Here is a 227765-nt window from a genome sequence, read left to right as displayed (position 1 = left end):
CGCCAAGATGGGCAAGTCGCTGGGCAACGCGCTCGACCTGACGTACGTCGACTCGCTCGGGGTGCGCCCGGTGGAGCTGCGCTACTACTACGCGGCGGCGCACTACCGGTCCCGGATCGACTACTCGGAGGACGCGCTGCGGGAGGCCGCGGTGGCGTACCGGCGGATCGAGGGCTTCGTCCAGCGGGCCGCCGAGCGGGTCGGTGTCGGCCAGCTCGGCGAGCTGCCGGCCGGTTTCGTCGCGGCGATGGACGACGACCTCAACACCTCCGCCGCGCTCGCCGTCCTCCAGGCGACGCTGCGGGACGGCAACACCGCGCTGACCGCCGGCGACGATGTGACCGTCCGCACGACCCTCGCCGCCACCCGGGCGATGCTGGATATCCTCGGCGTCGACCCCCTCGACCCGGCGTGGACCGGCGGCGTGCACGCCGACGACCTGCGCGGCGTGGTGGACTCCCTGATCGCGCTGGCCCTGGAACAGCGTGCCCAGGCCCGCAGCCGCAAGGACTGGGCCGCCGCGGACGCCGTACGCGACCAGCTCAAGCAGGCCGGCGTGGTGGTCGAGGACACCCCCCAGGGCCCCCGTTGGACTATTGGAGAGCAGGACTGATGGCCGGCAACTCGCAGCGCCGTGGCCGGCGACTGACGCCGAAGGCGGGTGCCCCGAAGGGCTCCGGTGGCAAGAACAAGGACTCCCTCGCGGGCCGGGGCAAGACCCTGCCCGCCGACGAGCGGCCCTGGCACAAGGCGTACTCGGGCACCGAGAAGCTGCCCCAGCGCACCGCCTGGAAGCAGGACAAGGAGCGCCGCGCGGCGGCCGAGGAGGGGCGGCCCCCCAAGATCGGCCAGCCCGGCACCAAGGACACCACCTGGGGCAAGGGCACCCGTGGGGTCGCCCCGGTCCGTGGTGGCGCGGGCGGCCGGGGCGGCAAGCCCACCGGCCGCGGTGGGCCCCGGGTCGCGCCGGGACGCAAGTCCAACCCGGCGAAGGACAGTCCGGAGCTGCTGGTCGGCCGGAACCCGGTGCTGGAGTCGCTGCGCGCCCAGGTGCCGGCGACCGCGCTCTACACCGCGCAGGGCCTCGACTCCGACGACCGGATCAACGAGATCGTCCGGACGGCCGCCGACCGGGGCATCGCCATCCTGGAGATCAGCCGGGCCGAGCTGGACCGGATGACCGGTGGGGTGCTGCACCAGGGCGTCGGCCTCCAGGTGCCGCCGTTCGCCTACCAGCCGTTCGAGGACCTGATGGCCGCCGCGTTGGAGCAGGCCGCCCCGCTGCTGGTGGCGCTCGACGGGGTCACCGACCCGCGCAACCTGGGCGCGGTGATCCGGTCGGCCGCCGCGTTCGGCGCGCAGGGTGTCTTCGTACCCGAGCGGCGGGCCGCCGGGATCACCGCGACCGCCTGGCGGACCAGCGCGGGCGCGGCGGCGCGGGTGCCGGTCGCCCAGGTCACCAACCTGACCCGGTCGTTGAAGGCGTGTCAGGACGCCGGTTTCATGGTGGTCGGCCTGGACGCCGACGGCGAGACCGACCTGTACGACCTCGAAGCCGCCGTCGGCCCGCTGGTCGTGGTGGTCGGCTCCGAGGGGCGCGGGTTGTCCCGGCTGGTCGGGGAGACCTGCGACCTGACCGTCAGCATCCCGATGGTCTCCGACGTGGAGTCGCTCAACGCCAGCGTCGCCGCCGCGGTCACCCTCGCCGAGGTGGCCCGCCGCCGGGCCGCCGAGGTCTGACCGACCCAGCACCGGCCCCGACGCCGGACAGCACGCGAGAAGGGGCGGCCCGCCGAAGCGGACCGCCCCTTCTTCGCGTGGATCAGATCCGGTGGCCGGTGGCCGCGTTGAACACGTGGCTGCGGCCGGCGCGCGGCTTGACGAACACGGTGTCACCCATGTTCGGCATGGTGCGCCGGTCGGTACGGACCACGAAGCGCTCCTCGTGGCCCTCCAGCGCGGCGTGACCGTAGACGTTGGCGTCCGAGCCGAGGTCCTCGACCAGCTCGACCACGACCGGCATGCCGCCCTCGGTCGGGCTGACCAGGTCGCAGTCCTCCGGACGGAAGCCGACGGTCACCTTGTTGTCGCCGCCCTCGCCCCGGGCCGCCGCGACCTGCTCGCGGGTCAGCGGGATGTGCATCTCGGCGAAGGAAGCGCCCTGCTCGTTCAGCGGAACGGTCTTGATGTTCATGGCGGGGGAGCCCATGAAGCCGGCGACGAAGACGTTGGCCGGGGTGTCGTAGAGCGCCCGGGGGGTGTCCACCTGCTGGAGGACGCCGTCGAGCATGACCGCCACCCGGTGGCCCATGGTCATCGCCTCGACCTGGTCGTGGGTGACGTAGACCGTGGTGATGCCGAGCTTGGCCTGGAGCGAGGCGATCTGGGTACGGGTCTGCACGCGGAGCTTGGCGTCGAGGTTCGACAGCGGCTCGTCCATGAGGAAGACCTGCGGCTCGCGGACGATCGCCCGGCCCATCGCGACGCGCTGGCGCTGACCGCCGGAGAGCGCCTTCGGCTTGCGGTTGAGGTACTCCTCCAACTGGAGGAGGCCGGCCGCCTCCTTGACCCGCCGGTCGATCTCGTCCTTGGGGGTCTTGCGCAGCTTCAGCGCGAACGCCATGTTCTCGTACACCGACATGTGCGGGTAGAGGGCGTAGTTCTGGAAGACCATCGCGATGTCGCGGGCCTTCGGCGGGAGGTGGGTGACGTCCCGGTCGTCGATGTAGATCGCGCCGTCGTCGACGTCCTCCAGGCCGGCGAGCATGCGCAGGCTGGTGGACTTGCCGCAACCCGACGGGCCGACCAGGACGAGGAACTCCCCGTCGCCGATCTGGAGGTCGAGCTGGTTGACCGCGGGGCGTTCGGTGCCCGGGTAGATCCGGGAGGCCTTCGCGTAGGTGACCGTAGCCATGGTGGTGCGCTTCCTTTCACCGGCAGGAACGTGCCGGACGATCCGAGTGAAGGAGCCGCCGGCACCCTCGGTGCCGGCCCCCGGACGACACCTGCGGGGTACGGCCGGAGCCGCCCAAGGTGTCATCCGTGTCACTGCACGGTAAACGGGATTCTGGTACCTGCCAAGACGGGAGACGACGGGTGGGACGGACCGCATGCGCATATCGGTCAGGCGGGCACGGCCGGGCATCAATCCCCTCCACCTGCGGGGGTCGGCTGCGTCGATCCGTCGGCGACCGGGTGGAGAAATCGACGTTTTCCATGCTCCGGGGCACTGCCGAGCGGGATTTCCCGACGTCAGTCGCTATGCTGACGTCGCACCACGCGCCCCTGTAGCTCAGCTGGCCAGAGCACTCGCCTTGTAAGCGAGATGTCGCCGGTTCGATCCCGGCCGGGGGCTCCAATTCCATCAGCCGTCCGGTGGCGGTCGCTGCCCGACGGCCGGGCCGGCGATGCGGTGTCCGCAGCATGTCGGGGTGGGCTAGCCTGGCCGGACAGCCGAGTCTGCGGGGGCGGGGTCGATGAGTCGGGCGGTGGAGCAGTCGAACCGGGCCATGTTGCGGGCCCGGGACGCGATGGACCGGTCATACCCGGAACCGCTGGACATCCCGGCGCTGGCCCGGATCGCGCTGGTCTCCGAGGCGCACTTCATCCGTACCTTCCGGGCCACCTTCGGCGAGACCCCGCACCGCTACTTGCAACGGCGGCGGGTGGAACGGGCGATGTCCATGCTGGTCGAGAGCGACCGGGACGTCACCGACATCTGCTACGCGGTCGGGTTCCACAGCCTCGGCTCGTTCAGCCGCACCTTCCGGCAGATCGTCGGCGAGTCGCCCAGCGACTTCCGCCGGCGCCGATCGGCCGCCGCCGAGCCGGTGCCGAGCTGCTTCGTCAAAGCCTGGACCAGACCAAGCGGTTTTGGATAAGCAGCAGGTCAGCGGCTTGATCTAGCGTTCTCGGCATGACGATGAACGCGATCACCCGCTCCCAGCTCTACGTCCTCGACCAGGACGAGGCGCTCGACTTCTACGTCGGCAAGCTGGGCTTCGAGGTCAACACCGACCAGGATCTGGGCTTCATGCGCTGGCTGACGGTGAACGTGCCCGGCGACCCGGGGCGTGAGGTCCTGCTGGAGAAGCCCGGTCCGCCGGCGCTGGACCCGGCGACCGCCGAGCAGGTCCGGGAACTGCTCAGCAAGGGCGCGATCGGCGGCTGGCTGAGCATCACCACCGACGACGCCCGCAAGACGTACGAGGACCTGGTCGCCAAGGGGGTCGACATCACCGACGAGCCGACCGAGCGCCCGTACGGCATCGACTTCGGCGTCCGGGACCCGTTCGGCAACCGGATCCGCATCGGCCAGATGTTCCCCCGGGCCTGATGGGAACCACGACGATGACCGAGACGCTGTCCACCGTACGACCGGCCGTCCTCGGTCGGGACCGGGCGCTGCTCACCGGCGGCGTCCTCGCCGGTCCGATGTTCGTGGTCTCCGCACTGGCCCAGGGGGCCACCCGGGACGGCTTCGACTTCCGGCGGCACCCGGTGAGCGTGTTGAGCGTGGGCGACCTGGGTTGGATCCAGATCGCCACCTTCCTGGCCACCGGCGCGCTTTGCGTCGGTGCGGCGGTCGCGTCGCGCCGCCGTACCGGGTCGACCTGGCTGCCGAGGCTGCTCGTCCTCTGGGGGGCCGGCCTGATGGCGGCGGGGGTGTTCAGCGCCGACCCGGCCGACGGGTTCCCGGCCGGTACGCCGCGCGGCGCGGGGCAGATCAGCGTGCACGGTGGCCTGCACTTCCTCGCGGCGGCGGTGGCCTTCGGGTCGCTGATCGCGGCGACGGTGGTGGCGGCCCGTCGCGCGGCCCGCGCCGGACGGCGGATCGCCGCCGGGCTCAGCCTGCTGACCGGGCTGTTCTTCGCTGTCGCCTGGGTGGGGTTGATGGCCGGGCCGGGTCCGGCCGCGATGGTGGCCTTCGGGCTGGCGGTGACCGCCGGTTGGGTCTGGGTGACCGCGGTCTTCGTCGGGTCACTGCGGCGGGGCGGGTAGGGCCGCGCGGCACCGGGCTCCGGCCGGAATACCGGGTGTGACCGGTGGGGTGACCGGCTACCGTCGACCCGGTGACCGCGCCGAGGATTCCCGACCTGCCGACGTGTGAGTTCGCCTTTCCCGGGCCGCTGCGCGACCAGCTCGTCGCCGCCGTGCTCACCGGGGCGAAGACCTCCACCACCGGGCTGCTCCAGGACTACGAGCGCGACGGCGAGCCGCTGTCCACCGTCGGCGACCGGGAGGTGGTGGTCGACTCCGCCGCTCGGCCGGTCGCCGTGATCGAGCTGACCGGGGTGCGGGTGGTCCGGCTCGGCGACGTCGACCTCGACCACGCCCGGGACGAGGGCGAGGGGTACGAGTCGGTCGCCGCCTGGCGGGTCGGCCACGAGGAGTACTGGCACGGGCCGGACTATCTGGGCTGGCTCGGCGATCCGGGGTTCACGGTCGACGACGACACCCTCGCGGTCGCCGTGCGGTTCCGGGTGGTCGAGCGGCTCTGACCGGTCAGCCGGCCGGTCGCTCCAGCTCTCCCCGTACGGTCAGGAAGTCCGCCTTGCGGTCGTCCTGCTTGGCCGCGGACAGGAAGACCACCACGCCGACGATCTCGGGGTCCGCCCACCCACAGACGGTGAGGTGGTCGCCCTTCTCGGTGCGTCCCCGCCCGCACCGGGCCTCGCCCCCGAACCGGCCGATCTCGACGGTCTTGACCTTGGAGATCTGGTACGGGCGCAGCGCCCGGGTCAGCGTCCCCTCCGGGTCGGGGATCCGCCCGGAGGCGGCGCTGACCATGATCATTTCTTGGGCCCGGGTCCCGCCCCCGTAGGCCCAGCCGATCGCGCTGGTCGGCTCGCCGACCTCGCGTTTGAACTCCTCCAGCCGGGCCTGGGGAACACTGGTGGCCGCCCGGTCCATCGACTTGGGCAGGCCGAGCAGGCTGTCCGGAGTCCGCAGCTTGCGGCCCGGGGCCGCCGACGGGGTGGGTGCGCTGACCGCCCGCCCGGTGTCGGGCACCGCGCAACCCGTGGCCAGGATGGTGGCGGCCGTGAGCACGCCACCGACCAGGGTGGACGGGCGGGCGGGGCGTCTGTTCGGCACGATGCTCCTCGCAGGATCGGAGCGGTAGGTTACCGGACGCTCCGCGCCCGAGCTGCCCGGTCCGGGTCTGGTCGACGGGCGTGCGCACGCCGGAGCAGGGGTCAGCTCACGGCGGTCCGGTCGAGCAGGAGTTGGGCGAGGGCCGGGGCGGCGGGGTCGGGCCGGGGGCCGGTCGGGCAGTCGGTCCAGTCGACGGACCGCGCGCCGACGCTGAGCCGGTAGCGGTAGGTGTCGGCGCACTGGCTCGCCGCCGGGCTGCCCGCGCCGGCCTGGGTGGCGGTGTCCGCCAGCGCGCGGAGCCGGTCCAGGTCGGCCGGGTCGAGCCGACCGGTGCGCGTCGCGCCGGTCCGGTCGGTCGTCGTCCAGCCGCCGTCGGGCTCGACCGTGACCGTGTCGCGGTGTCCGGCGAAGCCCCCCGACCGGGTCAGCGTCAGCCGGGCGGCGGCGGTCGGGCCGCCGGGGGTGGTGTCGGCGGTCGGGCCGGCGGTGCCGGTCGTCCGGGCGGGGGTGGCGGGCGACGGCGCGGGTGCGCCCGGACCGGTCGCTGAGCAGCCGGTCAGCAGGCCGGCGATGACCGTAATCTTGACGAGGGTCAGCACGGGTGATCTCATTCCCGCTCGGACGCGCATCGACGCCCGCCGGTTCCGCCGCCGGGACGCATCCTCCGTTCGGCCAGTGTCGCGGACTGGACGCGCTCCACCCCTTCTCTTTTCCCCGGTGTATCGCTATATCTACATGCGTGACTACCCCCGTCACATCTTTACCTTGCCAGGAGGGCACGTGAAAAGACCCCTCGCCGCCGTCAGCGCAGCTCTGCTCACCAGCGGAATGCTGACCTGCGTCGCCACCGCAGCGCAGGCGGCCCCGGCCGCCTCCACCCCCGCCCCGAGCGCCGAGAGCCTGCTCCGCAGCAACCCCGGCGCCGTCCAGGGCACCAGCGGGGAGGCGTACCAGGCCGTCCGTACCAAGGTCGACCCCAACGGCGCGGCGCACACCCGCTACACCCGCACCTACCAGGGTCTTCGCGTCTACGGTGGTGACTTCGTCATCCACACCGCGCCCAACGGCAGCGTCGCCGGCACCTCGGTCGGCCTGGCCGCCCCGCTCACCCTCGGCACCACCGCGAAGGTCTCCCCGGCCGCCGCCAAGGCGACCGCCCGCAAGGCGTTCTCCGGCACGGTCACCGAGGCGGGCGCCCCGGAACTCTTCGTCGACGCCAGCTCCGGCAAGGGCCGCCTCGCCTGGGAGACCACCCTCTCCGGCTGGAAGGCCGACAAGCAGACCCCGTCGAAGCTGCACGTCATCACCGACGCCAGCACCGGCCGGGTGATCGGCTCCTACGACGAGATCGAGACGGTGGTCGGCAGCGGCCAGGGCATCTACACCGGCTCGGTCAGCATCGACACGACGCTCTCCGGCAGCACGTACCAGATGATCGACCCGGCGCACGGCAACGGCTCGACCTGCGACATGAACAACGGCACGTCGACCTGCACCACGTTCACCGACGCGGACAACGCCTGGGGCAACGGCACCAACTCCAACCGGCAGTCCGCCGCCGTCGACGCCCACTTCGGCGCCGCCAAGACGTTCGACTACTTCAAGAACGTGCACGGCCGCAACGGCATCTTCGGCAACGGCACCGGCGTGCCGAGCCGGGTGCACTACGGCAGCGCCTACGTCAACGCCTTCTGGGACGGCTCCCGGATGACCTACGGCGACGGCTCCGGCAACTCGCGCCCGCTGGTCTCGCTCGACGTGGCCGGCCACGAGATGAGCCACGGCGTCACCGAGAACGTGGTGCCGGGCGGGCTGACCTACTCGGGTGAGTCCGGCGGCCTGAACGAGGCCACCAGCGACATCTTCGGCAACATGGTGGAGTTCTACGCCGCCGCGCCGAGCGACCCGGGCGACTACCAGGTCGGCGAGAAGATCAACATCAACGGCAACGGCACCCCGCTGCGCTACATGTACAACCCGAACCTGGACGGCTCGTCCGACTCCTGCTGGACCACCAGCACCAAGAACAAGGACGTGCACTACTCGTCCGGCCCGGCCAACCACTTCTTCTTCAACCTGGCCGAGGGCACCGGCGCCACGTCGTACGGCACCTCGCCGGTCTGCGGTTCCGCCCCGGCGGTGACCGGCATCGGCCGCGCCAAGGCGGAGCTGATCTGGTTCCGTGCCCTGGACGTGTACTTCACCTCCAACACCTCGTACGTCAACACCACCACCCCGTCGAACACCGCCCGGGCCTACAGCCTCAAGGCGGCCACCGACCTGTACGGCAACTGCTCCACCGAGTACAAGGCCGTTCAGGCGGCGTGGACCGCGGTGGCCGTGTCCGGCAGCGACGCGCCCTGCTCGTCGACCGGTAACGACTTCTCCGTCTCGCTCTCCCCGACCTCCGGCTCGGTGACCGCGGGCGGTGCGGTCTCCACCACCGTCGCCACCGCGACCACCAGCGGCACCGCGCAGACCGTGACGTTCTCCGCGTCCGGCCTGCCGACCGGCGCGACCGCGTCGTTCAGCCCCGCCTCGGTGACCTCGGGCGCCTCGTCCACCCTCACCATCAGCACCTCGGCGAGCACCCCGGCCGGCAACTACACGGTGACGGTCACCGGCACCGGCGCGGTGGCGCACTCGGCCACCTACGCGCTCACCGTGAACGGCACCGGTGGCGGCTGCACCGGCGCCGGCCAGAAGCTGGGCAACCCCGGCTTCGAGTCCGGCAACACGGTCTGGGCGGCCAGCACGGGCGTCATCGGCCAGTACGGCGGCAGCGGCCAGCCCACCCACGGTGGCACCTGGAACGCCTGGATGAACGGCTACGGCAGCACCCACACCGACACGCTCTCCCAGGCGGTGAGCCTGCCGACCGGCTGCGCGTCGTACAACTTCAGCTTCTGGCTGCACGTCGACTCGGCGGAGACCACCACCGGCACCGCGTACGACACGCTGCGGGTGCAGGTGCTCAACTCCTCCGGGACGGTGCTGGCGACCCTGGCGACCTACTCGAACCTGAACAAGGCCACCGGGTACAGCCAGAAGTCGTTCTCGCTGGCCGCGTACGCCGGCCAGACCGTCACCCTGAAGTTCACCGGCGCCGAGGACGCCTCGCTCCAGACGTCCTTCGTGGTCGACGACACCGCGGTCAACGTCTCCTGACCTGAACGCCTCGTCGGCGGGCCCGGCGGTCACCCTCGTGGGTGGTCGTCGGGCCCGCGCCGTTATGGTCGCCGCACCGGCGACGGGCGGGCCGGTACGACGACGAGGGGGTGGTGGCGGTGTCGGACGCGGAGCTGACCGTCGAGGTGACCGGCGCGGTGGCGACGGTGACGATCCGCAACCCGGGTCGGCGCAACGCGATGACCCCGGCCATGTGGCGGCGGCTGCCGGTGCTGCTGGACGGCCTGGAGGCCGATCCGGCGGTCCGCGTCCTGGTGCTCACCGGCGCGGACGGCACCTTCTGTGCCGGTGCCGACCTCGGTGACCTCGACGAGCTGCTGGACGCCGGTGACGGCAGCATCGCCGTCGCCGCCGAGGAGCGGCTGGCCGCCTTCGCCAAGCCCACCGTCGCGGCGGTCGAAGGCCCGTGCGTGGGCGGTGGCTGCCAGCTCGCGGTCGCCTGCGACCTGCGGATCGTGGCCACGAACGCGCGGTTCGGGGTGCCGCCGGCCCGGCTGGGGCTGGTCTACCCGGCGCCGACCACCCGGCGGATGACCCGGCTGGTCGGGCCGTCCACCGCCAAGTTCCTGCTCTTCACGGCCGAGTTGATCGACGCCGAGCGGGCCCTGCGGGTCGGCCTGGCCGACGAGGTGGTCGACGACCTGGCGGGCCGGGTCGCGGCGGTCACCGCCGCCATCGCCGCGCGTTCCCAGCTCAGCGTCGCGGCGGCCAAGGAGATCGTCGACGACCGGGCCGGCCCGGCCCGGATCGCCTGGTGGCACCGGAAGGTGCGGGACAGCGGCGAGGCCCGCGAGGGGGTCGCCGCCTACCACGAACGCCGGCCGCCGGAGTTCGGCTGGTCACCGGCCGGGGATCGCTGACCGCCGGCTGACCGGCCCGGGATGTTCGGCCCGGTGCCGAGTGGTCGGGCCGCTGGTCGGGCCCGGCCGACGGTCACTGCCGCCTGGCCGACGGTCACTGCCGCCCGGCCGGCGGGCGCGGCGCGTCCGCCGAGGTGGCCAGGGTGAGCAGTTCGTCGACCGTCCACTGGTCGTAGCTGTGTGCGCCGTACCGGCTGGCGAGGACCCGGCCGTCCGGCGCGATGAGGAAGTCGGCGGGGAGCCCGAGCCGGCCGTGGGGCTGCCTGGCGGCGGGTGGGCGCTCCCGGCCGCGCAGCAGCCCCCAGGTGCTGCGCAGTACGGCGCGCAGGATCGGCAGCCAGGCCCGGGGGTCGAGCAGGGACCGGCGGGACGACTCGACGCCGAACTCGCGGTAGAGCCGCTTGTCGGGGTCGGCGATCAGCGTGAACGGCAGCTCGTTGGCGTATTCGCGCAGCTCGTCGGCGGGGGAGTGGAAGACCACCACCTCCCGGACGCCGGCCGCCTCGATCTCGGCGTGCCGCCGGACGATCGAGCGCAGGTGCAGGTGGCAGACGGGACAACCGGCGAAGCGGCGGAACTGGAGGTGGACCAGACGAGCCGGGTCGGGGATGGCGACGGGTGTGCCGGCCACCGGGTCGAGCCGGCGGCCGGGCAGGGTGGAGCCGGGGGTGAACGGGCGCGGCACGGTGCCTCCTGTCGTAGGCGTACGTCGTACTCCTACAGCTTTAGGCTTACGCTGTACGCTGTCAAGGCCATGCCTCGCCCCCGCTCTCTCGCCCCCGCCCAGCTCGCCTCCGCCGCCCTGACGGTGGTCGACCGCGACGGCCTGCCCGCGCTCACCATGCGCGCCGTCGCCAAGGAACTGGGCACCAGCCCGATGGCTCTCTACCGCTACGTCACCGACCGGGAGGAGCTGGCGGCCCTCGTCGTGGAACAGGTGCTGACCGCCGTCGACACCAGCCCGCCGGCCGGCGGGAACTGGCGGGAACGGGCCGCCGCGCTGGTCCACCGGATGCGGCGCGCGATCGGCGGACACCCGGCCGTGACGCCGCTCCTGCCCGCCCACCGGCACCGCTCGCCGACCGTGCTGCGCTGGACGGAGACGATGCTCGGCGTCCTCACCGACGCCGGCTTCGCCGGCACCCACCGGGTGGTCGCGCTGCGCGCCCTGCTCGCGTACACCGTCGGCGCGATCCAGCTCGAACACCTCGGCCCGCTCGCCGGAGCCGGCACCACCACGATGGCGGCGCTGCCCCCGGCGGACTTCCCGTACCTGGCGGCCACCGCCGCCGACGCCCGACTGGTCGGGCCGGACGCCGAGTTCGACGCCGGGCTGGACATCCTGCTGCGGGGAATGGACGACGGCGGGTGACGAGGGGCCGGCGGGCGCCGCGCCGGGGCGTACCCCGACACGGCCCCCTGTGCCCGCCGGCCGGTCTCCTCACCGCCCGGCGAGCGCCGCCCAGCTCGGCGTCGCCGGCTCCCGCCGCAGCGGCATGCCCGCCTCGGCCGGCGTCCGGTCACCCTTGCGCTGGTTGCAGGCGTAGCAGGCGGCGGTGGTGTTCCGCCAGGTGTTCCGGCCGCCGCGCGAGCGGGGCAGGACGTGGTCGACGGTGCTGGCCGACCCGCCGCAGTACGCGCAGCAGCGGGCGTCGCGGCGCAGCACCCCGGCCCGGGACCAGGCCGGCCCGGCGGTGAACCGCCAGCGGGTGACGACGTAGCGGACGAGCCGGACCACCCGGGGGACCGGGAAGACCCCGATCACCCGGTCCGGCTCGGCCTCGTGGATCTCGGCGACCCGGCGGCACAGCATCCGGATCGCGTGCTGGACGGTGACCCGGTGCAGCGGGCCGAGGTCGGCGTTGACGACGAGGACGGCGTCCACCGGGCGCTCCCTTCACGATCGGCGGTGGAACCGGCCCGGACGGCGAAAAGCCGCCCGGTCCGGGGTGGGACGGGCGGCTGGGCGCGTACGGGCACGCGTCAGTCGGGGTTCCCGCCTCCGGGGTCTTCGGCTCGGCGACCAGTGCCGGGCAGCGCCGACCACGCGCACGTGAGGTGCGACAACGACATGGCGGGCTCCCGGCTGGCTGGTTGACCTTGCGCGGATCACGGTAGGGCGGGGCGGTACGGAGGGCAACGCATTTCGATGCCCGCCCGCGCTCAGCGTCCGGCGAGCAGGCCGCGCGGCCGGACCGAGCGGACCGGCTCGGCGGCGGCCCCCTCGGCGCGCAGCACGTGGTTGGCGGCGATGATCCCGGTCGCCGCCGCCCGTTCCATCAACGCGCTGGGAAACTCGGTGGAGATGCCGTCCCCGGCCAGGTAGAGGCCGTCGGCGTCGGTGCGGACCCCGGGCCGGTCGGCGTGACTGCCGGGGGTGAAGGCGGGGGCCCGCGCCTCCACCCGGGCCCGCAGTTCGCGGACCCGCAGCCCGGCGACCTCCGGCCACAGCGCGGTCAGCTCGACCCGCATCCGTTCGGCCAGCTCCCCGGCCGGCACCCCCTCGTCGCAGGCGTACGCGTGCAGCTCCACCACCGAGCCGCCGGTCCGCTCCGCCCACCGGCGCGGCTCGTTCTCCAGCCGGTGGTACAGGGTCACCGAGTCCAGGGTGGGCTGACGGGACACCCCGCTGAACACCGCCCGGTCGGCCCGGACGTCCCCGTCCATCCAGTACCGCGCCACCGCGTACGGCGGGCCGGCCCGGCCGAACGCGGGCATCCGGGCGACCAGCCGGGGTGCCGCCGCGACCAGGCCGGGCGAGGCGGCGACCAGCGCGGCGAGCGCCGGGGGGTCCACGGCGAGCAGCAGGTGCCCGGCCCGGTGGGACGAGCCGTCGGCGGTGCCCACCCGCCAGCCGTCCGGACCCCGGTCCACCCGGGTGGCGGCGACGCCGGTCAGCACCCGGCCACCGTGCCGGTCCACGTGCCGGGTCAGCGGCTGCCAGATCGCCGTCGCGTAGTCCTCGTCGGGGCAGTCGAAGGCCAGCCCCTCCGGGTTGCCCAGCAGGTAGAAGTGGAACTGGGCGATCATCTCGGCGGCCGACATCTCCGCCTCACGGTTGAAGAACGAGTGCGAGAAGACCTCGAAGAGCATCGCCCGGGCCCGGTCCGGCAGTCGCAGCGAGCCGAGCAGCGCGTCGGCGGTGCGGTGGTCGAACTCGGCGTAGGTGCGCACCGGGTCGTAGCTGAGCAGCGGCAGCGCGGCCTCCCGGTCCATCCCGCGCAGGTCGGCCAGCCGCAGGCTGGGGCTGCGCAGCAGCAGGGCCAGCAGGTTCGCCGGCGGAGCCGGCGGCAGCCGGCCGAACTCCTCGGTGGGCCACTGCGCGGACAGGATCGGGTAGCCGGGGATCGGCTTGAGGAAGCCCAGTTCCGGGTCGACCCGGCGCAGGATCGACCGCCAGTTGTAGTACTGCCGGAAGAACGCGTGGAAGCCGTGCTCGTTGAGTTGGGTGCCGTCGGCCAGCGCCTCCGGCCAGGCGGCCAGCCGGCCGCCCACGGTCGGCGCGGCCTCCAGCACGGTGACGTCCACCCCGCGTTCGGCGAGCACCACCGCCGCCGACATGCCGGCGATCCCGCCGCCCACCACCAGCGCCGTGGCCGGGCCCGGCACCCGGGGGGCGCCACCACCGCCCGGGTCCACCCGGTGCTCGCGTACGCCGATGAGCCGGCCCAGTCGCTGCGACAGCGCCATGCGCACCTCCCCGCCGGACGGAACCCCAGTGTGCCGGGTCAGCCCGCGGGCGGCAGCAGGCAACGCCGGTCCCGGTCGGAGGCGGGCCAGACGTACTCCAGGTCGGAGGGGACGTCGCCGAACTGCGGCCGGTAGTGCTCGGGGTCCTTGCGCAGCAGCGACGAGCGGTGGCTGCGGTGCAGGTCGTCGCGGCCCAGCCAGGGTGGCAGCTCGCCGGCCTCGGCCAGCTCGGGCTGGCTGCGTACGACGGTGACGCCGCACGCGGCGGCCAGGTCGGTGACCAGCGTCGCGGCGCAGGTGTCGGCCCGGCCCGGCTCGCACCAGACCGTGCACACGTCCAGCCCGTACCGGGTCAGCGCCTCCTCGTAGCCGGCCCACATCTTCACCGCCGGGTGGTTACGCCAGCCGTAGTCCGGGCGGGTCAGCCCGCGTAGCACCTGGATCGTCTCCACCCGCTGCTTGCCCAGCCGCCGCTGGTCGAGGGTCCGGGCACTGGTCAGAAAGTCCGGGTACGGGAGAAACGTCTGCACGACACTGTTCTACCCGCCGCCGGGCCCGACATGCCGGCGTGATCCACAGGGCTGCGCCCGGTGCGACCGGCTGGCTACGATCCGGACATGGCCGAACCCCTGCGCGACCGCGCCCGGCGCGCGACGGGCTGGCGGTTGCGGATGAACGGCGACTCCCGCCCGCACTACGTGGTCTGCGGCAACGACCCGCTGGCGTACTGGGTGGTCCGGGCGTTGCTCGCCACCGACCTGACCCAGGGCCGGGTGCGGGTCACCCTGGTGGTGCCGGAGCGCCGCCGCTCCGAGGGCCCCGACGGCCGCGACCTCGACGGCATCCAGGTGGTCCGGGCCGACCGGCTCGACGAGGCCACCTTCCGCCGGGCCGGCCTGGCCGGGGCGGACGGGTTGGCCCTGCTGCACCAGGACGACGTGGGCAACATGCACGCCGCGCTCTGCGCGCAGGAGGTCGAGTCCCGGCTGCGCCTGGTCGTCCGGATGTTCAACACCAGCCTCGCCAACGGCGTACGGCAGCTCTTCCCCGACTCGGCGGTCCTCTCGGACGCCTCGATGGCCGCCCCGGCGTTCGTCGCCGCCGCCCTCGGGGAGGTCGCCCCCACCCACTTCCGGCACGGCGGCCGGACCCTCTACGTGGCCCGCCGCGACGACGTCCGCCCCACCGACGTGGTCTGCGGGCTGGCCGTCACCACCGATCCGGAGCTGGTCCGGGTGCTGCCGGCCGACGAGGCCGTGGCCGACGTGGTGCTCGCCGAGGCGACCGGCCAGCCGGCCGGCACCGAGCTGGCCGCCCGCCGGCTGGTCCGGGCCCGCCGTCGCCGGCGACCGCTCGCGGTGCTGCTCCGGGCGGTCCGCAGCTTCGCCACCCGCAAGATCGGCATCGCGGTGCTCACCCTGCTCGGGGTGATCGCGCTGCTCGGCTGGCTGAACGCCCGCGCGGTCGACGTGAGCTGGACGGAGGCGCTCTACCTGACCCTGGTCACCACGCTCACCGGCCAGGACCCGGACGTCGACAAACCAGCCGCCGCCCAGGTCATGCAGGTGGTGCTCAACCTGGCCGGGCTGGCGCTGATCCCGCTGATCACCGCCGTGGTGGTCGACGGCATCGTCAACGCCCGGCTGGCCCTGCACGCCGGCCGGGTCCAGCCGGAGCGCACCGGGCACGTGGTGGTGGTCGGGCTCGGCAACATCGGCACCCGGGTGATGGCCCAGCTACACGACTTCGGCGTCGAGGTGGTGGCGATCGACCGGAACGCGGAGGCGCGCGGGGCGGCGCTGGCCCGCCGGCTGGGCGTCCCGCTGATCGTCGGGGACGCGGCCCGCGAGGAGACGCTCCGCTCGGCCTCGGTGGGGCACTGCCAGGCGCTGGTGGTGGTCTCCACCGACGACGGGGTCAACCTGCGGGCCGCGTTGAACGGCCGGGCGCTCCTCCCGGAGCTGCGGGTGGTGCTGCGGCTCTTCGACGGCGACTTCGCCGAGCGGGTCCAGAAGGCGTTCGGCATCGGCATCTCGCGCAGCGTGTCGTACCTGGCCGCGCCGTCGTTCGCCGCCGCGCTGCTGGACCGGGCGGTCATCGCCACCATCCCCGTCGACCGGCACGCGCTGCTGGTGGCGGAGGTGCCGGTGGTGGCCGGTGCCCCGCTCGACGGCCGCCCGCTCGGCGCGGTGGCCCGCCCCGGCGAGGTCCGCCTGCTGGCCCACTCGCCGGCCGGGCAGAAGGCCGACTGGACGGCCGACCCCCGGATGGTGATCTCGGCGGGTGACCGGCTGACCGTGGTGGCCCGGCGGGCCGGGCTGAGCGCCCTGCTCCGGGAGACCACCCCGCCACCGCCGCCACCGCCGGCCGCCCCCCGGCAGCCACCCGCCGGCCCGCCGGCCCCGCCGACCCCGCGTGATCCGGAGGAGTGACTAGCGGCGGCGCAGGGCGTACCAGGCGGCGCCGAGGGCGAGCACGGCGAAGCCGGTGAGGACGCTGACCGTCGGCAGGCTGACCGCCAGCAGCAGGCAGCCGACCAGCCCCAGCGCGGCGAGCACCTGGACCGGCAGCCGCCGGTCGGGGTCGCGGCCCAGGGTCAGCGCGGCGGCGTTGGTGATCGCGTAGTAGACCAGCACGGTGCAGCTCGAGAAGCCGATCGCCCCGCGTACGTCGCCGACCGCGACCACCACGACCACCACGGCGGCGACCGCCAGCTCCGCCCGGTGCGGGACCTGGTACACCGGGTGTACGGCGGCCAGCGCGCCCGGCACGTCCCGGCGGCGGGCCATCGCCAGCAGGGTGCGGCCGACCCCGGCGAGCAGGGAGAGCAGCACCCCGGTCACCGCCACCGTCGCCCCGGCCCGGACCACCCAGGCCAGACCGGGCAGCCCGGCGACGGTCACCACGTCGGCCAGCGGCGCGGCCGACCCGGCCAGCCGGCCGGCCCCGAGCACCCCGACCGCGACCACGGCGAGGACCAGGTAGATCGCGAGCACCACGCCGAGGGCGAGCGGCACCGCCCGGGGGATGGTCCGCGCCGGGTCACGGACCTCCTCGCCGAGGGTGGCGATCCGGGCGTACCCGGCGAAGGCGAAGAAGAGCAGCCCGGCGGCGGTGAGCACGCCCCGGGCCGGGCCGCCGGAGTCGACGAGCCGGTCGAGCCGGACGTCCCCGGCGGCCAACCCGGTGACCGCGACCAGGGCCAGCACCGCCAGCACCACGACCACCAGGAGCCTGGTGGCGGCGGCGGTCTTGGCGATGCCGCGCAGGTTCACCGCGGTCACCGCCAGCACCGCGCCGACCGCGACCAGCCGGGCCTGCGCCGGCCACAGGTACGCCCCGATGGTCAGCGCCATCGCCGCGCAGCTCGCCGTCTTGCCGACCACGAACCCCCAGCCGGCGAGGAACCCGGCGAACGGGCCGAGCCGTTCCCGCCCGTAGACGTAGCTGCCGCCGGACTCCGGGTAGCGGGCCGCCAGCCGGGCCGAACTGGTCGCGTTGCAGAACGCGATGAACCCGGCCAGCGCGAGCGCCACCAGCAGCCCGGTGCCGCCGGCCGACGCGGCGGCCGGGGCGAACACCACGAAGACGCCCGCGCCGAGCATCGCCCCGAGCCCGATGACCACCGCGTCGGGTACGCCCAACCGCCGACTGAGTCGATCCACCAGGGCAGGTTAGGCGGTGGAGGTGAACGGGCGGCCCCGGTTCCGCAACCGGCCCGGCAACGGCACGTCGTCCCAGGGCACCCGGCGTAGCAGCCGGTCCAGCAGCAGCCCGAGCAGCAGCCCGGCGACGGAGTCGGTCAGCCAGTGCCAGCCGAGGTAGGTGGTGGTGGTCAGCACCACCAGCGGCGGCGCCACCCGGACGGCGGTGACCAGCAAGCGGGGCATCCGCCGGCCGACGGTACCCAGCAGCGGGGCGAGGAGCAGCGCGATCACCCCGTACCAGACGAGCGCGTTGGCCACGTGCCCCGACGGGTACGACTGGGCGTAGCCGACCGGCAGGTCGTGCTGGAACAGCGGCAGGGTCTGCTCCGGGGGCAGGAACGGCGGCTTGACGCTGGCGCTGGGCGCCGGGCGGGCGGTCCACACCTTCAGCGGGCCGATGGTCAGGTAGGTGAGCCCGAAGGCGACCACCGGGGGCAGCACCGGGCGGACCGAGCGGAGCCGGACCGCCAGCAGCACGCCCAGGGCGGCGGCCAGGAGCGTCAACGGGGTGCCCTGACCGAGGAGGTTCAGCGCCCGGGCGATCCAGTAGGCGGCCGTCGGCCGGTGCGCGTCCGCCCAGTCGGCCACCGCCCGGTCGATCCCGAAGAGGTGGTCGGTGGCGAGCGCCACGGTCAGCCCGACGAGGGCGGCGAGCAGGAGGCCGTCGTACCCCCAGCCGGCCGGGCGGACCGGCCTCCACCGCAGGTCGCCGCGTACCCTCGTGGTCCTCTCCCGCACGCGGTCACGCTACCGGCCGACTCGGCGGCCGTGCTGGCACGGCCCGGGGTCGATGTGTGTCGAGCCACGAAGGGAGGCGCGCGGCCGGGGGCACCCGGCACACTTGTCCCCGTGCGGATCACCTCGGCCCTCGTCGACCCGGCGCTGCTCGACCTGCCCTGGTCGACCCCGCTGGAGGAGTGGCCTGCCCGCCACCTGGTGGCGCTGCCACAGGGCATCTCCCGGCACATCGTCCGCTTCGTCCGCCTCGGCGACTACGTGTACGCCGTGAAGGAGACCGGCGAGCGGGTCGCCGAACGCGAGTACGACCTGCTCCGGGCGCTGGAGCGGATCGACTTCCCGTCGGTGGAGGCGATCGCGATCGTGGCCGACCGGCAGACCGACGACGGTGCCCCACTGGATCCGGTGCTGATCACCCGGCACCTCCAGTTCTCGCTGCCCTACCGGGCGCTGTTCTCCCGCACGCTGCGCCCGGAGACGATGGGCCGGCTGCTCGACGCGCTCGCCGTGCTGCTGGTCCGGATGCACCTGACCGGCTTCTTCTGGGGCGACTGCTCGCTGTCCAATACGCTGTTCCGCCGGGACGCCGGGGCGTTCGCCGCCTACCTGGTCGACGCCGAGACCGGGGCGCTGCACCGTGCCCTCTCCAACGGCCAGCGCGGCGAGGATCTGGAGATCGCCCGGGTCAACATCTTCGGCGAGGCGCTGGACCTCCAGGCGGCCGGGCTGCTGCACGAGTCGATCGACCCGGAGCTGGTCTGCGAGGAGGTCGTGCAGCGGTACGAGCGGCTGTGGCACGAGATCACCTACGAGCAGCAGGTCGAGCGGGAGGCCCGGCACGACATCGAGGGGCGGATCCGTCGCCTCAACGAGCTGGGCTTCGACGTCGCCGAGGTGGCCCTGTCGACGGTCGACAACGGTCGCTACCTGGTCCGCCCGAAGGTGGTCGACGCCGGCTACCACACCCGGCGGCTGATCCGGCTGACCGGCCTGGACGCCGAGGAGAACCAGGCCCGCCGGCTGCTCAACGACCTGGACGCCTATCGGGTGGAGAGCGACCTGACCGACGAGCAGCAGGCGGCGCACCGCTGGCTGACCGAGGTCTTCGAACCGGTGGTCCGGGCGGTCCCCGCGCACCTGCGCCGCAAGCTGGAGCCGCAGGAACTCTTCGCGCAGATCATCGAGCACAAGTGGCTGCTCTCCGAGCGGGCCGGCCGGGACGTGGGGATGGGTCCGGCGGTGCAGTCGTACCTGGCCGACGTGCTGGTGCACCGCCCCGACGAGCAGGCCGTCCTCGGCGTCGAGGTGCCCACCGCCTGAACCCTGCGCCCGAGGCGCGAGGCGTCAGTCCAGCCAGGTGCCGGCGCGCATCACCCGGACCACGTTCAGCTCGTCGTCGAGCACCACCAGGTCGGCGCGGAGGCCCACCTGGAGGGCGCCGACCCGGTCGCCGAGGCCGATGGCGCGGGCCGGGGTGGTGGCGACCGTCCGTACCGCGTCGGCGATCGGGATGCCGGCGTCGACGGCGTGCCGCAGCGCGGCGTCCATGGTGAGGGTGCTGCCGGCGATCGCTCCGTCGCGGGCCAGCCGGGCCACCCCGTCGGCCACGGTGACGGCCTGGCCGCCCAGCTCGTACTCGCCGTCGGGCATGCCGGCGGCGGCCATCGCGTCGGTGATCAGCGCGGTCCGCTCCGGGCCGGCCACGGAGGTGGCGAACGAGAGCATGCCGTCGTGCAGGTGCACCCCGTCGGCGATCAGTTCACAGACCACGTTCGGGGCGTCCAGCAGGGCCACCACCGGGCCCGGCTCGCGGTGGTGCAGCGGGCGCATCCCGTTGAACAGGTGGGTGCCGACGCTCGCGCCCGCCGACACGGCGGCCCGGGTCTGGTCGTACGTGGCGTCGGTGTGCCCGACGGCGGCGACCACCCCGTGCGAGGTGAGCAACTTGATCGCGTCCAGCGCGCCGGCCCGCTCCGGGGCCAGGGTGACCATCCGCACCGCCCCCGCCCCCGCCTCGATCAGCTCGGCCAGCTCGTCGGTGGACGGGTCGCGGAGGAACTCCGGGTTCTGCGCGCCGCACCGGGCCGCCGACAGGTACGGCCCCTCGAAGTGGACGCCGGCCAGCACGCCCTCGCGCACCAGCGGCGCGAACGCGGTGGTCGCCGCGCGCATCAGCGGGAACGGGGAGCTGACCAGGCTGGCCAGCAGCGTGGTGGTGCCGTGTCGCAGGTGGAAGGCGGCGGCCTCGCGGGCGGAGTCGGCGTCGCCGGTGGTGAAGGTGTGCCCGCCGCCGCCGTGGGTGTGCATGTCGACGAAGCCCGGGACGATCCAGTGCCCGTCGCGCTTCGCCGGGTACTCGGCGACGGCGGTGATCCGCTCGCCGGCCAGCTCCACGCACCCCTGCCGGACCACGCCGGTCGGGGTCACCACCTTGCCGGTCACCCGCAGGGCCATCATTTCTCCAGACTGTCGAGGGCGAGCAGGGCGGCGCCGAGGCAGCCGGCCTCGTCGCCGAGAGCCGCCGCGACCAGGCGCGGCTCGCGGTGGAAGGTCATCCGCTCGTGCAGGGCGGCCCGGAGCGGGCCGAGTAGCTGCTCGCCGGCCCGGGCCAGCCCGCCGCCGAGCACCATGGTCTGCACGTCGAAGAGCGCCTGGCCGGTGGCGAGCCCGTCGGCGAGCGCCTCGACCGCCTCCCGCCAGACCCGCCCGGCCAGCTCCTCGCCGGCCGCCGCCCGCCGGGCCACCTCGGCCGCGCTCACCGGATCGCCGGCCGGCCCCGTGGCGAGGCTCGCCTTGTCGGCCCGCTCCGTGGCGGTGCTCGTGCCGCCGGCCAGCTCCGCGTAGCGGCGGGCGATCGCCGAGGCGGACGAGACCGCCTCCAGGCAGCCGGGCCGGCCGCAGCCGCAGCGCGGGCCGTCGGGGCGTACCAGGATGTGGCCGATCTCGCCGGCGGCACCGTGCGCGCCGGCGGCGGCCGACCCGGCGACCACGTGCGCGGCGGCGATGCCGGTGCCGATGGCGACGAAGAGGACGTGCCCGGCGTCCCGGCCGGCGCCCAGTCGGGCCTCGGCGATCCCGCCCACCCGCACGTCGTGGCCGAGCGCCGCGGGCAGCGCGAGCCGCGTCGACACCAGGTCCCGCAGGGGTACGTCCCGGAAGCCGACGTTCGCCGACCAGACCGCCGTCCCGGCGGTCTCGTCGACCACCCCGGGTACGGCGACGCCGCAGGCCACCGGGGTCAGCCCGGCGGCGCGGGCCTTGCCGGCCAGTCCTTCGGCGACCTCCAGGACGGTCGCCACCACGGCGTCCGCACCGCGCCCGGCGTCGGTGGGGTGCCGTTCGGCGTGCACCACCCGGCCGTCCGGCCGGACCAGGGCGCACTTCATGCCCGTACCGCCGACGTCCAGCGCGACGACGACCGGGCCGTCGGCGGCGGGGCCGTCGGTCATGCGAGCACCACGGAACGGGTCAGGTGCCGGGGCGCGTCCGGGTCCAGGCCCCGGCTGGTGGCCAGGGCCACCGCGAAGCGCTGCGCCAGGATCAGGTCGGCCATCGGGTCGACCGGGGTACGCCCGGCCGCCCAGCTACCGAGCACCGTGTGGCACCCGTGGTGGCGGCTGTGCACGAACGCCGCGCCGGTGGCCGCGACGTCCTCCGGCAGCCCCTCGGGCAGTTCGCCGAACGCCCAGACCAGCCGGCCCGGGGCGGCGACCGAGATCGGGCCGTGCCGGTAGTCCATCGCCGGGTACGCCTCGGCCCAGAAGGTGGCCGCCTCGCGGCACTTCAGCGCGGCCTCCTGGGCCAGCCCGACCGTCCATCCCCGGCCGAGGAAGGTGACCTGGTCGATCCGGGCCGGGTCGAGCGGCAGTGGCGCGCGGACGGCGACCTCGGCGTCGGCGGCGAGGGCCTCGACGTTGTCGCCCAGGTGGGCGCGGAGCAGCGCGAGAGCGCTGGTGGCGAAGCGGGTCTGCACCACCGAGCGTTCGTCGGCGAAGGGCATGGCCACCGTGGCGTCGGCCAGCTCGGCGGCGGGCGCGGCGGGGTCGCCGACCAGGACCGTGGTGGGCACCCGGCCGCGCAGTGCGGCCAGCAGGTCGAGTACCTCGGTGGTGGTGCCGGAGCGGGTGATCGCGATCAGCCGGTCGTAGCGGCGGCCGGCCGGGAACTCGCTGGCCTGGAAGGCGTCGGTCTCACCGTGGCCGGCCCGCTCGCGCAGCCCGGCGTACGCCATCGCCATGAACCACGACGTGCCGCAGCCGACCACGGCGACCCGCTCGTCGGGGCGGGGCAGGCAGTCGGCGACGGCGCCGGCCAGCCGGGCCGCCTCCCGCCAGCAGTCGGGCTGGCTCGCGATCTCCGCGTCGACGTACGCCATGGGGAACTCCTCGTACCGGGGAGGCGGTGCGCAATACGGCTCATTACCACCGTCTTTCGCGCGTCATTCTGCGCGAGCCCGGGCGGCCGTGGCAACCGGCTCCCCGATCGCGCAGACCAATGTTTTGCGTCCGGCCAGTTTCGCGCACTACTGTGCACGCAATCAATCACCGTCCGTGCAGAGTCAACGGAGGCCCCGTCGTGGACCGGTACGCCAGGTGGAACGCTCTGCTCGAAATGCTGACCGACAACGGGCGGGTCAGCGTCGAGGAGGCGGCCGGCCGGCTGGGCGTCTCCCAGGCCACCATCCGCCGCGACTTCGACCAGCTCGCCCAGCAGCAGATGATCACCCGGACCCGGGGTGGTGCGGTCGCCAACGGCGTCTCGTACGACCTGCCGCTGCGCTACAAGACCGCCAAGCACTCGGCCGAGAAGCAGCGGATCGGGGCCGCCGCCGCCGCGCTGGTCTCCCCGGGCACCGTGGTCGGCCTCAACGGCGGCACCACCAGCACCGAGGTGGCCCGGGCCCTGGCCGTCCGGCCCGACCTGAACACCAACGCCGAGGGTGCCCAGCTCACCGTGGTCACCAACGCCTTGAACATCGCCAACGAGCTGCTGGTCCGCTCGCGGATGAAGGTGGTGGTGGCCGGCGGCGTGGTGCGGCCGAAGTCGTTCGAGCTGGTCGGGCCGCTGGGTGGCGCGCTGCTGCGCGAGGTGACCCTGGACGTCGCCCTGCTCGGGGTGGACGCGCTCGACCCGCAGTTGGGCGCCGCCGCGCACCACGAGGGCGAGGCGGCGATGAACAACCTGATGGTGGCCCGGGCCAAGCGCGTCGTGATCATCGCCGACTCCTCCAAGCTGGGTGGGCACGCCTTCGCCCGGATCTGCCCGGTGGACCGGGTGGAGACCCTGGTGACCGACTCCGGGGCGGCACCCGAACTGGTCGACGCGTTCCGCGCCGCCGGGGTGCACGTCATCTGCGCCTGAGTGACTCGTTGAGACACCGTCGGTAGCGGTCGACGCGCCGATGCATACCAGGTATTGCCGGACCGGGCATACCGAGTATGGTGACCGCTGTCATAAGCCACCATCGGGGGAGGCGCAGCTTGTCGGCTGTCCTGGAGATCGAAGGTCTACGTAAGACGTACAAGAGCCGCCGGCGGGGCACCCGCAACGCGCTGGACGGTTTCGACATGCGGGTCGAGGCCGGCCAGGTGCACGGCTTCCTCGGGCCCAACGGCTCAGGCAAGACCACCACGCTGCGTACCCTGCTCGGGCTGATCCGCCCGGACGGCGGCCGGATGGCGATCCTCGGGCACCAGGTGCCCACCGCGCTCCCCACCGTCGCCGGCCAGGTGGGCGCGATCGTGGAGAGCCCGCAGTTCTTCCCGCACTTCTCCGCCCGGGACACCCTGTCCCTGCTCGCCAACGCGGGCGGGGTGCCCCCGGTACGGGTCGACGAGGTGCTGGAACTGGTCGGCCTGCGGGACCGGGCCGGCGAGCGGGTCAAGACGTACTCGCTCGGCATGAAGCAGCGGCTCGCCGTCGCCTCCGCCCTGCTCAAGAACCCGAAGCTGCTGATCCTCGACGAGCCGGCCAACGGGCTCGACCCGGGTGGCATCCGGGAGATGCGCACCCTGATGCGCACCCTCGCCGAATCCGGGATGACCGTGGTGCTGTCCAGCCACATCCTCGGCGAGATCCAGCTCATCTGCGACGAGGTCACCATCATCTCGCTCGGCCGCCGGGTCGCCTACGGCCCGGTGGAGCAGGTGCTCGCCCGGCACTCGCAGGGCGGCGTACGCGTCCGGCTGGACGCCGCCGAGGACCTCGCCGCCGCCGCCGTCGTGCTCGACCGGGCCGGCGTGGCGGTGACCCGGCACCCCGACCACCTGATGCTGGCCGGGGTCGACAAGCCCGCCACGGTCAGCCGACTCCTCGCCGAACAGCACCTGTACGTCAGCGAACTGGCCCCGGTCGCGGTGGACCTGGAGAGCGTCTTCCTGGAACTCACCGCCACCACGCCGGTCCCCGGCCAGCACCGCCAGGTCGACCAGTCCACGAAGGTCGCCGAGCCGGGCAGCGCCGGCGGCACCACGGGAGGGTGGGGCGCATGAACCTGTACGTCACCGAACTGCGCCGGCTGGCCAAGCGCCGGCTCACCCGGGTGCTGCTCGTCCTGCTCGTCCTCGGCCTGGCCGGCATCGCCACCGCCTTCGCCTTCTCCAGCCACCAACTCTCCCCGGCGGTGGTGGCCCGGGCGCAGGCCGAGTCCGACGCGAACTACCGGGAGTCGCTGCGGGAATGGGAACGCGGCGTGGCCACCTGCGAGGCGGCGAAGGCCCGCGGCGAGGTGGTCGAGGAGCACCTGCGCGAGGACTGCGGCCGGCAGTGGCAGCCCCAGCCGGAGATGTTCGACCCGAAGTGGAACCTGCCGTACCAGTTCGACTTCCGCGGCGAGTTCGGCACCTTCGTCGCTGTCTTCGCCGGGGCGGTGGCGCTCTTCGCCTTCCTGATCGGGGCCTCGTTCGTGGGCGCGGAGTGGAGCAGCGGCGGGATGATGAACCTGCTGCTGTGGCGGCCGAAACGGCTCGCCGTGCTCGGTACCAAACTGGCCGCCGTGCTCACCAGCCTGGTCGGGGTGACCGTGGTGCTCGGCGCGCTGTGGACGTTGGCCTTCTGGCTGATCGGGACGTACCGGGGGAGCACCGCGAAGGTCACCGCCGGCGTCTGGCAGTCCGCCGGGCTGAGCGGCCTGCGGGCGCTGGGACTGATCCTCGCCGTCGGCGCGGTGGCCTTCGCGCTGGCCTCGCTGGGCCGGCACACCGCCATGGCGCTCGGCGTCGCCGTCGGGCTGGGCGTGGTCAGCGAGATCGGCATCCGGATCGCCGTCGAGATCGCCAAGGTGCGGTTTGGTGAACGCTACGTCCTCTCCACCTACGCGCTGGCCTGGTTCGAGAAGGAGTGGACGCTGATCGACTACCGCTCCTGTGACTTCGTGCAGGGCCAGTGCACCCCGAAGGAGATGCTGGTGACCTGGCAGGACTCGGCGCTGGTGTTCGGCCTCGGCGGTGCCGTGGTGCTGGTCGCCGCGTTCTGGATGATGCGCCGGCGAGACATCACCTGAGTCCGGTGCCGCCCGGTTCGGGCGGTGCCGGGCGGGCGGGCCCGCGTCGACCCCGACGGTCGACGCGGGCCCGCCCGTCGTCCGCTGCGATCGTCGGTCGCCCTGGTTAAGCTGGGTGTTCCCCCGCCGGCCGGCCCCGCCGGTCGTCCGTCCCGCCGAGGAGCGCCATGCCGCCCGCCGACGCCGCCCACCGGTCCGAGCCGTCGCCGGAGCCGGTGGCCGCGGACCCCCGGTTGGTGCCACCGCCCCGGTCGGCGCCGGACGACGACAGCTCGGCCCCGCCCGTCGAACCGTCGGTGGCGGCGGCCGGTGCCGGGCGTCCGGTGGCACCGGCGGATGCCGACGAGCTGACCGAGCGGGAGCTGCGGATCCTCGCCTTCGAGCAGCAGTGGTGGAAGCACGCCGGTGCCAAGGAACAGGCCATCCGGGACAGCTTCGGCCTCTCCGCGACCCGCTACTACCAACTGCTCAACGGGTTGCTGGACCGGCCCGCCGCGCTGGCCGCCGAGCCGGTGCTGGTCGGCCGGTTGCGCCGGCTGCGCTCCTCCCGGACCCGCAACCGGCGGCGCTGATCACTTCTCGTACGTCCGCAGCCCGTTGCCGATGGCGAAGAACGTCGGTGCCCACTCCCCGATGAAGATGCCCCAGCGGTCCGCCCGGTCCACCCCCGCCCGCTCCAGGTGCTTGGAGAGGAACCAACTGGTGAAGGAGAGCCCGATGCTGACGAAACCCGCCAGGTACGCGTGCTCCGACCTGAACCCCGACTCGTGCAACCGTGCCAACATGCCGATCCCCCCGTCGCGTCGTGCGGCTCCCCGGCATGGCGGGCCGTCCTGACGACGCCCGCCGGCCGGCGGGAAGCCAACCGTTCCTGACGCTACCGTCGGTCACCACCGCGTACCGGCGAGTTCAGGCGATCTCGGGCGCGGGTGGGGGCGGCGGGCATGGCACCGCGCCGGCCGGGTAGCCGGGCCGGGGACGAGCGGAGGGAGCGGACAATGGCGGGACCGGAGGCGCGACATCCGGCGGGGCACACGGTGCGGCGGCTCGCCGGCGAGACGTGGACGATGCGGGTCCGCTCGGCGTCCGACCCGGCCCCCGGGCGGGCCGAGAACGAGGACTTCGTGTTCCGGTTCGGCCCGCTGGTCGGGGTGCTCGACGGGGCGACCGTGCCGGCGGGCTTCGCCACCGGCTGCGTGCACGGGCCGGCCTGGTTCGTCCGGCACCTAGCTGCCCGGATCGGCCTCGCCGTCGCCGCCCGCCCCGCCGCGACCCTGGTCAGCAGCCTCGCCGCAGCGTTGCTCGCGGTCCGCGCCGATCACGGCGACGCCTGCGACCTGGACCACCCGGGTACCCCGTCGTCCACCGTCTGCCTGGTCCGGGAGGGCACGGACGAGATCGACTGGCTGGTGCTCTGCGACAGCCCGCTGCTGCTCGACCTCGGCGGCCGGGTCCAGGTGGTCTCCGACGACCGGTTGACGCACGCGCTGGCCGACCTGCGGGCGATCGTGGGCGGCCTGCCGTCCGGCGACGTGGACCCGGTCACCCGGTTCCGGTTCGCGGTCACGTCGCAGCGGGAGCGGATGAACCGTACCCCCGGCTACTGGGTGGCCGCCGCCGATCCGGACGCCGCCTACCATGCCGTGACCGGCACGTCGCCGCTGCGCGGCCCGGACGCGGTCCGCCGGGCGGCCCTGCTGACCGACGGCGCGTCCTGCGCCGTCGACCAGTTCGGGCTCCTCGACTGGCCCGGCCTGCTCGACCTGGTCACCGCCGACGGGCCGGGCGCGCTGATCGACCGGGTACGCGCCGCCGAACGCGAGCACCCCGACCGGCTGCGCCGGCACAAGCGGACCGACGACGCCTCGGTGGTGCTCTGCGAGTTCCCGGCACACCGTGGGTGAAGGGCGACCCCGACAGCGGAGCGTGACGCGGAACACCTCCATGGGACGACCGGCCGAGACGTCCGGCCGGACCGCCAGTCACCGCCCAAAGGGGTGGACGAGGGCCGGTGGGGGCGGCAGACTGCGGCACGTGGCAGGCGCGGTACGGCTGGAGCCGGTGGACGAGGAGAACCTGGAGTCGTTGCTCTCCGTAGCGGCTGCCGAGGCCGAGCCGGGTGATGTGATGCCCCCGGTGGAGGCGCCGGCCGGCTGGTCGCACGCCCGTCGGGAGGCGTTCCGGGAGTTCCACCGGGCGAGCTTCGGCGGCCTGGACGGGCCGACCCGCACCCTCATGTTCGCGGTCCTCGCCGGTGCCGAGGTGGTCGGCATGGTGCGGATGACCCGGTGCGACGCCCCCGGCGTGGTGGAGACCGGGATGTGGCTCGGCCGGTCGGCCCGGGGCCAGGGACTCGGCGTGGCCACCCTGCGGGAACTGCTGAACGCCGCCGCCGGGGCCGGCATGCACTCCGTCGTCGCGGACACCACGCGGGCCAACGTGGGCGCGGTGTCGGTGCTGCGTAGCTGCGGCGCCAAACTGCTCGAACACGGCGACAAGGTGCACGCCGAGATCTCCCTGGACGCGACTCCCCCCTCGCGCTGAGCCGCCGCGCCCGACCAGCCGCCTTCCGGTCGGGCACGACGCCCGGCGGCGACGGCGCACACCGCCGCCAACCTCCTGGTCGACGGCGGTGGCCGGTGGGTCAGCCGGCGTGGTTCTCGGCGTACGCGGCCAGCCAGGCCACCTGGGTCGGGTCCAGGGACGGGCGGACCCGGCGGCGGGCCGTGGCGACGTGCGCCGCGGTGACCGTGGAGGCGGCCAGCGACTCGCGCATCGCGGCCAGCGCCGCCTCCCGCACCAGCGCCGCGCAGTCCGCCGCCGAGAAACCGACCAGCTCCTCGCCGAGCGCGGCGAGGTCCACGTCCCCGGCGAGGGGCACCGTCCGGGACGACGCGCGCAGGATCGCCGACCGGGCCGGGCCGTCCGGCGGCGGCACGTAGACCAGCCGTTCCAGCCGCCCGGGGCGCAGCAGCGCCGGGTCGACCAGGTCCGGCCGGTTGGTCGCCGCGACCACCACCACGTTGCGCAGCGCCTCCACCCCGTCCAGCTCGGTCAGCAGGGCGGCCACCACCCGGTCGGTGGTGCCCCCGTCGGTGGCCTGGCCCCGCACCGGGGCCAGCGCGTCCACCTCGTCGAGGAAGACCAGCGTCGGCGCGGCCTCGCGGGCCCGGCGGAACAGCTCACGGACCGCCCGTTCGCTCTCGCCGACCCACTTGGAGAGCAGTTCGGCGCCCTTCACCGAGAGCACGTTCGCCCGCCCCGACCCGGCCAGCGCCGTCACCAGGTACGTCTTGCCGCAGCCCGGCGGCCCGTAGAGCAGCACCCCCCGGGGCGGCTGCACGCCGAGCCGGGCGAAGGTGTCCGGGTAGGTCAACGGCCACAGCACCGACTCGGTGAGGGTCTGCTTCACCTCCACCAGGTCACCCACGTCGTCCAGGGTGACCGTGGCCAGTTCCAGGGTGGACGCCGCCATGGTGGTCGGCCGGACCACCTCCAGCGCCGCCGTGAAGTCGGCCATCGCCACCGTCGGCGTCTCGGCCGTCTTCTGCCGCAGCGCCGCCCGTACCCCGGCCTCCCGCACCAGCGCGGCCAGGTCGGCGGCGACGAACCCGGGGGTGCGCCCGGCCACCTCGTCCAACCGGACGTCCTCGGCCAGCGGCACCTGTCGGGTCAGCACGGTCAACTGCTCGCGGCGCAGCGCCGGGTCGGGCAGCGGGACGGTGACCCGCACGGAGAGCAGGTCCGGCGCGCGCAGACCCGGGTCGACCGCCTCGAACCGGGAGGTGGTGCAGACCACCGCCGTACCCGCTCCGACGGCCCCGGCGAGCACCTGGCGGAACACGGTGGCCAGCGGCCCGGCGTCGTCGGCCGGGGCCACCGCCTCCACGTCGGTGACCAGCAGCACCGCCGGGCCGCCCCCGGTGACGTCGGCGGCGGCCTCGCGCAGCCGACGGGCCGCCGCGTCGTTGCCCAGCGCGGCCAGTTCCGGTGCCCAGAGCGGGCGGACCCGGGCCCCGACGGCCTTCGCCACCGCCCGGACCAGCGCCGACTTCCCCGAGCCGGCCGGGCCGCTGAGCAGGACGCCGAGCGAGATGGCGGTGCCCAGCCGGCCCAGCACCTCGCGGTGGTGGAAGCCGAGGTCCAGCAGTTCGGTCAGCTCCTCGGCCTGGGCCCGCAGCCCCGGCAACTCGTCCACGTGCGGCGCGTCGTCGACGGACGTCGGTTCCCCGGGGCCGGCCGGGATGGAGCCGGGCCCGGCGTACAGGTCGCCCCGGTCGGCCGTCCCGCCGGCCACCGCGCCGACCCGGGCCGGCGCGCCCCCGCCCGTCGGGCCGGTCGACGTCCCGTTGGGGCCGGGGGAGCCGTGGGTGACCGGGCCGTGCTCCCAGCCGACCACGGTGTCCATGGTGACCAGGCCACCGGAGACCGGCTCGGCGGCGACCACGGCGAGCAGGGTGCTCGTCCAGGCGTACCCGACGGTGTTGGACAGGCTGCGCCGGGCCGCCTCGACCAGGCCCCGCACCGAGGCGTCCGGAAGGACGTCCTGCGGCAGCAGGGAGACGTCGTCGCCGACGGTCACCACCTTGCCGAGCAGCGCCAGCCGGAGCATCTCCGGGGACACCGCGGCGAGCACCGCGACCGGGCCGGTCAGGGTCACCCGGCGGGCGGCAGTCAGCGGGGCGGGACTGACCGTCACCTGACCGCCGTCGCGCAGGCCGAGATTGCCCAGCGTCAGGTCGTCGGCGTAGAGCAGGGCGGTGCTCGCGGTCGGCTCGGCGGGCGCGACGATCCCGGTGGTGACCCGCCGGCCGGCCAGCCGTACCGGGTCACCGGGGCGCAACGCCAGGGCGGTGAGCACCTCCGGGTGCAGCCGGACGATGCCCCGTCGGGCGTCCAGCGCGGCCGGGCGCAGGCTCGCGGTCAGGGTCAGATCCGGTTCGGGCACCGCCCGACAGTAGCCGCCCGCCGCATCGCGCGCCCCGCCGTCATCGCTGGTCGAATCGCCGGCCCGGCCGTCACCGGTCGTCGCCGAGCAGCGACGGGTCGCGGCGGATCAGCTCGGCCAGCCGGGCCGCCGGGTCGATGTCCGGGCCGCCCGGGGCCGGGGTCCAGGCCGGTACCGTCCGGCCCGACAGGGGCCAGGCCGGCGGCGGCGTGGTCAGGTTGTCCGCGTCGACCCGCGCCTCGGCGTCCGTCCGATCGACCCGCAACGGGTACGTCCGTCCCTCGTACGCCACCCGCAGCACCACCGACAGGCCGGGATGGGCGGCGACCACCCGGCGGACCGCCTCGGCCACCTCCGCCACCGGGGCGAGCCCGATGCCGGCGGGTCCGGCGGGTCCGGCCCGGTCCGGTCGGGTCCGCGCCGGCCCGACCCGGTCCGGCCCGCCCGGCGTGCCGTTCCGGCCGGTGGCCTCGAAGGCCACGGTCGACCCGTCCCGGTCGGCGTCCTCGCCCGGCTCGGTCGTCCGGCGGCGCCGCGCCTCCTCACGACGCGCCAGCCGGGCCAGTGTCTCGTCCAGACCACCTCTCATCACGTCCCCCTCTCGGCTGGAAACGGCCCGGGCGTCGATCGGCTCAGACGCCCTGCTCCCGGACGGCCCGGTCCAACGCCCGGTCCAGGACGACCAGCAGGGCGTCCCGCACCGACAGCCGGTCCCGGGCGTCGAACTGCACCAACGGCACGTGGTCACCGATCGCCAGGGCCCAGCGGATCGCGGCCAGCTCGTGGGTCAGCCGGCCGTCGAAGGCGTTCACCCCGACCACGAACGGCAGGCCGGCCCGCTCGAAGAAGTCGATCGCCGGGTAGCAGTCGTCCAGCCGGGCGCTGTCCACCACCACCAGCGCGCCGAGCGCCCCCCGGGCCAGGTCGTCCCACATGAACCCGAAGCGGGCCTGCCCCGGCGTGCCGAACAGGTAGAGCTTCAGTCTCCGGTCGATGGTCACGCAGCCGAAGTCCATCGCCACCGTGGTGGTGGTCTTCGTGCTCCGTACCCCCGGGTCGTCCACCCCGATGCCCGCGCTGGTCATCTCGGCCTCGGTGGTCAACGGGGCGATCTCGGAGATCGCGCCGACCGTGGTGGTCTTGCCCACCCCGAAGCCCCCGGCGACGAGGATCTTCACCGGGATCGGCGGCGCGGCACCCGGCCCGGACCGCACCGTCGGCGCGGTGGCGGCCAGTGGCGGCTCCGGCGACGGTGACGGCGGGTGTTGCGGCGCCGCCGCGGGACCACCCACCGGGTGGCCGTAGCGGGCGGAGGCGCTGTTCGCGGCGAGCCCGCCGAGCGGGGCGACCGGCCATTCAGGAGATCGCACGGAGTCCATCAATCACTCGCAGGATGAGGTCGGGGTCAAGGGCGTCGTCGACGGTGCCGACGTGCACGTCGAGGTGGCCGGCGGCGCGCAGGTCGCCGACCAGCACCCGGGTCACGCCGAGTTGCAGCCGCATCCGGGCGGAGATCTCCGCGACCGAGATCGGCTCCACGCAGAGCGCGATGATCGCCTGCAACTCGGGGGCGAGCCGGGCCGGCGCGACGCCGCTCCGGCCCGCCTCGTCCCGGGCGGTGACCTGGGTCTCCAGGCCGATCGCCGGGTCCGCGCCGGCCACCCGCCCGGCGGTCAGCACGAACGGGCGGGGACCGGCCTGCCGGCCGGTCCCCGGTTCGGGGTCGGGAGCTGGCACCGCTGTTCCGCCATCCGACGAGGGCCGCAGGTAGGGGCGGATCCGGACCAGCGGCTCCGGGTCCGGATCCTCGCCGGCGGCGTCCCGGGTCACTGCTGAACGGCGTTCTTCAGCTCGGCGATCAGTCTCGGGGTCAACGCGCCACCGGCCCGGCCGGCGAAGAGCGTCATCTCGTACGCGACGGTGCCCAGGTTCGCCGACCGGTCGGCGACCACACCGAGCACCGAGCCGCTGCTGATCGCGCTGATCAGCAGGTATCCGTCGGCCATGTCCACGATCACCCGGTTCAGCCCGCCGAGGGCGTACCAGCTCGCCGCGCCGCCGGCCAGGCTGGTCATGCCGGAGACGACCGCGGCGAGGCGTTCCGCGTTCGACCGGTCCTTGATCGCCGACATGGCCATCAGCAGTCCGTCCGACGAGACCGCGATCGCCTCCAGGACGCCGGCCGTGCTGGAGGTGAACGAGTCCAGCAGCCAGTTGAAGGTGCGCGCCTCCGGGCTGAGGTCACCGGCCAGTTGGCTCTGGTGATCGACGTTCTCGTGTACGTGCGGGCTGGTCACCGTGTCGTTCCTTCTTCAGGGCGGGAGTCGGGACGGACTTCGCGCAGAGCCCGGGCGACGCCCGTCTCGAACGCGTTGATGAGGTCGCGGACCTCGGCCGGATCGCCGGGGTGCTGGACGGGTGGTTGCCGGGGTGGTGGGACGGTGAGGTTGGCGCCCGGTACCCGCCGGGTCAGCCGGTGGGCGGGTGGGACCGGCTCGACCGGGTGCGCCGCCCCCGGCCGGCCCTGCTCGGCCCGGCGTACCCCGGACTGGAACTGCTCGACGAGGTCGCGGGCCGCGGCCGGGTCGGCGTCGGTGGCGTCCACCGGGCCGACCACCGGGGCGGTACGGGGCAGGCTGGCCCCGGGCACCCGCTGCCGGATGCCGGCCAGCGGGGCCGGCTGGCCGGCCGGGGGTGGGGTGACCGGCAGCAGCTCCGCCCGGACCGGTTCGGCCTCGGCCGGGCCCACCGTGGCGGTGCCCCGCGCCGACAGGGTCGGCTCGGGCTCGGCCGGCGCGGTGCCGAACGCGTCCCAGGATTCGCTGGACTCCATGCTCCGGGTCGCCTTGGTGAGCAGCGTCGGGTCGAAGCCGGGCAGCGCGGTGGGATCGACCACCGGGCGGGACGGCCCCGCGTCGACCGCGACCAGCGTCCGCCCGGCCCGGGGCGGGCTGTCCGGGCCGGGCGGCCTCCGGGGCGGGGTGACCGATCCGGACCGGTCCCGCGACGGCAGCGCGGCGCGGGCCACCGTCCCCGGGTGCCGCTCGGGCGCCCCGACCAGCAGGGCGGACCGGGGGAGCAGCAGGACGGCGGTCACCCCGCCGCCGACGGTCGTGGAGAGGGACACCGTCCAGCCGTGCCGGCGGGCCAGCCGGCCCACCACGAAGAGCCCGAGCACCTCGGTCGGGGCCAGGTCCAGCCGTTCCCGTCGGGTGAACCGGGCGTTCTCCTCGGCCAGCCGGTCCTCGTTCATCCCGATGCCACGGTCGATCACGGCCAGCCGTGCGCCGTCGTCGGTCAGCTCGGCGGCGACGACGACCCGGGTGTGCGGCGGGGAGAAGACGGTGGCGTTCTCCATCAGCTCGGCCAGCGCCAGCACCAGGTCACCGACGATCGCGGGTGCTGCCGACACGCCGGTCGGGACCTGCACGTCGACCCGGGTGTAGTCCTCGATCTCGCCGAGCGCCAGGCGGACCACGTCGGCCACCGGGACCGGTGCGACGTGCGCGTCGTCGCCGGCCGCGCCGGAGAGCACCACCAGGCTGCCCGCGTTGCGGCGCAGGCGGCTGGAGATGTGGTCGAGCCGGTACAGGTGCTCCAGCCGGCCCGGGTCGGTCTCCTGCTGTTCGAGCCGGTCGATCAGGGCGAGCTGCCGGCCGACCAGGTTCTGGGTACGCCGGCCGACGTGGCCGAACATCTGGGCCACGTTGCGCCGGCTCGCCACCTGCCGCTCCACCAGCCGGGCGGCGGTGTTCTGCACCCGTTCGAAGGCGCGGGCCAGGTCGCCGATCTCGTCCTGGGCGTCCACGTCGACCGGGTCGAGGCGTACCGGGGGGCTGGTCTCCGCGTCGTCGTCGGTGACCCGGACCAGCTCGGACTCGGCCACCCGGGCGACCCGGTCGGCGGACCGGGTGAGCCGGGTGAGCGGCTTGGCCACCGTCCGACCGACCGCCACGGTGAGCAGGATGACCGCGATCAGGATCATCGTGATCAGGGTGGTCACCCAGTACGCCCCGAAGAGCGCCAACTGCCGCTCGGCGCGTACCTCGGCGGTGACGTCGGCGACCAGCTTCTTCTCCACGAACTGGCCCAGGGTGATCATCGAGGAGACGGTCGGGAAGAGCGTCGTCACGTCCAGCGCGCCGATCGCGGTCACCGGGTCGAGCGCGCTCTGGCGGAGGAAGTCCGGGCTGGTCCGGTGGGCGACCGCGACTTCCTCAAGGGTCATCAGGTCGAGCTGCTCGGGGGTGAGCAGGCCGCGCAGCCGGTCGCTCTCCGCCCGCAGGACGGCGAAGTTGGCCACGTAGGCGGTGACGGTCTGGACGTTCGGCCTGGCGGCGACCAGCACGATCATGGTGGCGCCGGCGCTGAGGCTCTCACCGGTACGCAGCAGGCCGTCCAGGGCCAGCACCTGCCGGCCGGCCGGGGTCCGGGTGTCCACGTCCAGCCGCAGCCGCAGCGAGTCGATCAGGGCGGTGTGCACCGGCCCGTACCCGCCGATGATCTGTTCCGGGCCGGTCTGCCCGGCCAGGGTCGCCGTCCGCAGGACAGCGAGCTGCCGTACCCCGTCGAGGGCGGCGCCGATCTCGGCCGGCAGGTCGTCGCCGAGGTCGGCACGCAGGTCGGCGATCTGGTCGTCCACCTCGGCGATCTCCTGCACCAGTTCGGTGCGCTCGACCTGCCCCAGCAGCAGGCCGACGGCGAGCAGCCGTTCCTGCTGAAGGTGCTGGAGGAGGGTGCCGACCCGGCTGGCCACCCGGACGGAGTCGGCGATGTCGCCGGCCCGCTGCGCCACCCTGGCCTGTTCCCAGGCCAGCGGCACCGTGAGCCCGGCCATGCAGAGCAGGGGGACCACCACCAGCAGGGCGAGCTTGCCCCGGATCCGGAGCCTACCGAGCAGCATCGAAGGGCCCCCACCGGTCGGGTTCGACGTGCTGCCCCGCCGGCTGGAGCGCCGGCAGCGGCCCGGCCGGCCGGCGACCGGCCGGCGTCACCAGCGGCTCCCACCGGGTGGCGCCGGTCGAACCGGTCGGCTCGGCCGGCGTGCCGGGCGCGGCGTCCCCGCCGGCCGGGGTGTCTCTCCGACGGGACAGCCAGCCGCTGGCCGCGAGGGCCACCAGCAGCAGTCCGGCCACCCCGCCGGCGCCGAGGATCAGCAGGTCGTCGCGGTCCAGTTGGTCGATCCGCTGCCGGAGCAGCCGGTCCAGTTCGTCGAGGATGACCGGCTGGAGCTGCTCGGCCGCGTTCTCCGCCTGGCTCCGGACGGCGGCGAGCCTGGTCACGTCCACGGCCTGGGTCCGGCCGGTGGGCTGGGACAGCGCGCCCATCGCCTCGACCGCCTGCTGGTACGTGTCGAGCGGGGTGAGCACGCTCACGCCGATGTCGGCGCTCTCCGAGGCGTCGACCGCCGACTGGAGGTCGTTGACCAGGTCGCCCGCCGGTTGCAGGGCGGCGAACCGGAGGGTGGCCAGCTCGCCGAGGGAGCTGGCCCGTTCGGCGGCGGGCCGCCGCTCCAGCAGTACGGCCAGGTCGATGAGTCGTCCGGCGGCGACCATCGCCTCCGGCATCTCCTCGCCGACGCCGTCCTGGAGGAAGTACGAGTCGGAGCCGGGATCCCGGATCAGGCCGGAACTCTCCCGAACCTTCCCGTGCAGGGCCAGCAGCAGGTCGGTGACCTCGCCGTAGGCGGTGTAGGCGGCCTCCGGGTCGGTCAGCGACCGGTTGGGCAGCGCCTCCAGTTTCGCCCGCAACCCGGCCCACCGCTCGGTGCTGCGCAGCTCGTCGCCGATCCGGGCGTCGACCGTCGCGGCGTCGCCCACCGCCCGGTCCAGGGCCTCCCGGGTCGCCGGCCGGCCGGCGACCGCCGCCGTCTGCGCCTCCACCAGGGCCTCGGTGACCGGGCCGAGGGCGCGCAGGTACTCGACGCCGAGGCGTTCCCGTTCGGCCAGCTTGCGGTCGGCGTCGACGAGCCGGTGGGCCTGTACGACGAGGAACGCCACCGGCAACAGCAGCGCGGTGGCGAGCAGCAGCGGCAACATGCGGCCCGGTGTCCTGGGCCGTCGACGGACCCGCGAAGCGGGAACGGTCATGGTTGTCTCCTCCGGCCACGGCGCAGGGGGTTCGGGGATGGGGTGACATTTCGGTCCCGTGCGTCGGACCGGAACCTAATCGAAGGAAGATCCCCGGCCAGAGGGCCGCAGCGGTCAGTTTTGCGTCACTTCGAGTGGTGTGACGAAACCCGGATGCTGCCGACACGGTGCGTACGGTTGCCGAGGTGACATGCAGCCTTGTGCAGCGGTATCCGCCCTAAGGCGTGAATTCACGGGATCCGAACTCATCCGGAGTGAACGCCGGGTGAACTCGTGCGGTTGACCTTCCTCGACTGACGATCGGCCGACCAGGACGGACGTACGGCGGATCTCAGCCAACGCTCAGGTTCCGGGCCGTACCGTGGGTCGAATGACATTGCCGTTCCCGGCTGCGCGGATCCGGCGCGCCCTGCCCACCGGCCGCCGGGCGGTCGCCGCATCGGTGGTCCTCGTTCTGTTGGCGGCGGTCGTCGGTTGGGCGGTCTGGCCGGAGCGGCCGGGCTTCCGCACCGAGTCCGAGCTGCTGGCCGTGCGGTCCGGGCCGACCGGCGACGAGCCCGTCGACCTGGACACCACGCTGTACCTCCCGCAGGACGCCTCGGCCGACCGCAAGGTGCCGGCCGTCCTGCTGGCGCACGGTTTCGGGGGGACCAAGGACTCGGTCCGCGCCGACGCCGAGGACCTGGTCGCCGAGGGGTACGCGGTGCTGACCTGGACGGCCCGTGGTTTCGGCCGCAGCGGTGGCGAGATCCATCTGGACAGCCCCGACTACGAGGTGCGGGACGCCCAGCGGCTGATCGACCGGCTGGCCGCCCGCCCCGACATCCGTACCGACGCCGCCGGTGACCCCCGGGTCGGCGTGGTCGGCGGCTCCTACGGCGGCGGCCTGGCCCTGCTGCTCGCCGCCCAGGACCCCCGGGTCGACGCGATCGTCCCGATGATCACCTGGAACGACCTGTCCCGCGCCTTCCTGCCGGAGAGCACCGGCAGGCCGGCCACCGAGGGGGTGTTCAAGAAGGGCTGGGCCGGCCTCTTCTTCGGTGGCGGCGGGACCGCCGGTTCCGGCCCGGCCGGGCTCTCCGGCAACACCGCCGCCGCCCAGCCGGAGGGCGCCCCCGCCTCGGCCGGCGCGCCCAGCCCGCAGCCGGGCAACGGGCCGGGCAGCGGATCGGGCCGCGCCCCGGGCGGTGCCGCCGACCCGTCCTGCGGTCGGTTCGCCGCCGACGTCTGCGCCGCGTACCTGCGGATCGCCACCACCGGCCGGGCCGACCAGGCGGCGGTGGACCTGCTCCGCCGCTCCTCCCCGGCCGGCGTGCTGGACCGGATCAAGGCGCCCACCCTGCTGGTGCAGGGCGAGGCGGACACCCTCTTCCCGCTCACCGAGGCGGACGCCAACGCGCGCGGCATCGCCGCCGCCGGCACCCCGGTCCGGGTGGCCTGGTTCACCGGCGGGCACGACGGCGGGGCCGGGCCGACGTCCGACTCCGACCGGGTGAAGTTCCTGACCGCGCAGTGGCTGGCGCACTACGTCAAGGGCGTCGGCGAGGCACCCGGGGACAGCTTCACCTTCTCCCGGATCGCCGGGTTCGACGCCCTGGACCGGGGACTCGTCGCCACCGGCTACCGCACCGCCGACTACCCCGGGGTGACCGGCGACGCCCGGCGCGAGGTGGCGGTCACCGGGCCGGCGCAGCCGGTCGCCAACCCGCCGAACGGAAACCCGGCGGCGATCTCCTCGGTGCCCTTCGCCGGGGCGCTCGGTGGACTGCTCGACGGGGTGGCCGGGGACGTACCCGGCCAGCACGCCCGGTTCGAGTCCGCGCCGTTGCCCGAGGCGGTGGACGTGGTGGGGGCGCCCACCGTCGCCGTCCGGGCGGCCTCGGCGACCGGCGAGGCGGTGCTCTTCGTCAAGCTCTACGACGTCGACCCGGGTGGCGCGGCGACCCTGCCGGACGGGCTGGTCGCCCCGATCCGGCTCTCCGGCCTGCCGGCGACGGTCGACGCGGCCCGGCCGGTCCAGGTCACCCTGCCGGCGATCGTCCGGCGGGTCGAGGCCGGGCACCGGCTTCGTCTCGTGGTCGCCACCTCGGACCAGGCGTACACCACGCCGGTCGAGCCGGCGGTGCACACGGTGGCGGTCGACGGGCCGGTGAGCCTGCCGACCGTCACCGCCGAACCGATCCCCACCACCGCCACGGTCTGGCGCTGGGTGCTGGTCGGCCTGCTGGCCGCGATCGCGGTCGGGCTCGTCGTGGTCGTCACCGTCGTCCGCCGCCGGCACCGCCGGCAGGACAGCTCGGTCCATCCCGAGTACGCGGGCGTCCCGCTGGCCGTCCGTGACCTGCGCAAGGAGTACGCGGACGGCTTCGTCGCGGTCTCCCGGGTGGATTTCGAGGTGCACCCCGGTCAGGTGGTCGGCCTGCTCGGCCCGAACGGCGCCGGCAAGACCACCACCCTGCGGGTGCTGATGGGGCTGACCCAGCCGACCGCCGGGGAGATCTACGTCTTCGGGCACCGGCTGGTGCCCGGCTCGCCGGTGCTGTCCCGGATCGGCGCGCTGGTGGAGGGGCCGGGCTTCCTGCCGCACCTGTCCGGTCTGGACAACCTCCGGGCGTACTGGCGGGCCACCGGCCGGCCGTGGGCGGACGCGCACTTCGACGAGGCGCTGGAGATCGCCGGCCTGGGCGACTCGGTGCACCGGCGGACGAAGAACTACAGCCACGGCATGCGGCAGCGGCTGGCCATCGCGCAGGCCATGCTGGGCCTGCCGGAGCTGCTGGTGCTGGACGAGCCGACGGACGGGCTGGACCCGCCGCAGATCGCCGAGATGCGCCGGGTGCTCCAGCGGTACGCCACCGACGGCCGGGCGGTGCTGGTCTCCAGCCACCTGCTGGCCGAGGTGGAGCAGACCTGCACCCACGCGGTGGTGGTGAACAAGGGTCGGATCGTCGCGTCCGGGCCGGTGGAGGAGATCGTCGGCGAGTCGCCGAGCACGCTGTTCGAGGTGACCGATCCGGACGCCGCGCGGGCGGTGCTGGACCGGCTGGGCGGGGTGCGGGTGCTCGCCGCCGGTGACGACGGGCCGCCGGACTCCGGTGGCGGTGCGGGTGCCGGTGGTGGCGGCCTGGTGGTGGACACCAACGGGACCGCGCGCAGCGAGGTGGTGGCCGAGCTGGTCCGGGCCGGGATCGGGGTGGACCGGGTGGTGCCGCGGCGTCGCCTGGAGGACGCGTTCCTCGCCCTGGTGGGCGAGAACTCTCGGGGAAGCGGTGACCGGTGATGGCAGGTTCTTCGGTGGGATCACCGTCAGGCGCGGGCCCGGCCGGTGGCGCGGCGGGTTCGTTCGGGCCGGGTGGGGCGGCGGTCGGCTACCGGCCGTCGGCCACCCTGCCGTTCGGCGCGGAGTTCCGCCGGCAGGCGTCGCGGCGGCGTACCCAGCTCGCGCTCGGGTTCATGGTGCTGCTGCCACTGATCATCCTGGTGGCGTTCCAGTTCGAGTCCGGCGGGGACGACGGTGGCGGGCGGGGCGAGTTCGCCAGCCTGGCCGACCTGGCCACCTCGGGCGGGCTCAACTTCACCCTCTTCTCCATCCTGGTGTCGGCATCGTTCCTGCTGGTCGTGGTGGTGGCGCTGTTCTGCGGGGACACGGTGGCCAGCGAGGCGAGCTGGGGCAGCCTGCGTTACCTGCTGGCGGTGCCGGTGCCCCGGGCCCGGCTGCTCACGGTGAAGCTGCTGGTCGCGCTCGCGTACTCGGGGCTGGCGTTGCTGCTGCTCGCCGGCACCGCCCTGCTCGCCGGCACCCTCCGGTACGGCTGGGAGCCGTTGAGCAGTCAGGTCTCGGTCGAGCTGGCCCCGGCCGACGGGCTGGTGCGGCTGCTGGCGGTGCTCGGCTACCTGGCGGTCGTCCTGCTGGTGGTGGCCGGGCTGGCGTTCCTGCTCTCGGTGACCACGGACGCCGCGCTGGGCGCGGTCGGCGGCGCGGTGCTGCTCTGGATCCTGTCCAGCATCCTGGACCAGATCACCGCGTTGGGCGTGCTGCGCGACTTCCTGCCGACCCACTACAGCAGCGCCTGGCTGGGGCTGCTGTCCACCCCGATGCAGACCGACGACGTGGTCCGGGGCGCCATCTCGGCGGTCAGCTACGCGACCGTGTTCTGGGGGCTGGCGTTCTGGCGGTTCACCCGTAAGGACGTCACGAGCTGACGGAGGCACTCCCGGCCGGAAGTCTTCCCATCAGTAAGGAATCTATAAACTTAGATGCTTCCATGTCCCACCATGGGAAGGATTGATTCCCTTCCATGGAGGTTTCCATGAACGTCTCTCGGCTCGGCGGGCCGACCCTGTCCCTGTTCCGCATCGTCACCGGCCTGCTGTTCACACTGCACGGCCTGGCGTCGGTCTTCGGGTTGTTCGGCGGCAACCCGATGCTCGGCAAGGCCGTCCCGCTCGGCCAGTGGCCGGGCTGGTGGGCCGCTCTGATCCAACTCGTCTGCGGCGCGCTGGTGCTGGTCGGACTGCTCACCCGGCCGGCCGCGCTCCTCGCGTCCGGCTCGATGGCGTACGCCTACTTCGTGGTGCACCAGCCGGACGACCTGCTGCCGCTGCGCAACGGGGGAGAGCCGGCGGCGCTGTTCTGCTGGTCGTTCCTGCTGGTGGCGGTGCTCGGCCCGGGTGCCTGGGCGCTCGACACGCTGATCGCCCGCCGCCGCGCCGACACCCCGGCGGTACCCGTCGCCGAGCCCACCTCGGTACCCGTCTGACAGCCACCCTGCGGTGAGCGCGTCGCCGGAGCCTCGACGAGGCGGCTCCGGCGACGCGCCCGGTCAGGGGTTGTACGGGGCGTCGGTGTGGCTCAGCTCGGTGAGCGTGTTGCCGGAGAGCTTGTAGACCGACGTGCGCTTGATGTCCAGCTCGGCCATCCCCCGGCCGGGACTGCGGGTCAGCCACACCACAGTGGCCTTGCGGCCGGCCACCCGGATCGACACGACCGGGGTCCGGTCGCCGAGGTCGCTCAGCGCCCGGAACACCGGCGTGCCGCCACTGTTGCGCCACGCCGCGAGGGTGTAAAAGGTGCCGCTGCCCCCGGCGTTCAACGCCACCGCGCCCACCGCGTCCTCCGCGCCGTCCCCGTCGAGGTCGCCGATGCCGCACTCCTTCTGGAGGGTGACGGTCGCACCGTCCTCTCCGGACCACTGTCCCGCGGTCAGCGGCAGGTAGTCCGGGTACCCCTGGTACTTCACCTTGCTGTTGCCCACCTTCGCGCCCGCGAGGTGGGCGCAGGTCAGCGGCACCTTGACGACGACGCCGGGGCTGGTCGCGGCGGCGTTGCTGGGGGCGACCTTCGGCACCGGCGGTGCCACGCTGCTGGGGGTCGACTCGGGTGCGACCGCGCTCAGCACCGAAGCGGTGGGCGGCCCGCTGGGCGGCGTCACCGTGGTGGCCGCGTCGACCGTCGCCCCGCCGTCACCCCCGCAGGCGGTCAGCAGACAGACCAGGGTGAGGGTCGTGAGGCTCGACGGGATCCGGCGCATGGGCGGGGGGTTCCTCTCTCGACGGCAGGTGCCCGCACCGTACTGATCGACTGTCGTCCCGGTCATCGGCCCGACGGTCGGGCCGCATCGGCCTGTCGGAGCGCGGTCAGGGGCCGACCGGGGTGGTCGGCATGACCCGGGGTGCGGGCCGGCCCAGCTCCCGCGCCACGCCGCCACGCGGAGGGTGCTGAGCTGGAAACTTCCCCGAAACATCGGCGAGCGGTCGCTGGCGGTGGGGCGTCCGGTGCGGTGCTCGGGGACGGCGCGGGGATCCCGGTGCCGGTCCGTCGGGTGGCTCACAGCGTGGGAAGCCGGCTGGGCGACGGCGGCGAAGCCGCATAGACTCGACGGCACAACTGCATACCTCATCCAGAGGGGCTGAGGGATACGGCCCGACGACGCCCCGGCAACCACCCCGCACGCTCATCGCTGAGCGTCCGGCGGGGCAGGTGCCAATTCCGTCCCCGCCGCAGGGTGCGATGCGGGGAAAGATGAGAGGACCCCCGACATGTCGTCGACGCTCGCCGCCCCCGGTATCGACACCGCCGCCAGCCCCGCCCGCGCCCTGGTCTGCCGGGCCTGTTCGGCGCGCTACCCGCTCGTCGCGCAGCACGCCTGCTACGAGTGTTTCGGGCCCCTTGAGGTCGACTACGACAGCGCCGCGCTGGCCGCCGTCACCCGGGAGCAGATCGAGGCCGGCCCGGCCAACATCTGGCGCTACGCCGCCCTGCTTCCCGCCGGCCAGGACCCGGCCACCCGGGTCACCCTGGACCCGGGGCTGACCCCGCTGGTCGCCGCCCCGCACCTCGCCGCCGAGTTGGGCATCACCGCGCCGCTCTGGGTCAAGGACGACAGCGCCAACCCGACCCACTCGTTCAAGGACCGGGTGGTCTCGGTGGCGCTGACCGCCGCCCGGGCGCTCGGCTTCACCCGGTTCGCCTGCGCCTCCACCGGCAACCTGGCCAACTCGGTGGCCGCCCACGCGGCCCGGGTCGGGGTGCCCTCGGTGGTCTTCATCCCCGGTGACCTGGAGCAGGGCAAGGTGGTCACCACCGCCGTCTACGGCGGCGAGCTGGTCGCCATCGACGGCTCGTACGACGACGTGAACCGGCTCTGCGGTGAGCTGGTGGAGACCGACGAGTTCGAGGACACCGCCTTCGTCAACGTCAACGTCCGGCCGTACTACGCCGAGGGCTCCAAGACCCTCGGGTACGAGGTGGCCGAGCAGCTCGGCTGGCGGATCCCGGCCCAGGTGGTCATCCCGATGGCCTCCGGTGAACTGCTCACCAAGATCGACAAGGCGTTCACCGAGCTGGTCGAGGTCGGCCTGGTCGAGGCGCCGGCCGGTGGCTGGAAGGTCTTCGGCGCCCAGTCGGCCGGCTGCAACCCGATCGCCGCCGCCCTGCACGCCGACACCGACACCATCACCCCGGTCAAGCCCACCGGCATCGCCAAGTCGCTCAACATCGGCGACCCGGCCGCCGGCCTGTACGCGCTGGAAGCGGTACGCCGTACCGGCGGCTGGATGGAGTACGTCGACGACGACGAGATCCGGGCGGGTATCCGGCTGCTGGCCCGGACCACCGGCGTCTTCGCCGAGACCGCCGGCGGGGTGACCGTGGCGGTGCTGCGCAAGCTCGTCGAGTCCGGCCGGCTCGACCCGGCCGCCGAGACCGTCGTCTTCAACACCGGCGAGGGCCTGAAGACCATCGACGCGGTCGCCGGCCAGGTCGGCCCCACCCACCGGATCAGGCCGTCCCTGCGCGCCGCCCGCGACGCCGGCCTCCTCTCCTGACCCTCCCCGGCCCTCCCGCCTCCCCGCCCTCTCCCCTCCCCGCCCTCTCCCCTCTCCGCCCTCCGCCTCTCCGCCCTCCCCCTCGCCGCGCTCGGCCCTCCCCGCCCTCCCCGCCCTCGCCGCGCTCGGCGTGCGGTTCTTGATCGACTCCATTACGCCGATGTGGCGGTATCCACCTGGCTGGGATGCCGCCATATCGGCGATCCGGTGACGATCATCGCCCGACGATCATCGCCCGACGCCCGACGCCCGACGCCCGACCGTGACGCCCGACCGTGACGCCCGACCGTGACGCCCGACCGTGACGCCCGACCGTGACGCCCGACCGTGACGCCCGACCGTGACGCCCGACCGCGACGCGCGACGGGCGCCGGACTCCGACGGGTGGTGTCCGGTGCTGGACAAGGGTGGGAGGGCGGATCGCCCGAACGGGGGATCGGGCCGATCCCCCGGGTAACTGGCTTTTCGCTGTGAGTGTGGAAAACCTGTCGACAAGGACTTGACGGCAGGAACCGGACGGCGCAAGATGCTCCGTGCGGGAGGGCATCCGCCGGAGACTTTTCAAGTTCTTGCGACCCAACGCCGGAGGCGTTGTGCGGACGTCCCTCCCGACCAACGTTCGAAGGGGCCGGCGAAATTCGCTGGCCCCTTCGCTGTGTGATGGCCCAGTGTCACCGCCATGGGCATCACCATCACGCCGGTCGACGCCGCCGACCAGGCCGCGATCGACGAGGCGTACCGGGTCGGCGCGGCGGCCAACGAGGCGGACCTGCCGGACTTCCCACCGTACTGCCGGCGGCGGTTCGAGGCGCTGATCCGGCACCCGATGCCGGGCATCGTCCCCCGGTGGGCGCTGGCCCGGCTCGACGGGCTGCCCGTCGGTTGGCTCGCCCTTGACCTGCCCCAGCTCGACAACACCGACAACTCCACCGCCGAGTTGGTCGTCCACCCGGCGTACCGGCGGCGCGGCGTCGGTCGGGCGTTGCACGCGCACGGCGTACGGCTGCTGCGCGAGGCCGGTCGCAAGCGGGTGCTGGCGATGGCGGTCTCCGCGCTGCCCGGTGGCCCGCCGCGCGGTGCGGCCGGCGGGGCCTTCGCCGCCGCCATGGGTGCCCGGCCGGCCCTGGCCGAGGTGCGCCGGCGGCTCGACCTCACCCGGCTCGACCAGGTCGGGCTCGACGCCCGGCTGGCCGGCGCGCGGGACCGGGCCACCGGTTACCGCCTGGTCCGCTGGCGGCAGGCCACCCCCGAGGAGTACGTCGCCGACATCGCCTACCTCGACGGCCGGTTGATGACCGACGCGCCTCTCGGCGAGGTCGAGTGGGAGCAGGAGAACGTCGACGCCGACCGGATCCGGGCGGACGAGCGGGCGCTGGACGTCCGGGGTCGACGCCGCTACCACAGCGCGCTGCGGCACGAGGCGTCCGGCCGGCTGGTCGCCTGGACTGTGATCGACGCCTCGCCCAGCTCCACCTGGCACGCCTGGCAGCAGATCACCATCGTCGACCCGGAGCACCGTGGCCACCGGCTCGGCCTGCACGTCAAGATCGAGAATCTGCGGTACGCCCAGGCGCACGAGCCCGGGCTGCGGGTGATCGACACCTGGAACGCGGCGGAGAACACCCAGATGGTCGCCATCAACGAGGCGCTCGGGTTCCGCCCGGTCGACGCCTGGACGGACTGGCAACTGGCGATCTGAGTTGTGACACGCCCCTACTGATCTGGTGGCATCCTGTTGCATGATGGCGGGCATGACGGAGACCCCGCAGCCCCGGTACGACAGGCACGCCGACACCCTCCACCGCGCGCTGACCGCGATCACGGAACGGGGATACTGGTCCGCCTACCCCGAGTCGCCCAGCCCCCGGGTGTACGGCGAGACCGCCGCCGCGGACGGTAAGGCCGCCTTCGAGGCGTACCTCGGTGGTGACTTTCCCCTCGACCAGCCCGGCACGGCCGACCGGGTCGCCACCGAGACCAGCCCGTTCGGGCTGACCCTGGACGTCCGGTACCCGCACCCGGGCGCCGACGAGCTGGTCGCCGCCGCCTCCGCCGCCCTGCCCGGCTGGCGCGACGCCGGCCCGCAGGCCCGGGCCGGGGTCTGCCTGGAGATCCTCGACCGGCTGCACCGCAACGTCTTCGAGCTGGCCAACGCGGTGCAGTTCACCAGCGGCCAGGCGTTCGTGATGGCCTTCCAGGCCGGCGGCGCACACGCGCTGGACCGGGCGCTGGAGGCGGTCGCCTACGCGTACGCGGAGATGACCCGGCACCCGGGGACGGCCGGCTGGGAGAAGCCCGCCGGTAAGGGCGACCCGCTGCGGATGACCAAGACGTTCCACGTGGTGCCGCGCGGCGTGGCGCTGGTGATCGGCTGCAACACGTTCCCGACCTGGAACTCGTACCCGGGGCTGTTCGCCTCGCTGGTCACCGGCAACCCGGTCGTGGTCAAGCCGCACCCGCGCGCCGTGCTGCCGTTGGCGATCACCGTGAAGTACGCCCGCGAGGTGCTGGCCGAGGCCGGCTTCGACCCCAACCTGGTGCTGCTCGCCCCCGAGGCCCCGGGCGAGAAGCTGGCGTCGACCCTGGCCCTGCACCCGGCGGTGCGGATCGTCGACTTCACCGGCTCCACCGAGTACGGCGACTGGTTGGAGGCCAACGCCCGGCAGGCGGCGGTCTACACCGAGAAGGCCGGCCTGAACACGGTGGTGATCGACTCCACCGACGACTTCGCCGGGATGTGCCGCAACCTCGGCTTCACGCTCACCCTGTACAGCGGCCAGATGTGCACCACCTCGCAGAACATCCTCATCCCCGCCGCCGGCATCGACACCGACCAGGGGCCCAAGAGCTTCGACGAGGTGGCGGCCGGCATCGCCGGGGCGATCGGCAAACTCACCGCCGACCCGGCCCGTGGGGTCGAGCTGACCGGCGCGATCGTCAACGACGGTGTGCTGGAGCGCCTCGACGAGGTGACCAAGGTCGGCGAGACGGTCCTGGAGTCGCGGACCGTCGAGCACCCGGCGCTACCCGGCGCGGTGGTGCGTACGCCGACCGTCGTCAAGCTGGCCGCCGGTGACACCGAGGTCTACGGCAGGGAGTGGTTCGGCCCGATCTCGTTCGTCATCGCCACCGACTCGACCGCGCACAGCCTCGACATCCTGCGGGCCACCGTGGGCGACAAGGGCGCGCTGACCGCCGCCGTCTACTCCACCGCCGAGGCGGTGCTGGACGCCACCGAGGCCGCCGCGATCGACGTCGGGGTGCACCTGTCCTGCAACCTCACCGGCGGGGTGTTCGTGAACCAGTCCGCCGCGTACTCGGACTTCCACGGCAGCGGAGCCAACCCGGCGGCCAACGCCGCGCTGACCGACGGCGCGTACGTGGCGAACCGGTTCCGGATCGTGCAGAGCCGCCGGCACGTCTGATCCCGGTCCAGGTGAGGGTTTCCGGGGAGCCCACCCGCTCGGGGCGGTCAGGCTTGATGCCGCCGCGGGTGGGCTCCCGCGGAAACCGTGCGCGCCCGCGCTGACGCTGCTGCCCGGTGGTGGGGCGGGTGTCTCCCGGTGTGCCGCCGCGTGGGCCTCGCTGGCCACCGGCCGGCTGGCGGTCTCGTCGGCCGCCGAGCCGTCGGGTGGGTCTCCGGTCAGGCCGGACGGCGCATCTGGAGTTCGCGCAGGGCGGGGATCCTCGGGTGGGGGACCCGGACCCCGGTGTCGACGAAGCCCAGCCGCTGGTAGGCCCGGTAGGCCCGGTCGTTGCCCACCACCACCTCCAGCAGCAGCTCCGGCCGTCCGCAGCCGCGGGACCATGCCGCGACCTCGTCGATCAGCGCGCCGAGCAGGCCGGTGCCGCGCCAGGACGGGGTCACGTAGACCGCGTAGATCACGGTCAGGCCGGGCTCGTCCGGGGCGGCGGTGCCGCCGGCGTGCCCGACCAGTCGCCCGCCGGGATCGGCGACGAACTGGGCGGTCCGGCAGCCCCGGGAGACCTCGGCGACCCGGGCGACGTACTCGGCGTGCGGGCGGGCGGCGGCCTGGGCGACCGTCTCCAGGAAGGCCAGCGGCGCGTCCGCCAGCATCTCCAGCCGCAGCGCCCGCATCCGGGCCGCGTCCTGGGGGTGGACCCGGTGGACGGGTGCCGGCGGGGCCGAGGCAGTCGTCATGTGGGCATGCATACCGCAGCGATGGCCGACGATGGGTAACCGGGTCGATACCCGTCTGGTTTCGCCCGATTTGTGGTCGTGCGCCGTCGTCACTCCTCGTGTAGCGTGCGATTTCGGTCACCGATTCAGCGGCCGTCGCCGATCGCCGAAACGGTGGCCGTCCGGTGCCGGCCCGCCGGCCTCCCGGGTTGTCGAACGCCGCTTGTGGAACGCCGCGCAGAGTGAGGAAGTGCACCGTGGCACAGGGCACCGTGAAGTGGTTCAACTCCGAAAAGGGCTACGGCTTCATCGCCGTCGACGGCGGGCAGGACGTCTTCGTCCACTTCTCCGCCATCGAGATGGACGGTTACAAGGCGCTGGACGACGGTCAGCGGGTGGAGTTCGAGATCGCCCAGGGGCAGAAGGGCCCGCAGGCCGAGCGGGTCCGCGTCATCGCCTGATTCCCGCCCGGTCCCGCCCGTCGGGCCACTTTCCCGCGGGGATGGTGGCACCGGTGGACAGCAGGGAAGATCATGAACCGTCCAGGCGTCCTCGCTGAGGAGGGTTCATGTCCGACCAGTCACCTTCGGGACCGCCCGACCCCGCTTCCGGGCCACCGAGCGGACCGCCGGACCCGGCGGCGTCCACCCCGCCGCCCGACCCGACCGCGCCCGCCCCGCCGACCGGCCCACCGGTGCCCCCGGCTCCGACGGATCCGACGGCGTCCGCTGCCCCGGCCGACTCCGGTGCGGGGTCCGGCTGGGCTGCCCCCACCTCCGGGCAGCCCGGCCCGCCGGACCCCGCACCATGGCCCGGCCAGCCGGGTGGATCGTGGCCGGGCCAGCCGGGTCAGCCCGGTCAGCCCGGTCAGCCGGGCGCGCCGTGGCCCGGTCAGCCGGGTGGATCGTGGCCCGGTCAGCCGGGCCAGCCGAGTGCGTCGTGGCCCGGTCAGCCCGGTCAGCCGGGTGGGTCGTGGCCGGGGGCGGGCCAGCCGTGGGAGCCGCCCGCCGGGCAGACTCCGCCGTGGGGGCAGCCCAGCGGGCAGTGGGGGCAGCCGGCGGGACAGCCGCCGGGGGACCCGTCCGCCGGGGCGCCGTCGGGCTGGGTCTTCCCGCCCACCGGCAACTTCCCGCCGGGTGCCGGGCCGTACGCCGGCTTCCCGCCGGGCTACCCGCCGGGCGGCGGCTACCCGCCGTACGCCGGGGTCGGTGCCTGGGATCCGCAGGACCCGCTGGTCAACCAGCCGCACGCCGGGGTGAACGGCTGGTTCGCCCGGTGCACCGGGGCGCTGCGCCGGGGCTGGCGGATCCTGCTGCCGCTGATGCTGCTCACCCAGGCCGTGCCCGCCGTGGCCGTGTCGCTGCTGTCGCTGGGCGCGGGACCCACCGACCAGTCGTTGCCGGCGGACGGCTCGCTGCCGGACGGCTACCTCGGCGAGGTGGCGATCTACGGCATCTCGGTCTTCCTGGTGGCGCTGGCGTTCGGGGTGGTGCAGAGCATCGGTTGGGCGGGCGGCACCTGGGTGGTGGCCCGGCAGGCCGCCGGCCAGCCGGTCGACCTGCCCGGGGCGCTGCGCTACGGCGGGCGTCGGTGTCTCGGGCTGTGGGGCTGGACGCTGGCGATGAGCGTGATCATCGGGGTCGGCGTCTGCCTCTGCGTGCTGCCCGGCATCTACCTCGCCTTCGCGCTCGCCCTGGCCGGTCCGGTGTACCTGTTCGAGCGGGAGAACCCGATCGGGCGCTCGTTCCGCTTCTTCCACGACCGGCTGGGCATCGTGCTCGGCCGGGTGGTGCTGGTGGCGGTGGTGGTGGTCCTCGGCAGCCTGGCCGGCGGGATGGTGGAGTCGGTCGGCACCCTGCCGTTCGGTACCGACCCGTTCACCGCGCCGGGCACCGCCGTGGGTGCGGTCCTGGCGATCCTGCTGAGTGCGGTGTTGGTGGTCCCGGTGTACCTGGTCCAGTTGGTCGGGCTGGTCGTCACGTACGCCGAGCAGCGGGCGTACGAGGGGCCGGTGAACGCCGCGCAACTGGCTGCGGAACTCGGCTGACCGGCTCGGTCGTGCTTGCACTCGGCAGGGGAGAGTGCTAAACAAGTCATTGGCACTCGCATACCGTGAGTGCCAATGGTCGGGGCGGTGGGGCCACGGTCGCGGTGACGTCCCAGACGTCGCCGGGGCACATGGCCGGTCGTCGCGGGCTATCCGGCCCGGCCGAAGGACGTCGTCGTCGCCAGGTGGCGACGTCCCAAGGTGCGTACACCAGGCGGCCCACCCGGGTCACAACTCGGGTGGCCCGTGAGTGTCCAGGAGGACAACGCCGTATGGCCAAGATGATCGCGTTCGACGAAGAGGCGCGCCGCGGCCTCGAGCGGGGCATGAACCAGCTCGCCGACGCCGTGAAGGTGACCCTCGGCCCCAAGGGCCGCAACGTCGTGCTCGAGAAGAAGTGGGGTGCCCCCACCATCACCAACGATGGTGTGAGCATCGCCAAGGAGATCGAGCTCGAGGACCCCTACGAGAAGATCGGCGCCGAGCTGGTCAAGGAGGTCGCCAAGAAGACCGACGACGTCGCCGGTGACGGCACGACGACGGCGACCGTCCTGGCCCAGGCCCTGGTCCGCGAGGGCCTGCGCAACGTGGCCGCGGGTGCCAACCCGATGGCCCTGAAGCGGGGCATCGAGGCCGCCGTGGCCAGCGTCTCGGAGGAGCTGTCCAAGCTCGCCAAGGACGTCGAGACCAAGGAGCAGATCGCCTCCACCGCCTCCATCTCCGCCGGTGACAGCACCGTCGGTGAGATCATCGCCGAGGCGATGGACAAGGTCGGCAAGGAAGGCGTCATCACCGTCGAGGAGAGCAACACCTTCGGCCTGGAGCTTGAGCTCACCGAGGGCATGCGCTTCGACAAGGGCTACATCTCCGCGTACTTCATGACCGACCCGGAGCGTATGGAGGCCGTCTTCGACGACCCGTACCTCCTGATCGTCAACAGCAAGATCTCGTCGGTGAAGGACCTGCTCCCGATCCTGGAGAAGGTCATGCAGTCGGGCAAGCCGCTGCTGATCATCTCCGAGGACATCGAGGGCGAGGCCCTGGCGACCCTGGTCGTCAACAAGGTCCGGGGCACCTTCAAGTCGGTCGCCGTCAAGGCGCCGGGCTTCGGTGACCGCCGCAAGGCCATGCTCGCCGACATCGCCATCCTCACCGGTGGCCAGGTCATCAGCGAGGAGGTCGGCCTCAAGCTGGACGCCGCCGGCCTCGACATGCTGGGCCGCGCCCGCAAGGTCGTGGTGACCAAGGACGAGACCACCATCGTCGACGGTGCCGGCGACGCCGACCAGATCCAGGGCCGGGTCAACCAGATCCGGGCCGAGATCGACAAGAGCGACTCCGACTACGACCGCGAGAAGCTGCAGGAGCGGCTGGCCAAGCTGGCCGGCGGTGTCGCGGTGATCAAGGTCGGCGCGGCCACCGAGGTCGAGCTGAAGGAGCGCAAGCACCGCATCGAGGACGCCGTCCGCAACGCGAAGGCCGCCGTCGAGGAGGGCATCGTCCCGGGTGGTGGCGTCGCGCTGGTGCAGGCCGGCAAGACCGCCTTCGACAAGCTGGACCTGGCCGGCGACGAGGCGACCGGCGCGCAGATCGTCAAGATCGCGCTGGACGCCCCGCTGCGGCAGATCGCCGTGAACGCCGGTCTGGAGGGTGGCGTGGTCGTGGAGCGCGTCCGCAACCTGGACGCCGGTCACGGCCTCAACGCCGCCAGCGGTGAGTACGTCGACCTGCTGGCCGCAGGCATCATCGACCCGGCCAAGGTGACCCGCTCGGCGCTGCAGAACGCCGCGTCGATCGCGGCGCTCTTCCTCACCACCGAGGCCGTCGTGGCGGACAAGCCGGAGAAGACCCCGGCCGCCCCGGCTGGCCCGGGTGGCGGGGACATGGACTTCTGAGTCCAGTTCCCACGCCGAAGGGGGCGGGCCGCGCGAGCGGTCCGCCCCCTTCCCCGTTCAGCGGGGCAGCGGTCGTCGGTTGCGCCGCCGCTCCGCCCGGCCGTGCGGCGGTGGGACCGGGACGGGCTCGTCGACCACGACCACCGGCTCGTCGGGCGCCAGGTCGTCGGCCCAGGTCATCTCCGCCAACTGCTCGGCGTCGCCGTAGTCCCGGCGGTCGAACGGCACCGAGGTGGGCCGGTCGCCGGTCGCCGTCCAGGTGGCGCGCTGAACGTCGTCGCTCTGTTCCTCGTCCGTGGTCATGGCCGCCTCCTCTACCGGAACGGTAGGTGGCGGCGATCACCCCACGCGGGTGAACGGCGTTATCAGGACCTATATCCTTTTCGCCCCGATGTCGGGTGGTTAGAGCGTCCGACGGTAGAGGAAGAAGACCCGCTCGATCCGCGCGCCCGCACTGCCCGAGTAGAACGGCACCGGCCCGACCCAGCCGATCTGCGCCGCGCCGATCCCGGCCGCCCGCTGGTCCCGCAGGCAGCGGCGCAGCAGCACCCCGCCGATGCCCGAGCCCGCCGCCGCCGGGGCGGTGCCCATCGGCCCGAACCAGCTCGGCCGCGACGATCCCCAGGCCGCGAAACCGAGGATCTCCCCGTCCCGCTCGGCCAGGTGGCAGCCCGCCCCGTCCCGGCCGACCGAGCCGGCCAACTCGGCGTCCCAGGCCCCGCCGAAGGTGGCCGCCGCGAACGCCGCCAGCGCCGGCAGGTCCGCCGGCTCCGCGCGGCGTACCGAGATCCGCTGGCCGGCCAGCCGCCGCTCCGCCGGCTCCGTGGTACGCAGCGCCGGCGAGTCCGGGTACGACAGGTCGGCCGTCATGTTCCACGCCGTACGGTCCTGCCGGTAGCCGAGCGCCTGGGCCAGGCACACCGCCGGGGTGTAGCGGACGTCCACGCCCGGCCAGCCGTAGTACGGCGGGTTCCCGGCCAGCAGCACCTCCACCGCGCCGAGGCCGGCGAACCGCCGCTCGGCCGCGGCCACCAGCGCCCGCCCGACCCCCCGGCGACGCCGGTCCGGCGCCACCGCCAGCAGGTCCACGTGCCCGAGCCGCCCGTCGGCCGCGCCGACCGACCCGACCAGCACCCCGACCAGGTCGTCCCCGACGTACGCGCCGAGCGCCAGCACCGGCCGGTCGGCGGCGGCCCGGGTCCAGAGGGCGTCCACCAGGGCGTCCGCCTCGGCGGCGTCCTCCGGCAGGTCGAGTGCGCGTCGGCAGAGCGCGACGGCGGCAGGCCCCTGGTCGGCGGCGAGTTCGGCGAGGGTGAAGTCGGGCTCCATGGTCGCCGACCCTAGATCAACCACCACCGGTGGGCGCAAGACCCGGTCAGCCCCGGACCGCCCGCACCGCCGCGTACGCGTCGACCAGCCCGGCCCCGGCGATGTCCGGCGTCCCGCCGCAGCCGTCCCCGGTGCTGTCCGGGCGGGCGCCCGCCCCGGCCGGGGTGGCCGTCTCGCGCAGGATCCGCCGGGTCCGGTCGAGGTCGCCCACCAGCGCCGGGTTCGCCGACCACATCAGCGCCACCACGCCCGCCACCTGCGGCGTCGCCATCGAGGTGCCGTCCAGCGTGGCGTACCCGCCGCCGGGCATCGCGGAGCGCACCGCCGCGCCCGGGGCGACCAGGTCCGGTTTGGCCGCCCCGCCCGGGGCCGGTCCCCGGCTGGAGAAGGAGGTCACGACGCGCCGCTCGTCGACCGCGCCCACCGTCAACACGTCCGGGTACGGCGCCGGCGGGTCGACGATCGACCCGCAGTACGGCCCGGTGTTCCCGGCGGCGGCCACCACCAGGATGCCGGCGGCGTCCAGCGCGGCGGTCGCCGGGCGCAACGCGCCCGGGTCGCAGCCCTCCACTGGCGGGCAGCCCCACGAGTTGGTCAGCACGTCCGGCGCCCGCTCCGGCCGGCCGTCGGTGAACGGGTCGCCGCCGGCCGGGAAGGGCGCCAGCATGAACTGGAGACAGTCCAGGTAGTGCGCCGGGCTGCCCAGGTTGCGGGCCAGGTCGACGCAGCCCACCCACTGCGCACCGGGGGCCACCCCGATGCCGCCCCGTCCCACCGCGCTGCCCGTGGTGTGGGTGCCGTGGCCACCGGCGTCGGTCGGGGCGCGGGTGTGGTCCCACGGGTCGTACCAGGAGTCGTCGCCGCCCCGGAAGTTGGCGGCCAGCGCCGGATGGCCGCCGTCGACGCCGGAGTCGGAGCTGCCGACCACGATCCCGGTGCCGGTGACGCCCAACTCCGACCAGACCCGGTCGGCGCCGATCATCCGGATGTTCCACTCGGGTCCCGACGGCGCCGGTTGGTCGCCCCGGGTCGTCGGGGCCGGTGCGGGCAGTGGCCGGAGCCGCTGGCTGACCAGCACCCGGTCCACCTCCGGTCGGCCGGCGAGCCAGGCCCGCACCGCCGGGCCACCGTCGGTCTCGATCGCGTTGACCAGGTAGTAGGGCGTCGGGTCGAGGCCCAGCCGGCCCAGGTCCCGACGCAGGTCACCCTGGGTCCGCTCGGCGGTGGCCACCAACCGGCGGTAGACCTCCGTGGCCCGGGCGTCGCGGCCGTCCCGGCCCGGGGCACCGGCGAGGATCCCGGTGAGGTCGGCCTGCGCGCGGAGCACCACCAGCAGGCGTTCGCCGTACAGGCCGGGTTGACCGGCCGCCAGGTCGACCGCGCCGACCGCGACCAGCAGGACCACGGCGACCGCGGCGGCGACCGGCCGGCGGGGGGCCCGCCCGCGCGGGCGGGCGAGCAGCACGCCGTACCCGACGGCGAGCCCGGCCGCGACGGCGAGCCCGACGCCGGCCGCGACCGCCACCCAGTACGGCACGTCGCGGCCGGTGGCCAGCAGGATCGAGATCTCCTCCGGGTCGGTGAGGGCCAGCGGGCCGAACACCGCCAGCCCGACCAGCCAGCGGACCGGTGCCCGCCCGGCCGGCGCTCCGGCCCGGCGGGCCGCGACCTGGCAGGCGCCCAGCACGAAACCGGCCGGCGGCAGGACCAGCAGCGCGGGAAGTTGCGAGCCGGACTGGCCGGTGCCGGCGGCGAGCAGCAGCAGGACCACCCCGGCGACCAGGCCGCCGACCAGCACGGTACGCGCGGCCCGGGGTGGCCCGTCGCCGGCGAAGGGGGACCAGAACCCGTTGTCGAGGAGCGCCCCGGCCAGCCCGCCGACCGCCGCCGCGGCGAGGGCGGCGAGCACCGTCTCCAGCAACCCGCCCAGCGCGCCGAGCCACACCCAGGGCAGCAGCAGGGCCAACCCGGCGGCCACCGCCAACAGGGTGACCGACCGGGGCCGGGCACCGCCGCCGCCGGGCCGGAGCCGGTCCGCGCCGGCCCGGCGGGTCCCCTGGTGGGGACGGGCCGCACCGGGTGTGCGGGCCACCAGCACGGCGAGCAGGGCCGCCGTCACGGCCAGGGCGGCGAGGTACCCCTCGTGGTGCACCGGCGGAATCGCCCGCAGCAGCCCGAGCGCGGCCAGGGCGACCGCCGCCGCCAGCCAGGCCCGCCCGGTGGTCCGGACCGGCACCGAGCGGGGGAGCAGGGCCAGCAGCAGCGCGGGTATGCCGACCAGCATGGCGGTGACCAGCGCGATCGCCGGCCAGAGCCACACCCACCGGTCCCGCCCGCCGGCCACCAGCACCTGCTCGACCGTCCAGCCCACGGCCTGTAGCAGCACGGTGAGGGTGACCGTCCAGCCACCGGCCAGTGCGGCGGCCACCACCGGCCACGGGCCGGTGGGCCGCTCGGTGCCGGGCGAGGCGCCGTAGCCCGGCGGCGGTGGTGTGTCGGCCAGCATCCGGAAACAGTACGACGTCCCGGCCCGGCACCGGCGTCGGTCGCGCCGCACCCGGGCTGATCTCGGCGAGCTCCGGGCCTGCTGCGGGCGGTCCGGGCCGGTTACGGTGGACGGGTGCGCGACCCCAACGTGACCCGATCCGCCGCCGGCCAACTCTCCCCGCAGCGCCGCGCCGAGGACCTGCGCCGGCTCCGGGCCGAGCGGTTCGACGTGCTGGTCATCGGCGGCGGGGTGACCGGGGCGGGCGCGGCCCTGGACGCCGCCTCCCGGGGGCTCAAGGTCGCCCTGGTCGAGGCCCGCGACTTCGCCGCCGGCACCTCCAGCCGGTCCAGCAAGCTGATCCACGGCGGCCTGCGCTACCTGGAGCAACTGGAGTTCCACCTGGTGCACGAGGCGCTGACCGAGCGCGGCCTGCTCGCCACCCGGCTCGCCCCGCACCTGGTCCGGCCGGTGCCGATCCTGGTCCCCCTCCCCGCCGGCCAGGGCCTACGCGACCTGCCCGCCCGGCTCTTCCGCCGCTCCTACTACGGCGCCGGGGTGGCCGCCTACGACGCCTTCGCCGGGCTGTTCGGCGGGGGCCGGGGCATGCCGCTGCACCGGCACCTGACCCGCGAGGGCGCCCGTCGCGTCTTTCCCAGCCTGCGGGCCGAGGGGCTGGCCGGGGCCATCCGCTACTACGACGGCCAGGTCGACGACGCCCGGTTGGTGGTGACCCTGGCCCGCACCGCGGCCAGCCTCGGCGCCACCGTGGTGACCAGCGCCCGCGCCGTCGGCCTGGTCCGGCAGGCCCGGGAGGTCACCGGCGTCCGGGTCCGTGACCTGGAGGCCCCCGCCGGCTCTCCGGACGCCGAGTTCGAGGTACGTGCCCGCACCGTCATCGGCGCGACCGGGGTGTGGAGCGACGACATGTCCCGGATGCTCAACGACGTCGGGCTGCGGCCCGGCATCCGGGTCCGCGCCTCCAAGGGAGTGCACCTCGTGGTGCCCCGCTCCGCGATCACCGGCGAGGCCGGGCTGATCCTGCGTACCGCGACCAGCGTGCTCTTCGTCATCCCCTGGGGCGGGCACTGGATCATCGGCACCACCGACACCGACTGGCGGCTCGACCGGTCCCACCCGGCCGCCTCCGCCCGCGACATCCAGTACCTGCTCGACCAGGTCAACACGGTGCTCGAACGGCCCCTGTCCACCTCGGACATCGAGGGCGTCTACGCCGGGCTGCGCCCGCTGCTGGCCGGCGAGGCCGACTCCACCTCCAAGCTCTCCCGCGAGCACGCGGTCTTCGAACCGATGCTCGGGCTGCTGCTGGTCGCCGGGGGCAAATACACGACGTACCGGGTGATGGCCACCGACGTGGTCGACCGGGCCGCCCACCGGCTCGGCGGCGTGCGCCCCTCACGCACCGCCGACCTGCCGCTGCTCGGGGCCGACGGGTACGCCTCGATGTGGCGGGACCGGGCCGACCTGGCCCGCCGGCACGGGGTTCCGGTCGGGGTGGTCGAGCACCTGCTGGAGCGGTACGGCACGCTCGCCCTGGAACTGCTGGCGCTGATCGACGCCGATCCACTGCTCGCCTCGCCGCTGGCCGGCGCCCCGGAATACCTCGCCGCCGAGGTGACCTACGCGGCCCGCGCCGAGGGGGCGCTGCACCTGGAGGACGTGCTGACCCGGCGTACCCGGATCTCCTTCGAGACGACGCACCGGGGGCTGGAGTCGGCCGGGCACACCGCGGAGCTGATGGGCGCGGTGCTCGGCTGGGACGCGGCCACCCGGGCGCGGGAGGTCGCGCACTACCGGGCCCGGGTCGAGGCGGAGCGGGAGTCCCAGTCGATGCCGGACGACGCGACCGCCGACGCGGCCCGGCTCGGGGCGCCCGACGTCCGGGGTTTCGCCGCCGACCGGGGTGTCGACGGCGACAGCGCCGAACTGCCCACCTCGTCCCGCTGACCCCGCCGCCGCGCGGGCGCGCTCAGAGCACCTTGCCCGGGTTGAGCAACCCGGTCGGGTCCAGCGCCGCCTTGATCGCCTGGTGCACCCGGACGCCCACCGGGCCGATCTCGCGGGCCAGCCAGTCCCGCTTGAGCAGCCCGACGCCGTGCTCGCCGGTGCAGGTGCCGCCGAGTTCCAGCCCGAGCCGCATGATCGCGTCGAAGGCCCGCCGGCCCCGGTCCAGGCTCGCCGGGTCGGCCCGGTCGACCACGATGTTCGGGTGCAGGTTGCCGTCTCCGGCGTGGCCGACCACCCCGATCGGCACGTCGCACTCCTCGGCGATCCGGGCCACCCCGTCGAGGAGCGCGGCGAGCGACCCGCGCGGCACCGCCACGTCGTCGATCACCAGGCCGCCGTTGCCGTCCGGGAAGGTGTCCGCGGCGAACTTCTCCATCGCCGGGTGGGCCAGCCGGCGGGCCTGGAGCAGCGCCGCCGCCTCCACCGCGTCGGTGGCCGCGTAGACCTCCTCGGCCCCGGCCGCCTCGCAGACCTCGGCGAGCCGGGCCAGGTCGTCCGCCGCCCGGGGGCCGGTGTCCGCGGCGGCGAGCAGCAGCGCCTGCGCGTCGGTCCGCAACCCCATCGGCCGGTACGCCTCGATCGCCCGCAGGTGCGTGCGGTCGAGCAGTTCCAGCAGGCTCGGGGTGAGCCCGTTCGCGGCGATCCCGGCCACCGCCGTGCCCGCCTCGGCGGTGGAGCCGAAGACCGCCACCATGGTCAGCGACTCCTCGGGCGCGGGCCGCAGCGACACGGTGACCTCGGTGATCACGCCCAGGGTGCCCTCGGAGCCGACGAAGAGCCGGGTCAGGTCGTACCCGGCGACGCCCTTGGCGGTACGCCGGCCGGTGCGCAGCACCTCGCCGGAGGCGAGCACCACCTCCAGCCCGAGGACGTACTCGGTGGTCACCCCGTACTTGACGCAGCACATCCCGCCGGCGTTGGTGGCGACGTTGCCGCCGATGGTGGACGACTCCCAGGAGCCCGGGTCCGGCGGGTAGTAGAGCCCCTGCTCGCGGACCGCCCCGGCCAGCGTCGCGTTCACCACCCCGGGCTGCACGACGGCGAGCCGGGCCACCGGGTCGATCTCCCGGATCCGGTCCATCGCGACGGTGCTCAGCACCACCGCGCCGTCCACCGCGTTCGCCGCGCCGGCCAGCCCGGTCCGCGCCCCCTGCGGCACCACCGGTACGCCGTGCCGGGCCGCCGCCCGGACCACCGCCACCACCTCGCCGGTGTCGCGGGGGCGGACGACGGCCAGCGGCATGCCGGCCGCGCAGAGGTCCGCCTCGTCGCGCTGGTGCATCCGGAGCAGGTCCGGATCGGTGTGGACGGCGTCGTCGCCGAGCGCCGCCCGCAGGTCGTCGAGGAGGGGGGATCCAGCCATGCGGGGAAGGCTAACCGGCGGCTAGATTGGCCGCCATGCTGTACCTGGACCGGCCGGCCTGGCCGTGGCGGGGGCGGCTCTGGTCGCACCTGATCAGCGACGTCTCCCCGGCCGAGCTGCACGTCTTCGCCGAGGTGCTCGGCGTGCCCCGGCGCGGCTTCGACCGGGACCACTACGACATCCCGGCGGACCGGTTCGCCATGGCGGTCTGGCTCGGCGCCCGGGTGGTGCCCGGCCGGGAGATCGTGCGCCTGCTGTACGCCGCGGGCCTGCGTCGACCCAGACACCTCGCCCGCCGCACCGCCCCCGGTCCGCTGGGCCGGTCAGCGCAGGGTGGCCAGTTCGCGGGTGAGGTTGGCGCGGGCGGCGGCCTCCCACCGGCCGGCCAGCGGGGGTAGCCGGAAGAGGGCGGGCAGGGCGAGCAGGCCGTCGAGGACCCGCGCCCGGCCGGCGCGGAAGTCCGGCTCCGGTACGTGTGCGTACTCGGCGCGGATCGCGGCGGCGTACCCGTCGTACCGCTCGGCGGGCGCGGCCAGGATCGACAGGTCGGCGTCGCAGAGCAGCGCGCCGTCGTGGTCGCCGGGGGCGACCGCGTGCCCGGCGGTGAGCAGCACCAGCCGGCGGACCTCGGCCACCGTGGCGGCCGGCACGCCGAGCCCGGTGAGCAGCCCGCTGGCCAGTTCCGCGCTGGCCCGTTCGTTGGCGTCCCCGCCGGCCCGTGGGTCGTAGACGGCGTCGTGGGTCCAGGCGGCGAGCCGGACCAGTTCCGGCCGGTCGGCGAGGTCGGCGTACCGGTCCACCACGGCCAGCACCGCCCGCAGGTGACGGTCGGTGTGGTAGCGCCGGTGCGGCTCCCGCCAGCGGGTCAGCAGCGCCGTTCCGGCGGCGGCCAGCGCCGGGGTGTCGGTCGCCCCGGCGGTGCGGGCCGCCGTCCGCCACCGGTCGATCAGCTCGGTCACCCCGCCGAGTCTGCCGCACCCTGGCCGGAGGCCACCCGGCAGATCCGCGGCACCCGGCGCGGATGAAGCGGTGTGCCCCGGGTAGTCCCCGCCATGGCCGTGGCCCGGGACCGACGACCGTCACTGATCCGACGCGCCGGCCTGCGCGACGGCGTGACGGACGCCGACTCGGCCCGGATCGCCGCGGCGATGGATCAGCTACGCCAGCGCAGCAGGGCGACCCTGCACGACCGACTGCACCGGGTCCGGATGGCGATGGGGCTGGCCGTGCAGGCCGGGCTGGCCGCCGCGCTGGCCTGGATCGTCTCCCACCACCTGCTGGGCAACCCGCAGCCGGTCTTCGCGCCGATCTCGGCGGTGGGCACGCTGGCCGCGTCGGTGGGCCAGCGGCTGCGCCGGACCGTCGAGCTGATCATCGGGGTGGCGGTCGGGGTGTTCCTCGGCGACGTCCTGATCTACTTCCTGGGCACCGGGGGGTGGCAGCTCGGGTTGGTGGTGACCGCCGCGATCCTGCTCACCATCTTCTTCGGCGCGAGTGTGGCGATCGTGATCCAGGCCGCCGCCACGGCGGTGCTGATCGTCACCCTCAGCCCGTCCACCGCGAACCTGGAGCTGCCCCGGTTCATCGACGCGTTCGTCGGTGGCGGTATCGCGCTGCTGGTCACGGCGCTCCTGCTGCCCCTCAACCCGCTCCGGGTGATCAACCGGGCCGCCCGGCCGGCGCTGGATCTGCTCTCCGGCCAGCTCGACGTCTGCGCCCAGGCGCTGCGCGAGCGGGACCGGTCCACCGCCCAGCGGGCCCTGGAACGGCTCCGGGAGAACAAGGAGGAGCTGGCCACCTTCACCGAGGCGATCGAGGGGGCGAAGGAGACCAGCACGCTCTCGCCGGCCCGGTGGCACCGGCGCAGCGAACTGACCCACTACGCCGAGGCCGCCGACCCGATCGACCGGGCGATGCGTAACACCGGCACCCTGATCCGGCGCGCGGTCACCATGATCGAGGACGAGGAGCCGGTGCCCGAGCCGATGCCCGAGGCGGTGGCCCACCTGGCCGAGTCGGTCCGCCTGCTGCGGCACGAGTTCGCCGTCGGCGAGGAGCCGCAGAAGGCCCGCGAGCGGTCGCTGCGCGCGGTCAGCGAGGCCGGCCGGGCGTACACGCAGGGGGTCGGCTTCTCCGGCAGCGTGGTGGTCGCCCAGGTGCGTACCACCGCCAGTGACCTGATCGTCGCCTCCGGCATCGACCAGGAGGAGGCCAACCGGCTGGTCCGGCAGGCATTCGGCGACCAGGACAAACCGGACGGCACCCCGGCTGAGCACAACGCCCCGCCGAAGCCCCCGACCGCCCCGCCGCTCGGCTAGCGCCCGGCCCGGTCAGCGCGGCGCGAGCGCGCCGAGGCCGGCCAGCAGGAGGTCCACGTCCACGGGCGTGCTGCCCAGCCCCACACTGGCCCGCAGCGCGGTCGGCGGCAGGTCGGCGCGTCCGCTGCGGGCCGCCGCCTCGGCGAGCAGCCGCCGGGCCAGCGGGTGGGCGCAGAACAGCCCGTCGCGCAGCCCGATCCGGTGCTCCCGGGCCAGCTCGGCGGCCACCTCGGCGGAGTCCCGGCCGGCGAGCACGAACGAGACGATGCCGACCCGGGGCGCGTCCGGGCCGAAGGCGCGCAGCTCCACCGCGCCCGGCAGGGCGGCCAGCCCGGCGCGGAGTCGGGTCAGTAGCCGCTGCTCGTGGGCGTGCAGCGCGTCCCGGTCGGCCCCGGCCAGCGACTGACAGACCGCGGCGAGGGCGACCGCGCCGAGCAGGTTCGGGGTACCGCCCTCGTGCCGGGCGGGGCCGGTGGTCCAGCGCACCTCGTGGGTGGCCGACCCGACGTGGCTGGTGGCACCCCCACCGGCCAGGTACGGCGGGGCGGCGTCCAGCCAGTCGGCCCGGCCGAGCAGCACCCCCGCGCCGAACGGGGCGTACAGTTTGTGGCCGGAGACGGCCAGGTAGTCGACGTCCAGCGCGGCGGCGTCGACCGGCGCGTGCGGGGCGAGCTGGGCGGCGTCGACGACGGTCCGGGCGTCGTGCCGGCGGGCCACCCGGGCCAGCTCGGCCACCGGCCAGCGTTCCCCGGTCACGTTGCTCGCCCCGGTCACCGCCACCAGCACCGGGGTGGCCGCCGTGCCCCGGCGCAGCTCGGTGAGGGCGGCGTCCAGCGCCCGGACCGCCCCGGCGGGGCTCGCCGGCACCGGCAGCCGTACCGAGCCGCGCGGCCAGGGCAGCAGGTTGGCGTGGTGCTCGGCGGCGAAGGTGACCACGGTGGTGCCGGCGGGCAGCGCCCGGGACAGCAGGTTCAGCGCGTCGGTGGTGTTGCGGGTGAAGACCACGTGGTCGTCGGGGCGGGCGCCGAGGAAGTCGCCGACGGTCTGCCGGGCCCGCTCGTAGGCCAGCGTGCAGCGCCGCGACAGCGCTCCCGCGCCCCGGTGCACGCTGGCGTACCAGGGCAGCAGCTCGGCCACCGCGTCGGCCGCGGCCCGCGCGCACGGCGCGCTGGCGGCATGGTCCAGGTTGACCTGCCCGGGTACGCCGAGCACGGCGAGCGGGTCCGCCCCGGCGGTCGCCGCCGGAGCCGGCGGGTACGGGGCGGGTGGGACGAGGGTGACGGCCATGACGACGCCTCCAGGGGTCCTGGGGACCCCGGGGGTGGGCACACCGGGACGGGGTCCGCGCTTGCCCAGCTCGCGGATCGGGCTGGGCCCGGTCATCACCCGGGGCACCCCACCGCGAACCTCGACGAGGGTTGCCGGCCAGCAGGCCGGGGCTTGACGCTGGCGCTCGTGACCTGGCCGCAGCATAGCCACCGCCGGAGCGCCCGGCCAAGCGGGCCGGCGATGACTACGCTGATTCGCATGGCCGACACCCCGCCCGGCGGGCCCCCGCCGCCGACCGCGCCCGCCGCCGTCCCGCCGCCGAGCGGGGCCGCGCCCCGGATGCCGCTGCGCCGCCTCGGCTGGCGGCGGTTCCTGGCGCTGGCCGGGGTGGTGCTGCTCATCGCGGCCTGCGCGGTCTACATGCTCTACACGCTCGGCGCCAACCTGGGCCTGGACGCGCTGCTGGTCGGGGTGGCCGCGGCGATCCTGCCGGTGCCGGTCCTGGTGGCCTGCTTCCTCTGGCTCGACCGCTACGAGCCCGAGCCGCTCAAGTACCTGATCTTCTGCTTCGTCTGGGGTGCTTTCGTCTCCACCGCCGCCTCGCTGAACGTCAACAACGCCGCCGCCGCGCTGTTCAAGGACTGGGGCGTGTCGTCGTCGCTGACCGGGGTGCTGGTCGCCCCGTTCATCGAGGAGCTGACCAAGGCCCTGGGCCCGATCCTGCTGCTGGTCTTCCGGCGTCGGGAGTGGTCGGGGATCACCGACGGCCTGGTCTACTGCGGGCTCTCCGCGGTCGGGTTCGCCATGGTGGAGAACATCCTCTACCTGGGCGGCCTCGGCTACGCCTCGGGCGTCGACCAGTGGGGGCCGGCCACCGGCGTACGCAACGTGATCGTCATCTTCATCTCGCGGATCCTCTTCTTCGGCTTCGCCCACCCGCTGTTCACCTCGATGACCGGGGTGGGGCTGGGCATCGCCGCCCGGACGGCCGACCGGCGGGTGCGGGTGCTCGCCCCGGTCGCCGGCCTGCTGCTGGCGATGATGCTGCACGGCACCTGGAACCTGATCCCGACGCTGGTCCAGGCCACCGGACAGGCGGTGATCTTCTTCTACGGCATGGTGGCGGTGATGGTGCCGATCTTCTTCGGCATGGTCGGCTTCGCGGTCTGGCTGCGCGCCTGGGAGGGCCGGCTGACCGAGCGGACCCTGCCGGACTACGTCCGGGCGGGCTGGCTCACCCCGCCCGAGGTGGCCGCGCTGGGCAGCCTGGGCCGCCGGCACGCCGCCCGTACCTGGGCCCGCCGGGTCGGTGGCGACGCCGGCCTCCGGGCGATGCGCGGCTACCAGTTCGCGGCGACCAGACTGGCGCTGCTGCGCGACGGGATGCGCCGGGGGCTGGACCGCAAGCCGGCGGAGCGGGACCGGACGCTGCGGGAGGAACGGCAGTTGCTGGAGACGATCGCGGCGTACCGGTCGTTCTTCGTCGGCCGGGATCCGCAGACGCCGGTGGGGGTCTGGGACGGGCAGCGCTACCACCTGCGCTTCCCGGACGGCGCGCAGCGCACGGTCGAGGCGCCGGACTCCCCGGTGGTGCCGATCCCGGTGGTACTGGCCCCGCCGCCGTCCCCGGCGTACCCGGCGGGCTACGGCCCGCCCGGCTGGCACGGCCCCCGGCCGGCCGCCCCGTGGCCGCCCGGCGGCCACTGAACGGTCCGCCGCACCGGTTAGGTCGTCGAGCCCGTCGTCCGGTCCGCCGGGTGGCGGGCTCAGCTCATCAGGCCGGTGAGGAAGTCGCCGAGGCCCTGGGCCAGCGCCATCAGGGCCGCCCCGATCCCCTTGAAGAGCTGCGCCGCCCCGTCCGGGCGGAACGCCATGAAGTAGATCAGGAAGGCGACGCTGCCCCAGAGCAGCAGCTTCTTCAGGAATACCGGCATCGTCCCTCCCCAGGGCGCCTAGACGTGCCTGGCTTCCCGCCGGGAAGCGACACAAACGGCGACGCCCCGCGATCGGGACGGGACGGCTACAGGTAGAGGCCGGTGTTGCCGGTGGAGTCGGTCTCCACCCGCTCGGCGGCGACGGCGTGCACGTCGCGCTCGCGGAGCAGGACGTACCCGCGGCCGTGCAGCTCGACCTCGGAGCGGTCGTCGGGGTCGAACAGCACCCGGTCACCGGCGACGATGGCGCGGACGTGCGGACCCACCCCCATTGCGGTGGCCCAGGCCAGCCGCTTGCCGACGGCGGCGGTGGCCGGGATGACGATGCCCGCGGTGGAGCGGCGCTCACCCTCGCTGCCGTCGACCCGGACCAGCACCCGGTCGTGCAGCAGGCGGATCGGCAGGCCGGAGTCGAGGTTCTGGTCGGCGGTCACGCGAAGACGCTACCGCGTGGCCCGGTGGCGTCCGCCCGGTGGTTCGGCGGACCCGGCCCGGGGCAATGTGTGGCGGAACTGGCATACGGTGACGACTGTCGGACGTACCCTGTCCGGACCGTCGTCATGGGCGGCCCGGTTTCATCCTGAGGAGGTGCGCTTGAGCCGTTTCGAGCGGGTACGCGGCCGGCTCCGCCGCGCGTACGAGTCCGGACGAGCGTCGGTGCGCGCGGGCCGTGCCGATCCGGTCGACCCTCCGGAGCGGGCCGGGGTGGCCTCGCCCGGGTCACCGGGGCCGGTGGCTGCCCCGTCGGCGACGGTGGTCGGCGTGGAGCCGCCTGCGGCGCTGCACAACTCCACCTCCAGCCGGGACGACGCCGACGTGCCGCACGCGCTGCGGATCGCCGCCGCCTGGTCGTGGCGGCTGATCGTGATCGGCGTGATCACCTGGGCGCTACTGAAGATCGTCGGGACGATCAGCATCGTGATCATCCCGCTGGCGGTCGCGCTGCTGCTCTCCGCCCTGCTCGCCCCGGCGGTGGGCTGGCTGCTCAAGGCCCGGTTCCCCAGGTCGCTGGCGACCGGCGTGGTGCTGGTCGGCGGCCTGGCCGCGGTGGTCGGCACGCTGACCCTGGTGGTCAACGAGTTCATCCAGGGCGTGCCGGAGCTGAGCGAGAAGTCGTCGCAGGGGGTCCGGCAGATCCAGGACTGGCTCAAGACCGGCCCGCTGCACCTGTCCGACGGCCAGCTCAACCGCTACATCGAAGAGGCGCAGGGCTGGATCAACGGCAACACCGAGAAGTTCACCAGCGGCGCCCTCTCCACCGCCGCCACGCTGGCCGAGGTGCTCACCGGCGCCGTCCTGGTGCTCTTCGCCACCTTCTTCTTCCTGCGCGACGGCAGCAAGATCTGGCGGTTCCTGGTCCGCCTGCTGCCGGTGGCCGCCCGGTGGAAGGTCGACGACGCCGGCCGCGCGTCCTGGGCGACGCTGGGCGCCTACGTGCGGGCCACCGTGCTGGTGGCGTTCATCGACGCGGTGGGCATCGGCATCTTCCTGGTCGTCTTCGACATCCCGTTCGCGTTCCCGCTGGCCGCGCTGGTCTTCCTGGGCGCGTTCATCCCGATCGTCGGCGCCACCCTCTCCGGTGGGGTGGCGGTGCTGGTGGCGCTGGTCGACAGCGGCCCGGTGACCGCCCTGATCATCCTGGGCGTGGTGATCGGCGTGCAGCAGGTGGAGGGCCACCTGCTGCAGCCGCTGATCATGGGCCGGGCGGTGGCCATCCACCCGCTCGCGGTGATCATCGGGATCGCCGCCGGTGTGGTCCTGGCGGGCATCACCGGCGCGCTGGTCGCGGTGCCGCTGATCGCGGTGCTCAACACCGCCGTCCGCCGGCTCGCCGCCCGTACCGTGCCGGACACCCCGCCGGACGCCGTGGTGGTCGCCGCCCAGGCACCCTGACCGACCCGCAAGCCGCGCGACCCCTCGGGGCGCGCGGCTTGCGCGGGTCACGCCTTGGCGAGGCGTTCCAGGGCACCCCGGGCCACCTCGGGCCGGGTGGTGTACCAGAACGGGGGCAGTGAACGGCGCAGGAACGGGCCGTAGCCCCGGGCCGTCTCCAGCCGCGAGTCGAGGACCGCCACCACCCCCCGGTCGCCGGTGGCCCGGATCAGCCGGCCGACCCCCTGGGCCAGCCGTACCGCGGCGATCGGCACGCTCACCGCCGAGAAGCCGGAGCCGCCGCCGGCGTCCACCGCCGCCGCCCGGGCCGCCGCGAGCGGCTCGTCGGGGCGCGGGAAGGGCAGCCGGTCGATCACCACGAGCTGGCAGGAGTCACCCGGCACGTCCACCCCCTGCCAGAGCGACATCACCCCGAACAGGCAGCTCGACCGCTCCTCCCGGAACCGGCGGACCAGCAGCGGCAGCGCCTCCTCGCCCTGGAGCAGCACCGGCAGGTCGGTGCGGGCCCGGACCAGCTCCGCGGCCTGCTGCGCGGCCCGCCGGGAGGAGAAGAGCCCGAGGGTACGGCCACCGAGCGCGCCGACCAGTGCCAGCAGCTCCTCGCCGGCCGCGTCGGGCAGCCCGGAGACGCTGGGCCGGGGCAGGTGCGCGGCGACGTACAGGATGCCCTGCCGGGCGTAGTCGAACGGCGAGCCGACGTCGAGGGAGGACCAGCCGGGCCCCGAGGTGGCCGGGACGACACCGGTGGCGGCCCGGCTGCCCGGTGCCGTCGCCACCCCACCGGTGGCCGGGACGGCCGAGGTCGACCGGCCCGCGCTGGCGCTGGCCAGCGCGGCGGCGGCCGGCGACGGCGGGGCGGGCGGGGGCGCGTCCAGGCCGAGCGCCCGGGCCACCGTGTCGAACCGGCCGCCCAGCGCCAGCGTCGCCGAGGTGGCGACCACGGTGCGCTCGTCGTACAGGTGGGTGGCGAGGGTGCCGGCGACCGACAGCGGCGCGACCACCAGCGCCCGGCGGCTGCCGTTGTCGGGCTTCTCCACCCAGGCCACGTCGTGGTCGGCCTCCTCCAGTAGCCGCTGGGCGGTGGTGGAGAGTTCGTCCAGCACCGCCTTGGCCTGCTGCTTGCGCACCGGGTCCGGGTCGTCGGCCTTGACGTCGCCGACCGCGTCCAGGGCGGCCCGGGTGGCCGCGTCGAGCAGGGTGCACGCCTCGCGCAGCGGGCCGGGCAGCCCGGCGGTGAGCCGGCCGGCGGGTGCCTCGGCCAGCCCGACGGCGAGCGCTTCGCCGGCCTCGGTGAGCCGGTCGGCGACGTCCGGACGCAGCAGCGGCCGGGCCCGCCGGGCGGACCGGTCGATCAGTTCGGGGACCAGCTCGGCCTGGGCGGCCGAGGAGACCCGGTCGGCCAGCTCGTGCGCCTCGTCGACGATCAGCAGCTTGTGCGGCGGGACGATGTGCCGGCCGGCCAGCATGTCCACCGCGAGCAGGCTGTGGTTGGTGACCACGACGTCGGCCTCCCGGGCCCGGGCCCGGGACGCCTCGGCGAAGCACTCCGCGCCGAACGGGCAGCGGGAGGCCCCCACGCACTCCCGGGCCGGCATCGAGGCCAGCCGCCAGGTCTGGTCGTCGACGCCCGGATCCAGCTCGTCCCGGTCGCCGGTGTCGGTCTTCTCGGCCCAGTCGCGCAGCCGCTGGATCTGCTTGCCCAGCCGGCCGGCCTCGCCGAGCCACTTCGTCGCGCCACCGGGCCGGGCCGCCGGGGCGTCGAAGAGAGTGTCCTCCGGCTCGTCCTCGGTGGAGTTGTCCAGCCGGGCCAGGCAGAGGTAGTGGTGCCGGCCCTTGAGGACGGCGAAGGTGGGGCGGCGGCCGAGCAGCGGCTCGACCGCGTCCGCGAGCCGGGGCAGGTCGTGCTCGACCAACTGGGACTGCAACGCCAGGGTGGCGGTGGAGACCACCACCGGGCCGTCCACGGTCAGCGCCGGGGCCAGGTAGGCCAGCGACTTGCCGGTGCCGGTGCCGGCCTGGACCAACAGGTGCTCGCGGGTGGCGACACTGTGCTCGATCGCCTCGGTCATCTGCTGCTGGCCCGGCCGGGCCGCCCCGCCGGGGACCGCGCCCACCGCCGCCGCGAGCAGCTCGGTGCCGCTCGGCCGGCCGCCGCGACGCCGGCCGGAGCGGGCCGACGGGGTGCTGGGGCCGGCGGCGGTGCGGGGCGGAGTCACCGTGCGACGGTACCCGCCGCCGCCGACAGCGGGTGTGCCGCTGCCCCGCGTGGCGCGCGTGCAGCACCCGGACTGCCGCCCACCGTGGGCGGTAACGTCCGTGCGGCGACGGGTGGGCGGAATCGGCTAGGGTGCGACTCATGCCGAGCGACATGGTCCGTGTGATCTACCGCAAGTACGACGGCAGCGCCCACCGCGACTACCCGGCCCGCCGGCTCACCGAGGACGACCTCGGGGTGTGGCTGGGGGTGCCGGCCGGTACGGAGTCGGTCTACCACGGCCGGCCCTCGGTGGAGCAGATCCCCTTCGTCCTGTTGGTGCCGCGCCAGGCCTGGTGGACGGGCATGTTCAACCCGCCGCCGAGGACCAGCGAGGTCTACTGCGACATCACCACCCCGGCCCGCTGGCAGGGCGACGACACCGTCCACCTGGTCGACCTCGACCTGGACGTGGTGCGCCGGCGCACCACCGGCCTGGTGGAGCTGCGCGACGAGGACGAGTTCGCCGAACACCGGGTCCGCTTCGGCTACCCGGACGACGTGGTGGCCGAGGCGCAGGCCGCGGCGGCCCGGCTGCTGACCGCCCTCGGCGACGGCACCGAGCCGTTCGCCACCACGTACCGGAAGTGGCTGGCCCTGGTGGTCTGACCGGGCCGCGCCCGGCCCCTGTTCACCAGCGTGGCGGCCTGCCTGTGCACCGGGTGGCGGCCTGCCTGTTCGCCGGGTGGCGGCCTGCCCGCTCAGCAGCGTGGCGGCCTGCTGGCCCGCCTGTTCACCAGCGTGGTGGCCAGGCGGCGTCCGCCCCGAGTTCGGGCAGCCCGTGCAGCTTGTCGGGGTTGAGCTGGTTGAATAGGCCGGTGATCCGGCCGTCGTGCACGGCGAACGCGCTGACCATCCGCAGCGGGCGGCCGTCGGTGTGCACGGTCTCCATGCGCAGCCCGAGTACGCCGTGCACCAGCACCGGCTCGGCCCGGACCCGCTGGCCGTACCGGCCGGCCCGGCCGAACAGCCCCATCACGAACCGGGCCACCGCATCGGTGCCGACAACCGGCCGGCGGGCCGCCGGGAAGTGGCCGCCGCTGTCGCCGATCAGCACCACCTCGGGGGCGAGCACCCGGACCAGCGCGTCCAGGTCACCCGCCTGGGTCGCGGCGACGAACGCGGCCAGTACCCGGCGCTGCTCGGCCGGGCCGGCGGTGTGCCGGGGCGCGTCGGCGGCGGTGACCGCCCGGCGGGCCCGGGAGGCCAGTTGCCGGGCCGCCTCGGGGCTGGTGCCGAGGACCTCGGCGATCCGCCCGAACGGCACCGCGAAGACGTCGTGCAGCACGAAGGCGACCCGCTGCTCGGGACCGAGCCGCTCCAGGACGACCAGCAGGGCGGTGCCGAGCTGGTCTCGCCGGACGGCCCGGTCGGCCGGGTCGGGGGCGAAGCCGTCCGGCCCCGGCGCGGCACCCACCGGGGTGACCAGCGGTTCGGGCAACCACTGCCCCGGGTACGTCTCCCGGCGGACCCGGGCGGACCGGAGCACGTCGAGACAGATCCGGGCGCAGGTGGTGGTGAGCCAGCCGCCGAGGTGCCGGACCTCGGCCCGGCTGGCCGGGTCGGCGAGCGCCCCGGAGTAGCGCAGCCAGGTCTCCTGGACGGCGTCCTCCGCCTCGCTCCGGCTGCCGAGCATCCGGTACGCCACCGCGGTCAGCCGTCCGCGTTCGGCCTCGAACTCCGTCACCAGGTCCACCGTCACCGTAACCTCCCCGGGTCTGACCGGATTCTCCCCACCTGCCGGACGTCGCGCCGCCCCGAAACGTGACACCGCCCTGATCCGCCCGGCCCCGCCCGCCCCGCCCGGCCCCGCCTCGCCTCGCCTCGCCCGGCCCCGCCCGGCCTCGCCCGGCCCCGCCTCGCCCCGCCTCGCCCCGCCTCGCCCCGCCTCGCCCCGCTCGCCCCGCTCGCCCCGCCCGGCCCGCTCGCCCCGCCAAGATCGTGCTACTTCCAGGATGTAGTGGCGTTGTCAGCCCCGGAGGGCACTACTTCCTGGAAGTAGCACGATCTTGGCGGGCACCGTCCCAGGCGCGCTGGTCGCCGTCGTGGCGGCGAGCGGGGGCGGCCGGGGCGAGCGGGGGGCCGGGTCGGCCTTCAGGAGGCGGGCGGCTCAACGGTGGGTGAGGATCGGAGGATGCGCGCAGACGAGGAGACGGAGATCGTCCGGCCCGAAGGTGGGACGGTGCGGCGGTTGTTGCGGGTGCCGTCGGACGGCGGCCCGGTCGACCTCGGGGCGGTCGCTCCCCGCTCCACCCCCGGCCTGCCCGGGGCGGCGGGGAGGGGGAAGGACCGCAAGGGCTGGGCGCGGCGGCAGGTCGACCTGATCGGGGTGGGCCTGCGTCGGCAGCAGGAGATGCTGTTCGCCACCGCCAAGGCCGCCGGTGGACCGGACGCGCTCACCTCGGCTCCGGCGTGGGTCGGACCGGAATCGCGCCGGATCGAGCCGGACCCGCGCCGGGGTGGGCCGGAATCGCGCCGGGGTGGATCGGGATCGCGCTGGGTCGAGCCGGAGTCGCGCCGGGGTGGGCCGGAATCGCGTCGGGCCGGATCGGGATCGGGCTGGGTCGAGCCGGAGTCGCGCTGGGTCGAGCCGGAGTCACGCCGGGGTGGATCGGGATCGCGCCGGGCCGAGCCGGAGTCGCGCCGGGGTGGGCCGGAGTCACGCCGGGCCGGATCGGGATCGCGCTGGGTCGAGCCGGAGCCGCGCCGGGCCGGACCGGAAGCGAGCCGGGTCGAGCCGGGCCCGCCCCGGGGCGGGCCAGAACCAGATTGGGGCGGGCCGGAACCAGATCGGGGCGGGCCGGAACCGGATCGGGGTCGGCCGGAACCGGATCGGGGTCGGCCGGGTCGGGTGCTGCTGGTGCTTCAGGCGTTGGACTGCGGCGGCAAGGACGGCACGGTCAAGCGGGTGGCCGGCGCGATGAACCCGCTCGGCCTGCACATCCGTTCGTTCGGCCCGCCGGCCGGGGCGGAGCGGCGGCACGACTTCCTGTGGCGGATCCGGCGGGCGCTGCCCCCGCCGGGGTGCGTCGGCGTCTTCAACCGCTCGCACTACGAGGACGTGCTGGTGGCCCGGGTCGACGGGCTGGTGCCGGAGGAGACCTGGCGGGCCCGGTACGAGCAGATCAACGCCTTCGAGCGGGAGCTGACCGACGGTGGCGTGACCCTGGTGAAGGTGTTCCTGCACATCTCCCGGGACGAGCAGGCGCAGCGGCTGGCGGAGCGGCTGACCGACCCGACGAAGTACTGGAAGTACAGCCCGAGCGACCTCGACTCCCGGGCCCGCTGGGACGACTACCAGGCCGCGTACGCGGAGGCGCTGGGGCGCTGCGGTGGCGAGGACGCCCCCTGGTTCGTGGTGCCGGCGGACCGCAAGTGGTACCGGGACTGGGCGGTGGCGCACCTGCTCCGGGAGACGTTCGAGGGTCTTGATCTGGGGTATCCGGCTGCCGGTTTCGACGTGGAGCGGGAGCGTCAACGGTTGTGGAGTGGCAGCGGTGACGGCCGAGGTTAACAACAGGTGAACGAGCGGTGAATCGGGCCTGACCAGGGGTGGGCCGGCGATCGCCCGATTCCCTGGTGTACCTAGCATGCTTCAGCGGACGCCCCCTGGGGCGGCGGCCACCCTTCCACCGACACGACGAGGTCCGTGCTGTGAAGTTTTCCTTCCGTCCCACCGAGGGCGCTTTCTACGAGCTCTTCACCAGGGCCGCGCAGAACCTGGTGAAGGGCACCGAACTGCTCAACGAGCTGGCGTTGCCCGGGGTCGACGTCCAGTCGGTCAGCGAGCGGCTGACCGAGGTCGAGCACGACAGCGACCAGATCACCCACGATCTCTACAAGAAGATCAACTCGACCTTCGTCACCCCGTTCGACCGGGAGGACATCTACCGGCTGGGCTCGCTGCTCGACGACGTGATGGACCACCTGGAGGCGGTCGGCAACCTGCTCTACCTCTACGGCCTCACCAAGCTGCCGGCGCTCCCGCGCGAGCTGCACGAGCTGGTGAACGTCCTCGACCAGCAGGCCAAGCTGACCGCCGAGGCGATGCCCCGGCTGAAGTCGATGAAGGATCTCGAGGACTACTGGATCGAGTGCAACCGGCTGGAGAACGACGGCGACCAGGCGTACCGGATGCTGCTGGTCCGGCTCTTCTCCGGCGAGTACGACGCGCTGACGGTGCTGAAGATGAAGGAGGTCGCCGACGAGCTGGAGGCCGCCTGCGACGCCTTCGAGCACGTGGCCAACACCGTCGAGACCATCGCGGTCAAGGAGTCCTGATCCTGTGAGTCCCGAACTCATCGCCGTGCTGGCGGTGATCGCGGTGGCCCTGGCGTTCGACTACACCAACGGCTTCCACGACGCCGCCAACGCGATCGCGACCAGCGTCTCCACCCGGGCGCTGACACCCCGGATCGCCCTGCTGCTGGCTGCGGTCGGCAACTTCGTCGGCGCGCACTTCGGTGCCGGCGTGGCCAAGACCGTCGGCGACGGCTTGGTCACCCTGCCCACCGGCGTGGGCAGCCTCGGGGTGGTCTTCGCCGGGGTGCTCGGCGCCATCGCCTGGAACCTGATCACCTGGTACTTCGGCCTGCCGTCGTCGTCCTCGCACGCCCTCTTCGGCGGCCTGGTGGGGGCGACCCTGCTGTCCACCGGCGGTGTCGTGCAGTGGGTCACCATCGGCGAGAAGGTCATCCTGCCGATGATCCTGTCGCCGATCGTCGGCCTCACCCTCGGCTACCTGCTGATGCTGGCCATCCTCTGGCTGTTCCGCAAGGGGCAGCCGGGTAAGCTCAACCGGGGCTTCCGCTGGGCGCAGACCGCCTCGGCGGCGGCCATGTCGGTGGGCCACGGCATGCAGGACGCCGCGAAGACCATGGGCATCGTGGTCCTGGCCCTCTACACCGGCGGTTTCCAGGACGACAAGACGCACATCCCGGGCTGGGTCTTCTGGACCTCGGCGACCATGCTGGCGCTGGGCACCTACGCCGGCGGTTGGCGGATCATCCGGACCCTCGGTCGCAAGATCATCGACCTGGGTCCGCCGGAGGGCTTCGCCGCCGAGACGGTGGCCAGCGCGGTGCTCTACTTCAACGCCCTGGTGCTGAAGGCCCCGATCTCCACCACCCACACGATCACCTCGGCGATCATGGGGGTGGGTGCCACCAAGCGGCTCTCCGCGGTCCGCTGGAGCGTGGCCGGCAACATCGTGATCGCCTGGATCATCACCTTCCCGGCCGCCGCGCTGATCGCCTGCCTCAGCTACCTGGTGGTCCGGCCGCTGTTCTGACCCGTCCGGCACGGCACAGGGGCTTCCCGCCACGGGCGGGGAGCCCCTGTGCCGTGAGCAGGAGACGACCCGGTCGGAAGTCCGGCCGAGTCGGCTCCGGCCCGCCGGGTAAAGGCCACCCGCCGCGCGGCGCGCTCACGGCCGGGTGTAGTCCACCCCGATCCGCCCCCGGATGTCGTCCAGCAGGGCCATCACCTCCAGCGTGACGGCGTGCGGCACCAGCGGGCTCTCGGTCAGCCCGGCGGCCAGGCAGCGCTGCACCTCGGCGGCCTCGTACTGGTAGCCGCCACCGGCCGGATCGTCGGTGAGCGTCTCCGGCTCGGCCCCGGCCCGGTGCAGCACCGCCGAACCGGGGCGGAAGAACGGCTCGGGCAGCTCGATCCGGCCGGTGCTGCCGGTGATCGCGGCGGTGAGCGGGGTCGCGCCGACCATCCCGCAGCCCAGCGTGGCGACCGCGCCCGAGTCGTACCCGAGCACGATGCCGGTGTTCTCGTCCACGCCTTCCGGGCCGAGCTTCGCCCAGGCGTGCACGTGCTGCGGCACGCCGAGCAGCAGGTGGGCCAGGCTCACCGGGTAGACGCCCAGGTCCAGCAGGGCGCCGCCACCGAGGGCGCGGGCCCGCATCCGGTGCTCCGGCGGGAACGGCCCGCCCACCCCGAAGTCGGCCCGGACGCTGGTCACCTCGCCGATCGCCCCGTCGCCGATCAGCGCGACCAGCCGCCGGATCAGCGGGTTGCACCGCATCCACATGGCCTCCATCAGGAAGACCCCGCGGGCCCGCGCCAGGTCGACCAGCTCGGTGCTGGTGGCCAGGTCGAGGGTGAACGGCTTCTCCACCAGCACCGCCCGCCCGGCGGCCAGGCAGATCCGGGTGGCCCCGTGGTGGGCGGCGTGCGGGGTGGCCACGTAGATCACGTCCAGCTCGTCGTCGGCGGCCAGCTCCGCCCACGAGCCGTACGCCCGGTCGGCCCCGTGCCGGGCGGCGAACCGCTCGGCGCTCTCGGCCGTACGCGAGCCGACCGCGACCAGTTCGGCGCCCGGCACCAGCCGGAGGTCCTCGGCGAAGCAGCCGGCGATGTGTCCGGTGGACAGAATCCCCCAACGTGTCATGCGCTCACGCTAGCCCGGGTCGGGGTGGGCTCCGACGGCCGGCGGACCGGCCGATCCACCCTGCGGGACTAGGCTCGGCGCATGACGATCGACAGTCGGGGTTTCGCCGCCCCACCGGCCCTGGTCGAGCACGCCCGCCGGTTCCGCGCCGAGGGCGGCACCCCGGCCCGGCCCCGGGTCGCGGCCACCGTGCTGCTGCTCCGCCCGGCCGGCCCCGACTTCGAGGTGTACGTCATCCGCCGGGTCGCCGCGATGACCTTCGGCGGCGTGTACGCCTTCCCCGGCGGTGGTGTCGACCCGTCCGACTCGGCGGCGCACCTGGACTGGGCCGGTCCCGACCCGGCGGCCTGGGCCGGTCGGCTGGGGGTCGGGCCGCAGGCTGCCCAGGCGGTGGTGTGCGCCGCCGCGCGGGAGGTCTTCGAGGAGGCCGGGGTGCTGCTGGCCGGCCCCGACGCGGGGACCGTGGTGGGGGACGTCAGCGGCGACGACTGGGAGACCGCGCGGCAGGACCTGGAGGCGCGTCGCCGGGGCTTCGCCGGCCTGCTCGCCGAGCGGGCGCTCACCCTCCGGTCGGACCTGCTGCTGCCGTGGAGCCGGTGGGTCACCCCGGAGTTCGAGCCGCGCCGCTTCGACACGTACTTCTTCGTCGCCCTGCTGCCCGAGGGGCAGCGGACCCGGGACGTCTCCGGGGAGGCCGACCACACCATGTGGGTCCGCCCGGCGGACGCCCTGGCCCGGGCGGCGGCCGGCGAGCTGACCATGCTCCCGCCCACCCTGGTCACCCTGGCCGAGGTCGCCGCCGCCGGCGATCTCCCCGGGGTGGCCCGCGCCTCGGCCACCCGCGACGCCGCCACCCCCGTCACCCCCCGCCTCGACCTCCCCGAGCACGGCGAAGCCCGTTTCGTGCTCGACTGACCCCACCCCGCACCCGCGGTCCTGACCGGAACCCCGAGGCAGGGGCGGTGGTCGCGAGGTCGAGGGGGTGGGGCCGGCGAGGGTGCCGGTCGGGTGACCGCAGCCGATCGCGGTCGGCGGCCGGTGGCTCAGCCGAAGCGGCCGGTGATGTAGTCCTCGGTCTTCTTCACGCTCGGGTTGCTGAAGATCTTCTGGGTGTTGTCGTACTCGATCAGGCGGCCCGGGTCGCCGGTCTTCTCGATCGAGAAGAAGGCCGTCCGGTCCGAGACACGGGCGGCCTGCTGCATGTTGTGCGTGACGATGATGATGGTGAACTTGTCCTTGAGCTGGAACATCAGGTCCTCGATGGCCAGCGTCGAGATCGGGTCCAGCGCGGAGCAGGGCTCGTCCATCAGCACCACCTGCGGCTCGACCGCGATGGTCCGGGCGATGCAGAGCCGCTGCTGCTGGCCGCCCGAGAGGCCGGCACCGGGCTTGCCGAGGCGGTCCTTCACCTCGTCCCAGAGGTTCGCCGAGCGGAGCGCCCGCTCCGCGGCCTCCTCCAGGATGGACTTCTTCTTCACCCCGTTGAGCCGCAGCCCGGCCACCACGTTCTCGAAGATGCTCATGGTGGGGAACGGGTTCGGGCGCTGGAAGACCATGCCGATCGTCCGGCGGACCGCGGTGACGTCCACGTCCCGGTCGTAGATGTCCTGGCCGTCGATGGTCAGGCTGCCCTCCACCCGGGCGCCCGGCAGCACCTCGTGCATCCGGTTGATCGACCGCAGGAAGGTGGACTTGCCGCAGCCGGACGGGCCGATCAGGGCGGTCACCGTCTTCGGCTCGACGGTCAGGCTGATGTCCTCGATCGCCTTGAAGGCGCCGTAGTACGCGGTGACGTTCGAGGCGTCGATGCGCTTGGCCATGGTGGTGGTACCTCCGGGGTTCATCGGGCGAGCCGGTTGCGACGGGCCAGCAACTTCGCCGCGATGGTCAGGACGAGCACGAGGACGACCAGGGTCAGCGCCGCGGTCCACGCCCGCGCCGGCGAGTACTTCGAGGCCTCGCCGGCCTGCTGGTAGACGAAGAGGGCCAGCGACGACTGGTTGTTCTCGAACGGGTTGAAGTTGATCGCCGCTCCACCACCCGCGACGAGCAGCACCGGCGCGGTCTCACCGGCGGCCCGGGCGATGGCGAGCATGATGCCGGTGACGATGCCCGGCAGCGCGGTCGGCAGCACCACCCGCAGGATGGTCTTCCACTTCGGCACACCCAGGGCGTACGCGCCCTCGCGCAGCGGCGCCGGGACGAGCCGCAACATCTCCTCGGTGGACCGGACCACGGTCGGCAGCATCAGCACGCTCAGCGCCAGCGCGGCGGCGAAGCCGGAGAAGCCGGGCCGGCCGTCGTTGAACCACGGCGACACGATCAGCACCCAGAACGCCAGCACGAACAGGCCGGTGACGATCGACGGGATGCCGGTCATCACGTCGACGAAGAACCGGATCGCGAAGGCGAACCGGCCGCGCCCGTACTCGACGATGTAGATCGCGCAGAGCACGCCGAGCGGGACGGTGATGGCGGTGGCGATGCCGACCTGCTCCAGCGTGCCGACGATGGCGTGGTACGCGCCGCCGCCGGCGTCCCGGGCCCCGATGTTGTTCATCGAGGTGCCGAAGAAGTTGCCGTCGAGGCGCTCGGTGCCCTTGCTGACCAGCGTCCAGACCACCGAGGCCAGCGGCAGTACGGCCAGCACGAAGGCGGAGTGGATCAGCGCGCTCCAGGTGCGGTTGCGGGCCGATCGACGCCCCTCCACCGCGTTCGCGGCGGTGAACAGGCCGGCCAGGTAGAGCAGCGCGCCGAGCACCACGACGAGGACCGGGCCGCCGATGCCGGCGCCGTAGACGATCCCGGCGGCGACCAGCAGCGCGACCACGGCGATGGCGGGCGCGGCGTACGCCGGCAGCCGCCGGGCCCGCAGGCTGGCCGGCTGCGCCGGTGGACGCGGGCGGTGTGAGGCGATGGTGGTGGTCATGCGGCCGACTCCGTGAACTCGCGACGGCGGTAGATGATCGCCCGGGCGGTGATGTTGACGATCAGGGTGATGGCGAACAGGACCAGGCCGGAGGCGATCAGCGCGCCCCGGCCGGTGTCGTTGGCCTCGGCGAACCGGTTCGCGATGTTCGCCGCGATGGTGTTGCCGCCGCTCTCCAGGATGTTGAACGAGATGGCGTAGGTGGAGCCGAGGGTCAGCGCCAGCGCGATGGTCTCGCCGAGCGCCCGGCCGAGGCCGAGCATGACGGCGGCGATGATGCCCGGCCGCCCGTACGGCAGCACCGCAGTGCGCAGCATCTCCCAGCGGGTGGCGCCCAGCGCGAGGGCGGCCTCCTCGTTGGCGGTCGGGGTCTGTCGGAACACCTCACGGGAGAGCGAGGTGATGATCGGCAGCACCATGATCGCCAGCACCACCGAGCCGAGCAGGATGGAGTTCCCGAACGGCCCGTCACCGCCGAAGATCGGGATCCAGCCGAAGTACCGGTTGAGCCACGCCGACAGGTCCGCGACGGGCCCGACGAAGTAGTCCCGGCCCCACAGCCCGAAGACCACACTGGGTACGGCGGCCAGCAGGTCGATCAGGAAACCGAGGCCGTTGCCGAGCCGACGCGGCGCGTAGTGGGAGAGGTAGAGGGCGATGCCCAACGCCACCGGCACCGCCATGAGCAGCGCGAGCAGCGCGGTGAGCACGGTGCCGAAGGCGAGCGCGCCGATGCCGAACGTGGGCGGGTTCTCGTTCGGGAACCAGCCCTCGAAGGTCCAGAAGTTCTCGCTGTTGGCCCGCAGCGCCGGCACGGCCTTGGCGATCAGGAAGACCGCGATCGCCCCGATGATGACCAGCACGGCGGTGCCGGCGGCCAGGGTCAGGCCGCGGAACGCCCGTTCCGCGCCGAAGGCCCGGGCCCGGGGCAGTCCGCCGCCGCCACCCAGGTCGTCGCCGTCCGGGGTGCGGTTGCTGCTGTCAGCGGTGTCGGCCAGACGCGCCGAGGCACCGGCGGGCCGCTCGTGGCCTGAGGCCACGTTGGTCCCGCCGGTGCCGGCGTCTGCCGAGCGCTGAGGGGTTTCACCCATCTGCTCGCTCGCTTCGACTTGAGAGGTGTGTCGCTGGAAGGTCAGGAGAGGTTCTTGACCGCGGCCTCGACCTTGGTGCGGACCGAGTCGGGCAGCGGGGCGTAGCCCAGCTCGACCAGGTCGGCCTGGCCCTCGCTGCTGGCGGCGTGACCCAGCAGGCCCTTGACCAGCGGCAGCTTGTCGGCGGCGATGCCCTTGCTGCAGACGATCTCGTAGGTCACCAGGACGATCGGGTAGGCCCCGGCCTCCTTGGTGCCGTAGTCGATCGACATCTTGAGGTCGTCGCCCTGGCCCTCGATCTTGGCCCCGGCGATGGTCTTGCCGGCCGACTCGGCGGTCAGCTCGGTGAACTCGCCGGCGCCGTTCTGGATCTTGGCCTTCTTCAGGCCGGAGTTCTCGGCGTACGACCACTCGACGTAGCTGATGGTGCCCTCGGTGCTCTTGACCTTGCCGGCCACACCGTCGGACTTGGCGGCACCGACCCCACCCGGAGCCTTCCACGCCTTGTTGTTGCCGAAGGTCCAGTCCGCCTCGGCGGTCTTGGAGAGGTACTTGGTGAAGTTGTCGGTGGTGCCCGACTCGTCCGAGCGGTGCACGGTCTGGATCGCGGCGGCCGGCAGCTTGGCGTCCGGGTTGTCGGCCTTGATCGCCGGGTCGTCCCACTTGGTGACCTTGCCGGCGAAGATCTGCGCCAGGGTGGCCGGCTTGAGCTGGAGGTTGTCCACGCCGTTGACGTTGTAGACGACCGCCACCGGGCCGATGACCATCGGCAGGTTGACGGCCGCGCCGCCGGCGCACTTGGCGTCGGCCTGCGGCTGCTCCTCGGGCTTGAGGGCGGAGTCGGAGCCGGCGAAGTCGGCGGTGCCGGCGATGAAGGCCTGGATGCCAGCGCCGGAGCCGGTGGGCTCGTAGTTGATCGTGGTGCCGGCGCACTTCTGCTGGTACGCCTTGATCCACTCGGCCATGGCGTTCTTCTGCGCGGAGGAGCCCTGCGCGTTCAGGGTGCCCTTGCCGCAGTCAGCCGCGCTGGCCGACCCGGAGGGGGAGGTGTCGGCCGACTCGTTGTTGTCCGAGCCGCAAGCGCTGAGACCGAGCACCGCGGTAAGAGCGAGGCAGGCAATGGCGCCGTGCCGCTGGAGCTTCACCTGAGGGGTTTCCCTTCACGTCTTTGGTCAGGTCGCCCGGATGGGGCCGGGTGCCGGCGCTGACCGGCTGACACGAAAGCTAGAAGTGCCAGGTAGACGGTTCGCCGGTCAGAAGTGAACGGAGGATGAACAGGCCCGACCGGGGAGGTGGCCGCTATCTGAGGCCGGGTTGTCCGCCAGATGAACTGCCGTTCCAGTATCCGCATTGATACGAAATATCCGGACAGCCGTTATCTCGCCGAGGCCCCGCCGTTACCGGGCGGTGACCGTCCGTCGGCCCCGGTCGGTCGGCGGAGCCGGGAGCGGCGGGATCAGCCCAGGCGGTAGTTGACGTGCCCGCACCAGGGGGCGAAGCCGAGCCGCTCGTAGAGCGCGACGGCAGCGGTGTTCGACTCGTCCACGTAGAGCATCACCCGGTCCAGCCCGCGCCGGTCCCGCAGGTACGCCAGGCCGGCGGTGGTGAGCGCCCGGCCGAGCCCGCCGCCGTGCGCGTCCGGGTCGACCCCCACCACGTAGACCTCGCCGATCCGGGCCGAGCCGGGACGCTCGTGCACCTTGGTCCAGTGGAAGCCGCGCAGCCGGCCGGTGGACTCCTCGACGGCGAGCAGGAAGCCGGCCGGGTCGAACCACGGCTCGGTCAGCCGTACCCGCAGGTCGTCGGCGGTCCACCGGCCCTGCTCGGGGTGCTCGGCGAAGGCCCGGGCGTTGAGCGTGAGCCAGGCCGCGTCGTCCTCGCCGGGACGGAAGGCGCGCAACACCACCCCGTCCGGCAGTCGCGGTTGCCCCGGCGCGGCGGTCAACGACCGGCGGAACTGCCAGAGCACCCGGGACCGGGCGAAGCCCAGGTCGACGGCGAGCGCCGCGGCGGACGGGTGGTCGCCGTGCGCCCAGGCCCGCAGCGGGCCGGAGGCCGCCGCGAGGACGCCCCGGGCCAGCGCCCGTCCGGTGCCCCGCCGCCGGAACCCGGGGTGGACCACCAGTTCCACCCCGATCCCGGACGCCGGATCGGTGGTGTCCAGGTGGGCGTAACCGGTGAGGGTGCCGTCGGTGGCGCGGGCCGTCAGGTGCCCGGCCGGGGCGTCGGGGTCGCGCAGTCGCAGCAGGGTGTGCTCGTCGAACGGGTCGGCGCCGTCGGCGTCGCCCGCGAGGCGGGCCAGCGCCAGCACCTCGGCCACCTCGGCCGGGGCGAGTCGGTCGGCCCGGGACACCCGATCGGTCGTCGATTCGGCGCTGCTCATCCCGTCACCGTAGCCGGATCCGGGCGGACGTTCCGGCCGGTACGGCTCACGTGGTCCCGTCGACCGGCAGCGCCTCCAACCGGAACCGGCTCATCAGGTCGGGCAGGATGCGGTGCAGCGCGTCGACGGTGCCCTGCCGGTCCCCGCCGGCGTCGTGCATGAGCACGATCGAGCCGGCCGCGGTGTCCCGGGTGACCACCGTGGTGATCTTCGCGGCACCCGGCGCCTGCCAGTCGTTGGGGTCCACCGTCCAGTGCAGCGGGGTCATCCCCAGCTCCTCGGCGACCGAGACCACCGGGTACGTCCAGGCCCCGCCGGGCTGCCGGAAGTACGCCACGCGCGCGTCCGGCACGGCGGCGTGGATCGCCTCGTCGGTGCGGACCAGGTCGGCCCGGATCAGCGCGGGGGTGCGGTTGCCGAGCAGCACGTCGTGGCTCCACGAGTGGTTGCAGAGGGTGTGCCCGTCGGCCACGATCGCCTGGATCAGGTCGGGGTGGTCCTGCGCGTTCTCGCCGACCACGCAGAACGTCGCCTTGACCCCGTACTCGCGGAGCACCTGGAGCACCTGGGGGGTGTACGTCGGGTCGGGCCCGTCGTCGAAGGTCAGGGCGACCTGGGGCGAGCCGGTGCTGGCGTGGCTGCCGAACGGGCCGTCGCCGCCGGCGGCCGGCTGCGGGGCGTCCGGATCCGCGCCCGCCTGCGGTACGCCGTCGGTGGCGGTGGCGGTGGCGGTGGCGGTGGCGGTGGCCTCCGAGCGGGCCGCCCGGGGAGTGGGGGAGACCGGCGCGGCGGGCTGCTCGGCGTACTGGGTGCCGTCGACGTGCGCCGACGCTCCGGTGGGCCGTCGGGGCGGGTCGGGCACCATACTGCGCCCGAGCGCGTACGCGGAACCGAGGAGGGCGGCCAGCACCAGCGTGACGATGCCGACGGCCCGGCCGGTCGAACCGCTGCGCATCAGAGCCGCCGCTGGTCCGGATCGCGCGACGTCCCGGTCGTCGCCCCCGTGGTCAGTGCACGCACCGTCGCCCCTTCCGCCCTGCCAGTCCCGGCAATCAGAATAGAGCCGGCAACAGGTGCAAAAGGGGCGTATCGGAGATAGCGCTCCGGTGTGACGAGGCGGTGGCGCCCCGGGTCAGACCGGCAGCGGCGCCGGCTCGGACTCCGGCAGCGACCGGGACGACGGCGGGACCACGAACTTGTAGCCCACCTGCCGGACCGTGCCGATCATCGACTCGTACTCAGAGCCGAGCTTCGCCCGCAGCCGCCGGACGTGGACGTCCACCGTGCGGGTGCCGCCGAAGTAGTCGTAGCCCCAGACCTCCCGGAGCAACTGGTCCCGGGTGAACACCCGGCCCGGGTGCTGGGCCAGGAATTTCAGCAGCTCGAACTCCTTGTAGGTGAGGTCGAGCGGACGGCCCTTCAGCTTCGCGGCGTAGGTGTCCGGGTCGATGGTCAGCTCGCCGGCCCGGATCGAACCGCCGGCCCCGGCGGTGGAGTTGCTCAGCCGGCCCACCGCGAGCCGCAGCCGGGCCTCCACCTCGGCGGGGCCGGCCCCGGCGAGGATGACGTCGTCCAGGCCCCAGTCGGCGTTCAGGGCGATCAGGCCGGCCTCGGTGACCACCGCGACCAGCGGCACCCCGAGGCCGGTGGCGTGCAGCATCCGGCAGGTGGCCCGGGCCTCGCTCAGTTCCGAGCGGGCGTCGACCAGCACCGCGTCCGGGCTGGGCCCGGCGACCAGGGTGCGGACGTCACGTGGTGCGGTACGGACCGAGTGCGGCAACAGGTCGAGTGCCGGCAGCACTGCCGAGGGTTCACCTGCGCGCGCGGTCACCAGCAGCAGGATCTCCACACGATCACCTCCGTCCCGGCGGCTCTACGGCCGCACGCGACCAGCGACCTCGCCGGTGGGCGTGGCGCTGCGAACTTGCGTGGGTCCCGGCGTCGCTGACGGGCGGGTAACGGCTTGAGCGTAACCGATTGCCCCGGTGTCACCTCGGCGTCCTTTCCTGTTTGTCGGATCTGCCCGTGATCGCGGCTCAGGTTTTAACGTTGCCGAAACCGTGATCCCCGCCGGAGCCCCCTGGTCTGGCACGATCGGTGCGTGTTTCCCTCCACCTCGCCCGAGACCGGCCGTGACCCGTGGGCCGACGACGCCCCTACCGGGCCCGCCGGCCCGTCCCGTGGCCTGCCACCGGGGCCGCGCACCGAGCCGGTCGACGACGGCGGGAGCCGGCGGGAACGCGGCCCGAACCGGTTCCGCAAGGGCGGCGAGCCGCGCCGCAGCGAGGACGAACCCGTCGAGCCGGACGACGAGCCGTTCGAGCCGGTCGAGGTCCGCCGGCCGCTCTCGCTGACCGTGGCCGGCTTCGCCGCGCTGCTCGGCGTCGGCCTGGTGCTCGGCGCGCAGACCGCCGGCCCCGGGCACCGACTGCCGTTCGCGTTCATCGTCTTCGGCGTCCAGTTGCTCTTCGTGCTGGCCTGGACGATGGCCATGCGTCCGCCCGCGCTGCTGCTGGTCGCGGTGGTCAGCGCCGTGGTCGCCGGGGCGGCCGACGTCGCCGCGGTGCAGTCCGACATCGCCGGGCTGGCCCCGCTCGGGTACGTGGCGGTGGGCGGCTTCCTGCTCGGTGTGCTCGGCCAGCTCGTGCGCCGGGTCGACCGGGTACGGGTGACCGACTCGCTCGGCACCACGCTGCTGATCGTGGTCGGGGTGGTGGCCTTCGCCACCCTGATCACGCTGAGTCGGATCCCGGCCGGCACCCAGGCGATCACCGTCTGCCTCGCCGCCACCGGGGTGGCGCTCACCGTCGCCCGGCTCACCGACGCGGTGCTGCCCTGGCCCCGGCTGGCCCCACAGGTGCCCCGGGGCGCCGCCGGCGTGGTCGTCGGCGCGATGGTCGGCACCCTGACCAGCGCCCTGCTCGGCAGCTACCTGGTCGGCTTCACCCCGACCAGTGCCGCGCTGGTCGGGCTGGTCACCGCGGCCACCGCTGTGCTCGCCGACCTCGCCGTCGGGTACGCCGAGGCGGGCCGGCTGATGGCCGGCGAGCCGCCCACCATGTGGATCGCCCGGCACATGCAGGGGCCACTCGGCGGGTTCGCGTTGGCCGCGCCGGCGGCGTACGCGATGTGCGTGCTCTTTCTCTGACCGTGGTTGAGCGTTCCGGCGCTCGGGTAGTAGCGGTGCGCCGTAGGGGCGGCACCAGGTGACGCGACGCGGACGGCGGCGCGACGACGGACGGGAGACGGGCGTGTCGGAGGCGTACCCGGCGTACGAGGAGCGGCCCCGGCGGCGCGGGCGCAAGGTGCTCGTCGTGCTGGTCGTCCTGCTGCTGATCCTGGCCGGGCTGCTGGTGGTGGCCGACCGGGTGGCGGCCGGGGTGGCCGAGCGGGCCATCGCCGACCAGGTGAAGCAGGAGATCGCCAAGCAGCACGCGAGTTCCGCGCCGCCGCAGGTGGACGTGGGCGGCTTCCCGTTCCTCACCCAGGTGGTCGACGGCCGGTACGAGCGGATCTCCATCGTGCTGACCGACGTGCAGGGCTCGGTCGAGGGGAACGCGGTCAGCCTGCCCCGGCTGGACGTCGCCGCCCGCAACGTGCGCGCCTCGCTGGACACCCTCCGCTCCGGGCAGGGCGAGGTGGTCGCCGAGACCGTCCACGGCACCGGCACGGTCACCTACGACAGCCTGGCCAAGCTGCTGGACCGGCCGGGGCTCAAGCTCGGCGAGCAGAACGGCAGGCTGGCCGTCACCGCGCCGGTCGACATCCTCGGCCAGCAGCTCACCGTCACCGGCACCGCCGAGGTGACCGTGGCGGACAACGGCAAGGTGGCGCTGCGCTTCAACGACCTGAACGCCGAGGGGCTGCCCGCCGTGCCGCTGGCCCGCACCCTGCTGCGCAACTACGCCCGGGGTATCTCGGTCGACGTGCCGCTGCCCGAGTTGCCGTTCCAGCTCAACGTCCGCAAGGTCGAGCCGCGCCCCGAGGGGCTGGCGGTGACCGCCGACGCGAAGGACGTCCCGATCAACTCGGCGAGCTGAGTCGCAGCTCAGCCCGTGGTCACGGCCCGGCCCCCGGGGTTCCCGGGAACCCCGGGCCGTTTCCCGCATGCTGGTCGGCCGGCTGGCACCAGCCGGGACGGCTGGTAGGCTCGCTCACCATGGGGACGCTCCTCACCAAACGGCGCGCGGTCGACCTGTGCCGCGTGGCCACCTGCCTGTGTCGCTCCGTCATCTGACGGCGGGGCTGTCTCCGGCCGCTTAGCGGCCACCGCACCCGGGGTCCCACTGACCTACCGGTGCCACCCTCCGAACGCCCGGCAGCGGCGCCGTCGCACGAACCCGTGATCCGTTCCTCTATGGGTCCCGCGCGTGGTGCGACATCACCGATCTCGATCCCCGCGCTGGCTCACCATCCATCCTCACCAGGGAGTGATCTGATGAGTCGCGACACCGCACTCGTCTCGGCCGAGTGGGCCGAGAAGAACATCGACGCCCCGGGCGTCGTCTTCGTCGAGGTCGACGAGGACACCTCGGCCTACGACACCGGCCACATCGCCGGCGCGATCAAGCTCGACTGGAAGACCGACCTCCAGGACCCGATCCGCCGGGACTTCGTCAACCAGGCTCAGTTCGAGGCGCTGCTCTCCGAGCGGGGCATCGGTAACGACGACACCGTCATCCTCTACGGCGGCAACAACAACTGGTTCGCCGCGTACGCGTACTGGTACTTCACGCTCTACGGCCACCGCGCCGTCAAGCTGCTCGACGGCGGTCGCAAGAAGTGGGAGCTGGACGCCCGCCCGCTGGTGACCGACGCGGTGACCCGCCCGGCCACCAAGTACGTCGCGAGCGAGCCGGACACCTCGATCCGGGCCTTCCGCGACGAGGTGGTCGCCGCGATCGGCACCAAGAACCTGGTCGACGTGCGCAGCCCCGACGAGTTCGCCGGCCGGCTGCTCGCCCCCGCCCACCTGCCGCAGGAGCAGGCGCAGCGGGCCGGGCACATCCCCACCGCGATCAGCGTCCCGTGGTCCAAGGCGGCCAACGAGGACGGCACCTTCAAGTCCGACGACGAGCTGCGCCGGATCTACGCCGACGCCGGCCTGGACGACGGCAAGGAGACCATCGCCTACTGCAGGATCGGCGAGCGCTCCTCGCACACCTGGTTCGTCCTCCAGGAGCTGCTCGGCCACACCAACGTGAAGAACTACGACGGTTCCTGGACCGAGTACGGCTCGCTGGTCGGTGTGCCGGTGGCGCTCGGCGACGAGCCCGGGGAGGCGTGAGCCATGACTGCTCCCACCGCCGCCGGCTGCGCCGCCCCGGACCAGGCCGCTCCCCTGCCGGCCAGCCTGGACCTGGAGAAGGAGACCGTCATCACCGGCCAGGTGCTGGCCGAGTCCGGCGAGGTCGTGCCGGGCGCGTACGTCCGGCTGCTCGACTCGACCGGTGAGTTCACCGCCGAGGTCGTCACCTCCCCGGCCGGACAGTTCCGGTTCTTCGCCGCCCCCGGCAACTGGACCCTGCGGGCGCTGTCCCGGCACGGCAACGGTGACACCGCCGTGGCCGCCGGCCGGGGCATCAACGAGGTATCCGTGACGGTCGCCTGACCCACGCTCTGATCGGCCCGGGGCCGGTCACCCCATCAGGGGTGACCGGCCCCGACCATCTGCCTGCCTGCCTGCCTGCCTGCCCGTCCGGCGGGCGGGGTGGGTCGGGGTCGGACCGCCGGGCCGGCGCGACGGTGGCCGCCGACCCGGGCGGGTCGACGGCCACCGTGCTCACCGGGTGGCCCCGGTCAGATCCCGGACGCCCTCGCGCACGAGGACGCCGGTTCCAGGCTGAAGTCGAGGGTGCCGACGATGCCCGCCTCGACCTGGGTGCGCACGACCTCCGGCACCCAACTGTCCTTCGCCACGATCACCTCGTACCGGCCCTTCGGCAGCCACCAGGCGTACCGGCCCTGACCGTCGGCGGTCAGGGTGGTCCCGGTGGTCGAGCCGACCAGGTTCACCCGGATCGTGGCCGGCACCCCGACGGTCTGACCGCCGCAGGTCACCCCGGTGACCGTGCCCTGGAGCTTGCCCCAGCTCGCCGGCGGCGAGACGTTCATCTCCACCGCGACCGGCGACACCGGGTACGGGGTGTCCGAGGTGACCCCCAGCTCACCCGAGTACCTGCCCGGCTGGGCCACCCCGGCCGCCGCCGTGGCGGTCAGCGTGACGGTGACCGTCCGGGACGCGCCGGGCTCCAGCGTGAAGCTGGTCGGGGCGGTGCCGAGCCAGGGCAGCTCGGCGGCGTCCGCGCACTGCTCCAGCCCGCCGAGCCGTTCGCTCTCCGCCGAGCCGACGAACGAGCTGGGCGAACCACCGATCTTGTACGCTCCGCAGGCGGCGGCGCCCCGGTACCGGCCGAACTGGGCGTTCGGCAGGTTCCGCCAGGCACTGGTCGACGGGTCGTAGCCGACCGTCCGGTTGGTCACCGCGGTCGAGCCGCCGGTCACCCCGCCGGCCAGCACCAGCATGCCGCCGGCCGAGGCGTACTGGGAGCCCCACAGATCGACCGGGAGGTTCGGCAGCGGGCTCCACGCGTCCGCCGCCGGGTCGTACCGCCAGGCGTCGGTGTACTCGTCGGCGGCGACCCCGCCCGCGCAGTACACCTGGGCGCCGATCCCGCCGCAGGACATCCAGGAGACCGGGTGCGGGTAGGCCGCACCGGTGGTGAACGTGCCGGTACGCGGATCGAACACCACCTGCCGGTCGGTCTCCGTGCAGGACGCGTCGACGCAGCCACCGACCAGGTACACCTTGCCCCCCGCCACGGCGGTGCCGGCTGCGGCGGTGGGTGCCGGGTTGACCGCCCCGGCCAGCGTGCTCCACGCCCCGGTGGCCGGGTCGAAGACGTCCACCGACGGCTCCGGAGCGGTGCCGGCACCCCAGCCGCCGATCACGTAGAGCTTGCCGCCGATCCCGACGGCGGCCGGCTTGGACCGGGCGTGCGGCAGGTCGGGCAGTGCCGTCCAGGTGCCGGTGGCCGGGTCGAACACCCACGCCTTGCGTTCGGTGCCGGTGCCACCGCCGCCGACCGAGTAGACCTTCCCGTCCAGGTTGGCCGCGGCGTTGTCGAAGATCGCCGCGGGTAGGTTGGCGATCCGGGTCCAGGCGTCGTCGGCCTGCGGCGCGGCACCGGGGTCCGCGCCGCCGTACCGGGCGCCGGTGCGGGCCTTGCTGATGCCCTTGACCACCTGCTCGCGCAGCGGCGCGCCGGCCGAGGAGAGCACCTCGAACCCGCCACCCCGCTCCAACAGCTCCACGGCGGCCGGGGCGGTACCGGTGTTGCGCACCGTCACCTTGGTGTTCCGGGTGCTGCCGTACGGCTGGTGCGCCTCGATGCTGCTGGTGCTGACGGTGAGCCGGCCGGCGGCCAGCGCCACGTCGGCCCGGCGGACGCCGTCCGCCACCACCGTCACCGGCTGGGTCAGCGTGGCGTACGGGGGCCGGGAGGCGGTGAACGGGTGGGTCCCGGTCAGCCCGGAGAAGAGGTGGTAGAAGCCGTCCGGCAGGTTCGGGTCGTCGGGCGTCGCCGCCGAGACACCGGTGTCGGTGGGCCGGTCGACGCTGGTCACGGTCACCCCGTTGACCGCCGCGCCGGTGTTGCGGTCGGTGGTGTTGCCGACCACCAGCCCGCCGGGCGTGGGAGCGCAGTCGCGGTTCACCAGTTGGACGTCGTCCACCTGCCACCACCAGGCGAAGGTGCCCTTGAACCGGAATCGGACCAGCGCCCCGGCCGCCCCGGCGGCCGGGGTCAGCGGGACCTCCTCGACCCGTGGCCCGCGCCGGCTGGCGGTCTGGTGCCAGACGTTCGTCCAACTCGTACCGGCGTCGGTGGAGACGTCGACGTCGGCGGTGTCGCTGATCCCGACCGCCCGCCAGTCGCTGCGGAAGCGCAGCAGCGGCGCGGCCGAGGCGGTGAGGTCGACCGCCGGGGCGACCAGGTCGGTGTCCTGGGTGTTGCCGGAGCCGAGCTTGTCGCTGTCGACGATCGCGAACCCGCCGCTGCCGCCGGTCAGGTTGCCCCGCGCGCCCGGGTCGTTGAACGCCCACCCGCCCTTGTCGGTGCGGTTGCGCACCGTCCAGCCGGCCGGCGCGGTGGTGCCGTCGAAGCTCTCCGCCAGCAGCGGCGCGCTGAGGCTGCCGCTGTAGCCGGCGGCGGTGCAGGCCGCCTCGACCGGGACCGGGACGTCCGCCGTCACCGCGGCCGACCCGACGGTGAGGTCCTTGGTCACCGTGCGGTAGCCCGGGTACTTCGCGGTGACGGTGAGCTTGTAGTCGGTGTTGCCGGCCACGGTGAAGGAGTACCGGCCGGTCACCGGGTCGGTGAAGACCGGCGCGCCGGGGCGGCCGGCGACCTCGATCTTGGCGTACAGCGGCCAGCCGTGCCCGGAGCCGTCGGTGACCCGGCCGGAGACGGTGACCGTCGGCGTCGCCGTCAGGGCGAAGTCGCGGGTGACCGCGCCGCCCTCGGGGACGGTCACGGTGCCGGTCGCGGTGCGGAAGCCGTACGCGGACACGGTCAGGGTGATCTCGCCGGCCGGCACGGTCAGGGCGTACCGGCCGTCCGCGCCGGTGGTGACGCTGCGCTCGCCGTCGCCGACGGTGGCCCCGGCGACCGGGTTGCCGCTCGCCCCGTCGGTGACCCGGCCGCTGAGCTGGCCGACCGGCCCACGCGGAGCCTGCCGCACCGCCTCGTACGCGTTGAGCCGCCCCTCACCGAAGACGTTGTTGTCGGCGGCGGTGCCCCCGCAGGTGGTCGCGTCGACGTCCGTCGCGGTCTTGTCGAGCAGCGCCTCGGTGGCGGTGACGTCGCCGCGCAGGCTGGGCGCGGCCGACCAGACCAGGGCGACCGTGCCGGCCACGTGCGGGGCGGCCATCGAGGTGCCGTTGAACGCCGCGTACCCGTTGCCCGGCACGCTGGAACGCACGTTGCTGCCGGGGGCGGCGATGTTCGGCTTCAGCCCGGCCGGGTCGGTGGCGTTTCCCCGACCGGAGAAGCTGGAGATGTTGTTGTTCACGTCGTACGACCCGACCGCGTACGCGTTGGGGTTGTCACCGGGGGAGCCCGCGCTGCCGCAGGCCGGGCCGTCGTTGCCGGCGGAGAAGACGGGGAACATCCCGGCGGCCCGCCAGGCGGCCACGGTCTGCTGGTACCAGGGGTCGCCGCCGTCGCCGCCCCAGGAGTTGTTGACGATGTCCGGGCGCAGGTCCGGCCGGGGGTTCTGCCCGTTCAGGTCGGTCGGGGCGAGCACCCACTGGCCGGCGGCCAGCAGCGAGGCGTCCGAGCAGCTGTTGCTCTCGCAGCCCTTGGCGGCGATCCACTTCGCGCCGGGGGCGACGCCGACCTGGTTGCCGGCCCGGTCGTCGCCGACCATCGTGCCCATGGTGTGGGTGCCGTGGTCGTTGTTGTCGCAGGGCGCGTCCTGCGGGCAGACGTTGGCCGGGTCGTACCAGTCGTAGTTGTGGTCGAAGGTGCCGCCGCCGAGGTTGCCCCGGTACGCCCCGACCAGCGCGGGGTGGTCGTACTGCACGCCACTGTCGATGTTGGCGACCACCAGGCCCTCGCCCCGGTCGCCGAACTCGTCCCAGACCCGGGGTGCGCCGACGTTGGTCAGCCCCCACTCCGGTCCGGCGGCGGTGGTCCCGGCGGTGGTGCCCTTGGCCGGGCGGATCAGCGGGTAGCTGCGGGTCGGCGCGATCCGCGCGACGTCGGGCCGGGCGGCGATGCTGTCCAGCAGCGCCCGGTCCCCGCTCACCCGCAGCGCGTTGGCGATCCAGTACGCCGTGTAGGACGCCTTCCGCTCGTCCAGCACCGACCGCAGGTCGCGCTGGGTCCGCTCGGCGGTGGTGGTGAGCAACCGGTGCACCTCGCCGGCCCGGGCGTCCGGGCTACGCAGCCGCGCCGCGTCCGCGAGCGGGGCCTGCTCGCGCAGGTAGACCAGGAAGGTCTCGGTGCCGCCGTCGGCGAGCCCGTCGAGGACCTGGCGGTCCACGGTGGCCCGGGGGCTGGCCGGCGCCGCCCCGGCGGGCAGCGCGGGTTGGGCGGTGAGGCCCAGCAGGCCCGCCGCGAGTGCGGCGACCACACGCCACCGGACCGGTCGTCCGGTCGGTCTTCTGAACACGGTTCCTCCCCACGTCTTCGGGCCCGATCGGTTCGGGTCCGGCCGCGTGTGCCGGGGTCCGGCCACGCGAAGCGGCTGGGGCGTTGACCGGTGGTGGGTGGTGGTGGCCCCCACGTCCGCTGTGAATCATGCTCACGTCGGGAACCATGCCGATCAATGCATAGAGTCGGTCAGTATTTGGTCAGTAACCAGGCGCCATGCTGACCGCTAGGCTGACACCTGTCGCCGCCGGTCTTCGTTCTGGGCTCCGGGGCCGCCGGCAGCGGGCAGGTGCGGTCCTGGGGAGGGCGTGTGTCCGGTGTCGACATCCCGTTCGTGGTCTGCGTCAGCGCCGACGTCTCGGTACGGGAACGGGTGGTCCGCCGGCTGGACGACGTAGGGCCGGTGGTGGTCTGCGCCGACCTGGCCGAGTTGCGCGCGATGCTCTTCCCGACGGTGCCGCTGTCGGCCGACGGGGCGGCACCGGAGCTTCCGCCGGTGCGCTGCGGTGACCTCGTCGTCGACGCGGGCGGGCACCTGGTCTCCTGGCGGGGCGACCCACTGGCGCTGACCCGGTTGGAGCGGGAACTGCTGGCCCGGCTGGCCGGCACACCCGGGGCGGTCTGGAGCTACGAGCGGATCTTCGGCTCGGTCTGGGGCGGTGCCTGGCTGGGCGACGCGGCGATCCTGCACTCGGCGGTCAAGCGGCTACGCCGCAAGCTGCGCGCGGTGTCGGGCGGCCCACAGGTGCAGACGGTGCGTGGCGTCGGCTACCGGCTCGCCGTACCGCCCGGGTAGCCGGCCGTCGGCCCGTGACACGATGACCACGTGAGCGGTGCTGTCCAGCCGGGGTACGCCCCACCGACCGGTCCGTCCGAGCCCGCCCGGCGGCGTCGCCGGGCGCGCTGGCTGCTGGCCGCGACCGTGGCCTGGGCGGTGCTGCTGGGCGCGCTCACCTGGTGGTCGGTGCGGCACGACGCCCCGACGGTGCGGGAGCAGCGCACCCTGGCCGAGGCCGGCCCGGTGGTGGACCGGGCACTCGGCGAACTGGTCGCGGCGGTCGGCGACGGCGCCTGGGCGCTGACCGGGCCGCAGGTCGACCGGGGCTGCCGGATCACCCCGATGTCCGACGGCGCGGCCCTGCGCCGGGGGCTGGACGTGCTGGTCGCCGAGGGCGGTGAGCGGGCGTTGCTGGAGCGGGTCGCCGACCGGCTGCCGGCCGACTGGCGGGCCGGCGTGCGGGCCGGCTCGTCGGGGCCCCGGCTGCGCGCCGACGCGGGGGAGTTCGTCGCCGTCGAGGGACGGGTCACCAGCGGCGGGCGGGTCCGGCTGACCGCCGACACCGGCTGCCGTCCGACCGGGGCCGGTTATCCCGCCCCGCCGGCCGCCCCCGCCGACCCGGCGCTGGACGCGGCGCTGCGGGCGCTGGGACGTCCGGCGCAGGGTGCCCCCGAGCTGGTCACCGCGCCCTGCCCCACCGGCGGCACGGCCCGTACCGTCGCCGTCGCGGCCGGTGCCGCACCGGTGTCGCTAGCCGGGCTCCGGCCGCTGGCCGGCGGCCCTCCGGTGGCCGACCTGCCCGAGGTGTACGCCTACCGCAGCGGCCCGGTCACCGTGCTGGCCGACGGTACCGGTGAGCGGGTACGCGTCTCCACCTCCACCGGCTGCCCCGCCTGACCCAGTTCCACCAGCGCCCCCGCCAGCCCTGCCGCCGTGGTCGGTCCTGCCGTCCTGGCCCGCTCTACTGCCGTGGCTGGTGCTGCCGTCGTGGCTTGCTCTGCTGTCGTGGCCCGTGCGGCGACGTCGGGACCATCCCATGATCGTGCTCGAACCAGGATGTAGTGGTATCCCGGCGTCCCGAGGCCACTACATCCTGGAAGTAGCACGATCTTGCGGCGGGCGGCGGGCGGCGGGCGGCGGGCGGCGGGCGGCGGGCGGCGGGCGGCGGGCGGCGGCGGGGCGGGCGGCGGTGCGGCGGCGGGGCGGCGCGGGGCGGCGGCGCGGCGCGGGGCGGTGCGGCGGCGGGGTAGCGCGGGCGGCGGGAGTGATGCGGCGGTGTGGGCAGTGCGGCGGTGTGGGCAGTGCGGTGGCGGGGGTGGTGCGGCGGTGCGGGCGGGTTGTCAGTGGCCGCGGTGTTCGTCGTGGGGGCCGCGACTGCGGCCGAGGGCGTCGACCCGGCCCCACCGGCCCGGGATGTCCAGCAGTTCGACCCGGCCCATGCCCTCCGGCACCAGGGGGTCGATGATCAGGTGTTCGCCCTGCGGCTCCAGTCCGAGCATGACCCGCAGCAGCAGCAGGGGCGTGCCGGCGGACCAGGCCTGCGGGCTGCACGCGGTCGGGTACTGCACCGGGTAGTCGGTGAGGCCGCGTTCGTAGCCGGCGAACGCCTCGGGTAGCCGTCCGTCGAAGTAGCGCGAGGCGCTGAGCATCGCCTCGCAGATCCGGCCGGCCTCGTCGCGGAAGCCGTACCGGGCCAGGCCCCAGGCGATGAAGGCGTTGTCGAAGGGCCACACCGTGCCCACGTGGTAGCCGATCGGGTTGTAGCGGCCCTCCCCGGTGGCGAGGGTGCGTACCCCCCAGCCGGAGAAGAGCCGGGGGCTGAGCAGGTGTTCGGCGATCCGGGCGGCCCGGGGCTCGTCGACGATGCCGCTCCACAGCAGGTGGCCGATGTTGGAGGTGAGCGAGTCGACGTGCCGCCCGTCCGGGTCGAGGGCGAGGGCGTAGTAGTTCTTCTCGGGGATCCAGAAGTCCTTGTTGAAGCGTTCCTTGAGTGCCGCCGCCTCCCGCTCCAGCCGGTCGGCGTACGCCGGGTCGTTCCAGAACTGCCGGGCCATCCGCGCGCCGCGCAGCTTCGCGTCGTAGGCGTACCCCTGGATCTCGCAGGTGGCCCGGGGGAAGCCGGGCAGCCGGCCGTCGGCGTACGAGATGGCGTCCCAGGAGTCCTTCCAGCACTGGTTCTCCAGCCCGGTCTCCGGGTTGCGGGTGCGGTACCAGACGTATCCGGTGCCGAGCAGGTCGCCGTAGCTGTCGATCCAGTCCAGCGCGGCCCGGACGGCGAACTCCAGTTGCTTGACCAGCGCGACGTCGCCGGTCCAGCGCTCGTACTCGTCGAGCAGGATGACGAAGAGCGGGGTCGAGTCGGCCGAGCCGTAGTACGGCGAGTGGGGCTGTTCCTCGAAGCCGGCCGTCTCGCCGTAGCGCAGCTCGTGCAGGATCTTGCCGGGCTCCTCGTCGCGGAAGTCGTCGAGCCGGAACCCCTGGAGCCCGGCCAGCATCATGATCGTCGGCGGGACCAGTTCGGGCAGGAAGGGCAGCGCCTGCAACGAGGTGAAGATGCTGTCCCGCCCGAAGAGGGTCATGAACCAGGGCAGGCCGGCGGCGACCAGCCGGACGCCCAGCGTGATCGACTCGTACCGGAGCGCGGCCAGGTCGTGCAGGCTCTGCCGGTACGCCCCGGCGAGCGGCTCGCAGTCGCAGCCGAGTTTCGGTGCTTGGTCGATCAGTTCGCCCTGCTCGGCGCGGATGACGGCCGGGCTGCGGGTGTTGCCCAACGGGGTGGTTGCCCGGACGTCCTCGCCCCGGGCCCCGTAGATGACCGTGGCCACGGTCAGCCGGGTGCCCCACTCGCCGTGCGGCCCCACCGCGATCGACCAGGTCATGCCGGCCTGGTCGACGTGGGCGTCGGCGGTACTGGAGATCAACGCCTCGCGCTCGAAGGCATCGCGGTGGTAGGTCAGTCGCAGCTCGTTCTCGCCGACGGAGGCGGTGGTCCGGCCCTTCTTCGGCCGCTTGTGCTTGATCTCGAAGAGGTCGGCGAAGTCGGAGCCCATCTCCAGCCGCAGGTTGAACCGCATCTCCCGGCCGGAGTGGTTGAGCACGGTGAGTTCCTCGGTCAGGTCGCCGCCGATCGCCCGGCTGCGGATCACCGACACCTTGGCGTCGAGGTAGTGCGTCGGCTCGCCGGGGACCAGGAAGAAGCGGGTCCGGAAGGAGTGCGCGTCGTCGATGGAGAGGGCGTGCAGCCGTTCCCCGTCGAGGGTGAGCAGCCAGGTGGAGAGGAAGCGGGTGTCGAAGGAGAAGAGCCCGGTGGGGAAGTCGAACGACGGTTCGATGTCCCCACGCCGGTCGCAGACCAGGAAGGTGTTGCCGTCGAGGATGCTGACCCGCTGCTCCATCAGCCCCGTCCCACCTGATCGCGGGCGGTCTCCCGCGGGTCGCGGACGCCGGGCGGGTTGGGGAAGAAGCGGCGGAAGACGAGGAAGAGCATCACGTTCCCGCCGAACGTGCCCTCGTTGCGCAGTACCGCCGAGATGCCCTGGGCGCGCCCGGTGACCAGCCGTTCGAAGAGGTCGGCGCTGCTGTGCCAGATGGCGTCCGCCGGGCCTCGGGCCCGGTTCACCACCACCTTGCCGGGGCCGAGTTGGACCAGCCAGTGGTCGGTGCGGTTGCCGGTGGTGAGGTCGATCTGGAGCGTCCCGGTGATGGGGGCACGCAGCACCGCCGGGGCGCGCGCCGGCAGCGATGCGAAGAACTCATCCGTCGCCTCGTTCACATCCGAATGGTAGGCAGTGAGCCGACAAATAGGTTCAGTATCGGCACACCGCGCAGATCGGACGGGAAGCCCGGGCCGATCGGTGGACGTCGGCTGGTCGGTGGAGCCGGCCGGTCAGTAGACCAGCGCCTGGGCCCCGTCGGCCGTCGCCTCCTCGACGAAGACCGCCGCGCCGGCGATCCGGACCCCTGGCAGCACGTCGTCCGGGCCGATCTCCCGGCGGGCCGCGCACTGGGTGCACGCGGTCACCCGGCCCGTGGTCAGGATGACGTGCAGCAGCTCGGCCAGCGGCGCGGAGTGCGGCAGCTCGAACTGCTCGGCCCGCCCGGGCAGGGCGAACCAGGTGGACTCGCCGGTCAGCCAGAGCGACACCTCCACCCCGGCGGCAGCGGCGGTGGCGGCGACCGTGAATGCCTGGGCGCACCGTTCCGGCGCGTCCGCGCCGGCGGTGGCCTTGACGACCAGAGTGCGGGCCATGGTGCCCAGCATAGAATGACCATGATGGTTACCGAGATCGGGTTCGTCAGCCTGCTGGTCGCGGGCCTGGGCGCGCTCGCCGGTGGCCTGGTCTACCTGGCCGTACGCATGTCGAGAGGACGTTGGTGAGCGCGAGGAGTGAGCCGGGTCTACGAGCCCCGCAGTCGCGAACGAAGAAGGACGGAGCGACCGGTGAGCGATGAGAACCCGCTCCAGCCGCCGTGGTTGAACGCGCCGCCGGTCGAGGAGTACCCGTACGAGGAGAGCCACGACCTGCGGGTCGGCCCGAAGCTGCACCCCGCCCTCGACGGCCTGCTGCCGTACGTCGGGGTGTGGCGCGGCCGGGGCCGGGGCGGCTTCCCCACCATCGAGGACTTCGACTACGCCCAGGAGATCCGGATCAGCCACGACGGCCGGCCGTTCCTGTTCTACGAGTCCCGGGCCTGGCTCCTCGACGAGCAGAGCCGGCCCGTCCGCCCGGCCGGGCGTGAGGTGGGCTGGTGGCGTCCGGTGCTCGACGGCGACCGCGCCACCGACGAGCTGGAAGCCCTGATGACCACCCCCACCGGCATCATGGAGCTGCACATCGGCAAGCGGACGGGCACCCAGATCGAGTTCGCCACCGACGCGGTGGTGCGCACCGCCACCGCCAAGGAGGTGACGGCGGGCGCCCGGCTCTTCGGCATCGTCGAGGGCGCGCTCCTCTACGCCCAGGAGATGGCGGCCGTGGGCCACGGTCTCTCCCCGCACCTCTCCGCCCGGCTGACCCGGGTGGCGGGCTGAGGCGTCAGGGCAGCGGGAAGGCCAGCAGCTCCTGGAGCCGCCCGGTGTGGGGGGCGGGCCGCCGGGCGACGCCGTCCAGCGTCCTGACCTCCACCAGGCCGCGCACCGACGAGGTCAGCCAGACACCCCCGGCGGCCCGCAGCCCGTCCGGGGTGACCATCCGTTCGGCGGCGCCGAGGCCCACCTCGGCGGCGTGCCCGAGCAGCCAGGCGCAGGTGGTGCCGGGCAGGATGCCGGTGCTGGCGGCCGGCACCGTGCAGAGCGTGTCGCCGTCCAGCCAGACGACGTTCGCGCTCGGCCCCTCCAGCAGGTAGCCGTCGGAGGAGACCCAGAGCACGTCGTCCACCCCGTTGCGGGCCGCCCAGCGTCGGGCGGCGCTGCTGTGCCCGTACGAGGTGGACTTGATGCCGGCGGGGAGCCAGCCCAGTTCGGGCCGGGCCGTCGCCGGCACCCCGAGGGGTAGGGTGGCGACGGTCACCCCGTCCCGCCGGGCCCGCTTCGCGCTGGCCCGGACCTCGCCCAGGGTGGCGTAGACGGTGGGCAGCCCGCCGCCCTCCGGCCCCCGGGTGCAGACCAGCCGCAACGTGCCCTCCACCGGGGCGGGCCAGCCGTCGCTGACGCTGTCCAGCAGCTCCACCAGCGCCTCGTCCGGGGGCAGCGGCAACTCCACGGCGGCGGCGCCGGCCCGGAGCCGGGCCAGGTGCGCGGTGCGCAGCCAGGGGCGTCCGCCGCGCAGGTGCATGGTCTCGAACAACCCGTCCCCGTGCAGCACGCCCAGGTCGTCGCCGCGCAGCACCGGCTCGGTCGGCGGGACGACGCCCCGGCCGAGCACGGCGATCCTCGATGCCACCATGACCGCCCAGCCTAGTGGCCCACCGGTCACCCGGCGGGGGCCCGGCGGGGGCCGAACTATGATCGGACGGTGTCCGAATCCTCCCTCGCGGAAATGCTCCGCTCCCGTGGGCTGCGGCTGACGGCGCAGCGGCAACTCGTCCTCCAGGCTGTGCTGGACCTGGGGCACGCCACCCCGGAGCAGGTGCACACCGCGGTCCGGGAGGTCGCCGCCGGGGTCAACATCACCACCATCTACCGAACGCTGGAACTGCTGGAACGGCTCGGGCTGGTGACCCACACCCACCTGTCGCACGGTTCGCCGACCTACCACGCCGCCGGCGAGCACCAGCACGTCCACCTGGTCTGCCGGGAGTGCGGCGCGGTCGACGAGATCGACCCGGAACTGCTCCGGCCGCTGGCCGACCGGCTCGCGACGGAGCGGGGCTTCCGGGTGGACATCGGGCACGTGGCGCTCTTCGGCGTCTGCGGCAACTGTGAGGACGGGGAACCGACATGATCGACATCGCGGGAGCGGTGGCCGTCGAGGCGATCGACGAGGCCAGCCGGGACCAGCCGGATCCGGAGCACCGGGCGGCCGGCGTCCGGGGCGTCGCGGCGCACTACGGCGACCCGATGCGGGAGCAGCGCACCCTGACCACCGGGGTCGGCCTGGTGGACCGCTCGCACCGGGGCGTGGTCGCCGTCTCCGGCCCGGACCGGATCGGCTGGCTGCACACCCTGACCAGCCAGCACCTCGCCGCGCTACGGCCCTGGCAGGGCACCGAGCTGCTGGTGCTCAGCCCGCACGGGCACGTCGAGCAGCACGCCATGGTCGCCGAGGACGGCGAGACCACCTGGCTGGACACCGAGCCGGGGCTGACCGCCGGGCTGCTGACGTACCTGGAGAAGATGCGGTTCTTCAGCCAGGTGGAGCCGCGCGACGCCACCCCGGACCACGCGCTGCTGTCGCTGGTCGGGCCGGAGGCGGCCGGGGCGGTCGCGGCGCTCGGCGTCACCGGCCTCGCCGCACCCGACGCGGTCGCGGTGCCGGGTCCGAAGTTCCGCTCCGGCGAGCTGCCGTCCCGACCCACCGTCGGGTACGACCTGAAGCCGCTGGCCGTCGGCGGCTGGGCCCGGCGGGGCCCGCTCGGGGTGGACCTGCTGGTGCCCCGGCCCGCCCTCGACCAGGTCGTCGCCGAGCTGCGCGGCAACGGGGTCCCGCTGGCCGGGCTGTGGGCGTACGAGGCGGTGCGGGTGGCCGCCCGGCGAGCCCGGGTCGGGGTGGACACCGACCACCGCACCATCCCCGCCGAGGTGGGCCTGATCGCCCCGGCGGTGCACCTGGAGAAGGGCTGCTACCGGGGGCAGGAGACGGTCGCCCGGGTGCACAACATGGGCCGGCCGCCGCGTCGACTCGTCCTGCTGCACCTGGACGGGGTGACCACCGACCAGCTTCCGGCCGCCGGCACCCCGGTCACCCTGGACGGCCGGGCGGTCGGCTTCGTGGGCACGGCGGTGCACCACTACGAGTGGGGGCAGGTCGCGCTCGCCGTGGTCAAGCGCAACGTCGGCGACGACGCCCGGCTGCTGGTCGGGGAGACCGCCGCCGCGATCGATCTGGAGTAAGTGTCTCGCGCCCGTGCCCAGAAAACCGGAAGGTTTTCTCTTCTGTCGGGTGAGGCAGTGATTCTTCCCGTCCTGGCTGGCTCCGGCCGTCGACTGGAGCCGGCCGGGGCGGCTACGATCGCCGGCATGACGACAGGGACGTTGATCACGGTTGCCCCGACCGGCGCGGAGTCGGCCAAGGCGGAGGTGCCGGCGCTGCCGGTGACCCTCGACGAGCTGCTGCTGACCGCCAAGGAGTGCGAGGCGCTCGGCGCGGCCGTGATCCACGTCCACATCCGGGACGACCAGGCGAGGCCCACCCTCGACCAGGGCCGGCTGCGGGAGACCGTGACGGCGCTGCGGGAGGGCACCGACCTGATCGTGCAGCTCTCCTCCGGCGGCGCGGTCACCGACCCGGAGGCCGACCGGCTGGCCGTGCTGGACGCCGCGCCGGACATGGCCTCCTGCACGATGGGCACGGTCAACTTCGGCGACGACGTGTTCCTCAACCGCTGGGAGTTCATCGTCGACCTGCACACCCGGATGCAGGAGCGCGGCATCGTGCCCGAGTACGAGATCTTCGACCTGGGTCACCTCACCGCGTTGCAGCGCCTGCTCGGTCGGTACGGGCTGCCGCACGGCGGGCACGTGCACGTCGACTTCGTGATGGGTGTGCCGGGCGGGATGCCGGGCACCACCGGCACCCTGGTCGCCGCCCAGCAGATGCTGCGTGACCTGCCCGAGGGCACCACCTTCTCGGCCACCGGCGTCGGCCGCAGCACCATCCCGGTGATGCTGGCCTCGCTCTCGACCGGCGGTCACCTCCGGGTCGGGATGGAGGACACCGTGACCTACGCCAAGGGTCGCCCGGTGGAGTCCAACATGCAGTTGGTCGCTCGCGCGGTCGGTTTCGCGCAGCTCGCCCAGCGTCCGCCGCTGACCACCGCCGAGGCCCGCCGGCTGCTCGGCTGGTAAGTCCCGCTCCGCCCGGCACCCCTGTACGCCGGTGGACGATGCCGCTGGTCACCCCGGTGTCGGCTCTGCCGGCCCCGTCGGTACCTTCCACTCGTGGCAACGACGTACGAGGGCGGCACGCCGCTCGCCGAGGTGGTCCGGTCCGGGTTCGTGGAGGGCATGCACCGCGGCTCGGTGGTGGTGCTCGACGCCGCCGGTGCGCCGGTGGCCGGGGCGGGGGACGTGACCTCCCCGGTCTTTCCCCGTTCGTCGAGCAAGCCGATGCAGGCGGTCGGGATGCTCCGGGCCGGCCTGGCGCTCACCGACCCGGCCGACGTGGCGCTCGTCTCGGCCAGCCACGCCGGCGAGGACTTCCACCTGGCCCGGGTGTCGGCCCTGCTGCGGGCGGCCGGGCTGGACCAGGACGCGCTGCACTGCCCGCCCGACCTGCCCTTCGGCGAGGCGGCCCGGGAGGCCGTGCTGCGGGCCGGTGGCGGGCCGAGCCGGCTGGCGATGAACTGCTCGGGCAAGCACACCGGGATGCTGCTGACCTGCCTTGCCGCCGGTTGGCCGCTGGACGGGTACTGGCGGCCGGGGCACCCGTTGCAGCAGGCGCTGACCGCCGCGATCGAGGAGTTCACCGGTGAGCCGGCGGCGGCCGTCGGGGTGGACGGCTGTGGTGCGCCGGTGCTGGCGGTGTCGCTGACCGGGCTGGCCCGGGCGTACCTGCGACTGGTGACGGCGGAACTCGGCACCGTGCCGCGTACGGTGGCGGACGCGATGCGGACCCACCCGGAGTTGGTCGGCGGCACCTGGTCGGACGACACCCGGCTGATGCGCGGCGTACCGGGGGTGCTGGCGAAGATCGGCGCGGAGGGGGTGATCGCCGCCGCCCTGCCCGGCGTCGGCGCGGTCGCCCTCAAGATCGATGACGGTGCCACCCGGGCCCGGATGCCGGTGCTGGTCTCCGCGCTGCGCCGGCTCGGCGTGGACGCCCCCGTGCTGACCGAGTACGCCGAACTGCCGCTGTTCGGCGGCGGCCTGCCGGTGGGGGCGGTCCGCGCCGTCTGGTGACCCGCCTTGATCGACTCCGGATGGCCGAACTGGCGTGACCGAAGAGCTGGGACAGCGCTGTTCGCGCCAAACGGAGTCGATCCCGCCCGCTGGGGCGCGGGCCGTTCAGCCCAGGAAGTCGCGCAGGGCCGTGGCGACCGGCTCGGGGCGTTCGAGCGGCAGCAGGTGGGCGGCGTCCGGCACGTCGGGCAGGCGTACCGCACCGGGGACCTCGGCGGCGATCCGGTCGGCGAGCCGGACGATGTCGGGTACGTCGGCCGCGCCGGCGGTGACCAGCACCGGCAGCCGCAGTTCGCCGAGGCGGTCGATGGCGGGTGGGTCGAGTTCGGCGACGTCGACCGCGCTGAGCGCCTGCTCGGCGGCGAGAGCCCGGCGGTCCAGCTCCTCGGCGAAGGTGACCAGCGCCGGGTCCACGTCCTCCGGCCGGCGGTGCGGCCCGACCACCCAGAACCGGACCTCGCCGGCCGCGCTCGCCGCCAGGTCCTCCGGGTCGACCTCGCCGACCAGGCGTTCCCACAGCTCCTCGGTTTCTTCCGACCACTCGTGGCCGGAGACGGCCGCGCCGAAGAGGGCCAGCGCCGACACCCGATCCGGGTACGCCAGCGCGGTGTCGACCGCCACCGCCCCGCCGAACGAGCAGCCGACCAGGGCCGCCTGCGCGATGCCGAGCGCGTCCAGCGCCGCGACCACGTCGTCGTGGTGTGCGAACGGGTCCGGTGGCAGCGCGGAGTCGCCGTAGCCGCGCAGGTCGAGGGCGATCACCCGATGCCGGTCGGCGAGGGCGGGCAGCACACCGTGCCACATCCGGCGGTCGGCGATGCCGGCGTGCAGCAGCAGCACCGGGCTACCGCTGCCGCTCTCGTCGTACGCCAGGGTGGTCCCGTTGATGTCGAGCTTCTTCGTCACGCCTGCAAGCTACGGACCGGACATCCGGGCCGCAACGCGCTTTGTTACCTCGCTAACTCTGGCAAGCATTTTGCTTGCTGGAGCTAGCAGCGCGGACTACCGTTGGGGTATGGCCGCACCCAAGGATCTACCCGACGTCGGCGGATTCATCCGTGATCTACGCCGGAACGCCAAGATCTCGCTGCGCCAGCTCGCCGAGCAGGCGGGGGTGAGCAATCCCTACCTCAGTCAGATCGAGCGGGGCCTGCGCAAGCCCAGCGCCGAGGTGCTCCAGCAGCTCGCCAGCGCGTTGCGGGTCTCGACGCCCGCGATGTACCTGCGGGCCGGGCTGCTCGACGACAAGGAGGGGCAGGGGGTGCTCGCCGCGATCGCCGTCGACGCCGACCTGACGATGGCGCAGAAGCAGTCACTCAGCCAGATCTACGAGACCTTCCGCCGGGAGAACGCCCGTCTCGCCGAGGCCACCGCCGCCGCCGAGCAGACCGCCGCCACCCCGCCGGACCAGGCCGCCACCGGGGCCGCACCGGCCACGCCGACGACACCAGCGCAGCCCACTGTGTCGACGGAGCCTGCCGTGTCGGCGGAGCCTGTCGTGCCGGCGGAGCCTGTCGTGCCGGCGGAGCCGACCGAGGCGGCGGCCAGTGCCACGCCGGCCGCCACCGGGCCCACCACCCCGGCGGGCACCCCGACTGAGGCCGTTCTCGAATCGGTCGCCGTCACCGAGGCGGGGACCGCACCCGCGCCCACCACCCGTACCCGCACCAGCGAGGCCGCCCCGATCGCGGCCCGGAAGGCCGCCGGAGCGGCCGAGGAGGAACTGTCATGACCCAGCCGAAGACCAACCGCATCCCGGCCCCTCTCTACGCCGCCGCCGGCGCCGGCGAGCTGGCCTACCAGCAGTTGCGCAAGCTCCCGACCGTGGTGACCGAGCTGGGCAACCGGGTCGTCGCCGACGGTGCCAAGGTCGTCACCGAGCTGGGCGGCAAGGCCGTCGTCACCGGCGTCGAGCTGCGCCAGAAGGCCACCGAGACGTTCCGTACCGCCAACCTGACCGCGACCGGCCTGCGCGAGAAGGCCGCCCCGGCCGAGCTGCACCTGGACAAGCTGCGTACGGAGCTGGATCTGGACAGGCTCCGGGCCGAGCTGGACCTGGACAGGCTGCGCGGGGCCGCCACCCGCAACGCCGCCGTCGTACTGGCCGGGGCGCAGGCCGCCCAGGAACGGGCGTTGGCCGCGTACGGCGCGCTGATCGCCCGGGGCGAGCGGGTGGTCGGTGCCGGTGTGCTGGAGGCCGCCGACACCGTCAACGCCGACATCGAGGCCACCGAGGCCACCGTTCCGGCCGAGGCGAGGACCACGATCGGCGAGGACCGTACGCCGGCCCCGGCCGAGGCCGTCGAGGACCGTACGCCCACCCCGGCCGACGTGGCCGAGGTCGTCGAGGCCAAGCCGGCCGCCGCCAAGGCCCCCCGGCCCCGGGCCACCAAGGCCGCCACGGGTCGGGCCACCGACGCCGCCGCCAAGCCGGCCGACAGCCCCTCGGCGAAGCTGCCGAAGACGACGAAGCGGACCCGCCCGGCCGCCGAGTGACGTTCCCCGACACCGACCCCGGAAGCGTCCTGGCGGACGTTTCCGGGGTCGTCGGCATATGCTGGCCGGCATGGCCATCGCCGCGCCGATCTTCGTCTTCGACGTCGTGTTCATCATCGACCGCCTCCTGCTCGTCTTCGCGCTGATCGTGCAGGGCGTCTCCCTGGTGCACGCGATCACCCAGCGGTCGGACGCCTTCCCGGCGATCGGCACCCTGCCCAAGGGCGGCTGGATCGCCATCCTGGCGGTCTGCCTGCTGCTCACCCTGCTCGGGTTCGGCGCGCTGAGCATCTTCGGGCTGATCGGCATCGCGGCCGGCCTGATCTACCTGCTCGACGTCCGGGTCGGGCTGCGTGACCTGCACGACGGCAAAGGGTTCTGGTGAGGGGTTTCCGCTGGCCCCCACCGCCGGACGGCGGACCCCGCACCTGGGGGCCGGGGCCGGGCGCGCCGCGCACCGGGCGTCCCGCCCTGCCCGAACCGGAGACCGAACTGGTCGCCACCCCGCACGACGTACACCTGGAACGGCTGGTCACCGGCACCGGTGACCCGGTCACCGTCTTCGCCCACGGCCTCGGCAACGGCATCGCTACCACCCGTCCGTTCGGCAGCGCGGTCACCGGCCGCAGGCTCTTCTTCCAGTTCCGGGGGCACGGCCGCTCCGACGCGCCCCCCGGCCCGTGGAGCTACCTCGACCTCGCCCGCGACCTACGCGCCGTGGCGGACCTCGGCGGCGCCACCCGGGCGTTCGGGGCCAGCCTCGGCGCGGGCGCGCTCTGCCGGCTGCTCGCCGACAGCCCGGACCGCTTCGAGAAGCTGGTCTTCTTCCTGCCCGCCGCCCTCGACACCCCGCGTGGCCCGGTGGCCCAGCAGCGGCTGACCGACCTGCTCGACGCGGTGGCGAGCGGCGACGCGTCGGCCGTGGCCGACGTGGTCGCCCTGGAACTGCCGCCGTCGGTCCGCAACTCCCCGGCCGGCTGGGCGTACCTGCGCCAGCGGCTCGACCAACTGCTCCGCGACGGGCTCGCCCCCGGCCTGGCCGACCTGCCCGAGCAGGTGCCGCTGACCGACGCCGGGGTGCTGGCCGGGGTCACCGCCCCGGCACTGGTGATCGGCTGTGTCGGCGACGACCTGCACCCGGCTCACGTGGCCGAGGAGCTGGCCGCCGCGCTGCCGAACGCCACCCTGCACGTGTACGACCGGCCGGGTTTCGCCTGGACCGAACGCGCCGACCTCCGGGAGCGCGTCTCGACCTTCCTCAACGGGTAGCGTCCGGATCGTCGGCTGGCCCCACCTGCCGCCCCGGGGCTCGTCATCTGCGCTGCTTGCCGACCTGCGCTTGCCGACCTGCGCTTGCCCACCTGCGCTTGCCCGCCGAGGACATCACCCCCGGTGCCGATATGCCGCTCCGGCATAAATATGCCGCTCCGGCATATCGGTCAGGGAAGGCTGTCGCCCCCGGGTGAGGTCACTCTGGGTGAGGGCCGTCTGGTTCCGGCTGGCATCCGTCACCCAAACCGGACCTCGGCCGTCAGGTATTGCTGACACGCTCGACGGCATGACGACGACACCGTTGCGAGGAAGGGTCGCGCTGGTGGCCGGGGCGACCCGGGGCGCGGGCCGGCAGATCGCGGTCCAGCTCGGCGCGGCCGGGGCGACGGTCTACGCCACCGGCCGCAGCAGCCGGGCCGGCCGCTCCGAGATGGACCGCCCGGAGACGATCGAGGAGACCGCCGAGCTGGTCACCGCCGCCGGGGGCACCGGCATCGCGGTACGGGTCGACCACCTGGTGCCCGAGCAGGTCCGGGACCTGGTCGCCCGGATCGACGCCGAGCAGGGCCGGCTCGACGTGCTGGTCAACGACGTGTGGGGCAGCGAACACCTGATCACCTGGAACGAACCGGTCTGGAGGCAGCCGCTGGAGCCCGGCTTCCGCACCCTGGAACTGGCCGTGCACAGCCACCTCGTCACCAGCCACCACGCGCTGCCGCTGCTGATCCGCAACCCGGGTGGCCTGGTGGTGGAGATCGGCGACGGCACCACGGCGTACAACGACGCCCACTACCGACTGTCGGTCTTCTACGACCTGGCCAAGGTCTCGGTGAACCGGCTCGCCTTCGCCCAGGCCCGGGAGTTGGAACCGCACGGCTGCACCGCCGTCGCCCTCACCCCGGGCTTCCTCCGTTCCGAGGCGATGCTGGAACACTTCGGCGTCACCGAGGAGAACTGGCGGGACGGCATCGTGATGGATCCGCACTTCGCCATCTCGGAGACCCCGGCGTACGTCGGACGCGCGGTGGCCGCCCTGGCCGCCGACCCGGACCGGGCCCGCTGGAATGGCCGGTCGGTCGACAGCGGCGAGCTGGCCACCGTGTACGGCTTCACCGATCTCGACGGCAGCCGGCCGCAGGGGTTGCGCTACATCGTGGAGGTCGCCGACACCGGCCGGCCGGCCGACGTCACCGGTTACCGCTGAGCGTCCGGCGTCCGGTAGAGGTCGCCCAGCCGCCGGGCCGCGTTCGCCAGCCGGGCCCGCAGCTCCGGCGGGTCGAGCACCTCCACCTCCGGCCCGAGCCGGAGGATCAGGTCGTACGCCACCGGAACGGACTCGACCGGCAGCCGGGTGAGCATCCACCCCTGCCCGTCGGGTGCGCCCGCGCCGGTCACCGCCTCGTCGTACGCGAGGGGGGATTCGGCGGCCCAGCGGAGCGCCCGGATGCCGGCGGGGCTGATCCGGACGGTGATCCGCTCGGTCAACATGCTCCGCAGGAACGCCTCGGCCTGTTCCCGCCAGTGCCCGCCCAGGTCGAAGTCCTCGTCCCGGACGAAGGTCTCCCCGGTCGGCTCGACCCCGACCACCCGGTCCACCCGGTAGGTGCGCACCGCGTCGTCGACCCGGCCGACCAGGTACCACACCCCGTTCTTGAGCACCAGCCCGTACGGCGCGACCCGGCGGGTCACCTCCCGTTCGCCGCGCCGGTAGCGCAGCTCGACGACCCCGTCGCGCCACACCGACCGGGCCAGCTCGGCCAGCCACCGGGGCGGGTCGGACTGCCGGAACCAGCCCGGCACGTCCAGGTGGAAGCGTTGCCCGGTGCGGGCCGGGGCGTCGCGCAGGCTCGGCGGCAGCGCGGCGAGCACCTTCAGCTCGGCGGAGGCCACCGCGTCGGCCAGCCCCATCTCGCTCGCCGGGCCGGGCAGCCCGGCGAGGAACAGCGCCTCCGCCTCGTCCCGGGTCAGCCCGGTCAGCCGGGTCCGGTAGCCGCCGAGCAGCCGGTAGCCGCCGGCCCGACCCCGGTCGGCGTAGACCGGCACCCCGGCGGCGGAGAGCGCCAGCACGTCCCGGTAGACCGTCCGCTCGGAGACCTCCAGCTCGCGGGCCAACTCGCCGGCGGTCATCGTCTCCCGGGACTGCAACAGCAGCACCAGGGAGATCAACCGGGACGCCCGCACCGTCCCATCCTGCCTCCCCGGCCCGAGCGTGCCGTCACCGACCAGTTCGGGTACGAGCGGCCGGCATCCGTCGGTCGGCCGGCGCGGCGCGTCCGGGCGCGGCCGGCCGGGCTGGTCTCCGGCCGCTAGGCTCTGCCATCGTGAACGCACCCCGCAGTATCGCCGCGCCGGTGACCGGCGCGGCCGGCCGGTTCTTCTCCGGAGCGGGCCTGCTCCTGCGCGGCCTCGGACTGTACGTCCGCAGCCCAGGGCTGATGTTGCTCGGTGTGCTGCCGGCGCTTCTGTCCGGGGTGCTCTTCGTCGCCGCGTTCGCCACCCTGATCTACTTCGTCGACGACCTGGCCGCGCTGGTCACCCCGTTCGCCGACGACTGGTCGACCACCCCACGCGGTCTGCTCCGGGTGATCGCCGGGCTGGCCTTCCTCGGGCTGGGCGGGCTGCTCACGGTGGTCGGGTTCACGGCGGTCACCCTGGTCATCGGTGACCCGTTCTATGAGAAGATCTCCGAGCGGGTGGAGGAACGTCTCGGCGGCACCCCGGGGGCGGTGGAGGTGCCGTTCTGGGCGTCGTTGCGGCGCAGCGTCGTCGACTCGCTGCGGTTGGTCGGCCTGTCGGTGCTGTTCGGCATCCCGCTCTTCGCGGCCGGGTTCATCCCGGTGGTCGGGCAGACCGTGGTGCCGGTGATCGGTGCGACGGTGGGCGGCTGGCTGCTCGCCGTGGAGCTGGTCGGTGCGCCGTTCTCCCGGCGTGGGCTGCGGCTGCCGGACCGCCGGGCCCGGCTGAAGGCCGACCGGGCCACCACCCTCGGGTTCGGCGTGGCGGTCTTCGTCTGTTTCCTGATCCCGCTGGGCGCGGTGCTGATCATGCCGGCCGCGGTGGCCGGCGCCGCCCTGCTCGCCCGCCGGTCGCTGGGCCAGCACATCCAGGAGGGCTGAGCTGGACGGCGACCCAGGACCGGGTCGGCAGGCGCAGAGCGGCCGGTAGCCCGAGGCGGTACGGGTCGACCGGCGGTGGTGGGGGCGGTCAGGCGGACTCCCGGACGATCAGCTCCGTCGGCAGCACCACCGCCCGTTCGACCTCCTCGCCGGCCGCCAGCGCCAGCAGCAGTCGGGTCATCTGCCGGCCCAGCTCGACTATCGGCTGCCGGATGGTGGTCAGCGGCGGCTCGGTGTAGGCGGCCGTCTCGATGTCGTCGAAGCCGATCACCGCGACGTCGTCCGGCACCCGGCGGCCCGCCTCGCGCAGCGTCCGCAGGGCGGCGTGCGCCATCAGGTCGGAGGCGGCGAAGACCGCGTCCAGGTCGGGGTGCGCGGCGAGCAGTTCCCGCATCGCCGTCGCCCCGGACTCCCGGGTGAAGTCGCCGTACGCGACCAGCTCCGGCAGGCCGGCGGCGGCCACCGTGTCCCGGTAGCCGGCGAACCGTTCGATGCCGGCCACCATGTCCTGCGGGCCGGCGATGGTGGCGATCCGTCGGCGGCCGTTGCGGATCAGGTGGCGGGTCGCCTCGGTGACCCCGCCGACGTGGTCGACGTCGACGTACGGCACCTCGGCGGCGTCGAGCGGACGGCCGCTGCACACCACCGGGATGCCCAACCGGGCCAGCCGGCCGGGGAGCGGGTCCTCGCCGTGCAGCGAGGCGAAGAGCACCCCGTCCACGTGTCGGCCGGTGGTGTACCGCTCCACCCGGTCGTGCCCGGCCGGGGAACCGGCCAGCATCAGCACCAGTTGCTTGTCGGCCGCCTCCAACTCCTGGGCCGCGCCCCGGATGATCCCGGGGAAGACCTGGTCGTCGGAGAAGACCCGGGTGGCCGCCTCCGGCATCACCAGGGCGATCGAGTCGGTGCGCTGGGTGACCAGGCTGCGGGCGGCCAGGTTCGGCACGTACCCCAGCTCGGCCACCGCCCGGTGGACCGCCTCCCGGATCGGCTCGGCGACGGTGGTGGAGCCGTTCACCACCCTGGAGACGGTCGCCCGGGACACGCCGGCCCGCCGGGCGACCGCCTCCAGGGTGGGCCGTTGTGCCGTCGTCATGCCCGTTACCACCATCTCGTCACAGCCCGTTCCGGGAGATCACCTCCTGGTACCACCGGGCGCTGGACTTCGGTGTGCGCCGCTGGGTCAGGTAGTCGACGTGGACGATCCCGAACCGCTTCCGGTAGCCCTCGGCCCACTCGAAGTTGTCCAGCAACGACCATACGAGATAGCCGCGCAGGTCGACTCCGCGGGCGATGGCCTCGTGTGCCGCGCGCAGGTGGCCGTCCAGGTAGGCGATCCGGTCGGCATCGACGATCTGGCCCAGCCCGTCGGGCCCCTCGGCGCCGGTCTTGTCGGGGAACGCGCCGCCGTTCTCGGTGATCAGCAGCGGCAGCCCCGGGTAGTCGGTGGCGATCCGCTCCAGCAGCCGGGTCAGCCCGGCCGGTTCGATCATCCAGCCCATCTCGGTCAGCGGGCCGGTGGCCGGGAGGAACTCCACCGCACCCTCGGTGCCCGGCCAGGCGCTGCCGCCCTTCCCGTCGGGGCGGCCGGCGACGTAGGTGGGGGCGTAGAAGTTCACCCCGAGCAGGTCGATCGGCGCGGCGACGATCTTCTCGTCGCCGGCCCGGATGAACGTGGGTGCGACCATCCGGCCCACGTGTTCCAGCACGTCCGGCGGGTAGCCGGCACCGGTCAGCGGGTCCAGGAAGATCCGGTTCTGGAGGCCGTCGACCAGCCGTACCGCCGCCGCGTCGGCGGCGCTGGCCGGGTCGGCGGGCTGCACGTCGGCCGGGTTGAGGGTGATCCCGATGGTCTGCGCGCCGGCCGCGCGCAGCGCGCGGGTGGCCAGGCCGTGCCCCAGCAGCAGGTGGTGTACGGCGCGGAAGGCCGCCCCGGCGTCCTGCTCGCCGGGGGCGTGCACCCCGTTGCCGTAGCCGAGGTACGCCGAGCACCACGGCTCGTTGAGCGTGGTCCAGGTGCGGACCCGGTCGCCGAGCCGGGAGTACACGGCCAGCGCGTAGTCGGCGAAGTGTTCGGCGGTCTCCCGGCTGGTCCAGCCGCCCCGGTCCTGCAACGTCTGCGGCAGGTCCCAGTGGTAGAGGGTGACGATCGGGTCGATGCCCCGGTCGAGCAGCGTGTCGGTCAACCGGTCGTAGAAGTCCAGGCCGCGCGGGTTGACCGGGCCGGTGCCGTCCGGCCGGATCCGGGGCCAGGCCACCGAGAACCGGTACGCGGCCAGCCCCAGCTCGGCCATCAGCGCCACGTCGTCGGCGTACCGGTGGTAGTGGTCGCAGGCCACGTCGCCGGTGTGGCCCTGGTGCACCTTCCCCGGCGTACGGCTGAAGGTGTCCCAGATGGACTCGCCGCGCCCGTCGTCGCGGACCGCGCCCTCGATCTGGTACGCGGCGGTGGCCGCGCCCCAGACGAAGTCTTCGGGGAATCGGAGCTCGCTCACGCCTTGACCGCACCTTCCGTGATGCCGCCGACGATCGGGCGGCCCAACACGACGAAAACCAGCGGCAGCGGCAGGGTCGCGATCGCCGTGCCGGTCAACCCCTGCGACATCTTTCGGTAGTACCCGTCGGGCCGGGCTCGCAACGACCGTTGCGTGGTCGGGCACTCCGGAGAGACACCCATCTTTCGGACCCCTCTCAGGTCTCGGGTGGTGGGGCGGGTGGGACCTGCTGCGCGCGGGCCGTCCGGTCGGCGGCCCCACCGCGATCTCTGCCGGGAAGCGCTCTCACGACAGGGTGGTAGGCCGATCCACTCCTGTCAAGAGAGCGCTCTCTCGCCCTCGGCCCCAGCGGTCGGCGCCGGCTGGGCTCAGCCGGTGCGCAGGCCCTCCAGCAGGGACCGGTCCCCGGTGACCCCGAGGGTGTCGAAGCTGATCCGGCCCCACAGCGCCAGCAGCAGGTCGCTGGCGGTCGCGGTGACCTGCACCCGGGCGTGGTGGTCCTCGTGCCCGAAGACGGTCGCCGTGTCCAGCAGGGCCACCCCCTCCCCGCGCAGCCGCAAATACCAGTCCTGCGCGGCGTCGGTGGCGGTTAGCTGCACCACCCCCTGCCACTGCCCCGGGGTGCGCCGCCGGCCGGCCGGCAGCCAGGTGTCCAGCACCTCGCCGACCCCGTCGGCGGCCAGCTTGGCCTCGATCGGGTCACCGGCGGCGATGGCGAGCTGCGCGTCCCACCGGTGCACCGCGGTCTCGTGCGCCATCCGGCGCGGCCAGAAACCCGCCTTCTTCGGCTGCGGTGCCCAGTTCCACGCCGGGGCCTCCGGGTCGAGACTGTCGAACAGGGTCATGAGCTGGTCGTACCCGTGCTGCCAGAGCTGGAGCGGGGTCACCCCGGCGGCGAGGTCGGCGACGTCCGGGCGGGCGGGCTGGTGCGTCTCGCCGGAGCCGGCGAAGGAGTGCACCCAGTGGTAGACGCCAGCGAGGTGCAGGGTCAGGTCGGCCACCGTCCAGCCGGGGCAGGACAGGACCGGTGTCTCGGGCGGCGCCTCGGCCACGGCCGCGGCGAAGGCCGGGCCGTCGACCCGGAGCGCACCGATCCAGAAGTCCTTCGTGGCGTGCAGTCTGCTCATCGCAATCCTCCCCGGGGGTGACCGGGCCACCAGTGGGTGCCGCGGCTACCCCTCAGCCTAGGGTGAAAGGCGTGTCAGACGTCTACGCCAAACCGACAACCGGTGCAGAACCCGTCGACCCGGCCGCACTGGCCGGATACACCACCCTCCGCCTCGGTGGCCCGGCGGCCCGGTTGGAGACCGCCACCAGCGCCGACGAACTCGTCCGGACGGTCCGCGAGGCGCACCGGCGCGACGAGCCGGTGCTCGTCCTCGCCGGCGGCAGCAACCTGGTCGTCGGGGACGCCGGCTTCCCCGGCACGGTCGTCCTGGTGCGGTCGCGGGGGCTCACGGTGGTCGCCGAGGACGCCGACACCGTCACCGTACGGGTCGAGGCCGGCGAGCCCTGGGACGCCCTCGTCGCCGCCACCGTCGCCAACGGCTGGTCCGGCCTGGAGTGCCTTTCCGGCATCCCCGGGTCGGCCGGCGCCACCCCCATCCAGAACGTCGGCGCGTACGGCCAGGAGGTCGCCGAGAGCATCACCGGCGTCCAGGTGTACGACCGCACCGACGGCAGCCTGTCCACCGTCGCGGCGGCGGACTGCGGCTTCGCGTACCGGGCCAGCATCTTCAAGTACAGCGACCGCTGGGTGGTGCTCTCGGTCGACTTCCGGTTGCACCGCTCGCCGCTGTCCGGTCCGGTGCGCTACGCCGAACTGGCCCGCTCGCTCGGCGTCGAGGTCGGCGACCGGGTGCCGCTGGCCGACGCCCGCGCGGCGGTGCTCACGCTGCGCGCCGGCAAGGGCATGGTGCTCGACCCCGCCGACCCGGACACCTGGTCGGTCGGCTCGTTCTTCACCAACCCGGTGCTCGACCGCGCCGGGTACGAGCTGCTGTGCGAGCGGGCGGCCGACATCGGGGAGCCGCCGTCCTGGCCCTGCCCGGGTGACCTGGTGAAGGTCAGCGCGGCCTGGCTGATCGACCGGGCCGGCTTCGCCAAGGGCCACCCCGGCCCCGGCGGCACGGCGATCTCCGGCAAGCACACCCTGGCTCTCACCAACCACCGCGGCACCGCCCGCACCGCCGACCTGATCGCCCTCGCCCGGGAGATCCGCGACGGCGTCCACACCCGCTTCGGCGTTCCCCTCCACCCCGAACCCGTCCTGGTCAACTGCACCCTCTGACAGCCGGATCAGGGGGCGACGGTGGACCAGGGGAGGGTGAGTTCGCCGAGCCGCCAGCGGCGGGGACGGTCGAGGACGGGCCAGCCGGTGGCCTTCAGGGTGGCGACGGCCGCCGTCCAGCGTTGGCGGGGGCCGAACGGGGCGTAGCCGGCGGCGGACTGCCAGGCGTCGGCCAGGGCGCGGATCAGGTCGTGGATCCGTTCGCCGGGCACGTTGCGGTGGATCAGCGCCTTGGGCAGCCGCTCGGCCAGCTCGGCGGGGCTCTCCAGGGTCGTCAGGCGGGCGGCCAGGGTGAGGGTGCGGGGGCCGTCCGCGTCGACCAGCAGCCAACTGCCCAGCCGGCCCAGCTCGTCGCAGGTCCCCTCGACCAGCGCTCCACCCGGGGCGAGCCGGTCGGTGACCGTCCGCCAGGCGTCGGCGACCTCGCCCTCGTCGTACTGCCGGAGCACGTTGAACGCCCGGACCAGGGTGGGGCGCAGCCCGGCCAGCTCGAAACCGCCCCGGGCGAAGGTCAGCCACGGCGGGTCGGCGGCCGGCCCGGCGGCGGCGACGCGTACCGGGTCGATCTCCAGCCCGACCACCCGGACGTCGGCGCGGACCCCGGCGGCCAACCGGCCCCGCAGCTCGACGGCGGTGACCGGGGTGGCGCCGTAACCGAGGTCCACCACCAGCGGGTCGGCCGCGGCGCGCAACCGGTCGCCGCAGCTCTCGACGATCCAGTTGTCGACCCGCCGGAGCCGGTTCGGGTTCGTCGTGCCCCGGGTGACCACGCCCACCGGCCGCCGCCGTGCGATCTCCGCCATCCGCGCCTCCGCGTGGGCCGCCCTCAACGCCATCCCCGTTCCCGGGTACGGGACTCGCCGGCCCCGCTCACCGGTGCCGCTTCACGGCCCGACCCGGTGCACCTTGTGCTGGGCGGCCTGGGCCAGCGGGCGGACCACCAGCCGGTCCACGTTGACGTGCGGGGGCCGGGTCGCGCACCAGGCGATGCAGTCGGCGACGTCCTCGGCGACCAGCGGCTCGGCCACGCCGGCGTAGGTGGCGTCGGCCTTGCCCGCGTCGCCGCCGAACCGGTTCAGGCCGAACTCCTCGGTCCGTACCATTCCCGGGTCGATCTCGATCACCCGGATCGGCCGGCCGCACAGCTCCAGCCGCAGCGTGCCCGTCAGGGCGGTCTGCGCGTGCTTGGCCGCGGTGTAGCCGCCGCCGCCCTCGTACACGGTGAACCCGGCGGTGGACGAGACCACCACGATGGTCCCGGCGCCGGACTGCGCCAACGCCGGCAGCAATGCCTTGGTGACCCGGAGCGTGCCGAGCACGTTGACGTCGTACATCCACTGCCAGTCGGCCACCGAGCCGGACTCCACCGGGTCCAGCCCGCGCGCGCCGCCGGCGTTGTTGACCAGCAGGGTGACCGGTCCGGGTGCCGCGGCGGCGGCCTCGGCCAGCCCGGCCACCGACTCGTCGGAGGTGACGTCGCAGGGCACGGAGGTGGCCGTGCCCCCGGCGGCCTCGATCTCGGCGACCAGCCCGGCGAGCCGGTCGGTGCGGCGGGCGGCGGCGAGCACGTGGAAACCCTCGGCGGCGAGCCGGCGGGCGGTGGCCGCACCGATCCCGCTGGACGCCCCGGTGACGATCGCGACAGAGGTCATCCGGCCATTGTCGCCCCCGTGCGAGGTCCCGCCCGGGGGGTCCGGTGATGAGGTCCGTCACGCCGGGCCCCCGGGGCCACGCATTTCCGATGCCCGATGGGGAAGATGACATCCGGCGTGGATGTTGACCGAGAAGCGCCGGTCGTGCGGGACGGCATCAACCGTGACAGAGGGAGCGGACGTGGCGGATCAGCACACCGGGGTCGGTCGTCAACGAGGTGCGCTGCCGTGGCCCCGGCCGCGCCGGATCGCCACCGTCTCCGTACACACCTCGCCGCTGCACCAGCCGGGCACCGGCGACGCCGGCGGCATGAACGTCTACGTCGTGGAGGTCGCCCGGCGGCTCGCCGAGGCGAACGTCGAGGTGGAGATCTTCACCCGGGCCACCTCCGGCGACCTGCCCCCGGTGGTGGAGATGGCCCCCGGCGTGCACGTCCGGCACGTCACCTCCGGTCCACTGGAGGGGCTGACCAAGGAGGAGCTGCCCGGCCAGCTCTGCGCCTTCACCGCCGGTGTGCTCCGCGCCGAGGCGGCCCGCCCGCCGGGCCACTACGACCTGATCCACTCGCACTACTGGCTCTCCGGTCAGGTCGGCTGGCTGGCCAAGGAGCGCTGGGGGGTGCCGCTGGTGCACACCGCGCACACCCTGGCGAAGGTGAAGAATTCCCAGCTCGCCGCCGGTGACCGGCCGGAGCCGAAGGCCCGGGTGATCGGTGAGGAACAGGTGGTCGCCGAGGCCGACCGGTTGGTGGCGAACACCCGGGTGGAGGCGGCCGACCTGGTCGGCCGCTACGAGGCCGACCCGGCCCGGGTCGCGGTCGTCGAGCCCGGCGTGGACCTGGACCGGTTCCGGCCGGCCGCCGGGGACCGGGCCGCCGCCACCCGCGCCGCCCGCCGCCGGTTGGGCCTGCCCACCGACGGGTACGTCGTCGCGTTCGTCGGCCGGATCCAGCCGCTGAAGGCCCCCGACGTGCTGGTCCGGGCGGTCGCCGCGCTGCGCGAACGGGATCCGGCCCTGGCCGACGAGCTGACCGTGGTGATCTGCGGCGGCCCGAGCGGCAGCGGGCTGGACCGGCCCACCTCGCTGATCGAACTGGCCGCCTCGCTGGGCGTCGCGGACCGGGTGCGCTTCCTGTCGCCGCGCACCGGGGACGACCTGCCGGCCCTCTACCGGGCCGCCGACCTGGTGGCGGTGCCCTCGCACAACGAGTCGTTCGGGCTGGTCGCGCTGGAGGCGCAGGCCTGCGGCACCCCGGTCGTCGCCGCCGCCGTGGGTGGCCTGGTCACCGCCGTCCGGGACCAGGTCAGCGGGGTGCTGGTGCACGGCCACGACCCCACCGACTGGGCCCGTACGCTGGCCCGGCTGCTCCCCGACCGGCAGGGCCGGGAGCGGTTGGCCCGGGGGGCCGCCCAACACGCCCGGCACTTCTCCTGGGAACGCACGGTCTCCGGCCTGCTCGCCGTGTACGGCGAGGCGGTCACCGAGCACCGGGAGCGGTTGGCGGCCCGGCTGGCCGGCGACCCGGCGCTCACCTGCTCCTGGTGACGGGGGCGGCGCAGCGCCGTCCGGTGCGCCCGCCGGCCCGGCCGTAGAGTGGGTGCGATGAGCGCGAAGAGCGACCTGGCGGCCCTGATCGAGTCGGTCTGCACCGAGCGGGAGCTGGACTGGGAGTCCACCGGAGAGGGCTCGTACGCGGTCACCCTGCCCGGCACGCACAAGCTCAAGACGATCTGCAACCTGATCGTCGGCGAGCACGCGCTGCGGGTCGAGGCGTTCGTCATGCGCCAGCCCGACGAGCGGCGCGAGGAGCTGTGGGCCTGGCTGCTCCAGCGCAACGCCCGGATGTACGGCGTCTCGTTCTCGATCGACGCGGTCGGGGACGTCTACCTCACCGGCCGGGTCAACCCGGCCGGTGTCGACGCCGACGAGCTGGACCGGCTGCTCGGGGCGGTGCTCAGCTACTCCGACGAGTCGTTCGACACGATGTTGGAGATCGGCTTCGGCAGCTCGATCCGGCGGGAGTGGGAGTGGCGGGTCAAGCGGGGCGAGTCCACCGCGAACCTCGCCGCCTTCGCCCACCTCTTCGAACCGTCCGCCGGAGGTTCGGACCGGTCCTGACGGGTATGCCGCACCGCTGCGGTGCGGCAGTGTTGGGACCCGCCGCAGGCCGAGGACGGACTGTCGAGGAGCGTGTCATGGCTCAGCGGAACAGCTCAGGTCGCGGCGCAACGGCGACCAGGACCAAGCGCCAGGCCGGCAACCAGACCCCGAACACGCCGGGAATCTCCGAGTCGGAGATCTCCCGGATGAAGGTCGACGACATCCGGGGGCAGCTCCGGCGCCGGGGTGTCGCGGGCATCTCCGCGCTGCGCAAGCCGGAACTGGTGAAGACGTTGGCGCGGTCGTTGCGCTCGGAAGGTCGGACGGGCAGCGCCGCGCGGCGCAGCACCGGACCGTCGGGGCGGGCGCCGGCGCGGAAGTCCGCCGGCACGTCGACCGGTGCCCGGAAGAGCACGTCGGCCCGGTCGAAGGCCGCGCCGGCCCCCGCCCGCAAAGCCACCCCGGCCCGCAAGGCCACGCCGGCCCGCAAGGCCGCGCCGGCCGCAGCCCGCCGGGCGGCGACCGCGCGGGCCAAGGCGGCACCGACCGCCGTCTCCCGGGCAAAGGTGACCTCCGCGTCACGCGCGAAGGCGACCTCCGCCTCCCGCGCGAAGGCGACCTCCGCCTCCCGCGCGAAGGCCACGCCGTCGACTCGTGCGAAGGCCACCTCCGCGTCGCGTGCGAAGGCGACGCCGTCGGCCCGTGCGAAGGCGACGCCGTCGGCCACCTCCGCGTCGCGTGCCAAGGCGAAGGCCGCGCCGGCGCGGGCCGCCGCGCGCCCGGGCGGGGTCCGGACCGGTCGGTCCACCTCCCGGTCGGTACGGTCCTCGCAGCTCATCTCGTCGCCGGCGGACCGCCCCGAGCGGCCCGGACGCAGCCTGGTCACCACCAACCACGAGGTGATCCAACGCTGGGCGGCGGCGCGGGGAGCCATGCCGGCCACCATCGCCGGCACCGAGCGGGACGGCCGGCCCGGCGTGCTCACCTTCGACATCCCGGGCTATCGGCAGAGCAGCCGGATCCAGAAGATCGGCTGGGACGACTGGTTCCGGACGTTCGACGCGCGCCGGCTGAATCTCATCTTCCAGGAGCAGCTACGGGACGGCCGGCAGAGCAACTTCTTCCGGACCGAGTCACCCGATCGGGAAGACGGCTGAGGTGTTTACGGGAATGGCTGCCGGGTAGCCGTGTGTTGGCAACCACGAGGCCCGGACCAGGGGTGCCGGAGCGGACTTCCGGTGTTGTTTGTGACCGGCGAGACAGCGCGCCAGGTTGAATCCGGAATCCGGGCGAACTAACTTTATTGCACCGCGCCACGTTCGGAAACGTTCGGGGGAGCGGCGGATCGATCAGATCCGTGCACCGGGCGAGGCGCAAGATCGGGTGGAGCACGCCGTTGGGGGACGGTGCCACCCGGGAACCGGCGGCGCGAGCGGGCGACGCTTACGGGGGTGAGGGTCGCCCGCCGCCGCCGGGCAAGCGGCAGAGCGCCCACCACGACCCACGGGTCGGGTGGGCGTTCTGCCGTTTCCGCATCCCGCTGCCGGCGGGCTGTCGGCGCGCCGGTCCGACCGAGCGTCGCGCTGACCGGTCCCGTCCGGGGGTACGCCGACTCAGTTCGGGCCGGTGAGGGTGGGCTCGGTCGGGCGGGGCGCGGTCCCGGAGGTGGCGGCGCGCAGCGCGGCCACCCGGCGTTCCCGGGGTGGGCCGGCGAGCAGGTGACCGCCCGCGGCGAGCAGCCCGAGGCCACCCACGACCAGCCAGTGCCCCGCCCCGAGGTACTGGAGGCTGACCCCGCCCAGTGTCGGCGCGACGAACGACGCCGCCGGGAAGGTCAGGTAGAACACCGACTGGTAGCGGGCCCGCAGGTCGGGCGGGGCCAGGTCGGCGTTGATCTGCGCGTTGGGCGGGGCGGCCAGCATCGAGCCGACCGTCCAGACCACCGCCGCGGTGAGGTAGACCGGTAGCCGGTCGGCGACGGCCAGTGCCCCGAAGCCCAGTGCCAGCAGTCCGGTGGAGAGCGCCAGCACCCGGTCGCGGCGGTGCCGGTCGATCAGGCGGGGGACGAAGAGTTGCCCCAGCACGATCAGCGCGCCGCCGAGCGCCACCACCAGGCCGTACGCCGAGGGGCCCAGGCCGTCCGCCCGCATCGCCAGCGGCATGATCGTCGAGGTCTGCATGGTGAGCACCGCGAGGACGAAGGTCAGCCCGACGAAGACCAGGAAGGTCCGATCGGTCAGCGCGGTGTGCAGCCCGGGCCGCCGCCGTACCGGGTCGGGACGGAGGGCCGCCGACAGCGGCGGGCGGGTGAGGGTCTCGGGCACCTTCGCGGCGATGACCAGGGTGGTGGTGAGGGTGGCGGCGGCATCCACCAGGAAGAGGGCCACGAAACTCGCCTCGGCGAGCAGGCCGGCCAGCAGCGAGGCCACCGCCATGCCGAGGTTGAACGCCCAGAACTGGAGGTTGAACGCCCGGGACCGGCGGTGCGCGGGGACCACGTCGACGATCGCCGCCACGAACGCCGGACTGGGCATCGAGTGCACCACGCCGACCAGCGCGGCGAGGACGGCGATCACCGCCAGGTGCCGGCTGAACGCCAGCGCCACCATCAGCCCGGCCGCGCCGACGTGCGCCGCGAGCAGGGTGGCCCGCCGCCCCCAGCGGTCCGCCAGCACCCCGCCGAGCAGCACCCCCACCGCCCCACCGGCCCCGTACGCACCGACCACCGTCCCGGCCAGTGCGGGGCTCGCCCCGCGGGCGTCGGTCAGGTAGAGCGACAGGAAGAGCATCGCGAAGGCGCCGGCCCGGTTGATCAGCAGCCCGGCCCAGAGGTACCAGAAGGTGGCGGGCAGACCACCGGCCGTGTCGTCCCACCAGCGCCGTACGCTCCGCACCCGTCCTCCAGGAAGGTTTGTTCACCGATCCGCCCCCAGACCGTAGGGAGCCGCGCCGAACGACGCCAGCGTGTTTGGTGGGTCACCGGGTTTCGGCGCCCCGGCCGGTCACCGGCATCGGCCCGATCGCCTCGGACGGGCATCGGCTTCGGGCCGGGTGGCGGGGTGGCGCTCCGAAGAGGCCGACCGGTGTGGAGTCCGCGCCCCCCGCCCCGCCCCCGGGGTGAGGCGGGGGGTGGGTGGGCGTACTCAGGCGGGGGTGCGGGCCGGGACCGGCTCGGCCGGTGCGGTCGCCGCGGCCTCGGCCGCCTGCGGTGCCGGGTGCTGGCCGGCGATGACCGGTACGACCGGTTCCGTGCGGGGCTGGAGCTGGGTCGCCCGCCGTTCCCGGGCCGGGCCGGAGACGAGGTGGGCCACCGCCGTCACGCCGCCGATCGCGGCGCAGCCCAGCCAGAGGGCGGCGTTGCCGGCATGCTCGCGGACCACGCCGCCGAGGATCGGGGCGACCGCGCCGGCGACCTGCCAGGAGAGCGAGAAGACCCCCTGGTAGCGACCGCGCATCTCGGCCGGGGAGAGTTCGGCGATCAGGGTGGCGTTGGACGGGGAGCTGAGCATCTCGCCGAGCGTCCAGATCAGCACGGTGAGCCCGAAGAACCAGACCGCGTCGGCGAACGCGGTCAGCCCGAAGCCGACCCCCATCACCACCGAGGCGAGGGCGAGCACGTGCGACCGGCTCCGGCCCCGGATCAGCCGGGGGACGAAGAGCTGGCCCACCACGATCAGCACCCCGTTGAGCGCGATCACCGAGCCGTAGGTGGCCGGGGACAGGCCGGCGTCGCCCATCGCGATCGGCAGCATCGAGATGTGCTGGAGGAAGACCATCGCGGCGAACAGGTTGAGCACCACGAAGCCCAGGAAGATCCGGTCGGTGGCGATGGTGCGCAGCGCGCCCCGGGGGGCGGGGCCGCCCCTGGCGGCGACCACGGCGGAGGCGCGTCGGGTCTCGCCGACCCGGATGAAGACGATCAGCGCGGTGACCAGGGTGGTGGCCGCGTCGACCACGAAGAGCAGCAGGAAGCCCGCCTGGGCGGCGAATCCGGCGAGCACGGCGGCGCAGGCGAAGCCCAGGTTGATCGCCCAGTAGTTCAGCGAGAACGCGCGCAGCCGGTCCTTCTCCGGCACCACGTCGATCATCATGGCCCCGAACACCGGCCGGGCCGCCTCGGCGAACGTGCCGAGCAGCAGCGCGCCCACCGCCACCGCCCAGAGCGGCCGGGCGAAGCCGAGCGAGAGCATCATGGTGGCTGCCCCGACGTGTGCGGTGAACAGGGTGGGACGCCGTCCCCAGCGGTCGGTGAGGATGCCGCCCACGGTGGTGCCGACCGCCCCGCCGACGCCCCAGAGGCCGATCACCAGGCCGGCCTGGGCGGCGGAGAAGCCCCGTTCCCTGGTCAGGTAGATGGCGAGGAAGACCAGCACGAACGAGCCGAGCCGGTTGATCAGGGTGCCGGTCCAGAGATACCAGAAGGCCCTCGGTAGTCCACCCGTGGTGTCCCGGAACCAGCCCTGTACCGTCCGCACGCCCGCGCCCCCACTCCAGTAATGACCAATCTCCATGCAGCGCCTTACAACCTAGTTCCGGGGCCGGACGGCGGTCATCGGCTTTTCCACGTGGTGGTCGTCACCACCACTGCCCGCGTGTCCACCGGCGGTGTGCGGCAGGATGATCGGCATGACTGCGAGCGAGGGGCCCACCATCGGGACGCTGGTCCTGCTGCGGCACGGCGAGAGCGACTGGAACGCGAAGAACCTCTTCACCGGCTGGGTCGACGTCGACCTGACCGCCAAGGGCGAGGGGGAGGCGCGGCGCGGCGGCGAGCTGCTGCGCGAGCACAGCCTGCTGCCCGACGTGGTGCACACCAGCGTGATGCGCCGGGCGATCCGCACCGCCGAGTTGGCGCTCAACGCCGCCGACCGGCACTGGATCGCGGTGCGCCGGTCATGGCGGCTCAACGAGCGGCACTACGGCGCCCTACAGGGCAAGAACAAGAAGCAGACCCTGGACGAGTACGGCGAGGAGCAGTTCATGCTCTGGCGCCGGTCGTACGACACGCCGCCGCCGCCGATCGCCGACGACGACGAGTGGTCGCAGGTCGGCGACCCCCGGTACGCGCTGCTGCCCACCGAGCTGATGCCGCGCACCGAGTGCCTCAAGGACGTCGTCGACCGGATGCTGCCCTACTGGTACGACTCGATCGTGCCGGACATCCTGGCCGGCCGGACGGTGCTGGTGGCCGCGCACGGCAACTCGCTGCGCGCTCTGGTCAAGCACCTCGACCAGATCAGCGACGAGGCGATCGCCAAGCTGAACATCCCCACCGGCATCCCGCTGCGCTACGACCTCGACCCGCAGCTACGCCCGCTCAGCCTGGGCGGGACGTACCTCGACCCGACCGCCGCCAAGGAGGCCGCCGCCGCGGTCGCCAACCAGGGCCGCTGACGGACCGGACAGGCCCCGGTCCACCCGGACCGGGGCCTTCGTCACGCCCGGGTCAGCTCGCCGTGGGGGCGGTCTCCCCGGTGATCAGGTAGACCACCCGCTCGCCGGCGTTCACCGCGTGGTCGGCGAACCGCTCGTAGAAGCGGCCGAGCAGGGTGGCGTCGATCGCGGTCTCCACCCCGTACGGCCAGTCGTCGCCGAGCAGCACGCCGAAGAGGCTCTTGTGCAGGTCGTCCATCACGTCGTCGTCGCGGTCCAGCTCGGCGGCGATGTCGGCGTCGGGGCTGGCCAGCACCTTGCCGATCTTCTCGGCCATCCGGTCGGCGACCGCGGCCATGTCGGTGAAGACCGGCCGCAGTTCGGCCGGCACGGCCGGCGACGGGTGCCGGCGCAGCGCGGTCTTCGCCACGTGGTCGGCGAGGTCGCCCATCCGCTCCAGGTCGGCGGCGACGTGCAGGGCGGTGACCATCGCCCGCAGGTCGGAGGCGACCGGCGCCTGCCGGGCGAGAAGGTCGCAGACCCGCTCCTCGACGTGCTGGTAGAGGTCGTCGATCTCGGCGTCCCGCGCGATCACGGCCTCGGACGCCTCGCGGTCGGCGGTGAGCAGGCCGCGGGTGGCCTGGCGCATCGCGGCACGCACCCCCTCCGCCATGTCCACCAGCAGTTGGCTGACAATCTGCAGGTCGGCCCGGAACTCGTCGCGCATCGTCACTTCCTGGGTTCGGTGGCCGCCGGCGGCCCAACGACCGCCGGCGTACGGGTTGAGCAGGTGCGCGACCCACCGTAGGCGCGGGGGACGGACCCGAGGTGCACCCGGGTGAACGACGCGGGGCCCAGGGGTGAATTTCTCCGGAAGCGAGAGTGATTCGTCCACTTTTGGGCGATAGCCAGGTTAACAATGACCCTACGATCGCCGGGTGGAATGGGCGGTGGCGATCGTGGTGGCCGTGGCCCTGGTGACCGGACTGGTCGCCGGGCTGCTGCTGTCGCGTCCTGTCCATCACCGGCGGCGCCGACCGGCGTCGCCCGGGGGCGAGGGCTCCCGGTGGAGTATGGGGAGGCGCACGATTCCCGACGACCAGTCCGGCGGGCTCTCCGGGCTCGGCCGCAAGACCATCGACTCGCTCCGTGCCGGCGTCGTCGTGCTCGGCCCGGACGACGTGCCGGTCCTGGTGAACCCCGCCGCCCGGGCGATGGGACTGCTCCGTACCGGCACCACCCCCGGCTCCATCGCCGCCCACCCGCTGATCCGTACCCTGGCCGGGCAGGTCCGGCGGACCGGGGTGCGGCGCGAGATCGAGTTGGACCTGCCGCGTGGCCGCGACAACGCCGGGGAGAACCCGCTCGGGGTGCACCTGCGGGCGATGGGGCTCGGCGGCGGCTACATCTCCGTCGAGGCGGCCGACGTCACCGAGTCGCACCGGCTGGCCCGGGTCCGCCGCGACTTCGTGGCCAACGTCAGCCACGAACTGAAGACCCCGATCGGGGCGCTGCAACTGCTGGCCGAGGCCCTGGTCGACGCCACCGAGCCGGCCGGCGGGGCACCGGACCTCTCCGAGGACATGCTGGCCGCCCGGCGCTTCGCCGAGCGGATCCAGCACGAGTCGACCCGGCTGGGCCGGCTCGTGCAGGAGCTGCTGGAGCTGACCCGGCTCCAGGGCGCCGAGCCGCAGCCGGCCCCGGAGCCGGTCGGGGTGGACTGGGTGATCGCCGAGGTGCTCGACCGGACCCGTACCTCCGCCACCGCCCGCCGGATCCAGGTGGTGACCGAGGGGGAGAAGGGGCTGACCGTGTACGGCAGCGACAGCCAGCTCGCCACCGCGGTGTCCAACCTCGTCGAGAACGCGATCAACTACTCCGCCGAGGACACCACCGTCCAGGTGACCACCCGGGCGGACGACGGGCACGTGATGGTCTCCGTGACCGACCAGGGCATCGGGATCGCCCCGACCGACGTCGACCGGATCTTCGAACGGTTCTACCGGGCCGACCAGGCCCGGTCCCGCGCCACCGGTGGCACCGGCCTCGGCCTGGCTATCGTCAAACACATCGCCAGCAACCATGGCGGTCGGGTGGAGGTGTCGAGCACTCTGGGAGGGGGCTCGACGTTCACCCTCCGGCTACCCGCCAGCCCCCCGGACGACCTGGAGACGATACCGCCGTCGGCTGGTATCGAGCCCGGCCCGGCCGAGCTCCGGCAGGTCTGACCGCTAGGAAAGGAAACACCCGTTGAGCCGCGTTCTGGTGGTCGAGGACGAGGAGTCGTTCTCCGACGCCCTGTCGTACATGCTCCGCAAGGAGGGCTTCGAGGTGTCCGTCGCCGCGACGGGCACCTCCGCCCTCACCGAGTTCGACCGGACCGGCGCGGACATCGTGCTGCTCGACCTGATGCTCCCGGAGATGTCCGGGACGGAGGTCTGCCGGCAGTTGCGGCAGCGCTCGCACGTGCCGATCATCATGGTGACCGCGCGGGACAGCGAGATCGACAAGGTGGTCGGGCTGGAGATCGGCGCCGACGACTACGTGACCAAGCCGTACTCGCCCCGCGAACTGGTGGCCCGGATCCGGGCCGTGCTGCGCCGGCAGAGCCCCGAGGTGACCGAGTCGGGCGCGCCGACCCTGGCCGCCGGCCCGGTCCGGATGGACATCGAGCGGCACGTGGTGACCGTCGACGGGGCGGCGGTGCAGCTCCCGCTCAAGGAGTTCGAGCTGCTGGAGCTGCTGCTGCGCAACGCCGGCCGGGTGCTCACCCGCGGTCAGCTCATCGACCGGGTCTGGGGCGCCGACTACGTCGGCGACACCAAGACGCTGGACGTGCACGTCAAGCGGCTGCGCTCGAAGATCGAGCCGGAGCCGTCCGCGCCGCGCTTCATCGTCACCGTGCGCGGCCTGGGCTACAAGTTCGAGCCGTAGGCCGTCAGGCCCGCCAGCGGTAGCGTCGCTCCGGGCGACCCGCCACGCCGTACCGCAGCCCGACCTCGGCCCGGCTGGTGTCGGCGAAGTGCTCCAGGTAGCGGCGGGCGCTGACCCGGGAGATCCCCACCCGGTCGGCGCACTCGCTGGCGGAGAGGGTGCCGTCGTGCTCGCGCAGGGACCGCTCGACCAGCTCCGCCGTCTCCGGACTGAGGCCACGCGGCAGGGCCTGGGCGCCGACCGCGCCGGTGCGGGAGAGCACCCGGTCCACGTCGGCCTGGTCGGCCACGGTGGTGGCGCGCAGCGCGTTGCGCCGGGCGGCGTACTGCTCCAGTCGGGTCCGTAGCTCGTCGAAGCCGAACGGCTTGAGCAGGTAGTTGACCGCGCCGTAGCGGACCGCCCGGCGGACCGCCTCGGCCTCCCGGGCGGCGCTGATCACCAGCACGTCGCAGTCGTGCCGGGCGGCCCGCAGCCGGGTCACGACGTCCAGGCCGAACATGTCGGGCAGGTAGAGGTCGAGCAGGACCAGGTCGGGGCGGAGCTCGTCGACCGCGGCGACGGCCTGCTCGCCGGTGCTCGCCGTGCCGACCACCCGGAACCCGTCGACCCGCTCCACGAACCCGCGGTGGATCCGGGCCACCATGAAGTCGTCGTCGACCACCAGAACGTCGATCACCGGACCCCCTCCAGTGTCCCGGTCGCCGACATCCGGGCGGTGAACATCGCCCCCTCGTCCGTGTTCGTCACGGCGACCTCGCCACCCCGACGGTGGCAGACCAGCCGGGTCAGCGCCAGCCCGATGCCGCGTTCGCCGCCCCGGGCGGCCTTGGTGGTGAAGCCGTGGGTGAACACCTCCTGGGCCAGTTCCGGGGCCACACCCGGCCCGGAGTCGCGGACCACGATCTCCACCGACGAGGCGTCCTGGCGCAGCTCGACCTCCACCCAGGCGGGCCGCTCCACCGGGCCGCCGTCCGCCGGGTCCATGGCCGCCCCACCGTCACCGGCCGCCGGATCGTGGCCGGTGGCCACCGCCTCGACGGCGTTGTCGACCAGGTTCCCGAGCACCGTGGCGACGTCCACGGCGACCTCCGGGGGCAGCCGGTCCAGCCCGGTCCGCTCCGAGACCCGCAGCTCCACCCGCCGCTCCGCCGCCACCGCGGACTTCGCCATCAGCAGCGCGGCCACCGCCGTGTCGTGGATCCGGCTGGTCACCGTGAGGTCCAGCGACGCCCGGTGGCGGCTCAGCGCGTCGACGTAGCGGACCACCTCGTCGTGCTCGCCGATCTGGATCAGGCCGGAGATGGTGTGCAACTGGTTGGCGAACTCGTGGGTCTGCGCGCGCAGCAGCTCGGTGGTGCTGCGGAACGAGCCGATCTCCTGCTCCAGCCGGGCTAGTTCGGTGCGGTCCCGCAGGGTGGTCACCGAGCCGAGCCGGCGGCCGTGCGTGCTGACCGTCATCCGGTTCATCACCAGCACCCGGCCGCCCCGGACGACCACCTCGTCCCGCGCCTGCTGGCCGCCGTCGACGCCGGCCAGCACGTCCCGCAGCCGGCCGGAGATGCGCAGGTCGGCCAGGGTACGGCCGAGACAGTGCTCGGGCAGGTCGAGCAGCCGCCGGCCGACGGAGTTGACCAGGGTGACCCGTTGCTGCGGGTCGAGCGCGATGACCCCCTCGGCGATGCCGTGCAGCAGCGCCTCCCGGTGCTCGGCCAGCCCGGCGATCTCCCGGGGCTCCAGCCCCAGGGTCTGCCGCTTGATCCGCCGGGCCAGCAGCCAGGAGCCGGCCACCCCGAGCAGGCTGGCGATACCCAGGTAGGTGAACAGGTACGACGACGCCCCGACCAGCCGTTCCGACCAGGTCGGGGCGGCCTCGCCGATCATCACCACACCGAGGTGCTGGCCGAGGTTGTCCTCCTCGGCGCCCAGCACCGGCACCTGGGCCACCAACTCCCGGGAACCACCGACGGCCAGCTCACCGGACCAGCTCCGACCCCCGGCCACCCCGGGATCGCCGAGCGGGAGCGGGCTGCCCACCAGGGTGGGGTCGGTGGAGCTGACCACCCGGCCCCGGGCGTCGGCCACGGTCACCGAGGTCACCCCGGACTGGGTGAGCGCGTTCTGCACCAGCGGGGCGACCAGCTCGGCCGGTGCCGGGCGGTTGAGCCGGTCGCGGAGCAGGGGGTTGCCGGCGAGCTGCTCGCCGAGGGCGGCCACCCGCCGTCCCTCGACCCGGTTGAAGGTGGCCGCGGACTGGGCCAGCGAGACGGCGGCGACCGCCACCAACACGACCACGATGATCGCGAGCTGGAGCACCAGTAGCTGCCCGGCCAGGGTGCGGCGGGGCGTGACCACGACCACAAAGACCTCAATTTCCGCTGGTGACAGAAGGCAGACGCGGTGCCTGCCCGGGGTCCATCATCTTGCCGCCGGACTCCTTCGAAACGGAAGAGAAACAAGATGGCAACTCGGAGAAACCTGCTGGTCGTCGGCGTCGCCGCCGCCACGGCGCTGGCCCTGGGCGCCTGCGGCGCCACCGCGGAGAAGAACGAGGGCTCGTCCGGCGGTGACGGCAAACCGGCCACCGGACTGCGGATCATGGTCCCGAACACCCCGGGCGGCGGGTACGACACCACGGCCCGCACCGCCGCGAAGGTGATGGAGGACGCCAAGATCGCCACTGGGGTGCAGGTGTTCAACCTGCCCGGTGCGGGCGGCACCGTCGGCCTCCAGCGTACGGTGAACGAGAAGGGCAACGGCAAGCTCGCCATGCAGATGGGGCTGGGCGTGGTCGGTGCCTCGTACACCTCCAAGTCGTCCGCGACGCTGACCCAGACCACCCCGCTGGCCAAGCTGATCGAGGAGGCCGGCGCCATCGTGGTGCCGAAGAACTCCCCGTACCAGACGATCCAGGACCTGGTCACCGCCTGGAAGGCCAACCCGAAGGCGATCGCCGTCGGCGGCGGCTCGTCGCCCGGCGGCCCGGACCACCTGCTGCCGATGCAGCTCGCGAAGACCGTCGGCATCGACCCCCGCCAGGTCAACTTCGTCTCGTACGACGGCGGCGGCGAGCTGCTGCCGGCCGTGCTCGGCGGGAAGGTCGCCTTCGGCGCCAGCGGCTTCGGCGAGTTCCTCGACCAGGTGGAGGCCGGTCAGATCCGGGTCCTCGCGGTCACCAGCGAGGCGCCGATCGAGGCGCTCAAGGACGTGCCGACGCTGAAGTCCGCCGGCATCGACCTGGTCTTCACCAACTGGCGGGGCATCGTCGCGCCGCCCGGCATCAGCGACGCCGACAAGCAGGTCTGGATCGACGTGCTGACGAAGATGCACGAGTCGGCGGAGTGGAAGGCCGAACTGACCAAGCGGGGCTGGACCGACGCGTTCATCACCGGTGACCAGTTCGCCACCTTCCTCACCGAACAGGACAGGTCCGTGGCCGACCTGCTCAAGCAGCTCGGACTGGCATGACCGGCAGGACGACCCGACCCGGGTTGGGCGGCGACCCGCCGTCCAGCCCGGCGGCGCCGACAGTGCCGGAACAGGCGGCGACGCCGGACCGGGAGCAGGGCGGCCAACCCCCGGCCGGGCCCGCCCCGGTCGCGGATCCGCCGGCCGCCGACCCGACGGGGCAGCCCGTCGGGTCGGCGGCACCCGCCGCGACCGCCACGCCGGAGCCCGACGCCGGGGCGGCCGAGGAGCGTACCCCCTCATCGCCGGAGCCGGCGGCGGTCGGGACGGACCCGGCCACCCCGTCCGACCCGGCGCCGGCCCCCCGGCCGGACCGCGCCCAGTACGGCGTCTGCGCCTTCCTGGCCCTGGTCGGCGGCCTGGTCATCGCCGACGCGGCGCGCACCGGTCACGCGATCAGCAGCGCCGACCCGATCGGCCCGAAGCCGGTGCCGATCCTGCTCGGCGTGCTGCTGCTGATCGTCGCCGCGATCTACGCGGTGGACGTGGCCCGGGGCGGCGCGGGTGAGCCGGAGGCCGGCGAGGACGTCGACCTGACCAGCCCGATCGACTGGCGGACGGTGCTGCTGCTGATCGGCGCGTTCCTGGTCAACGCGGTGCTGATCGAGCGGCTCGGCTGGGTGATCAGCGGGACGCTGCTCTTCTGGGGCTCCGCGTTCGCGCTCGGCAACCGGCACTACGTCCGCAACCTGCTGATCGCCGTCGCGCTGTCGCTGGTCACCTTCTACACCTTCGCCATCGGGCTCGGCGTCAACCTGCCCGCCGGCGTGCTGCAAGGAATCCTGTGATGGACAACCTCGGAAACCTGCTCGACGGGTTCGCCAACGTGGTGACCCCGATGAACCTGCTGATCGCGCTGCTCGGCGTCACCATCGGCACCGCCGTCGGCGTGCTGCCCGGCATCGGCCCGGCGATGACCGTGGCGCTGCTGCTGCCGGTCACCTACGGGATGGAGCCCACCCAGGCGTTCATCATGTTCGCCGGCATCTTCTACGGCGGCATGTACGGCGGCTCGACCACCTCGATCCTGCTCAACACCCCCGGCGAGTCGTCGTCGGTGGTGACCGCGATCGAGGGCAACAAGATGGCCAAGGCCGGCCGCGCCGCGCAGGCCCTGGCCACCGCCGCGATCGGCTCGTTCGTCGCCGGCACCATCGCCACCCTGCTGCTGGTGGTGGTCACCCCGCCGGTGGTGTCCTTCGCGATCAGCCTGGGCGCGCCCGACTACTTCGCGCTGATGCTGCTGTCGTTCGTGGCGGTCACCGCCGTGCTCGGCGCGTCCCGGGTACGCGGCTTCGCCTCGCTGCTGATCGGCCTGGTCATCGGCATGGTCGGCATCGACACGGTGAGCGGCCAGCAGCGGCTCACCCTGGGCGTCCCGCAGCTCGCCGACGGCATCGACGTGGTCGTGGTGGCGGTCGGCATCTTCGCCGTCGGCGAGGCGCTCTGGATCGCCGCCCACCTGCGCCGCCGGGCCGCCGAGGTGATCCCGGTCGGCCGGCCGTGGATGGGCCGGGAGGACTGGAAGCGGTCCTGGAAGCCGTGGCTGCGCGGCACCGCGTACGGGTTCCCGTTCGGGGCGCTGCCGGCGGGCGGGGCGGAGATCCCCACCTTCCTGTCGTACGCGACGGAGAAGAAGCTGACGAAGCACCCGGAGGAGTTCGGCCGGGGCGCGATCGAGGGGGTGGCCGGCCCGGAGGCGGCGAACAACGCCTCCGCCGCCGGCACGCTGGTGCCGATGCTCGCCATCGGACTGCCCACCAACGCCACCGCCGCGGTGATGCTCGCCGCCTTCCAGCAGTACGGCATCCAGCCCGGCCCGCTGCTCTTCGAGCGGGAGTCCGGCCTGGTCTGGACGCTGATCGCCAGCCTCTTCGTGGGCAACCTGCTGCTGCTGGTGCTCAACCTGCCGCTCGCCCCCGCCTGGGCGCGGCTGCTGCGGATCCCGCGCCCCTACCTCTACGCCGGGATCCTCTTCTTCGCCTCGATGGGCGCGTACGCCGTCAACGCCTCGCCGTTCGATCTGTTCCTGCTGCTCACCCTCGGCCTGCTCGGCTTCGGGATGCGGCGGTTCGGGCTGCCGATCCTGCCGCTGATCGTCGGGGTGATCCTCGGCCCGCGTGCGGAGCTCCAGGGCCGGCGGGCGTTGCAGCTCTCCGGCGGTGAGCTGCACGGGCTGGTCGGCGGCTGGGTGTCCTGGACGATCTACGCGGCGATCGTGGTGGTGCTGCTCTGGCCGGTGATCGGGCGGTTCGTGGTCCGCCCGCTGCGGGGAAGGTTGGTGACCGGATGACGATCCTGGTGGGGTACGTGCCCTCGCCGCTGGGCGAGGCGGCGCTGCGCGCCGCCGTGGAGCAGGCCCGGTTCCGCGACGAGCCGGTGCTGGTGGTGAACACCTCGCGCGGTGACGCGTACGTCGACCCGCGTTTCGCCCAGGAGCCCGACCTGGACCGGGTGACCCGCGAGCTGACCGCCGCCGGGGTGCCGCACACGGTCCGGCAACTGGTGCGGGGCCGGGACGCGGCCGAGGAGATCACCGAGATCGTCGAGGCGGAGGACGTGTCGCTGGTGGTGATCGGGATCCGGCACCGCACCGCGGTCGGCAAACTGATCATGGGCTCGACGGCACAGGAGATCCTGCTCCGGGTGCCCTGCCCGGTGCTCGCGGTGAAGGTCGACTGAGTGCGCCCCGGGGAGCGGGGAGTCCCCGGGCGCGCCCAGGTCGGCCTGCTGCTGACGCACACCGTCGTGGTGCAGGCGGTGACCTTCGTGCTGCGGCCGGCGTCCGCGTACCGGGCGCTGGAGCTGGACGTGCCGCCGGCCTGGCTGGGTGTGCTCGGGGCCAGCTTCGCGGTGGTGCCGCTGGTGCTGGCCGTCCCCGCCGGCCACGCCGTCGACCGGCTCGGCGAGCGCCGGATCGTACTGGCCGGGTCGGGGCTGCTCGCCGTCGCCGGTCTCGGTTACGTGCTGCTCGCCGACACGGTCGCCGGGCTGGTGGCGGCCAGCATGCTGCTCGGCACCGGGCACCTCTGCGCGGTGGTGGGGCAGCAGGCCCTGGTCGCCAACCGCACCCCGGCGGACCGCTACGACGCCGCGTTCGGCTACTACACGTTCGCCGCCTCGTTGGGTCAGGCGTGCGGTCCCGGCCTGATCGTGGTCTTCGGCGGGGACCACCCCATCCCCGACACCGGGGCGATCTTCCTGGGCGCCGCCGCGTTCGCCGTGCCGCTGCTGGCCGCGGCGGCGTTCCTGCGCCCGTCCGGACACCACCGGACGGCGGCCGGCGCGGCGGCCGGCGGGATGCGGGACCTGCTCCGTCAGCCGGGTCTGCTGCGCGCCCTCACGGTGAGCTGCGTGGTCCTGGCGGCGGTCGACATCACCCTGGTCTACCTGCCCGCCCTCGGTGCGGAACGCGGCATCGCGGCCGGCACGATCGGGCTGCTGCTCGGGCTGCGGGCGGTCGCCTCGATGGCGTCCCGGCTGCTGCTCGGCCGGCTCGTCGCCGCCGTCGGCCGGCGCCGCCTGCTGATCGGCACCGTGGTCCTCGCCGCGGCCGGTCTGGCGCTGCTGCTGCCGCCCCTGCCGCTGTGGGCGATGGCCGTCGTGGTCACCGTCGCCGGGCTGGGCCTGGGCGCCGGCCAGCCGTTGACCATGTCGTTCCTCGCCGAGTCCGCCCCGGCCGGGCTGCGGGGCCGGGCGATGTCGCTCCGGCTCACCGGCAACCGGCTCGGGCAGGTGTTGATCCCCAGCGCGGCCGGCGTGCTGGCGGCCGGCGCCGGGGCGGCCGGCGTGCTCGCCTGCACGGCGGCCGGGCTGGCCGGGGCGGCCGTCGCCGCGACCGGCCTGCACCGGCCGCCCGCCACCGACCCGTCATCCTGACCGAGAGGAAAGAACCATGCCCGACAGCACCGCCGACCTCTACGACCGGCACGGCGACGCGCTCGGCTCGTGCGACACCCAGCTAGGCCAGTTCGGGGGCGTCACCGCCTTCGCCGGTCCAGCCGTCACCGTCCGCTGCTTCCAGGACAACGCCCTGGTCAAGTCGATCGTCGCCGAACCCGGCGAGGGTCGGGTGCTGGTGGTCGACGGCGGCGGGTCGGTGCACACCGCGCTGATGGGTGACCTGATCGCCGGCGCCGCGGCGCGCAACGGCTGGGCCGGCGTGGTGATCAACGGTGCGGTCCGCGACGTCGCGGCGCTCCGTACCCTGCCGATCGGCATCAAGGCGCTCGGCAGCAACCCCCGCAAGAGCGCCAAGACGGGCGCGGGGGAGCGGGACGTCGAGGTGACGTTCGGCAACTGCGTCTTCACCCCGGGCGCGACGGTGTGCTGCGACGACGACGGGGTGGTCGTGCTCGCCGGGCAGGGGTAGCCCCCGCCGGGCCGTTCCCGCCCGGTCAGCCCTCGCTGGCCGGGTGGGGGGCGATCTGGCCCTGCCGCAGCCGGGCCGCGCACAGCCCGGCCAGCTCCGCGTACGCGGGGGCGCCGATCAGCGCGGTCAACTCCGGGCCGTAGGAGAGGTACATCGGTTCGGCGCCGACGTGCGCGTCGGTGGAGGAGGTGCACCACCAGTCCAGGTCGTGCCCGCCGGAGCCCCAGCCCCGCCGGTCGAACTCCGACAGGGTGGAGACCAGCACCCTGGTGTCGTCGGGCCGGGTGGTCCACTCCTGCTCCCGACGGACCGGCAACTGCCAGCAGACGTCCGGCTTGTACTCCAGCGGGTGCACCCCGTCGCGCAGCGCCTGGCCGTGCAGGGCGCAGCCGCCCCCGCCGGGGAAGTCGGCGTCGTTGAGGAAGACGCAGGGGGCGTTCTCGCCCTGGGTGGCGGTGCGCCGGGCCGGGTTCTTGCCGTCGATCGTGTCGGTCTCGGTCCAGTTCCGGAAGCCCCGACGGTGGTGCTGCCAGGTCTGCGGGGTGAGCTTCCGGACGGCGGCGCGTACCCGCTTCTCGTCGTCGGCGTCAGTGAAGAAGGCCCCGTGCGAGCAGCAGCCGTCGGCGGCCCGGCCGGCGACGATGCCGTGGCAGCCCTTGCCGAAGACGCACGTCCAGCGGGACAGCAGCCAGGTCAGATCGGCGCGGACCAGGTGCCGCTCGTCGGCCGGGTCGACGAACTCGATCCACTCGCGGGGGAAGTCCAGCCCCACCTCCCGGCTGCGGGGGTCGCCGGGGTCGTCCACCAGCACGCGCAGTTCCATCTGGCCCGTCACCCGGACCAGCGTACGCGCGGCCCGTCCCGTGGGCCGGCGAGCCGGGAAAACGGGTTGGCCCTAGGGTCGTCTCATGCGGCTGGGTGTCCTCGACGTCGGTTCCAACACCGTGCACCTGTTGGTGGTCGACGCCCACCACGGTGCGCATCCCTGGCCGGCGCACTCCGAGAAGGTGGTGCTGCGGCTCGCCGAGCAGATCGGGCCGGACGGCGCGATCACCGAGGCCGGTGCCGACGGGCTGGTCAAGGCGGTCGGGATGGCCCGTACCGCGGCCACCGCGCTGGCCGTCGACGACCTGCTGGCCTTCGCGACCAGCGCGGTCCGCGACGCCACCAACGCGGCCGACGTGCTGGCCCGGGTCCGGGACACCACCGGCGTACGCCTGGAGGTGCTCTCCGGCGCGGACGAGGCGCGGGCGACCTTCCTGGCGGTCCGGCGGTGGTTCGGCTGGTCGGCGGGGCGGCTGCTGGCGATGGACATCGGCGGCGGGTCGCTGGAGTTGGCCGCCGGTATCGACGAGGACCCGGACGTGGCGGTGTCGTTGCCGCTGGGCGCCGGCCGGCTGAGCCGGCAACGGCTGCGCGTCGACCCGTCGGGACTGGCCCCGCCGTCGGCCGAGGCGGTGGAAGAGCTGCGGGAGTACGTCGACGCGCAGCTCGACCCGGTGGCGGAGAAGTTGACCGAGGTGGGCTGGGAGCGCCCGGTCGCCACCTCGAAGACGTTCCGGACGCTGGCCCGGCTGGCCGGGGCGGCACCCTCCTCGGCCGGCCTGTGGTCCCGGCGCAGCCTCACCCGGACCGGGCTGCGGCAGGTGCTCGGCTTCATCCGGCACATCCCGCCGGCCCAGCTTCCGGAGCTGGAGGGGGTGAGCGCGGGTCGGGCCCACCAGTTGCTGGCCGGCGCGGTGGTGGCCGAGGCGGTGCTGCGCCGGCTCGACGTGCCGGCGGTGGACGTCTGCCCGTGGGCGCTGCGTGAGGGCGTCATCCTCAGACGGTTGGATCAGCTCCAACCGATGTGACGTACGCCGGTCGTTCCGGGGGGTTTGGGGCTTCTCGTCCTGAAGTGGGGTGGTGGACCCGGCTACCCTGAGGGTTGTGACTTCCCGCGTCCCGGTGCTCCTCTCCAGTTCCTCGGTCTTCCCTGAGCGGACCGCGGCTGCCTTCCAGCTCGCCGCCGAACTCGGCTACGACGGCGTCGAGGTGATGGTCTGGACCGATGCCGTCAGCCAGGACGCCGGCGCGCTGCGCGGCCTGGCCGAGCACTACGGCGTTCCGGTGCTCTCGGTGCACGCCCCCTGCCTGCTGGTCACCCAGCGGGTGTGGAGCCCCGACCCGTGGCAGCGGCTGCGCAAGGCCGCCGAGCTGGCCGAGACCCTGGCGGCGCCGACGGTCGTGGTGCACCCGCCGTTCACCTGGCAGCGGGACTACGCCCGGAACTTCGCCGACGGGCTGGACACGGTCGCCGGGCAGTTCGGCGGGCTGCGGTTCGCGGTGGAGAACATGTACCCGGTGCGGATGGCCGGCCGGCAGTTCGTCCCGTACGCGCCGGGCTGGGACCCGACCGAGACCGATTACGCCTCCTACACGCTCGACCTGTCGCACTGCGCCGCGTCGCACACCGACTCGCTGGAGATGGCCGACCGGATGGGCGCCAACCTGGCCCACGTGCACCTCGGCGACGGCACCGGCGAGGGCCGCGACGAGCATCTGGTGCCCGGCCGAGGCACCCAGCCCTGCGCCGAACTGCTCCGCTCGTTGGCCGGCCGTGGCTTCACCGGCTCGGTCGCCGTCGAGGTGACCACCCGGGGCGCCCGGAGCCGCGCCGTCCGCGAGGCCGACCTCCGCGAGGCCCTGGCCTTCGCCCGCGCCAACCTCACCGCCCCCTCCCCCCTAAACGCCTGACCCCACCCACCCCCCAACCCCACCCCCCCACCCCCACCCACCTCGCCGCCCCACCGTCCCCCCGCCTCGGTGATCAAGAGGTTTACGTCAGATCACCGGCGATGGATGACACAAACCTCTTGATCAACCCTGCGGGGTGGGGGTGAGGGTGAGGGTGAGGGGGGTAGGGCGGGTTAGGGGACTGGGGTGAGGGTTTGGGTGGGGGGTGTGGGTTGCTCGACGGCGGCGCGTTTGCGGGCGCGGTGGGCGGCGACGTGGGAGCGGGTGGCGCAGCGCTCCGAGCAGAACCGGCGGCAGCAGTTGGACGAGGTGTCCAGGTAGACGTTGCCGCAGCGTTCGTCGGCGCAGACGCCGAACCGGGCGCTGCCGTACTCGCAGAGCCACACCGACAGGCCCCACACCGCGCCGGCCAGGTATTCGGCGCTGACCGAGGCGCCCCGGCTGGTCACGTGCATGTGCCAGTCGCTGGAGTCGTGACCGGAGATGCGCGGCTGCACGGGGAACGCCTCCAGCATGGCGTTCAGCTCGGCCACCGCCTGGATGTCCCGCCCCGAGGTGCCGAACTCGAAGACGTCGCGCAGCCGCTTCTGTGCCCGTCGGAAGATTGCCAGGTCCCGCTCGGCGACCTCGTCGCGCATCCACGCGTTGTCGTCCGGGAAGAGGGCCCGCAGGTCGTCGAGGTCGTCCAGGCGGGCGTTGACGAGGTCAACCCCGGTCCGGGCGTACGCGTCGAAGTTCACGACACCAACGGTAGACGACTCAGGGGGTACGCGGCGCGTCGATGTAGTGGGGTAGGAACCGGGCGTAACCGTCTGTGATCAGACTCTCACTCTCCCGCACCCCGACGCCGGCCGACTCCCCGTCGACGATCCAGCTCCCCAGCACCATCCGGTTGCCGGCGAACTCCGGCAACGCCCGGAACTCCTGGTAGCAGAAGCCCTCGTCGCCGTAGATCCCCGGATTGCTGAACTCGCTGCCGCCGGTGACGATCCGTACCGAGCCGCCCTCCCGGCCGAGCAGCGGCTTCGCCACGTACTCCGGCATCCCGCGCGGCGAGTCCAGGTACGCCGGGAGCAGGAACTCGTGGCCCGGGTACAGCTCCCAGAGCACGGCGAGCAGCGCCTTGTTCGACAGCAGCAGCTTCCAGGCCGGCTCGATCCAGGTGGTCGGGGTGCCCGGCTCCAGCGCCGGACGGCCGTACGGCTCGGCCAGCATCCACTCCCACGGGTAGAGCTTGAAGCAGGTGGTCACCGGCCGGTCAGCGGCGTCGACGAAGCGCCGGCCGTCCCAGCCGACGTGCTGGATCGGCAGCAGCGTCACGTCCAGCCCGGCCTGCCGGGCGGTCTCGGCCAGGTAGCCGGCGGTGATCTGGTCCTCGCCGGACTCCTCCTCGTTCGACCAGCACACGTGCACCCGCCGGTCGTGCAGGCCGGCGCCGATCCTGGCCCAGGCGCCGACCAGCCGTTCGTGCAGGCTGTTCCACTGGTCCGCCTCGGGCCGGGTCTCCTCCAGCCAGTACCACTGGACGATGCTCGCCTCGACCAGCGCGGTCGGGGTGTCGGCGTTGTACTCCAGCAGCTTCGGCGGCCACGAGCCGTCGTAGACGAGGTCGAACCGGCCGTAGAGGGTCGGCGGTCGTTCGCGCAGCGACCGGGCCACCGCCTCGGCCGCCCACGGCGGGATGCCGAACTCGGCGTACCGGTTGCGGGCCACCACGTGCTCGGCGGCGGCCACCGACATCCGGTGCAGTTCCTCGGTCGCCTCCTCCAGTCGCAGCACCTCGTCCAGGTCGAAGGCGTACGCGGCGGATTCGTCCCAGTACGACATGACCTCGCCGTCGGGCAGTTCGGTGTCGGCGTACACCAGGCCCTGGGAGCGGATCACGGTGCCGGAGTCCGGACGGGGGGTGACCGTCTCCCGACGCACCTCAGCCGCCGCAGGAGGCGAGGTGGGTGCCGAATCCACCGCGTTCGGGCAGTGCGGCGGACCCCGGCTCGGGCGCGGCGGCCCGGGTGTCGCCGATGGCCGTCGGCACCCGCATGGCGAGCGCGACGGTGTCCCCGCCGCCGACCGGCCCGAGGGCGCAGTCGTCATCGTCGTCGTCGGAGGTCAGGTTGCAGCCGGAGAGGGTGAGCGCCAGCGCGGTGAGCGCGCCGAGCTGCACGGAGGCCGACCGCAGCCGGCGGCGGGGGTGTCGTTCCACGGGATCGTTGTAGCTGATCGATGCCAGTTCCGTCGCCCCCCGGACGGGGTCCGTGATGCGGTTGGGACTCCGTCCGGCGGCCGGCCCGGGCTACCCGGCCGCCGCCGGGCGGAGTCGCGCCGCCGGGCGTTACGCTCGGCTCATGCTCCGTTCCGTCATCCTCGCCGCCTCCAGGTCATCCCAGGTCGAGCGGCTCGTCGCGACGGCCCCGTTCACCCGGGACGTCGTCCGCCGGTTCGTCGCCGGCGCCGGCACCGACGACGCGTTGCGCGCGACCCGCGAACTCGTCGCCGACGGTCTCGCGGTCACCCTCGACAACCTCGGCGAGGACACCGTCACCCCCGAGCAGGCCAACGCCACCCGGGACGAGTACCTGAAACTGCTGCGGCTGCTCACCGCCGCCGGGCTCACCCCGGCCGCCGAGGTGAGCGTGAAGCTCTCCGCTCTCGGCCAGAAGTTCGACGAACACCTGGCGTACGACAACGCTCGGGCGATCTGCGTGGCGGCCGACCAGGCGGGCACCACGGTCACCCTGGACATGGAGGACCACACCACCACCGACTCGACCCTGGACGTCCTGACCAAGCTGCGCAAGGACCACCCGTCGACCGGCGCGGTGCTCCAGGCGTACCTGCGGCGTACCGAGTCGGACTGCCGTGAGCTGGCCTCCGCCGGGTCCCGGGTGCGGCTCTGCAAGGGTGCGTACAAGGAGCCGGAGTCGGTGGCGTACCAGTCCGCCCGCGAGGTGGACAAGTCGTACGTGCGCTGCCTGAACGTGCTGATGTCCGGTGATGGCTACCCGATGCTGGCCACCCACGACCCGCGCCTGATCGCCATCGGCGAGGACCGGGCCCGCTGGTTCGACCGGGGGCCGGAGCGGTTCGAGTTCCAGATGCTCTACGGCATCCGCCCCGAGGAGCAGGCCCGGTTGGTCGGCGAGGGCTACACGGTGCGCACCTACCTGCCGTACGGCGAGGACTGGTACGGCTACCTGATGCGCCGGCTGGCCGAGCGTCCGGCGAACCTGATGTTCTTCGGCCGGGCCCTCGCCTCGAAGAAGTGAACCCCTCGGTGCCGGCGTCCGGCCAGCCCGGGGTGCCCGGCACCGGGTGGTAGCCGCCCGTACCGGCCACCACCATCCCCAGCGGTCCCCTTTGCGGGCCGGCGGCGACCACGTCCCGCCGGCCCGTCCGACTTCGGTCCACCTCCGGCCTGCCCAGCAGCTCCCGTCGACGGGTTCGTCAGTCGTCTTGACAGCATTGGCTAATGCTATTAGCTTTAGGGTTATGACGATTAGCCAGGTGGCGCGGGACGGTGGGACGATCGCGTACGAGGTGCACGGCGAGGGTCCGCTGGTGCTCCTCGCGCACGGCATGGGGGAGAACCGGCGGTCCTTCCGCCACCTGATCCCGCTGCTGGTCGAGGCGGGCTACCGGGTGGCCTCGATGGACGTCCGGGGGCACGGCGACTCCAGCCCGCGCTGGCCGTCGTACGCACCCGCCGAGGTGGCGGCCGACCTGCTGGCGGTGGTGCGGGCGCTGGGCGGGCCAGCGACCCTGGTCGGCAGCTCGTCCAGCGCCGCGGCCGTGGTGTTCGCCGCCGCCGACGCCCCCGAACTGGTCAACGGCATCGTGCAGGTCAGCCCGTTCGTCGCCCAGCCCAAGCCCAACCCGGTCATGCGGGTCGCCCAGGCGGTGGTGCTGCGTAGCCCCCGGCTCTTCGGGATGTTCCACCGGACGCTCTTCCCGGCCGTCCGGCCCGCCGACGACGCCGCGTACCGGAAGGAGATCGTCGCCGGGATGCGCGGCCGGATGGCCGCGGTGCGGGGCGTGATCGTCCCGGTCGGGCCGCACTGGACGGCGCGGGCCCCGGAGGTCCGCCCGCCGGTGCTGGTGCTGATGGGCGTGCGGGACCCCGACTTCGCCGACCCCGGAGCGGCGGCGCGGGCCGCCCGTCGGCTCTTCACCACCGCCGAGGCCCGGATGATCGCCGACTCCGGCCACTACCCGCACGCCGACCAGCCCGTGGCCACCGCCGCCCAACTGGTGGAGTTCCTGGCGGTGGTCTCCCGTGCCTAGGGCCGGGCTCACCCAGGCCACGGTGGTGCGCGAGGCGGCCCGCCTCGCCGACGAGGTCGGCCACGACAAGCTGACCCTGGCCGCCGTCGCCGCGCGGTTGGGCGTCGCGCTGCCCAGCCTCTACAAGCACGTACGGGGGGCGGACGCGCTGGCCCAGCAGCTCGCCGCGCTGGCCACCGCCGAACTGGCCGACGAGCTGACCAACGCCGCCGTCGGCCGGGCCGGCCGGGACGCGCTGCACGCGGTCGCCGCCGCCTGGCGGGACTACGCCCACCGGCACCCCGGCCGCTACCCGGCCGCCCAGCGGGTGCCCGACCCGACCGACCCCGACCACGTCGCGGCCGGCCGCCGGGCCCTCGACGTCGTCTACGCCATCCTGCGCGGGTACGGCCTGACCGGGGACGCCGCCGTCGACGCGGCCCGGACCTTCCGCAGCGCCGTGCACGGTTTCGTCGCCCTGGAGTCGGCCGGCGGCTTCGGCCTGCCCCGGCGGATCGACCACTCCTACGACCAGCTTGTCGCCGTCCTGGACACCGCCTTCCGGGACTGGCCCGTACCCCGGGCCCGGCCCGCACCCGAGGGGGACCGATGAAGGCCCCTGCTGCTGGCCCTCGCCTTCCTCCTGGAGTTGGCGCTGCTCGTCGCCGCCGGCTGGTGGGGCCTCACCCTCGACGCCGGGGGTGTGCGCCGACGCGCGGGTGGCTCTGGCCGGATCGCCCGATTGGTCGTACCCTTCGCCGGTGACCGAGGACGTCCCGCGCCGCCGCTCGCGGTGGCCGCTGTGGACGGCGCTCGCGGTGGTCCTCTCCCTGCTCACCTGCGGCCTGCCGGCGGCGCTGCTGGCCGCGGTGGCCCGCCAGGTCACCGAGCGTCCGGCGGCGGTCCGGCCGCCCGGTGGGCCGGACGACCCGGATGACCCGGCCGCCCGTACCGCCCGTCTGCTGGCCGCCCAACTCGACCGGCAGGCGGTGGCCCTGCTGCGCGGCGACCGCGCCGGCTTCCTGGCGATCGCCGACCGGTCCGCCCACGCCGACCTGGGCCGTCGGTACGCCGCCCTCCGCGCGCTGCGGGTGACCGTGTGGCGGGCCGAACCGACCGGGCCGCCCACCGCCGTACCCGGGCAACCCGGCCGGTGGCGGCAGCCGGTCACCTTCCGGTACTGCCTCGTCGTCCCCGACTGTCCGCCCAGCCCGGTGCCGGTCGCCACCCGGTGGCGGGAGTCCGGCGACACGCCGGTGCTGCTCGCCGTCGAGGAGTCCCGCTCGGAGCGGAGCGGTGCGCGGCCCTGGGAGGTCAGTGAACTGGTCGCCGTCGTCGGCCCGCGGACCATGGTGGCCACCACCCCGGCGTACCGGAAGCGGCTGCCCGGACTGCTGGCCGAGGCCGAGGCGGCGGCGAAGGTGGCCGACCTGTACCCGGTGGCCGGCCCACCCCCGGACCGGTACCGGGTCTTCTACGCCGGGAAGGCCGAGTGGGCACGCTGGTACGGCGGCGGCCGGCCCCGCTGGACCGCCGGGTACGCGGTCACCGTCGGCGGCGGCCAGCACGAGGTGGTGCTCAACGCCGACGCGCTCACCACCGGCGACACCGGTGTACTGCTCCGGCACGAGTTGACCCACGCCGCCTCGCTGCCCGACCGGGGCTACCCCGGCGGGGGGACCTGGTGGCTGGTCGAGGGGCTGGCCGAGTACGCCGGTGCCGACGGCGCGCCCGTCGACCGCTACGAGGGGTTGGCCGACGTCCGCCGGTACGCCGCCGGTGGCTGGGACGGGAGACTGGCCAGCCTCGTCCCCGCCGCCGACGACACCGCCGACCGGGCCGGGGCCGCCTACGGCGTCGGCTACCTGGCCGTCCGGCACCTCGTCGACCGGTACGGGGAACAGCGGACGCTGGCGTTCTTCCGGGCGGTGGTACACGACGGCCGCACCGTGGAGGAGGCGTCCGGGCAGGTGTTCGACGAGCCGTGGCAGCCGCTGCACGACGAGTGCGTCGACTACGTCCGCGCCGCCTCCGGATGACCTCGACCGGGCTCGTCGCACGGACCGGGCGCGCCGCCGAGGTGGCCGTCCGAGCCGGTCAGCAGATCGCTTCTCGGGACAGCGAGGTGGTGTCGGACGGGTGCCGCGACCGCCCATGATCGACCGCTGTCGGACGGTGCCGGGGCACCTGCGACACTGGACGACGCTCCCAGCGCGGAGCCCCGGTCCGCGTCCGGAAGCGGCCCGGGGCACCCGTCCGGTGGCTCCGGCGGCGCCGCCGGAGCCACCGGACGCCTTCCGCGCTCCGATCTGCTGCTGGCCGCCCCCGGATTCCGGGTGGAGAACGCCAGGTCACGACCGGGTGAACGACGCCCTTCCCATGATCAGTTGTACGAAGGGATCGCGCCGGTCACAGCCGTCCCGCTACCGTACTGGTAACACGCGCGTTGCCGGCCCGCACGGGAGCTCCGTCGGGTGGCACGCGCCGGGCATGGGATGGGTCGGGTGAGCCATGGCCGGGTCACAGTCCTCCGACGGTCGGCTGTCGGAGGTCAAGTTCCTGACCGTCGCCGAGGTGGCGTCGGTCATGCGGGTGTCCAAGATGACGGTCTACCGCCTGGTGCACAGCGGTGAACTCACCGCGGTCCGGGTGGGCCGGTCGTTCCGGGTGCCCGAGCACGCGGTGCACGACTATCTGCGGGGGGCGTTCCAGGAGACCGCCTGACCCGTCGAGTGCGACGTAACGGGCATCGACGGGGGCGCGTTGGTCCTGCTGACGCACTGCGGCTACCCTGGAGCCGATCCTGACCGCACGCCGGTGCGCCCCGACGCCACCAGGCTGGTCCGGTCCGTTGTCCGCAAGCGGTCACCGGCGCCACCGTGGTGGTGCCAACTGTCCGCACCGAACGTTGCATTGAAAGGCTGTCGTATGGGCTCGGTGGTCAAGAAGCGCCGCAAGCGCATGGCTAAGAAGAAGCACCGCAAGCTGCTGCGCAAGACCCGCGTCCAGCGTCGCCGTCTCGGCAAGTGACCGGTGCCGGGTCATCGACCCGGCACCGGCACCACCTGCCAACTGTCGACCCTCGGAGGCTCAGGTGATCAGGCCGCGGACATCCCGGCTCGGTCCCACTTGCCGGTCAGGGCGTGCGCGATGACCCCCGGTGGCACCCCAGGTGCTCCGGGGGTCGTTGTCGTGACCGGGGTCGGCCGATACCTCGGCGCGCACGTGGCCGCCCGGCTCGCCGCCGACCCGCGCATCGAGCGGGTGATCGGCGTCGACCCGGCCACCCCCGGTCCCGAGTTCACCGACCTGCTCGACCGGGTCGAACGGATCCGCCTCGACCTCGACTCGCTCGGCGGTCTCCTCGCCGACCTCGACGTCGACGCCGTGGTCCACCTCGCCCTGGTCACCGCCCCCGACCCGCAGCACGGCGGTCGGACGGCGATGAAGGAACAGAACGTCATCGGCACCATGCAGCTACTCGCCGCCTGCCAGCGGGCGCCCCGGCTGCGCAAGCTGGTGGTCCGCTCGTCGACCGCCGCGTACGGCGCGTCCTTCCGCGACCCGGCGGTCTTCACCGAGGAGACCGAGCCGCGCGAGGTGCCGCGCGGCGGTTACGGCCGCGACATCCTCGACATCGAGGGGTACGTCCGGGGTTTCCGTCGCCGCCGGCCCGACGTCACCGCGACGGTGCTGCGGTTCGCCCCGTTCATCGGCTCCACCGCCGACACCACGCTCACCCGCTACTTCTCCCAGCCGGTGGTGCCCACCGTCTTCGGCCGCGACCCGCGCCTGCAGTTCGTGCACTTCGACGACGCGCTCGAAGTGCTGCACCGGTCGATCGCCGAGGACCATCCGGGGACGTACAACGTCGCCGGGCCGGGGGTGCTCTCGCTGTCCCAGGCGATCCGCCGGGCCGGCCGGGTGGCCATGCCGGTGCTGGAGCCGGGGCTCTCCGGGGCCGCCGCGATCGCCCGTAGCCTCGGCTTCGGCCGCTACGGCCTGGACCAGGTCGACCTCTTCGTGCACGGCCGGGTGGTCGACACCAGCCGGCTGGAGCGGGAATACTCCTTCACCCCGCGCTCCACCGCCGCCGCGTTCGACGACTTCATCCGGGCCCACCACGGCGGCGTCGTGCTCAGCCAGGGCCAGCTCGCCGCCGCCGAGCAGTTGGTGCTGGAGAGCATCCGGCAGGTCCGCTCGGCCGTTCGGGAGCGGTCGTGACCAGGCCCGCCGCACCGCCGCCCGCCGGTTCGGTGGTGCCGGACCGGCCCGGCGACCACTGGGACCGCCGGGTCGCCTCCGGCCTGGCGTTCCTGCGCCGACGCCTCTCCGGTCAGTACGAGGTGGACGAGTTCGGCTTCGACCCGGAGCTGACCGGCGCGGTCTTCCATCCGCTGCTGCGGCTGCTCTACCGCGACTGGTTCCGCACCGAGATCAGCGGCCTGGAACACGTGCCCGCCGACGGGGCCGGCCTGGTGGTCGGCAACCACTCCGGCACCGTGGCGCTGGACGCGCTGATCCTCGCCACCGCCCTGCACGACCAGCACCCCGCCCACCGCTACCTGCGGCTGCTCGGCGCGGACCTGGTCTTCCGGATGCCGGTGGTGTCCGAGATCGCCCGCAAGACCGGCGGCACGGTCGCCTGCAACCCGGACGCCGAGCGGCTGCTCGGCAACGGTGAGGTGGTGGGTGTCTTCCCGGAGGGCTTCAAGGGCGTCGGCAAGCTCTACTCCGACCGCTACAAGCTGCAACGCTTCGGCCGGGGCGGGTTCGTCTCGGCGGCCCTGCGTACCGGCACCCCGATCGTGCCGGTCGCCATCGTCGGTGGCGAGGAGATCTATCCGATGCTCGCCGACATCAAGCCGCTGGCCCGGCTGCTCAAGCTTCCGTACTTCCCGGTCACGCCGACGTTCCCGTGGCTGGGGCCGCTGGGCATGGTGCCGTTGCCGAGCAAGTGGCTGATCGAGGTCTGCCCACCGATCCCGACCGCGCACCTGACCGAGTCGGCCGACGACCCGCTGGTCGTGTTCAACCTCGCCGACCAGGTCCGCGAGACCATCCAGCACACCCTGCACCGGTTGCTGGAACGCCGCCCGGACCCGTTCGGCCCCTGACCGGGCCGGATTGAGCCCGGGTCGGTGGATTGACCCGGTGCGGGCCGACCCCGGGTGGGTGGATTGACCGGTGCGGGCCGACCCGGGGGCGGGCGGATTGGCCCGGTGCGGACTGACCCGGGGGCGGACTGACCTCGGGCGGGCAGATTGACCCGGGGCGGGGTGGTTCCCCGCGGAGCGGTATGCCGCTCTGTCATATTTATGCCGCTGCGGCATATCGGTATCGCAGGATATGACCGTGGCTGAGGAGTGCTGGTGTGGGAGAGGCCGGCTCCGCGTGTGGCCGTGGCTGAGGAGCGCCGGTGCCGGAGGCCGGCTCCGCACTAGTCCGCGCGGCGGCGTCGGTGCAGCGCCAGGCCGGCGGAGACCGCGCCGGCCAGCAACCCGGCCGCAGCCGTCGACGGTACGGCGATCTTCACGGCCCGGCGTCCGGTGCGGAAGTCGCGCACCTCCCAGCCCCGCCTCCGGGCCTCACGCAGCAGCGCGCCGTCCGGGTTGACCGCCACCCCCCGGCCGACCGCGCTGAGCATCGGCAGGTCGTTGCAGGAGTCGCTGTATGCGGTGCAGCGGGCCAGGTCCAACCCTTCCACCAGGGCGAGCTGGGTGACCGCCTCGGCCTTGGCCGGCCCGTGCATCAGCTCGCCCACCAGCCGGCCGGTGTACGCCCCGTCGGCCACCTCGGCGACCGTGCCGATCGCCCCGGTCAGGCCGAGCCGGGTCGCGATCACCCGGCCGATCTCCACCGGGGCGGCGCTGACCAGCCAGACCTGCTGGCCGGCGTCGAGGTGCCACTGGGCGAGTCGACGGGTGCCGGCCCAGATCCGGGGTGCCATCAGCTCGTCGAAGATCTCCTCGGCGAGGCGCTCGACGTCGTCCACCCGCCACCCCTCGACGAAGGCGAGGGCGGCCTCCTTGGCCTGCGACATGTCACCGGCGTGCTCGGTGGCCAGCAGCCGGAACCGGGCCTGCTGCCAGGCGAACCGGGCCAGGTCACCGGTGGTGAAGTAGTTGCGGGCGGCGAGCCCACGGGCGAACCAGTAGATCGACGCGCCCTGCATCATCGTGTTGTCGACGTCGAAGAACGCGGCGGCGGTCGGGTCCGACCGGGCCGGGACGGGCGGCGCGTCGGCGTCCGCCCAGCCGGCGGTGTGCCCGTGGCGGTCGGTGCTGACCGTGACCCTGCGGGTGCTGGCCATCGCACCTCCCTCCCTCGGACGACGAGCCGCTGCCTCACCCGAGCCTAGTCCGGGGCGGACAGCGGACGACCGGGCCAGAGGAGAACTGTGGCGTGGACGGCTCCGCCGGTCCGCGCTGCTGGTCCGCTCTGCCAGCCCGCGCTGCCGGTCCGCTCTGCTCTGCCGGCCCGCTCTGCCGGCCTGCTCCGCCGGCCCGCGCTGCTGGTCAGCGGTCGGACGGGCAGGTGGCCGGGGCCGGGCCGAGGGCGTCGCTGGTGACCGGGCTGGGCAACCCGCAGGCGATCGCCGCGCGCAGCGCGTCGGACCGCTTCCGGATGGCGTCGAGCAGGGCGAGCGAGTGTCGGGTCCGTTCCCGCTCGGCGTGACTGGCCCGGCCGAGCAGGCCACTGACCGCCCGTCGTTGCCCGGTGACGAAGGTGTTGACCGCGTCCAGCGCCGCCGGGTCGGCGTGCTGCGCGGCGCTGGTGGTGAGCAGCCGGATGCCCTGCCGGGTGTCGGCGTCCATGTCGTCCAGCACCGCGCTGAACCCGGTCACGTCGGCACGGACCGTGGCGGCCTCGTCGAGTCGGGTCCGGGCGAAGTCGAGGAAGAGTTGGCCCCGGCTGATGTCCGAGCTGGCCAGGGCGAGCTGGGCCCGCTCGGTGGACCGCTTCATGCCGTACAGGGCGTCGCCCGGTACCGCGTCCTCGCTGGCGGCGGAGATGCCGGAGACGGCGACCGCCCCGACCGCGATGCCGACCAGGATGGCACCCCGGGCGCGGGCCCGCCGGGCGCCCGCCCCACCGAGCAGCGGGGTACGCGAGGTCCCCTGCGGAACGTCGGTGGCAGGCTCAACGGCACCGACCCCCTCCCGTTCCGCGGTGGCCATCAGCATGGCGCGAAGCCCGGCGCGGAACTCGGTGTCCACCTCGACGTCGGGCCGTTCGGCGACGAGTCGCTGCCCGACCGCGACGAACGCGGTGAGCTGGTCGTCGGCGCGGGACCGGACGTGGTGGCGCCGGCCGCCGTTGGCTTCGTCGAGAAGCTGGGCGAAGCGTGCGGCCCGCCGACGGGAGAAGAGGTCGCTGTCCACCGCAGGCACCCCCTCTCGCTGGTCACGGCCGGTCGGCCGTGGTGGTTCCCAGCGACCGGCGGCGGCGTACGCCGACCGACCAGGGTCATGGCCGGCGGCGCGGCTCCGGATCGGGACGGATCCGGGGGCGCCGGGACAACTACCGGTCGCATCCGGAGAAACGCTCCGCGCCGGGCGTCGGTTACGGGGCGGTCGGCAGCGAAATCACGAAGAGTGATTGCCGTCACCGGGCGGTCAGGGCTGGAAGCCGTCCGGCAGCAGCCGGGCCAGCGCGCGGACCGCGCGGTACTGCAACGCCTTGATCGCGCCCTCGTTCTTGCCCATCGCCCGGGCCGTCTCGGCCACCGAGAAGCCCTGGAGGAAGCGGAGCACGATGCACTCCTGCTGCTCCGGGTTGAGCCGGGTGACGGCGGTGAGCAGCGCGACGTTGGTGATGTGCTCGACCACCGCCGCCTCCGGGCTGCCCTCCGGCCCCCGGTCCTCCCGGTCCGCGTCGAGCACGTCGCCGGTGGTCACCTCCAGCCGGTAGCGGCCGGACTTGAAGTGGTCGGCGACCAGGTTGCGGGCGATGGTGACCAGCCAGGCGCCCAGGTCGCGGCCCTGCCAGGTGAAGCTGCCGATCCGCTTGAGGGCGCGCAGGAAGGTGTCCGAGGTGAGGTCCTCCGCCAACTGGCGGTTGCCGACCCGGAAGTAGACGAACCGGAAGACGGTGTCGACGTACCGGTCGTAGATCAGGCCGAACGCCTCGGCCTCGCCGGCCTGGGCCCGCTCCACCAGCGCCCAGACCTCGGTGGCCGGGTCGGACGGGTCGGGCCGGCTCGGGAAGCCGGCGGCCGGCGTGGCCGGGGGAGGCGGGGGCGGCGGGGGAGCGGGCGGGACGGCGGGTAGCACGGCCGTGTCGCCGGCCGGCACCGCCGGGATCACGGCGGTCTCCCCGGCGCACGGGTCGGCCACCGAGGACGGTTCGCCGGGCCGTCGGCTCTGCGTCGGCATGGTGGGCCGGGGCGAGGCCACCCGGCCGGCCGGCGCCGCGTTGCCGCCGGGCGCGGCGGGTCGGGGCGTCGGCTCGTTGGGGTGCGGACGCTGGTGGATCCGCCGGGACACGCCGTCCGAACGGGTCGGTTCCAGCCGCTCGTTGACCGACGCCCGGGGCGTCGGGCCGGTCAGGCCGGTGGGCCGTTCCGTGTAGCCGAAGGCGGTCACCGTGCCTCCCCGGTCTGCGGCACGGCCGGACCCGCCGAGCGGCGACGGATCGTCGCGCCGCCGGGTCTGCCCTTGACGGGCAGGGCCGTGTGGGGGTGTGCCGACGCGCGGCAGATCCCCTTGAGGTGCTGGTCCAATGCGCTCACAGGCACGGGGGCCTCCTCGGGCTGAGGGGTGTCGACTCACGGCAAATGGGGTGAGCCGACCCGAGTGATGATAGGGCCAACGTCACCCGTGCGTGGCAAGTCCGTTACACAGGGCAGAAGTATTTCCCGTTCTGTCGCACACCCGGCGGACCGGTTGTCCGTCGTGTGCAGTTGACTTTCACGTCACGTCCTGTTCGTGAATGGAAGTGCAGGTCAGGGTAGCGACGGCCGGCTGCCGGGCAGTCGCACCACCGGTCCGGTCGTCGGGACCCCCGCACCCTCGCGGGGACGGGCTGGAGGCCCACCGGCCGTCCCCGCGCGACCGGTCGGGGCCACGCTGGGTGATCGGGTGGTGCGCGGGGCATGGTCGGGCCGGCGGCGCTGTGCCGGACTCCGCCACCGCGCAGGACGTCCCCGGCAGCTCCGCGCCCACCCTCGCCGACCGGCTCGGCCGTCCTGGGTGTGCCGCACCCGTGGACGGGCGAGACTGTGCGGGCGTACGTGGTGCCGACGCCGGGGCCTCCGGTGACCCGGTGCGGAACTGCTCGTCCACCGCGCGCGTAACCTGGCCCGGTTCAAGCGCCGACCGAGGTGGGGTTCGTCGACGAGCTGCCGTACTCGGTGATCGGCAAGGTGCGCAAGACCCGACCGCGGTCGACACCGGCCGCCCCAATCACGGAGGTGCCCGATGGCCACTGACGCCCGGCTCGCCCTGATCACCCGGCCCGGCTGCCACCTCTGCGAGGACGCCAAGGCCGCGCTGGACCGGGTGGTGGCGGTCACCGGCGACCGGTGGGTGGAGAAGGACGTCACCGGCGACATCGACCTGGAGCGCGAGTACGGCGACCGGCTGCCGGTGGTGCTGCTGGACGGCAAGGAGCACGGCTACTGGCGGGTGGAGGAGGACCGGCTGCTGCGTGACCTCACCACCCCCCAGCTCTAGGGCGCAGCCATTATGGTGCTGCGATGACCGCTGCGCGCACCCACCTGGTGTGGGACTGGAACGGCACCCTGCTCGACGACCTCGACCTGGTGGTGCGGGCCACCAACGTGGCCTTCGCCAGCGTCGGTGGGACCCCGGTGACCGCCGACGAGCACCGGGTCCGGTTCCGCCGGCCGATCGTCGACTACTACGCGGAGATGCTGGGGCGGGCCGTGGACGCCGAGGCGTTCGGCGCGCTGGAACGGGTCTTCCACGACGCGTACCGGGCCGGGTTGACCACCTGCGCGCTGGCCGCCGACGCGACCACGGCGATCGCGGCCTGGCCGGGCAGCCAGTCGCTGCTGTCCATGTGGTTCCACGACGAGTTGGTGCCGACCGTGCACACCTACGGCCTGACGCCGCACTTCACCCGGGTGGACGGGCTGCGCGCCACGGTCGGCGGCGGTCTCAAGGCGCAGTGGCTGGCGAAGCACCTGGCCGAGCTGGGGCTGGACGGCGGGCAGGTGGTGCTGATCGGCGACTCGCTCGACGACGCCGACGCGGCCGTGAGCGTCGGTGCCCGTTGCGTCCTGTACACCGGGGGCCTGTCCGACCCGGTCCGGCTGCGTACCTCCGGCCATCCGGTGGCCGACACCCTCACCGGCGCCGTGACCCTCGCCACCACGCTGCCCTGATCCGTCCGCCCCGGCCGTCCCTTCTGCCCCGTCGGTCACGGTGTGCGGCGCCGATATCGATCTCCCCGGCGTCACCAGCTCCATGATCGACAGGGTCGGGGGGTGCGGGAACCGGTGACACGCAGTGAGCTGAAGCGCGCGATTGGTCAGAGAAGTCGGGATTGAGCAATAATCGCGCGGCGGCACCGGCACCGGCGCCGGATCGATCTTGCGGAATGGAGGGGCTGGTGGAGGGGCGTCGCGGGTCAGCAAGATCGCGATTTGTGCACGTCTTCACAAGCGCCTACTCTGTAGTTCCGACGCGCCCTGCTAGCACGACCGGCACTCACGGTCGCCAGCGGGGGTCCCGAAACGGCCGGGCTCCGGAGCTGGCCGAGGATCGCACCGCACGGAGTCTCATGAGTCAGCACCGTCACCCTGGCGCGCCCGGCCGCGCCGGTGCCGTACCGGCGCTCCCGGACCTCCCGGAGGCGACCGTCGCGCGGCTCCCGGAATACCTCCGTGCCCTGCACAACCTCGCCGAGGCCGGGCACGAGACCGTCTCCAGCGAGGGGCTGTCCGGCGCCGCCGGGGTCAACTCGGCCAAGCTCCGCAAGGACCTCTCCCACCTCGGCTCGTACGGCACCCGGGGGGTGGGCTACGACGTCGCCCTCCTGATCGACCAGATCGAGTTCGTGCTGGGGCTCACCCAGCGCCGGGCGGTCGCCCTGGTCGGGGTGGGTAATCTCGGTCACGCCCTGGCCGGCTACGACGGCTTCGCCACCCGGGGCTTCCGGATCGCCGCGCTCTTCGACGCCGACCCGTCCCGGGTCGGTGAGGTGATCAACGGGCTGGTCGTCCGGCACGTCGACGAGCTGCCCCGGGTCGCCGCCGAGGAGGCCATCGCGATCGGCGTGATCGCCACCCCCGCCTCGGCCGCCCAGCCGGTGGCCGAGCAGTTGGTCGCCGTCGGCGTGACGAGCATCCTCAACTTCGCGCCGTGCGTACTCTCGGTGCCGGACGGGGTCGACGTACGCAAGGTCGACCTCGCCATCGAGCTCCAGATCCTGTCCTTCCACGAGCACCGCAAGGCGTCGCTGACCGCGCTGCCCGCCGCCGGCGGGTCCGCCCTCACCGCCCTGCCCGGCGGGCTCACGACCCCCGACACCCAGGAGGCGATCGGCACGTGAAGCTGCTCGTCGTCGGCGCGTCCTACCGCACCGCTCCGGTCGCCGCCCTGGAGCAGTTGGCGGTCGCCCCCGCCGACCTCACCCGCACCCTGGACCGCCTGGTCGCCCAGCCGTACGTCGCCGAGGCGGTGCTCGTCTCCACCTGCAACCGGGTGGAGGTGTACGCCGCCGTGTCCGGTTTCCACGGCGGCCTGGGCGACGTCTGCGCCGTCCTCGCCGAGCAGGCCGGCGTCCCGCCCGCCGCGCTCGCCAACCACCTCTACGTGCACTACGACTCCGCCGCCGTCGACCATGTCTTCCGGGTCGCCGCCGGGCTGGACTCGATGGTGGTCGGCGAGGCGCAGATCCTCGGCCAACTGCGGGACGCCTACCACTGGGCCGCCGGGGCGGACACCGCCGGGCGGCTGCTGCACGAGCTGATGCAGCAGGCGCTGCGGGTCGGCAAGCGGGCCCACGCCGAGACCGACATCGACCGGGCCGGGCAGAGCGTCGTCACCGCCGCCCTGGACCTCGCCGCCGAGGTGCTCGACGGCGACCTCACCGGCCGGCCGGCGATGGTGGTCGGCGCGGGCGCGATGGGCGCGCTGGGCGTGGCGACGCTGTCCCGGCGGGGTGCCGGCCCGCTCACCGTCACCAACCGTGGGGTCGACCGGGCGGTACGCCTGGCCGAGTCGTACGGGGCGAACGCCGTTCCGATGGCCGCGCTCGTCGACGCGCTCTCCACAGTGGACATCGTAGTGGCCGCCACCGCGGCCACCGAACCGGTCCTCACCCTCGACGTGGTGACCCGGGCGCTCGCCGCCCGCGACCCCGGCCGGGGGCCGTTGGCCCTGCTCGACCTCGCCGTGCCCCGCGACGTCGCGCCCGGCGTGGCCGGGCTGCCCGGCGTCGAGGTGATCGACATCGACCGGATGGCCACGCTGCTCGCCGACGGCCCGGCCGCCGCCGACGCCGCCGAGGTCGCCCGGATCGTGACGACCGAGGTCGAGGCGTTCCTGAGCTGGCTGCGCGGGGCCGACGTGGCACCCACCGTGGCCGCCCTGCGCGGGCGCGCCGACGACGTGGTCACCGCCGAGCTGCGCCGGCTCGCCCAGCGCCGCCCGGACTTCAGCGACGACCAGCGCGCCGAGGTCGCCCGGACCGTGCACCGGGTGGTGCAGCGACTGCTGCACCAGCCCACCGTCCGGGTCCGCCAACTCGCCGCCGAGCCCGGCGGCGACCAGTACGCGGCGCTGCTGCGCGAACTGTTCGACCTTGAGGTGCCGCAGACCTCCCCGGTCGACACCGTCCCCGACGTCGTCGAGACCCAGCCGGACTCGGTCGACACCGGGACCGACCTCACCCCGCTGCCCGCCACCGACGGCCGGCCCTCCTTCGGCGCCGCCGACGTCCCGCCCACCGGAGGTGCGCGATGACCGCCCCCCTGCGCCTCGGCACCCGAGGCAGCGCCCTGGCCATGGCCCAGTCCGGCCACGTCGCCGAGGCGCTCACCGCGGCGACCGGCCGGGAGGTCGAACTGGTCGAGGTGGTCACCGCCGGTGACCGCTCGGCCGCCCCGGTGCACCGGCTCGGCGTCGGTGTCTTCGTCTCGGCGCTGCGCGACGCGCTGACCGCCCGCACCATCGACCTCGCCGTGCACTCCTACAAGGACCTGCCCACCGCCGAGGCGAGCGGGTTGCACATCGCGGCGGTGCCGCCCCGGCAGGATCCGCGCGACGCGCTGGTCGCCACCGGCGGTCGTACCCTCGCCGAGCTGCCGCCCGGTGCCGTGGTGGGCACCGGCGCGCTGCGCCGCATCGCCCAGTTGCACGCCCTCGGCCTGCAACTGGAGGTCGCCCCCATCCGGGGCAACGTCGACACCCGGCTCGGCCGGGTGCTCGGCCCGGACGCCGACCTCGACGCGGTCGTGCTGGCCCGGGCCGGGCTGGCCCGGCTCGGCCGGACCGACGTGATCACCGAAACGCTCGACCCGATGCTGATGCTGCCCGCGCCCGCCCAGGGCGCGCTGGCCGTGGAGTGCCGGGCCGACGACTCCGACCTGGTCGAGCTGCTCGCCGTGCTCGACCACGCACCGTCCCGGGCCGCGGTCGTCGCGGAACGGGCGTTGCTGGCCACCCTGGAGGCCGGATGCTCGGCTCCGGTCGCCGCATACGCCGAACTCGCCGAAGGTGACGCCGGTGAGGAGATCTACCTGCGCGGGGCGGTGATCAGCCCGGACGGTACCCGTGACCTCCGACTGTCCCGCACCGGAACGCCCGCCGACGCGGCGGAGATCGGCAAGGCACTCGCCGCCGAACTCCTCGAACTCGGCGCCGACTCGATCCTCGGCCACGAAGGACGCACCGGCCCGGGGACCCAGCAATTTGGGAGCACAGAATGACCCGCACCCGTAAGCCCGTAGGCCGCATCGCGTTCGTCGGGGCCGGTCCCGGCGACCCGGGCCTGCTGACCCGCCGGGCGCACGACGCCCTGGTCGACGCCGACCAGGTGGTGTACGACCGGGGTGTCCCCGAGTCGTTGCTCGCCGTCGTCCGCGCCCAGGCCAAGTCCGACGCCCAGTTCAGCCCCGCCGAGGGTGTGCCGGGCGACGTGGCGAAGGTGCTGATCTCCGCCGCCCGCTCCGGGCTCAACGCGGTGCACCTGGTCGCCGGGGACCCGTTCGGCCACGACTCGGTGGTCAAGGAGGTGCAGGCGGTCGCGCGTACCGCCGCGCACTTCGAGGTGGTGCCGGGGGTCGGCCAGGCCGAGGGCGTCGCCACCTACGCCGGAGTGCCGTTGCCCGGGGTACGCACCGCCGCCGACGTCGAGGACGTCAGCACCCTCGACTTCGACGCGCTCGCCGCCGCCGTCGGCCGGGGCTCGCTGGCCCTGGCGGTCGACGCCGGCGACCTGGCCGCCATCCGGGACGGCCTGCTGGCCGCCGGGGTGGACGGCACCACCGGGGTCGGGGTGACCGGCGACGGCACCGGCGAGACGCAGTACACCACCACGTCGAGCGTGGACTCCTTCGTGGCGGCGGCGCTCGGCTTCACCGGCCGGGTGGTGCTCACCGTCGGCGAGGGGGTCGGCCAGCGGGACAGGCTGAGCTGGTGGGAGAACCGCCCGCTGTACGGCTGGAAGGTGCTCGTCCCCCGGACCAAGGAGCAGGCCGGCGCGATGAGCGCCCGGCTGCGCGCGTACGGGGCGATCCCGTGCGAGGTGCCGACCATCGCGGTCGAGCCGCCGCGTACCCCCGCGCAGATGGAGCGGGCGGTGAAGGGCCTGGTCGACGGCCGGTACGCCTGGGTGATCTTCACCTCGGTGAACGCCGTCCGCGCGGTCTGGGAGAAGTTCGCCGAGCACGGCCTGGACGCCCGGCACTTTGGCGGCGTCAAGATCGCCTGTATCGGTGAGGCCACCGCCGACGCGGTACGCGCCTTCGGCATCCAGCCGGAGCTGATCCCGGCGGGCGAGCAGTCCTCCGAGGGGCTGCTGGCCGAGTTCTCGCCGCACGACGAGATCCTCGACCCGGTGGGCCGGGTACTGCTGCCGCGCGCCGACATCGCCACCGAGACTCTCGCCGCCGGGCTCACCGAGCGCGGCTGGGAGGTCGACGACGTGACCGCGTACCGGACGGTCCGGGCCGCCCCGCCGCCCGCCGAGATCCGGGACGCGATCAAGTCGGGCGGGTTCGACGCGGTGCTCTTCACCTCGTCGTCCACGGTCCGGAACCTGGTCGGTATCGCCGGGAAGCCGCACGCGCGTACCGTTGTTGCCGTCATCGGGCCCAAGACGGCCGAGACCGCCACGGAGTTCGGCCTGCGGGTCGACGTGCAGCCGCAGCACGCCTCGGTGCCCGACCTGGTGGAGGCGCTCGCCGCCTACGCCGTCGAGCTGCGGGAGAAGCTCGCCGCCATGCCGGCGAAGCAGCGCCGCGGCTCGAAGGTCCAGGGGCCGACCGCCCTGAGGTTCCGCTAGCCGTACTGGGAGGCCCCTCATGCCGTACCCCGAGATCCGGCCCCGCCGGCTGCGCCGTAACGCGGCCGTGCGGCGGCTCGTCTCCGAGACCCGCGTCGACCCGGCCGAGCTGGTCGTGCCGATGTTCGTCAAGGAGGGGCTGACCGAGCCACGGGCCATCGCGTCGCTCCCGGGAGTGCTCCAGCACTCCCGGGACTCGCTGCGCAAGGCGGCCGTGGAGGCGGTCCAGGCCGGGGTCGGCGGGATCATGCTGTTCGGGGTGCCGGCGTCCCGGGACGAGACCGGGTCCGGCGGCACCGACCCGGCCGGCATCCTCAACGTCGCCATCGCCGACGTCGTCGCCGAGGTCGGCGACGCCACCGTGGTGATGAGCGATCTCTGCCTGGACGAGTTCACCTCGCACGGGCACTGCGGCCTGCTCGCCCCGGACGGCGGCGTGGACAACGACGCCACCCTGGCGGCGTACGCGAAGATGGCGGTGGCCCAGGCGGACGCCGGGGTCGACGTGGTCGGCCCGTCCGGGATGATGGACGGCCAGGTCGGCGTGGTCCGCCGGGCCCTCGACGCCGCCGGCCACACCGACGTGGCGGTGCTGGCGTACGCGGTGAAGTACGCCTCCGCCTTCTACGGCCCGTTCCGCGACGCGGTCGAGTCGGCCCTCGACGGCGACCGGCGCAGCTACCAGCAGGACCCGGCGAACCTGCGCGAGTCGCTGCGCGAGGTCGCGCTCGACGTCGCCGAGGGCGCCGACCTGGTGATGGTCAAGCCGGCGCTGCCCTACCTCGACGTGGTGGCGGCGGTCCGGGCCGCGGTCGACGTCCCGGTCGCCGCCTACCAGGTCTCCGGCGAGTACGCGATGGTCGAGGCAGCCGCCGCGAACGGCTGGATCGACCGGGAACGGGTGATGCTGGAGACGCTCACCTCGATCCGCCGCGCGGGTGCCCAGATCATCCTCACCTACTGGGCGGTCGAGGCCGCCCAGCTCCTGCGCCAGCGCTACTGAGCCCCGCGGTGGCCGGTCCCGGGCGGTGATCGGCGGAGGGTCACCGATGTAGCGGTGTCCGGCCCGCTCCGATACCGCCACATCAGCCCGCTGGCGAGCTACCTCCCCCCGGTGTGCCGACGGCCCGCCGGCCAGGCGGGGATGCCTGGCCGACGGGCCGTCGGGACCACCGGACGTCAGTCGTCGTTCTTGATGGTGCCGATCGCCAGCAGGTCGGCGAACCGCAGGCTCAGCGGACCGGCGACCGCGACCGCGATCTTCTCGTCCGCCTCCACCTTCCGGTCACCGCGCACGGTCACCGGGAACGCCAGCGAGGTCTGCCCGGCGGGCAGGGTCCGGCAGCCGACGTACAGGTCGAAGTCCGAACCGGCGGTGGCGGTCAGGCCCACCGTGGCGGCGCAGAGCAGCGTCGGCTGGGACAGCGGGCGGGACACGGTGACCTGGAAGGTCAGCGTGCTGGTGCCCTTGTTCCCCTCGACCACGGAGGCGTCCGCCACCCGCAGCGACGGCTGGGCGCGGAACCGCGCCACCTGCGGGTCGTGGTCGCTGGCGCCGCGCGAGCCGTCCCCGGTGAACTCCGCCGGCCAGTCCGCGTTGACGTGCGCCGCCCGGACCTGGACCAGGTCGTCGTGCAGCGCGTCGTTGACGAAGATGTTGTCCAGCGTCTGCGCCGACCCCTGGAAGCTGTACGAGTACGCCGCCGACGGGACGTCCGCCACCAGGTCGTCCCAGAGGTTGTGCAGGCCGGCCCGGTAGAGCGGGCCGAGCTGGTCCGACGGGGTCGGGTTCGCCCCGGTCGCGATCGGGTCGTCCGGGCGGGGGAAGACGTTCAGGTCCCCGCCGTACACCACCCGGGCGTTCGGGTCGGACGCCTCGATCGCGGTGACGATCGCGGCACCGTACGCGGCCTGCTCGGTGCGCTGCCCGACCCGGCTGTCCGGGCCGGACGAGTAGTGGTTGCTCAGCGCGTACAGCAGGTAGGACTCCGTCGAGCCGGGCGTGGCCCGCACCACGAACTTGCCGAGCTGCGGGGCCCGGGTGAAGACGTTGTCGCCGTCCTTGCCGGTCGAGGTGTCCGTGTCGGCCGGCAGCAGCGCGTTGAGCGCCTTCGGGTTCTGCACGTCCGCGTTGGACGGCAGCCCCGCCGCGCGGTACTGCACCGTCGGCGCGGAGCCGAGCAGCGGGTCGGTGGCGGTCGCCCCGGCCAGCGACAGCCGGTCGGTGCGGTACAGGAACGCCGAGGTGATACCCCGGGCGTCCGCGCCGGTCCGGTCGTACGCCGCCGCGTAGGCGGGGCCACCACCGGCCGCCACCGCCAGCGCCAGGTCCTGGAGGGTGTCCGGGGCGCCGTCGGCGTTGTTGGTGTCACCGCAGACCAGGCTGCCGCCGGAGACGGAGCAGATGTCCTGGTCCTCGGCCTCCTGCACCAGGATCAGGTCCGGGGCGTGCAGGTCGGTGCGGATCTGGTCGGCCAGCTCGGTCACGTGCTCCCGGTAGTCGGCCTCGTCCGCCGGCACGTAGTCGAACGGCGGGGACACCCCCGGGCAGCCCGAGTTGCCGGTGAAGTCGCAGCCGTCGAACGGGTCGTCCCGGAAGTCGTACAGGTTCTCCACGTTGTAGGTCGCGACCGCGACCTCCCGCGACCGGTCGGCCGGGCGCGGCGGGTTGTTCGTCGACGGGTCGACGCCCGCCGCGAGCTGGAGCTGCTCCGGCTGCACGCTGAACTTGCTGAAGCCGTACGACACCGCGCCGAACGCGTCGGCGGTGAGGGTGTCGAAGGTGCGGGCCGGCGGCAGCAGCGCCGTCGAGTCGCCGGCGGTGGCCTTCACGCCGCCGCCACCGAGCAGGATCCGCTGGCCGTTGCCGTTGTCGAAGAGCTGACCCGGCACGTCGTCCAGCGGGTGCGTGTCCCGGAACACCCGGCGGGCGTACGCGTCGGCCCGCTTCAGCAGCGGGTCCTCCCGGTCCACCACCCAGACCTCCGAGTCGGCGGTGGAGCCGAAGACGTCGCGGGGGCCGGTGACGCCGCTGCCGGAGCGGACCCGCAGCCGGGCGCCCTCGTGCCGCTCCCAGAACCGGTCCGCCTCGGTCGCGTCGGCCGGCGGGATGGCGTCGTCCACCGCGACGGCGGTGTCCACGTCCAGCCCCGAGTCGAGCTTGCGCACCAGCGAGGCGCTGGAGAGCTGGGTCTGGTTGAAGTACTCCGACACCCGGCCGCGCAGCACCACCTCGTCACCGACGGTCGGCGCGTAGCCGCCGAGCAGCGTGGTGAACGAGCCCATGAAGACGAAAACGCCGTCCGAGCTGAGCGGGTCGCCGTCCTCGGTGCCGGCGCGGCTCTGCAGGTAGAAGCCGTACTGGTCGGCACCGGCCGAGGTGCGGGTCAGCGACTTCTGGGTGATCACACCGCGTACGTCGTACAGCGCGGTGCTGGTGCCGTTGCCGGTGGCCGGGGCGAGCGGCGACCGGTCGGTGCGCGGGTTCTCGGCGTCCAGGGTCGGGCCCTGCACCTCGCCCACCGACAGCACCGTGGTGACCTGCACGGTGAGCGCGCAGGTGGCGGTGCCGCCGTCGGCGTCCGTCGCGGTCAGGGTGACCGCGTACGCGCCGCCCGGCAGGCCGGCGGCCGTGACCGTCGCGGTCGCCGTGCCACCCGCCCCGGTCGCCGGGGTGAACGCGGTACGGCTGATCGAGCCGGTCGCGGGGGCCGGGTTGACCGAGGTGACCGCCAGGTCGGTGATGGTGTCGTCCGGGTCGGTGGCGGTCACCGCGCGGGTGGCCGTCGCACCGGCCTCGACGGTCAACGCGCCGCCGCAGGTCAACACGGCCGGCTGGTCCACCGGACCGCCGCCGTCGACGGTGTGCGCGCCCAGCCCGTCGAAGGTGTCGGTGGCGAAACCGGCCCACTGGGCGGCCGGGTCGAACGCGTCCGACGGGTCGGTGTCCCCGGTGGAGACCGTGGGCAGCCGGCGCAGGGTGTTGTCGGCGGTGCTGGTCAGCCCGCTGCCCCACTCGGTGCCCGGGTCCACGCCCACCTGGCCGATCGAGTCGAGCACGGTGCCGCCCCGGCGGAGCACGATCGCGTCGTCGCCGTTGAACAGGCTGGCGCCGGTGGTCTGGTCGGCCTGGGCGAGGATCGCCGGGGCGGCCGAGGCGGCGGCGAAGACGAAGACGTCGCCGGGAGCGACCGTGCCGCTCAGCGCGATGCTGGTCGCGCTGGTCGCGCCGTTGAAGTAGAGCTGGAGCTGGTAGCCGCCGGCGGTCAGGTCGACCGGGGCGCCGGTGCCGTTGTACAGCTCGATCGCCTTGTTGTTCGACGAGCCTTCGACGTACTCGGAGATGAAGAGGTCGGTGGGGGCGGCGGTGGCCGCGGTGGGAGCGACGCCGACGACCGGAACGGTGACGACGGCGACGGTTGCGAGCGCGGCGAATCTGCGGCGCGGGCGCATGGGGCCTCCACGATGGGTGGACGGGAACCAACGCACGTTAAGGTGCGTCACTGTCCGCCGTCCATCCCCCGGGCGACAGTGTGGTTAATTCGCGACAGGGCCGCTCAGCGCTGGGCGTCGAGCCGGTGCACCAGCTCGGCGACGTCCACGCTGTATTCGCACCAGTCCCGGTCGGGACGGTAGCCCAGCTCGGCGTTCACCTTGAGCATCGCCTCGTTGGCCTGCGCGTTCCAGGTCTGCACCTCGGTCAGCTCCGGCTCGGCCGAGCGCAGCTCCAGCAGCATCCGCGCCTTGATCGCCCGGTCGATGCCGTAGCCCCGGTGGTCCTGCACCACGATGGTGTCGTACTGGTCGGCGCGGGTGGGGTGCTGTGCCGGCACCACCACCTCGGTCAGCCCGGCCACCGCACCGGTCTGCTCGTGCAGGGCGAGCACGATGTACGGCTTCATGCCCCGGCGGTGCAGCGTGTCGAGGCTGTCCCGCAGCCGCTGCGGGTCGTACGAGCTGGGTCGCAGTTCGCCGTCGTCGACGTCGCGCACCTCGGCCTTCGCCCGGGCGTACGCCTCGATCAGGTCGTCGGGCGGGCCACCGGGGTAGAACTCCAGGTGGTAGCCCGCGCCGACGCCGGTGGCCATCTCGGTGAGCGCCGCCCAGTCGACCGTGCCGAGGTCGAGCACGCTGCGGGTCTCGACGTACTCCCGGGTGAAGCCCAGCGAGGAGTAGAAGCCGACCGCCGGGGTGTCACCGACCACCTCGACCCCGATCGACCGGAAGCTCTCCTGGTAGACCCGGCGGGCGGCGGTCAACACCAGGTCGCGGCCGAGCCCGGTGCGGCGCACCGACGGGTGCACCAGCACCTCCATCACGCCGATGTCGCCGAGCAGCAGCACGTGCACGTGCCCGAGGATCGGCCCGGGGCCACCCCCGGCCGGCGGGTCGCCCTGGGCCACCCAGGAGATGCGTCGCTCGCCGGGCATCACCTCGGAGAGGTATTCCCGCAGGGAACTCTCCTGCCAGGGCGGGTCCTGCGGGAGATCGGCCGCGAAAACCGCGTTCAGCGTGTCCAGCACGGACCCGATCTCGGCGGACGACGCGGTTCGGGGATCCCACTCGCGCACCATCACCCGTCTAGCTTGCCGTCAACGGCTGCCGGGGGGAAGTGTCCGGTCCGGCAATGTACGCGAACGATCACATCACGTGCGGCTGGACCGGCCGTACTCGTTGGCCTTGTCGAAGACGGCCTGGGCGTACCGGCGGACGTCGTTGTAGGACAGGATGGCGTTCCACCAGTCACCGGGGATGGTCATGTTCCGGCCGCCCTGGCACAGGTAGTTTCCGGCGGCGAGCGCCGCGTCGTCCAGGTCGTGCGGGTCCTTGCGGCCGTCGTTGTCCGCGTCCGCGCCGACCTGTTCCCAGGTGGTGGGGATGAACTGCATCGGCCCGATCGCCCGGTCGTAGACGGTGTCCCGGTCGAAGAGGCCGCCGTCGGTGTCCTTGATCAGGGAGCGCCCGCCCTTGCCGTCGAGCGGATCACCGATGATCTCCGGCACGGCGCGGGCGTCCGGTCCCAGCGTCGCGCCGTTGGCCTGCCCGTGCCGGGACTCGACGTAACCGATCGCGGCGAGGGTGGTCCAACTGAGCTGGCAGCTCCGGTTCGTCTGGGCCAGCACCAGCTCGGCGTAGCCGTACGCCTGCATGGCGACCGGGGAGACGCCGGCCTTGGCGCCGGTGACCCGGGCCCACTCGGCCAGCGCGTCGGCGGGGCGGCCGGTGACGGGCGGAGCGACCGGCCCGGTCGGCGTGACGCCGCCGGGCAACGGGGTGCCCGGCGGCAGGCCGGGGGCGGTCACCCCGGGGAACACCGGCGCGCCGGTCGGTCCGCCCGGCGGGGTCCCGGCGCTCGCGCTGTCGTCCACGGCCACCGGGCGGGGAGCCCGGACGGCGGCCGGCACCACCACCGCGCCGACCGCGGCGGTGGCCGCGACCAGCGCGAAGAGGAACAGGCCGGGGAGGGTCAGCCGGCCGCCGGGGCGGCGCGACCAGGCCCGGGTGGCGCGGGCCGCGGCACCCACCGCCTGACGGGGTGGCGGCAGCCGCACGGCGTGCGCGAACGGCACCCGCCGCCGCCGTCCCGCCACCACACCGCCGTCGGTCTTGGCGTCCGGGTCGGTCTTGGCGTCCGCGTCGGTCTTGGCGTCCGCGTCGGTCTTGGCGTCCGCGTCGGTCTCAGCGGACGGGTCGGGCTTTGCGTCCGGGTCGGTCTCAGCGGACGGGTCGGGCTTTGCGTCCGGGTCGGTCGGCGTGGTCCCCGCCGTGCCGGCCGGCTTCGGGTCGTCGGCCGCCGGCTTCGCGGCCACCTCCGGACCGGTGCCCGGCGCCGGGACGCGGCCACCGTCGGGGTTGTCCACCGGGCTGTCGGCGGTGGTCGGGGCGGGCGGGGTGGCCCCGGCGGCCGGTGCGGCAGGACCGTCGGGTAGCGGGCGGCGGGGTCGGGGAATCCACCGGCGGCGCGGGACCGCGTCGGGAACGGCAGCCGTGCCCTCGGGCGGGGCCGCCGGTCGTAGGGGCCGCACCGTCGAGTCCTCGCCGCTCACCACCTGTCGAGTATCACCCATGTCCGTTCGGGAGTCAGGCCCGGCCGTAGGCTGGCACCATGCCCCGGTACGAGTTCCGCTGCCGCGCGTGCGGCGACACCTTCGAGGTCAACCGGCCGATGGCCGAGGCCGCCGCGCCGGCCGCCTGCCCCCACGGGCACGCCGACACCGTCAAGCTCCTCTCCGCCGTGGCGGTCACCGGTCGCGGTGGCGGCTCCGGGACATCCGCCCCACCTGCGGCGTCCGCCGGTGGCGGCTGCTGCGGCGGTGGCTGCGGCTGCTGACCAGCCGATCACCCGGCACGGTGGACCCGGTTCACCGTGCCGGATGCCGGGGCCGGTCGCACCTCGGTCCGAGGTTGCCCGACCGTTCTCACGATGCGTGACGACCCGACCATAGGGCAGCATGAACCCCGACGTCACGGGGGCGGAGGTTCCACGCATGTCGGCACGGATCCACCTCCCGAGCGGTTGGGTGACCTTCGTGTTCACCGACATCGAAGGCTCGACCCGGCTGGCCCAACTGCTCGGACCGGACTACCGCCCGGTGCTCTGGGAACATCGCCGGCTGCTCCGGGACACCCTCGCCGACACCGACGGCGCGGAGCTGCTGACCGAGGGGGATTCCTTCTTCCTCGCCTTCCCGGACGCGTCGGCGGCGCTGACCGCCTGCCTGACCGCGCAGCGGGCCCTGGCCACCCACGACTGGCCCAACCCGGAGGCCGCGCCCCGGGTGCGGATGGGGCTGCACACCGGGTACGCGGAGCCGCGCGACGGCGAGTACGCCAGCCCGGAGGTGCACCGGGCCGCCCGGGTGGCCGCCGCCGCGCACGGTGGGCAGGTGCTCTGCTCGGCGTCGACCGCCCGGCTGGCCGACCCGCTGCCCGCCGGTGCCTCCCTGCTCGACCTGGGCCTGCACCGGCTGCGCGGGTTCGACGACCGGGAGCGGCTGTTCCAGCTCGTCGCGCCGGGGCTGGAGCGGCAGTTCCCCCGCCCGCGTACCGCCGACGCGGTGGCGCACAACCTGCCCACCCAGGTCACCTCGTTCGTCGGCCGGGAGACCGAGCGGGCCGAGCTGGATCTGCTGATCCGTCGGCACCGGCTGGTCACGGTGGTGGGCGCGGGTGGCGCCGGGAAGACCCGGATCGCGGTCGAGCTGGCCTCCGGGCAGGTGGAGTCGTACCCGGACGGGGTCTGGTTCGTGGACATCGCCACGGTCACCGACCCGGGGCTGGTGGCGTTCGCGATCGCCGCCGTGCTCGGGCCGCGTCCCGAGCCGGGCCGCCCGATCGTGGACACCCTGGTCGAGTACGCCGCCGGCCGGCGGATGCTGGTGCTACTGGACACCTGCGACGCGCAGCCGGCGGCGTGCGCCGAGGTGATCTCCCGGCTGCTCTCCGGCGGGGGTGGGGTGCGGGTGCTCGCCACCACCCGGGAGGCGTTCGGCCTGCCCGGTGAGGTGGTCTGGCGGATCCCGCCGCTGGCGGTCGACCCGCAGCCCGGCCGGACCGAGAGCGACGCGGTGGCGTTGCTGCTGGACCGGACGGCGGCGGCCCGGGGCGGCCGTCCACCGGAGTGGGCGGAGGCCGCCGACCTGCGCCGGGTGGTGCAGCGGTTGGACGGCCTGCCGCTGGCGATCGAGCTGGCCGCGGCCCGGCTGCGGGTGCTCTCCGCCGGGCAGTTGGCCGCCCGGCTGGACGACGTGCTCGGCACCCTGGACGCCGGGCGGGGCCCGGAGCCGCCCGCCGAGAAGGGCTGGGCGGGCAACCAGCAGGACACCGTGGACCTGGTCGCCGCCGCCTCCGGCCGTACGCCGCCGACCCCGGCCCACCGGGCGGTGCAGCGGTCGGCCGCCGAGCGGCACCTCACCATGCAGGCCACGGTCACCTGGTCGTACCGGACGTTGGGGCCGCGTGCGGCCCGGCTGCTGCGCTGGCTGGCGGTCTTCGCCGGCCCGGTGGACCTGGCCACGGTGGAGTGGCTGCTCGGCGAGGACCCGCTCGACCCGCTCTCGGTGCTGGTGGACAAGTCGATGGTGCTGGCCGAGCCGCACGCCTCGGGCAGCACCTACCGGATGCTCGACCCGATCCGGGCGTACGCGGCCCGGCGGCTGGTCGAGACCGGCGAGGAGCGGGCCGCCCGGGACCGGCACGTGGCCTGGGCCCAGCACGCGTTGCAACAGGCCCACCTCGGGCCGGACGGCCGGCCGGTCACCCTGTCGCTCTACGCGCTGGACCCGCTCGCGGGTGAGCTGCGGGCGGCGCTGCGCTGGTCCGCCACCGGGGGCAGTACCCGGGCCGGGCTGCGGCTGGCCGGTGGGCTCGACCAGTGGTGGCGGGAGCGCGGGCTGTCCCGGGAGGCACGGCTCTGGCTGTTCCGGCTGTACGGGCGGATCGCCGAGACCGGCGAGGTCGTCCCCGAGGCGGAGCTGGCGGCGGCGTACCACCTGCACTCGTTGCACGCCGGCGCGGACGGCGAGTTCGCCGAGGAGTTGCGGTACTCGCAGCGGGCGGAGGCGGCGGCCCGGCAGGCCGGCGACGCGGGGCTGCTGGCCCGGGTGCTCGCCGGGCGGGCCGCGCCACTGATCGACATGGGGCAGTTCGCCGAGGCGGAACGGGTCTGCCGGGAGGTCATCGACTGGGCGAACGAGCAGGAGGTGGCCGGCGACGCGTTGCTGGCCATCTACAACCTGGCCGAGCTGCTGTGGCGGCGGGGCGCGCTGGCGGAGGCGGCGGAGCTGCTCGGCGCGGCCCGGCCGGTGGAGGCGGCCCGGCCGGTGGAGCGGGGCCGGCGCTCGGTGGACATGCTGCTCGGCATGGTCGCGCTGGCCCGGGGCGACCTGGTGGCCGCGCACGAGCACCTGTTGGTGGCGCTCCGTTCCCGGATGGGCCACGGCTACCACGGGCGGGCCTGCGACACGGTGAACGCGGTGGCGGTGCGCTGCGCGATGGGTGGGGAGCGGTTGACCGCGGCCCGGCTCTTCGGCGCGGCCCAGGCGACCCGGGCCCGGTTGCGGGACACCCAGGGCATCCACGGCACCTACTGGCTGGAGCGGCAGGCCGAGCTGCGGCGGGTGCTGGGCGACGCGGCCTTCGACGCCGCGTACGGCGAGGGCGGCGGGCTGGGCCTGGAGGAGGCGGCGGCGCTGGCCTTCGCGGTGGAGCACCCGGATCTGGCGGCGGACTCGGTCCGGTTCGGCGCGACCGGCGCGGCGAGGCCCCGGCAGGGCGGCCGGCGCGACGCGGACCGGCGGGAGGAGTGGGCCTGACGCCCCGGGTCGCGCCGACCACCGCAGTGGCCGGCCGGTCGCCGGGGTGGTCGCCCCGGTGCTGGCTGGTCGCCCGCCGCGACGTGTGCCTGGCCGCCACCCGGGCGGGTGGGGTGGCCGCGTCGCGGCGGGCGGGTGCCGGTGGGTCAGCCGCGTCGGGCGGCGCTGCGCTCGGCGTCGGCCTTCATCCGGGCGGCCCGGTCGATGTCGGCCTGCTGCACGGCGGCGACCGAGCCGAAGACGCTGACCGCCTGGTAGTACGTCCAGGCCAGGCTGGTACAGGCCGGCCGGACGACGGCGTTGTAGGTGGCGCAGACCCGCTTCAGGTCCTCGTAGAAGGCGCTGTCCAGGCGGGACTTGTTGGCGGAGAAGATCCCCATCGCCTTGTGGTTGCGGTAGCCGAAGTCGTGCCGGTAGCAGGAGAGGCTGAAGTTGAAGCCGAGCGGGTTGTCCGGGCTGGACGAGCAGTAGTCGGTGGACCAGTCGAACCCGTACTCCGACCAGGCGCCCTTGTTCAGCCGGCCGGCGTTCCAGGCGTTGTAGCTGGTGGCGCTGGTCTGGGTCCAGCTACTCAGCACGCTGAGCTTCTGTGCGGTGCTCACCGCGGCGGCTGCGGGTGAGGCGACGCCGATCGCGCTGAGCAGCGCGAACGTGCCGGCGGCGAGGACGGTGGCAAGGCGTCGGGACACGGTTTTCCTCCGCGGTGGGTCGGGCGGTGGGGCGGTTACCGGCGGGTTGCCGGATGTCGATCAGTCTCGATCAAATCCGGGGCGGTGAGTCGTGACCGAGGCGAACTTTTGATGACATGCGTCGAAACAGACGAATGCCCCGGACGGCCGTCCGCCCGGGGCACTCGCGTCCGTCAGCGCACCACCCGGGCGGGCGAGGCGGCGCTCTCGTTCCACAGCCGGTCCAACGAGGTCACCTGGTAGGTGTACCGGCGGCCGGGCTCGGCGGTGGGGTCCACCCAGGACTGCGCGTCCGTGCTGTCGTCGGCGCGCAGGGTGGCGACCAGGTGGGACGCGTCGGCGCGGTCGCACGGGTCGACCCGGCCGACGCCGTCGAAGCGGTAGACCGCGTACGACGTCGCCCTGCCGAGCGGGCCAGTCCCGTCGGCCGGCTGCCGCCAGCGCAGCCGTACCCCGTCGGCGGTCCGTTCGGCCTTGGTCAGCACCGGGAAGAGCAGCGGCTTCGCCGGCAGGTGCGGCATGGCCGGCACGAGCGCCGGGCGGGAGTAGTGCGCGGCGGCGTAGGTGTCGGTGGCGCTGAGCCGGTTGGCCTTCACCTGTACGGCGGAGAAGTGCACGTTGCCGAGCACCTCCGGGTACGACCGGTTGAGCGTCAGGTGGTTCGACAGCTCCTGCGGGTTCATCCAGTACGACCCGTACGCCGGGTCGCCGCTCTTGTAGTCGGCCTGGCCGATGTAGAGCTGGACCCGGGTGCCGCGGACCTGCTCGGCCCACCACGGCACCAGCCGGGCGTAGTCGGCCGCCGGGTACTGGCCGATGTACCAGTAGAGCTGCGGCACGATGTAGTCGATCCACTCCTGCTTGACCCACTTGCGGGTGTCGGCGGAGATGATGTCGTAGGACTGCGAGCCGGTGGTGTCCGAGCCGTTCGGGTCGGCGGCGGCGTTGCGCCAGATGCCGAACGGGCTGACCCCGAACCGCACCCACGGCTTGGCCAGCTTGATCCTCGCGCCCATCTCCCGCACCAGCAGGTCGATGTTGTCCCGCCGCCAGTCGGCCCGGTCGGTGAAGCCCCGGTTGAACTCGGCGAAGGTGGCGTCGTCCGGCACCTGGTGGGTGCCGCTCGGGTAGGGGTAGAAGTAGTCGTCGAAGTGCACGCCGTCCACGTCGTACCGGGTGACCGCGTCCATCATCGCGGTCTGCACGAACTCGCGGACCTCGGGGATGCCGGGGTTGTAGTAGAGCCGGCTGCCGGCGACCCCGGCCGGTGGATAGGCGAAGGTCCACTCCGGGTGCTGCCGGGCCGGGTGGTCCGGGGCCAGCATGGTCAGGTCGGCACCGGCCCCGCCGGGGGCCGGCATCGAGATCCGGTACGGGTTGAACCAGGCGTGGAACTCCAGGTTCCGCTTGTGCGACTCGGCCACCAGGAAGGCCAGCGGGTCCCAGCCCGGGTCCTGCCCGCGTACCCCGGTCAGGTACTCCGACCACGGCTCGTACGGCGACGGCCAGAACGCGTCGGCGGTCGGGCGGACCTGCACCACCACGGCGTTGTGGTGCAGTTGCTGGGCCAGGTCGAGCCAGCCCAGGTACTCGGCCTGCTGGGCGGCGACCCGGTCGGGGGCGGTCTGCGAGCCCTTGCTCGGCCAGTCGATGTTGACCACCGACGAGATCCACATGGCCCGGAACTGCCGTTTCGGGGTGGCCGGGTCGGTGACGCAGGTGGGGGAGGTGTCGGGGGTGGCCTGTGCCGGTGCGGGGGTGGCGGCGGCGAGCGCGCCGAGCAGTGCCACGGCCAGCCCGGCGACGCCGAGCCGAGTCGTCTTCATGCGGTGTGTCCCTTCGTTGGGGCTCCCGGGGATCGCGGCGTCCCGGCAACATTCGCCGCCGACTATCTGCCGCTGGTAGAAAATTTTCACACCGGGCGGGGTTCGCGCAAGGGTCTGACCTGGATGTCCGGTTACCGGCGGGGGCGGCCGACGCCCGAGGGGTCCCTGCGGCGTCGGCCGCCGTGCGCCGCGGCCACCCGGCGGTCGACCGGAACGTGGTGAGCGGTCGCCCGCGATACAGTCCTCAGCCAGGCCGGGAGGGGGGCGAGGTCGTGCCGACCGCGACGCCCCACCGCGCGCTCACCGCCCCCACCACCTGACCCCTCCGGGAGAGCACCCACACCCCCGGGCCCCCCGGCCCGCTGAATGCCGGCCTCCGGCCCGCGACGGTCGGCGTCGGTCAGTCGAAGAAGCGGGCCAGGTGGGTGGGGGAGGGTGGGGTGGCGTCGGCGGGCAGCGGGGTGAGGTCGGCGAAGATGGACGCGCCGTCGCAGCCGGCGTGCAGCGGGTACCACCGCGGCGTGCCCGGTGGGCGCTGGCAGCAGATGCCCTTGAAGGTCTGCACGTCCAACAGCCGTACGTGGGTCGGGTCGGCGACCGCGTTGACGTGACCCCACCAGGGGCTCATCACGTGCAGTACGCCGCCCGGCCGGAGCACCCGGTGACACTCGTCCACCAGCGGCAGGAAGTCGATCAGGTGCTCCAGGATGTGCACCGTGAAGATCACGTCGACCGAGTCGTCGGCGAGCGGAAGGGACCCGGACAGGTCCGCCACCGCGTCGACCCCGGGCGCGGGATAGATGTCCAGTCCCAGGTTGGCCGGGTACTGCTTCTGGCCGCCGCAGCCCAGGTCCACCACCACCGGCTCCCGGTCACCGACCCGGACCCGGCACCAGACGCCGAGCACCCCGGCCAGCCGGCCGACCAGATCACGGACCAGCCGTAGCTGAGCCGGACCGGCCACCGCGCCGGTCAGGTGGGCGACCCCCCGGTCGAACCGCACCTCGACGGCGAGCCCGCGGAGCCGTTCGTCGTGCCGGGCCTGTTCGGCCCATGCCTCGGCGAGGAACCCGTCGATCGCCCGCAGCCGCTCGGCCGAGGGCGGTGTCTGCGCCAGCGCGACCATGGCCACCTCCCGCCGGCCGTTACCCGCAATCCCGGCCGGTACACCCGCCCGGCGGCCGGCACCTCCGCGGATGGCCGGCAGCGGGTTGGCGCTGGTCTACCCGGAGATGGTGCGGCGGGTCGGTCGTCCGGCGGCCCGGATGCGCTGTCGGGGCGGCGGGGTCGTCCTGGGTCGCTTCAGGTGGTAGCGGTGCAGCTCGTTGTGGCCCTCCAGGGACGGGTCCTCGCTCATCCCGACGAGTTCCCAGCCCTGGTCGCCGGCCCGGTTCAGGTGGGCCAGCGCGGTGTCGCCGTACGGGGTCACGTCGACCATCGAGCCGTCCGGGCCGTACCAGACGAAGACGACCTCCCAACTGAGGTCGGTGGCGGTCGCCTGGCGACGCCGGACCAGCAGCGCGTACTCCCACTTGAGCATGGGCCCATTCTGACCCGCCGGCCGCCCGCCGGCACGGATCAGTCCTCGGCGATCCGTCCGTCGGCGACCCGCAGCCGCCGGTTGACGCTCACCGCTTCCAGCATCCGCCGGTCGTGGGTCACCAGCAGCAGCGTCCCCGGGTAGCTGGCCAGCGCGGACTCCAGTTGCTCGATGGCGGGCAGGTCGAGGTGGTTGGTCGGCTCGTCCAGCACCAGCAGGTTGACCCCGCGCCCCTGGAGCAGCGCCAGCGCCGCCCGGGTCCGCTCGCCCGGCGACAGCGTCGCCGCCGGTCGCAGCACGTGCGCCGCGCGCAGCCCGAACTTGGCCAGCAGGGTCCGCGCGTCCGCCGGCGCCAGGTCGGGTACGGCGGCGCCGAACGCGTCCAGCAGTGGCTGGTCGCCGAGGAAGAGCCCCCGGGCCTGGTCGACCTCGCCGACCACCACCCCCGGGCCGAGCGCGGCGTGTCCGGCGTCCAGCGGCAGCCGGCCCAGCAGCGCGGCGAGCAGGGTGGACTTGCCGGAGCCGTTCGCCCCGGTGATCGCCACCCGGTCGGCCCAGTCGACCTGGAGGTCCACCGGGCCGAGGGTGAAGCCGCCCCGGCGGGCCACCGCGCCGCGCAGCGAGGCCACGATCGCACCGGCGCGGGGCGCGGCGGCGATCTCCATCCGCAGCTCCCACTCCTTGCGCGGCTCCTCGACCACCTCCAGCCGCTCGATCAGCCGCTCGGTCTGCTTGGCCTTCGCCGCCTGCTTCTCGGTCGACTCGGCGCGGTACTTGCGGCCGATCTTGTCGTTGTCGGTGGCCTTCCGGCGGGCGTTCTTCACGCCCTTCTCCATCCAGGCCCGCTGGGTGCGGGCCCGCGCCTCCAGCCCCGCCCGGGTGTCGGCGTACTCCTCGAAGTCGGCGCGGGCGTGCCGGCGGGCCACCTCCCGCTCCTCCAGGTACGCGGAGTAGCCGCCGCCGTAGTGCCGGACCTGCTGCTGGGCCAGGTCCAGTTCGAGGACCCGGGTCACCGTGCGGGCGAGGAACTCCCGGTCGTGGCTGACCAGCACGGTGCCGGCGCGCAGCCCGGTGACGAACCGTTCCAGCCGGTCCAGGCCGGCCAGGTCCAGGTCGTTGGTGGGCTCGTCGAGCAGGAAGACGTCGTACCGGCTGAGCAGCAGCGAGGCCAGCCCGGCCCGGGCGGCCTGGCCGCCGGAGAGGGCGGTCATCGGGTGGTCCAGGTCGACCGTCAGCCCCAACTCCGCGGCCACCTGGGCGGCACGTTCCTCCAGGTCCGCGCCGCCCAGGTCCAGCCAGCGCTCCAGCGCCTCGGCGTACGCGTCGTCGGCGCCGGCCGCGCCGGACCCGAGCGCCTCGGTGGCGGCGTCCAGCGCGGCCTGCGCCCCGGTGACCCCGGTACGCCGGGCCAGGAAGTCACGGACCGTCTCACCCGGTCGGCGTTCCGGCTCCTGCGGCAGGTAGCCGACGGTGGCGCCGGGCGGGTTCAGCGAGACGTTGCCCAACTCCACCGGCTGGAGCCCGGCGAGGGTACGCAGCAGCGTCGACTTGCCGGCCCCGTTCACCCCCACCAGCCCGACCACGTCCCCGGGGGCGACGACCAGGTCGAGGTCGGAGAAGAGCAGCCGGTCACCGTGACCGGCGGCGAGATCCTTGACGATCAGCGTGGCGCTCATGAGGAGCCGAGCGTACCGGGACGGCGGTCCGCCCCCGATCGGCCGGGCCGGGGCATCCAGGCGTCGGACACGAGGCAGACTCACTCCCGTGGTGACCACTCTGGCGATCGACTGTGGCGGCGGTGGGATCAAGGCGTCGGTGCTGGACGAGGCCGGCACGATGCGGGCCCGGCCGCTGCGGGTGCCCACCCCGTACCCGCTGCCGCCCGCGCTCTTCGTCAAGACGCTGGTCGAGTTGGCCGGCCGGCTGCCGGCGGCGGACCGGGTGACGGTGGGGATGCCCGGCATGATCCGGCACGGGGTGGTGGTGGCCACCCCGCACTACGTGACCCGGTCCGGGCCGCGCAGCCGGGTCGACCCGGACCTGCTCGCCGAGTGGTCCGGCTACGACGCGCGGAGCGCGGTCGCCGAGGCGTTCGGGGTGCCGGCGCTGGTGCTCAACGATGCCGAGGTGCACGGGGCCGGGGTGGTCGCCGGGACGGGCTGCGAGCTGGTGCTGACCCTGGGCACCGGGCTGGGCAGCGCGCTCTTCGACGGCGGGCGGCTCGCCCCGCACCTGGAGCTGTCGCACGCCCCGGTGCGCTGGGGCACCACCTACGACACGTACGTGGGGGAGCCGGAGCGGCGCCGGCTCGGCGACGCCTTCTGGTCCCGGCGGATCCGGCAGGTGGTGGACGGCCTGCGCCCGGTGTTCCGCTGGGACCGGCTCTACCTGGGCGGCGGCAACTCGCGGCTGGTCCGGCCGGAGCAGGTGGCCCGGATGGGCGACGACGTCGTGGTCGTGCCCAACACGGCCGGAATCGTCGGCGGCGTCCGGGCCTGGGAACTGGCCGGCGGGCGGTACGACCCGACCCCCTGAGCGGCAACTCCGCCCGGCGGAACACTCGCGGTACGGCCGGTGTTGTGCCAGCGTCGGGATCAATGGCGGCGTGACACGAGGAGGTGGGTCGGGATGGATCTTCTGGCGGAGTACCGGCGGGCGACCATGTTCTTCGAAGCGGGTGACCCGACCGGAGCGGCCCGGCTGCTCGAACCGATCGTGGCGGCCGAGCCCGGCAACTCCTCCGTACGCCAGTTGCTGGCTCGGGCGTACTTCCAGTCCGCCCAGCTCAGCCGGGCCGAGGAGCAGTTGCGGGAGCTGGTCGACCGGGACCCCAGCGACCACTACGCCCACCACGTGCTGGGCCGGACGCTGGAACGGTTGAACCGCTACTCCGACGCGCTGCGGCACCTGCGTATCGCGGCGGCCATGCACTCGACCAACGACGACTACGCGACCGCGCTGCGGCGGGTGGAGAGCCGGGTCGGCGGCGGTCGCTGACCTCGCCGACCACGCCGGGCCGGGGAGGGAGCTTCTACGCTTCCCCCGGCCCGGTTCTGCGTCTCGTCCAGGCCAGAAACCTCTCGAACAACTCCGCCGGGGGTGGGACGGCGTTCGGGTTGAGGGTGATCAGGTCGCCGGTGGCGTCGAACAGCCTCCCGGCCATGTAGACCGACAGCCCTACCCGGTCCCGCCGGTATTCGAGGGCCAGCAGCAGCAGTCGGGCGGCTGGCACGGCCACGGAGCGGCACACGCCCGGCACAACCAGAGCGGCCGCATCGGCACGTGTGGCCGAATCGCCCCACCCTTGCGCGCATGCACCGAGGAAACGTCCAGTGGCTGCACGGTCTCAGGGTGACGGTTACGCTACCCCCTAGTCAAGGCCCTAGTAGGGCCTCGCCCAACTAGGGCATGCCCTAGTTGGGACGTGTCTAGCCTCCCGTCCATGGGCCGGAATCTCATGGGCGCGTACGAGATTCGGATGAGGCTGGGCGTGAGCAGGCAGCGCGTCGAGCAGTTGATGAAACGTCCCGACTGGCCGAAGCCCTACGAGTCGCTCGCCACCGGCCGGATCTGGCGTACCGAGGACATCGAGGCGTGGATCCGCGAGCACCGGCCGAACCTGCCCGACGAAGCCTGAGCTTCGCCCGGACTCCTGCGGGCCTACGATTGGGCCTGCCATGAGGGCTGCGCAGGTGGGGGAGGCGGGATGAAGCTCAAGCTGGACCTGCACGACATCTTCAACAAGGGCCACGACATCGACCGCGCCCTGCGCGGAATCATGGACGAGGCGGTGGCGAAGAAGGCCACCCTCGTCGAGATCATCCCGGGTAAGGGCTCCGGCCAGCTCAAGAAGAAGGTGCTGCGCTTCCTCGACCAGAAGGACGTCAAGCAGCTCTACCACCGGGTCGAGAAGGACTCCAAGAACTTCGGCCGCCTCTTCGTGCACTTCCGCTGGAAATGATCGGGGCGCGGGTCGCCTTCGTGGAACTTCCACGATTCTTCTGTCGTGCTCCGGATTGACAGAAATCGTTTCGCCTGCTCCCGTCGGCAATGGTTGACCAGCGAGTCGGCACGGCGTGACTGAGCGGGTATCCGGGTAGGCCGGCCCGGCCGGAAACGTTGCTCCGTCCGGCCATACTGATGGCTGCGTGGATCTTCGTAGACTCATCGGACCCGGCCCTGGAGTGGTCCACATGGTAGAGATAGCAGTCGCTGCCCTCGGCGTCCTGGCGGCGATCATCACCGGCGTCTACACCGTCAAGGCCGTCAAGGCGGAGCGGGCGGAGAAGCCCGCCCCGACCAAACCGGCGGTGCACGTCCGGGGAAATGCGCCCCGCCCGGCGCCCCGCCCGACGGCCGCACCCGCCCCGACCCCACCCGCCCCGGTGGCCCGCAGCGTGGTGCCGCCGCCCGGTCAGCAGGTGCTGCCGCTGGTACGCCGCAAGAGCGAATACGCCGGCAAGTCGGAGCGGGAACTTCAGATCGCGATCCTGACCGACGCCAACTTCATGCTCCAGCAGGGGGACACATTCGTTTACCGGAAGATTCGAAATGAGGTAGACCCCGCGTGATCGTACCGGAGCGATTCCGAAGGGCCATCGTCGCTCATTGCTTCGCCGTGTCGTGCCTGCCCGACTATCCCCTGATCCTGGCCGTGGTCGGACCGCCGGGCGACGGAAAATCGTTCCAGACCGCGGCGGCGCTCAACACCGCCGGCTTCGTCGCCTTCCGATTCTCCTCGTCGGAGTTGGGTGGGCGTTCGGAGGGCCGCCCGGTGGAGCAACTTCGTTCCCTCTACAAGCGGGCCGCGCAGCACGCCGAGGTCGACAACAGCTATCCGGTGCTGGTGCTGGAGGATTTCGACCTCGGTCCGGCCGGTCGGGACCGCAACGCCCGCTACACGGTGAACTCGCAACTCCTGACGGGCTTCCTGATGAACCTCGCCGACGACGTACGGATGTGCGACGTGGGTACGAGCCAGCGATTCCCGATCGTGCTCACCACCAACGACCTGTCGACGCTGCACGGGCCGTTGACCAGGCCGGGCCGGATGCGGGTCTTCACCTGGGAGCCGACGGTCGCCGAACGGGCCGAGATGATCTACTCGGCGCTGCACGGGCGGGTGCCCGGACTCACCGCCGAGCAGGTCGAGAAGCTCTGTGCCCGCTACCAGGGCCTCTCCGTGGCCGCCATCTCGTCCGCCCTGGTGGAGTGCCTGGGCGACAAGGTCTTCGACTTCGTCTCGCAGCACCCCCAGATGGGCATCGTCGAGGCGCAGCGCCGGTACGCCAACGGCGGCGGGTGGGTGACCCTTGAGGAGATCGAGGACGCGTTGCAGCGGCGACGCCTGACCCGGCGACGCCTCACCTTCTTCCGGGCGGGTGGTGAGTGATGGACGACGAGGACGACGTCGAGATCGAGGTCTCCGTCGACGTCGACCCGGAGGTGGTGGTCCTGGTCCGGCTGAACGTGATCGCGCACGTCGCCCGGGAGATCGCCAGCGCGGTACGGGCGCCGGAGTCCTCCCTGGAGATCATCATGAGAAGCATCCGGGACGGGCTGCTCGCCCAGGTCGAACTGGCTGCCTACGGGGCGGACGACACGATCGTCTCCTACCTCTCCCTGGAGATCGACTGGGACCGGCACGCCTTCCTGCTCACCCAGGGGTCGGCCAAGCACGAATTCCTGCTCAAGTCCGACGGGCCGGTCGACACCCAGGTGGCCCCGATGCTGGCGAAGGCGCGGGACTACATCCAGCAGTGCAGCGACAACCTCGGGGTCCGTCGGGTCGACGCCTACTTCACCTACCGGCCCGGCCGACGGGAGGAGGCCAACCAGAAGTACGGCACCTCGCCCACCTCGACCGACGAGGCGGCCCGGCTCCGCAAGGCCGTCTCCGGGCAGGAACTCAGCGTGGTCGACCACAACCTCTCCGAGCTGCGCGTCCTCTACCGCCACATCCGCGGCAGCTGAACCCGCCGGCACCCCGGGTACCGCCCCGGGGTGCCGGCGGCCGGGTCAGACCGGGTAGGTGCGGGCCACCGCCAGCAGTTCGGAGCTGTGCGAGCCGACCACGCCCACGCCCGCCGGACGGGGGCGGAAGCCCGGCAGGGCGTCCAGGCCGTCGCTGGCGTCCATCGCCCGGAGGTTGACCTTGCCGGCCCGGGGCAGCACGGTCAGGGTGATCTCGACCCCCTCCGGCGGCGGGGCGTGGAAGACGATTCCTAAACCCCACCGGTCGAACGTCGCCTCCTCGGCGGTCGGCTGCCGGCCCACCGGCACGGTCCGGCCGGCCACCTCCGCCCGCCGCACCTCGGCCGTGGTCGCGTCGACGTGCAGCGTGGCCAGCCGTACCGGGCGTTGGGGAAGCAGCCGCAGCCGCAGGGTCCGTTCCCCACCGGCGGTGCTGTCCGACAGCACCTGGACCGTCGGCGCGGGTAGGTTCGCCGCCGGTGCCACGCCGGTACGCACCGACTCCTCGCCCAGGCCGGGGAACACTCGGCCCAGGTACTCACTGAAGTGCGAACCGGCGTATTCCTTCGTCCAGGGCTGGGGTTCCTCTTCCCGGGTGATCCACTCCGCTTCGTTGGTGTCGGCGTCCAGGGCGTACATCAGGTGGGTGGGCACGGGATGGGCGGCGTCGAAGCGGTCGACCGCCAGGCCGACCCCGGCGAACACGGTAGCGGCGAGCGCGGCGGCGACGGCCGGCAGCGCGCCGAGCCACCGGGCCCGGGCGGCGACCGGGTCGCGCTCGCCGCTGGAGGCCGGGTCGTGCGAGTCGCGCTCGCCGCCGGCGACCAGGCCGCGCTGGCCGCCGGCGGCCGGGTGCAGCAGGTCGATCACCGGCAGCGCGGCCAGCCCCAGCAGCACCGCGAAGAGCGCCGCCACCCCGCCCATCGCCATCCCCAGCGCCGGGAAGAGCAGCACCACCGTGGGCAGCAGGATCACCACCGCCACCGCGCCGGCCAGGGTCACCGCGACCACCGGCCACGGGCCGTCGATCCGGGTGGCGAGCGCCCCCAGGCCGGCGAGCGCGCCGGCCAGCGCCGGCAGGGTCGCCAGGTACGCCCCGCCGGGCACCAGCGCGGCCAGCACCACCCCGAGCAGGGCCAGCCAGGCCAGCCCGCCGACCGCCAGCGCGGCCGGGCCGGCCCAGCGGCGGGCCAGCGCGTACCAGGCCAGCAGGATCGCGGCGGCGAGCGCCACCACCGCCAGCCGGTACCAGGTCGGCCGGTACGGGTCGAGCAGTTCGGCGTGGCCGGGGCGCAGCGCGGTGATCCCGGCCCAGAGCAACTGGGCGGCGAGCGGGGCGGCGGCGACCGGCACGAGCGTCAGCCCGAAGCCGGCGACCAGCCGGCCGGTGCCGGCCCGGCCGCTGCGGCGGACCAACCAGCCCAGCACCAGTACGCCCAGCACCGCCAGGCCGGCCAGCGGCCAGGTCAGCCAGCCGGGGTAGCGGACCAGCCCGCCCGGCACCGGGAAGTAGGTGGCGTCGTGGCCGGAGCGCAACCCCGTCAGATCGGCCCGGCCGAACTCCCGGGCCAGCCCGAGCGCGTTGTCGCCGTGCATCTGGAGGCTGCCCCGGTCCATCGCCGCCGGGGTGTCCAGCGGGGTGTGGTAGATCGCACCCCCGTCGATGTACGCCGCGTTCAGCCCGACGAAGTCGTGGTCGAGGAACGCGGTGAAGTCGGTGTCGTTCGGCAGCGCCCGGTAGATCTCCACGGCGAACGAGGTGCCCACCGGGTGCGGGGCGGCCCGGCCGAAGACGTCCACCAGCTTCGCGTTGTTCCGGGACGTCTCGAACATGATCACCGGGCCGGTGGAGCCGCGGGCCTCCAGGTTGAGCACCACCCCGCCGTCGGCGGCGAGCGGGTGGTCGGACGCGAACGCCGACGCGCCGCACAGGCACGCCTCCTCTGCGTCGGTCAGCACGAAGACGATGTCGTTGCGGGGCCGGGGCCCGGCGGCCAGTGCCCGGGCCACCTCCAGCACGGTGGAGGTGCCGGCCGCGTCGTCGTTGCCGCCCGGGCCGGTCTGCACCGAGTCGTAGTGCGCCACCAGGAAGATCCGGCCGGTGGAGGCGGTGCCGGGGAGCCGGGCCACCACGTTGCGTACCCGGGCGAAGGTCGCCCCGCCGGCCGCGCCGCTGAGCTGCCCCGCCTCCGGGGCGACGGTGTCCTGCACCTCGGTCTCCAGGCCCAGGCCGCGCAGCACCCCGACGACGTGCTCGCGGACCTGGTCGTTGGCGGCGCTGCCGGCGGGATGCGGCCGGGCCGCCACGGTCTGCACCGTCCGGTACGCCCGGCCGGCACTGAACTCGTCGGCCGGGGCGTCCGCCGGTCGGGGTGCCGGGGTGGCCAGGTCGATCAGCATGGCCGCGCCGACCGCGACCAGCGTGACCAGGGCGACCAGGGCGGCCAGCGGGCGGTGACGGGGCCGGGCCAGCGTCCGGTCGGCGGCGGAGGGGGGTGCGCCCACGGGGAACTCCTCGGAGGTGGTGCGGGGGTGGGCACCATCCTGCCCCGCACCGGCCGGCGGGAGACTCCCCGGAAACCGAACCGTGACGCGGCCGGGCGTCCGACCGCTCACCGGGTGACGGCCTTGCCCGGGTACGCCCGGGACGGCCCGGCCGTGTTGTGTGGGACCGTTGTCTAATACAGGATCAGCAGGGCACTCGGAAGGAGCCCGACATCACCAGCGAACTCCCGCGTGTCGCGGCGGTGACCCGGCCGCACCGGGGGACCGGCCTGACCGGTCCCTCCGCCGCGCCGTATCCGCAGGGCGGGCTCGGGCCCCACCCCAACCTACCGCCCGGCGAACGGCTGCGGGTGCTGCTGGTCGAGGACGACGAGGGCGACGCCTTCCTGGTCGGGGAACTGCTCGCCGAGACGAACTCGATGATCGACCTGCTCGTCGCCACCAGCCTCAGCGAGGCCCGGCAGCGGATCGCCGGGGTGGACTGCGTCCTGCTCGACCTCGGGCTGCCCGACGCGCAGGGCCTGGACGGGCTGCGCCGGGTGCTGGAACTGTCCAGCGGTGCCGCGGTCTGCGTGCTGACCGGCCGCTCGGACGAGCACCTCGGCGTCGTCGCGGTCGCCGAGGGCGCCCAGGACTACCTGGTCAAGGGGCAGGTCGACGGCGTGCTGCTGAGTCGCGCACTGCGCTACGCGGTGGAGCGCAAGCGGGCCGACGAGAACGCCCGCCGGCTGCGCGAGGTCGAGCTGCGCCAGGCCGAGTCGGCCCGCCTCGAACGGGGCCTGCTGCCCCAGCCGCTGATGAACACCGACGAGGTGGCGGTGCACACCTTCTACCGGCCGGGCCGGCACGCCGCCCTGATCGGCGGGGACTTCTTCGACGTGGTGCAGACCCGCCCCGACCGGGTCGACCTGATCGTCGGCGACGTCTGCGGGCACGGGGTGGACGAGGCCGCCCTCGGCGTCGAACTGCGGGTGGCCTGGCGGGCGCTGATCCTCGCCGGGGTCCCCGACGACGAGGTGCTGCCCGCCCTGGAACAGGTGCTGATGAGTGAGCGCCGGCTCCAGGAGATCTTCGCCACCGTGGCCACCGCCCGGCTCGACCTGGCCGACAACCGGGCCACCGTCCGGCTGGCCGGCCATCCGCCGCCGCTGCTGCTCTCCGCCGGCAAGGTCGCGCCGGTCCCGGCCCCCGGCGGCCTGCTGCTCGGCGTACGACCTCGCCGCCCCGTCGCGTTCGACCTGGAGTTCGCCACCGATGACTGGTCCCTGTTGATGTACACCGACGGCCTGATCGAGGGGCGGGTGGGCGACGGCGACGACCGGCTGGACGTCCCCGGGCTGACCGGCCTGCTGGAGGATCGCGCCAACCACGCCGTGCCGCTGTCCGAGCTGCCCGCCTGGCTGGTCGGCCGGGCCGAGCAGATCAACGGCGGTCCGCTCGCCGACGACGTGGCCATGCTGCTGGTCAGCCGGGGCGGTGGCCGGTGAACACGTACCGCCAGGGATGGACCCTGCGCCGCCGGGTGATCGCGCTGCTGGCGCTGGCCGGCGTGCTGCTGGTCGGGCTGGCTGTCGCCGAGGCGGCGGTGGCGGCGAGGAACCGCGAGTACACCGAGGCGGTGCTCACCAAGACCGGCCCGCTGCGGGTGCAGGGGCAGGAACTGCTCAACGCGCTGCTCGACCAGGAGACCGGGATCCGTGGCTACGCGGTCAGCGGTGACCGCGCCGACCTCGCCCCATACGAGAGGGGCGTCCAGCAGGAGCGGGACGTCGCCGACAACATCATGGAGCTGAGCGGCGACTTCCCCGAGGTACGCGCCGACCTGCGCGTCGCCCAGCAACAGGCGGACGCCTGGCGACAGGCGGTGGCCCAGCCGGTGATCACCACCACCGAGCGCAGCGGCACCACCGCCGGTCAGGCGCTCATCACCGACCAGGCCCGGCAGCAGTTCGACCAGGTCCGGGCGGCGGTGGGCGACCTCCAGACGGCGATCCTCACCGAACGCGAGAAGAGTGCCCGGAACATCGAGCGCACCGGCAACCTGCTGGTGGTGCTGCTGATCGTCGCGGCGGTGGTGTTCGTGGTCGCCGGCACGGTGATGCTGCTGTCCCTGGACCGGATGGTGATCCGGCCCTTGACCCGGCTGGCCCTCCAGGTGCGGGAGGTCGCCGCGGGCGACTACCAGCACCACATCGCCGGGTCCGGGCCGCCGGAGTTCCGCCGGCTCGCCGACGACGTCGACGTGATGCGGCAGAAGATCGCCAAGGATCTCGACGAGGTACGGGCCGCCCGGGAGAACATCGAGTGGGTCAACAGCCAGCTCCAGAAGCAGGCCGAGGAGCTGACCCGGTCCAACCGTGACCTGGAGCAGTTCGCGTACGTCGCCTCGCACGACCTCCAGGAGCCGCTGCGCAAGGTGGCCAGCTTCTGCCAGCTCCTCCAGCGCCGCTACGCCGGCCGGCTCGACGAGCGGGCCGACCAGTACATCGCGTTCGCGGTCGACGGGGCGCAGCGGATGCAGCGCCTGATCAACGATCTGCTGGCCTTCTCCCGGATCGGCCGGCTCACCACCGGCTTCGTCGACGTCGACCTGAACAAGGTGATGGGCGACGTGGCCAGCCAGACCGAGCCGGGCCGCCAGTACGCCGACGCGGAGCTGACCTGGGGCGAGCTGCCGGTGATCCGGGGCGAGGAGCCGCTGCTCACCAACCTGCTGGTCAACCTGGTCAGCAACTCGGTGAAGTTCCGCCGCCCGGACGTCCCGCCGACGGTGCACGTCTCGGCCCGGCTGGTCGACGGCGAGTGGGAGATCACCTGCCAGGACAACGGCATCGGCATCGAGGCCGAGTTCGCCGACAAGATCTTCGTGATCTTCCAGCGGTTGCACGCCAAGGACGCCTACCCGGGCACCGGGATCGGCCTGGCCATCGTCAAGAAGATCGTCGAGTACCACGGCGGCCGGGTCTGGGTGGACACCGACGTCGCCGAGGGGACCGCGATCCGGTTCACCCTCCCGGCCCGGCCGGCGGACGTCGAGGCGGCGAACTCGGCGGCCGTCGAGGACGCCGCCGAGGGCGGGGACGCCGGGGAGGCCCCCGCCGGTCCGGTCGAGGGCGACGACGCCCCGGCGGAGCGGTCGGCGCCGGTCGCTCGGCAGCCGGACGGCCCGGCCGACGAGGACCCGCCCGGCGGGCCGCCGGGGCACGGTACAACGGGTGGCATGAGGGAGACGGTGGGATGACCGCGCCGGCGGACGGCAAGAGCCCGATCGAGGTCCTGCTGGTCGAGGACGACCCGGGCGACGTGTTGATGACCCAGGAGGCGTTCGAGGAGCACAAGCTGCGCAACCGGCTGACCGTCGTCTCCGACGGCGCCGAGGCGCTGGCCTACCTGCGGCGCGAGGGCCGGTACGCGGACGCGGTGACCCCGGACCTGATCCTGCTCGACCTGAACCTGCCCCGCCGGGACGGCCGCGAGGTGCTGGAGGAGATCAAGGAGGACGAGCAGCTCCGCCGGATCCCGGTGGTGGTGCTGACCACCTCCCAGGCCGACGAGGACATCCTGCGCAGCTACCAGTTGCACGCCAACGCCTACGTGACCAAGCCGGTGGACTTCGAGCGTTTCATCTCGGTGGTCCGCCAGATCGACGAGTTCTTCGTCAGCGTGGTCAAGCTGCCGCCGCGTGGCTGACCGGCTGCTCGACGACGTCGGCACGCTGCTGCGGGACACCGCGGCCGACGTGGTGCTCCCGCTGTTCCGCCGGCTGGACGTCGCCGATGTCGCCGAGAAGGCCCCGGGTGACCTGGTCACCGTCGCCGACCAGCGGGCCGAGGAGCGGATCTCGGCGGAGCTGCGCCGACTGCTCCCCGGCTCCCTGGTGGTCGGCGAGGAGGCGGTGGCGGACGACCCGTCGCTGCTGCGCCACCTGCGCGACGGGGGTGACGTCTGGCTGGTCGACCCGGTCGACGGCACCGCGAACTTCGCCGCCGGCCGCCGGCCGTTCGCGCTGATGGTCGCGCTGCTGACCGACGGCGAGCCGGCCGCCTCGTGGGTGCTCGACCCGATGGCCGGGCTGCTGGCCGTGGCGCGGGCCGGCGACGGCACCCGGCTGGACGGCAAGCCCGTCCGCGCGGGCGGCGACGTCCCGCCGGACCTGCTGCGCGGCACCGCGATGACCCGGTTCCTGCCGGCGGCCACCCGGGACCGGGTGGCGGCGGGCGGGGGTCGGATCGGGGAGCTGCTGCCCGGTCAGCACTGCGCCGGCCGGGAGTACCTCGACCTGCTCACCGGTGACCAGCAGTTCGTCCTCTTCTGGCGGACCCTGCCCTGGGACCACGCCCCGGGGGTGCTGCTGGTCCGGGAGGCGGGTGGGGTGGCCCGGCGGTTCGACGGCACCGAGTACCACCCGGCCGGCGACGACCGGGGGCTGCTGGTCGCCGCGGACGAGCGGACCTGGCACGAGGTCCGCGACGCGCTGCTCGGCGACTGACCGCCCGCCGCGCCCGGTTCGCGGGGGTCGGCGGGGATCCGGCGCGGCGCTGTGTCATCGACCCGCGACACTGGGTCGACCACCGATGCCCGGCCGGATCGCGGGCCTGGTCAGCCGCCGCCGTTCCGGTATCGTGACCGGCGGTCTCCGCCCCCAGGCCGCCAACCGGGGCCGGCGGGACCGCCGCCGCACCGGTCGGCTGACCGGTCGGGCGTCGGCGGCAGAGGGAAGGACATCCGTCGTGCCCAGGACCAGCTTCATCCGGCCGCGCGTCCGTCGGCCGCTGACCGTGCTGCTCGCCACGGTGGCGCTGCTGCTCGGCGCCGGGGTGGCGCCCGCCGCGGCGGAGCCCGGCGAGGGCGGCACCAAGCAGCTCCGTGACGCGCTGGAGGCGGCGGCGAAGGGGCACATCGAGGCCAAGGCCAAGCTGGACAACTCCAAGCGGCGGCAGACCGCGCTGGTCGGCGAGCTGAAGGAGGTCGAGGGTCGGCTGGGCGCGTTGACCGCCCAGGTCGGCGAGGTGGCCGCGCAGTCGTACCGGGTGGGTCGGCTGACCCCGACGTCGATGCTGCTGAACACGGCCAACCCGGAGGGCTTCCTCAAGCGCGCCGCCGACCTGGACCTGATGGCCCAGCGGGACAGCAAGCAGCTCCGCGCGCTCGCCGAGGCGCGGCAGACCGCCGCCGAGGCCAAGCTCGCCATCGACGCCGAGGTGCGCGAGCAGCAGAAGCAGCTCGCGACGCTGGCGAAGAAGAAGCGGGACGCCGAGCGCGCGCTGGCCACCGTCAGCTCGGGCAGCAGCGCCGGCTTCAGCGGCGGGTCGAGTTCGGCGAAGCCGGCCCCGCGCAACTCCGACGGGTCGTGGCCGTCCGAGTCGTGTTCGGTGAACGACCCGACCACCTCCGGCTGCATCACCCCGCGCACCCTGCACGCGATGCAGCAGGCCAAGGCCGCCGGCTACAAGCGGTTCGTGTCCTGCTACCGCAGCGGCGGTGGTGGCGAGCACCCCAAGGGCCGGGCCTGCGACTTCGCCGCCGCCACCAACGGCTTCGAGGACAAGACGGCCACCGGCGGGGACAAGGCGTACGGCGACAGCCTGGCCAACTACTACAAGAACAACGCCAACCGGCTCGGCGTGCTCTACGTGATCTGGTACCGGCAGATCTGGATGCCGAACACCGGCTGGCGGTCGTACAGCGGGTCGGGCAGTCCGGCCGCCGACCACACGAACCATGTTCATCTTTCGATGTACTGACCGTCCGGTCCAGGAACGGGACGTAGCATCGCGACGGTGAGCAGCTCATCGTCCGACGTCCTGGTCGGTGCGGCGCCCGGTGCGCCGGCCGCCCCCCGCGCGCTGCCCCACGGGCTCGCCGCGTTCCTGGTCTTCTTCTCCAGCGGCGCCGTGCTGGTGCTGGAGACGGTCTCGCTCCGCCTGGTCGGCCCGTACGTCGGGGTGACCCTCCAGGTGACCAGCTCGGTGATCGGCGTCGCGCTGGCCGCCATCGCGTACGGGGCGTGGACGGGTGGCTGGCTGGCCGACCGGCGGGACCCGCGCGGCCTGCTCGCGCCGGCGCTGGTGCTCGCCGGCATCGCCGCCGCGGTCACCCTCCCGGTGGTCCGGTACGCCGGTGAGCTGCTGCGCGGTGGTGCGGTCAGCGGCATCCTGCTGCTCACCGCGCTGGCCGTGTTCGTGCCGGCGGCGCTGCTCTCGGCGGTCACCCCGCTGGTGGTGAAGCTCCAACTGGCCGACCTGCGCCGCACCGGGCAGGTGGTGGGCCGGCTCTCCGGCATCGGCACCCTCGGCGGCATCACCGCCACCCTGGTCACCGGGTTCGTGCTGGTGGCCGCGCTGCCCAGCACGGTGATCCTGATCGCGCTGGCGGCCCTGCTCGGGGTGACCGGCCTGGCACTCGGGGTCTACCTGCGCCGGCAGCAGGGGGCGGGGCTGCCCGGTCCGGCCCGGACGAAGGCCACCCTGGCGGTGCTCGGGCTGGTCGCGGCGGGGCTGAGCGCGGTCGCGCCGAACCCGTGCGACGTGGAGACGGCGTACCACTGCGCCCGGGTGGAGACCGACCCGTCCCGGGCCGGCGGGCGTACGCTCTACCTCAACTCGGCCCAGCACTCGTACGTCGACCTGAACGACCCGACGCACCTGGAGTACGCGTACACCCGGTGGATCGGCGCGGTCGCCGACGTGCTGGCGCCGCCGGGGCAGCGGCTGGACGCGCTGCACCTGGGCGGGGGCGGCTTCACCATGCCTCGCTACCTGAGCGCCACCCGACCGGGCACCGACAACGTGGTCTTCGAGATCGACGGCGAACTGGTCGACCTGGACCGGCGGGAGTTGGGCGTCCGGCCGGGGCCGGGGCTGCGGGCGGTGGTGGGGGACGCCCGGATGCTGGTCGGCGGCGAACCGGCCGACAGCCGTGACCTGGTCGTCGGGGACGCCTTCGGACACCTGGTGGTGCCCTGGCACCTGGCCACCCGGGAGATGGCCGCCGAGGTGGGCCGGGTGCTGCGGCCCGGTGGGATCTACGTGCAGAACGTCATCGACTACCCGCCGGGCCGGTTCATCCGGGCCGAGCTGGCCACGGTGGCCGCCGAGTTCCGCAACGTGGCGCTGATCGCGCCGCCGGCGGCGATCGCCGGCCGGACCGGCAGCAACTTCCTCATCGTCGCCTCGGACGCGCCACTGCCGCTGGACGCGTTGCGTACCCGGCTGGGCACCGTGTCGGCGGTGCCGGACCTGCTCGCCGACGCGGAGCTGGCCGGCTTCGTCGACGACGCGCTGGTGCTGACCGACGACTACGCGCCGGTGGACCAACTGCTGGCGACCGCCTGAACGGGTGACTTTCCTGACCGATTACGACCATCCAGGTGTAGCCGGCCCCCACCCGGGCAACACGGTCGACCATGGGTGGAGGAGTCCAGAACGGGGCCCAGCTCCTCGGTGAGCGGTACCGGCTGATCGAGCAGCTCGGCGCGGGCGGCATGTCCGTGGTGTGGCGCGGCTACGACGAGGTGCTCGGCCGGCAGGTCGCGGTGAAGGTGCTCGCCTCCCGGCTGGCCAGCGACCGGGCCTTCCGGCACCGGATCCGGATCGAGGCGCAGTCCGCCGCGCGGCTCTGCCACCCCAACATCACCAACGTGTACGACTACGGCGAGTCCGAGCAGGTCGGGCTGACCGTGCCGTACGTCGTGATGGAGTTGGTCGACGGCGGCCCGCTGACCGCGCGGCTCGGCCGCGACGGGCGGCTGCCCTGGCGGGAGGCGGTGACCATCGGCGCGGAGGTGACCTCGGCGCTGGCCACCGCGCACGCCCGTGGCGTGGTCCACCGGGACGTCACCCCGGGCAACGTCATGCTGACCACGACCGGGGTGAAGGTGGTCGACTTCGGCATCTCCGCGCTGGTCGGGGAGAGCGAGAAGGGACCCGACGGCACGCTGCTCGGCACCCCCGCCTACCTCGCCCCGGAGCGGCTCGACAACGGGCAGGTCTGTCCGGCCACCGACGTGTACGCCGTCGGGCTGCTGCTCTACCGGATGCTCACCGGCCGGCTGCCCTGGCAGGCCAGCACCACCACCGAGATGCTGCGGGCGCACCTGTACAACGACCCGGAGCCGATGCCCACCGTGCCGGGGCTCCCCGACGAGGTGGTCGAACTGGTCGGCCGGTGCCTGGCCAAGCGCCCCGAGGACCGGCCGGCGACCACCGAACTGGCCCGTACGCTCGCCGGCGCGGCCGGGATGATCGCGGCGGTGCCGGTCTCCCCGGCAGCCGGCGCGCTCGACCCGACCCTGCCCGCCAACGCCGGCACCACGATCCTGCCCTGGTCGGCCGACACCGACGCGCTGCCCTTCTCCGGCCGGACCCGGACCCGTCGGGCGACGTCGCGCCGGCGCAGGGTCGAGGCCGGGGTGGCCGCCGCCGGCCTGGTCGCGGTGACCGCGACGCTGTGGGGGGTGACCTCGCGCAGCCCGGCCAGCGGCGGGGTGGACCGGCCCGTCGAGGCCCGGATGGGGCTGACCGAACCCGCCCCCTGCGAGGTCGAGTACGCGCTGCGCAGCGACTCCGGCAAGGACTTCGCCGCCCAGCTCACGCTGACCAACACCGGGCCCCGGGAGTTGCGCGACTGGACCATGAGCTTCGCCTTCCCCGGCCAGCAGACCGTCACCAGGGCCGACCCCCCGGTACGCCAGGAGGGGCGGACGGTGCGGGTCGCCCCGGCCGCCGGCCGGGACGTGCTGGCGCCGGGCGCGTCGGAGAAGTTCTCGCTGACCGGCCGGTACACCGGTGGCAACCCGCTGCCGGTGGAGTTCAGCCTCGGCGAGGCCGACTGCGGGGTGCGGGTGTCCGGGGTGGCCGGCACCGCCCCGGTGGTGAAGCCCCCGGCGAAGACCCCCGCGAAGCCGGCGGCGAAGACGTCCGGCGGGGGCGGGTCCAGTACCTCCGGCGCGGCCAAGTCGAGCGGCTCGGCGAAGTCGAAGCCGAAGCCGAAGGCCGCGAAGCCCGGCACGGTCAAGGGGGCGGGTGCGGGCAAGGGAAAAGCGGCAAAGTGACGGGGAAGGGCGGCGGCCAGGGCGTGGGCCAGGGCCGGCCGGGCGAGCGCTAAGACGCGGGCCGGGGCGGCGGGGCTGATCGTCAGCGCAGCGCCGCGAACCGTTGCACCTGGGCGATCCCGCCCTCCACGATCAGGACGCTGCCCGCGTCCAGGACGGTGTCCTGGTCGGCGTACCGGAAGCGTTCCCCGGCCGGTTTGGCGCCGACCACCACCACCCCGTAACGCTCGTCCAGCGCCAGTTCGCGCAGCGGCCGGCCGACCAGCGGCGGCGGCACCGGCACCTTGGCGATCGCGAAGTCCTCGTCGAACTCGATGAAGTCGAGCATCCGGCTGACGATCAGGTGCGCCACCCGTTCCCCGGTCTCCGCCTCGGGGAAGACCACGTGGTGCGCCCCGACCGAGGCCAGGATCTTCGCGTGCTTCTCCGAGGTGGCCCGGGCCCAGATCTGCGGGACGCCCACCTCGGCCAACGCCAGTACGGTCAGCACGCTGGCGTCCACCGAGGTGCCGATGGCGACCACCACCCGGCGGAAGTCGGCGATGCCGAGCTGCCGCAGCGCCGTCTCCTCGGTGGCGTCGGCCTGCACCACCTGGTCCAGCGTCGCCGCCCAGCGTTGCACCTGGTCGCCGTCGCGGTCCACGGCGAGCACCTGGTGGCCGAGCCGGGTCAACGCCCCGGCCAGGTGCCGGCCGAACCGGCCCAGCCCGATCACGGCGATGTCGCCGTCGCCCTCACCTCTAGCCGACAACGGGTTGCTCCTTCGGATAGCGGTACAGCCGGTGCCGGGTGTTCAACGCGATCGCCGAGCCGAGGGTGAGCGGCCCCACCCGTCCGATGTACATCAGCGCGGTCAGCATGAGCTGGCCGACCTCGGGCAGCCGGGAGGTGAGCCCGACGGTGAGCCCGGTGGTGCTGAACGCGGAGGTCACCTCGAACAGCGACTCGTAGAAGAGGACGTGCTCGGTCAGCGCGATCACGCCGATCGTGCCGACGGCCACCAGCGCGACGCTGAGCAGGGCCACGGTCAGCGCCTGACGCTGGCTCGACGCGGCGATCCGGCGTCGGCCCACGATGACGTCCGGCTCGCCGCGCAGCTCCGCCCAGATGACGAAGGCGAGCAGGAAGAACGTGGACACCTTGATGCCGCCGGCGGTGCTGGCACTGCCACCGCCGATGAACATCAGGACGATGAGCAGCGGGTAGCTCTCCTCGCTCAGCCGGCCCACGTTGATCACGTCGAAGCCGCCGGTACGGCTCAGCGCGATCTGGGAGAACGAGGCGAGCACCTTGCCGGGCATGTCGAAGGTGCCGATGGTGAGCGGGTTGCCCCACTCGGCGACGAGCAGGCCGACGAACCCGGCGGCCAGCAGCACCACGCTGCCCCAGATGGTCAGCTTGGTGGCGACCGCCCAGCGGACCGGCCGCCGCCACTGCCGGACCGCCTCGAAGAGTGCCGGGAAACCCAGCCCGCCGACGATCGCGCCGAGGGCCAACGGCAGCGACACCCACGGGTCGCGGGAGAAACCGACCAGCCCGTCCGAGTAGAGGGCGAAGCCGCCGTTGTTGAACGCCTGGACGGAGTGGAAGGTGCCGTACCAGAGCGCCCGGCCCGGTGGGTAGTGGTAGGCCAGCCAGAGTCGGCCGGTGACCACCAGCGTCATCAGCACCTCGCAGCCGAACACCGTGCCGGCGATGCGGATCAGCAGGCGGCGGATGTTCCCGGTGCCGTACTCGGCGGTCTCGGCCTGCACCAGCAGCCGGTTGCGCAGCCCGAGCTGCCGGGTGACGGCCAGGCTGACCAGGGCCGCGCCGGTCAGGATGCCCAGGCCGCCGAGCTGGGTCAGCACCGTGATCATCACCAGCCCGAAGCCGTTCCAGTAGTTCGGCGTGTCGGTGACCGCCATGCCGGTGACCGACACCGCCGAGGTGGCGGTGAACAGCGCGGTGACCAGCGGGGTGTAGTGGTGGGCGCTGGTGGCCCAGGGCAGCATCAGCAGGCCGGTGCCGATCGCGATCGCCACCAGGAAGCCGAACGGCACCAGCCGGACGGGGTGACGGAGGAACCGGCGCACCAGACAATCTTGTCGATTCGGGACTGATCCGGTTGGTGAATCGCGTATCCCGCAGGGTTCACCTGTCGGCCAGCCGCCGACCAACTGACGGTCAGTCGGGACCGGTCTGCTGAGGCGACCCATCGACGAAGGAGACCGCGTTGCGACGTACCCTTTCCGCCCTCGGCGTGGCCGGCGCCCTGCTCGCCGTGGCCGTCGCCGTGCCCGGCGCGGCCTCGGCCCGCGAGGACGACGCGGACCGGGCCGACCGGGCCGACCGGGCCACCCACCGGCCTCTGGTGATCGGCCACCGTGGCGCCAGCGGCTACCGGCCGGAGCACACCCTGGAGGCGTACCGGCTGGCGATCCGGATGGGAGCCGACTACATCGAGCCGGACCTGGTCTCGACGAAGGACCGGGTGCTGGTCGCCCGGCACGAGAACGAGATCTCCGGTACAACCGACGTGGCGGCCCGGCCGGAGTTCGCCGCCCGCAAGGCCACCAAGACCATCGACGGGGTGCCGGTCACCGGCTGGTTCACCGAGGACTTCACCCTAGCCGAGCTGAAGACGCTGCGGGCCAAGGAGCGGCTGCCCCAGGTACGGGTGGCGAACACCGCCTTCGACGGCAGGTTCGAGGTGCCCACCTTCCAGGAGGTGCTGGACCTGGCCCGGGTCGAGTCGAAGAACCGGGACCGGACCATCGGGGTCTACCCGGAGACCAAGCACCCCAGCTACTTCGCCTCGATCGGGCTGCCGCTGGAGGAGCCGCTGGTCGCGGTGCTGCGCAAGAACAAGCTGACCCACCGGCACGACGCCGTGTTCATCCAGTCCTTCGAGACCGCCAACCTGCGCAAGCTGGACCGGATGATCGACGTGCCGCTGGTGCAGCTCCTCGACGCCACCGGCCGTCCGTACGACTTCACCGTCGCCGGTGACCCCCGCACGTACGCCGACCTGGCCTCCGCCGCCGGCCTGCGCGGCATCGCCGGGTACGCCGACGGCGTCGGGCTGCACAAGAACCTGATCGTCCCCCGGGACGCCACCGGCCGGCTGCTCGCCCCGACCACGGTGATCCGGGACGCGCACCGGGAGAAGCTGCTCGTACACGCCTGGACGTTCCGCGCCGAGAACCAGTTCCTCCCCGCCGACTTCCGGATCGGCGCCGACCCGAACGCCCGCGGCGACATCACCGCCGAGTACGAACTCTTCCTCGGCCTCGGCCTGGACGGCGTCTTCACCGACCAGCCCGACACCGCCGTCGCGGCCCGCGCCGGACTCGGGAGCCCCGCCTCCCGCTGACCGTCACCCGCCCCCGCATGGCCAGCGCCCTCGGTCTCCCGCACGTCCCCGCTGCTCACCACCAGGTCGCTGGCCATGCCGAGGGCGGCCTTCCGTTGACCCCTGCCCCCACCACCCCGCCACCGTGTCGTCCGTTGCCCGCACCGGCCCCGCCACCGTGTCGTCCGTTGCCCGCACCGGCCCGGCTGGCCGGGCCTTCGGTTGCCCGTGCCGTGGGCTTCCCGTTGTCCGTGCCGGCCTCGCCGGCTGACTCTTCCCCTGATCCTTGCCCGCGCCGGTCCCGCCGCCCCGGCCTCGCCGGTCGGCGTTCCATGATCCACACCTTCTCGGCGATGTGGCGGTGTCCGGCTCACCCGGACACCGCCACATCGCCGTAATGGAGTAGAGGCCCGGCCCGGCCCGGGTCTCGGCTTTTGCGGGTCCTGGCCCTGCCGGGGACTCGGTGTCGGGGCTCGGGATTGCCCGGGTCGTGGTCTGTCGGGTCTTGGCCATGCCTGGGTCTTGGCCTGTCGGCGTTCGGTCTGCCTGGGGCTCGGCCTTGCCTGGGTTTGCCCCTGTCGGCGTTCGGTCTGCCTGGGGCCCGGCCGGGTCCAGGTTCCGGCCTGCCGGGGTTCCGTCTGCGCGAGTCTCGGTCTGCGCGAGTCTCGGGCTGCGCGAGTCTCGGGCTGCGCGAGTCTCGGGCTGCGCGGGGCCGGCCGTCCGCGTCGGATGGTGCCGTCCTGGCGGGGGTAGGTGGGCACCGCTGTGCTGGCCGACGCCGTGCACTGTGATGAGCGCCAAGATCGTGCTCGATCCTTGATGTAGTGGCCTCGGTGAGCGGGGAACACCACTACATCCAGGATCGAGCACGATCTTGCGGCTCAGACCTGCCCGACGAGCGTTGCCCGGAGCGCCCGCGCCGGCCCTCGGTCCCGGCCCGGCCCTCGCCCCCGGCCCCCGGCCCTCGGTCCCGGCCCCCGGCCCTCGGTCCCGGCCCCCGGCCCTCGGTCCCGGCCCCCGGCCCTCGGTCCCGGCCCTCGGTCCCGGCCCCCGGCCCCCGGCCCCCGGCCCTCGGTCCCGGCCCCCGGCCCCCGGTCCCGGCGCTGGCCCTGCGGCGATGGCTGTGGCGCGCTGAGGTGGCGATGGCGGGGTGCGACACAGCGGCGGGCCGGCCGGTGGGGGTGGGGGCCACTCCCGGCCCGGTCGTCCGTCGACCCGGGACGACGGTTGTTAACATCGGCCACCCCGTTGGTGTTACTTGTGTGTTGCCGCCACATAGCCCGTGGGTGATGTCACTTCTAGCGTGAGCCGACACATGCTTCCTGTCCTCACCTGGAGTCGCGATGACGGTCCGGCACACCCGGCGGGCGTTCCTCTCCGCCGCCACGATGATGGCCGCGGCGCTCGCCGCCACGGCCTGCGGCAGCCCGCAGGACACCGCCTCTGGCGGCGGTGACGCCGCCGCCCCGGTCAAGGTCGGCCTGGTCTACTCCCAGTCCGGCGCGCTGGCCAGCTACGGCAAGCAGTACATCGAAGGGTTCAAGGCCGGTCTCGACTACGCCACCAAGGGCACCGGCAAGGTCGGCGACCGCACCATCGAGCTGACCGAGGTCGACGACGCGGGCGACCCGGCCAAGGCGGTCTCCGCGGCCAAGGACCTGATCGGCAAGGGTGCGAAGATCATCGCCGGGTCGACCGCGTCCGGGGTGGCGCTCCAGGTCGCCCCGATCGCCGCCCAGAACAAGGTGCTCTTCGTCTCCGGCCCGGCCGCCACGGACGCGGTCACCGGCGCCAACAAGTACACGTTCCGCTCCGGCCGGCAGTCCTACCAGGACGTGGTGACCGCGAAGTCGTTCATCGGCGATCCCACCGGCAAGAAGGTCGTCGTCTTCGCCCAGGACGGCGCGTTCGGCGACGCCAACGAGGCCGCCGTGAAGGCCGTCATCGGCGGGGCCGGTGCCACCGTCAGCAGCGTCCGGGCGCCGGCCAGCGCCAGCGAGTTCACCCCGTTCGCCAGCCAGATCAAGGCCGCCAAGCCGGACCTGCTCTTCGTCGCCTGGGCCGGCACCACCGCCCCGGCCATGTGGCAGACCCTCGACCAGCAGGGCGTCCTCTCCTCCACCACGGTCGTCACCGGCCTGGACATCCGCGCCTCCTGGCCCACCTTCGGCGCCGCCGGCAGCAAGATCTCCTTCCTGTCGCACTACTTCGACGGGGCCAGCGACACCGAGGCCGCCAAGGCCGCCAAGGCGAAGATCCCCGGCGGGACGCTCGACCTGTTCCACCCGGACGGCTTCGCCGCCGCGCAGATGGTCGTCCGGGCGGTCCAGGAGGGCGGCGACGACGTCGACAAGATGATCAAGGCGCTCGAAGGCTGGACGTTCGACGGGGTCAAGGGCCCGATGACCATCCGCGCCGACGACCACGCCCTGCTCCAGCCGATGTACCAGGCGAAGCTCTCCGGCAGCGGCACCACGTTCACGGCCGCCGCGCAGAAGTCCCTGACCGGTGACGAGACCGCGCCGCCGGTCACCCAGATGAAGGGCTGATCCGTGCTCGCCACCCGCGGTCTGACCTGGCGGATCGGAGAGGTCGCCATCGTCGACGACGTACACCTCGACCTGGCGCCCGGGGAGTTCCTCGGCGTGATCGGGCCGAACGGCGCCGGCAAGACCTCCCTGTTCAACCTGATCACCGGCCTGCGCCGGCCCACCGAGGGACGCGTCCTGCTCGACGGCGAGGACGTCACCGTCCTCCCGCCGCACCGGCGGGCCCGGCTCGGGCTGGGCCGTACCTTCCAGGCGTCCTCGGTCTTCGGCTCGCTCACCGTCCGGGAGAACGTCCGGCTGGCCGTACAGGCGCACCGGGGTGGCTCGATGAAGCTGTGGCGGCGGGCGGCGGCCGACCGGGAGGTGGCCGCCGCCGCCGACGCGGCGCTCGACCGGGTCGGCCTGCACCACCGGGGTACGGCCCTCGCCGGCACCCTCGCCCACGGCGAGAAGCGCAAGCTGGAGATCGCCCTGCTGCTCGCCGGGGAACCCCGGGTGATGCTGCTCGACGAGCCGATGGCCGGGGTCAGCGCCGAGGACGTCCCCGAACTGGTCGGCGTGATCAGGTCGTTGACCGGCGACAGCGGCCGGGCGGTGCTGATGGTGGAGCACCACATGGACGTGATCCTGGAGCTGGCCGACCGGATCGCCGTGATGCACCACGGCGCCCTGCTGGCCTGCGACACCCCGGCGACGGTGATGGCCAACGCCACCGTCCAGGAGGCATACCTGGGGGAGTCCCTGTGAGTGCGAGGAGTGAGCCGGGTGTGCGAGCCCCGCAGTCGGGAACGGAAGGCGGCCCGGTGGTTGAACCCGTCCTGAGCGTCGAGGACCTGTCGGTCCGGATCGCCGGGCTGCACATCCTCCAGGGGGTGTCGTTCACCGTGGCACCGACCGGGGTGACGGTGCTGCTCGGGCGCAACGGGGTGGGCAAGACCACCACGCTGCGCGCGGTGGTCGGCCTCACCCCGCGCAACGGGGAGGTCCGCGGAGCCGTCCGGATGAGTGACCGGAGTCTGCTGGACCGCCCCACCCACCGGCTGGTACGCGGTGGGCTCGGCTACGTGCCGGAGGACCGCTGCGTCTTCGCCGGCCTCACCGTCGCCGAGAACCTCCGGCTGGCGGAACGGCGCGGCACCACCCCGGCGTACGACCGGGTCTTCGCGCTCTTCCCGGAGCTGGACCGGCGCGGACGGCAACGGGCCGGTTCGCTCTCCGGCGGGCAGCAGCAGATGCTCGCCATCGGCCGCGTGCTGCTCAACGACAACCGGCTGCTGCTGGTCGACGAGCCGACCAAGGGGTTGGCACCGAAGGTGGTGACCGAGGTGGCCGAGGTGCTGGAGCGGGTCGCCGAGTCCGTGCCGGTGCTGCTGGTGGAGCAGAACCTGGCGGTGGTGCGCCGGCTGGCCACCGACGCCGTGGTCCTCGCCGCCGGCCGGGTGGCCTGGGCCGGGGATGCCGGGGAATTGCTGCGGGAGGCCGAGCTGACGAGGTCCCTGCTCGGCGTGGGCTCCGGCGGCCACGACGCCGGAGTCGGTTCGGGCGGGCAGGGCACCGGCGTCGGCTCCGGCGGTCACGGCAGCGGGGTCGGCTCGGGCGGGCAGGACGCCGGGGTCGGCTCCGGCGGGCACGACAGTGACGGCGCTGCCGGGAATCCGGAGGTGCGGGCATGAGCGACATCGTCCTGCTCACCCTGACCGGGCTCGGCCTGGCCGCGCTGTACTTCCTGGTCGCCTCCGGGCTTTCCCTGGTCTTCGGCCTGGCGGACGTGCTGAACTTCGCGCACGGGCTGTTCCTCGGCGTCGGCGCGTACGCCACCTGGTGGGCCGCCGGGAACCTGCCCGGCGCCGGCCCGGACGGCCTCGGTTTCGTGCTGGCGGTGGCCTTCGGGGTGGCCGCCGGGGCGCTGGTCGCGGTGCTGGTGGAGCTGGTGCTGATCCGGCCGCTCTACTCCCGCACCATCGAGCAGGTGCTGGTGACCGTCGGCCTGTCGCTGGCCGGGGTGGCGCTGCTCCAGGCCACCTGGGGCGCGGACGCCCGGCCGTTCCCCCGGCCGGCGTGGACCCGGCAGGTGACCTCGATCCTCGGCGCGAACGTGCCCAACGGCGGGCTGCTGCTGATCGTCGCGGCCGTGCTGGTGCTCGGCGCGCTGCTGGCCTTCCTCCGCTGGACCCGGTACGGCCTGGTGATCCGGGCCGGGGTGGAGAACCGGGAGATGGTGACCGCGCTCGGCATCGACGTCCGCAAGGCGTTCACCCTGGTCTTCGCGATCGGCGGGGCCGCCGCCGCGCTGGCCGGCGCGTTGGGCAGCACCTACTACGGCACCGTCTCGCCCGGCCAGGGCGGCTCCCTGCTGATCTTCGCGTTCATCGTGGTGGTGATCGGCGGGATGGGTTCGGTGGTCGGGTCCGCGTACGCGGCGGTCGCGGTGGGGCTGCTGCAACAGTTCGTCAACTACTACGGGCCGTCGGGACTCGGCGACATCTGCGTGGTCGGGCTGCTCGCCGTGGTCCTCCTGCTGCGCCCGCAGGGCTTCGCCGGGAAGGTGGCACACGCATGACCGACTCGATGGTCGACGCACCCCCGGCGGCGGTGCCGGCCGAACTGGCCCCGCGACGGTCCCGCTGGCAGCGGCTGCGGCCCTGGCTGCCGCTGGTGGCGCTGGCCGTGGCGGCGGTCGTGCCGTACTCGACGGCGCACCTGCCGGGGCTCTTCGAGGGGCCGCTGAACTCGCCGGGCACCCTGCAACTGCTCGCCATCTGTCTGGTCTTCGGCGGCCTGGCCGCCGGGTACGACCTGCTCTTCGGGCGGACCGGGATGCTCTCCTTCGGGCACGCGCTCTACTTCGCCGCCGGGGTGTACGGCACCGACGTCCTCGTCACCCGCGCCGGGTTGCCGCTGTGGCAGGCGGCGCTGCTCACCGTCGTCGGCGCGACCACCCTCGCCGCGCTGCTCGGCGCGATCGCGCTGCGCACCGTCGGCATCGCCTTCGCCATGGTGACGCTCGCCTTCGCCCAGGTCGGCGCGATCCTGGTGACCCGGGACTTCTGGGGTTTCACCGGTGGCGAGGAGGGGCTGCCGCTGGACGTCTCCGGGCTGCCGGCGGCCCTGGTCGGGGTGACCAACACGGTCAACCTGTACTGGCTGGCGCTGGCGTACCTGGCGGTGGTGGTGCTGGTGGTGCACCGGGTGAGCGGTTCGCCGACCGGGCGGGTGCTGGCCGGGCTGCGTGACGACGAACGGCGGATCGGGGTGCTCGGGCTGGACCCGTACCGGTTCAAGCTGGTGGCGTTCGTCCTGGCGGGTGGCCTCGCGTCGGCCGGGGGAGTGGTCTACTGCCTGATCGTCGGTGGTGCGAGCCCGCACGTCACCACCTCGGAGCTGACCCTGTCGCTGCTGGTCATGGTGGTGCTCGGCGGGCCGGGGACCCGCTGGGGTCCGGTGCTCGGCGGCATCGTCTACATGTACCTGGACCACCGCCTCACCGCCTTCGGCAGCAGTGACGCGGTGAACGCCCTGCCCACCGTGCTGAGCGCACCGCTGAGCCAGCCGCTCTTCGTCCTCGGCACGGTCTTCATCCTGGCCGTCTACTTCTTCCCCGGCGGCCTGGCCAGCCTCGCCCCCCGCCTGACCCCCCTCACCCGCGCCCTACTCCCCGCCCGCTCCCGCCGCCCCTGAGCCCGCCCCCGTTGATCAAGAGGTTTGCGTCACCGGAGCCGCAGGAGCCTGACGCAAACTTCTTGATCAACCCGGCGGGACGGGGTGCCGGCCCGGCGGGACGGGGTGCCGGCCGGCGGGGTGGTAGAAAGGGCGGGTGGGGGTGCGGGGGCGGGCCGAGGCGGTGCTTCGGCGGTTGGCCGGGGAACACGCCCGGCTGCGCGAGGACCAGTGGCGGGCGATCGAGGCGCTGGTGGTGGACCAGCGCCGGGTGCTCTGCGTCCAGCGCACCGGCTGGGGCAAGTCGGCGGTCTACTTCGTCGCCACCGCCCTGCTGCGTGAGCGCCCCGACCAGGCCGGCCCGACGGTGATCGTCTCGCCGCTGCTGGCACTGATGCGCAACCAGGTCGAGTCGGCGGCAAGGGCCGGCATCCGGGCCCGCACCATCAACTCCGCCAACCTGGACGAGTGGGACGAGATCACCGCCGAGATCCACGCCGGTGCGGTCGACGTCCTGCTGATCAGCCCGGAGCGGCTCAACAACCCGGACTTCCGGGACACCGTGCTGCCGAGGCTGGCCGCCACCACCGGGCTGCTGGTGGTGGACGAGGCGCACTGCGTCTCCGACTGGGGGCACGACTTCCGTCCCGACTACCGCCGGTTGCGTACCTTCCTCGGCAACCTGCCGGAGCGGACGCCGGTGCTGGCCACCACCGCCACCGCCAACGCCCGGGTGACCCAGGACGTCGCCGAGCAACTCGGCACCGAGCTGGCCGACCCGGCCGCGCGACGCCCCGACGTGCTGGTGCTGCGGGGCACCCTGGACCGGGAGTCGCTACGGCTGGGCGTGGTCGACCTGCCCAGCCCGGCGCACCGGCTGGCCTGGCTCGCCGACCACCTGGACACGCTCCCTGGCTCGGGGATCGTGTACACGTTGACCGTGGCGGCGGCGACCGAGACCGCCGAGTTCCTGCGGGCGCGCGGCTGGTCGGTGGCGTCTTACACCGGGCAGGCCGAGGACGCCGACCGGCGGGCCGCCGAGCAGGACCTGCTCGACAACAAGATCAAGGCGCTGGTCGCCACCAGCGCGCTCGGCATGGGCTTCGACAAGCCGGACCTCGGCTTCGTGGTGCACCTCGGCGCGCCGCCGTCGCCGATCGCCTACTACCAGCAGGTCGGCCGGGCCGGCCGGGCCGTCGAACACGCCGAGGTGCTGCTCCTGCCCGGCGTCGAGGACGCGGCCATCTGGCGGTACTTCGCCTCGCTGGCCTTCCCGCCCGAGGAGCAGGTGCGCGCCGTGCTGGCCGCCCTGCACACCGACCGGCCACTCTCCACCCAGGCCCTGGAACCCGTCGTCGACCTGCGCCGGGCCCGCCTCGAACTGATGCTCAAGGTGCTCGACGTGGACGGCGCGGTCCGCCGGGTGCGCGGTGGCTGGCTCGCCACCGGCGAGCCGTGGGTCTACGACGAGACCCGGTTGCGTCGCGTCGCCCAGGCGCGCACCGCCGAGCAGCAGGCCATGCGCGAGTACGCGACCACGACCGGCTGCCGGATGCGCTACCTGCGCGAATGCCTGGACGACAGCGGGGCGGACGACTGCGGCCGGTGTGACCGCTGCGCCGGGCCGCTGTTCACCGCCGATGCCTCCGACCTCGCCCTCACCGCCGCGCAGACCTTCCTCGGTCGCCCCGGGGTGGAGATCGCGCCGAAGAAGCTCTGGCCGACCGGCCTCGACGCGGTGGGCGTACCCCTGAAGGGGCGGATTCCGCCGGCGGAGCAGGCGCTGCCCGGGCGGGCCGTGGGACGGCTCTCCGACCTGGGTTGGGGTGGGCGGTTGCGCGGCCTGGTCGGCCCGGACACGGCGGACGGGCCGGTCCCCGACGACGTGGCGGCGGCGGTGGTCGAGGTGCTGAAGGCATGGGCGCACGGTGACGACCGGTGGCCGCGCCGCCCGGTCGGCGTGGTGACGGTCGGCTCCCGCAGCCACCCGGCCCTGGTCGGTTCGCTCGCCGAGCGGATCGCCACGGTCGGCCGGCTGCCGCTGCTCGGCCGGGTCGTCCCGACCGGTCCGGCCGGGGCCGGCGGGCCGCGCGGCAACAGCGCCCAGCGGGTACGCGCCCTGCACGACGCCTTCGCCGTTCCGGACGACCTGGCCGCCGCGATGGTCGGGCTGGCCGGCCCGGTGCTGCTCGTCGACGACCTGGTCGACTCCGGCTGGACGACGACGATGGTGGCCCGGTTGCTGCGCCGGGCCGGTGCCCCCGACGTGCTCCCGCTCGCCCTCGCCGTCGCCGGCTGACCCGTCGCCCCCGCTGTTGCCGGGGTGGTCGGTCGCCGGGCCTCGTCAGCGCCGAACTCCGCCTGATCGAGGGCGGCGAGCAGGTCGGTCGGCCAGCCGGGCGGGAAAGTTCCCGGGGCGGCCGGATTGCGACCGTCGCCACGGTGCCCGGCCACCGTCCTGGCGGCGGTAGCGGCGACGGTACCGTGGGCACATGGCCGACCAGTTCGCGTCGCCCGGCGGATGGGCGCTGTCCGGGGGCGGGTCGCCGCCCGGCGACCGGTCGGCAGATCCGGCGTCACCGATGGGGCCGGACCGGGCCACGCTACGGCTGGCGCTGGTGGTGGGCGGCCTGGTCCTGGCCGTCCTGCTCGGCTTCGGGCTCGGCCGGGCCAATCCGGGGCCGCGCACCCCCACGGCGGCGGACGCGGCCTCCGCCGCCGGTGACCACACCCACGCCCCCGGCACCGGCGCGCACCAGCACGACGCCACCGCCGGGCAGGGGGGCACCGACGGGGCCACCGGCCTCTCGGTCACCTCCGACGGCTACACGTTCACCCCGTCGGGCGGGGAGTTCACCGCCGGGCGGGCCGGGGAACTCCGCTTCCAGATCCGGGACGCCCAACGTCGGCCGGTGACCCGGTTCGCGGTCGTGCACGACAAGCCGATGCACCTGGTCGTGGTGCGCCGCGATCTCACCGGATACCAGCACCTGCACCCCACGATGGCGACCGACGGCACCTGGTCGATCCCGCTGACCCTGTCGCAGCCGGGCGTCTGGCGGGCGTACGCGGACTTCACCGCGCTCGCCGACGACGGCCGGCAGACCGCTGCCACGCTCGGGGTGGACCTGGTCGCCCCGGGCGGTTACACGCCCCGCCCGTTGCCCCCCGTGGCCACCGACACCACCGTGGACGGCTTCGCCGTCGGCTACGCGGGCACCCCGCAGGTGGGTGTCGCCGTCCCGCTGCGGTTCCAGGTCCGGGACGGCTCGGGGCCCGCCACCCTGGAGCGCTACCTCGGCGCGTACGGCCACCTGGTCGTCCTCCGCGAGGGTGACCTGGGCTACCTGCACGTGCATCCCGACCCCGCCCCGACCGCCGACCGGGTGACGTTCTGGCTGACCGCGCCCGGCCCGGGCAACTACCGAATGTACCTGGACTTCAAGGTCGCGGGCGTGGTGCGGACCGCCGAGTTCACCCTCACGGTGCGCTGACCCCGACCGACCCGGTCCCGCCGGAGCCCCGCCCGGCCGCTCCGGCCGCCCGCCCGGCCGCCCGCCAGCCCGGCCGCCCGCCAGCCCGGCAGCCCGGTCGGCAGCCCGGCCGTTCCGGCGGCCAGGCAAGCCAGCCGCCCAGTTCAGCTCGTTCAGCCGGCCCGGCGGACGGGGCGGCGGGCCAGGTAGCGGAGCAGGTCCCGGATGTGGTGCTTCTCCTCGGCGGGCACCGCCGGATCGGCCAGCCGGTCGAGGATCACCCGGACGTCCGCCTCGACCGGGCCGTCGTCGGCGCGGCGGCGGGGGGCCGGACCCGCGTCGGGCAGTCCGAGCGCCCGGAAGGCCGCCGCGACCGGCAGGTCGAGGGCGGCGCAGAAGCCGCGTACCTTGGCCAGCTCGGGATAGTCCTGCCAGTCGCCGGCGAGCCAGCGGAAGACGGTGGACCGGCCGACGCCGGTGTGGGCCGCGAGGTCGCTCACCGTCCAACCCCGCTCGTCACGGGCGTCGTCGATGGCCCGTCGCACGAAGCGGGCGAAGGCCATCTGCGGTGAAACCTCTGTCGAGCCCATACCTGCGAGGTCGCTCCCTTCGGCGGTAGCCGGGTGTCGGTGCGCCCTTCGAAGGGTAGTACCACCACGCGTCGTTGCAATTGCCCGATCTACCCGACGGTCCCGTCGACAGGATCGTGGGCGTCGCGGAGCCCGGCCGCCGCTGTGCGGACCTGGTGCGTAGCCCGCGAGCTGGGCTGGTGGGACGAGCAGCACGACGGACCAGCCATTGCCGTTCGTCAACTAAGCTCGACCCGCCGGCGGTGGTCACACTCCAGGCCGCCGGTCAGTCCGACGAGGAGCAGCATGGCCGAACCCGACCGTCCGGTGCCGCACCGCCCGGGTGCGGTCAGTCTCTTCTTCGTCGCCAAGGCCGGCGTGTTCGCCCTGGGCTGCTGGATCTGGCTGCTGGTGCTGGTGCTGACCGGCGACGAGGTCACCGGCGTGCACCTGCTGGCCGCGACCGGTGCCATCACCACCACGTTGGTGGGGGTGGTGCTCGGCGTCCGGCTGGCCACCCAGCACAGCGCCGCCGTACGGCACGCCGAACTCAGGCGGCTCCTGGTGGACATCTCCTGGAACGCCTTCACCGCCGCCGGCAACGCCGAGACGTCGGGCACGGTGGTGCCGTTCCCGACCGCGCCCGGCGAGGACGAGCGGAGTCCGCGCGGGCGGGTCTCCGCCTTCGAGCGGGGCCCGGGGGAGCGGTCCGCCGGCCGGGACCGGGGCGGCAACGACCACCGACGCTGACGCCGGGGCGGTGCCGGCCGTGGCCCCGGGCGCTCACTGCCCGTCCGGGGCCTCCGCTGCGGCGAGCAGGGTCGCCAGGCGGGGGGTGACCTGCCACTGGTCGACCAGTTCCCGATACTCCGCCCGCTGAGGTTCGGTGCCGGCGGTGCCGGTGTGGCGGGCCCGGATCAGCAGGTTCCGTGGGGTGTGCCGAGAGTCGACGAACTCGACCACCTCCGCCCGGTAGCCGTGCAGCCGTAGCAGGCCGGCGCGGAGCGCGTCGGTGAGCACGTCGGCGAAGCGTTCCCGCAGGATGCCCTGCCGGGTCAGCAGCTCGTACGGTGCCGGGGCCGGCCGGGAGCGTAGCTGCGCCGCCAGGTCGTGGTGGCAGCACGGCGCGGCGAGGATCCAGCGGGCACCCCAGCGCACCGCCCGGGCCAGTGCCTCGTCGGTGGCGGTGTCGCAGGCGTGCAGCCCGAGCACCAGGTCGGGGGCGGGCTCGACCACCGCGTCGGCGATGGTGCCGGCCACGAAGGAGACCCGGTCGGCCCAGCCGAGTCGGTCGGCCAGCTCGCTGTTGCGCTGCCGCTGGTCCTCCCGGACGTCCACCCCGACCAGTTCCACGTCGAGCCCGCGCCGGGACAGGTACCGGTACGCGGCGAAGGTCAGGTAGGCGTTCCCGCAGCCCAGGTCGACCACGCGCAGTGAGCCGGTCAGGTCGTCGGGCAGGGTGGCGGCCAGGGCGCGCAGGAAGGCGTCCACCTGTCGCCGCTTGGCGGCGGTGCCCCCGATCTCGGTGAAGATCGGGTCGCCCGGGTCGAGCAGGTACTCCTTGGCCCGGTCGTGGCCGTCCGGCGCGGTGGCCGGGCGGCTGGTGGTGGCCCGGTGCACCTGCGCCTCGCCGGACCTGGTCACCCGTAGCTGGAGCGTCGCCTCGACGGTCTCCACGTGCCAGTTGCCGAACGGCTCGGCCAGCAGCGCGTCGACCGCCGCGTCGGCCTCCGCGCCCGGCGTCACGTTCCGGGTGTACGGCCGGGCCCCGTCGGACGTGGAGATTTGTAGCCGTGGCCCGGCCTTGAGGGCGACCGGGCGCAGTTCGGCGCGGACCACCGAGGGGCGCTGCCCCCGGCGTCGGCCGGCGGCGACGGCACGGGTCAGGGCGGGGTCGAGCAGCAGCGCCCGTACCTCGGTCAGGGCGGCGTCCAGCGGTTCCGGCATCGTTCCATCATCCTTGCCGTCCGGCGGGCCACGCGGCCGGGCCGACCCGGGGTGTCCCGCGCCGCAGCACCGCCGGTGATCCGTCCACGTCATCAGCTCGACAGGCGCACCGGGGCACCAGCCCGCCCGGGACGGGCATGCGTGAGGCATCCATCCCCGCAGTGCGCCCTGGGGTGGACAGGCGACATCCCCCGGGCCGTCGTACGCGGTCCGGGGGATGTCGGGGTGGTACCTGTCAGTCGGCGGTGGCCTCGGCCGGCGTATCCGCGCCGGAGCCGCCACCACGACGGCGTCGGCGGCGGCGCGGCCGGGCCGGCTCGCCCTCGGCGGAGGCCGCCGGAGCGGCCGGTTCGGCGTCGGTCGGGTCCCCGCCGATCACCGCGGTCGGCTCGCCCGCGAGCACCTCGCCGGCCCGGCGGCGACGCCGGCGGCGCGGGGTACGGGTGCCCTCGTCGGCGGACTCGACGGGTGCCTCGGCAGCGTCCGGCGTGCCGGCGGCGTCCGGACCCCGACGGCTCTCGCCCCGGCCCCGGCTCTCGCTCCGGCCCCGACCGTCGCCGCGACCGTCGCCCCGGCTCTCGCCGCGCCGGGAACCCCGGCCGCCGCCCTCGCCCCGACGGGACCGGCCACCCAGGTCCTCCTCGACCTCGGCGGCGAGCCCGGCGCGGGTCCGCTCCGCGGTCGGCAGGGTGCCGGTGATCTCAGTGGAGATGTCCAGGTCGGTGTAGAGGTGCGGGGACGTGTGGTACGTCTCCTGCGGCTCCGGCATGTCCAGGCCGAGCGTCTTGTCGATGATCCGCCAGCGGGGCATGTCGTCCCAGTCGACGAAGGTCACCGCGACGCCGGTCGCCCCGGCCCGGCCGGTACGGCCGATCCGGTGGGTGTAGGTGTCCTGGTCCTCGGGGCAGTCGTAGTTGATGACGTGGGTGACGCCGCTGACGTCGATGCCCCGGGCGGCCACGTCGGTGGCGACCAGCGTGTCGATCTTGCCGGCCCGGAACGCGCGCAGCGCCCGCTCGCGGGCGCCCTGGCCCAGGTCGCCGTGCACGGCCGCCACGGCGAAGCCACGGAAGTCGAGATCCTCGGCGACCCGGTCGGCGGCCCGCTTGGTCCGGGTGAAGATCATGGTGAGGCCGCGCCCCTCGGCCTGGAGGATCCGGGCCACGATCTCGATCTTGTTCATCGAGTGGGTGCGGTAGGCGAGCTGCTGGGTCTGCGGCGACGGGCCGGTCTCGGCGGTGTGCCCGGCGTGGATCGTCACCGGGCGGCGCAGGAAGCGCCGGGAGAGGGTGACGATCGGGTCCGGCATGGTGGCCGAGAAGAGCATGGTCTGCCGGTCCTCCGGCAGCATCGCCAGGATCTTCTCGACGTCGTCGAGGAAGCCCAGGTCGAGCATCCGGTCGGCCTCGTCGAGGACGAGCGCGCGGACCCGGTCCAGCCGCAGGTGCTTCTGCTTCTGCAGGTCCATCAGCCGACCCGGGGTGCCGACGAGGATCTCGACGCCCTTGCGCAGCGCGTCGATCTGCGGCTCGTACGCCACGCCGCCGTAGATCGGCAGCACCCGGACGCCCCGGGTCTTACCCGCCGCGGCGAGGTCCTTGGCGACCTGGATGCCCAGTTCGCGGGTGGGAACGACGACCAGGGCCTGCGGCACGCCGTCGCTGCCCTCGGCCGGCGCGAAGACCCGCTCCAGCAGCGGTACGCCGAAGCCGAGGGTCTTGCCGGTGCCGGTCGGGGCCTGGCCGATCAGGTCGGTGCCGCGCAGCGCGATCGGGAGCGCGTACTCCTGGATCGCGAAGGCGCGGGTGATGCCCGCCGCGGCCAGCGCCTCGACGGTCTCGGGGCGCGCGCCGAGCGCGGCGAACGTGGGGGCCTCCGGGCGGACCGGGGCGGTGGGGGCCAGTTCCTGGCCCCCGAGCTGGTCGAGAATCTGTTCGCTCATCTGGATCTGGGGGTGCCCTCTCGTGGTGCGCCCCGTCTTGTCCTCAGGGCGCGGTCGGTTTGGCGCGGGCCACGCGGTCGGGGGCGGAGTCGCCGAGCCGGACCGGGCCGCACGCGCGCCACGGGCAGGACTTCGATCAGATCGGCGCCCGCGGCAACTGCTCCATACTACCCGAGCTGCCCTCTTCCCGCCCCTGACCTGGTTGACCAGCTCTCCGCCGGGGGTGGAAAAAGTGACCTGAGTCACTCGGTCTACGCCTTGGGGGCCGGCCGGCAGCCCCGCGCGTTGCGGGCGTACCACGCTCGACCGAGCCGAAGGACTGGCGGGAGGCGGTGACCAAGGCGTACGTCGGGACGCGATCACCGACGACTTCCCGGGCGAGATCGCCGACCGGCTGGTGCGGGAGGCTCCGCACGACTCCCGGTACGCCGAGTTCGCGGCGGCCGCGATCCGGGCCGCGATCGAGGCCGATCGCCGGGGTGGCGTGGACGTGCCGGCGCGCTGTTCGGCAGGCTCACCGCCCACCACACGGGCCGGCTGACCGCCGTCGGCCTGAACAACTGAGCGCCCGCCGGGGCGGACGGACGCGGGTCCGGCCCGCGGCGGGATCACCCGCCGCGGGGGCCGGACCGGGTCAGCGGACGGTGAACCCGACCGCGCGCGGGGACGCCTCGGCGATCTCGACGTAGGCGACCTTGCCGACCGGCACGATGACCCGTCGACCCTTCTCGTCGGTCAGGGACAGCGTCCCCTCGGCCCTGCCGAAGGCGTCGGTCACGATCTGCTCGATCTCGGCCGGCGACTGCGCGCTCTCCAGAACCAGCTCGCGGGGCGCGTACTGCACGCCGATCTTGACCTCCACTGTGCCTCCTCAGGTGGGCGAAAGAGCCGCCGATGGGAAGGCTATCCGATCTCGGGACCGGATGTTCAGGCTGACTCACCTTGCAGCGGGAAGCTCGCGATGCCGCGCCAGGACAGCGCCGCCACCAGCGCCTCCGCCTCGGCCTTCGGCACCTGCCGGCCGCCGGCCAGCCAGAACTGGGCGGCCGTCTCGGCCGCCCCGACCAGGCCGGAGGCGAGCAGTTCGGCGTGTGCCCGGCTGACCCCGGTGTCCGAGATGATGGTGTCGGTTATCGCCGCGATGCAGCCCTGTTCGACCCGCTCGACCCGTTGCCGGACCGCCGGGTCGTTGCGCAGGTCCGACTCGAAGACCAGGCGGAACGCCTCGCTCTCGTGGTCGACGAAGTCGAAGTAGGCGCGCACCGACGCGCCGACCCGCTCCTTGTTGTCGTTCGTGCCGCGCATCGCGTCGTGCACCTTGGCGACGATGGCGTCACAGTGGGTGTCCAGCAGCGCCAGGTAGAGATCCATCTTGCCGGGGAAGTGCTGGTACAGCACCGGCTTGGACACCCCGGCCCGCTCGGCGATGTCGTCCATCGCGGCGGCGTGGTAGCCCTGCGCGACGAACACCTCCTGCGCCGCCGCGAGTAGCTGCTTACGGCGTGCCGAACGGGGCAGCCGGGTGGGCCGGCCTGCGGTCTGCGCACCGTTCCCCACAGCGGTCATGGGAACCTCCGAGTTTCGTCGTACGAGCTGGCACTTTTCCCCCGTACCGGTCGGGGTACTCGCCCCGGCCCCGGAATTGGCCCGCCGCTGTAACTTATCGCCACTGTCACCACACGGTAGCCTCAGCGGGGGCGACCAAGGAGCGCGCGGTGAGTGAAACAGGGCAACCGGGTGCCGCCACCCCGGGAGAACACGACGACGGGACGGGTCAGCAGGACGACCTGGCTCGCTCCGTCAGCGGATGGGCACCTCCGGCGACCGGGTGGTCCGGCGGGGCCGACGCCCCCGGCTACCGGGAGACCGGCTCCCCGTGGAACCGGGCCGACCCGACCGCCGGCTGGGGAGGCCCGTCGCCGCTCCGCCACGGTGACCTGCCCGCGTCGTTCCCCGTACCGGCGGCCGGCGGCGACGCGCCGCACAACGGCCACGCCCAGCTCAACGGCCACGGCCACGGCGATGACCTCCCGTCCCCGGTCCGCCACCCGGTGAGCGCCCCGCCCGCCGACCCGCGCTTCGGCGTCGACGACCGTCGGGACGCCGAGGGCGACCGGCTGGTCGTACCGGCCCAGCGGCCGGCGTCCCCGGCCGAGCAGCAGTACGACCCGGAGGCCACCCGGCACTCGTCCGACGAACCACCCTCCCCCCGGGTGAGCCGCTGGGCCGAGGGGAACCTCCCCGCCTCCGCCCCACCGGCGGTGCAGGTCCCCCCGGTGGGCACCGCCGCGTCCGGGTTCGAGGTGCCACCCGGCCTGCACGCCCCCGAGCGGGGCGACGCCGAGCCGTACCCGGCCGACGAGCCGCGCGGATGGGCCGAGCGGTTCCCCACCGAGGCCGGGCCGCACGGCTGGGCCGAACGCTTCGCCGCCGGGTCGCCGACCGTTGGGCCGGGCGAGCCGCCCACCGCCGGGCGTCGGTCGGCCAGCCCGGCCGACGAGCCGGACTGGTCCGGCCCGAGCTGGAACCGCCCGAGCTGGGGCGGCAGTTGGGCCCCGTCGTGGTCCCGGGACGAAGACCAGCCACCCGGCCGCCGGACCCGCGCCGAGCGGGCGGCGGAGTGGTCCGCCGAACCGGCCCGCCCGTACGAGCCGGTCCGTGCCGAGCCGGCCCGACCCTACGAGCCGGTCCGTGCCGAGCCGGCCCGCCCGTACGAGCCGGTGCGCTCGGAGACGCCCCGGCCGTACGAACTGACCCGCTCGGAGCCGGTCGCCGCGCCGGAGCCGGCGGAGCCCGCCGTCGACCGGTCCGGCCGGGCCCGTCCGGGCGTGGCGCCGGCTGCCGACCTCCCCGCCCCGGAGCGGCCCGGGGCCGACCGGATTGCCCCGGACCGGGACCATCCGGTGGGCGACCTGCCCGCCGCGCCCCGCCCGACCACCGACCGGGCCGCCCTGGGCCGTTCGGACGCCGACCGTTCGGCCACCGGCCGTCCCGTCGAGCGGCCCGCCTGGGCCGGGGGTCGACCGGCCGCCGCGCCGCCCGCGCCCCGCGAGGAGCCGACCGCCGGCCCGTCCGTCCCGCGCGACGAACGGGACGTCGGGGCTCCGCCGGGAGCCGGCCGGGCCGACCAGCCGTTCCGGCTGGCCCGGGACGAGCCGGCCGGACCCCCGCCGGTGGCCGGCCGCGCCGATCAGCCGTTCCGGCTGCGGTCCGTGCCGACCGAGTCGACCACCCCCACCGACCACGGCGGCCACCCCCCGGATCCCGGCGCCCCCGCCACGAACGGGCCGCGCCGACTCGACCGGACCCCACCCGCGCCCGCTCCGACGAGCGCACCCCCCTACGCGGCCCGCCGATCCGCCCCTGATCCGCAGTCCACGGCCGACCCGGCCGGGGACGACCGGAGGCCGGAGCGGGGCACGGCGGTGCTGCCGCAGCGCGTCCCCGCCGAACCGGACGTGCCCGTCGTGCCGGAGCCGCCAGCCGTGGAGCCCCCCGCCGAAACCCCGGAACTCGCCCGCATCGCCACCCACCTGCGCCGCGACGACGAGCCCGCCCCGCTGCGGGAACGTCCCGAGGGCTTCGACGTCAACGCGATCCTGGATGCCGTACGTGAGGTCGCCGGGGTCCGGGACGCGGCGCTGCGGCGTACCCCGGCCGGGGCGCACAGCCTCCGGCTCGACCTGGCCGACGGGGCCGACCCGGCGGAGGTGAGCCGGATGGTGGCCCGCCTGCTCCAGGAGCGGATGGGGCTGGCGGCGGCACCGCAGAACCTGCCCGGCATGCCGGCCGCCCCGACGCCCCCGCCGCTGCGCCGCCGGACCGTCGAGCCCCGGTCCGGCGAGGAGTCCACCCCGACCGAGCGCCGGGACCCGGGCCGGCCCGGTATGCCGGCCGTCCCGACCGGCCGGGCCCGGGCCGTCGACCCGTCGTCCGGCGAGGAGCGTCCCACCGGTGGGCTCGGCCGGCCGGTGACCGACCGGCCCCAGGGCGGACCGGGCCGGGATGCCGAGGAGCAGCCGGCCGGCGACGGGAGGGCCGAGCAGCCGGCCACTGTGGCCGGGGTGCCCCGACGCCGCCGGCAGGCCACCGCCCACCGGGGCCGGGCCAGCGTGGAGGAGGCCGCCCCGGGCTCGGCGCTGCCGCCCACCGGCAGCCCGGCGACGCTCAACGCGTCGTACTCGGGCGGGCAGTTGACCACGACGGAGAGCGCGCCCTCGCGACCGCTGGACACCGGCGGCGTGCCGGGGCCGCGGGTGGTGATCGACCACGTCCAGGTGAGCACTTTCGGCCTGGACGCCACCGTCGAGGTACGCCTGCTCGCCGCCGGGGAGCCCGCCGCCGGGCACGCCACCGGCCCGGCCGTGGACGGGTACGTGCTGCGGCTCTGCGCGGTGGCCGCCGCGGCGGCCGTGGACGAGTTGCTGCGGCACGCCGAGCGGACCGCCGACCGGGGGCGCTGCTTCGTCGAGCACGCCGCGGTGGTGCCGTTCGGCAACTGTGAGGTGGCGACCGTGGTGGTGCTGCTGGTCTGCGACGGCTGGGTGGAGCAACTGGCGGGTTCGGCGCTGGTCGCCGGGGACCCCCGGCAGGCGGTGGTCCGGGCGACCCTGGCGGCGGTCAACCGTCGCCTCGAAGCGCTGCTGGCCTGACCGGCGCGGTGTCGGTACGGAACGGGACGGGAACACTAACCGGTATGAAGCGCGCCGCTCTCTGGCCCGAGGAGCACCTGCCCCCGCACCACCTGCCCCCGCCCTGGCCCGGCCGGCCGGTACGCCTCGACGGCACGCTGACCTACGTCCGGGAGACCCCGGCCACCGGGCCGGACGCCGAGCCCGCGCTCTACGTGCACGGGTTGGGCGGCTCGTCGCAGAACTGGACCGACCTGGCCGGCCTGCTCTCCGGCCGGCTCGACGGGCAGGCGATCGACCTGCCCGGGTTCGGGCGCAGCGAGCCGGGGCAGCGGTACACCATCCCGGCCTTCGCCGACCGGGTGGTGCGCTGGATCGAGCACTCCGGCCGGGGCCCGGTGCACCTGTTCGGCAACTCGCTCGGCGGGGCGGTCTCGGTGCGGGTCGCCGGTCTCCGCCCCGACCTGGTCCGCACCCTCACCCTGATCTCGCCGGCCCTGCCGTTCCTGAACTTCGGCCGGTCGTTGCAGGGGCGGATGCTGCCGTTGCTGGCCATCCCGCGCGGTGAGCGGCTGGCCGCCTGGCGGCTGGCCCAGCTGGCCCCGGAGGTGATGGCCCAGGAGGCGATGGAGGCGTGCGTGGCCGACCTGAGCCGGATCAGCGCGCAGCGCCGGCAGGAGGCCCTGGAGGAGATCCTGGCCCGCCACGAGGCGACCCACTACGCCACCGCGTACGTCCGGACGTTCCGGGGGCTGGTCGCCAGCTTCCTGCGCTCGTACCTGCCGGGGGCGGGGTCGATGTGGCGGATCGCCGCCGCGATCCAGGCACCCACCCTGGTGGTGGGGGGCATGCAGGACCGGCTGGTGGACGTCCGGGTGGCCCCGCAGACGGCCCGGGTCATCCCGGACAGCCGGTTGATGATGCTGGACGGCGTCGGGCACGTGGCGCAGTTGGAGGTGCCGCGTACGGTGGCGCGCGCCGTGCTGCACCTGCTCGCCGACGCGGGGGGCTCCGTGCCGCGCCCCGACGGGACAGGCTGACCGGGATGTCCGTTCTCCTCCGTCGCGGCCGGCCGACGCCGCGGTCGTCCCCGGCTGCCCGCCGCCCGCTCGGCGGCCGGTGGCGTCCCGCCGTGCTGCTGGTCGCCGTGTTGGCGGCCGGTTCGGGTGGGATGGTGGCGACGACGCACCGGCCGGAGGCCGGCCGGTTGCTGGCCACGCCGGCGACGGCCCCGGTCACCAGCGCGCCCGGCGTGTCCGTGCCGCCCGGCGTGTCCGTGCCGCCCGGCGCGACCATGTTGCCGGCGGCGTCCGGTGGGTCCGCGCCCGGGGCCGCGTCGACGGGGTTCACCGGGCCGTCGCCGGAGCCGGCCACCGAGGTCGGGTCGGCGCTGACCGCGCCGCCGCTCGCGCTGCCCGGTCCGGTGCCGGTGACCGGGCGGGGCACCTTCCGCTACGACGACCGGCCCGGGGCGACGCTGGGCCGCTCCGGCGTGGTGCGCCGGTTCCGGGTGGCCGTCGAGGACGGCTCGGGCGAGGACGTGCGGGCCTTCTCCGACGAGGTGCAGGCGGCGCTGGCCGGGCCGGGGAGCTGGGTGGACGGCGGCCGGCTGCGGTTGCGCCGGGTGCCGGGGGACGCGCCGTACGACTTCACGGTGTTCCTGGCGACGCGGCGGACGGCGGGCCGGATGTGCCTGGCCGGGGGAGTGGACATCCGGGTCGGTGGGCGGCCGTACACGTCCTGTCGGGCCCCGGGCCGGGTGATCCTCAACCTGGACCGGTGGCGGACGTCGGTGCCGCACTTCGTCCGGGCCGGGGTGCCGCTGTCGCGGTACCGGACGTACCTGGTGAACCACGAGGTGGGCCACCAGTTGGGGCACCACCACGAGGGCTGCCCGGGGCCGGGGCGGCCGGCGCCGGTGATGCAGCAGCAGTCGTTGTTCCTGCGCGGGTGCACGGCGAACCCGTGGCCGTACCTGGACGGGAAACGGTACGAGGGTCCGGCACTCTGAGCCGTGAAGCACCTTCATGTTCCGCGCGGCAATAGCGGCGATATGCCCGATTAGTCTGTCATGCTGGATGGGTGACATCCGTCGACCCGATCGTCCCCGACGACCGTCCGGAGCCCGCGACCACGCGTCCCGGGACGCGCCGGATGCGCCGTCGCCGTCGTCGTGCCGCCCTGCTCGGTCTGGTCCTGCTCGGCGCGGGCGGGGGCGGAGTCGCGGCGCTGCACCCCGGTGACCGCCCCGTCGCCCCGGCCCCGGTCGCCGGACGGGTGGCCGACGGGTTCGGCGCCGGCCAGCGGGTCGCGCCGTACCCGAGCAGCGGCCCCGGCCGCTTCACCGCGGCCGACGGCCGGTCCCCGGTGTACGGCCTCGACGGCCCGCTGCGCCGCTACCGGATCGAGGTCGAGCAGGACGCCGGCCAGGACGTCGACGCCTTCGCCGCCGCCGTGGACGGGACGCTGGCCGACCCGAACGGCTGGACCCGCTCCGGGGAACTGCGGATCCAGCGGGTGCCCGAGGTCGCCGCCGCCGACTTCACCATCTACCTGGCCACCCCGGCCACCTCCGAGCGGATGTGCGCCGAGGGGGGCCTGAGCACCGAGGGGTACACCTCGTGCCGGCTACCCGGGCAGGTGATCATCAACCTGGCCCGCTGGATGGACGCCGTGCCGGACTACGGCGCACCGCTGGCGGTCTACCGGACGTACGTGGTCAACCACGAGGTCGGCCACGAACTCGGCGAGGAACACCAGTCCTGCCCCGGCCCCGGCGAGCTGGCCCCGGTCATGCAGCAGCAGACGTACGGGCTGGACGGCTGCGTGGCGAACGCCTGGCCGTACGTCGACGGCTCCCGGTACGAAGGTGACCTCGTCCCCGGCGTCTGAGTTATTCCCGCTCCCGAATGTCGGGCGGGGTGTCCCTGCTCATGGCCGAGCGGCGGTCGACCGAGCGACAATGGCCCGGTTCGCCACCAGCCGATCCCGGGGAGTCCACCGTGTCGTTGCCCCCGCTCGTCGAGCCCGCCGCCGAGCTGACCGTTGACGAGATCCGCCGCTACTCGCGCCACCTGATCATCCCGGACGTCGGGGTGCAGGGGCAGCGGCGGTTGAAGAACGCCCGGGTGCTCTGCGTCGGCGCCGGTGGCCTCGGCTCGCCGGCCCTGATGTACCTGGCCGCCGCCGGCGTCGGCACGCTCGGCATCATCGACTTCGACACCGTCGACGAGTCCAACCTCCAGCGGCAGATCATCCACGGCGTCTCCGACGTCGGCCGGTCCAAGGCCGAGTCCGCCGCCGCCTCGATCCGGGAGATCAACCCGCTGGTGACCGTGGAGATCCACAACACCGCGTTGGACCGGGACAACGTCCGGGACATCTTCTCCAGCTACGACCTGATCGTCGACGGCACCGACAACTTCGCCACCCGGTACCTGGTCAACGACGCGGCGGTGCTGCTCGGCAAGCCGTACGTCTGGGGGTCGATCTACCGCTTCGACGGCCAGGCGTCGGTGTTCTGGGCCGAGCACGGCCCCTGCTACCGCTGCCTCTACCCGGAGCCGCCGCCGCCCGGCATGGTGCCGTCCTGCGCCGAGGGCGGCGTGCTCGGTGTGCTCTGCGCGTCGATCGGCTCGATCCAGGTCAACGAGGCGATCAAGCTGCTCGCCGGGATCGGCGAGCCGCTGGTCGGCCGGCTGATGGTCTACGACGCCCTGGAGATGGAGTACCGCAAGATCAAGGTCCGGAAGGACCCGAACTGCGTGCTCTGCGGCGAGAACCCCACGGTCACCGACCTGCTGGCCGACTACGACGACTTCTGCGGCGCGGTCTCCGACGAGGCCCAGGAGGCGGTCGTCGACTCGACCATCACCGCCGCCGAGCTGAAGGAGTGGCAGGACGCCGGCAAGGACGTCTTCCTGGTCGACGTCCGCGAACCCGCCGAGTACGAGATCGTCCGGATCCCCGGCGCCACCCTGATCCCCAAGGGCGAGATCATCTCCGGCGAGGCGCTGGCCAAGCTCCCGCAGGACAGGCAGATCGTGCTGCACTGCAAGTCCGGCGTGCGCTCCGCCGAGGCGCTCGCCGCGTTGAAGGCGGCCGGCTTCCGCGACGCCGTGCACGTCCAGGGCGGGGTGCTCTCCTGGATCAAGCAGATCGATCCCTCGCTGCCCGCGTACTGATCGGCGACCCGGGTCGGGGGCGGCGACGAACCGCCTCCGACCTCGGCCGATTCCCCGAGGCGTGATCGCGTTCCCGCCGGTAGCGTCTCCGCCGTGGTCGACTTGGACGCCGCCATCGGCTTCGTCGTGGCGCACGGTGACGCGGTGGACCGCGCCCGGCTGTCCCGGCTGCGCGCCGGTGCGCCGGTGCCCCCGGCGCTGCTCGACGCGGCCGAGGTCGGGCAGACGGCCGACGGCGGCTGGCCCGCCGTCCTCGGCGGTGCGGTCCCGTCCATCGACGCCACCTGCTTCCGCCTCGCCGAACTGGACGACCTGGGCGCACTCGGCCGGCCGGCGGCCCGGCACGCGCTGGACTGGCTGGCCGCCCGGCAGCTACCCGACGGCGGCTGGGACGAGGACCAGCGGCTGGCCGGCAGCGCCCCCGAGTGGGCCACCCCGGGCGACCCGGAGGCCCGCCTCTACCTCTCCGCCAACGCCGCGTTCTGGCTGAGCGTGGCCGGGCGGGACGCCCGCGCCGCCGGCCCGCTGGACCACCGGGTCGGCGGGGCGTACGCCGGGGTGGTGCAGGCGGCGGCGCAGGCGCTCGCCGGACAACTCGCCGAGGACGGCAGTTGGCCGTCCTTCCTCGCCGCCGGCTGGCTGAGCGCGGCCGTGCTGCACCGCCAGCAGCTCTACTACGAGTCGGCCCGGATCCAGGCGGTGCTGGCCGAGCGGATGCCGCAGATGTCCCCGGCCGACGTGGCCTCGCTGGCCGCCACGCTGCGCCGGGTGGAGGTGGGCGAGGAGCAGTGGGTGCTGGTCTCGGCCCGCAAGCGACTCGCCGAGACCCAGCGCAGCGACGGCGGCTGGAACAGCGACGACGGACGCCAGTTCGACGTGCACACCACGCTCACCGCGATCCGCGCCTGCCGCCCGGTCGGGCCGGTCCTCCCACCCGGGTCACCGATCGCCCCACCCGGGTCACCGGCCGTCCGGCGGGCCCGCGCGGTCGCCCCGATGGACGACGAGCCCGGCACCTGGTGACCCCGGCACCCACCCACCCACGCGTCGGGCCGGTGCGGCGTGGGTGGCCAGGTGGCCCGACGGCAGCAGGGGAGCCGGCCCGCTCAGCGCAGGTGGCCGTTCCCGGTCACCACGTACTTGGTGCTGGTCAGCTCGGGCAGCCCCATCGGACCCCGGGCGTGCAGCTTCTGGGTGGAGATGCCGATCTCCGCGCCGAAGCCGAACTCGCCGCCGTCGGTGAACCGGGTCGAGGCGTTCACCATCACCGCCGCCGCGTCGACCCGGGCCACGAACTCCCGGGCGGCGGACTGCGAGTCGGTGACGATCGCCTCGGTGTGCCCGGTGCCGTACCGGCGGATGTGCGCGACCGCCGCGTCGAGCGAGTCGACCACGGCGACCGAGATGTCCGCCGACAGGTACTCGGTGGCGAAGTCCTCCTCGGTGGCGGGCACCACCGCGTCCGAGTGGGCCGCGACCGCCGGGGAGCCGTGCACGGTCACCCCGGCCTCGGCGAACGCGGCCAGCACCGGCGGCAGGAAGGCGTCCGCGATCCCGGCGTGCACCAGCAGCGACTCGGCGGTGTTGCAGGTGGACAGGCGCTGGGTCTTGGCGTTCAGGGTGATCGCCACCGCCTTCGACAGGTCGGCCGCGGCGTCGACGTAGACGTGGCAGTTGCCCACCCCGGTCTCGATCACCGGCACCGTCGACTCCTCGACCACGGTGCGGATCAGCGACGCGCCGCCGCGCGGGATCAGCACGTCGACCAGGCCCCGGGCCCGCATCAGCTCCTTGACCGAGTCGCGGGAGCCGGCGTCGAGGAGCTGCACCGCGTCGGCGGGCAGGCCGGCCCCGGCCACCGCGTCTCGCAGCACCGCGACCAGTGCCGCGTTGGAGTGCGCCGCCGAGGACGAGCCGCGCAGCAGCGCCGCGTTGCCCGACTTCAGGCAGATGCCGGCGGCGTCCACGGTCACGTTCGGCCGGGCCTCGTAGATGATCCCGACCACCCCGAACGGCACCCGGACCTGCCGCAGCTCCAGGCCGTTGGGCAGGGTCGAGCCCCGGACCACCTCGCCCACCGGGTCGGGCAGCGCGGCCATCTCGCGCAGCGCGTCGGCGATGCCGGCCACCCGGCCCGGGTCGAGGGCGAGCCGGTCCAGCACGGCCGCGCTCAGCCCGGCCTCCCGCCCGGCCGCCAGGTCCGCCGCGTTCGCGGTCAGGATCTCGGGGGTACGCGCCACCAGCGCGTCGGCCATCGCGTGCAGCGCGGCGTCCTTCGCGGTACGCGTGGCGACGGCCAGTTCACCGGCCGCGTCCCGGGCCCGGCGGGCCTGCTCGCTGACGCTCATCCGTCCACTCCTCACAGCAGCACGAGGTCGTCGCGGTGGACGACCTCCCGTTCGTACGCCGGGCCGAGCGCCGCGGCGAGTTCTCCGGTGGACCGGCCGAGCAGCCCGGGCAGCTCCACCGCGTCGTAGTTGACCAGGCCCCGGGCCACCGGTGCGCCGTCGACGTCCACCAGGTCCACCGGGTCGCCGGCGGTGAAGGCGCCGTCCACCGCGGTGATCCCGGCCGGCAGCAGCGACTTGCGCCGGCCGACCACGGCCTGCACCGCGCCCGGGTCGAGGTGCAGCCGCCCCCGGGGCGAGGTGGCGTGCGCCAGCCAGAAGAGCCGGGCCGCCGGGCGCCGCCGCGCCGGGTGGAAGAACGTGCCGACCGGCGTGCCGGCCAGCGCGTCGCCGGCCAGCGGCGCGGCGGTCAGCACCACCGGGATGCCGAAGCCGGTGGCGATCCGCGCCGCCTCCACCTTGGTGACCATGCCGCCGGTGCCGACCCCGGCCCGGCCGGAACCACCGATGTCGACGCCGGCCAGGTCGCCGTCGCCGTGCACCTCGCTGATCCGGGTGCTGCCGGGCTGGGCCGGGTCGCCGGTCCAGAGCGCGTCGACGTCGGAGAGCAGGACCAGCAGGTCGGCGTCGACCAGGGCGGCGACCAGGGCGGCCAGCCGGTCGTTGTCGCCGAACCGGATCTCCTCGGTGGCGACCGTGTCGTTCTCGTTGACGATCGGCACCGCCCGCAGGTCGAGCAGCTTGCGCAGGGTGCGGTACGCGTTGCGGTAGTGCGCCCGCCGGGTCACGTCGTCGACGGTGAGCAGCACCTGCCCGACGGTGAGCCGGTGCCGGGCGAAGCCGGCCGCGTACCGGCCGATCAGCAGGCCCTGCCCGACGCTCGCGGCGGCCTGCTGGGTGGCCAGGTCGCGGGGGCGGCGGGGCAGCCCGAGCGGGGCCAGGCCGGCGGCGATCGCCCCGGAGGAGACCAGCACCACCTCGCGGCCGTCGGCGGCGAGCGCGGCGAGGGTGTCCACCAGGGTGTCGACCCGCGCGTCGTCCAGCCCGCCGGTCGCGGTGGTCAGCGAGGACGAACCGATCTTGACGACGATCCGCCGGGCCTGGGTGACTGCTTCGCGCACCCGCCCATTCTGCGCGGTCGGTCCCGGCGGACCTCGTCGCGTTCCCATATCCTGGCCGGTCGTGACGCCTGAGGAGTACGTGGAGGCGGTGCTCGCGCTGGTCGAGCGGATTCCGCCGGGTCGGGTGATGTCCTACGGGGCGGTCGCCGACGCGCTGGCCGAGCGGTCCGGGCGGGCCTCCGCCCGGCTGGTCGGCTCGATCATGGCCCGGCACGGCGGCGGGGTGCCCTGGCACCGGGTGGTGAACGCGGCCGGCCGGCTGCCGCCCGGGCACGAGGCCGAGGCGCGGGACCGGCTGCGCGCCGAGGGTTGCCCGCTGCGCCCCGCCGGGGTGGACATGGCGGCGGCCTGGTGGCCGGCGGAGGGGATGTGACCGGGGCCATAACGTGAGTAACATTCGGCCGGATGGACGCGCCCCCGCCCGACACCGGCTCCCGGCCCGCCGCCCCCGCCGTACCGGCCGGCGGTGGTGGCGTGCTGCCGCGCCGGGTGCACGCCGGCTACGCGCTCGGCTCGCTGGCCACCGGCGCGTTCGGCACCGTGCCGGGGCTGTTGCTGCTGCCGTACCTCACCGACACGCTGGGTGTCGCCGCCGGGGTGGCCGCCCTGCTGGTGCTGCTGCCGAAGGCGTGGGACGTGCTGGTCAACCCGGTCGCCGGGCGGGTCTCCGACCGGACCAGGTCCCGCTGGGGTCCCCGCCGGCCGTGGCTGCTCGGGGCCGGGTCCGCCCTCGCGGTGCTCTTCGCCGCCATCTTCGCCGCGCCCTTCGACGCCGGGCCGGCCGCCGGGGCGTACGTCGCCGTCACGTTCCTCGCCACCGCCACCGCGTTCGCCTTCTTCCAGGTGCCGTACGTGGCGATGCCGGCCGAGCTGACCGACGACGCGGCGGAGCGTACCCGGTTGATGAGCTGGCGGATCGCGGTGCTGGCGCTGGCCATCCTGATCTCCGGCGCGGTGGCCCCGATGGTGGTCACCGCCGGCGGCGACGGCGTGGCCGGGCACCGCTGGATGGGGGTGTTCGTCGCGGCGCTGATCGCGCTCGGCGCGCTCGGCGCGTTCCTCGGCACCCGCGACGCGCCCACCGGAGCGGTCGGTCAGACCGAGCCCACCCTCCGCGCCCAGCTCGCGGTGGCCGCCGGCAACCGGCCGTTCCGGGCGTTGCTGGTCTGCTTCGTGGTGCAGTCGGCCGGGGTGGCGACCATCCTCGCCGGGGTCAGCTACTTCGCCGGCCAGATCCTGCGCGACCCGGCGACCGGGCCGACCCTGCTCTTCGCCTGTTTCGTCGGGCCGGCGCTGCTGGTCATGCCGCTGTGGACCCGGGCCGGCGCGCGGCTCGGCAAGCGGTCCGCGCTGGTCACCGCGTCGCTGCTGCTCGCCGCCGGGGCGCTGGCCCTGGTCGCCGCGCCCGTGCTGCCGGCCGTCGCGGTGTACGCGCTGGTCGCCCTGATCGGCGTCGGGTACGCCGGGCAGCAGGTCTTCGCCCTCGCCATGCTGCCCGACTGCATCGCCCACGAGACCACCCGGACCGGCCGCCGCCAGGCGGGCGTCTTCACCGGCCTGTGGACCGCCGGGGAGACCTTCGGCCTGGCCCTCGGCCCCGGCATCTACGGGCTGGTCCTCCAGCTCGGCGGGTACGTCCCCTCCGACACCGGTGCCGCCGCCGCCCAACCCGACTCGGCCCGCCTCGGCATCCTGCTGGGCTTCACGGTGCTGCCGGCCCTGCTGATCGCCCCGGTGACCCTGCTCCTCCGCCGCTACCTGGTCGCCGCCCCGGCGGTGGCGGGTGCGGACGCCACCGCACTGTCCGGAAAGGACACCACCCGTCCATGATCGACGAGAACGGGGTGCCCGCGGAACGGGTGCTGGACGAGATCCGTGCGCTGCGGGCGGCGGACCGGCCCACCCACGGGGGCCGGCTGTTCGCGTACGTGTACGACCCGGCGGTGGCCGGGCTGGACGAGTTGGCCGCCGCCGCGTACGCGCAGAGCGCGCACGTCAACGGGCTCGACCCGACCGCCTTCCCGTCCCTGCTGGCGATGGAGAACGCGCTGGTCGGGGCGGCCGGCCGGCTGCTCGGCGGCGGCCCCGGCAGCACCGCCCCGGACGTCGTCGGCAGCGTCACCAGCGGCGGCACCGAGTCGCTGATCCTCGCCGTCAAGGCGGCCCGGGACGCCCGGCCGGCGGTGACCGCGCCCCGGATCGTGGTGCCGGCCAGCGGGCACGCCGCCTTCGCCAAGGCCGCCCACCTGCTCCGGGTCACCCTCGACCCGGTCGCCGTCGACCCGGTCACCCTGCGCCCGTCGGTCGCCGACATGGCCGCCGCGATCCGGCCGGAGACGGTGCTGGTGGCCTGCTCCGCCCCGTCGTACGCGCACGGGGTGGTCGATCCGGTGGCCGGCATCGCCGAGGTCGCGGCGGCGGCCGGGGTGCGCTGCCACGTGGACGCCTGCTTCGGCGGCTGGACCCTGCCGTACCTGCGCCGGCTCGGTGTGCCGGTGCCGCCGTTCGACTTCACCGTCGCCGGGGTCACCTCGATCTCCGTCGACCTGCACAAGTACGCGTACGCCCCGAAGGGCGTGTCGGTGCTGCTGCACCGGGACCCGACGCTGCGCGCCCCGCAGTACTTCGCGTACGCCGACTGGCCCGGCTACACCATGGTCAACCCGGTGCTCGCCTCCACCCGGTCGGGCGGCCCGATCGCCGCCGCGTACGCCACCGTGCGGCACCTCGGCGACGCCGGCTACCTGCGGCTCGCCACCGTCACCCGGGACGCCGTCCGGGCGCTGGCCGACGCCGTGCGGGACGTCGACGGGCTGCGGCTGATGGCCGAACCGGAGTCCACCGTGGTCTGCTTCACCACCACCGATCCGGCGCTGGACCTCTTCGTCCTGGTCGACGAGCTGACCGCCCGGGGCTGGCACACCCAGCCCCAGCTCCGGTACGCCGACCTGCCGGCCAGCGTGCACCTCACGGTGACCGCCTCGGTCGCCCCCCGGGTCGCCGAGTTCGGCCCGGACCTGGCCGCCGCCGTGGCCGCCGCCCGCCGGGCCGGGCCGGTCGAGCTGCCGGCCGAACTGGTCGCCCTGGCCGGGTCGCTGACCCCGGACGCGCTCACCCCGGAGCTGATCGGCGGGCTCGCCGCCGGGCTGGGCCTCGGCGGGGCCGGTGGGACCCCGCCGGACCGGATGGCGGTGGTGAACGCCCTGCTCGACGCCGCCCCGGCCGCGCTGCGGGAACGTCTGCTGGTGGAGTTCGTCGGGCTGCTGCAACGCCCGACGTGGTGACCCGACCGGACCGTACCCCCGCACCCGGCCGGTCCGGTGCGTCGTGGCGGTCCGGGCGGGTGCGGGCGGGTGGTCACCGGTAGCGCAGCGGGGTGACGTTGTCGTACTCGACGACCTCCGCCACCACCTGGTGTGCGGCATCCAACGCCTGGGCGGTCAGCTCGGCCGTGCCCGCCCCGAGCGGGTCGTCGGCCGCCACCCGCAGGCCCAGGGTGAGCTGGAACTCCGCTCCCGGCGCCAGCCGGCCCAGCTCGCAGCGCACCGGCCCGCCGGCCGTCCCCGGGGCGGTCCGGCAGGCCGCCCAGCCGTCGCCGTCCGAGCGCAGCGCCGCCGGCAGGTCGAACCGGAGCGCCACGTACCGGGCCGCACCGGTGCCCCTGTTGCGGACCCGTACCGTCGTGGTGCCGGCCCGGGAGCCGTCCGGCGCGGGGCTGAGCACCAGGTCGGAAGCGGTGACCACCAGGTTCACCTCGTGCGGGTTGGTCGGGAAGCCGGTCGGCCCCCAGACCTGGGCGAAGGAGTCGCCGTCCCAGCGGTAACCGCGCCACTGCCGCTGCGACCACTCGCCGTCCCAGCCGCCGCCCGGGTAGATGTCGCCGACCTGCACCCGGACCACCCCGTCACCACGCACGTCCACCCCGATCAGCCACTGTGGCCGTTCCCGGGCGCTGAGGACCACCCGACCGATCGTGACCACCTTCCCGGTGGTGTCCCGGTCGAAGGCCACCACCTGCTGCCAGCCGTGGGTGCCGAAGACGCACTGCACCAGCGCCACCGTCTCCTCGGCGTCGTCGCCGTCCACGTCGCCGTGGTCGAGCGCGAGCAGGGCGTTCCTCCCCTCGCGGGGGTCGCCGGTCAGTCGGACGCCGTCGGTCTGGCAGTCCGTCCCGCCCGGCCAGGCCGGCAGGGTCACCGGTGTGGCCAGCAGTTGGCTCCGGCTGATCCGGCCGTCGGGCCCGGTCGGGGTCGGGCTCGCGCCGGTCGGCGAGGGACTTCCGGTCGGGCCGGGCGAGCCGCTCGGCGTCGGCGAACCGGTCGGGTCGGGCGTCGGCAGGACCGGGCCGGGGTGGGGGTCCGGGCGGTGCAGCGCGGCGTAGCCCAGGATCGGGCCGGTGAACAACGCGAGCGCCGCCGTGACCGCCACGGCCAGCCGGTGGTGGCGTCGCCGTCGTACGGTCCGCCGGACGGCGGCCGGGCCGGGCACCACCACCGCCGCCAGCACGGTACGGCGGTAGCGGGCGAACTCCTCGGCGGGATCGAGGATCTCCGACTCAGGCATCCCGCACCTCCTCGTCGGTCTCGCGCAGGTGGGTGGCGAGCGCGACCCGGCCCCGGTGCAGCCAGGACTTGACCGTCCCCTCGGGGACCCGTTCCTGGGCGGCGATCTCGGCGACCGGCAGGTCGGCCAGGTAGTGCAGGACGACCGCCCGGCGTTGCTTCGGTGGCAGTTGCGCCAGCGCGGCGTCGACCGCCACCCGGTCCGGCGTCGGCCCGGCGACGTGCGCCTCCCGCTGCCGCAGCAGCCAGGTCTGGGCGGTCCGCAACCGACGCCACCGGTTGTGGCCGAGATTCCAGGCGACCTTGCGGACCCAGGCCAGCGGATCGTCGTAGCCGGCCACCCGGTCCCACCGCGCGTACGCCCGGCAGAACGCCTCCTGCACCAGGTCCTGCGCCTGGGTGAGGTCCCCGGTGTAGGCGGTGAGCTGGACGACCAGCCCACGGAAGTGGGCGTGGTAGAACCCGTCGAAGGTCAACTCCGGCGGCTCGGGTCCGGGGTCCGGTGGTGGACCACCGACCTTCGCGTCTCTCGTCACAGTCACTCGTCCTCCCCCGTGCCCGGCCGGCGGTGCGCGTCCGCTGTCCGGCCCGCCGTCATACGGGTTAGAGCCCGTTGCCCGCCCACGCGGTTGCGGCCCGAGGCTGTGGTTGACTGTCCGTTGGGAGACAGCGGAGGAGGCGGTCGTGCAGTTGCCGGGAGTGCTCGGCGAGCCGATCCGGTTCGTCCTCAACTGGGGTCGTCGTTACTCGCTCTGGGTGTTCAACTTCGGCCTGGCCTGCTGCGCGATCGAGTTCATCGCCACCAGCATGGGTCGGCACGACTTCATGCGGCTGGGGGTCATCCCGTTCGCCCACGGGCCCCGGCAGGCCGACCTGATGGTGGTCTCCGGCACGGTCACCGACAAGATGGCCCCGGCGATCAAGCGGTTGTACGACCAGATGCCCGAGCCGAAGTACGTGATCTCCTTCGGCGCCTGCTCCAACTGCGGCGGCCCCTACTGGGATTCGTACTCGGTGACCAAGGGGGTCGACCAGCTCATCCCGGTCGACGTCTACGTGCCCGGCTGCCCGCCCCGGCCGGAGGCGCTGCTGCACGGCATCCTCCGTCTCCAGGAGAAGATCGCCGCCGAGCGGTCCGGGCTCGGCGGGGTGGACCGTCCCGACCCGCTCGCCGCGCCGGTGGACGCCGCGCCCGCCGACGGGCGGCCCGTGCGCTCGGTCGGGTCGCTCACCGCCCCACCGGTACGCCCGCCCGCCCCCTGAGGCCGACCCGGCGAGCCGTCTCCGGGGGGCCGGCCCGGACCCGGGCCGACCGGTGGCCCGGATGATCCAGGGGGATGATCTTCGATGTCACCGGTCGTCGCTATGGTGCAGGAATGCGATCGATGCGAGCAACGGGGGCCGCTCTCCTGGCGGCGCTCGCCACAGTCACTCTCCTCGCTGCTCCGGCAGCCGCCGACACCGTCGGTTACACCGGCGTGGTCAGCGATCCCGACGGCACACCCGTCCCGAACGCCTGCTTCGCCCTGCACACCTCGCCCACCGCTGTCGCCGCCGAGTACTGCTCGGACGCCGACGGCCGCTACACCATCCCCAGCCCGACGGGCACGGCGGACCACAAGGTCCGGATGCACGCCGCCGGCTTCCGCACCGAGTGGTGGTACCACGCGCCGGACCACCTGAACGCCGATGCCGTCTACTTCCCCCAGCACGAGCTGATCGAGCGGAACGTCACCCTCGACCGGGGGTCGGCCAGCATCAGCGGCACCGTCACCGACGAGTACGGCGCGGCGGCCGAGGCCACCGTCACGATCTACGGTGAGGACTTCTCCTACGAGGCCATCGCCTACACCTGGGACCTGGGCGCCGGGCGTTACGCCCTGCACAACCTGCCGCCCGGCCGTTACCGGATCTCCGTCTCGGACAACGTGCGCGGCTGGCAGTGGGTGCCCGGCAAGGAGACCCGGGACGAGGCGACGATCTTCACCCTGGGCGACGGCGACGCCGTGGTGGCGGACGAGAGCTTCCTGCCGATGGGCACGGTGGAGGCGCGGGTCACCGACGCGGTGACCGGCATGCCGGTACGCCGGCCCTGCCTGAGCGTCCTCGGCACCGGCGGCAACGACGCGGACGCCTGCGGCGTCGACGGTCTGGTCCGGGTGCCCAGGGTCCGGCCCGGCTTCTGGAAGCTCTCCGTCGGTGGTGGCGCGTCGTACTTCGGCATCGACGAGACGGCGGATTACCACGAGGTGACGCGGGGCCAGGTCACCCGGGTCTCGTTCCAGCTCGAACCGGGCGCGGCGGTCACGACGACCGTGCTGGACGCGGCGACCGGCCAGCCGGCCCAGGACATCTGCGTCCGGACGGTCCGGCCGAGGGGCGGCGGCCAGTCCGCCCGGATGGGCAGCACCTGCGCCTGGGACGACGGCCGGCTGGAGATCGGCCCGTTCCGCACCGCGGAGACCTTCCAGCTCTACGCGTACCAGGCGACCAACCCGTGGGAGCCGCCCGCCAAGCGGTACGGCGACCAGTGGGTCACCGCGAACGGCGGCAGCGGTGACCAGCGGGAGGCCCTGGTGGTCACCCTGAAGCCGGGACAGACGACCAGCATCGCGCCGATCCGGATGGACCCGCCCGGCACGATCACCGGCACGGTCCGCAACCCCGCCGGTGCGGTCGTCCCCGGCATCTGCGCCTACCCGTACGCCTTCCACCCCAACCAGGGCGCGGTCACGGGCGCGAACTGCACCAACTCCCAGGGCCGCTACACCATCGGCGCCCTGGGCCCGTACCGCTGGCCGATCGAGTTCACGCCGCTCGCCAGCACCGGGTACGCCTGGCAGTGGTCCGGTGACGTCGCGGACCGGTTCTCCGCCACGCTCACCAGGGTCACCGCGGGCGGCACCGCCACCATGGACGCCAACCTGGCCGCCGGCGCCGTGCTGGCCGGCAAGGTGACCGACGGCACCGGCCCCGTCGACGCCGGCTACGTCTGGACGTACAACGCGCGGACGGCGGACATCGCCAGTCCGTCGTTCACCAACATCGCCCGGGACGGCACCTTCAGCCTGCGCGGCCACCGCACCCAGGACGTGTACGTCGAGTACGCGAATCTCGAACGGGGCTGCTGGTACGGCGGGCCGGGCCGGAACGCCGTACCGGTGGCGGTACGGGCCGGGGCCACCACCACCATCACGGCGGACATGACCCGCACCTGTGCCAGGGCCCCGCTGGTGGGCTCCCAGTCCCGGGCTCCCGGCGCCCTGCGCTGACCTCCGCCGTCCGTCCGGCCGGGTGGCCGGTCCGGTGGGTTCGTCCCGCCGTACCGGCCCACCCGGCCGGCTCGGACGGACGAGCGTCCGGACTGGCCCCCGAGGGCTAGCCTGCGGTCCATGACCCAGTCCGCGGCGGACCAGCGCTCCGCCTTCATCGTCGACGTGCTGACCGGCGAGTTCGGCGCGTCGATGGCGCTCGACCCGGCGGCCTTCCGGCGGAAGTTCCGCAAGATGGCCGCCTCCCCGTTCGCCTTCTACCGGGGCAGCGCCTCGCTGTTCTACGCCGACCAGCGTGGCGACTTCGCCGACCCTGCGTTCCTCGACGAGCGGACCAGCCGGGTGTGGATCCACGGCGACCTGCACGCCGAGAACTTCGGCACCTACATGAACGGGTCCGGGCAGTTGGTGTTCAACGTCAACGACTTCGACGAGGCGTACGTCGGGCCGTTCTCCTGGGACCTGAAGCGGTTCGCGGCCAGCGTGGCGCTGCTCGGCTACGCCAAGGCCCTCTCCGACCGGGTGATCGGCGACCTGGTCGCCGGCTTCGCCCGGTCGTACCTGACCGAGCTGCGCGCCATCGCCGCCGGTGGGGACGACGCGATCGGCTCGATCACCCTGGACAACGCCGACGGGGTGCTGCGCCGGGTGCTCCAGCAGGCCCGGCTGAACACCCGGGTCGACCTGCTCGCCGCGCAGACCACCATCGACAACTACGAGCGGCGGTTCTCCCTCGGCGACGGCGTCTTCGAGGTCGACGGCGACGTCCGGGCGCAGGTCTGCGCGGCCTTCGAGGACTACCTGGGCACCCTGCCCGAGTCGACCGCCCGGCTGCGTCCGGGCGCGGCACACATCAAGGACGTGGTGCTGCGCAAGGGGGTGGGCATCGGCTCGGCCGGGCTGCCGTCGTACAACCTGCTGCTGGAGGGGCACACCCAGGCGCTGGAGAACGACGTGGTCATCTACATGAAGCAGGCGCAGGTGCCGGCGGTGGCCCGGCACATCGACGACGAGCGGGTCCGTGGCTACTTCCGGCACCAGGGGCACCGGACGGCCGAGTCGCAGCGGGCACTCCAGGCGCACGCCGACCCGTGGCTGGGCTTCACCGAGCTGGACGGGGCCGGTCAGCTCGTCGCCGAGGTCTCCCCGTACGCCGCCGACCTGGACTGGTCCGACGTGAACGAGCCGGACGAGCTGGCCGGGGTGCTCACCGACCTGGGTCGGGCGGTGGCCCGGATGCACTCCGTCGCCGACGACGAGTCCAGCCACGACCTGGTCGACTACTCCACCGAGGAGGCGATCGTGGCGGCGATCGGCGACGACGCCGACGGCTTCGCCGGGCACCTGGTCGAGTTCGCCCACGCGTACGGGGTCCGGGCCCGGGCGGACCACCAGCTCTTCGTCGACCTGTTCCGCAACGGCCGGCTCCCCGGCATCTAGCTGCGTGCGGGTCCAGGAGCGTCTGTCGGGGACAGCCCCTTCGCGGGCCGGTGCAAGCCGAAACGCCCCTTGCCGTCGATGGCACGCCCGACACCGGTATGCCGGTCCGGCATGAAAATGACACGGTGGCATATCCGCTTCGCCAGTGGTCGCTCCCCGGGGCGTGAGTGACTCCGCGTGTTGATTCACCGCACGCGTCTACGACAGGCGGTGGACGCTGGTGGTCTCCGCACTGGCCCGCGTCGCCGGGGCTCAGCTCCCGAACTCCAGCACCACCTTGATGTCGTCGCCGGTGTGGGTGTACGCCTCGGCGTACGCCGACACCGGCACCCGGCGGGTGATCAGCGAGTTCAGCCAGGACTGCTCGGCCCGGGCGAGCGCGGCGGCGGCCAGGTCCCAGTGCCGCCGGTTGGCGTTGACCGAGCCGAAGACGACGTTGTTCTCCAGCACCAGTTCACGGTT

205 protein-coding genes, 1 tRNA gene, 4 pseudogenes and 2 riboswitches (2 of these 212 only partly in view) are annotated in these 227765 nt (G+C 74.0%); of the genes and pseudogenes, 123 read left to right on the top strand and 87 right to left on the bottom strand.

Annotated features, from left to right (window positions below):
* A protein-coding gene (gene cysS, locus ACIQG9_RS07880) for a cysteine--tRNA ligase (protein WP_400399130.1) crosses the window boundary here: on the top strand, positions 1–613 show its 3' portion. It extends 803 nt beyond the left edge of the window; only the last 613 of its 1416 coding nucleotides appear in the window; the start codon falls outside the window, past its left edge; its stop codon occupies positions 611–613.
* Positions 613–1740: a 23S rRNA (guanosine(2251)-2'-O)-methyltransferase RlmB gene (gene rlmB / locus ACIQG9_RS07875; protein ID WP_400399129.1), complete on the top strand. Its 1128-nt coding sequence runs from the start codon at positions 613–615 to the stop codon at positions 1738–1740. The genes cysS and rlmB overlap by 1 nt, the downstream gene beginning before the upstream one ends.
* 82 nt (positions 1741–1822) lie before the next feature.
* Here rlmB and ACIQG9_RS07870 read toward each other — a convergent pair whose 3' ends face one another.
* A complete protein-coding gene (locus ACIQG9_RS07870) occupies positions 1823–2914 on the bottom strand; it encodes an ABC transporter ATP-binding protein (protein ID WP_400399128.1) in 1092 nt (363 codons plus the stop codon).
* Between the two features lie 367 nt (positions 2915–3281).
* On the opposite strand from ACIQG9_RS07870, the gene ACIQG9_RS07865 reads away from it, so the two are divergent.
* The 5 genes from ACIQG9_RS07865 (at position 3282) to ACIQG9_RS07845 (ending at position 5501) form a co-directional block, all read left to right on the top strand.
* A tRNA-Thr gene (locus ACIQG9_RS07865) sits at positions 3282–3358 on the top strand.
* 118 nt (positions 3359–3476) lie between these two features.
* Positions 3477–3881: a helix-turn-helix domain-containing protein gene (locus tag ACIQG9_RS07860; RefSeq protein ID WP_400399127.1), complete on the top strand. Its 405-nt coding sequence runs from the start codon at positions 3477–3479 to the stop codon at positions 3879–3881.
* A gap of 35 nt (positions 3882–3916) precedes the next feature.
* On the top strand, positions 3917–4336 hold the full coding sequence (locus ACIQG9_RS07855; protein WP_400399126.1) for a VOC family protein: 420 nt from the start codon (positions 3917–3919) through the stop codon (positions 4334–4336).
* Positions 4337–4350: 14 nt separating this feature from the next.
* Positions 4351–5001: a DUF998 domain-containing protein gene (locus ACIQG9_RS07850; RefSeq protein WP_400399125.1), complete on the top strand. Its 651-nt coding sequence runs from the start codon at positions 4351–4353 to the stop codon at positions 4999–5001.
* Positions 5002–5072: 71 nt separating this feature from the next.
* Entirely contained in the window at positions 5073–5501 is a 429-nt protein-coding gene (locus ACIQG9_RS07845) for an ASCH domain-containing protein (protein WP_400399124.1), read from the top strand.
* Between the two features lie 4 nt (positions 5502–5505).
* Here ACIQG9_RS07845 and ACIQG9_RS07840 read toward each other — a convergent pair whose 3' ends face one another.
* Positions 5506–6096 (bottom strand): hypothetical protein, encoded by a 591-nt coding sequence (locus ACIQG9_RS07840; protein WP_400399123.1) that lies wholly within the window; start codon positions 6094–6096, stop codon positions 5506–5508.
* A 101-nt stretch (positions 6097–6197) separates the two neighbouring features.
* Entirely contained in the window at positions 6198–6695 is a 498-nt protein-coding gene (locus tag ACIQG9_RS07835) for a hypothetical protein (protein WP_400399122.1), read from the bottom strand.
* A 181-nt stretch (positions 6696–6876) separates the two neighbouring features.
* Between ACIQG9_RS07835 and ACIQG9_RS07830 the strand changes: the two genes are divergently transcribed.
* Together ACIQG9_RS07830 and ACIQG9_RS07825 are read left to right on the top strand one after the other, a co-directional pair.
* Positions 6877–9264: a M4 family metallopeptidase gene (locus ACIQG9_RS07830; protein WP_400399121.1), complete on the top strand. Its 2388-nt coding sequence runs from the start codon at positions 6877–6879 to the stop codon at positions 9262–9264.
* A gap of 113 nt (positions 9265–9377) precedes the next feature.
* Complete coding sequence (locus tag ACIQG9_RS07825; RefSeq protein ID WP_400399120.1) at positions 9378–10145, top strand: enoyl-CoA hydratase/isomerase family protein; 768 nt, start codon at positions 9378–9380, stop codon at positions 10143–10145.
* Between the two features lie 94 nt (positions 10146–10239).
* On the opposite strand, the gene ACIQG9_RS07820 is transcribed toward ACIQG9_RS07825, so the two are convergent.
* The gene (locus ACIQG9_RS07820; RefSeq protein WP_400399119.1) at positions 10240–10830 is read right to left on the bottom strand and encodes a peroxiredoxin-like family protein; all 591 of its coding nucleotides are present in this window, start codon (positions 10828–10830) and stop codon (positions 10240–10242) included.
* A gap of 69 nt (positions 10831–10899) precedes the next feature.
* On the opposite strand from ACIQG9_RS07820, the gene ACIQG9_RS07815 reads away from it, so the two are divergent.
* On the top strand, positions 10900–11517 hold the full coding sequence (locus tag ACIQG9_RS07815) for a TetR/AcrR family transcriptional regulator (RefSeq protein WP_400399118.1): 618 nt from the start codon (positions 10900–10902) through the stop codon (positions 11515–11517).
* Positions 11518–11586: 69 nt separating this feature from the next.
* On the opposite strand, the gene ACIQG9_RS07810 is transcribed toward ACIQG9_RS07815, so the two are convergent.
* The 3 genes from ACIQG9_RS07810 to ACIQG9_RS07800 form a co-directional block, all read right to left on the bottom strand.
* Entirely contained in the window at positions 11587–12030 is a 444-nt protein-coding gene (locus tag ACIQG9_RS07810) for an HNH endonuclease (RefSeq protein WP_400399117.1), read from the bottom strand.
* 278 nt (positions 12031–12308) lie between these two features.
* The gene (locus tag ACIQG9_RS07805) at positions 12309–13835 is read right to left on the bottom strand and encodes an FAD-dependent oxidoreductase (RefSeq protein WP_400399116.1); all 1527 of its coding nucleotides are present in this window, start codon (positions 13833–13835) and stop codon (positions 12309–12311) included.
* Positions 13836–13873: 38 nt separating this feature from the next.
* Positions 13874–14365, bottom strand: coding sequence for an MSMEG_6728 family protein (locus ACIQG9_RS07800; RefSeq protein WP_400399115.1), 492 nt, complete (start codon positions 14363–14365; stop codon positions 13874–13876).
* Between the two features lie 87 nt (positions 14366–14452).
* Between ACIQG9_RS07800 and ACIQG9_RS07795 the strand changes: the two genes are divergently transcribed.
* A complete protein-coding gene (locus ACIQG9_RS07795; protein ID WP_400399114.1) occupies positions 14453–16267 on the top strand; it encodes an NAD-binding protein in 1815 nt (604 codons plus the stop codon).
* On the opposite strand, the gene ACIQG9_RS07790 is transcribed toward ACIQG9_RS07795, so the two are convergent.
* Positions 16268–17500: an APC family permease gene (locus ACIQG9_RS07790; RefSeq protein ID WP_400399113.1), complete on the bottom strand. Its 1233-nt coding sequence runs from the start codon at positions 17498–17500 to the stop codon at positions 16268–16270.
* A 9-nt stretch (positions 17501–17509) separates the two neighbouring features.
* Positions 17510–18247: a phosphatase PAP2 family protein gene (locus ACIQG9_RS07785; protein WP_400399294.1), complete on the bottom strand. Its 738-nt coding sequence runs from the start codon at positions 18245–18247 to the stop codon at positions 17510–17512.
* Between the two features lie 144 nt (positions 18248–18391).
* On the opposite strand from ACIQG9_RS07785, the gene ACIQG9_RS07780 reads away from it, so the two are divergent.
* Positions 18392–19600, top strand: a complete 1209-nt coding sequence (locus ACIQG9_RS07780; protein ID WP_400399112.1) for a DUF4032 domain-containing protein — start codon at positions 18392–18394, stop codon at positions 19598–19600.
* A 24-nt stretch (positions 19601–19624) separates the two neighbouring features.
* Here ACIQG9_RS07780 and nagA read toward each other — a convergent pair whose 3' ends face one another.
* Genes nagA through ACIQG9_RS07765 form a run of 3 tightly spaced genes read right to left on the bottom strand, consistent with a single transcriptional unit; the run spans position 19625 to position 22655 of the window.
* On the bottom strand, positions 19625–20734 hold the full coding sequence (gene nagA / locus ACIQG9_RS07775; protein ID WP_400399292.1) for an N-acetylglucosamine-6-phosphate deacetylase: 1110 nt from the start codon (positions 20732–20734) through the stop codon (positions 19625–19627).
* Complete coding sequence (locus ACIQG9_RS07770) at positions 20734–21729, bottom strand: ROK family protein (protein WP_400399111.1); 996 nt, start codon at positions 21727–21729, stop codon at positions 20734–20736. Before ACIQG9_RS07770 ends, nagA begins: the two co-directional genes overlap by 1 nt.
* Positions 21726–22655 carry an SIS domain-containing protein gene (locus ACIQG9_RS07765; protein ID WP_400399110.1) on the bottom strand — a complete coding sequence of 310 codons (930 nt, stop codon included), beginning with the start codon at positions 22653–22655 and terminating at the stop codon, positions 21726–21728. The genes ACIQG9_RS07770 and ACIQG9_RS07765 overlap by 4 nt, the downstream gene beginning before the upstream one ends.
* Positions 22656–22855: 200 nt before the next feature.
* Here ACIQG9_RS07765 and ACIQG9_RS07760 point away from each other — a divergent pair, with 200 nt between their 5' ends.
* The 4 genes from ACIQG9_RS07760 (at position 22856) to ACIQG9_RS07745 (ending at position 26353) form a co-directional block, all read left to right on the top strand.
* Positions 22856–23641: a DeoR/GlpR family DNA-binding transcription regulator gene (locus ACIQG9_RS07760; protein ID WP_400399109.1), complete on the top strand. Its 786-nt coding sequence runs from the start codon at positions 22856–22858 to the stop codon at positions 23639–23641.
* Positions 23642–23760: 119 nt separating this feature from the next.
* Positions 23761–24771, top strand: coding sequence for an ATP-binding cassette domain-containing protein (locus ACIQG9_RS07755; protein ID WP_400399108.1), 1011 nt, complete (start codon positions 23761–23763; stop codon positions 24769–24771).
* Positions 24768–25781: an ABC transporter permease subunit gene (locus ACIQG9_RS07750; protein WP_400399107.1), complete on the top strand. Its 1014-nt coding sequence runs from the start codon at positions 24768–24770 to the stop codon at positions 25779–25781. Before ACIQG9_RS07755 ends, ACIQG9_RS07750 begins: the two co-directional genes overlap by 4 nt.
* Before the next feature lie 167 nt (positions 25782–25948).
* Positions 25949–26353 (top strand): DUF3263 domain-containing protein, encoded by a 405-nt coding sequence (locus ACIQG9_RS07745; protein WP_400399106.1) that lies wholly within the window; start codon positions 25949–25951, stop codon positions 26351–26353.
* Here the strand turns inward: ACIQG9_RS07745 and ACIQG9_RS07740 are convergent, their stop codons facing one another.
* A complete protein-coding gene (locus ACIQG9_RS07740; RefSeq protein WP_400399105.1) occupies positions 26354–26566 on the bottom strand; it encodes a hypothetical protein in 213 nt (70 codons plus the stop codon). It lies immediately after the preceding gene.
* A gap of 213 nt (positions 26567–26779) precedes the next feature.
* Between ACIQG9_RS07740 and ACIQG9_RS07735 the strand changes: the two genes are divergently transcribed.
* Positions 26780–27685: a hypothetical protein gene (locus tag ACIQG9_RS07735; protein WP_400399104.1), complete on the top strand. Its 906-nt coding sequence runs from the start codon at positions 26780–26782 to the stop codon at positions 27683–27685.
* A gap of 130 nt (positions 27686–27815) precedes the next feature.
* The gene (locus ACIQG9_RS07730) at positions 27816–28325 is read left to right on the top strand and encodes a GNAT family N-acetyltransferase (RefSeq protein WP_400399103.1); all 510 of its coding nucleotides are present in this window, start codon (positions 27816–27818) and stop codon (positions 28323–28325) included.
* 100 nt (positions 28326–28425) lie between these two features.
* Here ACIQG9_RS07730 and ACIQG9_RS07725 read toward each other — a convergent pair whose 3' ends face one another.
* The 7 genes from ACIQG9_RS07725 to ACIQG9_RS07695 form a co-directional block, all read right to left on the bottom strand.
* A complete protein-coding gene (locus ACIQG9_RS07725; protein ID WP_400399102.1) occupies positions 28426–30729 on the bottom strand; it encodes an AAA family ATPase in 2304 nt (767 codons plus the stop codon).
* Between the two features lie 70 nt (positions 30730–30799).
* On the bottom strand, positions 30800–31318 hold the full coding sequence (locus ACIQG9_RS07720) for a hypothetical protein (RefSeq protein WP_400399101.1): 519 nt from the start codon (positions 31316–31318) through the stop codon (positions 30800–30802).
* A 43-nt stretch (positions 31319–31361) separates the two neighbouring features.
* Positions 31362–32108: a GTP-binding protein gene (locus tag ACIQG9_RS07715; protein WP_400399100.1), complete on the bottom strand. Its 747-nt coding sequence runs from the start codon at positions 32106–32108 to the stop codon at positions 31362–31364.
* Positions 32086–32559: a DUF742 domain-containing protein gene (locus tag ACIQG9_RS07710; protein WP_400399099.1), complete on the bottom strand. Its 474-nt coding sequence runs from the start codon at positions 32557–32559 to the stop codon at positions 32086–32088. The genes ACIQG9_RS07715 and ACIQG9_RS07710 overlap by 23 nt, the downstream gene beginning before the upstream one ends.
* Positions 32556–33026: a roadblock/LC7 domain-containing protein gene (locus ACIQG9_RS07705; protein ID WP_400399098.1), complete on the bottom strand. Its 471-nt coding sequence runs from the start codon at positions 33024–33026 to the stop codon at positions 32556–32558. The genes ACIQG9_RS07710 and ACIQG9_RS07705 overlap by 4 nt, the downstream gene beginning before the upstream one ends.
* On the bottom strand, positions 33023–35632 hold the full coding sequence (locus ACIQG9_RS07700) for an ATP-binding protein (protein WP_400399097.1): 2610 nt from the start codon (positions 35630–35632) through the stop codon (positions 33023–33025). Before ACIQG9_RS07700 ends, ACIQG9_RS07705 begins: the two co-directional genes overlap by 4 nt.
* Complete coding sequence (locus ACIQG9_RS07695; RefSeq protein ID WP_400399096.1) at positions 35619–36818, bottom strand: hypothetical protein; 1200 nt, start codon at positions 36816–36818, stop codon at positions 35619–35621. Before ACIQG9_RS07695 ends, ACIQG9_RS07700 begins: the two co-directional genes overlap by 14 nt.
* Before the next feature lie 370 nt (positions 36819–37188).
* On the opposite strand from ACIQG9_RS07695, the gene ACIQG9_RS07690 reads away from it, so the two are divergent.
* From ACIQG9_RS07690 to ACIQG9_RS07680, 3 genes are all read left to right on the top strand, one after another.
* Positions 37189–40098, top strand: coding sequence for an alpha/beta fold hydrolase (locus ACIQG9_RS07690; protein WP_400399095.1), 2910 nt, complete (start codon positions 37189–37191; stop codon positions 40096–40098).
* Positions 40098–41021 carry an ABC transporter permease gene (locus ACIQG9_RS07685; RefSeq protein WP_400399094.1) on the top strand — a complete coding sequence of 308 codons (924 nt, stop codon included), beginning with the start codon at positions 40098–40100 and terminating at the stop codon, positions 41019–41021. The genes ACIQG9_RS07690 and ACIQG9_RS07685 overlap by 1 nt, the downstream gene beginning before the upstream one ends.
* A 107-nt stretch (positions 41022–41128) precedes the next feature.
* On the top strand, positions 41129–41578 hold the full coding sequence (locus ACIQG9_RS07680) for a DoxX family protein (RefSeq protein WP_400399093.1): 450 nt from the start codon (positions 41129–41131) through the stop codon (positions 41576–41578).
* Between the two features lie 63 nt (positions 41579–41641).
* On the opposite strand, the gene ACIQG9_RS07675 is transcribed toward ACIQG9_RS07680, so the two are convergent.
* The gene (locus ACIQG9_RS07675; RefSeq protein WP_400399092.1) at positions 41642–42349 is read right to left on the bottom strand and encodes a hypothetical protein; all 708 of its coding nucleotides are present in this window, start codon (positions 42347–42349) and stop codon (positions 41642–41644) included.
* Positions 42350–42711: 362 nt separating this feature from the next.
* A riboswitch (SAM riboswitch) is annotated at positions 42712–42847 on the top strand.
* Between the two features lie 10 nt (positions 42848–42857).
* Between ACIQG9_RS07675 and thrC the strand changes: the two genes are divergently transcribed.
* The 3 genes from thrC to paaN all read left to right on the top strand — a co-directional run bounded on the left by thrC (position 42858) and on the right by paaN (position 47569).
* A complete protein-coding gene (gene thrC, locus ACIQG9_RS07670; RefSeq protein WP_400399091.1) occupies positions 42858–44144 on the top strand; it encodes a threonine synthase in 1287 nt (428 codons plus the stop codon).
* Positions 44145–44823: 679 nt separating this feature from the next.
* Entirely contained in the window at positions 44824–45843 is a 1020-nt protein-coding gene (locus ACIQG9_RS07665; protein ID WP_400399090.1) for a GNAT family N-acetyltransferase, read from the top strand.
* Positions 45844–45895: 52 nt separating this feature from the next.
* Complete coding sequence (paaN, locus tag ACIQG9_RS07660; protein ID WP_400399089.1) at positions 45896–47569, top strand: phenylacetic acid degradation protein PaaN; 1674 nt, start codon at positions 45896–45898, stop codon at positions 47567–47569.
* Positions 47570–47787: 218 nt separating this feature from the next.
* Here paaN and ACIQG9_RS07655 read toward each other — a convergent pair whose 3' ends face one another.
* Positions 47788–48306 (bottom strand): GNAT family N-acetyltransferase, encoded by a 519-nt coding sequence (locus tag ACIQG9_RS07655; protein WP_400399088.1) that lies wholly within the window; start codon positions 48304–48306, stop codon positions 47788–47790.
* Between the two features lie 236 nt (positions 48307–48542).
* Between ACIQG9_RS07655 and ACIQG9_RS07650 the strand changes: the two genes are divergently transcribed.
* The 3 genes from ACIQG9_RS07650 to groL all read left to right on the top strand — a co-directional run bounded on the left by ACIQG9_RS07650 (position 48543) and on the right by groL (position 52227).
* Positions 48543–48746 carry a cold-shock protein gene (locus tag ACIQG9_RS07650; RefSeq protein WP_067305333.1) on the top strand — a complete coding sequence of 68 codons (204 nt, stop codon included), beginning with the start codon at positions 48543–48545 and terminating at the stop codon, positions 48744–48746.
* A gap of 107 nt (positions 48747–48853) precedes the next feature.
* Complete coding sequence (locus ACIQG9_RS07645) at positions 48854–50332, top strand: hypothetical protein (protein WP_400399087.1); 1479 nt, start codon at positions 48854–48856, stop codon at positions 50330–50332.
* 272 nt (positions 50333–50604) lie between these two features.
* On the top strand, positions 50605–52227 hold the full coding sequence (gene groL, locus ACIQG9_RS07640) for a chaperonin GroEL (protein ID WP_400399086.1): 1623 nt from the start codon (positions 50605–50607) through the stop codon (positions 52225–52227).
* Between the two features lie 57 nt (positions 52228–52284).
* Here the strand turns inward: groL and ACIQG9_RS07635 are convergent, their stop codons facing one another.
* The 3 genes from ACIQG9_RS07635 to ACIQG9_RS07625 all read right to left on the bottom strand — a co-directional run bounded on the left by ACIQG9_RS07635 (position 52285) and on the right by ACIQG9_RS07625 (position 56062).
* A complete protein-coding gene (locus tag ACIQG9_RS07635; protein WP_400399085.1) occupies positions 52285–52530 on the bottom strand; it encodes a hypothetical protein in 246 nt (81 codons plus the stop codon).
* A gap of 99 nt (positions 52531–52629) precedes the next feature.
* The gene (locus tag ACIQG9_RS07630) at positions 52630–53556 is read right to left on the bottom strand and encodes a GNAT family N-acetyltransferase (protein ID WP_400399084.1); all 927 of its coding nucleotides are present in this window, start codon (positions 53554–53556) and stop codon (positions 52630–52632) included.
* A gap of 46 nt (positions 53557–53602) precedes the next feature.
* Positions 53603–56062 carry a S8 family serine peptidase gene (locus ACIQG9_RS07625; RefSeq protein WP_400399083.1) on the bottom strand — a complete coding sequence of 820 codons (2460 nt, stop codon included), beginning with the start codon at positions 56060–56062 and terminating at the stop codon, positions 53603–53605.
* Between the two features lie 114 nt (positions 56063–56176).
* Here ACIQG9_RS07625 and ACIQG9_RS07620 point away from each other — a divergent pair, with 114 nt between their 5' ends.
* Positions 56177–58009 carry a glycerol-3-phosphate dehydrogenase/oxidase gene (locus ACIQG9_RS07620; RefSeq protein ID WP_400399082.1) on the top strand — a complete coding sequence of 611 codons (1833 nt, stop codon included), beginning with the start codon at positions 56177–56179 and terminating at the stop codon, positions 58007–58009.
* A gap of 22 nt (positions 58010–58031) precedes the next feature.
* On the opposite strand, the gene ACIQG9_RS07615 is transcribed toward ACIQG9_RS07620, so the two are convergent.
* Positions 58032–59432 (bottom strand): FAD-binding oxidoreductase, encoded by a 1401-nt coding sequence (locus ACIQG9_RS07615; protein WP_400399081.1) that lies wholly within the window; start codon positions 59430–59432, stop codon positions 58032–58034.
* A 35-nt stretch (positions 59433–59467) separates the two neighbouring features.
* Between ACIQG9_RS07615 and ACIQG9_RS07610 the strand changes: the two genes are divergently transcribed.
* Complete coding sequence (locus ACIQG9_RS07610; protein ID WP_400399080.1) at positions 59468–59830, top strand: DUF4031 domain-containing protein; 363 nt, start codon at positions 59468–59470, stop codon at positions 59828–59830.
* On the opposite strand, the gene ACIQG9_RS07605 is transcribed toward ACIQG9_RS07610, so the two are convergent.
* A complete protein-coding gene (locus tag ACIQG9_RS07605; RefSeq protein WP_400399079.1) occupies positions 59756–60391 on the bottom strand; it encodes a metal-dependent phosphohydrolase in 636 nt (211 codons plus the stop codon). The genes ACIQG9_RS07610 and ACIQG9_RS07605 overlap by 75 nt on opposite strands.
* 99 nt (positions 60392–60490) lie before the next feature.
* Here ACIQG9_RS07605 and ACIQG9_RS07600 point away from each other — a divergent pair, with 99 nt between their 5' ends.
* Positions 60491–61750: an aromatic acid exporter family protein gene (locus tag ACIQG9_RS07600; RefSeq protein WP_400399290.1), complete on the top strand. Its 1260-nt coding sequence runs from the start codon at positions 60491–60493 to the stop codon at positions 61748–61750.
* A 12-nt stretch (positions 61751–61762) separates the two neighbouring features.
* Here ACIQG9_RS07600 and ACIQG9_RS07595 read toward each other — a convergent pair whose 3' ends face one another.
* Positions 61763–63037 (bottom strand): aminotransferase class V-fold PLP-dependent enzyme, encoded by a 1275-nt coding sequence (locus tag ACIQG9_RS07595; RefSeq protein WP_400399078.1) that lies wholly within the window; start codon positions 63035–63037, stop codon positions 61763–61765.
* Positions 63038–63089: 52 nt separating this feature from the next.
* A riboswitch (SAM riboswitch) is annotated at positions 63090–63211 on the bottom strand.
* A gap of 66 nt (positions 63212–63277) precedes the next feature.
* On the opposite strand from ACIQG9_RS07595, the gene ACIQG9_RS07590 reads away from it, so the two are divergent.
* Positions 63278–64726 (top strand): PrsW family intramembrane metalloprotease, encoded by a 1449-nt coding sequence (locus tag ACIQG9_RS07590; protein ID WP_400399077.1) that lies wholly within the window; start codon positions 63278–63280, stop codon positions 64724–64726.
* Positions 64727–64785: 59 nt separating this feature from the next.
* Here the strand turns inward: ACIQG9_RS07590 and ACIQG9_RS07585 are convergent, their stop codons facing one another.
* Both ACIQG9_RS07585 and ACIQG9_RS07580 read right to left on the bottom strand, forming a co-directional pair.
* The gene (locus ACIQG9_RS07585) at positions 64786–64953 is read right to left on the bottom strand and encodes a hypothetical protein (RefSeq protein ID WP_400399076.1); all 168 of its coding nucleotides are present in this window, start codon (positions 64951–64953) and stop codon (positions 64786–64788) included.
* An 86-nt stretch (positions 64954–65039) separates the two neighbouring features.
* Positions 65040–65387: a GroES family chaperonin gene (locus ACIQG9_RS07580; protein ID WP_400399075.1), complete on the bottom strand. Its 348-nt coding sequence runs from the start codon at positions 65385–65387 to the stop codon at positions 65040–65042.
* A gap of 160 nt (positions 65388–65547) precedes the next feature.
* Here ACIQG9_RS07580 and ACIQG9_RS07575 point away from each other — a divergent pair, with 160 nt between their 5' ends.
* Entirely contained in the window at positions 65548–66846 is a 1299-nt protein-coding gene (locus tag ACIQG9_RS07575; RefSeq protein ID WP_400399074.1) for an AI-2E family transporter, read from the top strand.
* Positions 66847–66893: 47 nt separating this feature from the next.
* On the opposite strand, the pseudogene ACIQG9_RS07570 reads toward ACIQG9_RS07575, so the two are convergent.
* Together ACIQG9_RS07570 and ACIQG9_RS07565 are read right to left on the bottom strand one after the other, a co-directional pair.
* Positions 66894–67580: pseudogene (locus ACIQG9_RS07570) on the bottom strand (ATP-dependent DNA helicase); the annotation flags it as partial.
* Positions 67581–67700: 120 nt separating this feature from the next.
* Positions 67701–69062 (bottom strand): annotated as a pseudogene (locus tag ACIQG9_RS07565) (ATP-dependent DNA helicase); the annotation flags it as partial.
* Between the two features lie 140 nt (positions 69063–69202).
* Here ACIQG9_RS07565 and ACIQG9_RS07560 point away from each other — a divergent pair.
* A complete protein-coding gene (locus ACIQG9_RS07560; protein ID WP_400399073.1) occupies positions 69203–69709 on the top strand; it encodes a DUF402 domain-containing protein in 507 nt (168 codons plus the stop codon).
* A gap of 124 nt (positions 69710–69833) precedes the next feature.
* On the opposite strand, the gene sigJ is transcribed toward ACIQG9_RS07560, so the two are convergent.
* Positions 69834–70796, bottom strand: a complete 963-nt coding sequence (sigJ, locus tag ACIQG9_RS07555) for an RNA polymerase sigma factor SigJ (protein WP_400399289.1) — start codon at positions 70794–70796, stop codon at positions 69834–69836.
* Between the two features lie 438 nt (positions 70797–71234).
* On the opposite strand from sigJ, the gene ACIQG9_RS07550 reads away from it, so the two are divergent.
* The 3 genes from ACIQG9_RS07550 to ACIQG9_RS07540 all read left to right on the top strand — a co-directional run bounded on the left by ACIQG9_RS07550 (position 71235) and on the right by ACIQG9_RS07540 (position 74390).
* Positions 71235–72614: a PPK2 family polyphosphate kinase gene (locus ACIQG9_RS07550; RefSeq protein WP_400399072.1), complete on the top strand. Its 1380-nt coding sequence runs from the start codon at positions 71235–71237 to the stop codon at positions 72612–72614.
* A gap of 140 nt (positions 72615–72754) precedes the next feature.
* On the top strand, positions 72755–73381 hold the full coding sequence (locus tag ACIQG9_RS07545; protein WP_400399071.1) for a DUF47 domain-containing protein: 627 nt from the start codon (positions 72755–72757) through the stop codon (positions 73379–73381).
* Between the two features lie 4 nt (positions 73382–73385).
* On the top strand, positions 73386–74390 hold the full coding sequence (locus ACIQG9_RS07540) for an anion permease (RefSeq protein WP_400399070.1): 1005 nt from the start codon (positions 73386–73388) through the stop codon (positions 74388–74390).
* A 135-nt stretch (positions 74391–74525) separates the two neighbouring features.
* On the opposite strand, the gene ACIQG9_RS07535 is transcribed toward ACIQG9_RS07540, so the two are convergent.
* A complete protein-coding gene (locus tag ACIQG9_RS07535; RefSeq protein WP_400399069.1) occupies positions 74526–75500 on the bottom strand; it encodes a Gfo/Idh/MocA family protein in 975 nt (324 codons plus the stop codon).
* An 81-nt stretch (positions 75501–75581) separates the two neighbouring features.
* On the opposite strand from ACIQG9_RS07535, the gene ACIQG9_RS07530 reads away from it, so the two are divergent.
* Positions 75582–76415 carry an NUDIX hydrolase gene (locus ACIQG9_RS07530; protein ID WP_400399068.1) on the top strand — a complete coding sequence of 278 codons (834 nt, stop codon included), beginning with the start codon at positions 75582–75584 and terminating at the stop codon, positions 76413–76415.
* A gap of 128 nt (positions 76416–76543) precedes the next feature.
* On the opposite strand, the gene pstB is transcribed toward ACIQG9_RS07530, so the two are convergent.
* From pstB to ACIQG9_RS07495, 7 genes are all read right to left on the bottom strand, one after another.
* The gene (gene pstB, locus ACIQG9_RS07525) at positions 76544–77320 is read right to left on the bottom strand and encodes a phosphate ABC transporter ATP-binding protein PstB (protein WP_400399067.1); all 777 of its coding nucleotides are present in this window, start codon (positions 77318–77320) and stop codon (positions 76544–76546) included.
* 20 nt (positions 77321–77340) lie between these two features.
* Complete coding sequence (gene pstA, locus ACIQG9_RS07520; protein ID WP_400399066.1) at positions 77341–78429, bottom strand: phosphate ABC transporter permease PstA; 1089 nt, start codon at positions 78427–78429, stop codon at positions 77341–77343.
* Positions 78426–79520: a phosphate ABC transporter permease subunit PstC gene (pstC, locus tag ACIQG9_RS07515; protein WP_400399065.1), complete on the bottom strand. Its 1095-nt coding sequence runs from the start codon at positions 79518–79520 to the stop codon at positions 78426–78428. The genes pstA and pstC overlap by 4 nt, the downstream gene beginning before the upstream one ends.
* 41 nt (positions 79521–79561) lie before the next feature.
* Positions 79562–80665 (bottom strand): phosphate ABC transporter substrate-binding protein PstS, encoded by a 1104-nt coding sequence (pstS, locus tag ACIQG9_RS07510; protein WP_400399064.1) that lies wholly within the window; start codon positions 80663–80665, stop codon positions 79562–79564.
* 311 nt (positions 80666–80976) lie between these two features.
* A complete protein-coding gene (mshD, locus tag ACIQG9_RS07505) occupies positions 80977–81903 on the bottom strand; it encodes a mycothiol synthase (RefSeq protein WP_400399063.1) in 927 nt (308 codons plus the stop codon).
* 46 nt (positions 81904–81949) lie between these two features.
* A complete protein-coding gene (locus ACIQG9_RS07500; RefSeq protein ID WP_400399062.1) occupies positions 81950–82858 on the bottom strand; it encodes a polysaccharide deacetylase family protein in 909 nt (302 codons plus the stop codon).
* A 177-nt stretch (positions 82859–83035) separates the two neighbouring features.
* Positions 83036–83752: a winged-helix domain-containing protein gene (locus tag ACIQG9_RS07495; RefSeq protein WP_400399061.1), complete on the bottom strand. Its 717-nt coding sequence runs from the start codon at positions 83750–83752 to the stop codon at positions 83036–83038.
* Between the two features lie 252 nt (positions 83753–84004).
* Between ACIQG9_RS07495 and ACIQG9_RS07490 the strand changes: the two genes are divergently transcribed.
* The 5 genes from ACIQG9_RS07490 (at position 84005) to ACIQG9_RS07470 (ending at position 87514) form a co-directional block, all read left to right on the top strand.
* Positions 84005–85051: a hypothetical protein gene (locus tag ACIQG9_RS07490; protein WP_400399060.1), complete on the top strand. Its 1047-nt coding sequence runs from the start codon at positions 84005–84007 to the stop codon at positions 85049–85051.
* Positions 85052–85154: 103 nt separating this feature from the next.
* Entirely contained in the window at positions 85155–85943 is a 789-nt protein-coding gene (locus ACIQG9_RS07485) for a DUF2993 domain-containing protein (protein WP_400399059.1), read from the top strand.
* 119 nt (positions 85944–86062) lie between these two features.
* Positions 86063–86140: an Ms5788A family Cys-rich leader peptide gene (locus ACIQG9_RS07480; protein WP_331214547.1), complete on the top strand. Its 78-nt coding sequence runs from the start codon at positions 86063–86065 to the stop codon at positions 86138–86140.
* 201 nt (positions 86141–86341) lie between these two features.
* A complete protein-coding gene (locus tag ACIQG9_RS07475; protein WP_400399058.1) occupies positions 86342–87190 on the top strand; it encodes a sulfurtransferase in 849 nt (282 codons plus the stop codon).
* Between the two features lie 3 nt (positions 87191–87193).
* Positions 87194–87514 (top strand): DUF1416 domain-containing protein, encoded by a 321-nt coding sequence (locus ACIQG9_RS07470; protein ID WP_400399057.1) that lies wholly within the window; start codon positions 87194–87196, stop codon positions 87512–87514.
* A 188-nt stretch (positions 87515–87702) separates the two neighbouring features.
* On the opposite strand, the gene ACIQG9_RS07465 is transcribed toward ACIQG9_RS07470, so the two are convergent.
* Positions 87703–92079 carry a S8 family serine peptidase gene (locus ACIQG9_RS07465; protein ID WP_400399056.1) on the bottom strand — a complete coding sequence of 1459 codons (4377 nt, stop codon included), beginning with the start codon at positions 92077–92079 and terminating at the stop codon, positions 87703–87705.
* Between the two features lie 291 nt (positions 92080–92370).
* Between ACIQG9_RS07465 and ACIQG9_RS07460 the strand changes: the two genes are divergently transcribed.
* Positions 92371–92856 (top strand): winged helix-turn-helix domain-containing protein, encoded by a 486-nt coding sequence (locus tag ACIQG9_RS07460; RefSeq protein ID WP_400399055.1) that lies wholly within the window; start codon positions 92371–92373, stop codon positions 92854–92856.
* Between the two features lie 30 nt (positions 92857–92886).
* Positions 92887–93735, top strand: coding sequence for a hypothetical protein (locus ACIQG9_RS07455; protein WP_400399054.1), 849 nt, complete (start codon positions 92887–92889; stop codon positions 93733–93735).
* A gap of 443 nt (positions 93736–94178) precedes the next feature.
* On the opposite strand, the gene ACIQG9_RS07450 is transcribed toward ACIQG9_RS07455, so the two are convergent.
* The 3 genes from ACIQG9_RS07450 to ACIQG9_RS07440 form a co-directional block, all read right to left on the bottom strand.
* Positions 94179–96233 (bottom strand): glycogen debranching N-terminal domain-containing protein, encoded by a 2055-nt coding sequence (locus ACIQG9_RS07450; protein WP_400399053.1) that lies wholly within the window; start codon positions 96231–96233, stop codon positions 94179–94181.
* A complete protein-coding gene (locus ACIQG9_RS07445) occupies positions 96233–96610 on the bottom strand; it encodes an SCP2 sterol-binding domain-containing protein (RefSeq protein ID WP_400399052.1) in 378 nt (125 codons plus the stop codon). Before ACIQG9_RS07445 ends, ACIQG9_RS07450 begins: the two co-directional genes overlap by 1 nt.
* 114 nt (positions 96611–96724) lie before the next feature.
* On the bottom strand, positions 96725–97099 hold the full coding sequence (locus ACIQG9_RS07440) for a DsrE family protein (protein ID WP_400399051.1): 375 nt from the start codon (positions 97097–97099) through the stop codon (positions 96725–96727).
* A gap of 12 nt (positions 97100–97111) precedes the next feature.
* Between ACIQG9_RS07440 and mtfM the strand changes: the two genes are divergently transcribed.
* Together mtfM and ACIQG9_RS07430 are read left to right on the top strand one after the other, a co-directional pair.
* A complete protein-coding gene (mtfM, locus tag ACIQG9_RS07435; RefSeq protein WP_036376929.1) occupies positions 97112–97216 on the top strand; it encodes a small membrane protein MtfM in 105 nt (34 codons plus the stop codon).
* Positions 97217–97279: 63 nt separating this feature from the next.
* The gene (locus tag ACIQG9_RS07430) at positions 97280–97870 is read left to right on the top strand and encodes an FABP family protein (RefSeq protein ID WP_400399050.1); all 591 of its coding nucleotides are present in this window, start codon (positions 97280–97282) and stop codon (positions 97868–97870) included.
* A gap of 4 nt (positions 97871–97874) precedes the next feature.
* On the opposite strand, the gene ACIQG9_RS07425 is transcribed toward ACIQG9_RS07430, so the two are convergent.
* The gene (locus ACIQG9_RS07425) at positions 97875–98723 is read right to left on the bottom strand and encodes an aminotransferase class IV (protein WP_400399049.1); all 849 of its coding nucleotides are present in this window, start codon (positions 98721–98723) and stop codon (positions 97875–97877) included.
* 93 nt (positions 98724–98816) lie between these two features.
* Here ACIQG9_RS07425 and ACIQG9_RS07420 point away from each other — a divergent pair, with 93 nt between their 5' ends.
* From ACIQG9_RS07420 to ACIQG9_RS07405, 4 genes are all read left to right on the top strand, one after another.
* Entirely contained in the window at positions 98817–99221 is a 405-nt protein-coding gene (locus ACIQG9_RS07420) for a Fur family transcriptional regulator (RefSeq protein ID WP_400399287.1), read from the top strand.
* Positions 99218–100330 carry a YgfZ/GcvT domain-containing protein gene (locus ACIQG9_RS07415; protein WP_400399048.1) on the top strand — a complete coding sequence of 371 codons (1113 nt, stop codon included), beginning with the start codon at positions 99218–99220 and terminating at the stop codon, positions 100328–100330. The genes ACIQG9_RS07420 and ACIQG9_RS07415 overlap by 4 nt, the downstream gene beginning before the upstream one ends.
* A 126-nt stretch (positions 100331–100456) precedes the next feature.
* A complete protein-coding gene (locus ACIQG9_RS07410) occupies positions 100457–101284 on the top strand; it encodes a 3-keto-5-aminohexanoate cleavage protein (protein ID WP_400399047.1) in 828 nt (275 codons plus the stop codon).
* Between the two features lie 93 nt (positions 101285–101377).
* The gene (locus ACIQG9_RS07405) at positions 101378–102337 is read left to right on the top strand and encodes an asparaginase (protein WP_400399046.1); all 960 of its coding nucleotides are present in this window, start codon (positions 101378–101380) and stop codon (positions 102335–102337) included.
* A 105-nt stretch (positions 102338–102442) separates the two neighbouring features.
* Here the strand turns inward: ACIQG9_RS07405 and ACIQG9_RS07400 are convergent, their stop codons facing one another.
* A complete protein-coding gene (locus ACIQG9_RS07400) occupies positions 102443–103243 on the bottom strand; it encodes an alpha/beta fold hydrolase (protein ID WP_400399045.1) in 801 nt (266 codons plus the stop codon).
* A gap of 109 nt (positions 103244–103352) precedes the next feature.
* On the opposite strand from ACIQG9_RS07400, the gene ACIQG9_RS07395 reads away from it, so the two are divergent.
* From ACIQG9_RS07395 to ACIQG9_RS07375, 5 genes are all read left to right on the top strand, one after another.
* Positions 103353–104069 carry a helix-turn-helix domain-containing protein gene (locus tag ACIQG9_RS07395; RefSeq protein WP_400399044.1) on the top strand — a complete coding sequence of 239 codons (717 nt, stop codon included), beginning with the start codon at positions 103353–103355 and terminating at the stop codon, positions 104067–104069.
* Complete coding sequence (locus ACIQG9_RS07390; protein ID WP_400399043.1) at positions 104066–104833, top strand: hypothetical protein; 768 nt, start codon at positions 104066–104068, stop codon at positions 104831–104833. The genes ACIQG9_RS07395 and ACIQG9_RS07390 overlap by 4 nt, the downstream gene beginning before the upstream one ends.
* A 70-nt stretch (positions 104834–104903) precedes the next feature.
* Positions 104904–105218 carry a DUF2516 family protein gene (locus ACIQG9_RS07385; RefSeq protein WP_400399042.1) on the top strand — a complete coding sequence of 105 codons (315 nt, stop codon included), beginning with the start codon at positions 104904–104906 and terminating at the stop codon, positions 105216–105218.
* On the top strand, positions 105215–106102 hold the full coding sequence (locus tag ACIQG9_RS07380) for an alpha/beta fold hydrolase (RefSeq protein ID WP_400399041.1): 888 nt from the start codon (positions 105215–105217) through the stop codon (positions 106100–106102). Before ACIQG9_RS07385 ends, ACIQG9_RS07380 begins: the two co-directional genes overlap by 4 nt.
* A 289-nt stretch (positions 106103–106391) precedes the next feature.
* Positions 106392–107309, top strand: a complete 918-nt coding sequence (locus ACIQG9_RS07375; RefSeq protein ID WP_400399040.1) for an SDR family oxidoreductase — start codon at positions 106392–106394, stop codon at positions 107307–107309.
* Here ACIQG9_RS07375 and ACIQG9_RS07370 read toward each other — a convergent pair.
* Positions 107300–108286, bottom strand: a complete 987-nt coding sequence (locus ACIQG9_RS07370) for a helix-turn-helix transcriptional regulator (RefSeq protein ID WP_400399039.1) — start codon at positions 108284–108286, stop codon at positions 107300–107302. The genes ACIQG9_RS07375 and ACIQG9_RS07370 overlap by 10 nt on opposite strands.
* Positions 108287–108426: 140 nt before the next feature.
* Here ACIQG9_RS07370 and ACIQG9_RS07365 point away from each other — a divergent pair, with 140 nt between their 5' ends.
* On the top strand, positions 108427–109221 hold the full coding sequence (locus tag ACIQG9_RS07365; protein ID WP_400399038.1) for an EI24 domain-containing protein: 795 nt from the start codon (positions 108427–108429) through the stop codon (positions 109219–109221).
* A gap of 88 nt (positions 109222–109309) precedes the next feature.
* Here the strand turns inward: ACIQG9_RS07365 and ACIQG9_RS07360 are convergent, their stop codons facing one another.
* The 3 genes from ACIQG9_RS07360 to ACIQG9_RS07350 all read right to left on the bottom strand — a co-directional run bounded on the left by ACIQG9_RS07360 (position 109310) and on the right by ACIQG9_RS07350 (position 112843).
* A complete protein-coding gene (locus tag ACIQG9_RS07360; RefSeq protein WP_400399037.1) occupies positions 109310–110317 on the bottom strand; it encodes a LacI family DNA-binding transcriptional regulator in 1008 nt (335 codons plus the stop codon).
* Between the two features lie 19 nt (positions 110318–110336).
* Complete coding sequence (locus ACIQG9_RS07355) at positions 110337–111716, bottom strand: GH1 family beta-glucosidase (protein WP_400399036.1); 1380 nt, start codon at positions 111714–111716, stop codon at positions 110337–110339.
* A gap of 368 nt (positions 111717–112084) precedes the next feature.
* Positions 112085–112843, bottom strand: coding sequence for a maleylpyruvate isomerase family mycothiol-dependent enzyme (locus ACIQG9_RS07350; protein WP_400399035.1), 759 nt, complete (start codon positions 112841–112843; stop codon positions 112085–112087).
* Positions 112844–112914: 71 nt separating this feature from the next.
* On the opposite strand from ACIQG9_RS07350, the gene ACIQG9_RS07345 reads away from it, so the two are divergent.
* Positions 112915–114006, top strand: coding sequence for a UDP-N-acetylmuramate dehydrogenase (locus ACIQG9_RS07345; protein ID WP_400399034.1), 1092 nt, complete (start codon positions 112915–112917; stop codon positions 114004–114006).
* Positions 114007–114014: 8 nt separating this feature from the next.
* Here ACIQG9_RS07345 and ACIQG9_RS07340 read toward each other — a convergent pair whose 3' ends face one another.
* Both ACIQG9_RS07340 and ACIQG9_RS07335 read right to left on the bottom strand, forming a co-directional pair.
* On the bottom strand, positions 114015–114809 hold the full coding sequence (locus tag ACIQG9_RS07340) for a class I SAM-dependent methyltransferase (RefSeq protein ID WP_400399033.1): 795 nt from the start codon (positions 114807–114809) through the stop codon (positions 114015–114017).
* Positions 114810–114890: 81 nt separating this feature from the next.
* Positions 114891–115658, bottom strand: coding sequence for an SDR family oxidoreductase (locus ACIQG9_RS07335; RefSeq protein ID WP_400399032.1), 768 nt, complete (start codon positions 115656–115658; stop codon positions 114891–114893).
* A 181-nt stretch (positions 115659–115839) separates the two neighbouring features.
* Between ACIQG9_RS07335 and mshA the strand changes: the two genes are divergently transcribed.
* The 3 genes from mshA (at position 115840) to ACIQG9_RS07320 (ending at position 118916) form a co-directional block, all read left to right on the top strand.
* Positions 115840–117204, top strand: coding sequence for a D-inositol-3-phosphate glycosyltransferase (gene mshA / locus ACIQG9_RS07330; RefSeq protein ID WP_400399031.1), 1365 nt, complete (start codon positions 115840–115842; stop codon positions 117202–117204).
* 57 nt (positions 117205–117261) lie between these two features.
* On the top strand, positions 117262–117777 hold the full coding sequence (locus ACIQG9_RS07325; RefSeq protein WP_400399030.1) for a YbjN domain-containing protein: 516 nt from the start codon (positions 117262–117264) through the stop codon (positions 117775–117777).
* 548 nt (positions 117778–118325) lie between these two features.
* Positions 118326–118916, top strand: coding sequence for a hypothetical protein (locus ACIQG9_RS07320; protein WP_400399285.1), 591 nt, complete (start codon positions 118326–118328; stop codon positions 118914–118916).
* 456 nt (positions 118917–119372) lie between these two features.
* Here ACIQG9_RS07320 and ACIQG9_RS07315 read toward each other — a convergent pair whose 3' ends face one another.
* Positions 119373–120653 carry an MFS transporter gene (locus ACIQG9_RS07315; protein ID WP_400399029.1) on the bottom strand — a complete coding sequence of 427 codons (1281 nt, stop codon included), beginning with the start codon at positions 120651–120653 and terminating at the stop codon, positions 119373–119375.
* A 249-nt stretch (positions 120654–120902) separates the two neighbouring features.
* Positions 120903–122234, bottom strand: a complete 1332-nt coding sequence (locus ACIQG9_RS07310; RefSeq protein ID WP_400399028.1) for an MDR family MFS transporter — start codon at positions 122232–122234, stop codon at positions 120903–120905.
* Positions 122235–122385: 151 nt separating this feature from the next.
* Here ACIQG9_RS07310 and ACIQG9_RS07305 point away from each other — a divergent pair, with 151 nt between their 5' ends.
* Complete coding sequence (locus ACIQG9_RS07305; RefSeq protein ID WP_400399027.1) at positions 122386–123153, top strand: phosphoglyceromutase; 768 nt, start codon at positions 122386–122388, stop codon at positions 123151–123153.
* Between the two features lie 52 nt (positions 123154–123205).
* Here ACIQG9_RS07305 and phoU read toward each other — a convergent pair whose 3' ends face one another.
* Positions 123206–123859 carry a phosphate signaling complex protein PhoU gene (phoU, locus tag ACIQG9_RS07300; protein WP_400399026.1) on the bottom strand — a complete coding sequence of 218 codons (654 nt, stop codon included), beginning with the start codon at positions 123857–123859 and terminating at the stop codon, positions 123206–123208.
* A gap of 232 nt (positions 123860–124091) precedes the next feature.
* On the opposite strand from phoU, the gene ACIQG9_RS07295 reads away from it, so the two are divergent.
* Both ACIQG9_RS07295 and ACIQG9_RS07290 read left to right on the top strand, forming a co-directional pair.
* On the top strand, positions 124092–125360 hold the full coding sequence (locus ACIQG9_RS07295; protein WP_400399283.1) for a sensor histidine kinase: 1269 nt from the start codon (positions 124092–124094) through the stop codon (positions 125358–125360).
* Positions 125361–125382: 22 nt separating this feature from the next.
* The gene (locus tag ACIQG9_RS07290; RefSeq protein ID WP_067314784.1) at positions 125383–126066 is read left to right on the top strand and encodes a response regulator transcription factor; all 684 of its coding nucleotides are present in this window, start codon (positions 125383–125385) and stop codon (positions 126064–126066) included.
* A gap of 4 nt (positions 126067–126070) precedes the next feature.
* On the opposite strand, the gene ACIQG9_RS07285 is transcribed toward ACIQG9_RS07290, so the two are convergent.
* Together ACIQG9_RS07285 and ACIQG9_RS07280 are read right to left on the bottom strand one after the other, a co-directional pair.
* Positions 126071–126742, bottom strand: a complete 672-nt coding sequence (locus tag ACIQG9_RS07285) for a response regulator (protein ID WP_400399025.1) — start codon at positions 126740–126742, stop codon at positions 126071–126073.
* Positions 126739–128418, bottom strand: coding sequence for an ATP-binding protein (locus tag ACIQG9_RS07280; RefSeq protein WP_400399024.1), 1680 nt, complete (start codon positions 128416–128418; stop codon positions 126739–126741). The genes ACIQG9_RS07285 and ACIQG9_RS07280 overlap by 4 nt, the downstream gene beginning before the upstream one ends.
* A 105-nt stretch (positions 128419–128523) precedes the next feature.
* Here ACIQG9_RS07280 and ACIQG9_RS07275 point away from each other — a divergent pair, with 105 nt between their 5' ends.
* The 6 genes from ACIQG9_RS07275 to rraA are packed head-to-tail and all read left to right on the top strand — an operon-like array spanning position 128524 to position 133903.
* Positions 128524–129531, top strand: a complete 1008-nt coding sequence (locus ACIQG9_RS07275) for a Bug family tripartite tricarboxylate transporter substrate binding protein (RefSeq protein WP_400399023.1) — start codon at positions 128524–128526, stop codon at positions 129529–129531.
* Positions 129528–130319 (top strand): tripartite tricarboxylate transporter TctB family protein, encoded by a 792-nt coding sequence (locus ACIQG9_RS07270; protein WP_400399022.1) that lies wholly within the window; start codon positions 129528–129530, stop codon positions 130317–130319. Before ACIQG9_RS07275 ends, ACIQG9_RS07270 begins: the two co-directional genes overlap by 4 nt.
* Positions 130319–131824 carry a tripartite tricarboxylate transporter permease gene (locus tag ACIQG9_RS07265; protein ID WP_400399021.1) on the top strand — a complete coding sequence of 502 codons (1506 nt, stop codon included), beginning with the start codon at positions 130319–130321 and terminating at the stop codon, positions 131822–131824. Before ACIQG9_RS07270 ends, ACIQG9_RS07265 begins: the two co-directional genes overlap by 1 nt.
* Positions 131821–132213 (top strand): universal stress protein, encoded by a 393-nt coding sequence (locus tag ACIQG9_RS07260; protein WP_400399020.1) that lies wholly within the window; start codon positions 131821–131823, stop codon positions 132211–132213. Before ACIQG9_RS07265 ends, ACIQG9_RS07260 begins: the two co-directional genes overlap by 4 nt.
* Positions 132214–133410, top strand: coding sequence for an MFS transporter (locus ACIQG9_RS07255; protein WP_400399019.1), 1197 nt, complete (start codon positions 132214–132216; stop codon positions 133408–133410).
* 16 nt (positions 133411–133426) lie between these two features.
* A complete protein-coding gene (rraA, locus tag ACIQG9_RS07250; RefSeq protein ID WP_400399018.1) occupies positions 133427–133903 on the top strand; it encodes a ribonuclease E activity regulator RraA in 477 nt (158 codons plus the stop codon).
* 25 nt (positions 133904–133928) lie between these two features.
* On the opposite strand, the gene ACIQG9_RS07245 is transcribed toward rraA, so the two are convergent.
* Positions 133929–134738: a hypothetical protein gene (locus ACIQG9_RS07245; RefSeq protein WP_400399017.1), complete on the bottom strand. Its 810-nt coding sequence runs from the start codon at positions 134736–134738 to the stop codon at positions 133929–133931.
* A 73-nt stretch (positions 134739–134811) separates the two neighbouring features.
* On the opposite strand from ACIQG9_RS07245, the gene ACIQG9_RS07240 reads away from it, so the two are divergent.
* Positions 134812–135756, top strand: coding sequence for a Ppx/GppA phosphatase family protein (locus tag ACIQG9_RS07240; protein WP_400399016.1), 945 nt, complete (start codon positions 134812–134814; stop codon positions 135754–135756).
* A gap of 76 nt (positions 135757–135832) precedes the next feature.
* Positions 135833–136639 (top strand): sugar phosphate isomerase/epimerase family protein, encoded by an 807-nt coding sequence (locus tag ACIQG9_RS07235; RefSeq protein ID WP_400399015.1) that lies wholly within the window; start codon positions 135833–135835, stop codon positions 136637–136639.
* Positions 136640–136812: 173 nt separating this feature from the next.
* Here the strand turns inward: ACIQG9_RS07235 and ACIQG9_RS07230 are convergent, their stop codons facing one another.
* From ACIQG9_RS07230 to ACIQG9_RS07220, 3 genes are read right to left on the bottom strand one after another with little or no spacing between them, the layout of a single operon-like run.
* The gene (locus ACIQG9_RS07230) at positions 136813–137379 is read right to left on the bottom strand and encodes a CGNR zinc finger domain-containing protein (protein WP_400399014.1); all 567 of its coding nucleotides are present in this window, start codon (positions 137377–137379) and stop codon (positions 136813–136815) included.
* Between the two features lie 19 nt (positions 137380–137398).
* Positions 137399–138565 carry a glutathionylspermidine synthase family protein gene (locus ACIQG9_RS07225; RefSeq protein WP_400399013.1) on the bottom strand — a complete coding sequence of 389 codons (1167 nt, stop codon included), beginning with the start codon at positions 138563–138565 and terminating at the stop codon, positions 137399–137401.
* Position 138566: 1 nt separating this feature from the next.
* Complete coding sequence (locus ACIQG9_RS07220; protein WP_400399012.1) at positions 138567–138842, bottom strand: hypothetical protein; 276 nt, start codon at positions 138840–138842, stop codon at positions 138567–138569.
* Positions 138843–138984: 142 nt separating this feature from the next.
* Between ACIQG9_RS07220 and ACIQG9_RS07215 the strand changes: the two genes are divergently transcribed.
* The 8 genes from ACIQG9_RS07215 (at position 138985) to ACIQG9_RS07180 (ending at position 146016) form a co-directional block, all read left to right on the top strand.
* Positions 138985–139905: a proline dehydrogenase family protein gene (locus ACIQG9_RS07215; RefSeq protein ID WP_400399011.1), complete on the top strand. Its 921-nt coding sequence runs from the start codon at positions 138985–138987 to the stop codon at positions 139903–139905.
* 223 nt (positions 139906–140128) lie between these two features.
* Positions 140129–140920 carry an alpha/beta fold hydrolase gene (locus tag ACIQG9_RS07210; protein ID WP_400399010.1) on the top strand — a complete coding sequence of 264 codons (792 nt, stop codon included), beginning with the start codon at positions 140129–140131 and terminating at the stop codon, positions 140918–140920.
* Positions 140913–141512, top strand: coding sequence for a TetR/AcrR family transcriptional regulator (locus ACIQG9_RS07205; protein ID WP_400399009.1), 600 nt, complete (start codon positions 140913–140915; stop codon positions 141510–141512). Before ACIQG9_RS07210 ends, ACIQG9_RS07205 begins: the two co-directional genes overlap by 8 nt.
* A 148-nt stretch (positions 141513–141660) precedes the next feature.
* Positions 141661–142938, top strand: coding sequence for a hypothetical protein (locus ACIQG9_RS07200; RefSeq protein WP_400399008.1), 1278 nt, complete (start codon positions 141661–141663; stop codon positions 142936–142938).
* 472 nt (positions 142939–143410) lie between these two features.
* The gene (locus ACIQG9_RS07195; protein ID WP_400399007.1) at positions 143411–143623 is read left to right on the top strand and encodes a helix-turn-helix domain-containing protein; all 213 of its coding nucleotides are present in this window, start codon (positions 143411–143413) and stop codon (positions 143621–143623) included.
* 204 nt (positions 143624–143827) lie between these two features.
* Entirely contained in the window at positions 143828–143929 is a 102-nt protein-coding gene (locus tag ACIQG9_RS07190) for a 30S ribosomal protein bS22 (RefSeq protein WP_007465623.1), read from the top strand.
* A gap of 120 nt (positions 143930–144049) precedes the next feature.
* Positions 144050–145123 (top strand): NAD-dependent epimerase/dehydratase family protein, encoded by a 1074-nt coding sequence (locus tag ACIQG9_RS07185; RefSeq protein ID WP_400399006.1) that lies wholly within the window; start codon positions 144050–144052, stop codon positions 145121–145123.
* Entirely contained in the window at positions 145120–146016 is an 897-nt protein-coding gene (locus ACIQG9_RS07180; RefSeq protein ID WP_400399005.1) for a lysophospholipid acyltransferase family protein, read from the top strand. The genes ACIQG9_RS07185 and ACIQG9_RS07180 overlap by 4 nt, the downstream gene beginning before the upstream one ends.
* 323 nt (positions 146017–146339) lie before the next feature.
* On the opposite strand, the gene ACIQG9_RS07175 is transcribed toward ACIQG9_RS07180, so the two are convergent.
* From ACIQG9_RS07175 to ACIQG9_RS07165, 3 genes are all read right to left on the bottom strand, one after another.
* On the bottom strand, positions 146340–147212 hold the full coding sequence (locus ACIQG9_RS07175) for an HAD family hydrolase (RefSeq protein ID WP_400399004.1): 873 nt from the start codon (positions 147210–147212) through the stop codon (positions 146340–146342).
* A 205-nt stretch (positions 147213–147417) separates the two neighbouring features.
* Positions 147418–148284, bottom strand: coding sequence for a DUF5667 domain-containing protein (locus tag ACIQG9_RS07170; protein WP_400399003.1), 867 nt, complete (start codon positions 148282–148284; stop codon positions 147418–147420).
* A gap of 234 nt (positions 148285–148518) precedes the next feature.
* Positions 148519–149487 carry an ECF subfamily RNA polymerase sigma factor, BldN family gene (locus tag ACIQG9_RS07165; RefSeq protein WP_400399002.1) on the bottom strand — a complete coding sequence of 323 codons (969 nt, stop codon included), beginning with the start codon at positions 149485–149487 and terminating at the stop codon, positions 148519–148521.
* 834 nt (positions 149488–150321) lie between these two features.
* Here ACIQG9_RS07165 and ACIQG9_RS07160 point away from each other — a divergent pair.
* From ACIQG9_RS07160 to hemB, 7 genes are all read left to right on the top strand, one after another.
* Positions 150322–150576: a glutaredoxin family protein gene (locus ACIQG9_RS07160; protein WP_400399001.1), complete on the top strand. Its 255-nt coding sequence runs from the start codon at positions 150322–150324 to the stop codon at positions 150574–150576.
* Between the two features lie 23 nt (positions 150577–150599).
* On the top strand, positions 150600–151250 hold the full coding sequence (locus tag ACIQG9_RS07155) for an HAD family hydrolase (protein WP_400399000.1): 651 nt from the start codon (positions 150600–150602) through the stop codon (positions 151248–151250).
* Between the two features lie 398 nt (positions 151251–151648).
* The gene (locus ACIQG9_RS07150) at positions 151649–152419 is read left to right on the top strand and encodes a redox-sensing transcriptional repressor Rex (protein WP_400398999.1); all 771 of its coding nucleotides are present in this window, start codon (positions 151649–151651) and stop codon (positions 152417–152419) included.
* Positions 152416–153834, top strand: a complete 1419-nt coding sequence (locus ACIQG9_RS07145; protein ID WP_400398998.1) for a glutamyl-tRNA reductase — start codon at positions 152416–152418, stop codon at positions 153832–153834. Before ACIQG9_RS07150 ends, ACIQG9_RS07145 begins: the two co-directional genes overlap by 4 nt.
* Positions 153831–154799, top strand: a complete 969-nt coding sequence (hemC, locus tag ACIQG9_RS07140; RefSeq protein WP_400398997.1) for a hydroxymethylbilane synthase — start codon at positions 153831–153833, stop codon at positions 154797–154799. Before ACIQG9_RS07145 ends, hemC begins: the two co-directional genes overlap by 4 nt.
* Positions 154796–156376 (top strand): uroporphyrinogen-III synthase, encoded by a 1581-nt coding sequence (locus ACIQG9_RS07135; protein ID WP_400398996.1) that lies wholly within the window; start codon positions 154796–154798, stop codon positions 156374–156376. The genes hemC and ACIQG9_RS07135 overlap by 4 nt, the downstream gene beginning before the upstream one ends.
* A 19-nt stretch (positions 156377–156395) precedes the next feature.
* On the top strand, positions 156396–157379 hold the full coding sequence (hemB, locus tag ACIQG9_RS07130) for a porphobilinogen synthase (protein WP_400398995.1): 984 nt from the start codon (positions 156396–156398) through the stop codon (positions 157377–157379).
* A 176-nt stretch (positions 157380–157555) separates the two neighbouring features.
* On the opposite strand, the gene ACIQG9_RS07125 is transcribed toward hemB, so the two are convergent.
* From ACIQG9_RS07125 to ACIQG9_RS07115, 3 genes are all read right to left on the bottom strand, one after another.
* Positions 157556–160828 (bottom strand): lamin tail domain-containing protein, encoded by a 3273-nt coding sequence (locus ACIQG9_RS07125; RefSeq protein WP_400398994.1) that lies wholly within the window; start codon positions 160826–160828, stop codon positions 157556–157558.
* A gap of 104 nt (positions 160829–160932) precedes the next feature.
* Positions 160933–161949: a GNAT family N-acetyltransferase gene (locus ACIQG9_RS07120; protein ID WP_400399281.1), complete on the bottom strand. Its 1017-nt coding sequence runs from the start codon at positions 161947–161949 to the stop codon at positions 160933–160935.
* A gap of 72 nt (positions 161950–162021) precedes the next feature.
* Entirely contained in the window at positions 162022–163425 is a 1404-nt protein-coding gene (locus tag ACIQG9_RS07115) for a lytic murein transglycosylase (protein ID WP_400399279.1), read from the bottom strand.
* A gap of 56 nt (positions 163426–163481) precedes the next feature.
* Between ACIQG9_RS07115 and ACIQG9_RS07110 the strand changes: the two genes are divergently transcribed.
* Positions 163482–163706: a zinc ribbon domain-containing protein gene (locus ACIQG9_RS07110; RefSeq protein ID WP_400398993.1), complete on the top strand. Its 225-nt coding sequence runs from the start codon at positions 163482–163484 to the stop codon at positions 163704–163706.
* 157 nt (positions 163707–163863) lie between these two features.
* Positions 163864–166689 carry an ATP-binding protein gene (locus ACIQG9_RS07105; protein ID WP_400398992.1) on the top strand — a complete coding sequence of 942 codons (2826 nt, stop codon included), beginning with the start codon at positions 163864–163866 and terminating at the stop codon, positions 166687–166689.
* 146 nt (positions 166690–166835) lie between these two features.
* On the opposite strand, the gene ACIQG9_RS07100 is transcribed toward ACIQG9_RS07105, so the two are convergent.
* The 5 genes and pseudogenes from ACIQG9_RS07100 to ACIQG9_RS07080 all read right to left on the bottom strand — a co-directional run bounded on the left by ACIQG9_RS07100 (position 166836) and on the right by ACIQG9_RS07080 (position 172420).
* Positions 166836–167378 (bottom strand): phospholipase, encoded by a 543-nt coding sequence (locus ACIQG9_RS07100; RefSeq protein WP_400398991.1) that lies wholly within the window; start codon positions 167376–167378, stop codon positions 166836–166838.
* Positions 167379–167551: 173 nt separating this feature from the next.
* Entirely contained in the window at positions 167552–169204 is a 1653-nt protein-coding gene (locus tag ACIQG9_RS07095) for a glycoside hydrolase family 10 protein (protein ID WP_400398990.1), read from the bottom strand.
* Between the two features lie 400 nt (positions 169205–169604).
* Positions 169605–170330 carry a methyltransferase domain-containing protein gene (locus tag ACIQG9_RS07090; RefSeq protein WP_400398989.1) on the bottom strand — a complete coding sequence of 242 codons (726 nt, stop codon included), beginning with the start codon at positions 170328–170330 and terminating at the stop codon, positions 169605–169607.
* A gap of 168 nt (positions 170331–170498) precedes the next feature.
* Positions 170499–170744 (bottom strand): annotated as a pseudogene (locus tag ACIQG9_RS07085) (hypothetical protein); the annotation flags it as partial.
* A 38-nt stretch (positions 170745–170782) separates the two neighbouring features.
* Complete coding sequence (locus ACIQG9_RS07080) at positions 170783–172420, bottom strand: ABC-F family ATP-binding cassette domain-containing protein (protein WP_400398988.1); 1638 nt, start codon at positions 172418–172420, stop codon at positions 170783–170785.
* 88 nt (positions 172421–172508) lie between these two features.
* Between ACIQG9_RS07080 and ACIQG9_RS07075 the strand changes: the two genes are divergently transcribed.
* Complete coding sequence (locus ACIQG9_RS07075; protein ID WP_400398987.1) at positions 172509–173279, top strand: ROK family protein; 771 nt, start codon at positions 172509–172511, stop codon at positions 173277–173279.
* Positions 173280–173372: 93 nt separating this feature from the next.
* On the top strand, positions 173373–173741 hold the full coding sequence (locus tag ACIQG9_RS07070) for a tetratricopeptide repeat protein (RefSeq protein WP_400398986.1): 369 nt from the start codon (positions 173373–173375) through the stop codon (positions 173739–173741).
* A 34-nt stretch (positions 173742–173775) separates the two neighbouring features.
* Here the strand turns inward: ACIQG9_RS07070 and ACIQG9_RS07065 are convergent, their stop codons facing one another.
* Positions 173776–173982, bottom strand: coding sequence for a hypothetical protein (locus ACIQG9_RS07065; RefSeq protein WP_400398985.1), 207 nt, complete (start codon positions 173980–173982; stop codon positions 173776–173778).
* A gap of 204 nt (positions 173983–174186) precedes the next feature.
* Here ACIQG9_RS07065 and ACIQG9_RS07060 point away from each other — a divergent pair, with 204 nt between their 5' ends.
* The 5 genes from ACIQG9_RS07060 to ACIQG9_RS07040 all read left to right on the top strand — a co-directional run bounded on the left by ACIQG9_RS07060 (position 174187) and on the right by ACIQG9_RS07040 (position 176717).
* Positions 174187–174381, top strand: a complete 195-nt coding sequence (locus ACIQG9_RS07060; RefSeq protein ID WP_205789268.1) for an AlpA family transcriptional regulator — start codon at positions 174187–174189, stop codon at positions 174379–174381.
* Between the two features lie 69 nt (positions 174382–174450).
* Positions 174451–174705 carry a Smr/MutS family protein gene (locus tag ACIQG9_RS07055; protein ID WP_067315484.1) on the top strand — a complete coding sequence of 85 codons (255 nt, stop codon included), beginning with the start codon at positions 174451–174453 and terminating at the stop codon, positions 174703–174705.
* A gap of 232 nt (positions 174706–174937) precedes the next feature.
* Positions 174938–175315, top strand: a complete 378-nt coding sequence (locus tag ACIQG9_RS07050) for a hypothetical protein (protein ID WP_400398984.1) — start codon at positions 174938–174940, stop codon at positions 175313–175315.
* A 47-nt stretch (positions 175316–175362) separates the two neighbouring features.
* Positions 175363–176136: an AAA family ATPase gene (locus ACIQG9_RS07045; RefSeq protein WP_400398983.1), complete on the top strand. Its 774-nt coding sequence runs from the start codon at positions 175363–175365 to the stop codon at positions 176134–176136.
* Positions 176136–176717, top strand: a complete 582-nt coding sequence (locus tag ACIQG9_RS07040; RefSeq protein ID WP_400398982.1) for a hypothetical protein — start codon at positions 176136–176138, stop codon at positions 176715–176717. The genes ACIQG9_RS07045 and ACIQG9_RS07040 overlap by 1 nt, the downstream gene beginning before the upstream one ends.
* A gap of 45 nt (positions 176718–176762) precedes the next feature.
* On the opposite strand, the gene ACIQG9_RS07035 is transcribed toward ACIQG9_RS07040, so the two are convergent.
* Positions 176763–179222 (bottom strand): M28 family peptidase, encoded by a 2460-nt coding sequence (locus ACIQG9_RS07035; protein ID WP_400398981.1) that lies wholly within the window; start codon positions 179220–179222, stop codon positions 176763–176765.
* 242 nt (positions 179223–179464) lie between these two features.
* Between ACIQG9_RS07035 and ACIQG9_RS07030 the strand changes: the two genes are divergently transcribed.
* The 7 genes from ACIQG9_RS07030 to ACIQG9_RS07000 all read left to right on the top strand — a co-directional run bounded on the left by ACIQG9_RS07030 (position 179465) and on the right by ACIQG9_RS07000 (position 188274).
* Positions 179465–180709, top strand: a complete 1245-nt coding sequence (locus tag ACIQG9_RS07030; protein WP_400398980.1) for a PP2C family protein-serine/threonine phosphatase — start codon at positions 179465–179467, stop codon at positions 180707–180709.
* Positions 180706–182463 (top strand): ATP-binding protein, encoded by a 1758-nt coding sequence (locus ACIQG9_RS07025; RefSeq protein WP_400398979.1) that lies wholly within the window; start codon positions 180706–180708, stop codon positions 182461–182463. The genes ACIQG9_RS07030 and ACIQG9_RS07025 overlap by 4 nt, the downstream gene beginning before the upstream one ends.
* Complete coding sequence (locus ACIQG9_RS07020) at positions 182460–182912, top strand: response regulator (protein WP_400398978.1); 453 nt, start codon at positions 182460–182462, stop codon at positions 182910–182912. Before ACIQG9_RS07025 ends, ACIQG9_RS07020 begins: the two co-directional genes overlap by 4 nt.
* Positions 182905–183711, top strand: coding sequence for an inositol monophosphatase family protein (locus tag ACIQG9_RS07015; protein ID WP_400398977.1), 807 nt, complete (start codon positions 182905–182907; stop codon positions 183709–183711). Before ACIQG9_RS07020 ends, ACIQG9_RS07015 begins: the two co-directional genes overlap by 8 nt.
* Before the next feature lie 241 nt (positions 183712–183952).
* Positions 183953–184966, top strand: coding sequence for a coiled-coil domain-containing protein (locus ACIQG9_RS07010; protein WP_400398976.1), 1014 nt, complete (start codon positions 183953–183955; stop codon positions 184964–184966).
* 36 nt (positions 184967–185002) lie between these two features.
* Complete coding sequence (locus ACIQG9_RS07005; RefSeq protein WP_400398975.1) at positions 185003–186556, top strand: fused MFS/spermidine synthase; 1554 nt, start codon at positions 185003–185005, stop codon at positions 186554–186556.
* A gap of 71 nt (positions 186557–186627) precedes the next feature.
* Positions 186628–188274 (top strand): protein kinase, encoded by a 1647-nt coding sequence (locus tag ACIQG9_RS07000; RefSeq protein ID WP_400398974.1) that lies wholly within the window; start codon positions 186628–186630, stop codon positions 188272–188274.
* An 82-nt stretch (positions 188275–188356) separates the two neighbouring features.
* On the opposite strand, the gene ACIQG9_RS06995 is transcribed toward ACIQG9_RS07000, so the two are convergent.
* Both ACIQG9_RS06995 and ACIQG9_RS06990 read right to left on the bottom strand, forming a co-directional pair.
* Positions 188357–189025 carry a potassium channel family protein gene (locus tag ACIQG9_RS06995; RefSeq protein ID WP_400398973.1) on the bottom strand — a complete coding sequence of 223 codons (669 nt, stop codon included), beginning with the start codon at positions 189023–189025 and terminating at the stop codon, positions 188357–188359.
* A complete protein-coding gene (locus tag ACIQG9_RS06990) occupies positions 189015–190349 on the bottom strand; it encodes a TrkH family potassium uptake protein (protein WP_400398972.1) in 1335 nt (444 codons plus the stop codon). Before ACIQG9_RS06990 ends, ACIQG9_RS06995 begins: the two co-directional genes overlap by 11 nt.
* 140 nt (positions 190350–190489) lie before the next feature.
* On the opposite strand from ACIQG9_RS06990, the gene ACIQG9_RS06985 reads away from it, so the two are divergent.
* From ACIQG9_RS06985 to ACIQG9_RS06950, 8 genes and pseudogenes are all read left to right on the top strand, one after another.
* Positions 190490–191629 (top strand): glycerophosphodiester phosphodiesterase, encoded by a 1140-nt coding sequence (locus ACIQG9_RS06985; protein WP_400398971.1) that lies wholly within the window; start codon positions 190490–190492, stop codon positions 191627–191629.
* A 1322-nt stretch (positions 191630–192951) separates the two neighbouring features.
* Complete coding sequence (locus ACIQG9_RS06980; protein ID WP_400398970.1) at positions 192952–194157, top strand: substrate-binding domain-containing protein; 1206 nt, start codon at positions 192952–192954, stop codon at positions 194155–194157.
* 3 nt (positions 194158–194160) lie between these two features.
* Positions 194161–194904: an ABC transporter ATP-binding protein gene (locus ACIQG9_RS06975; RefSeq protein WP_400398969.1), complete on the top strand. Its 744-nt coding sequence runs from the start codon at positions 194161–194163 to the stop codon at positions 194902–194904.
* Between the two features lie 56 nt (positions 194905–194960).
* Positions 194961–195671, top strand: a pseudogene (locus ACIQG9_RS06970) (ABC transporter ATP-binding protein); the annotation flags it as partial.
* Between the two features lie 155 nt (positions 195672–195826).
* Positions 195827–196717, top strand: coding sequence for a branched-chain amino acid ABC transporter permease (locus tag ACIQG9_RS06965; RefSeq protein WP_400398968.1), 891 nt, complete (start codon positions 195827–195829; stop codon positions 196715–196717).
* A complete protein-coding gene (locus ACIQG9_RS06960) occupies positions 196714–197835 on the top strand; it encodes a branched-chain amino acid ABC transporter permease (protein ID WP_400398967.1) in 1122 nt (373 codons plus the stop codon). Before ACIQG9_RS06965 ends, ACIQG9_RS06960 begins: the two co-directional genes overlap by 4 nt.
* A gap of 136 nt (positions 197836–197971) precedes the next feature.
* Positions 197972–200113, top strand: a complete 2142-nt coding sequence (locus ACIQG9_RS06955; protein WP_400398966.1) for a DEAD/DEAH box helicase — start codon at positions 197972–197974, stop codon at positions 200111–200113.
* 193 nt (positions 200114–200306) lie between these two features.
* Positions 200307–201308, top strand: coding sequence for a hypothetical protein (locus ACIQG9_RS06950; RefSeq protein ID WP_400398965.1), 1002 nt, complete (start codon positions 200307–200309; stop codon positions 201306–201308).
* Between the two features lie 152 nt (positions 201309–201460).
* Here ACIQG9_RS06950 and ACIQG9_RS06945 read toward each other — a convergent pair whose 3' ends face one another.
* Positions 201461–201877 (bottom strand): helix-turn-helix domain-containing protein, encoded by a 417-nt coding sequence (locus tag ACIQG9_RS06945; RefSeq protein WP_208568271.1) that lies wholly within the window; start codon positions 201875–201877, stop codon positions 201461–201463.
* A 285-nt stretch (positions 201878–202162) separates the two neighbouring features.
* On the opposite strand from ACIQG9_RS06945, the gene ACIQG9_RS06940 reads away from it, so the two are divergent.
* Positions 202163–202606, top strand: coding sequence for a hypothetical protein (locus ACIQG9_RS06940; RefSeq protein ID WP_400398964.1), 444 nt, complete (start codon positions 202163–202165; stop codon positions 202604–202606).
* Positions 202607–202639: 33 nt separating this feature from the next.
* Here the strand turns inward: ACIQG9_RS06940 and ACIQG9_RS06935 are convergent, their stop codons facing one another.
* The 4 genes from ACIQG9_RS06935 to ACIQG9_RS06920 all read right to left on the bottom strand — a co-directional run bounded on the left by ACIQG9_RS06935 (position 202640) and on the right by ACIQG9_RS06920 (position 207311).
* Positions 202640–203803: a class I SAM-dependent methyltransferase gene (locus ACIQG9_RS06935; RefSeq protein ID WP_400398963.1), complete on the bottom strand. Its 1164-nt coding sequence runs from the start codon at positions 203801–203803 to the stop codon at positions 202640–202642.
* 235 nt (positions 203804–204038) lie between these two features.
* Positions 204039–205745 (bottom strand): DEAD/DEAH box helicase, encoded by a 1707-nt coding sequence (locus ACIQG9_RS06930; RefSeq protein ID WP_400398962.1) that lies wholly within the window; start codon positions 205743–205745, stop codon positions 204039–204041.
* Between the two features lie 634 nt (positions 205746–206379).
* On the bottom strand, positions 206380–206607 hold the full coding sequence (locus ACIQG9_RS06925; protein WP_400398961.1) for a DUF3107 domain-containing protein: 228 nt from the start codon (positions 206605–206607) through the stop codon (positions 206380–206382).
* Between the two features lie 65 nt (positions 206608–206672).
* Positions 206673–207311 (bottom strand): TetR/AcrR family transcriptional regulator, encoded by a 639-nt coding sequence (locus ACIQG9_RS06920; RefSeq protein ID WP_091242199.1) that lies wholly within the window; start codon positions 207309–207311, stop codon positions 206673–206675.
* A gap of 149 nt (positions 207312–207460) precedes the next feature.
* Here ACIQG9_RS06920 and ACIQG9_RS06915 point away from each other — a divergent pair, with 149 nt between their 5' ends.
* From ACIQG9_RS06915 to ACIQG9_RS06890, 6 genes are all read left to right on the top strand, one after another.
* Entirely contained in the window at positions 207461–210397 is a 2937-nt protein-coding gene (locus tag ACIQG9_RS06915; RefSeq protein WP_400398960.1) for a hypothetical protein, read from the top strand.
* A gap of 44 nt (positions 210398–210441) precedes the next feature.
* Entirely contained in the window at positions 210442–211416 is a 975-nt protein-coding gene (locus ACIQG9_RS06910; RefSeq protein ID WP_400398959.1) for an alpha/beta fold hydrolase, read from the top strand.
* Between the two features lie 5 nt (positions 211417–211421).
* Positions 211422–212387 carry a DUF3152 domain-containing protein gene (locus ACIQG9_RS06905; protein ID WP_400398958.1) on the top strand — a complete coding sequence of 322 codons (966 nt, stop codon included), beginning with the start codon at positions 211422–211424 and terminating at the stop codon, positions 212385–212387.
* Between the two features lie 71 nt (positions 212388–212458).
* Positions 212459–213268, top strand: a complete 810-nt coding sequence (locus tag ACIQG9_RS06900; RefSeq protein WP_400398957.1) for a DUF3152 domain-containing protein — start codon at positions 212459–212461, stop codon at positions 213266–213268.
* Positions 213269–213378: 110 nt separating this feature from the next.
* Positions 213379–214560 carry an adenylyltransferase/sulfurtransferase MoeZ gene (moeZ, locus tag ACIQG9_RS06895; protein WP_400398956.1) on the top strand — a complete coding sequence of 394 codons (1182 nt, stop codon included), beginning with the start codon at positions 213379–213381 and terminating at the stop codon, positions 214558–214560.
* A gap of 93 nt (positions 214561–214653) precedes the next feature.
* Positions 214654–215583, top strand: a complete 930-nt coding sequence (locus tag ACIQG9_RS06890; RefSeq protein ID WP_400398955.1) for a prenyltransferase/squalene oxidase repeat-containing protein — start codon at positions 214654–214656, stop codon at positions 215581–215583.
* Between the two features lie 83 nt (positions 215584–215666).
* On the opposite strand, the gene ACIQG9_RS06885 is transcribed toward ACIQG9_RS06890, so the two are convergent.
* Together ACIQG9_RS06885 and proB are read right to left on the bottom strand one after the other, a co-directional pair.
* Positions 215667–216908 (bottom strand): glutamate-5-semialdehyde dehydrogenase, encoded by a 1242-nt coding sequence (locus tag ACIQG9_RS06885; protein ID WP_400398954.1) that lies wholly within the window; start codon positions 216906–216908, stop codon positions 215667–215669.
* 11 nt (positions 216909–216919) lie between these two features.
* Entirely contained in the window at positions 216920–218077 is a 1158-nt protein-coding gene (gene proB / locus ACIQG9_RS06880; protein WP_400398953.1) for a glutamate 5-kinase, read from the bottom strand.
* A gap of 13 nt (positions 218078–218090) precedes the next feature.
* Here proB and ACIQG9_RS06875 point away from each other — a divergent pair, with 13 nt between their 5' ends.
* From ACIQG9_RS06875 to ACIQG9_RS06865, 3 genes are read left to right on the top strand one after another with little or no spacing between them, the layout of a single operon-like run.
* Complete coding sequence (locus ACIQG9_RS06875) at positions 218091–218402, top strand: MGMT family protein (RefSeq protein WP_400398952.1); 312 nt, start codon at positions 218091–218093, stop codon at positions 218400–218402.
* A gap of 32 nt (positions 218403–218434) precedes the next feature.
* Positions 218435–219859 carry an MFS transporter gene (locus tag ACIQG9_RS06870; RefSeq protein WP_400398951.1) on the top strand — a complete coding sequence of 475 codons (1425 nt, stop codon included), beginning with the start codon at positions 218435–218437 and terminating at the stop codon, positions 219857–219859.
* Positions 219856–221313 carry a pyridoxal phosphate-dependent decarboxylase family protein gene (locus ACIQG9_RS06865; RefSeq protein ID WP_400398950.1) on the top strand — a complete coding sequence of 486 codons (1458 nt, stop codon included), beginning with the start codon at positions 219856–219858 and terminating at the stop codon, positions 221311–221313. Before ACIQG9_RS06870 ends, ACIQG9_RS06865 begins: the two co-directional genes overlap by 4 nt.
* A gap of 73 nt (positions 221314–221386) precedes the next feature.
* Here ACIQG9_RS06865 and ACIQG9_RS06860 read toward each other — a convergent pair whose 3' ends face one another.
* Both ACIQG9_RS06860 and ACIQG9_RS06855 read right to left on the bottom strand, forming a co-directional pair.
* Complete coding sequence (locus ACIQG9_RS06860) at positions 221387–222592, bottom strand: hypothetical protein (RefSeq protein WP_400398949.1); 1206 nt, start codon at positions 222590–222592, stop codon at positions 221387–221389.
* Positions 222585–223133 carry an RNA polymerase sigma factor gene (locus ACIQG9_RS06855; RefSeq protein ID WP_400398948.1) on the bottom strand — a complete coding sequence of 183 codons (549 nt, stop codon included), beginning with the start codon at positions 223131–223133 and terminating at the stop codon, positions 222585–222587. The genes ACIQG9_RS06860 and ACIQG9_RS06855 overlap by 8 nt, the downstream gene beginning before the upstream one ends.
* 142 nt (positions 223134–223275) lie before the next feature.
* Here ACIQG9_RS06855 and ACIQG9_RS06850 point away from each other — a divergent pair, with 142 nt between their 5' ends.
* The 3 genes from ACIQG9_RS06850 (at position 223276) to ACIQG9_RS06840 (ending at position 227303) form a co-directional block, all read left to right on the top strand.
* The gene (locus ACIQG9_RS06850) at positions 223276–223854 is read left to right on the top strand and encodes an NADH-quinone oxidoreductase subunit B (RefSeq protein ID WP_400398947.1); all 579 of its coding nucleotides are present in this window, start codon (positions 223276–223278) and stop codon (positions 223852–223854) included.
* 122 nt (positions 223855–223976) lie between these two features.
* The gene (locus ACIQG9_RS06845; protein ID WP_400398946.1) at positions 223977–225863 is read left to right on the top strand and encodes a hypothetical protein; all 1887 of its coding nucleotides are present in this window, start codon (positions 223977–223979) and stop codon (positions 225861–225863) included.
* A gap of 120 nt (positions 225864–225983) precedes the next feature.
* Positions 225984–227303 carry a DUF2252 domain-containing protein gene (locus tag ACIQG9_RS06840; protein WP_400398945.1) on the top strand — a complete coding sequence of 440 codons (1320 nt, stop codon included), beginning with the start codon at positions 225984–225986 and terminating at the stop codon, positions 227301–227303.
* A gap of 252 nt (positions 227304–227555) precedes the next feature.
* Here ACIQG9_RS06840 and ACIQG9_RS06835 read toward each other — a convergent pair whose 3' ends face one another.
* Positions 227556–227765, bottom strand: the end of a protein-coding gene (locus ACIQG9_RS06835; protein ID WP_400398944.1) for a glucose 1-dehydrogenase. It continues 837 nt past the right edge of the window; the window shows 210 of its 1047 coding nt (coding positions 838–1047); its start codon lies beyond the right edge, outside the window; it ends in the stop codon at positions 227556–227558.

It is taken from the genome of Micromonospora sp. NPDC092111 (genome assembly GCF_044755745.1).
Classification (GTDB): Bacteria; Actinomycetota; Actinomycetes; order Mycobacteriales; family Micromonosporaceae; genus Micromonospora.
Note: the sequence above shows the minus strand (reverse complement) of the source record. Positions and strands in the feature narration are given on the sequence as shown.

Bases quoted from the DNA above. Each gene is read 5' to 3' on its own strand.
- rlmB (WP_400399129.1), top strand. From the start codon at position 613: ATGGCCGGCAACTCGCAGCGCCGTGGCCGGCGACTGACGCCGAAGGCG.
- ACIQG9_RS07870 (WP_400399128.1), bottom strand. From the start codon at position 2,914: ATGGCTACGGTCACCTACGCGAAGGCCTCCCGGATCTACCCGGGCACC.
- ACIQG9_RS07860 (WP_400399127.1), top strand. From the start codon at position 3,477: ATGAGTCGGGCGGTGGAGCAGTCGAACCGGGCCATGTTGCGGGCCCGG.
- ACIQG9_RS07855 (WP_400399126.1), top strand. From the start codon at position 3,917: ATGACGATGAACGCGATCACCCGCTCCCAGCTCTACGTCCTCGACCAG.
- ACIQG9_RS07850 (WP_400399125.1), top strand. From the start codon at position 4,351: ATGACCGAGACGCTGTCCACCGTACGACCGGCCGTCCTCGGTCGGGAC.
- ACIQG9_RS07815 (WP_400399118.1), top strand. From the start codon at position 10,900: ATGCCTCGCCCCCGCTCTCTCGCCCCCGCCCAGCTCGCCTCCGCCGCC.
- ACIQG9_RS07805 (WP_400399116.1), bottom strand. From the start codon at position 13,835: ATGGCGCTGTCGCAGCGACTGGGCCGGCTCATCGGCGTACGCGAGCAC.
- ACIQG9_RS07795 (WP_400399114.1), top strand. From the start codon at position 14,453: ATGGCCGAACCCCTGCGCGACCGCGCCCGGCGCGCGACGGGCTGGCGG.
- nagA (WP_400399292.1), bottom strand. From the start codon at position 20,734: ATGGCCCTGCGGGTGACCGGCAAGGTGGTGACCCCGACCGGCGTGGTC.
- ACIQG9_RS07770 (WP_400399111.1), bottom strand. From the start codon at position 21,729: ATGACCGACGGCCCCGCCGCCGACGGCCCGGTCGTCGTCGCGCTGGAC.
- ACIQG9_RS07765 (WP_400399110.1), bottom strand. From the start codon at position 22,655: ATGGCGTACGTCGACGCGGAGATCGCGAGCCAGCCCGACTGCTGGCGG.
- ACIQG9_RS07750 (WP_400399107.1), top strand. From the start codon at position 24,768: ATGAACCTGTACGTCACCGAACTGCGCCGGCTGGCCAAGCGCCGGCTC.
- ACIQG9_RS07745 (WP_400399106.1), top strand. From the start codon at position 25,949: ATGCCGCCCGCCGACGCCGCCCACCGGTCCGAGCCGTCGCCGGAGCCG.
- ACIQG9_RS07740 (WP_400399105.1), bottom strand. From the start codon at position 26,566: ATGTTGGCACGGTTGCACGAGTCGGGGTTCAGGTCGGAGCACGCGTAC.
- ACIQG9_RS07735 (WP_400399104.1), top strand. From the start codon at position 26,780: ATGGCGGGACCGGAGGCGCGACATCCGGCGGGGCACACGGTGCGGCGG.
- ACIQG9_RS07720 (WP_400399101.1), bottom strand. From the start codon at position 31,318: ATGAGAGGTGGTCTGGACGAGACACTGGCCCGGCTGGCGCGTCGTGAG.
- ACIQG9_RS07715 (WP_400399100.1), bottom strand. From the start codon at position 32,108: ATGGACTCCGTGCGATCTCCTGAATGGCCGGTCGCCCCGCTCGGCGGG.
- ACIQG9_RS07700 (WP_400399097.1), bottom strand. From the start codon at position 35,632: ATGCTGCTCGGTAGGCTCCGGATCCGGGGCAAGCTCGCCCTGCTGGTG.
- ACIQG9_RS07695 (WP_400399096.1), bottom strand. From the start codon at position 36,818: ATGACCGTTCCCGCTTCGCGGGTCCGTCGACGGCCCAGGACACCGGGC.
- ACIQG9_RS07690 (WP_400399095.1), top strand. From the start codon at position 37,189: ATGACATTGCCGTTCCCGGCTGCGCGGATCCGGCGCGCCCTGCCCACC.
- ACIQG9_RS07685 (WP_400399094.1), top strand. From the start codon at position 40,098: ATGGCAGGTTCTTCGGTGGGATCACCGTCAGGCGCGGGCCCGGCCGGT.
- ACIQG9_RS07680 (WP_400399093.1), top strand. From the start codon at position 41,129: ATGAACGTCTCTCGGCTCGGCGGGCCGACCCTGTCCCTGTTCCGCATC.
- ACIQG9_RS07675 (WP_400399092.1), bottom strand. From the start codon at position 42,349: ATGCGCCGGATCCCGTCGAGCCTCACGACCCTCACCCTGGTCTGTCTG.
- thrC (WP_400399091.1), top strand. From the start codon at position 42,858: ATGTCGTCGACGCTCGCCGCCCCCGGTATCGACACCGCCGCCAGCCCC.
- ACIQG9_RS07665 (WP_400399090.1), top strand. From the start codon at position 44,824: ATGGGCATCACCATCACGCCGGTCGACGCCGCCGACCAGGCCGCGATC.
- paaN (WP_400399089.1), top strand. From the start codon at position 45,896: ATGACGGAGACCCCGCAGCCCCGGTACGACAGGCACGCCGACACCCTC.
- ACIQG9_RS07655 (WP_400399088.1), bottom strand. From the start codon at position 48,306: ATGACGACTGCCTCGGCCCCGCCGGCACCCGTCCACCGGGTCCACCCC.
- ACIQG9_RS07645 (WP_400399087.1), top strand. From the start codon at position 48,854: ATGTCCGACCAGTCACCTTCGGGACCGCCCGACCCCGCTTCCGGGCCA.
- groL (WP_400399086.1), top strand. From the start codon at position 50,605: ATGGCCAAGATGATCGCGTTCGACGAAGAGGCGCGCCGCGGCCTCGAG.
- ACIQG9_RS07635 (WP_400399085.1), bottom strand. From the start codon at position 52,530: ATGACCACGGACGAGGAACAGAGCGACGACGTTCAGCGCGCCACCTGG.
- ACIQG9_RS07630 (WP_400399084.1), bottom strand. From the start codon at position 53,556: ATGGAGCCCGACTTCACCCTCGCCGAACTCGCCGCCGACCAGGGGCCT.
- ACIQG9_RS07625 (WP_400399083.1), bottom strand. From the start codon at position 56,062: ATGCTGGCCGACACACCACCGCCGCCGGGCTACGGCGCCTCGCCCGGC.
- ACIQG9_RS07615 (WP_400399081.1), bottom strand. From the start codon at position 59,432: ATGGCTGGATCCCCCCTCCTCGACGACCTGCGGGCGGCGCTCGGCGAC.
- ACIQG9_RS07610 (WP_400399080.1), top strand. From the start codon at position 59,468: ATGCTGTACCTGGACCGGCCGGCCTGGCCGTGGCGGGGGCGGCTCTGG.
- ACIQG9_RS07595 (WP_400399078.1), bottom strand. From the start codon at position 63,037: ATGGCCGTCACCCTCGTCCCACCCGCCCCGTACCCGCCGGCTCCGGCG.
- ACIQG9_RS07590 (WP_400399077.1), top strand. From the start codon at position 63,278: ATGGCCGACACCCCGCCCGGCGGGCCCCCGCCGCCGACCGCGCCCGCC.
- ACIQG9_RS07585 (WP_400399076.1), bottom strand. From the start codon at position 64,953: ATGCCGGTATTCCTGAAGAAGCTGCTGCTCTGGGGCAGCGTCGCCTTC.
- ACIQG9_RS07560 (WP_400399073.1), top strand. From the start codon at position 69,203: ATGCCGAGCGACATGGTCCGTGTGATCTACCGCAAGTACGACGGCAGC.
- ACIQG9_RS07550 (WP_400399072.1), top strand. From the start codon at position 71,235: ATGCGCGCAGACGAGGAGACGGAGATCGTCCGGCCCGAAGGTGGGACG.
- ACIQG9_RS07535 (WP_400399069.1), bottom strand. From the start codon at position 75,500: ATGACACGTTGGGGGATTCTGTCCACCGGACACATCGCCGGCTGCTTC.
- ACIQG9_RS07530 (WP_400399068.1), top strand. From the start codon at position 75,582: ATGACGATCGACAGTCGGGGTTTCGCCGCCCCACCGGCCCTGGTCGAG.
- pstB (WP_400399067.1), bottom strand. From the start codon at position 77,320: ATGGCCAAGCGCATCGACGCCTCGAACGTCACCGCGTACTACGGCGCC.
- pstA (WP_400399066.1), bottom strand. From the start codon at position 78,429: ATGACCACCACCATCGCCTCACACCGCCCGCGTCCACCGGCGCAGCCG.
- pstC (WP_400399065.1), bottom strand. From the start codon at position 79,520: ATGGGTGAAACCCCTCAGCGCTCGGCAGACGCCGGCACCGGCGGGACC.
- mshD (WP_400399063.1), bottom strand. From the start codon at position 81,903: ATGAGCAGCGCCGAATCGACGACCGATCGGGTGTCCCGGGCCGACCGA.
- ACIQG9_RS07500 (WP_400399062.1), bottom strand. From the start codon at position 82,858: ATGCGCAGCGGTTCGACCGGCCGGGCCGTCGGCATCGTCACGCTGGTG.
- ACIQG9_RS07480 (WP_331214547.1), top strand. From the start codon at position 86,063: ATGGGGACGCTCCTCACCAAACGGCGCGCGGTCGACCTGTGCCGCGTG.
- ACIQG9_RS07475 (WP_400399058.1), top strand. From the start codon at position 86,342: ATGAGTCGCGACACCGCACTCGTCTCGGCCGAGTGGGCCGAGAAGAAC.
- ACIQG9_RS07470 (WP_400399057.1), top strand. From the start codon at position 87,194: ATGACTGCTCCCACCGCCGCCGGCTGCGCCGCCCCGGACCAGGCCGCT.
- ACIQG9_RS07450 (WP_400399053.1), bottom strand. From the start codon at position 96,233: ATGGAGCAGCGGGTCAGCATCCTCGACGGCAACACCTTCCTGGTCTGC.
- ACIQG9_RS07440 (WP_400399051.1), bottom strand. From the start codon at position 97,099: ATGCTGGGCACCATGGCCCGCACTCTGGTCGTCAAGGCCACCGCCGGC.
- mtfM (WP_036376929.1), top strand. From the start codon at position 97,112: ATGGTTACCGAGATCGGGTTCGTCAGCCTGCTGGTCGCGGGCCTGGGC.
- ACIQG9_RS07425 (WP_400399049.1), bottom strand. From the start codon at position 98,723: ATGGTGGCATCGAGGATCGCCGTGCTCGGCCGGGGCGTCGTCCCGCCG.
- ACIQG9_RS07420 (WP_400399287.1), top strand. From the start codon at position 98,817: ATGCTCCGCTCCCGTGGGCTGCGGCTGACGGCGCAGCGGCAACTCGTC.
- ACIQG9_RS07415 (WP_400399048.1), top strand. From the start codon at position 99,218: ATGATCGACATCGCGGGAGCGGTGGCCGTCGAGGCGATCGACGAGGCC.
- ACIQG9_RS07410 (WP_400399047.1), top strand. From the start codon at position 100,457: ATGACGACAGGGACGTTGATCACGGTTGCCCCGACCGGCGCGGAGTCG.
- ACIQG9_RS07395 (WP_400399044.1), top strand. From the start codon at position 103,353: ATGGCCGCACCCAAGGATCTACCCGACGTCGGCGGATTCATCCGTGAT.
- ACIQG9_RS07390 (WP_400399043.1), top strand. From the start codon at position 104,066: ATGACCCAGCCGAAGACCAACCGCATCCCGGCCCCTCTCTACGCCGCC.
- ACIQG9_RS07385 (WP_400399042.1), top strand. From the start codon at position 104,904: ATGGCCATCGCCGCGCCGATCTTCGTCTTCGACGTCGTGTTCATCATC.
- ACIQG9_RS07375 (WP_400399040.1), top strand. From the start codon at position 106,392: ATGACGACGACACCGTTGCGAGGAAGGGTCGCGCTGGTGGCCGGGGCG.
- ACIQG9_RS07360 (WP_400399037.1), bottom strand. From the start codon at position 110,317: ATGACGACGGCACAACGGCCCACCCTGGAGGCGGTCGCCCGGCGGGCC.
- ACIQG9_RS07350 (WP_400399035.1), bottom strand. From the start codon at position 112,843: ATGAGCAGACTGCACGCCACGAAGGACTTCTGGATCGGTGCGCTCCGG.
- ACIQG9_RS07340 (WP_400399033.1), bottom strand. From the start codon at position 114,809: ATGGCGGAGATCGCACGGCGGCGGCCGGTGGGCGTGGTCACCCGGGGC.
- ACIQG9_RS07335 (WP_400399032.1), bottom strand. From the start codon at position 115,658: ATGACCTCTGTCGCGATCGTCACCGGGGCGTCCAGCGGGATCGGTGCG.
- ACIQG9_RS07325 (WP_400399030.1), top strand. From the start codon at position 117,262: ATGAGCGCGAAGAGCGACCTGGCGGCCCTGATCGAGTCGGTCTGCACC.
- ACIQG9_RS07305 (WP_400399027.1), top strand. From the start codon at position 122,386: ATGACTGCGAGCGAGGGGCCCACCATCGGGACGCTGGTCCTGCTGCGG.
- phoU (WP_400399026.1), bottom strand. From the start codon at position 123,859: ATGCGCGACGAGTTCCGGGCCGACCTGCAGATTGTCAGCCAACTGCTG.
- ACIQG9_RS07275 (WP_400399023.1), top strand. From the start codon at position 128,524: ATGGCAACTCGGAGAAACCTGCTGGTCGTCGGCGTCGCCGCCGCCACG.
- ACIQG9_RS07270 (WP_400399022.1), top strand. From the start codon at position 129,528: ATGACCGGCAGGACGACCCGACCCGGGTTGGGCGGCGACCCGCCGTCC.
- ACIQG9_RS07265 (WP_400399021.1), top strand. From the start codon at position 130,319: ATGGACAACCTCGGAAACCTGCTCGACGGGTTCGCCAACGTGGTGACC.
- ACIQG9_RS07260 (WP_400399020.1), top strand. From the start codon at position 131,821: ATGACGATCCTGGTGGGGTACGTGCCCTCGCCGCTGGGCGAGGCGGCG.
- rraA (WP_400399018.1), top strand. From the start codon at position 133,427: ATGCCCGACAGCACCGCCGACCTCTACGACCGGCACGGCGACGCGCTC.
- ACIQG9_RS07240 (WP_400399016.1), top strand. From the start codon at position 134,812: ATGCGGCTGGGTGTCCTCGACGTCGGTTCCAACACCGTGCACCTGTTG.
- ACIQG9_RS07215 (WP_400399011.1), top strand. From the start codon at position 138,985: ATGCTCCGTTCCGTCATCCTCGCCGCCTCCAGGTCATCCCAGGTCGAG.
- ACIQG9_RS07210 (WP_400399010.1), top strand. From the start codon at position 140,129: ATGACGATTAGCCAGGTGGCGCGGGACGGTGGGACGATCGCGTACGAG.
- ACIQG9_RS07195 (WP_400399007.1), top strand. From the start codon at position 143,411: ATGGCCGGGTCACAGTCCTCCGACGGTCGGCTGTCGGAGGTCAAGTTC.
- ACIQG9_RS07190 (WP_007465623.1), top strand. From the start codon at position 143,828: ATGGGCTCGGTGGTCAAGAAGCGCCGCAAGCGCATGGCTAAGAAGAAG.
- ACIQG9_RS07185 (WP_400399006.1), top strand. From the start codon at position 144,050: ATGACCCCCGGTGGCACCCCAGGTGCTCCGGGGGTCGTTGTCGTGACC.
- ACIQG9_RS07175 (WP_400399004.1), bottom strand. From the start codon at position 147,212: ATGGCCAGCACCCGCAGGGTCACGGTCAGCACCGACCGCCACGGGCAC.
- ACIQG9_RS07160 (WP_400399001.1), top strand. From the start codon at position 150,322: ATGGCCACTGACGCCCGGCTCGCCCTGATCACCCGGCCCGGCTGCCAC.
- ACIQG9_RS07155 (WP_400399000.1), top strand. From the start codon at position 150,600: ATGACCGCTGCGCGCACCCACCTGGTGTGGGACTGGAACGGCACCCTG.
- ACIQG9_RS07150 (WP_400398999.1), top strand. From the start codon at position 151,649: ATGAGTCAGCACCGTCACCCTGGCGCGCCCGGCCGCGCCGGTGCCGTA.
- hemC (WP_400398997.1), top strand. From the start codon at position 153,831: ATGACCGCCCCCCTGCGCCTCGGCACCCGAGGCAGCGCCCTGGCCATG.
- ACIQG9_RS07135 (WP_400398996.1), top strand. From the start codon at position 154,796: ATGACCCGCACCCGTAAGCCCGTAGGCCGCATCGCGTTCGTCGGGGCC.
- hemB (WP_400398995.1), top strand. From the start codon at position 156,396: ATGCCGTACCCCGAGATCCGGCCCCGCCGGCTGCGCCGTAACGCGGCC.
- ACIQG9_RS07125 (WP_400398994.1), bottom strand. From the start codon at position 160,828: ATGCGCCCGCGCCGCAGATTCGCCGCGCTCGCAACCGTCGCCGTCGTC.
- ACIQG9_RS07120 (WP_400399281.1), bottom strand. From the start codon at position 161,949: ATGGTGCGCGAGTGGGATCCCCGAACCGCGTCGTCCGCCGAGATCGGG.
- ACIQG9_RS07110 (WP_400398993.1), top strand. From the start codon at position 163,482: ATGCCCCGGTACGAGTTCCGCTGCCGCGCGTGCGGCGACACCTTCGAG.
- ACIQG9_RS07105 (WP_400398992.1), top strand. From the start codon at position 163,864: ATGTCGGCACGGATCCACCTCCCGAGCGGTTGGGTGACCTTCGTGTTC.
- ACIQG9_RS07095 (WP_400398990.1), bottom strand. From the start codon at position 169,204: ATGAAGACGACTCGGCTCGGCGTCGCCGGGCTGGCCGTGGCACTGCTC.
- ACIQG9_RS07090 (WP_400398989.1), bottom strand. From the start codon at position 170,330: ATGGTCGCGCTGGCGCAGACACCGCCCTCGGCCGAGCGGCTGCGGGCG.
- ACIQG9_RS07080 (WP_400398988.1), bottom strand. From the start codon at position 172,420: ATGAGCGCCACGCTGATCGTCAAGGATCTCGCCGCCGGTCACGGTGAC.
- ACIQG9_RS07070 (WP_400398986.1), top strand. From the start codon at position 173,373: ATGGATCTTCTGGCGGAGTACCGGCGGGCGACCATGTTCTTCGAAGCG.
- ACIQG9_RS07060 (WP_205789268.1), top strand. From the start codon at position 174,187: ATGGGCCGGAATCTCATGGGCGCGTACGAGATTCGGATGAGGCTGGGC.
- ACIQG9_RS07055 (WP_067315484.1), top strand. From the start codon at position 174,451: ATGAAGCTCAAGCTGGACCTGCACGACATCTTCAACAAGGGCCACGAC.
- ACIQG9_RS07050 (WP_400398984.1), top strand. From the start codon at position 174,938: ATGGTAGAGATAGCAGTCGCTGCCCTCGGCGTCCTGGCGGCGATCATC.
- ACIQG9_RS07040 (WP_400398982.1), top strand. From the start codon at position 176,136: ATGGACGACGAGGACGACGTCGAGATCGAGGTCTCCGTCGACGTCGAC.
- ACIQG9_RS07020 (WP_400398978.1), top strand. From the start codon at position 182,460: ATGACCGCGCCGGCGGACGGCAAGAGCCCGATCGAGGTCCTGCTGGTC.
- ACIQG9_RS07000 (WP_400398974.1), top strand. From the start codon at position 186,628: ATGGGTGGAGGAGTCCAGAACGGGGCCCAGCTCCTCGGTGAGCGGTAC.
- ACIQG9_RS06980 (WP_400398970.1), top strand. From the start codon at position 192,952: ATGACGGTCCGGCACACCCGGCGGGCGTTCCTCTCCGCCGCCACGATG.
- ACIQG9_RS06965 (WP_400398968.1), top strand. From the start codon at position 195,827: ATGAGCGACATCGTCCTGCTCACCCTGACCGGGCTCGGCCTGGCCGCG.
- ACIQG9_RS06960 (WP_400398967.1), top strand. From the start codon at position 196,714: ATGACCGACTCGATGGTCGACGCACCCCCGGCGGCGGTGCCGGCCGAA.
- ACIQG9_RS06950 (WP_400398965.1), top strand. From the start codon at position 200,307: ATGGCCGACCAGTTCGCGTCGCCCGGCGGATGGGCGCTGTCCGGGGGC.
- ACIQG9_RS06945 (WP_208568271.1), bottom strand. From the start codon at position 201,877: ATGGGCTCGACAGAGGTTTCACCGCAGATGGCCTTCGCCCGCTTCGTG.
- ACIQG9_RS06940 (WP_400398964.1), top strand. From the start codon at position 202,163: ATGGCCGAACCCGACCGTCCGGTGCCGCACCGCCCGGGTGCGGTCAGT.
- ACIQG9_RS06935 (WP_400398963.1), bottom strand. From the start codon at position 203,803: ATGCCGGAACCGCTGGACGCCGCCCTGACCGAGGTACGGGCGCTGCTG.
- ACIQG9_RS06930 (WP_400398962.1), bottom strand. From the start codon at position 205,745: ATGAGCGAACAGATTCTCGACCAGCTCGGGGGCCAGGAACTGGCCCCC.
- ACIQG9_RS06920 (WP_091242199.1), bottom strand. From the start codon at position 207,311: ATGACCGCTGTGGGGAACGGTGCGCAGACCGCAGGCCGGCCCACCCGG.
- ACIQG9_RS06910 (WP_400398959.1), top strand. From the start codon at position 210,442: ATGAAGCGCGCCGCTCTCTGGCCCGAGGAGCACCTGCCCCCGCACCAC.
- ACIQG9_RS06905 (WP_400398958.1), top strand. From the start codon at position 211,422: ATGTCCGTTCTCCTCCGTCGCGGCCGGCCGACGCCGCGGTCGTCCCCG.
- ACIQG9_RS06885 (WP_400398954.1), bottom strand. From the start codon at position 216,908: ATGAGCGTCAGCGAGCAGGCCCGCCGGGCCCGGGACGCGGCCGGTGAA.
- proB (WP_400398953.1), bottom strand. From the start codon at position 218,077: ATGGGAACGCGACGAGGTCCGCCGGGACCGACCGCGCAGAATGGGCGG.
- ACIQG9_RS06870 (WP_400398951.1), top strand. From the start codon at position 218,435: ATGGACGCGCCCCCGCCCGACACCGGCTCCCGGCCCGCCGCCCCCGCC.
- ACIQG9_RS06865 (WP_400398950.1), top strand. From the start codon at position 219,856: ATGATCGACGAGAACGGGGTGCCCGCGGAACGGGTGCTGGACGAGATC.
- ACIQG9_RS06860 (WP_400398949.1), bottom strand. From the start codon at position 222,592: ATGCCTGAGTCGGAGATCCTCGATCCCGCCGAGGAGTTCGCCCGCTAC.
- ACIQG9_RS06845 (WP_400398946.1), top strand. From the start codon at position 223,977: ATGCGAGCAACGGGGGCCGCTCTCCTGGCGGCGCTCGCCACAGTCACT.
- ACIQG9_RS06840 (WP_400398945.1), top strand. From the start codon at position 225,984: ATGACCCAGTCCGCGGCGGACCAGCGCTCCGCCTTCATCGTCGACGTG.